A 229353-nucleotide genomic window follows, 5' to 3' on the forward strand; every position below is an offset into this window, starting at 1 on the left:
GGGCCTGGCGCTGGAGCTGTGTCTGTGTGTGCTGCGCGAGTTGCGCGACAGCCAGGCGCGCGGTGAGGGTGGGCTGACGAGTTTGAGCTTGGCGCGCCGCCTGCGCGTGGACCCGCTGCAGCTGGAGCCGGTGCTCGATCAGTTGCTCGATCTGAACTGGTTGGGGCGTCTCGACGAAGCCGGCGCCCAGCGCCTGGTGCTGCTGTGCCTGCCCGAACAGACCCCCGCTCAGGCCTTGCTGCAAGCCACACTGGCCGTGCGCAGCGCCGTGCTGGCGCCGCTCTGGTCGGGCAGCGGCTGGGAGCGGGTCAGTCTGGCCGAGCTGCTCGACACCGAGCCGCGCTGACGCGCTTCAGGGGTGCAGCACGACGAGCAAGGCCACGGCCGGCTCGGCCTGGGCTTGGCCCGCGGCGCTGAGGTGGCGAATGGCATGCGGGCCGTCCACCGCATAACGTGCAGTTTCACCTGCATTCAAAGTCCGGGTGCTGCCGCCAGCCTCCACGCGCAAGCTGCCGCTGAGCACGCTCAGGTGTTCGCGCGAGCCGGGTTCGTGGGCGGCTGATTCCAGTGCGCCACCGGGCTGCACCGTCAGTTCGTACCACTCGAACTGCCCGGCCAGGTCGATGGGGCCCAGGATGCGCAGCTGGCACAGGCCGTCGGGGCTGCTCATGCTGGGTGTGGCATGGGCGGCCACGGTTTCAATGGCCGGCGCCGCGGCGCGTTCGCCGCCGAGCAGCTCGGACAACTCCACCCGCAGCGCATTGGCCAGGCGCCAGACGACCGCGACTGTGGGGTTGGCCTGGTTGCGCTCGATCTGGGACAGCATGGATTTACTCACCCCGGCGCGGCGCGACAGTTCGTCCAGCGACAAGCCCTGGCTTTGCCTCAGGGCTTGCAAGGTGGCACCGACCTTGGGTGGTTCCAGATGATCCAAACTCGGCACGGACATGATGCTTGACCCCAAAAAGGAAATCCCAGATACTGCACGACAGTTCGATATATCGAACTGTGTTCAATTTAACGGATTGTGCACCAAGCCCAAATTGGCAAGCATCCGCGCGCAACTTCAAGCCACACCCAGGAGACCCTCATGGCCAGCAGCGAAGACTTCTACGCCCACATTCGCAATGAATTGGCGGGCATCCGCGAGGCCGGCCTCTACAAGAACGAGCGTGTCATCACCGGCCCGCAGGGCTCGCTGGTGCACACCAACGATGGCCGCGAAGTCATCAACCTCTGCGCCAACAACTACCTGGGCCTGTCCTCGCACCCTGCTGTGATCGAAGCCGCGCATGAAGCCCTGCGCAGCCACGGCTACGGCCTGTCTTCGGTGCGCTTCATCTGCGGCACGCAAGACCTGCACAAGACCCTGGAACAGCGTCTGGCCAAGTTCCTGGGCACCGAAGACACCATCCTCTACGCAGCGGCCTTTGATGCCAACGGCGGCTTGTTCGAGCCTCTGCTCGGCGAGCAAGACGCCATCATCAGCGACGAGCTGAACCACGCTTCCATCATCGACGGCATCCGCCTGTGCAAGGCCAAACGCTTCCGCTACAAGCACAACGATCTGGCCGATCTGCAAGCCCAGCTGGAAGCGGCCAAGGCCGCCGGCGCCCGCCACACCCTGGTCTTCACCGACGGCGTGTTCTCCATGGACGGCACCATCGCCCAGCTGGACAAGATCCGTGCCCTGTGCGACCAGTACGGCGCGCTGCTGGGCATCGACGAATGCCATGCCAGCGGCTTCCTGGGCCAGACCGGCCGCGGCACGCATGAATACCGCGGTGTGTTCGGCAAGATCGACATCATCACCGGCACCCTGGGCAAGGCCCTGGGCGGCGCCTCGGGCGGCTTCACATCGGGCCGCAAGGAAGTCATCGAACTGCTGCGCCAGCGCTCGCGCCCTTATCTTTTCTCCAACACCGTGGCGCCCAGCATCGTCGGCGCGTCCATCGCCGTGCTGGATCTGCTGGAAGCCTCCACCGCCCTGCGCGACAAGCTGGAGGCCAACACCGCCTACTTCCGCGAGGCCATCCAGGCCGCCGGTTTCGAGATCAAGCCCGGCACCCACCCCATCGTGCCCATCATGGTCTACGACGCGGTCATGGCGCAAAAGCTCAGTGCCCGCATCCTCGAGCTGGGCGTCTATGCCGTTGGTTTCTTCTTCCCCGTGGTGCCCAAGGGCCAGGCGCGCATCCGTGTGCAGGTCTCGGCCGGCCATGAGCGTGAGCAATTGGAGCGCGCCGTCGCCGCCTTTGCCCAGGCCGGCCGCGAGCTGGGCCTGATCAAGGCCTGATTTTTCCAAGCCCCTCCGAACTGCATCCAGACCCATGAGCACCACCAAGATCCTCATCATCGGCGCCAACGGCCAGATCGGCACCGAGCTGGCCCAGGCCCTGGCCCTGCGCCACGGCAACGACAACGTCATCACCAGCGACCTGGCGCCTGAAGGCCGCGTGCCCGCCCTGACGCACGAGATGCTGGACGCCACCGACGCGGCGGCCATCGCCGCCGTCGTCAAGCGCCACAGCATCACCCAGATCTATCTGCTGGCGGCCGCGCTGTCCGCCACCGGCGAGAAGCACCCGATGTGGGCCTGGGACCTGAATATGAAGGGCCTGCTCAATGTGCTGGAGCTGGCCCGCACCCAGAAGCTGGACCGCATCTTCTGGCCCAGTTCCATCGCCGCCTTCGGCCCCAACACCCCGGCCCTGGACACGCCCCAGACCACGGTCATGGACCCGACCACGGTCTATGGCATCTCCAAGCTGGCCGGCGAGCGCTGGTGCCAGTGGTACTTTGAGAAGCATGGTGTCGACGTGCGCAGCCTGCGCTACCCCGGCCTGATCAGCTACAAGACGCCCCCGGGCGGCGGCACCACCGACTACGCCGTGGACATCTTCCACTCGGCGCTCAAGACCGGCCGCTACACCTGCTTCCTGGAAGAGGGTCAGGCCTTGCCCATGATGTACATGCCCGACGCCTTGCGCGCCACCATCGAGCTGATGGAAGCGCCGGCCGAGGCCATCAAGCAGCGCGGCAGCTACAACCTGGCCGGCGTCAGCTTCACCCCGGCCGAGATCGCCGCCGAGATCGCCCGCCAGGTGCCTGGTTTCCAGATCGATTACGCGCCGGACTTCCGCCAGGCCATCGCCGCCAGCTGGCCGCAACGCATCGACGACAGCGCCGCCGTGGCCGACTGGGGCTGGAAGCTGGAGTACGACTTGCGGGCCATGGCCACCGACATGCTGACCCAGCTGCGGCCTATCCTGGGCCTCTGAGCCCAGCGCATGGGCATGGCTTGATCTGCATCGGCTGAGCCGCAGCGCACGGACAAATGCCGCGCAGCGCTGCTAAGCTGCGCTGATGCTGCTGAACTCCATCTCTCAGGTTTCTGAACATACGACTTGTCATGGCCCGCGGCCTGCGCCGCCCGCCTTGGCCTGGGCCAAGATGCTGCTGCTGGTCGCCGCCGGCCTGCCGGGTCTCAGCCTTGCCCAAACCCCTTTGGAAGCTGCGGTATCAAGCGATGTGCGCTACTTGATTGGTGCCGCTTATCGCTACAGCCCCGAGTATTTCGGTGCGCGCCAATACGCCGGTGACATCAAGCCGCTGTGGGCGGTGCGTTGGGGCCGCTGGCGCATCGCCACTTCGGGCTCTTCCGGCCTAATGGGTTTCGGCCGCGAAACCGTCGATGGCGGCGCCGGTGCCAGCCGCGAGCTGTTTCGCAACGAGAACTTCAACCTGGGCTTCGGCTTGCGCGTGGACAGCGGTCGCAACAGCCGCGACAGCGAAAGCACCCAGGGCCTGCCCGATGTCAAGCGCACGCTGCGTGGTCGGCTGTTCGTGGGCTTCACCTTGGCCCCGAGTTGGCAGCTGGGTGGCAGCTTGAGCCAGGATCTGGCCGGCCGGGATGGCGGCCTGGTCTGGAACGCCGATCTGCGCAAGCAGCTCTTCCGTTCGGCCGGGGGAGAATTGAACGTGGGCCTGGGCGTTTCGGGAGGTAATGGCCGCTACATGCAGAGTTATTTCGGCGTGCCCGAAGGTCCGGCGGCAGAGCGCCTGGGGCGCAGCTACGCGCCGGGTTCCGGCCTTCGCGATGCGGGCTTGGGCTTGAGCTACACCCGCTCGGTCAGCAAGCACTGGGTGTGCTTCAGCAGTCTTGGCGTGGGTCGCTTGCTGGGCTCGGCCGCCGACAGCCCACTCAACCAGAAGCCGAGCTCCTACAGCTGGAGCCTGGGCCTGGCCTACCGCAACTGAGCGTGAGTTGACGCACGCCATGGACACACCGATTGCCTCAACTCCGGCTGCGCCGCAGCGCCGAACCTTGCCTCGCTGGCTCTTGTGGGGCGTCGGCGTTCTTCTGATCGCTGCAGCCTGGGGCTTGTGGCAAAGCCAGCGCGGCAAGGCCGTGCCGGCCGAGCAGGTGCAGCGGCGCGATTTTGTGCAGACCGTGGTGGCCAGTGCCCGGGTGGAGGCGCCGCACCGGGTGGACCTGGCGGCGCAGATCACCGGCACGGTCAGCGAGGTGCCGGTGGCGCAGGGGCAGACGGTGGCGCAGGGCCAGCTGCTGGTGGCGCTGGAGGCCAGCGAACTCAGCGCCGCGCAGCGCCAAGCAGAGGCGGCCTTGCAGCAGGCGCAGCTGAACCTGCGCCGCCTGGGCGAGGTGCAGCTGCCGGTCAGCGAGCAGCAGCTGCGCCAGGCGCAAGCCACGCTCGATCTGGCGCGTGCCCAGCTGCAGCGCAGTGAGCAGCTCCATCAACAAGGTTTCATCGGCGCGGCGGCCCTGGATGAGGCGCGCAAGAGCCTGAGCCTGGCCGAAGCCCAGGCCCGCGCCAACCAGGCGCAGACCCGCAGCCTGCAGCCGGCCGGCAGCGAGCTGGCCCTGGCCCGCGCAGCCCTCAGCCAGGCTGAGGCCGCCGCCGATCTGGCTCGGGCGCGGGCCCGCTACACCCGCATCCAGGCGCCGGTGGCCGGCACCCTGATTGCGCGCAATGTCGAGGTCGGTGATGTGGTGCAGGCCGGCCGTTTGCTGATGACGCTCTCGCCCCAGGGGCGGACCGAGCTGGTGCTGTCCATCGACGAGAAGAACCTGCGCCTGCTGCAGCTGGGCCAGCCGGCCCTGGCCTCGGCCGACGCTTACCCCGAGCAGCGTTTCGCCGCGCGCGTGGCCTACATCAACCCGGGGGTCAATGCCCAGACCGGCGCGGTCGAGGTGCGCCTGGCGGTCGATGCGCCGCCGGCCTATCTGCGCCAGGACATGACGGTCTCGGCCGACGTTGAGGTGGGCCGGCGTCAGCGGGCCTTGCTGCTGGGTCTGGCGCAGCTGCATGAAGCGCCGGGGCAGAAGCCCTGGGTCTGGCGCGTCGATGCCCGCGAGGGCTTGCAGCGCCGGGAGCTCCGGCTGGGCCTGCGAAGCGGTGGCTGGGTCGAGGTGCTCGAAGGCTTGGCCGAGGGCGATGTGGTGCTGCAAGCCGCGGCCGCCGATTCAGCCGGCCTGAATGCCGGTGAACGGGTGCGGCCGGTGTTGGCTAGCCCGACAGCAGCTGCGTCCTCGCCCGCCAGCCGCTGAAGCCGGGCGAGCCCTCTGACCATGCTCAAGTCCTGGCAGCCCTTTGAGTGGATCGTCGCCCTGCGCTTTCTGCGCGAAGGGCGGCTGCAGACCCTGTTCATCATGACCGGCGTGGCCATCGGTGTGGGCGTGATCGTCTTCATGTCGGCCTTGCTGGCCGGTTTGCAGGGCAATTTCATCCGCCGCGTGCTCTCGGCCCAGGCTCACATCCAGCTGCTGCCGCCGCAGCAATTCACGCGCGAGCTGCGCGGTGAGCGCGAGCTTGGCCCCGACGGCCAGCCCGGCGCCGTGGTCGGCGCCATCGTCCAGCCGCCGCTGCAGCGCCTCAAGTCCATCGACCAGTGGCAGGCTGTGGCTCGGCAGGTGCAGGCCATGCCGGGCGTGCGGGTGGTCAGTCCTCAGGTCAGCGGCTCGGCCCTGGTGCTGCGCGGCAGTGCCAGCCGTGCGGTGTCCATCACCGGTATCGAGCCGGCGCTCTACTACCGCATCGTCGATCTCAGCGACAAGATACTGCGTGGTACGGCCCAGCTGGGCAGCGGCGACATCTTGATTGGCAGTGAGCTGGCCGCCGACCTGGGCCTCGATGTCGGCGACAAGCTGCGCCTGAGCACCAGCAATGCTGCCAATCCGGGCGCCGCACCCAGCCTCAGCACTTTCAAGATCGCCGGCATCTTCGACCTCGGCAACAAGGGCGCCAACCAGCGCAGCACTTTTGTGCCGCTGCGCACGGCGCAAAGCCTGCTGGGCCTGCCCGGCGGCGTCAGCAGCCTCGATGTGACGGTCGAAGATGTCTATGCCGCCGAGCGCCTGGCTCAGCGCATCGCCGCGGAAACCGGCGTGCAGGCGGACAGCTGGATCAAGGCCAGCGCCCAGTTCTTTTCGGCCGTCAGCGCCCAGTCGACAGCCAACACAGCCATCCGCTTTTTCGTCGGCCTTTCGGTCGCCTTCGGCATTGCCAGCGTGCTGGTGGTCGTGGTGGTGCAGAAGTCGCGCGAGATTGGCATCTTGCGGGCCATGGGCATTTCGCGTGGGCAGATCCTGCGTGTCTTCTTGCTGCAAGGGGGCCTGCTGGGTCTAGGTGGCGCGCTGATCGGTTGCGCCATCGGCGCAGCGGCCTTGCTGGCCTGGCAGCGCTTTGCGCGCAATGCCGACGGCACGCCGCTGTTCGCGCTCAGCCTGGACCCGCAGCTGTTTGCCCTGGCCTTGCTTTTGGCCAGCATCACCGGTTTGCTGTCAGCGTTTGCGCCGGCCCTGCGTGCGGCAAGACTTGACCCCGTGGTGGCCATCCGTGGCTGAGGGCGCCGATCGCAGCGCTGTGGTGACCATGCGCGGGGTGCGCAAGGTCTTCAACCCCGGCACGCCATTCGCCAGCGAGGTTTTGCACGGCATTGACCTGGACTTGAACCGCGGTGAGTTTTGCGCCGTCATGGGCCCCAGCGGCTCGGGCAAGAGCACGCTGCTCAATATCGTTGGCCTGTTGGACCGGCCCAGCAGTGGCGAGCTGAGCATCTGCGGCGAGAACACCGTGGGCCTGGACGACCATGCGCTGACCCGGCTGCGCGGCCACAACATCGGCTTTGTGTTCCAGTACCACCACCTGATCAGCGCCTTCACCGCGCTGGAGAACGTGATGCTGCCTCTGCTCGGCGCCAAGGGCCGGCCCGATGCGGCCATGGCGGCGAGGGCGGCCGAGCTGATCGATCAGGTGGGGCTCACGCCCTGGCGCGACAACCTGGCCAACAAGCTCAGCGGCGGCCAGCAGCAGCGCGTGGCCGTGGCCCGAGCCCTGGCCATGAAGCCGGCCTTGCTGCTGGCCGACGAACCGACCGGCAACCTTGACACCAAGAGCGCCGATGCGGTGTTCGAGCTGCTGCGCCGGGTCAACCGCGAGCAGGGCACGGCCGTGCTCTTCGTGACCCACAACCCCGAGCTGGCCCAGCGCTGCGACCGCACCATCCTGGTGGTGGACGGCATGATCCAGCGCGGCTGAGCAGCGGCTTTAGCGCAGCGCCTGGCGCAGGGCCGCCAGCATCGCGTCGGGCGCCTCTGCCATCATCGAATGGCCGGCCGGCAGTGTGTGCACGGCGGTGGGCACCTGGGCTTTCAGGGCCTCGATCAGGGCTTGTGCCTGCTTGGGCGCCGTCATCTGGTCCTGTTCGCCGAGGATGAAATGCGCCGGGCAGCGCACCCGGGCCGCAGCCTCCAAGCCGCCGGCATAGCTGTCGCAGACCCGGAAGTCGTGCTCGAACAAATTGATTGCTGTCTGCCCGTTCTGGATTCGGCTTTTGAGCGCCAGCTCGGCCCCTTGCAGCCAGCTGCCGGGGCCCGGGTAGCCGGGCTTGCTGGCCCAGCTGGCGAAAGAGAAAGTGTTGACCATGGCAATGGCTTGCTCGGGCGCGGTGCGGGCGGTTTCCAGCAGGGCGGGCGAGACCTTCATCGGGTAGGCCGTGCCCACCAGCACCAGACGGCTGACCTGCTCGGGCGAGCGCGCGGCGGCCTCGAGCGCGATCAACGAGCCCATGCTGTGCCCGACCAGTGCGGCGGGGTGGCTCAAGCCCGCGGACTGCATCAAGGCCAGCAACCAATCGGCCATGGCCGGCACATCGGCCAGCGGCGCTTGCGCGCGGTTGCGGCCATGGCCGGGCAGGTCGACGGCCAGCACTGCATGGCCATGGTGGGCGCACCAGCGCGCCAGCAGGGTCCAGACGCTGTGGTCGTTGAGGGCACCGTGGATGAAGACCACGCAGGGCAGGGCGGGGTCAAAGGGCTTGCCGCCGGTGTAGGCGTAGGTCGGTTGTTCGTGGACGTTGAAGAGCATGGTGTGGGTCTCGGTGGCTTCGCTTCAGCGGGCGGCGATCTTGAGCGCGCGCTTCAAGTCGGCGATCAAATCCTCGGCGTCTTCCAGGCCGATGGACAGGCGGATGGTGCCGGGCGTGATGCCGGCCTGGGCCAGGGCCGCATCGTCCATGCGGAAATGGGTGGTGCTGGCCGGGTGGATCACCAGCGAGCGGCAGTCGCCGACATTGGCCAGGTGGGAGAAGATCTTGAGCGCCTCGATGAAGCGCCGGCCTTGCTCGCGGCTGCCTTGCAGATCGAAGCTGAAGACCGAGCCGCAGCCGCGCGGCAGCAGCTGCTGGGCCAGGCCATGGTCGGCGTGGCTGGCCAGGCCGGGGTAGCCGACGCGGCTGACCTGGGGTTGGGTGGCCAGTAACTCTGCAATGCGACTGGCGTTCTGCACATGGCGTTCCATGCGCAGGGACAGGGTCTCGATGCCTTGCAGGATCAGCCAGGCGGTGTGCGGGCTCATGCAGGCGCCGAAGTCGCGCAGACCCTCGCGGCGTGCGCGCAGCAGGAAGGCGCCGGTGCTGCTCTCCTCGCTGAACACCATGCCGTGGAAGCCGGCATAGGGCTCGCAGAGCTCCGCAAAGCGGCGGCCACCGCTGCGATCAAACGCGGCCAGCCAGTCGAAGCGGCCGCTGTCGATCAGCACGCCACCGACCACAGTGCCGTGGCCGGACAGGAATTTGGTGGCCGAGTGCATGACCAGGTCGGCGCCCTGGGCGATGGGCCGCTGCAGATAGGGCGTGCTCAGGGTCGCGTCCACCAGCAGCGGCAGGCCGGCCTCGTGGGCGATGGCCGCGACGGCCGGGATGTCCAGCACGTCCATGCCCGGGTTGCCCAGGGTCTCGCCGAACAGCAGCTTGGTCTCGGGCCGGATGGCGGCGCGCCATCCGTCCAGATCGCCCGGCTTCACAAAGGTGGTGCTGATGCCGAAGCGGGCCAGGGTGTAGTGCAGCAGATTGTGCGAGCCGCCGTAGAGCGCGCTGGAGGCGACGATGTGCGAGCCGGCCGCGGCGATGGTGGCGATGGCCAGATGCAGGGCCGCTTGCCCGCTGGCCGTGGCGATGGCACCGACCCCGCCTTCCAGCGCGGCCATGCGCTCTTCGAACACGGCCGTGGTCGGGTTGGAGATGCGGCTGTAGACATGGCCGGCGCGCTCCATATTGAAGAGCGAGGCGGCGTGCTCGCTGGTCTCGAACACAAAGGAGGTGCTCAGATGCAGGGGGGTGACGCGCGCGCCGGTGGCGGGATCGGGGGCGGCGCCGGCATGCAAGGCCAGGGTGTCAAAGCCAGGGTCGCTGTAACCGGACATATGGACTTTCGTGATGTTGAATGCGCGGATTGTGTGCTATGTTCCCAAGCATCCTGCGGCGCATGGTGCCGGGTCTTGCCGGCAGCGTGGTAGGTCGTGGTAGGCAGTGGCAGGTAGTGACAACGAGGAGAAAGCTGATCATGAAAGTCGTCGACATTTTGCGCGTCAAGGGCGGCACGCTGTTCACCGTCACGCCCGACGAATTGCTGGCCGTGGCCGTGACCGCCATGGCCGAACGCGACATCGGCTCCCTGGTGGTGATGGAGCATGGTGATCTGGTCGGCATGCTGACCTTCCGCGAGGTGATCGCGGCCATCGTGCGCAATGGCGGCACGGTCGGAACCTCCCTGGTTCGCAGCGTCATGGACGACCATCCGCTGACCTGCACGCCCGAGACCGAAATTGACGAAGTCCGCCGCATGATGCTGGGCCGACACGCCCGCTACATGCCCGTGCTCAACGGCCGCACCTTGATGGGCGTGATCTCGTTCTATGACGTGGCCAAGGCCGTGGTCGACGGGCAGGATTTTGAGAACCGCATGCTCAAGGCCTACATCCGCGACTGGCCGCTGGAAGACAACCCGGCCGAGGCGGGGCAGTCGAAATTCTGATCCGGCCACGAGTGCAGTTGGCCGGGCCCGCAGGTCGGGTTTGAATCGGCGACACAGGCTTTCGGCGAGTACGTCGGACGAAACGGAGAAGCTGGCGATTCGGCCAGCTTCTCTTTTTTTTGGGGTGGCTTGCCAGCCTGATTCGCCGCTTCGCAAGCCGGCGCGACGGTTCGTGGCTGGGCCGTGCTGCGCAGCCCTCGGCCCCTATGCGCCGAAGTGAGCGCCTGGTTTGAGCGTTATGTTGTGGATCTTTGTCCCGGGGGGGGCTGGCCGAGCGGGTGGCGTTTCCTTGCACCAACGGTGATGCGGGAATGATGAGCCGCGAGGAAATCCGGCTCCATATCATCTCCCTCGGCGCCTACCACCACGTCATGGTCGGACCGCTGCTCAAGTCGATTTCTGTGAACCCGCCGTGCGACATGCTGGCCTGGTTTTTCAACCTCAGCCAGCCCGAGCGCCGCGGTGGCTGAGCATGCGCTCGGCGGATGATGCGCGCGCCTCGTTGACGGGGCCGGCAATCACGAAGACTTGCTGCGTGGATCGAAAGCTGAGTTCATGCAAACCTTTCTTTTCAGCGGTGCGCATGGGGCCTGGCCCGCTCAGGCTCAGGGTCTATCTGTCAGATGTTCATATGGTCAGGCGAGGCGGGGCTGCGGACACTGCGCTGCCCGGTCGCGTCGACCTCACCCATCTGGAGATTTCCCATGCACGCCAAGTCGTTCCTGCCCCTGGCCACCTTGCTGGCCTTGAGCGCCCTCAGCAGCTCCGCCCTCGCACAAGACCGCAGCGCAACCGTGCTGAACCTCGGCAGTGGCGAGCAATTGATCGAGGCCCTGCGCCAGCAGCACCGCGGCGCGAGCGGCCCCTTCTTCCGCACCCTGGGCAGCGAGTCGCTGGCCGTGCAGATCCAGGATTTCTTCGACAAGAACGGCCTGGTGTCCATCTCCGGCCATGCGCTGGGCAACAGCAACTCGGTGTTCTTCCTCAAAGGCAGCGCCAAGAGCCTGACGGGCTACCTGGCCTTGCATGACAAACGCCTGGCCTTCGAGTTCAGCACCGGCGCTGTGGACGGGGCCAAGGGGCAGGTGACGGTCCGCGAGGTGCCGTACACCCAGGTCTTTCCCGATTTCGAGGAGAGCTTCCAACGCGACTACGACCGCGCCCAGAATCGCACCGCATTGGCCGTGGCCGCGCCGGTCTACAGCCCCATGGCCTTGCGTCAGGCGCCGCACATCGGCCCCTACGCCAACCAGGATCTGACCAAGCTGGAGAGCAAGCCGGGCAGCCCCTGGGTCTTCTATCTCAACACCACGGCGGTGATGAGTGGCAGCACGCCGCTCAATGGCGTCAGCAAGGAGCAGATGTACCGGGCCTGGCAGTCAGTGGCCGACCAGTACAGCATGCTGAACATGAACGTGACGACCAACCGTGCGGTCTATGATGCGGCGCGCACGGCCAACACCTTGCGCACCGGCATCATCAACTTCGTCAACCAGGACGGCCGCTCGTTTGCGCCGCTGCGCTCCTTCGGCACCACTTCGGCTGGCACTCTGTACCGCAACCCCTCGGCCGGTTTTGACTATGGCTATGGCATCGGCATGACCGGCGCCCACGAGGTGGGGCACCAGATGGGCATGGCGCATGACGGCGGCGGCAGCGGCGGCGAGTACTTCGAGGGCATCGCCGCCTACCAGTGGGGGCCCATCATGGGCAATTACTGGATGGGCGGCTCCTGGGCCAACCAGCTCTTCACCTGGAGCCGTGGCGAGTACAGCACGGCCAACAATCAGGAAGACGATTTCCGCATCATGACGGTCAATGAGTCGGTGCCCTATGCGGCCGACGACAACGCCAGTGGCAAGCCTTTGCAATTGCGCGCTGGCGGCGAGATCAACCCGCTGGACAACTGGGGGCAGATCGAGCGCAACAGCGACAGCGATGTCTTCAGCTTCAATGTCGCCAGCGCCGGCACGCTGAATCTGCGTGTCGATCCCATCGAGTACCTGCGCATGCTCGATGTCGATGCGGTCATCCTCAACGGCAGCGGCCAGCAGGTGGCACGCAGCAATCTGTCGGTGAACCGCTCGGCCGAGTTTAAGAACCTGGCTCTGGCGGCGGGTAGCTACCAGATCAAGATTCAAGGTGGTGCTGAGGGCACGCCGCAGAACGGCTTTTCGAACTATTCCTCGGTGGGCTATTACGCGCTCAAGGGCAGCCTGACCGGCGGCGTGCCGGACACCCCGCCCACCCCTCTGAGCAGCGGCGTGCCTGTGGCCAACCAGAGCGCGGCCACCGGCAGCTGGACCTATTACGCCATCACCCTGCCCAGCGCTGCGTCCAAGCTGACCGTCACGCTGCAAGGCGGCAACGGCGATGCCGACCTCTTTGTGCAAAAGACGGCCAAGCCCAGCACCAGCAGCTATGCCTGCAAGAGCGATGGCTCGACCAGCAACGAGAGCTGCGCCATCACAGCGCCGACGGCGGCCACCTACATCGTCGGCGTGCAGGCCTATGCCGCCTACAGCGGCCTGACGGTGAAGGCCACCGTCACACCGTGAAGGTGATGTGAGCGGACGGGCAGGCCGGGCTTCACTCGGCCTGCCCGTAGAATCCTGCGCTTCAGGCAGCACAGGATTCCCATGTCAGGCAGCACTTTCGGCGAATTGTTCCGGGTCACGAATTTTGGCGAGAGCCATGGCCCGGCCATTGGTTGCGTGATCGACGGCTGCCCCCCGGGCCTGGCCCTCAGCGAGGCCGACATTCAGCCTGAACTGGACCGCCGCCGCCCCGGCACCAGCCGCCATGTGACCCAGCGCAACGAGCCCGATGCCGTCGAGATCCTCTCCGGCGTCTATGAGGGCTTCACCACCGGCACCCCCATCTGCCTGCTGATCAAGAACACCGACCAGCGCAGCAAGGACTACGGCAATATCCTGGACAGCTTCCGTCCTGGCCATGCCGATTACAGCTACTACCGCAAGTACGGCCTGCGCGACCCGCGCGGCGGCGGCCGCTCCTCGGCTCGTTTGACCGCGCCCATGGTTGGCGCGGGCGCCGTGGCGCGCAAATGGCTGAAAGAGAAATTCGGCACGGAATTCCGTGGCTGCATGACCCAGCTGGGCGAGATCGAGATCCCTTTCGAGGGCTGGCAGCATGTGGGCGACAACCCTTTCTTCGCCGCCAATGCCAGCAAGATCGCCGAGTTGGAGTCGTACATGGATGCGCTGCGCAAATCCGGCGATTCGGTCGGCGCGCGCATCCGCGTCGAGGCCATTGGCGTGCCGGTGGGTCTGGGCGAGCCCCTGTTCGACAAGCTCGATGCCGACATTGCCTACGCTCTGATGGGCATCAACGCGGTCAAGGGTGTGGAGATTGGTGCCGGCTTCGGTGTCGTCGCCCAGCGCGGCAGCGAACATGGCGATGAGCTGACCCCGCTCGGCTTTGCCAGCAACAACGCCGGCGGCATGTTGGGCGGCATTTCGACCGGTCAGGACATCGTCGCCTCCATCGCCATCAAGCCGACCAGCTCGATTCGCAGCCCCAAGGCTTCGATCAACCGCGCCGGCGAGCCGGCCGTGGTCGAAACCTTTGGCCGCCACGACCCTTGCGTGGGCATCCGCGCCACGCCGATCGCCGAGGCCATGCTGGCCCTGGTGTTGATGGACCATGTACTGCGCCACCGTGCGCAATGCGGCGATGTGGCGCTGCCGCTGGCGCCGATTCCCGGTGCGCGCCCCGAAGCCGCTGCGGGCGCTGACGGATTGCCTGAATGACCGAGCCGCTCAGCGGCTCCGGCAGCTTCGGTCTGCCGCGCGGCGGCGCTTCGGCCCGCACCTTGGCCGCCAGCGCGGCCCTGTCTTGCGCCTACTTCGCCGCCATCGGCGGCTTCAATCCCTACGCCCCGCTCTGGTACAAGGAGCTGGGCCTGCCGGTCTTTGCCATCGGATTGCTGGTGTCCCTGTCCAGCTGGACGCGCTTGTTCGCGCCCTACGCCTGGGGCGCGTTGGCCGATCGCACCGGCCAGCGGGTGCAGATCATCCGCTGGACGGCCTTGGCCAGCTGCATCGCCGGCGCCGGCTTCCTGCTGCCGCCGAGTTTGGCGACGCTGGTGATCGCCACTTTCCTGATGTTCAGCTTCAATGCGGCCATCGTGCCCTTGACTGAGACCGTGGTGGCCAGCCACCTGAGCACGGCCGACGGCGGCATGGACACGCGCCGTTATGGGCGTGTTCGCATGTGGGGCTCGATCGGTTTTCTGGCCACCGTGGTGCTGGCCGGCTGGTGGTACGAGCATTTCGGCATGCGCTGGTTTGCCCTGACCACCTTTGCCTTGCTGGCCCTGGTGGTGCTGATGGCCTGGCGCATGCCTTTGCAGGCGCGGCCCAGCTCGGCCGCACGCAGCGCAGCCGCGGCGACCGAGGGCGGCGACTCGGTGCTGGCCGTGTTTGCCCGTGCCGAGGTGCGCTGGTTCTTTCTGGGCGTCTTCCTGACCGTGCTGGCGCATTCGGCGCTGTACGCCTTTTTCAGCCTCTATCTCGATGCCCTGGGCTATAGCAAGCCAGTGATCGGTGGCCTGTGGGCGATCTCGGTGGTGGTGGAGATCTTCTGGTTCGCCTTTTCGGGCCGCCTCTTGGAGCGGGCCACCTTGCACCACTGGCTGCTGGCGGCGGCGCTGCTGGCGGCGCTGCGCTTCGGCATGACAGCGGCCTTCGGGGCCAGCCTGGGCTTGCTGCTGCTGGCCCAATGTGCCCATGCCGTCACCTTCGCAGCCCAGCACACGGCCTGCATCGCCTTGATCACGCGCTACTTCCCGGGCCGCTTGCGCGGCCGCGGCCAGGCGCTGTATTCGGTGCTGGGCTATGGGTTGTCGGGCGTGCTGGGCAGCCTGGGCGGCGCCTGGTTGGTGGCCCACCATGGCTTCCCGGCCGTGTTCTGGGCGGCGGCACTGTCGGCGCTGGCTGGTGCCGGGTGCGCCTGGCGCAGTCTGGTCTGCGAACGGCAGTCACCGGCGCCCTGAAGGCGGCATTCTGATGGCGGCGGCGGTCCGGTGATCGCAATCCCGCGCAGATCGATCCCGGCTTTCTGCGTTTCGTCGCAAGTGGCCAGCCCCAGGCCCATCGTCTTCCTACACTGCGGCCACTTTATGGTTTTGACAGATGAATGGGGGACTCCATGCGCAAACAATGGCTGATTGGTGGCATCGCTGCAGTGCTTTTGGCCGGTGGCGCGGGCGTGACGGTGTGGGCGAGCAAAGGCGCTGACGCCGCCAAGAAGCCGGGCGAGGAGGGCCCCGCCAAGCTGACCCTGGAGTTTGTGCCCCGCGAGGTGGTCAAGCCCACCATGACCAGCATGCCGGCTCAGATCGAATTCTCCGGCCCCCTGGTCGCGCCCAACACGGCCGTGGTTCGTGCCAAGTCCAGCGGCACCTTGCTGAGCCTGGCCGTGGCCGAGGGCAGCCGGGTGCGGGCCGGTCAGGCTCTCGGGCAGGTCGACCTGGAAGAACTGCGCTACCGCATCGCCGAACGCAGCGCCAGTGTGGAGTCGGCCCGTGCGCAGCTGGATCAGGCCGAGCGCCAATTCAAAGCCAACCAAGGCCTGGCCGATCAGAAGTTCATTGCCAGCACGGCCCTGGACAGCTCGCGGGCCAGCCTGGAAGCCGCCCGTGGCCAGCTCCATGCGGCCAAGGCGCAGTTCGACACGGCCCAGGTGACCCTGCGCCAGGCCGCCTTGGTGGCCCCGATCAGCGGCGTGGTGTCCAAGCGCCATGCGGTGGCCGGTGAGAAGCTGGCGCCGGAGCAGCAGGTGCTCAGCATTGTTGACCTGAGCCGGCTGGAACTGGCTGGTCTGGTCGGCACGCATGAGGTCAGCCGGCTCAAACCGGGCATGGCGGTGCGCGTCAAAGTCGAGGGCCATGACGAGCCGGTGCAGGCCCGGATCAGCCGTATTGCTCCGGCCGCCGAGCCGGGCACGCGTTCGATCGGTGTGACCCTGGAGCTCGCCAATCCCAAGGAAGAATTCCGGGCCGGCCAGTATGCAAGCGCGAAGGTGGAGCTGGCCGATGAGGCCCAGCGTTTGACCGTGCCGGAGACGGCGGTGAGCAGCAATGCGGGTCAGGAGCAGGTCTGGCTGATCGAGAACGGCGCCCTGGTGCGCCGCATCGTCACCACCGGCCGCCGCGACGCGCGGGAAGGGCGGGTCGAGGTGTTGCAAGGCCTGACGCCGGCCGCCCAGGTGCTGTCGGCGCGCTTCGATAACTTGCGCGAGGGCGCCAAGGCGACCGTGGTGCCGGTCAAGACCAAGGTGGCCTCGGCCGCCGCGAACTGAGGAGCGGCACCATGTGGATGACGCGCGTCTCGATTCAAAACCCGGTCTTCGCCACCATGGTGATGGTGGCCTTGTGTGTGCTGGGCCTGTTCTCCTACGCCAAGCTGGGCGTGGAGAACATGCCCGATATTTCCATCCCGGTCGCCTCGGTCGATGTGCGCTATCCGGGCGCTTCGCCCGAGGCCGTGGAACGTGAAATTGCCAAGCCCCTGGAAGAGGCACTGAACACGATTGCTGGCGTCGAGAAGGTGCTCTCGCGCAGCTTCGAAGGCCGTGTTCAAGCCCAGGTCGAGTTCGGTCTGAACACCGATATGGGCCGGGCCATGCAGGAGGTGCGGGACCGCGTCTCCCTGGCTCAGGCCGCTTTCCCCAAGGATGCGAAGACGCCGACCGTGGCGCGCGCCCAGATGGAAGACAACCAGCCCGTGGTGCTGGCCGCGCTGATGAGCAAGACCCGGCCGGCGCGCGAGCTGTCGATGATGAGCGAGCTCATCATCGCCAAGCGACTGGGCCGTGTCGACGGCGTGGCCCGTGTCGACGTGGGTGGCATGGTGGCGCGCGAAGTCCGCATCGATCTGGACCCGCTTCGCCTGCGTGCCTACAACGTGACCCCGGCCGAAATCGCCACCGCTCTGCGCGAGGCCAATGTCGACCAACCGGTGGGCCTGATCTCGGACAAGAGCGCCGATGCCATCCTCCGAGTGGAAGGCCGGGTCAAGGACCCCAAGGCCTTTGCCAAGGTGGTGGTGGCGCGGCGTGGCAATCTGGTGCTGACCCTGGGCGACCTGGGCCAACTGGTCGAGCGCGAGCGCGAGCCCGACAGCCTGGCCCGCATCAACGGTGCCCAGGCCATCACCTTCAATGTCTTCAAGCAGCAAGACGCCAACATCGTCAACACCGGCGAGGGCGTCAAAGAGGCCATGGCCGAGCTTCGCAAGACCTTGCCCAAGGATGTGGAGCTGAACCTGATCTTCGCCTCCAGCGACAACGTCAAGGACTCGCTCAACGGTCTCAAGCACACCTTGGTCGAAGGCGCGCTGCTGACCGTGGCCATCGTCTTCCTGTTCCTGCACAGCTGGCGCTCCACCATCATCACCGGCCTGACTTTGCCGATCGCGGTGATCTCCAGCTTCATCGCCGTCCATGCCTTCGGCTTCACGCTGAACTTCATGACCATGATGGCGCTCTCCTTGTGCATCGGCCTGCTGATCGACGACGCCATCGTCGTGCGCGAGAACATCGTGCGCCATGTCGGCATGGGCAAGAGCCACCAGCAAGCCGCCTTTGATGGCACCAATGAGATCGGCCTGGCGGTGATGGCCACCACCTTTGCCATTTGCGCGGTGTTCGTGCCGGTGGCCTTCATGGGCGGCATCATCGGCAAGTTCTTCTACCCCTTCGGTATCACGGTGGCGGTGGCGGTGCTGGTGAGTTTGTTCGTCAGCTTCACGCTCGACCCCATGCTGAGTTCGATCTGGAAGGATCCGCCGAGCCACTACGTCAAGAAGATTCCGGTGATCGGCCATCTGATCCGCGCCACCGACCATGGCATGGATGTGCTGCACCGGGTTTACGAGCGCCTGATTCGCTGGGCCTTCTCGAGCCGCCGATATCGCCTGTTTGCCTTGCCGATCCCGGTCTGGGCTCGCCCCTTCAATGCTGAGGGGCAACGCGACCGCAGCGCACCGCGCCGTCTGCGCCTGGCCACCATCACACCGCGCGGCTTGGTCATGATGGCCGGCGGCGGCAGCTTCGTGCTGGCTTTGGTACTCAGTGGCTTTGTCGGCAGCGAGTTCGCGCCCAAGACGGACGACAGCTTCACACAAATCAATCTGCGCCTGCCCGTGGCTTCCAGCCTGGAACGCAGCAATGCCAAGGTCTTGCAGGTGGAGGAGTTGCTGAGTCGCTACCCGGAGATCAAGACGGTGTCCACCGTGGTCGGCGGTACCGGCGAGGGCATGGCCACCGGCCGCAACCAGGCATCGCTGAACATCGCGCTGGTGGACCGCAAGGATCGCAAGCGCAGCCAGAAGCAGATCGAAGACGCGATCCGCGCCGAGATTGCCAAGATCCCCGGCGTCGACGCCAGCGTCGGCGGCGACCGCTCGATCTGGATCACATTGCTGGGCAATGACCCGGAAGCGCTGACCCAGGTGGCCAACGACTTGGTGGCCAAGATCAAGGCGGTCAAGGGCGCGGTCGATGTCGAGACCACCGTCAAGCCGGGCCTGCCGGCGTTTGCCGTCAAGCTCAAGGACTCGGCCGTTCGCGAACTGGGCCTGACCGCGCCTCAGGTGGCCGCCTCGCTGCGTGCCTACGTCAATGGCGAGGTCGCGACCTACTGGACCACGCCGGATGGCAACCAGGTCGAGGTCTTGCTGCGTTTGCCGGTCGAACAGCGTCAGCGCGTTGAGCAGATGCTCAAGCTGCCCGTGGCCTTTGCCAAGGACGGCTCGCCGATCTCGCTCGACCAGGTGGCCACCATCGAATCGGTGTTCAACCCTGAGGTGATCCGCCGCCAGAACCTGCAGCGCCGCGAGGCCGTGTTTGCCGGCACCGAAGGCCGCCCTTCGGGCGATGTCAACGCCGATGTGCAGAAGATCATCAAGTCCATGGAGCTGCCACCCGGTGTGCAGTTCAATGTCGACGGCGCTGGCAAGCAGCAGAACGAGGCCTTCAAGGGCTTGCTGGCTGCGATGGGCCTGGCGGTGATCTTCATCTACATCGTGCTGGCCAGCCAGTTCGGCAGCTTTGTACAACCGATCGCCATCATGGCCTCCCTGCCTCTGTCCTTGATCGGCGTGATGCTGGCCTTGCTGATCACAGGTTCGACGCTCAATGTTTTCTCCATGATCGGCTTGGTCATGCTGATGGGCCTGGTGACCAAGAACGCCATCCTGCTGATCGATTTCGCCAACCATGCCCGCAAGGGCGGGGCCAGTATTCCCGAAGCACTGCTGGAGGCCGGCCTGGTGCGCATGCGCCCCATCATCATGACCACGGCCGCCATGGTCTTCGGCATGCTGCCCATGGCGATTGCCTTCAACCAGGGCGGCGAGGTGCAAGCGCCCATGGGCCGGGCCATCATCGGCGGCGTCATCACCTCGACCCTGCTGACCTTGGTGGTGGTGCCGGTGCTGTACTCCTACCTGGTGCGTGAGCGCAAGCCCAAGACTCAGGCTGCTGAGGACCATGCGTCCGTGGCCGACTTGGCGCTGCAGCCCGGTGGTGACTGAAGCCGGCCCGAGCGTGCTTGTAGATCAAGTGGCCTAAGGGTTTGACGGTACGGCCGGCATGGCGCGACATGCCGGCCGTTTTTCGCTGCTCCGGCTAACGGGCCATCCGACCGGAGGTGCATGGAGAGACAAGGCGCCGACCGGGCAACGCGCGCGTCGGCCAAGCCCATGTGAAAAAGCCGGAAATCAGCGCGGCCCGCCGTGCCTTGGTGTGAGCGGGTGCTATTCTTTTCGCCGATGGACCGATGCCTTTTCACACGAGCCCTGCTCGCTTCGCTGCTCGCCCTGTGTCTGGCCGGGCCCAGCATGGCTCAGAAACGCCTGCTCAGCGAAGAGTTTCCGCCCATCAATTTCAGCGAAGGCAGTGAAGCCCGCGGCCTTGCGGTCGATGTGGTGCAGGAAATTCAGCGCCGCTTGCAGCTGGACCTGCCGATTGAGTTCTTGCCCTGGGCGCGTGCTTACCGCGAGGTCCAGCTGGGCAGGGAGACCGCCTTGTTCAGCATGGCGCGCACGGCGGGGCGGGAACGACTGTTCAAATGGGTAGGGCCGGTGGTGACCTTCTACAGTTCCATCTACGCACCGGCACGCGGCGGTGTGCGCCTGCGCAGCATCGAGGACGCCAAGCGCGCCAAGGCCGTGCTGGTGGTCCGTGATTGGTACACCTCAGAGGAGCTCAAGCAGCTGGGCTTCCGGAATCTGGTCAGCGTCGCCGACCCACCTGCGGCCATTCGCATGCTCGTGGCCGGCCGGGCCGACTTCTTCGCCACCGAGCGTTTGTCCATGCCCAAGATCATGGCGCAGGCGGGCGTGGCCGACGAGGCGCTCGAAATCGTCTACAGCTATGCCAGCTCCGAGGGCTACATCGCCTTTTCGCTGGACACTCCTGATGCGCGGGTCAAGGCCTGGCAGACCCAGCTCGATGCCATGAAACGCGACGGCAGCTTTGCCGCCATCTACAAGCGTTGGTTGCCGCAAGACAGCCCACCGCCCCGCCGCTGAATCAAGCCCGGCCCTTGAATGGGTTCAGGGCGGCTTGGTGCGCGTCGCAGCGCGATTCCTTCATTTGCAAACCCCGCACCCCCGCCGCGGCGCTTGACGCGCCGTTTGCGCCGAAAAAAGGCGACCCTCGGGCCGCCTTTTGCCTGGGAAGCTTGAGCCCGGTTCAGCACTCCACGATGTTGACGGCCAGGCCGCCACGCGCGGTTTCCTTGTATTTGGTCATCATGTCGGCGCCGGTGTCGCGCATGGTCTTGATGACCTTGTCCAGGCTCACAAAATGGGTGCCGTCGCCACGCAGCGCCATGCGCGCGGCATTGATGGCCTTGACCGAGGCGATCGCGTTGCGCTCGATGCATGGGATCTGCACCAGGCCGCCGACCGGGTCGCAGGTCAGGCCCAGATGGTGCTCCATGCCGATCTCGGCCGCGTTCTCGACCTGCTCGGGCGTGCCGCCCATGACCTGGCAGAGCGCACCGGCCGCCATCGAGCAGGCCACGCCGACCTCGCCCTGGCAGCCGACCTCGGCGCCCGAGATCGAGGCGTTTTCCTTGTAGAGGATGCCGATGGCCGCAGCGGTCAGCAGGAAGTCGACCACGCCGTCTTCGTTGGCTCCGTGATAGAAGCGCGTGTAGTAATGCAGCACGGCCGGCACGATGCCGGCAGCGCCATTGGTCGGCGCCGTGACGACGCGGCCGCCGGCGGCGTTTTCTTCATTGACCGCCAGAGCGTAGAGATTGACCCAGTCCATCACCTGCAGCGGGTCGCGCAGCGCGGCTTCGGGGTTGGCGGTCAGGTCGCGGTGCAGCTGGGCCGCGCGGCGCTTGACCTTGAAGCCGCCGGGCAGGATGCCTTCGGTGCGGCAGCCGCGGCTCACGCAGTCTTGCATCACCTGCCAGATCTTGAGCAGGCCAGCGCGGGTCTCTTCGTCGCTGCGCCAGTGGCGTTCGTTGCGGCGCATGATCTCGGCGATGGAAATGCCATGCTGCTTGCTCAGCACCAGTAGATCGTCGCCCGATTTGAAGGGGTAGGGCAACACGGCCGCATCGGGGGCGATGACTTTTTGCTTGCTGCCGTCGGCCGCCACCTCGTCGCTGACGACAAAGCCGCCGCCGACCGAATAGTAGGTGCGCTGCTGGATTTCCACGCCTTCGGCATCGAAGGCTGAGAAGCGCATGCCATTGGCATGGAAGGGCAGGCTTTGGCGCTTGAACAGCACCAGGTCCTTGGCTTCGTTGAACTCGATCTCATGCTCGCCGCCCAGACGGATGCGGCCGCCGCTGCGGATGGCGTCGAGGTAGCTCGCTACCTGCTCGACATCGACCGTGTCCGGCTCATGGCCGGCCAGGCCCAGCAGCACCGCCTTGTCACTGCCGTGGCCCTTGCCGGTGGCGCCGAGCGAGCCGTACATCTGTGAGACCACGCGGGTGGTCTTGTCCAGCACACCTTCGTGGCGCAGACGCTGCGCAAACATGCGTGCGGCACGCATCGGACCCACGGTGTGCGAGCTGGATGGGCCGATGCCGATCTTGAAGAGGTCGAAGACTGAAACGGCCATGAGGCCTCCAAGCGTTGGTGTGAGATCCGAATCCGGCCCGATGCATCAGGCCAGCTTTGTGACAAAAAAGCCGGCTGGCGTCGATGGGGTGTGGTCCATCAGACTGCAAGCCGGCTCTGGCAAGGCAATGCCGAGCGTCCTGAAACGCTTACTCGTAATCGCTCATCGGCGGGCAGGAACAGCTCAGGTTGCGGTCACCGTAGACGTTGTCGACACGGCCCACCGGCACCCAGTACTTCTGGCGGCGCAGCGAGGCCACTGGGTAAGCGGCTTCTTCGCGGCTGTAGCCATGCGTCCACTCGGCGGCCAGCAGGCTTTCCGCGGTGTGCGGGGCGTTGACCAGAGGGTTGTCGGTGGCGGTCCAGCTGCCGTCGGCCACCTTGGCGATCTCGGCGCGGATGGCCAACATGGCGTCGCAGAAGCGGTCCAGCTCGAACTTGGATTCGCTCTCGGTCGGCTCGACCATCAGGGTGCCGGCCACCGGGAAGGACAGGGTGGGGGCATGGAAGCCGTAGTCGATCAGGCGCTTGGCCACGTCTTCGGCGCCGACACCGGTTGCGTCCTTCAGCGGGCGGATGTCCAGGATGCACTCGTGGGCCACACCGCCGCCCTTGATGCCATCGATATTGCCGCTGAAGTGGATGTCGTAGGCATCGGCCAGACGGGCGGCCACATAGTTTGCCGAGAGGATGGCCACTTCGGTCGCAGCCTGCAGGCCGTCGGCGGCCATCATGCGGCAGTACATCCAGCTGATCGGCAGCACGGCGGCATTGCCCAGCGGGGCTGCGGACACGGCGCCGATGGCGGTCTTGCTGTCATAGCCAGCCGAACGGTGGGTGGGCAGGAAGGGGACCAGATCGGCCACCACGCAGACCGGGCCGACGCCCGGGCCGCCACCGCCGTGCGGGATGCAGAAAGTCTTGTGCAGGTTCAGGTGCGAGACATCGCCGCCGAACTCGCCCGGTGCGGCCACGCCGACCAAGGCGTTCATGTTCGCGCCGTCCACATAGACACGGCCACCATGGCTGCGCACCAGGGCGCAGATTTCCTTGACCTGGGTGTCGAACACACCGTAAGTCGAGGGGTAGGTGATCATGATGGCGGCCAGATTGGCGCTGTGCTGCTCGCACTTGGCCTTCAGGTCGGCCAGGTCGATATTGCCCTCTTTGTCGCACTTGGTCACCACGACCTGCATACCCACCATCTGAGCCGAGGCCGGGTTGGTGCCGTGGGCCGATTCGGGGATCAGGCAGATCTTGCGATGGCCTTCATTGCGCGACTCGTGCCAGGCCTTGATGGCCAGCAGGCCTGCGTACTCACCTTGCGAGCCGGCATTGGGCTGCAGGCTGATGCCGGCGTAGCCGGTGGCTTGGCACAACCAGGCGGTCAGCTGTTCGTTCAGCTGGGCATAACCCTGCAGCTGATCGTGCGGGGCAAACGGGTGCACGCCGGCGAACTCGGGCCAGGTGATGGGGATCATCTCGGCCGTGGCGTTGAGCTTCATGGTGCAGGAACCCAGCGGGATCATGCTGCGGTCCAGCGCCAGGTCCTTGTCCGACAGGCCGCGCAGATAGCGCAACATCTCGGTTTCGGAGTGGTAGCGGTTGAAGACCGGGTGGCTCATGAAGCTGCTCGTGCGCTGCAGCTCGGCGGGGATCAGGCTGGCGATGCCCTTGTCGAAGCCACTCAGGTCCGGCACGGCCTTGCCGTCGGCAAACACAGCCAACACGGCGGCCAGATCGGCGCGGGTGGTGGTCTCGTCCAACGACAGGCTCAGGGACTCAGCGCTGGCGCGGCGGAAGTTCATGCCGGCGGCCACGGCGCGCGCCAGGATGGCCTCGGTCTGCGCGCCGGTTTGCACATGCAGGGTGTCAAAGGCGCTGGTGTTGCCGAGGGCAAAGCCCAGGCCCTTGAGGCCTTGGGCCAGCACGGCGGTGAAGGAGGCCAGGCGCTGGGCGATGCGCTTCAGACCTTGCGGGCCGTGGTACACGGCGTACATGCTGGCCACCACGGCCGGCAGCACCTGGGCGGTACAGATATTGGAGGTGGCCTTCTCGCGGCGGATGTGCTGCTCGCGGGTTTGCAGGGCCAGGCGGTAGGCGGGCTTGCCATGCGCGTCGATGGAAACACCGACCAGGCGGCCGGGCAGGCTGCGCTTGTACTCGTCCTTGCAAGCCATGTAAGCGGCGTGCGGGCCACCGTTGCCCATGGGCATGCCGAAGCGCTGGGTGGTGCCCACGGCGATGTCGGCGCCCAGTTCTGCCGGGGCTTTGATCAGGGTCAGGGCCAGCAGGTCGGCGGCCATGATGACCACGCCATTGCTACGGGCCTTGTATTTGGCGATCCAGTCGGCGTAGTCACGCACCTCGCCGTTGACGCCCGGGTATTGCAGCAGGACGGCGAAGCTGTCGTTGTTCAGGGCCTCGTCGCCGCTACAGATGCGAACCTCAAAGCCGAGCGGCTCGGCGCGGGTGCGCACCACTTCCAGGGTTTGCGGCAGCACATCGTCGGCCACGTAGAAGACCTGACTCTTGCTCTTGCCCACGCGGGCGGCCAGGGTCATGGCTTCGGCGGCGGCGGTGGCTTCGTCCAGCATGGAGGCGTTGGCAATCGCCATGCCAGTCAGGTCGGTCACCATGGTCTGGAAGTTGACCAGGGCTTCCATGCGGCCTTGCGAGATTTCAGCCTGGTAGGGCGTGTAAGCGGTGTACCAGGCGGGGTTTTCAAGGATGTTGCGCAGGATGACGCCGGGGGTCAGCGTGCCGTAGTAGCCCTGGCCGATATAGCTCTTGAGCACCTTGTTCTTGCTGGCCATGGCCTTCAGTTCGGCCAAAGCTTGGGCTTCGCTCGCGGCGGCCGGCAGGTCCATGCCCACCGAGCGTTTGATGCTGGCCGGCACCACGGCTTCGATCAGGGCGCGGCGCGAGGCCGCGCCGATCACCGACAACATGCCGGCTTCATCAGCGGCATCGGGGCCGATGTGGCGAGCGTGGAATTCGGTGGCGTTCTCAAGCACCGACAGGGGCTGCAGGGCGGACATCAACATGGCAAATCCTTGGGGCCCGGCGCCGCTTGTGGCGGCCTCAGGCCGATATCAGTGAAATGCAAGCACAGAGACATAGAGACACGGAGCAAATTGGGGCCTTGGCCAGCCCTGAGTGTTCTCTGTGTCTCTGTGCTTGCGTTTGTGCTTCGACCCGCATGACGCGGGCGAAGATGCATCAGCTGTTCTTGACCAGCTCGTCGTAGGCGGTGCTGTCCATCAGGCCGTCCAGCTCGGCGGCGTCGCTGAGCTTGACCTTGAAGAACCAGCCGGTCTTCAGCGGGTCGCTGTTGGCGAGCGAGGGGTCGTCGCGCAGGGTTTCGTTGACTTCGGTCACTTCGCCGGACACCGGCATGTAGACGTCAGCGGCCGCCTTGACCGACTCGACCACGCCGGCCACTTCCTTGGCGGCGAAGCTGCTGCCCACGGCCGGCAGGTCCACGAACACCACATCGCCCAGGGCGTCCTGTGCATGCACGGTGATGCCCACGGTGACGATGCCGTCGGCTTCGATCTGGACCCACTCGTGGTCAGGCGTGTACTTGATTGTGCTCATGCGGTGCTCCGTTGCTTTCGGAAGGTGGGGGAAAGGAAATTGAAATGTAGGGTGCCCGGTCGTGGCCGGGCAAGCGCGATATGAGCCGAAGCGACTCTCAAGCGCTCAGCCGCTCAGCCGCGGTAATAGCCGTTGGGCGTGAACGGGGTGCTGGACACCGTCATCGGGGTGCGCTTGTCGCGGACGATGGCGAAGACTTCGGTGCCCAGGGCAGCGAATTCCTTGGCCAGATAGGCCAGGGCCACCGGCTTGCCCACCGTCGGGCCCAGGGTGCCGCTGGTGACCACGCCGATTTCCACGCCCTCGGCGTTGACCAGCTTGGCGCCTTCGCGCACCGGCATGCGCTCACTGCTGACCAGGCCGACGCGCTTGCGGGCAGCGCCGTTGGCGAGCTGTTCGTCCACCACGGCGGCGCCGGGGTAACCACCGGCACGGGCGCCACCGGCGCGACGCACCTTCTGGATGGCCCAGGTCAGCGAGGCTTCGACTGGGGTGGTGCTGGTGTCGATGTCATGGCCGTAGAGGCAGAGGCCCGCTTCCAGGCGCAGCGAATCGCGCGCGCCCAGACCGATGGGCTTGACTTCCGGTTGAGCCAGCAGCTTGCGGGCCAGCTCCACGGCCTGGTCTTGATGGACCGAGATTTCGAAGCCGTCTTCGCCGGTATAGCCCGAGCGGGTCAGGAAGGTGTCGATGCCGTCCAGATTGAAGAAGCCGCCGGTCATGAAGGTCAGCTTGGCCACGTCAGCGTTCAGGCGCGACAGGGCGGTCACGGCCTGCGGGCCTTGCAGAGCCAGCAGGGCTTGTTCGGGCAGAGGCAAGACCTGGCACCGATGTTCCGGATGAGCGCCGATCTTGGCCTGCATGTGGGCGATGTCCTGCACCTTGCAGCCGGCGTTCACCACCACAAAGAGATCGTCCGGGCGGCGGGCGATCATCAGGTCGTCCAGGATGCCGCCTTGTTCATTGGTGAACAGGGCATAGCGCTGCTTGAACAGGCCGAGGTCGATCACGTCGACCGGCACGATGGTTTCCAGCGCGGCAGCGGCGCCGTCACCGATCAGGCGGACCTGGCCCATGTGCGAAACGTCGAATAGGCCAGCCGCGGCACGCGTGTGCTTGTGCTCGGCCATCACGCCGGCCGGGTACTGCACTGGCATGTCATAGCCGCCGAAGGGCACCATCTTGGCGCCGAGTTCGATGTGCAGAGCGTGCAGCGGGGTCTTGAGCAGGGGGGCGGAGGTGTCAGCAGCGGACATGGCGGGCAACTTTCGAGGGCAGACATCTGGCCCACACCCTCGAGACCGGCTCAAGGAGTGGGGTGGGTATGCCCTCGCTGTCCGCTTTACCTGAGAGATTGGCCGCCGGCGTATTGCCAACAGCTTGCCCCTTCGGTGGACGGGCTCGAAACCCGTCTCTCTCCAGTGAGGACGCCCGACGTTTTGTGAACGGGCGTTTTATCAGTCCTTTTGCCTGAGCGTTCGCAGCGTGGGATCACCAGTGCCACTGCGCCTTCGGCGGCTTCCGCGAGGAAGCTCTCTCCTGACCGGCGGGATTGTAGCGGCGCTTTTTGGGGCTTCGGCCGAAGTTTTTTGGCCGCCGCTGTGGCAAAGACGGCGGCTCTCTGCGGTGCGACTCCGGCTTTTGGGCGTGGCAGCCAGGCTTTATGCTGAATCGTTCACAAGTGCAATGGATGGGAGCGTGTCAGCCATGGAGGGTCCCCTGCGATGAAGGCCGTGATTCTTGCCGGAGGCCTGGGCACGCGCCTGGCCGAGGAAACCTCGGTGCGCCCCAAACCCATGGTCGAGATTGGCGGCCGGCCGGTGCTGTGGCATTTGATGAAGCTGTATTCGCAGCACGGCATCAATGACTTCATCATTTGCCTGGGCTACAAGGGCTATGTGATCAAGGAGTACTTCGCCAACTACTTCCTGCACATGTCCGACGTCACCTTCGACCTGGCCGAGAACCGCATGGAGATCCGCGACCGGCATTGCGAGCCCTGGCGCGTGACCCTGGTTGACACCGGCGAGCACACCCAGACCGGCGGCCGCCTGAAACGCGTGCAGCATTATTTGAGCGACGGCGCCGACCAAGGGCCGTTCTGCTTCACCTATGGCGATGGTCTGGCCGATGTTGACCTGACGGCGCTGATCGAGTTCCACAAGGCACAAGGTCGTCAGGCGACCGTGACCGCGGTGCAGCCGCCCGGGCGCTTCGGCGCGCTCGACATCGAGGGCCAGCGCATCAGCAAGTTTTCCGAGAAGCCGCTCGGTGACGGCAGCTGGGTCAGCGGCGGCTTCTTTGTGCTCGAGCGTTCGGTGCTCGAGCTGATCGACCGGGGCGATGCCACCGTTTGGGAAAGCGGTCCGATGGAGACACTGGCACGCCAGGGCCAGCTGTCCGCCTACACCCACCGGGGCTTCTGGCAACCGATGGACACCTTGCGCGACAAGACTCGGCTGGAGGAACTTTGGCAGGCCAATGCCGCGCCCTGGAAGGTCTGGCCTTGAAGTTTTCGCCGAGCCCGATTGACGGCCTGTGGGAGATCGAGACCCAGCCGCGCGGTGATGCCCGCGGCAGCCTGACGCGCTGGTTCTGCGAGCAGGAGTTCGCGGCCCTGGGCCGGCCGGGTCTGCTGTTCAAGCAAAGTAATCTCAGCCGTACGGCCCAGCGTGGCACGGTGCGCGGCCTGCATTTTCAGCATGCGCCGGCGCTGGAGGCCAAGCTGGTGCGCTGCATTGCCGGCCGCGTCTTTGATGTCGTGGTCGACCTGCGTGCGGACTCGCCAAGCTTTCTGCGCTGGCACGGTGTGGTGCTGGACGGTTCCCAGGAGCGGCAAGTCTTCATCCCCGAGGGCTGCGCCCATGGTTTCCAGACGCTCAGCGACGATGTGCAGATGCTCTACCAACACAGCGCCCCTTACAGCCCCGAGCACGAGGCCGGCCTGCGCCACGACGACCCGGCCCTTGCCATCACCTGGCCCCTGCCCATCACCGAGGTCTCGGCGCGTGACCGCCAACATGCGCTGATCGACCCGGCCCATTTCTCAGGAGTTCGCTTGTGCTGAGCTGTCGCCATTGCCAGTCCGCCCTGCATGAGGTCTTCATCGACCTGGGCAGCGCGCCGCCGTCCAATGCCTTTTTGCGTGCCGAGGACCTGAATCGGCCCGAGCTCTACTTTCCGCTCAAGGTCTTCACCTGCCAGGCCTGTGGCCTCGTGCAAGTGGATGAGTTGCAAGGGCATGAAGCCCTGTTCTCGAGCGACTACGTCTATTTCTCGTCCATTTCCAGCTCCTGGGTTGAACATGCGCGCCGCCATGTCGAGCGCAGCGTCGACCGCCTTGGCCTGGGGCCTGGATCTCTGGTGCTGGAGATCGCCTCCAACGACGGCTACCTGCTCCAGCATGTGCAGGCTCGCGGCATTCCCTGCCTGGGCATCGAACCCACCCACAGCACCGCCCAGGCCGCCAGAGCGCGCGGCATCGAAAGCATCGAGCAATTTTTCGGCCGCGAGTTCGCCCAGCGTCTGGCGCAAGAGCGCGGCCACGCCGACTGGATCGTCGGCAACAATGTGCTGGCCCATGTGCCCGACATCAACGATTTCGTCGCCGGGCTGAAGGCCGCGCTGGCCCCGGGTGGCTGCATCACGCTGGAGTTCCCGCATCTGCAGCAGCTGGTCGAGCAGGCGCAGTTCGACACCATCTACCACGAGCATTTTTCCTACCTCGGCTTTGCCACCGTGCGGCGCATCCTGGCGGCCCAGGGCCTGGCGGTCTGGGACGTCGAGCAACTGCCCAGCCATGGTGGTTCGCTGCGCGTCTGGGCCGGCCATGCCGAGAGCAGCCCTTCGGAACTGCCCAGCGTCGCGGCGCTGCTGGCCCAAGAGCTGGCGGCTGGCATGGAAGAGCCGGCTTTCTACCGCAGCTTGCAGGCGCGGGCCGATGCCATCAAACACCAGTTGCTGCGCTTTTTGCTGGAGCAGAAAGCTGCCGGCAAGACCGTGCTGGCTTACGGCGCGGCTGCCAAGGGCTGCACCTTGCTGAACTACGCCGGCCTGCGGCCCGATCTGCTGGCGGCGGTGGCCGATGCCTCGCCGCACAAGCAGGGGCGCTTCCTGCCCGGCTCGCGCATTCCTGTCGTCCGCCCCGAGGAACTGCTGGCCGCGCGGCCGGATTTCGTCTTGTTGCTGCCCTGGAATCTGCGCACTGAGCTGGAGGTCCAGCTGGCCGCCATCCGCGGCTGGGGTGGCCAGTTCGTGGTCGCAGTGCCGGAGCTGCAGGTGTTCTGAATATGAGTGACGCCACGGAAGATCGCATCCACTACACCTTGCCTTCGGTCACCGAGCGGGAGCTGCGTTATGTGGCCGATGCCGCGGCCCATGGCTGGGGCCCGCGCTGCTATGACTACATCCAGCGCCTCGAGGCCGACTTCGCCTGCCATCTGGGTGTGCGCCATGCCATCGCCACCAGCAGCTGCACGGGGGCATTGCACATGGGCCTGGCGGCCCTGGGTGTGGGCGCAGGCGACGAGGTCATCCTCGCCGACATCAACTGGATCGCCACCGCCGCGCCCATCCACCATCTGGGCGCCACGCCGGTGTTTGTCGATGTGCTCGAGCACAGCTGGTGCCTGGACCCGGCCCGCGTGGCGGCGGCCATCACGCCGCGCACCAAGGCCATCATCGCCACGCATTTGTACGGCAATCTCTGCGATATGCCGGCCTTGCTGGAGCTGGGCGAGCGCCATGGCATCGCCGTCGTCGAGGATGCGGCCGAGGCCATAGGCAGCGTGCAGCATGGGCAGCGTGCCGGCTCCATGGGCAGCTTCGGCAGTTTTTCCTTTCATGGCACCAAGACCCTGAGCACCGGCGAAGGCGGCATGTTCGTCTGCAATGACAGCGCCTTGTTTGAACGTGTGCTGGCCCTGAGCAACCACGGCCGCTTGGCCGGCCAGGCCCGGCAGTTCTGGCCCGAGGCGATCGGCTTCAAGTACAAGATGAGCAATCTGCAGGCGGCCCTGGGCTGCGCGCAGCTGGAGCGCATCGAAGAGCTGGTGGGCGCCAAGCGCCGCATCCTGGCGGCCTACCGCGAGCGCCTGGCCGATCTGCCGCTGCGCTTGAACCCGGAAGACCCGGGCTGCATCAATGGCTGCTGGATGCCCACGGCCATCGTCGACGCCGGCCTGGGCTTCGATCGCGAGGCCTTGCTGGCCGACTTCAAGGCCGACCGCATCGATGGCCGGACCTTCTTCTGGCCGCTCAGCATGCTGCCCATGTTCGAGCCCCGGCCCGACAACGTCGTCAGCTACGGCCTGCAAGGCCGTGGCATCAATCTGCCGAGTTACCACGATCTGAGCGAGGCGCAGATCGATCGGGTCTGCGCTCATGTTCGGCGTCATGTTCAGGGCCTGCGGCATGGCTGAGGACTTGCTGATCTGGGGCGCCACGGGCCAGGCCCGGGTCCTGCACGAATTGATCGCTCACGGTCAAGGCCAGGGCCAGGCCTGGCGTCTGGTGGCGCTTGGTGACCGGCAAGCCGTGCCCCATCCGCTTCCGGCCAGCGCCGTTCCTTTGCTGCACGGCGAGGCGGCTTTGCTGTCATGGCTGGCAGGCCGCGCGAGCTTGCCGGCTGCCGCCGCCGCCATTGGCAGTGACAACCGCGCTCGCTTGGCCGTGCTGGCCTGGCTGCAAGGTCTAGGCATGGCCTTGCCCAGCCTGGTCCACCCGCGCGCTTTTGTCGCCGCTGACGCGCTGCTGGCCGAAGGCTGCCAGATCCTGGCGCAGGCAGCGGTGTGCAGCCATGCGCGCCTGGGCCGCGGCGTGATCGTCAACACCGGCGCCGTGGTCGACCATGATTGCCAATTGGGCGAGGGCGTGCACATCGCTCCGGGCGCGGTGCTGGCCGGTGAATGTGAGCTCGGCGCGCGCGTCTTCGTCGGCGCTGGCGCCGTGTTGCTGCCTCGCTTGCGCATCGGCGCCGACGCGGTGATCGGCGCGGGCGCCGTGGTCTTGCGCGATGTGCCGTCCGGTGCCCGGGTGGTGGGCAATCCGGCCCGAACCTTGCCGTCCTGAGGGCTCAGGCTGCGAATTTGCGCAGCAGCTCCGACTCCTGAATCACGCAGGCTCCACCCAAGTGTTGCCTCTCCGCCTCGCTCAGCGGCAGGCGGCTGAGCACCAGGCTTTGTTCACCCAGCGGGGGCAGATCGCGGGTGTCGGCAAGAAACTGCACCGGCTGTTCCGAGCGCTGGCGGATGTAGTCGCGCAGGTCTTCGCTGAAGTCGCCCAGGCAGAGGCGCTGCTGCACGCCTCGGCCCAGCTCAGGGTCGGTCAGCCAGAACTGCAGGGCGGCAAAGCCGCGCAAGGTGTCCAGGTCCATGGGCAGCAGCGATTCTGCGCCCAGGGCCTTGAGCCGGTAGGCCAGGTAGTAGGTTTCCACCGCGTCGCGGTCGGCGCCCAGGCGCAGGCGCACTGCCACGGCGATGCGGCGGGCGATCATCTGCTCGATGCGCAGCAGGAACTCGGCGCGCTCGCTTTCGCTCAGCTGGCTGCGGGCCCGGCCCAGGATGTATTCAAGGCCAGCGCGGTAGCGGTCCCAGGCGGTCTCGGCCTCTTCATTGCCGCCTTGCTCGCGTTGGTGGTCGGCGAAGTAGTTGGTGATGGAGACGTAGTAAGGCTCTTTGAGAAAGAGCACGGCCGAGCGGTCCACATACTCGGCCGCCTGCACGTAGGCGTAGTAGGCCTGTTGGTGGATGCGCGGCAGCGCCGCTTGCACGAGCTCGCGCCGGCAGATGTTGATGTCGGGAAAGATGCCGTAGCGCAAGAGCGTGTCCAGCAAGTCGCGCTGCTGGCCGGCCTCGATGCGCACATCGCGGTCCTGGCGGTAGAACTGGCCGAGGTCCAGGTCTTGCACCAGGTCCAGCAGCTTCCAGGGCGCGTAGACGATGCCGACCTCGGGCTGCGCCTCCATCAGCGCAATCACCTCGGCCACGCGCGTGCCCATCACCGCGTCGTCATCGGCGATATAGACCAGGTAGCGGCCCCGAGCCTGGGCTTGCAGAAACTGGTAGTTGGCGCGGCCGCCGCGGTTCTCGGCCTGGCGGACATAACGGATCGGCAGATCGGCTTGGTAGCGGGCCACGACTTCGGCCGTGTCGTCCGCTGAGGCATTGTCCGAAATGAAGACCTCGCAGGGGTAGGGGAAGTCGGCCAGCTCCAGGCACAAGCTGCCGAGCAGCGAGTCCAGGTAGCGGGCGCGTTGGTAGGTCGGGATGCAGAAGCTGACCAGGGTCGTGTCGGACATGGGGGCCTTTGCTTCAGGCGTGAAAGTAGCGCTGCCAGAACGGCGCGGCGCCGGCCTTCAGCGCCTTGAAGATGGGCTTGCGCGGGCCGCCGGGCCCGGCCAGCACATAGCAGTCACCGGGCGTGTCGCAATCGACCAGGACCACGCCGGGGGCAATCACCGTGTTGGCGCGCACCCGGCAGTGGCCGATCACCATGGAGCCCGGGAACATCACCGTGTGGCCCTCGAAGTGCGGGCGGTGGCCGTCCAGCTTGTGGCCGATGGTGCAGCCCTGGTGGAAGACCAGATGGCTGCCGAAGCTGGCCTTGGCGAAGACCAGGCCTGGCGTGTGACCGATCAGGAAGACCTCGGGCAGGGCCACGTCGTAGAACAGTTCCAGGCCGTGCAAGGCCTTGTTGAGCATAAAGAGGCGGGTTGCGGTGACGCCGTCTCTCAGCGTCACGCCGACCTCGTTGGACAGGAAGTACAAGAAGCTCGCGTACTGGCCCGACATCACCGGGTCAAAGCCCTGCGGCCAGGCGATCACCTGGCCGACGCAGTGGCGCACTCGGTCCAGGGCCGCGGGCATGGCCGCCTGCACCACGGCGCGGCTGTCCAGGCCATCGGGGTAGAAGTTTTCGAGCTGGCGGCAGACGAAGGCGGCCAGGCGATCGGGATCGGGGCTCATGCGGCGGCCACCGTCTGACGCCAGCGCAGCGACTCATCGAGCGCGCCGCTGCTGATGTGCTGCTCCAGCACCTTCAAGCGCATGAAGCTGGAGCTGCGGAAGTCGGCATCGCCAAAGCGCATGGCGCGCAGGCCTTCGATCAAGCCGGCGATGGCCGCGTCCAGCGTGATCTGCGGCTGGTGTGCCGGCGCCAGGCGCTGGAAGAGCGAAAAGTCCACCCGATAGCTGCGCCGGTCGGGCGGCGCCTCGGTGTTGATGTGCAGGGCCGTGCCGGGCAAGGCGCGCTGCACGGCGGCGGCCAGATCGCGCACCTGGTAGTTCCAGTCGCTGGCGCCGGTGTTGATGGCCAGAAAGGGCTGTTCCTCGTCGACCGGCCGCAGCAGGGCCCATTCGATCGCCCGGGCCATATCGCGCACCTCGATCAGCGGCCGCCAGGGGCTGCCGTCGCTGAGCACGCTGATCTCGCCCCGGCTCACAGCGCAGGCGACGAAGTCATTGAGCACCAGGTCCAGGCGCAGGCGCTCGGACATGCCGCAGGCAGTGGCGAAACGCAGGGCGGTGAAGCTGTCGCCAGGCCGGGCCAGGGCAGCCAGGGCCTGTTCGCTGGCCAACTTGGAGCGGGCGTAAGCAGTCAGCGGGTTCAGCGCGTCACCCTCGCGCCGTGGCCCGCCTTCGGCCGCGCCGTAGAGGCTGCAGCTGGATGCGAAGACGAAGCGGCGTACGCCAAGAGCACGCGCGCGGCCGGCCAGCTCGGCCACGGCGCGGTGGTTGATGGCGTCGGTGACCGCTTCGAAGCGCGAACCCATGGGGTCGTTGGAGACCGCGGCCAGGGCGACCACGGCGTCGACGCCGCGCAGCAGGGCATCGGGCAGCTCGCGCACATCGCCGAAGTACTGGGCATCGAGCCTGCATTCAGGCAGGGCGGTCGGGGCGCTCAGCACATGAGCAAAGAAGCCGCTGTCGTAAGCGATCAGCTCAGCGGCAGGCAGTACCCGACGCAGATGACGGACCAGCACCGGTCCGATATAGCCCATATTGCCGGTGATCAGGATGCGCATGCTGGCGTCGATGCTGTGGATGCGGTCATTGTCGGCCGCGTCGGCGGCGCCTAGGCGCTGTGGACGGCCGGCTTTTCCTGCTAGTTCTGCGGCTATTGCGGCGGCTATTTCAGCGGCTGCGGCGCTGCTGCAGGGCCTGGCCCAGCAGCGCCAGACCGGCTGCGGCCGCCAGCACCAGGCCGCTGCTCAGCGGCGTGGCCGCCCGGTTGAAGCCCAGCAGGTCGAGTGCGCGGACATCGGGCATCTGGGTGGCCAGGTGCAGCCAGCTCAGGAACAGCATCATAAAGCTGCGCCCGCCCTGGGTGGCCTGGCCCAACAGGCTGGCGCAGGTGCTCAAGAGCAAGAGTCCGGCCAGCAGCGCCGCCGTGGCCATGGGGTCCAGCCAGCGCATCAAGGCCGGCGCGCAGAACAGCAGGCCCAGCAAAAGGCTGGCCAGGCCCTGGCGCCAGTAGCGCAGACTGGCGCCACCGGGCAAGGCGGCCTGCAGCTCGCTGCAGCCTGACTGCGCGTCGCGCGCGGGCAGGTCGCTGATCAGCACGCCCCAGACCGCACAGCCGGCGATCAGCAGAGCCGGCAGTTGCGCCGCTGGCAGCAGCAGGCCGGCCAGCCAGGCGGCGGGCAGCAGCAGCAAGGCCAGGGGGCTGAGGATCAGGCTCAGCAGCGCATCGGCCAGCACCTGGCCGGCCAGTCCCGGCAGGCGGGCGCTGAGCGGTAGCAGGCGGGCACAGGCCCGAGTCAGCGGCGCCAGAAGACGGGCCAGCAGGCCGGCCCAGAAACCGCGCTGTGCCACGGGCCGGGCACGCACCAGATCCGGGTCATAGCGGTGGAACAGCCACAGCGCCGGCAGCAGGGGCAGGGTGGCGACGCCGACGGCGGCCAGGCGCAGAGCCGTCAACTGGCTCGACCAGTAGTCGGCCGGGAAGCTCAGCATCGGCAGGGCCGCATCGAAGGGGCCGCCGCCGACCGAGATGTGTTCGGTGTTCAGCGTGGCGCAGAGCTGAATCAGGCTGCTGGACATGCCCGAGATGTCAAGCGCAAACAGCGGGTTCAGCGTGCGCATGCCCTGGCCCAGGGTCAGGGGCAGGACGGCGAACTGGGCCATCCAGAAGCCGAAGAACAGCAGGTCGCCGCGCTTGCCCATCAGCGGCGCCCAGGCATCGCAGAGCACGGCCAGGCTGGCACTGAAGACCAGCACCGGCAGCAACAGCAGGGTATAGGTTTGCAGATAGACGAAGGGCTGGACGGGGCCTTCGCCGCGTGTCCATTGCAGCACCCAGACGGTCAGCATCATGCCCAGAGTCAGGATCACCAGAAACAGCAGGGCGCCGAGCCAGCGCGCCAGCAGCAGCAGGCTGCTGGACATCGGTGTGGCGCCCAGCACCTGGGCGCAGCCGCTGCGAAAGTCCTCCTGGCAGCGGCCGCGTGAGAGGTAGAAGCCGGCCAGGCCCAGCAGCATGCCGGTCAGCGTCGCGCTGCCGAAGGCCAGGGTGGCGCTGTCGTAAACCATGCGGGCGCGGCCCACCACCATCATGGCCACACCGCTGCGCGGGTCTGCCACCATCAACCAGGCCAAGCCTACGGCCGCCAGCAGCACCAGCAGGGAACTGATGCGACGGCTGCGCAAGCGCAGCTCGTTCTGCACCATCGCTTGCAGTGCGGCCTTCATGCTGCCAGGCCCAAGGCTGCAGCCGGGCTGTCTTGCTGGGCGTAGCGCAAGGCCATCAGCGCTTCTTCCAGGCTCGGCTCGCTGAGCCGCGCTGTGCTGCAAGGCTGCTGATCGGCGGCCATGCGCAGACGGATCTGTTCGCCCAGGCGCTGGCTCTGCAGCACATGGACCTGGCCACGGAGCGCTTCGTAATCGCCCGGGGCCAGTTCGGCGCTCCAGACGCGCGGCCGGGCGCGCTCCAGCAGCTCGGCCGGCGACTCGAAAGCGATCAAGCGGCCCTGGCGCATGATGGCCAGATGGCCGGCCATGTTCTCCACGTCCGAGACGATGTGGGTGGAGACGATCACCAGCTTGGAAAAACCGATCTCGCTGAGCAGCTGGCGAAAGCGCAGGCGCTCCTCGGGGTCCAGGCCGGCGGTCGGCTCGTCGACGATCAGCACATCGGGGTCGTTCAGCAAGGCTTGGGCAATGCCCAGGCGCTGGCGCATGCCGCCCGAAAAGCTGGCTGCCTGGCGCTTGGCATGCGGGGCCAGATTGACCAGCTCCAGCAGGCGCTGGATGCGGGCAGGGTCGCGCACGCCCTTGAGCGCGGCGAAGTACTGCAAAAACTCGAGCGCGCTGAGCTGCGCGTAGACGCCAAAGTCCTGCGGCAGATAGCCCAGGCGGCGGCGCATCAGATCGGGCTTGGCGACGATGTCCTGGCCGTCCAGCCAGATGCGGCCGCTGCTGGGTTTGCTGAGCGTGGCGATCATCTGCATCAGGCTGCTTTTACCGGCGCCGTTGTGGCCGATCAGGCCCAGCACGCCGGGCTTGAGTTCGAGGCTGAGATCGTCCACGGCTTTCAGGGCGCCATAGCGTTTGACCACGTTTTGAATGCTCAGCATGAATCGGCCTTTTTTGTCTGGGTGTTGGCTGGTGATGGCCGCGAGTCTAGGCAGACTGCCGGGCGCATGCCTGCGGGATTCGACAGACCGTCAAAGCGCCGGCATGGGCGGCAGCGGCGGAGCGATTCAGAGCTGGTGCAGCTCGGACTTCAGGTACCACTCGCTGATGCGCTCGCCGTTCCAGCGCAGGGTCACATGCTCGCCCTGGCGGGCCGGGGGGCGGGTGGCCTGCGGGTTGAAGAGGGCGATGCATTGGCCGCCGGTCTGGCGCACGCTGTCATAGACCAGGCCGGCGCTGCCGGCGGCGCGCAGGTCGGCGGCGAAGGGGCGCGAGTGGGCATAGGACTGCGGGTCCAGCAGCGCCAGCAGTTCGGGAGTGCGGGCGCTGCGCAGCTCGTGAAGATCGGCGGCGATGCTGACCCGGTAGCAGCGCAGGTCCACGTCAATGGCCGGTTCGCTCGTGCGGGCCAGGAACAAGGCGCGGTGGTGGCTGACCTCGGCCACGGCCGTGTCCAGCTCTCGGGCGGCGTAATAGACGCCGTAGCTGCCGTCGGAGAAACGGCTGCCTTCCGGGTTCAGATGGGTGAAGGCGGCCATGATGGGGCTGCTGCCCGGGCCGCTGAGGCGCTGGGCCTGCGGCACCAGGCTCAGCTCGCCGGCCAACTCGCGCAGGCGCGGGTTGCCCAACGACTCGATGGCGAAGACGACCTCCAGGTCGGCCGGATCGGCCACCGCATCAAACAGCAGCACGGGCGGATAGCGGCTGGGCAAGAGGCGGCAGGAATCGGGCCAGTGCAGCGGCGTGGTGGTGATGTCGTCCGAGGACAAGGGTTCTTTGCTCAAGCCCAGCCGCCTCGTTGGGCGTCCAGGTATTGGCGGACCACGAACAGGTCCGAGACCTGGCCGCCCAGCATGCGGGCGAGGGCGCTGGCGCCGCCGAACAGCGGTGCGCTATTGGCTTTCTTGATCCAGGCATCGGCCCGCTCGGGAATGGGCAGGAGGATCTGCAGGCCGGCATAGATGCCGAAGACATGGGACAGGCGCTCGAGCGTGGCCGCGTCCAGGCCGCTCTTGATGCGGCCGGCCTTCCAGTCGTAGAAGGTGGTGCGGCCGCAACCGAGCAGGCGCTGCTGTTCTTCGTTGCTCAGACCCCAGGCTTGGGCGATGCGAAAGAAGGTGCGCAAGGCCGCACCGGCGGCAGCCGGGGTTTGCAAGCCCGGCTGGGCGGTCCCGCTGGCCGGGTGCAGATCGGACGCAAGTGCAGCCATGACGAACTCCTGAGGACAAACTCAAAGCGGACCTGATGGGACGGCGAGCGGGGCGCGACGGCGAGGTCTCGATTCCGCATCAAACCGCAGCGGCAGTATAAGTCCTTCTGCGAACTAAAGTTTGACTTTGGTTCGCCACTGAATTCATCCATCCTGCGCCGCGCCCCCCGATTCACCCGTTCACCTGTTCACCTGTTCACCTGTTCACGCCCCTCAATCCTCCCCATGCCCATGCCCATGGCTGTGCGCCTCCACCGGCATGCTGCGGCCGTCGGCGCCGTCGAAGAAGAAGGGCTTGCGGGCCTTTTGGCGCGGCAGCACCTCGTTCATGCTGCCGACCTCGAAGACCCGGCCGTTCTGCATCACATGGCTGATGCGGTCGCTCTGGCGGATGTCCTTGAGCACATCGCCGTCGATGATGAGCAGATCGGCCAGCTTGCCCACCTCGAGCGAGCCCAGGTCCTTGTCCAGGCCCAGGTAATGCGCCGGGTTGGCGGTGGCGGTGCGGATGGCTTCCAGCGAGCTCATGCCGCCCAGGCCGAACATCCACATCTCCCAATGAGCGCCCAGGCCTTCGCGCTGACCGTGGGCGCCGATATTGGCCTTGACGCCACCGCGCTGCAGCTCGGTGGCGGTGCGGGCAACGCGGATGACGTTGAAGTCTTCCTCGGGCGCGGTCTCGCGGCGCACGCCGCGCGATTCCAGCACCGCGCGCGGCACGTACTTGCTCAGCAGGGGGTGTTTCCAGACCTCCGTGCGTGCGTACCAGTAATGCTCGCCATCAAGGCCGCCGTAAGCCACGTTGAGCGTGGGCGTGTAGCCGACTTGCGTCTGCGTCCAGAGCTGCTTGACGTCGTCGTAGACCTCGGCCACCGGCAGGGCGTGTTCGATGCCGGTGTGGCCGTCGACGATCATGCTCATGTTCAGCTGGAACAGCGAGCCGCCCTCGGGCACCACCATCATGCCGGTCTGGCGTGCGGCCTCGATCACCTGCTGGCGTTGCTCGCGGCGCGGCTGCTGGTAGCTCTTGACGCTGATGGCGCCGGCGGCCTTCTGGCGCTTGAGGTGGCTGAGCGCGTCGTCGAGGCTGCTAACCGGTGCATTGATGCTGCCCTTGGCGCCGTAGAGGATGGAGCCGGTCGAGTAGATGCGCGGGCCGGTCACCAGGCCGGCGCGCTGCATTTCGGCCTGCGTGAAGATGTCGCCGTTGCGGTTGGACGGGTCATGGATGGTGGTCAGGCCAAAGGCCAGCGATGCGTAGTTGATCCAGCTTTGCTGCGGGATGATTTCGCTCTCGCCCATGCCGCCGTGCCAGTGCGCGTCGATCAGGCCGGGGATGATGGTCTTGCCGCGCGCGTCCAGGCGCTTGGCGTCGGCCGGGATCTGCACCTGATCGGCGCGGCCGATGGCGGCAATGCGGTTGCCCTGCACGACGATCACGCCGTCTTCGATCACCTCGTCGCCCTTCATGGTGGCGATGCGGGCGCCGCTGATGGCGATGCGGCCTGTGGGCTTGTCGCTGGCCTGGCTGAAGCCGATCTTGCGGCCGGCCTGCTGCACTGTCTCGGGCTTGAAGGCGCTGGCCACCGGCTTGCCCTCAGCGTCCACGGCCGCGGGCGGGAAGGCCTCGGCCAGGCGGGCGCTGAAGAGCTCGTCGCCATGGTTGAACCAGAGCTGCTGGCTGTCGCCGCTCCACTGCATGTCCTCGCCGGCCACCACATCGAGCTGGCGCACCGGCAGTGCGTCCATCTTGGGGCCGACGGTGATGGTCTTGCCGGCCTGCGGCAACGGCGTCACATAGGCATGGCTGCGCTCGACAAAGCCCAGCCACTGGCCATCGGGAGAGAGGCTGTATTCGCTGACGTACTCGCTGCGCGCGACTTCGGTTTCGCTGCGGTCCTTGAGCTCGATGCGCCAGAGCGAGCGGCGCGAATCGACCTCATTGCTCATGCTGGAGCGGCTGACAAACAGGGCGTCATTGCGGGCACCGAACTGCGGGCTGTCGCCGTCCTTGCTGATGCGCTGTGGCTCGCCGCGGCCATCGGCGGCGGCCAGGTAGACGCCGTTCTCCAGGCCATGCCAGGGCGTGGTCAGGTAGCCGCCTCTGGCCTTGACGTAGGCGATCTGCCGGCCATCGGGTGAGAAGCGCGGCGAGAGGTATTTGCCTGGCGCCTTGGTGATCACGGTCTCGCGGCCGCTGGCCAGGTCCAGCTTGCGCACGCTGCCGAGCTTGTCGTCGTTCCAGCTCACATAAACCAGCTCGCGGCCATCGCGCGAGAAGCTGGGGAAGAACTCAAACGCCTCGCCTTGCTGCTGGGTCAGGCGGCGCGGCGCCGCGTCCGAGCGCAGATCCTTGAGGTAGAGGTGGCCCAGGGCCGAGTAGACGACTGACTTGCCATCGGGCGCGGTGTTGACCCAGCGCAGCTGCTTGACGGCGAACTGGTCGGGCGCCACCTCCTGCGGCGTGCGCAAGGCCTCGCGCACCTCGCGCTGGTCTTTCACATGGAAGGGGATCTCGGCGGCCGTGCTCTTGAAGGGGTCGACACGCCAGAGCTTGCCCTGGGCCCAGACGACGATCTGTTTGGCGTCCGGCGTCCAGGCAAACGCCGGGTAGACGCCGTTGATGGACCAGCTTTCCTGCAGATCACGCTCGAGCTGGCCCCAGGCGGCGAATTCGCGGCCGCTGCTCAGGTCCTTGAGGAAGAGCGTGCTTTGGTTGCGCACGCGGCGCACAAAGGCCAGGTACTTGCCATCGGGCGAGGGGGTGGGGCGGATGGCGCCGCCGGCGCCTTGCACAAAGGCCTCGACCGTGCCGTCACTGAGGTCCTGGCGGAAGATCTTGAAGATCTCGCCGTTGGAATTCTTGTTGTATTCGAAGCTGCGGCCCGGCGTGGTGTCTTGCGAGTAGTAGAGGTATTTGCCGTCGGGCGAGAGCGCGGGCTCGCCCAGGTCTTTCTGCCAGTTGGGCTTCTCATTCAGCTGCACACCCTTGTTGCCGGCCGCGGCGCCGTCCACATGGAAGAGCCAGATCTCGCCCGAGCCGGCCGAGCGGGTGCCGGTGTAGTGCTTGCGCGCGGCGATGTACTTGCCGTTGGGGTGCCAGACCGGGTTGTTGAGCAGGCGGTAGTCTTCCTTGGTCACGGCGCGGGCGCCGCTGCCGTCCGCATTCATCACCCAGATGTTGTCGCCGCCGCCGGCGTCGCTCTGGAAAGCGATCTGGCGGCCATCGGGCGAAAACCGGGCTTGCTGCTCCCAGGCGATGGAATGGGTCAGGGGCTTGGCCTCGCCGCCCGCGATGGGCAGCAGGTAGAGGTCACCGAGCAGGTCGAAGACCAGCTGCTTGCCGTCCGGGCTCACGTCCACGCTCATCCAGGTGCCGCTGCGGGTGTCGATCTGCACCTGGCGGCCGGTGCCGGGTGGCTGGTTGACGTTCCAGGTTTTCTTGTCGGCCGCTTTTTCAGTCGCCTTTTCGGCAGCCGGGGCTGTTTGGGCGATGCCGCTGTGCACGGCACCCAGCAGGGCGGCGGCCAGGGCGCAGGCGCGCAGGGCGGAGGGGCAGGTCTTGCCCGCGGTGGCGGGGCTTAGAAACGAAGGAGTGGCAGTGGGTGTGCTCATGGTGGACTTGGGTGAAGTGCCGGGCGAGGATAGCGACTGCAGCCCAGCCCAGCCATGGGCAATTGCCCTTTGGAAAGGCGATTGCGGCGAGCTTTGGGCGCATGGCGCGCAATGCGGCTGGGGCCGGTTGGACGAGCCCTGCTTGATAGGGCTTCGTGCGCGCCGTGTGCTTGGCAGCAGCCCGAGCTCGCTTGCCCCTGTGCGTCCTTGCAGACAGACGAAGCCCGGGCCGCGCCTCAAGCTGTGTGTGCGGCCAATCGGGTCGCTCACTTCTGCGAGGACGCGATGGCCATGATGCTGAACTCTCGAACGGGCTGGACACTGCTGCTGGTGCTCAACCTGAGTGCCTGCGCCGGCATGTCGCAGCGGGAACGCGATATGGCAGTCGGTGCGGGGATTGGCGCCGTGGGCGGCTCGGTGCTGACGGGCGGCAGTGCGGTGGGCACAGTCGGCGGGGCCGCGGTGGGGGCGATCGTGGGTAGCGAGCTCGATCGCAACAAGAAGCGCGGCCGCAAGGACCCGCCGGTCCAGGACGCTGAGTGAGCCCGCCATGAGAACCCTTCAAGGCAGCGCACAAACCCTCGCGATCCTGCTGTTGGCGCTAGGCGCCAGCGCCGGCTCGGCGGATCAGTCAAGCCCTCAACAGCAGAAGCAGCAACGCGAGGCCTGTCTAAACGGCAGCAGCGGCCAAGAGCTCCGCAGCTGTTTGAAAGAAATGGTGGCTGCCCGAGCGGCGGCGCGCAAGGGCGAGTTGGACAACGGCGAGTCCCCCGCGGCCTTGCGGGCCAATGCCTTGCAGCGCTGCCAGCGCCTCGGTGCTGAGGACAAACCGGCCTGCGAAGCGCTGGCGCGCCATGAAGGCGAGGTCTCGGGCACGGTGCGTGGCGGCGGTCAGTTGCGCCAGATCACCGTGCGCCAGACCGCGCCACCCAGCCCGGCGGCCGCCTCGTCGGCGAAGGCGCCTTGAGTCAAAGGCCCCAAGCTCCGCTCACTTCGCCCGCGTCGCCTCGACCATACGCTTCATCGCCTCGGCCGCGCTCATCTTGTCGCTGTTCCAGTACTGGCTCACCGCATCCTTGAGCGCCCACTCGATGGCCGAGGGCGCCGCCATGCCGTTGGCGATCGAGGGCAGCAAGGAGGCCGACTTGGCAGCGGCATTGAAGTCCAGGGCCGAGGCCTTGGCGCAGTCGTCGAAGCGATCCATCTTCAGCCCCAGGCGCACCGGGATGCTGCCCTTGCTGAGGTTGAAGGCCTCCTGGAACTCGGGCGACATGACGGCGCTGGCCAGGTCTCTCTGCGCCGCGCTGTTGGCGGGGTTCTTGAGCTTGAACATGGCAAAGGAATCGACCACGTAGATGAAGCTCTTGGCCGTGCCCGGCGCCGGCGTGCAGATGAAGCCCTTGCCGGGCAGGCTGCCGGCGGCCAGGAACTCGCCCTTGGCCCAGTCGCCCATCAGCTGCATCGCCGCCTCGCCCTTGATGACCATGGCCGTGGCCAGGTTCCAGTCGCGCCCGGGGGCGTTGCGGTCGGTGTAGGGCTTGATGCGCTTGTAGGTTGTCAGCACCTTTTCCATGGTCGGGCCGCTCAGCTCAGCCGCCTCGCGCAGCACAAAGGCCTTGCGGTAGAAATCGGCGCCGCCGACGCCGATGGCCACAGTCTCCAGCAGGGTCAGGTCTTGCCAGCTCTGGCCGCCATGGGCCAGGGCGATCACACCGGCTTTCTTGAGGGTCTCGGCTGCGGCGAAGAACTCGTCCCAGCTGTTGGGCACCTTGGCGCCGGTGCGGGCAAACACGGCCGGGTTGACCCAGAGCCAGTTGACCCGGTGCACATTGACCGGCACGGCGATGTAATCGCCGCGGTACTTCATCTGATCGCTGACCACCTGGGGCAGCAACTCATCCCAGCGCTCGGCCCGAGCCACCTCGTTGATGCTGGTCAGCACGCCCTCGCGCGCCCAGGCTTGCAGCGAAGGCCCTTTGATTTGAGCCGCAGCTGGCGCGTTGCCGGACACCACGCGTGAGCGCAGCACGGTGATGGCGGAATCGCCGCCGCTGCCGGCCACGGCGAAATCCTTCCAGCTGTGGCCCTTGGCTTGCATGCTGGCCTTGAGCGCCAGGGCGGCGCGCGCTTCGCCGCCACTGGTCCACCAGTGCAGCACCTCGATATCGCCGGCCTGCGCCTGGCGCAGCAAGCCCGGCTGCAGCAGCGAGATCAGCAGCAAGGCCGCCGCCGTCAGCCTGCTGGTGTTGCTGCTGCGGCGGCGGCGACTTGGCCCCAGGGCGGGATTCGGTTTCATTGGCGGGTCCCCATCTGGGGCCAAGTGCCGCGACATGAGAAGAAGCAGCGGCCCTGGCCTCCATTAATTATTAACATGAAATTAACAGTTTGCCTGCTGAATGCACCGGCGGTGAGCGGGCTATCCCTGAATTGCCGCAGGCAGGCAGACCCGCGCGAGGCAGCCCAAGGGTGGCTGCGCCTGCACCGGCCGCAAGGACACGCGGCCGGCATGGCGTTCGACGATTTCGCGCACGATGGCCAGGCCCAGGCCGCAGCCGGTGCCGTCGTGCGTGGCGCGCACAAAGCGTTCGAACACATGCTCGCATTCGCTCTCGGGCAGGCCCGGGCCGTTGTCCTCGACCTCCAGAAGCACCTGGCCGTCGCTCAGGCTGACGCGCACCGTGACGCTGGCGCCGCGGCCGGCGTAGCGGATGGCGTTGTCGATCAGATTGACCAGGGCCTCGCGCAGCAAGGACTCGAAGCCGCGCACCGGGCAAGGGCTGCTCGGCTCGCCGGATTCGAAGCCGAGGTCGATGCCTGCTGCCAGTGCGCGCGGCACCATCTCGGTCGTCACTTCGCGCGCCAGCTGGCGCAGGTCCAGGGTGCTGCGCGCCTGCTGGCTGGCCGATTCGGGTTCGGCGCGCGCCAGGCTCAGCAGCTGATTGACCAGATGGGCGCTGCGCGTGGCGCTGCTGTGCACCAGTTGCAGCCGGGCCTTCAGGGCCGGGTCCTGGGCGTCCAGCAAGGCCAGCTCGGTCTGGCTCTTGAGCCCGGCCAGGGGCGTGCGCAGCTGATGGGCGGCGTCGCTGATGAAGCGCTTTTGCGCCACCACATTGTGGTTGACCTCGACCAGCAAGCTGTTCATGGCCAGGGCCAAGGAGCGCACCTCGGGCGGCGCGTCGTTGATCTTGATCGGCGTCAGGTCATTGGCGGCGCGGCCCTCGACCTGGCTCTGCAAGACCGCCAGGGGCCGCAGCCCGGTGCGCACGCCGGCCCAGACGATCATGGTCATCAAGGCCATCAGGGCGGACAGGGGCAAGACGGTGTCGAGCAGGATCTGCCGCGCCAAGGCTTCGCGGTTGGTGCTGGAGCGGGCCACCTGGACCAGCATGCTTTGGCCCGGCGAATCGGGCGTGCCATAACGCAGCAGCAGGGCGGCGACTCGCAGGCGCTGCGGTTCTTCGGCTACTTCGGGCTTGGCCGGTCCGCTGGCCGGGCTGTCGGCCGCGCTGCCGGGGCCGCCTTCATCGTTGGCGGCCAGCTTGCCGTTGTAGAAGAAGGGCTCGCCATAGACCGGCTTGGCACCGCGCGGCAGCGGCGGCAAATTGCGGTTGCCGAGGATGAACTGGCCCGGCGGCATGCTGACGGTGTAGAGCACGCGGTCGCTGGGGTCGGCCTCCAGAATGTCCTGCGCGGCGCGCGGGAAATCGATGAACAGGCCGTTGTCCAGGGGCTTGACCTGGCGCGCCAGGGTGCGCGAGGTCTGCGAGAGGCTGGCGTCGATGGTGGTGTTGGCGTAGTGCTCGGCCAGCTTGTAGGTGAACAGCGCGGCCGCCAGCCACAGCACCACCTGGGGCATCAAGAGCCAGACGAAGAGTTGGCGGTGCAGGGAGCGCGCGCTGGTGCTCATGGCGCGGCGGGCGCTCCGCCGGCACTGCTGTCGGCCTCCAGCAGATAGCCCAGGCCGCGCACGGTGCGGATCTGCAGGCCCGAGCCTTCCAGCTTGCGGCGCAGGCGGTGGATGTAGACCTCGACCGAATTGCCGCCGCCGTTCTCGCCGCGGTCCTGCGCCCAAGCGGCCACGATCTGCTCCTTGGTGACCACGCGGTCGCGCTCTTGCAGCAGCAGGTCCAGCAGCAGCCACTCACGCGGGCTCAGCTCCAGCGCCTCGCCTTGCACGCTGGCGCGGCGGGCGGCGCGGTCGAAATTCAGCTGTGCCAAGTCCTGGCCTGCCGCCAGCGGCCGGCCGCGGCGCAGCAGGGCGTGCAGGCGCGCTTGCAGCTCCGGGAAGTCAAAGGGTTTGGTCAGGTAATCGTCGGCGCCGGCGTTCAGGCCCGAGACCCGATCGTCCAGGCTGTCCAAGGCTGTCAGCACCAGCACCGGCAGGCCGCGCCGCGCAGCGCGCAGTCGCTTGAGCACGGTCAGGCCGTCCACCATGGGCAGGCCCAGGTCGAGGATGGCGATGTCGTAGCTGTTCTTGAGCAGGAGGTACTCGGCCACCGCGCCATTGGGCGCGTGTTCCACCTCGAAACCGCTGCGCCGCAATTGCACGGTCAGGGCATCGGCCAGGATGGCATCGTCTTCGGCAAGCAAGAGGTTCATGGCGGCGGGCAGCTGGAGGGTGGTGATTTCATCAATTCAAGGGTTAATACCGAATTAATGAAACATTAACATCGTTAAGAATCCGTTTCAGTTTCAGCGATTCATAACAGGTCAGTGTAATGTCCGATCGCTGTTGCCTCAGCCTTGCCCAAGGTCAGTCACAGGAGACAAATCGACATGAACCATTCCAAGCAATACAGCAGCGTGTGCCGGCGCACCTCGGCTTTGCAGATCAGCCCGGTCGCCGCCGCTTGCGTCACCTTGCTGATCGCGGCGCAATCCGCGCAGGCTCAGGTGGCTGCAGCGCCCGCTGCGCCTGTAGCGACGAAAGCCGAGAGCGCCCAGCAGTTGGAGACCGTGGTCGTCAGCGGCATCCGCCGCGGCATTGAGGCTTCGGTCGCATCCAAGCGCAATGCCGACTCCATCGTTGAGGTGATCTCGGCCGAGGACATCGGCAAGCTGCCCGACGTCAGCATCGCGGAGTCGCTCTCGCGCCTGCCTGGCTTGACGGCGCAGCGCGTCGACGGCCGCGCCCAAGGCATCCAGGTGCGGGGCTTGGCGGGCAACTACGCCGGCACCTTGCTCAATGGCCGCGAAATGGTCAGCACCAGCGACAACCGCGGTGTGGAGTTCGATCAATTCCCGTCCGAGCTGCTCAGCGCCGTCAAGGTCTACAAGACACCGGACGCCAGCCTGGTCGGCCAGGGCCTGGCCGGCACCATCGACATGCAGACCGTGCGCCCGCTCAATTTCGGCGGCCGCCAGCTGGTCATGAACGCCCGCGCTGAACGCAACTCCAACGGCCAGGTCACGCCCGGCCCCGGCGCCAGCGGCAACCGCCTGAGCGCGTCCTATATCGACCAGTTCGCCGACCGCACCATCGGTTTGGCCATTGGCTTCGCCCACCTCGATTCGCCGGGGCAAGAGACCCATTACAAATCCTGGTGGTGGGCCGACACCGGCCCCTGGGGTGACCAGGTGCCTGGCGTGCCCAAAGGCGTGGCAACCTTGAACGGTTTCGAAGACACCGTCACCGCGTCCAAGCAAGTGCGGGACGGCTTGATGGCGGCACTCGAATACAAGCCCAACGACAAATTCCACAGCGTGCTGGACCTGTACTACAGCAAATTCAAGCAGGAGCGCAATTACCGCGGCCTGATGTCGAATCTCGGCGCCACCTGGAATGCGGACACCGAGCCGCAGTACTCCAACGTCAAAGTGGGCGAGATCAACGGCGATCAGTTCGTGACCAGCGCCACGGTGGGCAATCTGAAGCCGGTTCATCTGAGCCAGCACAACACCCGCGACGACGACATCGCCGCCGTCGGCTGGAACAACAAATGGAAGCTGGGCGAGAACTGGGTGGCCGTGGCCGACCTCAGCTACTCGCGCGCCAAGCGCCAAGAGCAGTTCATGGAGCTGAGCGCCGGCGCACCCGGCACCACCTCGCTGGGCATCGATGTGCAGACCGGCAGCGGCATCTCGCAGGTCACGACCCAGTTCAACTACGGCGACGCCAGCAAGCTGCTGCTCAGCGACCCGGGCGGCTGGGGCCGTGACGGCCGCAGCAACTACCCGATGTCGAACGACGAAATCAAGGCCCTGCGCCTGTCGGCCAAACGCGATTTGACCGGCTTCTTCAGCAGCGTGGAGTTGGGGCTGAACCTCAACGAGCGGAGCAAAGACGTCGACATGATGGAGTACCAGCTCAATCTGAAGAACGGTCGTGCGCCGATCGCGGTGCCCGCCAGTTTCTTGCTGGGCAACAGCTCGCTGGCCTTTGGCGGCATTCCGGCCATCGTGTCCTATGACGTGATGGGCGTGAAGGACGCGCTCTACACCCAGACCGAAATCGGTGCGGACCAGACTTTTGCGCGCCACTACGGCGTGTCCGAGAAGGTCAATACGGCCTATGTGCAGGGCAATATCGACACCACCCTCTTCGGCCAACCTTTGCGCGGCAATCTGGGCCTGCAGTATGTGCGCACCAGCCAGGAATCGAACGGCTTTGTCTGGGACGGCAGCAAGGCCGTGCCCATCACCGGCGGCACCAGCTATGGCCGCATGCTGCCCAGCTTGAACCTGGTGTCGGAGCTGCCCGCGAACACCATCGTGCGCTTCGGCCTGGCGCGTTCCAACGCCCGCCCGCGCATGAATGACATGCGTGCCGGCTTCACCGGGGTCGGCGTCGACGCGACCACCAAGACCTGGAACGGAAGCGGCGGCAACCCGACGCTCAAGCCCTGGTTGGCGGACTCGGTGGACCTGTCCTTCGAGAAGTACATCGGCAAGCGCAGCTATCTGTCCTACGCGATCTTCCACAAGCACCTGCTGAACTTCATCGGCTCGGGCACGGTGCAGTACGACTTCACCGGCTTCCCCAACACCGGCAAGCCGCCCGTCGTGCCGATCAGCAATATCGGCAACCTGACCACCTTGCAAAACGGCAACGGCGGCATGGTGGCGGGCTTTGAAGTCGCCGCATCGCTGGAGGCAGCAATGCTGACGCCGATCTTGGACGGCTTTGGCGTGGTGGCCAGCTACTCGAAGACGCGCAGCAACCTCAATGACGATGGCTTCAAGAACGGCATCGACGGCCTCTCCGGCGTGGTGCGCAGCCTGACGGGCTACTACGAGAAGCACGGCTTCTCGGCCCGCATCAGCCAGCGCTACCGCTCGGACTACAGCGCCAAGACCCGCGGCATCTTCTACTCCGAGGCGATCAGCAATATCAACTCGGAGACGGTGACCGATATGCAGATCGGCTACAGCTTCGAGACCGGCAGCCTCAAGGGCCTGGGTTTGCTGCTGCAGGTCAACAACCTGACCGACGAGCCCTATCGCACCAGCGTCAGCGTCGGCAATGCCAAGAACCCGGACAACCTGATGCCCGAGCGCTACACGACCTACGGCCGCCAAGTCTTGCTGGGCGCGAGCTACAAGTTCTGACGCCAACCGGCAGGTGTACGACCCGCCAGCGCCACCCGGCGCTGGTGCTTTCTGATGGCTGCACGCTGGACAGAGAACTGGGATCCCCATGTCACTGAATTTCGCTCGCAAACATGTCGCCGCAGTCCAGGGCTTCATTCCCGCCTGGTGCTTGCTGGCCGTTCTGGCCTTGCCGGCCTGTGGTGGCTCGTCTTCGGGCGGCACACCGCCGGCCCCGGTCCCGACGCCGCCGCCGGCGGAAGAGGGGCTGACCCTGCTGCGCAGCCAAGGCGCGCAATGGGTCAAGGCCAGCGGCACGCCGGTCGCCCTCAAGGGCGCCAATTTGGGCAACTGGCTGGTCCAGGAGTTCTGGATGATGGACCAGGGCGCCCCCGGCGTGGTGGACCAGTGCACGCTGGAGGCCAAGCTCAGCGAGCGCTTCGGCCATGCCGAGAAAGAGCGCCTGATCGCCCTTTACCGCGACAACTGGATGAAGGAGCGCGACTGGGATCAGCTCAAGGCCTTCGGCTTCAACATCGTGCGCCTGCCGATTCTCTGGAGCGTGATCGAGGATGAAAAAAAGCCCAAGACCCTGCGAGCCGATGCCTGGAAATACCTGGACTGGTCGATTGCCGAGGCCAAGAAGCGCGGCATCTACGTGATCCTCGATCTGCACGGTGCCGTCGGTGGCCAGACCCCCAATGACCACACCGGCTGCTCGGGCCAGAACAAGTACTGGAGCAGCAGCGAGTACCAGGACCGCACCCGCTGGCTCTGGGAGCAGATCGCCACCCGCTACAAGGACGAGCCGGTGGTGGCCGCCTACGACCCGCTCAACGAGCCCTGGGGCTCGACGCCGGAAGACATGGCCACACGTGTCACCGAGCTCTACCAGACCATACGCAAGATCGACAGCAAGCACATCGTCATGCTGCCCAGTCACTACGGCAATATCGAGGTCTACGGCGACCCGGCGGCCAAGGGCATGAGCAATGTGGCCTTCGAGCTGCACCCCTATCCCGGCCTCTTCGGAGACCGGCCGAACGATAGCGCCTACGACATCCACCGCGATTGGCTGCGCTGCGGCCCGCAAGGGCAGGGCGGCATCTGTGAGTGGAGCAAGAAGATCACCGCCCTCAAGACGCCGCTGTTGATGGGTGAGTTCCAGCCCTGGCAGGGCGCCGGCCTGGAACTGGGTGGCAAGCTGGGTCGTGCCACCTATGACAGCTACGCCGCCAAAGGCTTTGCCTCGACCAGTTGGTCCTACAAGATCGTCAGCGCCCAGGGCGGCCATGGCCGCGGCACTTGGGGCTTGGTGACCAATGCGGTGGACAGCAGCAAGGACGGCGGCCTGGGCCTGCTGGCCAAGGCCAGCAGCTGGGACTGTGCCGGTTGGAACAGCAGCCTGGCCACGGCCTGCGCGCGCAGCCCGGGCACGATCAAGATCGGCGGCAGCGGCGCCAAGACCTACTACCTGGTCGTCAAGACCGGCGCCACCGGCAATGGTCGGCCCGATGTCAGCTATGACAAGCTCAGCCTGGTCAACGAAGCCAGCAAGGCCGAGATGCTGAACAACGGTGACTTCGGCAGCAGCAGTGGCTGGACCACGCTGAACATCAGCGGCAGCCTGGGCCTGGACTTCAACGCCCGCAACAGCAGCCAGATGCCGACGGGCGGCGAGGGCGCGGTGCTGCGTGTCACCCGGCCTGCCGGCGTGAGCGGGGACATCAATGGCGCGGTCTACCAGGCGGTGACCCTGCAAGGCGGGCAGAGCTACCGCTTCAACGGGGTGTTCAAGGACAACGGCAGCGTGGAAAGCTGGGCCGAGGTCTATCTGCTGGCCCAGCCGCCGGTCGACGGCAAGGATGTGCTCGAGCCCAGCAGCAAGCTGGACTTCAACACGGCATCCCTGGCCGAGATCGAAGCCTTGTTCAAGAGCTTTGGCACCCAGGCTTTGGAGCCTCATCCGGGCTTGCTGCAGCAGCTGAACGGCACGGGCACCACGCTCTACACCTTGCCCGCACGTCCGACCGGGCTCAAGCTCAGCACCAGCAGTGCCGGCGTCAGCTTGAGCTGGGCGGCCAATACCGAAGCGGACCTCAGCGGCTACAAGGTCTATCGAAGCACGCAGCCCGGCGACAGCGCCAAGGCGGTGCTGCTGGCCGAAGGCTTGAAGACGCCGGCCTATGTCGACAGCACGGCCCAGCCCGGTCAGCGCTACTTCTACACCGTGGCCGCGACCGACCCTGAGGACGAAAGCTACCGCAGCGATGAGCTCGGCAGCAACAGCGAGGCGGTCGCCTTGCCGGCCCGCATCGAGGCCGAGGCCTACACGGCCATGTCCGGCATCCAGCTGGAAGACTGCAGCGATGTGGGCGGCGGCAAGAATGTGGGCCACTTCGAACCCGATCGATTCATCGAGTTCAAGGTCTCGGTGGCCAGCGCGACCAACTTTGTCATCGACTACCGCCTGGCCTCGGCCAACGGCAGCACCGGCTTTGAAGTCTGGCTGGGCGATAGCAAGCTGGACAGCCTGGCGGTTCCCAACACCGGTGGCTGGCAGACCTGGAAGACCTACAGCAGTCCGGTGATCCGCATCCCGGCCGGCACGCACAGCCTGCGCATCAAGTCGATCGGCAAGGAATGGAACATCAACTACATCGAGGTGAAGGCCGCGAACTGAGGGTAAGGCGCCATAGGGAGTGGCCCGGGTCTGCCCGGATACTCCAGACGAGCACCTGAACGCGACTTTTGAGGGAACGAACCATGCATCCAGCTCCAGACCCTGTCCGTCGGCATGTGCCCAGCCTCTTGGCTTGCGCGGCCGCCTTGTTCTGCGCCACCGGCCCGGCCGAGGCTGCGCCGCGCCCGATGAAGGACTGGCCGGCCGTAAAAAGCGCCGTCGTTGCCGACCCGGCCATGGAGGCGCGCATCCGGTCCATCGTCGCCGGCATGAGCTTGGCGGAGAAGGTCGGGCAGATGACGCAGCCCGAGATCAAGTACATCACGCCCGAGGAGGCGGGCCGTTATCACATCGGCTCGGTGCTCAATGGCGGCGGTGCCTGGCCGGGCAACAAGCGCGAGGCGACGGTGGGCGAATGGGTGGCGCTGTCTCAGGCTTACCACGAGGCCTTGATGGCCAGCGGCGCGCGCACGCCCATTCCCATCATCTGGGGCACGGATGCCGTGCACGGCCATGGCAATGTGCGTGGTGCCACCTTGTTCCCGCACAACATCGGCCTGGGCGCCGCGGGTGACGCGGGCTTGGTGGAAGAGATCGGTGCGGCCACGGCGCGCGCGGTGCGCGCCACCGGCATCCAGTGGGTGTTCGCACCCACCTTGGCCGTCGCACAGGATGCGCGCTGGGGCCGCACCTACGAGAGCTTTTCCGCCGACCCCATGGTGGTGGCGCGCCTGGGTGCCGCATCGGTGCGCGGTCTGCAAGGCCGGCTCGGCGACAGCGGCCGGGTGGTGGCCACCGCCAAGCATTTCATCGGCGACGGCGCCACCGAGTTCGGCCGCGACCAGGGCCACAGCCTGGTCAGCCGTTCGCAGATGATCAATGTGCACGGCCAAGGCTATTACGCCACGCTGGCGACCGGTGTGCAGACGGTCATGGCCTCCTTCCACAGCTGGACCGATGTGGCTGCCAAGCCGGGTGCCCAGGACTACGGCAAGATGCACGGCAGCCATGAGCTGCTGACCGTGGCCTTGAAGCAGAAGATGGGTTTTGACGGCCTGGTCGTGTCCGACTGGAACGGCATCAGCCAGGTGCCCGGTTGCCGCGACAGCAGCTGCCCGCAGGCCATCAAGGCCGGCATCGATATGGTGATGGTGCCCGAGGACTGGCGCGCCTTCATCCAGAACACCATCGCCCAGGTCGAGCGCGGTGAGATCCCAATGTCGCGCATCGACGATGCGGTGACGCGCATCCTGCGCGTCAAGCTGCGCGCCGGCCTGTTTGAAACCTCGCCGCGCCAAAGCGTGGTGGCCGGCCAAGCCGAAGCCTTGCTGGCCCGCGATCTGGCTCGCCGTGCCGTGCGCCAGACCCTGGTGCTGTTGAAGAACGAGCGCGGCGCGCTGCCGTTGGCCCAGGGCAAGCGCATCCTGGTGGTGGGCAAGAGCGCCGACAACCTGGCCAACCAGGCCGGTGGATGGAGTATGACCTGGCAGGGCACGGACACGCAGAACGCCGACTTCCCGGCTTCGCAGTCCATCTTGTCGGGCATTCGTGAGCTTGCCGGCGCGGCGCATGTGAGCTTCAGCGCCGATGGCGCCGATGTGGACCCGCGCCAGTTCGATGCCGTCATCGCTGTTATCGGCGAGACGCCCTACGCCGAAGGCGTGGGCGACATCTCGCCCTCCAGCACCTTGCAGCACAGCCGGCGCTACCCGGAAGACCTGGCCGTGCTGCGTGCCGTCAGCGGCCGTGGTGTACCGGTGATCACCGTGTTTCTGAGCGGCCGCACGGTCTACGCGAATGACTTGTTGAACCTGTCCGATGCCTTCGTCGCCGCCTGGTTGCCGGGCAGCGAAGGTGCGGGTGTGGCCGATCTGCTGTTCAAGAACGAGGCTGCCCAGGCGCCCCATGACTTCCGTGCCAAGCTGCCCTTTGCCTGGCCCTCGGCGCCCTGCGTCAGCGCCAAGAGCGCACCCTTGTTCAAGCCGGGCTATGGCCTCAGCTATGCCAAGCCGGGTGCCGTGCGGCAGCTGCCGGTCAGCGTTCGCAGCGGCGGCTGCGATGTCTCCAAAGAGCTGCTGATCTTCCGCCAGACCGGTCAGGGCCCGTACCAGATGCATGTCGGCAGCCCCAGCGGCGCCTGGCCCAACCGCGGCCTCGGCTCCGACCTCAATGCCGTGCTGGAGGCCCCGACCGATCAGCCCGCCGTCCGTGTCTCGACCAGCCAGATCAACACCCAGCAAGACGCCAAGCGCCTGGTCTGGATGGGCCCGGCCACCTTCCACATTGGTTCCAACCAGCAGGCGGACTTGACCGTCTATCCCGCACCCGCCCTGGTGTTTGACCTGCTGCCGGAGCAGGCGCCGCAAGGCCCGGTGCGCCTGCGCATGGAATGCGGCCCGGGCTGCGGCGGCACGCTGGACTTGCAGCGTGTGCTCAGCGCTTTGCCTAACGGTCAGCGCCACAGCCTGAAGATCCCGCTCGCCTGCTTCGCCGCCCAAGGTGCGGATCTGAGCCGCATCGGCTCGCCCTTCAGCCTGACGGCCGATGCACCGTTCGCCGCCGCCTTCGCCAACATCCGCGTCCGGGCCGGCGCCGCCCAAGAGCCCGATGCGCTGAACTGCGCCCAATTTTCTCCCGTCCCCTGAACATGACTTCCAAGAACGACAACTCCTCCAGCGGCACTGTCTTGCGCCGCGATTTCCCGCCTGACTTCCGCTGGGGCTGCTCCACCTCGTCCTACCAGATCGAAGGCGCGGTGCATGAAGACGGCCGCGGCGAATCCATCTGGGACCGCTTCTGCAGCGAACCCGGCCGCATCCGCGACGGCAGCAGTGGCGCCGTGGCCTGCGACCATTACCACCGCTGGCCCGAAGATCTCGACATGGCAAAGCAACTGGGCGTCAATGCCTACCGCTTCTCCATCGCCTGGCCGCGCCTGCTGCCGCAAGGCCGCGGTGCCGTCAATGAAAAGGGTTTGGACTTCTATTCCCGTCTGGTCGACGGCATGCTGGAGCGCGGCCTGCAGCCCTGGGCCACGCTCTACCACTGGGACCTGCCTCAGGCCTTGCAAGAGCAGGGCGGCTGGGCCAATCGGGCCACGGTGGATGCCTTCCTCGAGTACACGGAGCTGGTCGCTCGTCGCCTGGGTGACCGGGTCAAGCACTGGATCACCCACAACGAGCCCTATTGCACCGCCTTCCTCGGCAACTTCGAGGGCAACCATGCGCCGGGGCTGAAGGACCACAAGACCGCCTTGCTGGTCTGCCACCACCTGCTGCTCTCGCACGGCCGCGCTGTGCCCCTGATCAAGCGCCTGGTGCCCGATGCGAACGTGGGCATCACCCTGAGCCTGCACCCGATCTCGCCGGCCAGCGACAGCGCCGAGGATGCCGCCGCCGCGATCCGCCACGACGGCCTGCGCAACCGCTGGTTCCTGGACCCGCTGCACGGCCGCGGCTACCCCGAGGATGTGCTGGCCTTGCTGGGTTCGGATGCGCCGCAGTTGCTCAGCAATGACCTGCGAGAGATCGCCACGCCCACCGATTTCCTGGGCGTCAATTACTACTTCCCTGAGCGGATAGCAAACGCCCCGGGCGTGGCGCCCATCGCCACCCGCGTGGTCGAGACGCCCGGCGTGGAGCGCACCGCCTTCGGCTGGGAGGTGGACCCGGAAGGCATGGTCACCCTGCTGACCCGCATCCAGCGCGACTACGCGCCCAACTGCGTCTACCTGACCGAGAACGGTTCGACCTTCGAGGACGAGATGCTGCCCGATGGCCGTGTCGAGGATGTGCAGCGTCGCAGCTATCTGCAGCGCCACCTGGCCGCCGCCCAGCGAGCCATGGCGGCCGGCGTGCCCTTGAAAGGTTATTTCGCCTGGAGCCTGCTCGACAACTTTGAATGGGCCGAGGGCTATCTGCGCCGCTTCGGTTTGAGCTATGTCGACTTTGAAACCCAGCAACGTACCCTGAAGGCCAGCGGCCAGTGGTATGCCCAGTTCCTGCAGCCTGGAGAGGCGGACCGATGAAACACGCGAACAAAGCATGGGGCAAGCTCGCCTTGCTGGTCGCAGCAAGCGCAGCCCTTGCGGCGGCCCAGGCGCAGACCAAGCCGACTGCTACTCCCGCTGCAGCACCGCTGAAGGCCGAAGTCATCCACTGGTGGACCTCGGGTGGCGAATCGGCCGCCGTCAAGGCCCTGGCCGACGCTTACAGCGCCGCCGGTGGCGCCTGGAAGGACACGGCCGTGGCCTTGGGCGAGCAGGCACGCTCGGTGGCGATCAACCGCATCATCGGCGGCAACCCGCCGACCGCCGCCCAGTTCAACACCTCCAAGCAGTTCCTCGATGTGGTGGACCAGGGCTTGCTGAACAACATCGACGAGGCCGCCGCCGCCGGCAAATGGGAGCAGGTCCTGCCCGAGACGGTGCTCAAGGTCATCAAGGTCAAGGGCCATTTCTATGCCGCGCCGGTCAACATCCACATGCCGGCCTGGATCTGGACCTCCAAGGCCGCCTTCAAAAAGGCTGGCATCGCGGCCGAGCCCAAGACCATGGACGAGCTCTTTGCCGCGCTCGACAAGCTCAAGGCCGCGGGCCTGATCGGCCTGGCCCATGGCGGCCAGCCTTGGCAAGACAACACGGTGTTTGCCGCCGTGCTCAGCAATGTCGGCGGCCGAGAGCTCTACCTCAAGGTCATGCGCGACCGCGACCCCAAGGCCATCATGTCGCCCGAGTTCAAGAACGTGCTGCTGAGCTTCAAGCGCTTGCAGTCCTATGTGGACAAGGGCTCGCCGGGCCGCAACTGGAACGACGCCACCGCCTTGCTGATCAATGGCAAGGCCGGTGTGCAGTTCATGGGCGACTGGGCCAAGGGCGAATTCGCCCTGGCCAAACAGGAAGCCGGGCGCGACTACGGCTGCATCGCCGGCTTCGGCCCCAACTCGCCCTACATCATCCAGGGTGATGTCTTGGTCTTCCCCAAGACCAACCTGCCCGAGGCCATCAAGGCGCAGAAGCTGCTGGCCACCGTGGCCACCTCACCGGCCACGCAGATTGCCTTCAGCATCAAGAAGGGCTCGATCCCGGCGCGCAGCGATGTCGATGCCAGCCAGCTCGATGTCTGCGGCCAGCAGGGCGTGGCCATCATGAAGGATAAGTCGCGCCACCTGGGCAATGGCGAGGTCTACCTGACGCCGGATCAGAACGGCGCCATGCAGGACATCGTCACCGCTTACTGGAACCGCAACATCCCGGTCGAGAAAGTGCAGAAAGACCTGATCTCTGCGCTCAACAGCAACTGATGGCCAGCCACTGATGTCGAGCAAACCACGGCTTTCAATCTTTCGCAGGCTCACACCCTGGGCGGCCTTGCTGCCCATGGCGCTGACGGTGCTGCTGGGCTACCTCGGTGCGGTGCTGTGGAGCCTGCGCGTTTCGCTCAGCAGTTCACGCACCTTCCCCAAGGACGACTTCGTCGGCCTGGCCCAGTACGAGCGCCTGTTCGGCAACGAGCGCTGGCTGCTTTCGCTCGAGAACCTGGCCGTCTACGGCCTGCTCTTTATCCTGGCCTGCATGGTGATCGGCTTCTTGCTGGCCGTGTTCATCGACCAGAAGGTGCGTGGCGAAGGGCTCTTGCGCACCATCTTTCTTTATCCCTACGCCATGTCCTTCGTGGCCACCGGTCTGGTCTGGCAATGGGTGCTGAACCCGAGCGACGGCATCCAGCAGGCCGTCCGGCAGATGGGCTTCGAGAACTTCACCTTCGACTGGATCATCGACCAGGACAAGGTCATCTACACCGTGGTGATTGCCTCGGTCTGGCAAGCCTCGGGCTTGGTGATGGCCCTGCTGCTGGCCGGCTTGCGCGGCATCGATGAGGACATCTGGAAGGCCGCCCGCATCGACGGCATCAAGCCCTGGCGCGTCTACCTGTCCATCGTCCTGCCCATGCTCGGCGCTTCGTTCGCCACCGTTTTCGTGCTGCTCTTCACTGCGGCGGTCAAGGTGTTCGATGCCGTGGCTGCCATGACCCAGGGCGGGCCCGGCACGGCCAGCGATGTGCCGGCCAAATTCATCATGGACCACCTCTTCGGCCGCGCCAATGTGGCCCTGGCGTCGGCAGGCGCCATCGTGCTGCTGCTGACGGTGCTGGCCCTGGTGGCGCCGTTTTTCTACGCACGCAGCCGCAAGGCGATGAAGGGGAAGGGCGCATGAGCCACTCTGCTGTCATGATGAAAACTCAAGCCGCCCGACGCGCCCAGGCGCGGGGGCGCTTCAATCCGGCCCGCTGGGGCATCTACGCCTTCCTGCTGACCGCGGCCCTGTTCTTCCTGGCTCCGCTCTACATCATGCTGGTCACCTCCTTCAAGACCATGGAGGAGATCCGCCTGGGCCAGCTCTTCGCCCTGCCCATGAATACCACGATCGAGCCCTGGCGTGCGGCCTGGAGCGAGGTCTGCACGGGGGTGTCCTGCGAGGGCATCAGCGCCGGTTTCTGGAACTCGGTCGCCATCGTCGTGCCCAGCACCATCCTGCCGGTCTTGATCGGCGCCTTGAACGGCTATGCGCTGAGTTTCTGGCGGCCGCGCGGTGCCAATGTGCTGTTCGGCATCCTGATGCTGGGCGCCTTCATTCCCGTGCAGGTGATGATTTACCCGCTGGTCAAGGTGATGGCGGCCGTGGGCCTCTACAGCTCGTTGCCCGGCATCGTGGCCGTGCACCTGATCTTCAGCATGCCGGTGATGACCTTGCTGTTCCGCAACTACTACAGCGCCATTCCGCAGGAGTTGTTCAAGGCGGCGCGCATCGACGGAGGCGGCTTCTGGCGCATTTTTGTCCAGCTGATGCTGCCCATGTCCACGCCCATCATCGTGGTCGCGGCCATCATGCAGGTGACCGGGGTCTGGAACGACTACATCCTCGGCCTGGTCTTCGCCGGCCGCGAGCATCTGCCGATGACGGTGCAGCTGAACAACGTCATCAACACCACCACGGGTGAGCGGCTCTACAACGTGAACATGGCAGCCACCATCCTCACCTCCATGGTGCCGCTGCTGGTCTATTTCGTCTCCGGACGCTGGTTTGTGCGCGGCATTGCGGCCGGCGCGGTCAAAGGTTGATTGAGAGAACAATGATGACAACGACGAGCCCACAGCCCAAGAGTGGCGTCAGCATCCGCGAGCTGTGCATTCGCTTCGATGGCAACGAGGTCATCAAAGGCCTGAATCTCGAAATCCATGAGGGCGAGTTCCTGGTCTTGCTCGGCCCCTCGGGTTGCGGCAAGTCCACCTTGCTGCACAGCATTGCCGGACTGACCGAGTTCGAAAGCATCGCCGAAGGAATCGTGGAAATTGGCGGTCATGACATGACCTTCGCCGACCCCAGCGAGCGCGGCATCGGCATGGTGTTCCAGTCCTATGCCCTCTACCCGACCATGACGGTGGAGAAGAACATGTCCTTCGGCCTGCGCGTCGGCGGCTGCCCCAAGGACGAGGTGCAGCGCCGCGTGCAGCGGGTGGCGGCGATGTTGCAGCTGGAGGCCTTGCTGCAGCGCAAGCCAGCGCAGCTGTCGGGCGGTCAACGCCAGCGCGTGGCCATCGGCCGTGCCCTGGTCCGCGAGGCGGCGGTGCTGCTGTTCGACGAGCCCCTGTCCAATCTGGACGCCAAGCTGCGCGGCGAACTGCGCCGCGAGTTGAAGCTGCTGCACAAGACGCTCGGCTCGACCATGATCTACGTCACCCATGACCAGGTCGAGGCCATGACACTGGCCAGCCGCATCGTGGTGATGCGCGCTGGGGTGATCCAGCAGATCGGCGCGCCGACCGAGGTCTATGAGCGCCCCGCCAATTTATTTGTCGCCGGTTTTCTGGGTGCGCCGGGCATGAACTTCGTGGCCGGCAAGCTGCTGCGCCATGCCAGCGGCGGACTGTCTCTGGCCGGCGGCTTGAACGTCGACTTGACGAACTACCCCTTTCAGCAGCCCCCGCAGCATCAGCAGGAAGTGCTGCTGGGCATACGGCCCGAGCATGTGCGCCTCGACCCGGGTGGCGCCTGGTTGGGCTCGGTGCACCTGATAGAGCCCATGGGCAACCATCAGGTGGTCTGGCTCAAGTCGGGCAGCCAGCTGCTGGCGGCCATCGTAGAAGACCATGTGCGGCTGCAGCCCGATCAGGAACTGGGTTTCGACCTGGACCTGGCACGCGCTTCCCTGTTTGACCAGCGCAGCGAACAGCGGCTCTGAGGCGCCGCGTTCTTCTGCCCATTCTTGTTTGACACTTCTCATGCCAGGTCTGGCGGAGCTGTTCCCATGAGCGTACAAACCTTGCGCCGCATCGTCATTGCGGGCGGCGGCACGGCGGGTTGGATGAGCGCTGCGGCGCTGTCCACGCTGCTGCCGGCGGACTGCCAGATTCATCTGGTCGAATCGGAGGAGATCGGCAGCATCGGCGTCGGCGAAGCCACCATCCCGAATATCAAGAATTTCAATGCCGCCCTGGGTATCGACGAGAACGAGTTCATCCGCGCCACGCAAGGCACCTTCAAGCTCGGCATCGAATTCGTCAACTGGGGGTCTTTGGGCGAGCGCTACATCCATGGCTTCGGCAGCTTCGGCCAGGACTTCGGTCGGGTCGGCTTCTACCAGCAGTGGCTGCGCCTGCGCCGCGAAGGCCTGGTGAGCGAGCTGGGCGACTACTCGATCAACACCGCGGCGCCGCGCCAGGCCAAGTTCATGCGCGCCCGGCCCGAAATGGCCGGCTCGCCCTTGGCGGACATTGCCAGCGCCTATCAGTTTGACGCCGCGCTCTATGCCCGCTTCCTGCGTCGCCTGGCCGAGCAGCGCGGCGTTGTCCGAACCGAGGGGAGGGTGGTCGAGGTGCAGCGTGCCGGCGAGCAGGGCCATCTCAGCGCCTTGCTGCTGGACAGCGGGGAACGGATCGAAGGCGACTTCTTCCTCGACTGCACCGGCATGCGGGCCCTGCTGATGGCCCAGACCTTGAAGGTCGGCTATGAGCATTGGTCGCATTGGCTGCCATGTGACCGGGCGGTCGCCGTGCCCAGTGAATCGGCCGGGCCGCTGCTGCCCATGACCCGGGCCACGGCGCACGATGCCGGCTGGCAGTGGCGCATTCCGCTGCAGCATCGCATTGGCAACGGCCATGTCTACGCCAGCGCCTTCACCACCGACGCGAAGGCGCAGGACTTGCTACTGCGCCATCTCGACGGCAAGCCTTTGGCCGAGCCTAGGCTGATCCATTTCCAGCCGGGCCGGCGTGAGCAGGCCTGGCACCTGAACTGCGTGGCGATTGGCCTGTCCGGCGGCTTTCTGGAACCCCTGGAGTCGACCAGCATCCACCTGATCCAGACGGCGCTGGCGCGCCTGATCAGCCTGTTCCCGCACCGCGGTTTCGATGCGGCCGACCGGGCCGAGTACAACCGCCAGACCCAGTTCGAATACGAGCGCATCCGCGACTTCATCATCCTGCACTACAAGGCCACGGCGCGGGACGATTCTCCGTTCTGGGACCACTGCCGCCAGATGGAAGTGCCGGCCACGCTGCAGCACAAGATGGACCTCTATCGCAGCAACGGCCGCATCGTCCGCGAGGGCGATGAGCTGTTTGCCGAACTCAGCTGGCTGCAGGTCATGAACGGCCAAGGCATACGGCCGCAGGGCTACCACCCGCTGGCCGAGCAAACGCCCAAGGCCGAGGCCCTGGAGCTGATGGCGCATGTGAAGCAGGTGATCGCCCGCTGCGTGCAGGCCATGCCCACCCAGGCCGCCTATATCGCCGAACATTGTCAGGCCGCCAGGCCAGGGAGCAGCGTATGAGATGGATGTTGGCAGTCCTGGCCATGGTGGGCTTGCTGGCCTGCAATGTGAGTGCAGCGGCCGGGGCCGGCCCTAGCCCCAGCCCCAGCTTCCACATCGCCAGCTACAACCTGCGCCTGAATCTGGCCTCTGACGGCCCTAACGCTTGGCCCAAGCGTGCCGAGGCCGTCAAGGCCTTGATCCGCTACCATGAGTTCGATGTCTTCGGCACCCAGGAAGGCCTGCCCGAGCAGATCGACGAGCTGGCCCGCATGGACGAGTTTGCACATGTCGGTGTGGGCCGCGACGACGGCAAGCGAGCCGGCGAGCACTCGGCCATCTTCTTTCGCAAAGCCCGCTTCGAGGCGCTGAGCCAGGGCGACTTCTGGCTCAGCCAGACACCTGAAGTGCCGTCCAAGGGCTGGGATGCGCGCTGCTGCAACCGTCTGGCCAGCTGGGTACAGCTGCGCGACCGCGAAAGCCAGCGCCGCTTCTATGTTTTCTCGGTGCACTTCGACCACGAGGGCGAGGTGGCGCGCAAGGAGTCGGCCCAGCTGTTGCTGCGCAAGGTCAAGGAGGTCGCGGGCACGGCCCCGGTGTTCTGCCTCGGCGACTTCAACTCCACGCCGGAGACCGAGCAGATCCAGCGCATGCAGGCCGCGCTGCGCGACGCCTACCTCGTCAGCCAGAGCCCGCCCTACGGCCCGGTGGGCACCTTCAATGCTTTCAAGATCGATGCCGAGATGAAGGCACGCATCGACTACGTCTTTGTCAGCGCCGGCATCACGGTGCTCAAGTACGGCGTGCTCAGCGACTCGCTGTCCGGCCGCTTCCCTTCCGATCACCACCCGCTGCTGCTGCGCGTGCGGCTGGATTGAACCTCCTCCTTTTCTGCCTGATTGCTTTTCATGACCTTCAACATTCTTCGCCATCGCCTCGCCCCTTGCGCGCTTTTGTGGGCGGCATGGGCCAGCATCGGGGCAGCCCAGGCGGCCGACACCGCATCGTCCTGGCAGACCCGTGCCGACCGCACGCGTTTGCTCGCCCGTGAGCCCGACAGCCATTTCAAAGCGGGGCAAAAGGCCTTGCCCCTGCACATCGAAGTCGATGCCGGCCAGCGCTTCCAGACCATGGAGGGTTTTGGCGCCGCCATCAGCGATGCCTCGGCCTGGCTGATCCAGCAGCGCATGAGCGTGCCGCAGCGCCGCGCTTTGTTGGCCGAGCTGTTTGGCCGGGGCCCGGCCGGCATCGGTTTCGACCTCAGCCGGCTGACCATAGGCGGCTCGGACTTTTCGCGCAGCCACTACAGCTACCTCGACCTGCCTCCTGGCCAGACCGATATGAGCTTGGCGGGCTTCTCCATCGAGCCCAATCGCGCCGATGTGCTGCCGGTGGTCAAGGCGGCGCTGGCCGTCAACCCGCAGTTGCAGTTGATGGCCTCGCCCTGGAGCGCTCCGGGCTGGATGAAACAGACCGACAGCCTGATCAAGGGCCGCCTGAAACCCGAGATGTACGGCGTGTTCTCCGAATACCTGGTCCGTTATGTCGACGCTTTTGCGGCCGAAGGCGTGCCCATTTTTGCGCTGACGATTCAGAATGAGCCGCACCACGAGCCGGACGACTACCCCGGCATGCGTGTGGACCCGGCCGAGCGTGCGGCCTTGGTCGGCCAGCATCTGGGGCCCTTGCTGGCTCAGCGTGGCATGAAGACCCAGCTGATCGAATGGGACCACAACTGGGATGAAGTCAAATCGCCGCTGGCCGTGCTGGCCGATCCTGTGGCGCGGCGCTATGTGTCGGGCGTGGGCTGGCATTGCTATGCCGGCGATGTGCAGGCCCAGACCGTGGTCCATGAGGCTCACCCCGACAAAGACACCTGGTTCACCGAATGCTCGGGCGGGGAGTGGGCGCCCGAGTGGCACAAGACCCTGCCCTGGATGATGAAGAATCTGGTCATCGGCAGCACCCGCGGCTGGGCCAAGGGCGTGCTGATGTGGAACCTGGCCCTCGATGAAAACTACGGGCCCCATCTGGGCGGCTGCAAGGACTGCCGTGGCGTGGTCACCATCAATTCCAAGACCGGCGCCGTCACCCGCAATATCGAGTATTACGCCTTGGGCCATGCCAGCAAGTTCGTGCGGCGCGGCGCCCAGCGCATCGCCTCGCCGGCCAAGGTTGGCGGTATGGACACGGTGGCGTTTCGCAATGCCGATGACGGCTCGATCGCCCTGATCGTCAGCAATGGCGAGGCACAAAGCCGCCGCTTCACGGTTGGCAGCGGCGCGCGCCGATTTGCCTACACCCTGCCCAAGCACAGCGTGGTCACCTTCACCTGGGCGGGCCAGCCATGAACTGGCGCGCGGCCACGCTGCTGGCTTGCTTGGCCGGACTGAGCAGTGCGGTCCAGGCCGAAGTTCGGCTGCATGGGCTGTTCGGCGAACACATGGTCTTGCAGCGCGAGGCGCCGATTCCCGTCTGGGGTTGGGCCGAGCCCGGTGAAACCGTGCGGCTGCAGTTTCGCGGCCAAAGCCAGACCGCGCAGGCCGATGCTGAGGGCAGGTGGCGCGTGCGCCTCAAGCCCGAGGCGGCCGGCGGGCCGCACACCCTGAGGGTCAGCGGCAGCCGCAGCGCCAAGGCCTTGGTGCTGGGCGATGTGCTGGTGGGCGAGGTCTGGCTGTGCTCGGGTCAGTCCAACATGGAATGGGCCTTGCGTGATTCGCTGAACGGCCCGGCCGAGGCTGCCGCCGCGCGCGACGATGGCATACGCCACATCAAGGTCGCTCACCGCGCCGCCCTGCAGCCGCAGGACGACATCGCCTCCGCGGCCTGGCAGCCCGCCACTGCGGCCCATGCGGCCGAGTTCAGCGCCGTGGCTTACCACTTTGCCAAGCGCCTGCGCCGTGAACTGGGCGTTCCGGTGGGGCTGCTCAATGTGTCCTGGGGCGGCACTCAGATCGAAGCCTGGATGAGCCCCGCGGCCTTGAAGTCCTTGGCCGATATTGCGCCGCTGCTGGAAGCGCCTCTGCCCAGCTCCGAGCGTGACTTCGTGGCCCAGCAAGAGGCCCGCATGCTGAGCCGGGTGAAGGCATGGCAGGGCAGTGGTCCGGCCGGTGCAGCGGAGGCTGAAAGCTGGGCCAATCCGGACCTGGATGACAGGACTTGGTCGAGTCTGCAAGCCCCCGGCATCTGGGAAACCCAGGGTCTGAAGAACCTGGACGGCAAGCTCTGGTATCGCAAGACCCTGCAGCTGACTCCGGCCCAGGCTGCGGCGCCCGAAGCTGTGCTGCATCTCGCCCAGGTGGACGACTGCGACGAGGCCTTTGTCAACGGCCAGCCCGTGGGCGCCCAGTGTGGCTGGGACCGGCCGCGCCGCTACCTTCTGCCCTCAGGCCTCCTGCGCGCCGGCGCCAATGTGATTGCCGTGCGTGTCAGCGACCAAGGCATGGGCGGCGGTATCCACGGCACGCCCGAGCAGCTGCGCCTGCATTTGGGAGTGCAAGAGGGTGCGCAAGTGGGCGCGCAAGACCTGACCCTGGCCGGCTCCTGGCAGGCCCGGGTCGAATCCTTGCTCGACAAAACCGAGCCCGGTCCGAACGAGCTGCCTTCGCTTTTGTTCAATGGCATGCTGCACCCGGTGCAGGGCTTTGGCCTGCGAGGCATGCTCTGGTACCAAGGTGAAAGCAATGTGGCACGCGCGGCGCAGTACGAGCGCTTGCTTCCCGCCTTCATCAGCGACCTGCGCGCCCGCTGGGGGCAGGGCGACTTCCCCTTCCATCTGGTCCAGATCGCGGCGGAGAACCCGGCGGCGCTCAACACGCTGACCGGCAGCGCCTGGGCCGAGTTGCGTGAGGCGCAAACCCGAGCCCTGCGCCTGCCGCGCACCGGCTTGGTGGTGACCAGCGATGTCGCCGATGACGGCAATCTCCACCCACGCAACAAGCAGGTGGTCGGTGAGCGCCTGGCAGGCCTGGCCTTGCAGCAGAGCGACAAGAAGAAAACCTGGCAAGCGCAAGGTCCGGTTTACCGCAGCATGAAGCGGCGCGGCCGCGAGATCGAGTTGCGCTTTGATCATGCGGGGACGGGCTTGTCGAGCACGGGCGCTGCGCTGCAGGGCTTCACCATCGCCGACGCCTCGGGCCGGTTTCTGCCTGCCCAGGCCAGAATCGTCGGGCAAACGGTGCGCGTGCATCACGATGCAATCCAACACCCGGTGGCTGTCCGCTTTGGCTGGGTGGACAACCCGCAGCACAACAACTTGTTCAACCGTGCGGGTTTGCCGGCGGTGCCCTTCCGCACCGACCGGTGGCCGCGTCTGACGGAGCAGGCTCGCTATGCCTTTTGATTCGATGTGCTCGGCATCCCGCACCATGTTTCGCGCCCTGGCGTTCAGCTCCTGGGTCCTGGCATTTCCGCTCGGGCTCGGGGCGCTGACGCCCGCCGAGGCGGCCCAGGCCGTCGCGACCCCAGCCAAGGCGGCGATGCAGCCGGTGCCGATTCCACTGAGCGCTCTGGTGCCCCAACCCCAATCGCTGACGCTTCAGGTGGAGCAAGCGCCGTTCGTCCTGAGTGCCCAGGTGTTGGTGCAAAGCTCCGAAGTCTTCAGTGGTCCTGCCCGCAGCTTGGCTCAAAGCTTGGGTTTGCCGCGGCTGCCAGCGGGGGCGGCTCTGGCGACGGGCGCAAGACGCATCCGCTTCGAACAGCTGAGCCAGGACAGCAAAGTGAGCGGTGCTTACCGCCTGAAAATTGGCAGCGATGAAATTCTCATCCAGGCCGCAGAAGCGAGCGGCGCGTTTTACGCCACGCAGACGCTGCTGCAGCTCTTGCCTCAAGAGGCCAAGCGGACGCTCAGCGAAGGCCGTTTCGAGCTGCCGGCCGCAGACATCAGCGACGCCCCGCGCTTTGAGTGGCGCGGCATCATGCTGGACGTGGCGCGCCACTTTCATGATGTGAAGCGCGTCAAAGGCGTCATTGATCAGATGGCCCTCTACAAACTCAACCGCCTGCATCTGCACCTCAGTGACGACCAGGGCTGGCGTTTGGCCATCAAGGCCTACCCGAAGCTGAGCACAGTGGGTGGGCGCGGCGATCATTCGCGCCCCGATGCGCCGGCGCAGTTCTGCAGCGCCGAAGACATCCGCAGCATCGTCAGCTACGCCGCCGAGCGCTATATCGAGGTGGTTCCCGAGATCGACATGCCCGGCCACAGCGGCGCGGCGGCGCGTGCCTACCCGGAGTATTTCGACGGTCTTGTGACCTTCAATCCCGCCAAGCCCGAGACCTACCGTTTCATCGACACCGTGCTGGGCGAGCTGGCCGCGCTCTTCCCGGGGCGCTACATCCACTTTGGCGGCGATGAAGTCTGGGTGGAGAAGACCCGTTGGGCGCAGATGCCCGAGGTCGTGGCCATGGCGCAAGACCTGACCCCTGCCGGTCAAGCGCCGCAGATGAAGTATGTCGAGGCTGAGTTCGCGCGCCGCATGGTGCAGCTGATCCAAAAGCACCAGCGGGTGCCGATCGCTTGGGATGAGGTGATCGCCGCCGGCTTGCGTGAGGGCATGGTCGTGCAGTGGTGGCGCATGGAACACCCGGAAGCGGTGCTGACCGCGCTGAACCAAGGCCAGTCGGTGATTCTGTCGCCTTCGGACCGCATGTATCTGGACTACGCCGCCGGCCTGGGTGAACCAGGCGCACCTTGGGAAGGCAATACCGGCGGGCCAGTGTCGGTCGAGAAGATCGTGGCATGGGAGCCCATGCCTCAAGGCCTGGGCGAGGCGCAGCGGCAGCGGGTCCTGGGCATCGAGGCTCCGCTGTGGACCGAGAACGTGCGCAGCGAAGCGTATCTGCAGTTCATGCTCTACCCGCGTCTGGCGGCCGTGGCCGAGGTGGCCTGGCGCCAGCAGGCCAGATCGGAGCCCAAAGCCTTTGTGAAACGTCTGGCGCCGCATATCGCGCGCTGGAAGGCCCAGGGCCTCAATGTGCGGGGCGGCCTAGCAGACGCCCACCAGTACCGCCTGCACTGAGCGGCGCCCCTGAGCACACCCCACTGCTGGATACGCTGCAGCACGTAGGCCGCCTCCACACGAGGGCCAAGCGGCTGCGCAAGGGGGCCGCTGTTGAGACTGGATTGCTTGCATGCCAGGGCGCGAGTGAAAGCTCGGAGACTCAGGCTTGGCGCATTTCAGCGTGCGCTGTCGAACAGACCCGCAACAGTGTGGCGCACAGGCTGGGTACTTGATAGCACCCAGGAAGCCCACATGACACGCAAGATGCTCGCCGCGCAGGTCGAACAGTTCGGCCAGCCGCTGGTCTTCAAGGAGCTCGAGGTGCCCACGCCCGGCCCCGGGCAGATTCTGGTCAAGACAGAGGCCTGCGGCGTATGCCACACCGACCTGCATGCGCGCAACGGCGATTGGCCGTTGAAGCCGCCATTGCCCTTCACACCGGGGCACGAGGGCATCGGCATCGTCACCGCGCTCGGCGCTGGCGTGAGGGCGGTGAAGGAGGGCGACCGCGTCGGCGTGCCCTGGCTCTACTCGGCTTGCGGGCACTGCGAGTTTTGCCTGGCCGCGCAGGAGCCGGTCTGCGCCGATGCGCAGTTTGGCGGCTACACGCGCAACGGCGGCTTTGCCGAATACATCCTCGCCGACCCCAACTATGTCGCCCACATCCCGGCCGGTCTGTCTGCGGTCGAGGCCGCGCCGCTGATCTGCGCCGGCATCACCTCGTACAAAGGCTTGAAGGAGACCCAGGCGCGGCCCGGGCAGTGGGTGGTGATCTCGGGCATCGGCGGGCTGGGCCATCTGGGGGTGCAATACGCCAAGGCCATGGGCCTGCATGTGTGCGCGGTGGACATCGACGATGCCAAGCTGGCGCATGCCACGCGCCTGGGTGCCGATGCGGCCGTGAATGCCAAACAGGCGGACGCCGTGGCCGCGGTCGTCCAGGCTACGGGTGGCGGCGCGCAGGGCGTCCTGATCACCGCACCCTCGCTGCCCGCCTTCGAGCAAGGTGTGCGCATGACGCGCAAACATGGCTGCTGCGTGCTGGTCGGCATCCCGCCCGGCGAGTTCCCGACGCCGCTGTTCGAGGTGGTGGCCAAGTGCATCACGATCCGGGGCTCCTTCGTCGGCAACCGGCGCGATATGGCTGAGGCCTTGGCCTTCGCTGCCGATGGCAAGGTCAAGGCCGACATCGAGTTGCAGCCGCTGTCAGCGATCAACCAGGTCTTCGAGCGCCTGGCCAAGGGCGAAGTGCCGTCGCGCGTGGTGATCGATTTTTCACCACGTTGAAACCCGGGTTCAGTGCTTCGCTTGCGACCGTGATCTCGCGTTTCCTGTACAAGCAAGGCCAGCCCTGGCGAATGCCAGCCAGGTTCGCAATCTCTGCGCCCGCTTCGACCCGGTAACGGAACCATTCCAAGGCAGGCACGGAAGCACGGAAAGGTCTTGCAATGAGTGGATCTCTTTGGCCTCTCAGTTTCCTCAATGTCGCCAAGGCTCTGGCGTCTCCACAGCTAGGGCTTCGCAGGCTTGAGCTGCCGCTGCGACGCCGAGTACCGTCCAGTCGCGCGCGCTCGAAGGTCGTTGCCGTCCTGTTTTCAACCCTGTGTTTGACCACCATCGCCATGCCCAGCCACGCCACCGAAGAGCCCGAGTACCAAGTCCTGCGCGAAGTGGCGGGCATCGAGCTGCGCCAGTACGCCGCCTACGCGGTGGCCGAGGTCGTGGTGCCCGGCCCGGCGGACGAGGCCGGTAGCCAGGCCTTCCCCATCCTGGCCGGCTATATCTTTGGCAAGAACAAGGGCGAGCGGAAGTTCGCCATGACGGCGCCCGTGACGCAGGCCGCCGTGCCCATGAAGTTGGAGATGACGGCGCCGGTCACTCAGAGCGCCGCACCTGGCGGTTTCCTGGTGCAGTTTGTTTTGCCCAAAGGCGTGACGGCCGCCAACGCGCCGGAACCGCTGGATGCGCGTGTCCAGCTTCGCGAGGTGCTGCCCGAGCAGGTCGCCGTGATTCGCTACTCGGGTTTCTGGTCGGCCTCGAACGACGGTGAGCATCTCGCGAAGCTGGAGGCGGCGCTGCGCGCGGCCGACCTGGCATGGCAGGGCGCGCCGGTGTACTCACGCTACAACGCGCCTTTCACGCCTTGGTTCATGCGTCGCAATGAGATCTGGTTGCGCTTGCTCGTGCCGAAATGACTGGCGGTCTGCTCGCCCAAGAGTGCTTGGGGGGCCTTGAGCGATGGCGCCTGTGCTGGCGTTGTGCATTCGGTGCGGCAACGAACGGTGCTGGAGCGCACGGGGGCCCAGACTGCATCATGAATCCCGTCCACGCATCTTCAAGACCCCGCCTCTCGACGCAGCGCGGCGCGGTGGAAACCCCATCACCCAAGTTTGGCGTCCTGAGGCGTGTGCTGGGTCAACTTGCGCCGCAGCTGGGGCGGACGTCGACGCCACCTTCCGCAGGTCCGGCGTCGGACGAGACCGCGATGCATTCGCCATGCCTTTGAGCCCCTGCCTGCCTGAACCCGTTTCATCTACAAGCTTGTCTCAACGGAGTCTGCACCATGACCTACCAGGGTGAACGTTCCCGACCGATGGCCAGTGAGAACGGCCGCTACTTTGAGGTGTCCAAGCTCCGTATGGGCGCCGATGGGCAGGTCAGCGAAGTGCTCTGGTGTGAGGTGAGCATGGGCTCAGACCATGCGCTCGGCACCCGCGTCGTGGCCGCTGCTTCCGAGGTCGTGGACGCCATGCATGACGGCGCCCAAGTCGCCGCAGTGTTCAGTTCCCAGGAACGCTGCCCGGCGCGCAGCTTCACGATCGTCGAACAGGCCGATGGCCGGGAGTGCCTCGCCTTCGACGGTGCGCCCTCAGCGGGTCGGAACCTGGCTGACATTGAAACCTTGGAGGGCTGAGTTGCCATGATTGCTTTTCAGGTCAGTGATATGACATGCGGTCGTTGTGCTGGTGCGGTGACGAAGGCGCTCAAGGAGGTCGACCACGGCGCGCTGGTCCGGGTGGATCTGGCCACCTTCACGGTCGAGATCGAACCCAGCAGCGCGACGGCCCGCCAGCTCAGCGACGCGATCAAGCGAGCAGGGTATTCGCCGGTCGCAGCATGACCGTCGCAATTGCTAGTCCCAAGATTCGACGGGCCAGCCTATGAACACGCTGAAGCGGGCGCTGTGAAGGCCAGACCTGGGCGAGGCCATGCCGAGCAGCACCGCGGTGATCGCATCGCTTGGTTGCGTGCGGCGGTGCTTGGCGCCAACGATGGCATTGTGTCGACGGCCAGCTTGGTGCTGGGCGTGGCCAGCGCAGGTGCGGAGCACAGGACCATTCTGTTGACCAGTGTCTCCGGCCTGATCGCCGGCGCCATGTCGATGGCGGCAGGCGAGTTCGTGTCCGTGCACTCGCAGGAAGACACGGAAAAGGCTGACCTTGCGCGGGAGCGTGAGGAGCTGAAGCAGGATCCGGTGGGTGAGCATCATGAACTGGCGGCCATCTATGTGGCACGGGGCCTGGACGTGGCGCTGGCCGAGCAGGTGGCGGCCCAGTTGATGGCCCACGATGCGCTGGATGCCCACACCCGTGACGAGTTGGGGCTCTCAAGCACGACCGCTGCGCGCCCGATGCAAGCGGCCTGGGCTTCGGCGGCCAGCTTCTCGGTCGGCGCGGTCTTGCCGATTGCTGTCGTCGCCGTGGCTTCACCGGCGCAGCTGATTCCCTGGGTGTCGCTGGCTTCCTTGGCCTTCTTGGCCGGGCTTGGGGCCGCCTCGGCTCGGCTCGGTGGCGCGCCCCTGTGGAGCGGTACCTGGCGTGTCGCATTCTGGGGGTCGCTTGCGATGGCGATCACCGCAGGCGCGGGCATCCTGTTTGGTGCGGTGGCCTGAGGCTCCGGCCATCGAGGTTTGCTTCACTTTGCATGCACCTGCTTGCATGTGGGCCGCCACTCTTTGATGCCTGCCGATCAGTCGGGCAGGGGCTGTGCACTAGTCACTGCGAGCGCTCGAGTTCCACATCGAGATGACGCGCCTGAGCGGGTGGGCGGACTCGAAGCTGAGGATGCTGATGGACGCCGGGGAGATGGCGAAGTGCTGGCCCTGGCTCACCGGCAGGCCGATCCAGCGGGCCGCCAGCACGCGCCCGAACTGGCCGTGCGAGAAGGCAATGATCTTGCCGCTGACTTGTTCGCACAGGCTGGCAATGAGCCGGTCTGCGCGCGCGCTGACTCCGGCAGGTGTTTCACCGCCCGGGCAGCCGTCAGTCCACACATTCCAGCTCGGGTGCCTCTGGTGGATCTCGGCCGTGCGCAGGCCTTCGTAGGCGCCGTAGTCCCATTCGGCCAGCTCGGGCTCCAGCTGGACGTCTGGGTCAGAAAAGCCTGCCAGGCTGCAGGTGCTGCGTGCGCGCAGGCTAGGGCTGCTCTGCACGCGGGAGAAGCGGATGCCCTGCAATGCCGTGGCCAGCCCAAGCGCCATGGCTTCGCCACGCGCCGTCAGCGGCAGGTCTGTGCGCCCAGTGTGTTGGCCGGACAGCGTCCAGTCGGTCTCGCCATGGCGGATGAAGTAGATCTGCAAGGGCGCAAGTGTTTTCGTCATTGCGCTTCCATGGCGGCGCTGTACTCGCCCCGCAAGGCCACGCGATTGCAGCGCGCCCGATGCATCAGCGCCTTCTGCGCCGCGGCCCGGTTCGCGTCCTGGCCGGCCCAGATGTCCAGGGCCGGATGCTGCAAGGCGCGCGCGAAAGAGAAGCTCAGCGGCCAGGGAGCGCGGGGCCTCAGATGCAGGGCGTTCAGCCTGCTGCTGGCCAGCTCGCCGGACTGACCGCCGGACAAGAAGGCGATGCCGGGCACCGCCGCTGGTACCACGCGGCGCAGACATTGCAGGGTCGCATCCGCCACCTCGTCCGCTGTGTTCTGCGTGGGTGCGGCCAGGCCGGCAATCACCATATTGGGTTTCAGGATCAGCGCTTCCAGTGCCACGCCCTGCAGCGTCAACGCTTCAAATACTTCGCGCAACAAGGCCTCGGTGACGGCCTGACAATGCGCCAGCGTGTGTGTGCCCGTCATCAGGACCTCAGGTTCGATGATGGGAACCAGGCCAGCCTCCTGGCACAAGGCCGCATAGCGAGCGAGGGCCTGCGCATTGGCGGCGATGCAAGCGGCGCTGGGCAGGTGGCCGCCGTCCACAGCATTGACGGCGATCACGGCGCGCCACTTGGCAAAGCTCGCACCGGTCTCGACGTAGGCTAGCAGACGCTCGCGAAGGCCGTCCAGGCCTTCCGTTACTTTTTCGCCCGAACGCAAAGCGAGGGCCTTGGCGCCGGTGTCCACCTTGATGCCGACGAGCAGGCCGGCATCCCTGGCCAGCTGAACGAAAGTCGTGCCCTCGGCCGTGGCCTGCCCAAAGGTTTCGTCGCAAAGGATGACGCCGCTGATGCATGAACCTAGCTCTGGTGTGCTCAGCAACAGCTCCCGGTAGGCGCGCCGCATCTCGGCGCTGGGCGCAATGCCGAGGGCTTCGAAGCGACGGTTGCAGGTGCCCGGGCTTTCGTCCATCGCCAGCAGGCCCTTGCCATCAGCGACCATGGCTTGTGCGGTTTCGATCAGCGCCTGCAGATTCATGCTCGGCACTCGGCAGTGGCGCCCCAGGCCCAGTCGCGGATCTCCGGCAGGTCCTGGCCATACTGGTCGATGTAGTGCTTGTGTTCGATCAGCTTGTCCCGGCACATCTGGGCCAGGTAGGCGCTTGGGCTGCCCAGCCCAGGCAGGCATTGCAGCGCTTTTTGCACGAGATGGAAGCGGTCCAGCCCGTTCTGCACCCGCATGTCGAAGGCCGTGGTGATCGTGCCTTCTTCCTGGTAGCCGTGCACATGGACCTTGCGGTTGCTGCGGTGGTAGATCAGCCGGTGCACCAGGGACGGGTAGCCGTGGAAGCCGAAGATCACAGGCTTGTCGCGGGTGAAGATCGAATCGAAGTCGCTGTCACTCAGGCCATGCGGATGCTCGCAGGCTGGCAGCAGCTTCATCAGGTCGACGACGTTGACGACGCGGACCTTCAAGTCCGGCAGGTGCTGGCGCAGCAGGGACGTGGCCGCCAGGATTTCCAGCGTCGGTGTGTCGCCGCAGCAGGCCATCACGAGATCGGGTTCGGAGCCCTGGTCATTGCTGGCCCAGGGCCAGATGCCAATGCCTTCGGTGCAGTGCACGACGGCTTGCTCCGCGCTCAGCCATTGCGGTAAGGCGTGCTTGCCGGCGACGACGACATTCACAAGGTTGCGGCTGCGCAGGCAATGGTCGGCCACGGACAGCAGGCAGTTGGCATCGGGCGGCAGGTAGACGCGCACGATGTCGGCCTTCTTGTTGAGCACATGGTCGATGAAGCCCGGGTCCTGGTGCGTGAAGCCGTTGTGGTCCTGCTGCCAGACATGCGAGGTGAGCAGATAGTTCAGCGAGGCGATGGGCCGGCGCCAGGGCAGTTCGCGCGTCACCTTCAGCCACTTGGCGTGCTGGCTGAACATGGAGTCGACGATGCGGATGAAGGCCTCGTAGCTGTTGAAGAGACCATGGCGCCCGGTCAGCAGATAGCCTTCGAGCCAACCCTGGCATTGGTGCTCACTGAGCATCGAATCGAGCACCTGGCCTTCAGCGCTCAGGAACTCATCGTTGGCCAGCAGCTCCGCGTCCCATTGGCGGCGCGTGACCTCGAACACGGCGCCGAGCTGGTTGGACACAGTTTCGTCGGGCCCGAAGATGCGGAAGTTGCGCGAACTTTGATTGAGCCGTGCGACATCGCGCAGAAAGCCGCCAAGCACGCGTGTGTCCTGGGCTTCGATGGCACCTGGGGCCGTGATCTGCAGCGCGTGGTCGCGGAAATCGGGCAGCTGCAGTTCACGCAGCAGCAGGCCGCCGTTGGCGTGTGGGTTGGCGCTCATGCGACGTTCGCCCTTGGGTGCCAGCACGGCCAGTTCCGGCAGCAAGCGCCCTTGGCGGTCGAACAGTTCGTCGGGCTTGTAGCTGCGCATCCAGGCTTCGAGCAGCGCGAGGTGCTCGGGAAACTCGGGGCTCACCGGGATGGGCACCTGGTGCGAGCGAAAGGTGTTCTCGATCTGCACGCCGTCCAGGGAACGAGGGCCGGTCCAGCCCTTGGGCGAACGCAGCACGATCATGGGCCAGCGTGGCCGGGTCTTCACATTCTTCTGGCGCGCATCGTGCTGAATCTGCTGGATTTGTGCGATGGCCCGGTCGACGGCGGCAGCCATCAGCTGGTGCATGACCATGGGCTCGCTGCCCTCGACAAAGATCGGCGTCCAGCCGCAGCCCAGGAAGAACTGCTCCAACTCTTCAAAACCGATGCGAGCCAGCAGCGTCGGGTTGCTGATCTTGAAGCCGTTGAGATGCAGGATGGGCAACACCGCACCGTCGCTCGCCGGATTCAGCAGCTTGTTGGAATGCCAGGCGGTGGCGAGCGGGCCGGTCTCGGCCTCGCCGTCGCCGACCACGCAGGCCACGATCAAGTCGGGGTTGTCGAAGACGGCGCCGAAGGCATGGCTGAGCGAGTAGCCCAACTCGCCGCCCTCATGGATGGAGCCCGGCGTGGTCGGCGCCACATGGCTGGAGATGCCGCCTGGAAACGAGAACTGCTTGAACAGCTTCTTCAGCCCTGATGCGTCCTGGGTGATCTCCGGATAGACCTCGCTCCACCTGCCTTCGAGGTAGACGTTGGCGACCAGGGCGGCACCGCCATGCCCCGGGCCTGACACGTAGACCATGTTCAGGTCTTGTTGCAAGATCGCGCGGTTCAGGTGCACATAGATGAAGTTCTGGCCAGGCACCGTGCCCCAAGCCCTACCAGCAGCGGCTTGATATGGGCCAAGCTCAGAGGCTCGCGCAGCAGGGGGTTGTCGTAGAGGTAGAGCTGGCCGACCGACAGATAGTTGGCGGCGCGCCAATAGGCATCCATCTGGTCCAGCATGGCCGGGGACAGGGTTTCGGTGTTCATGAGTCAGCGCGTCCCGTGTTCAAGGGCTCGCAGCGAGAACCCGCGGTCTGGCTGAGGCGGGACGGGCGCGCTCCGCCTTCGCGCCGCCATCGCGACAGCGCGAGCCATCGCACAGGGGCTTGCGCCCGGTTCCCGGTTTCCGGGCTTCGGTTTTGCTGTCATGACTGCGCTCCAGGGGGTTGACCACCACCAAGTCCCGAAGGCCCGGCAGACCCTGTCGAACTTAGGCCGCCGCGCGGCGGCAGTCTGTGCGTTGGAGAACAGGGCCATTCAACGTGGCGTGCGCCACAGCTCTGCAGATCAAGCGGCCCATGGGGGCTGGCTGGCCATCCCAGGCAAGGGAAGGGCGGTTCTTGCCCCCCGACCGCCGCGCCGATGCTGGGAATGCTGAAAGGCCGTTTTCTTGATGACGAGGTCAAGCCACGCCCCGAGCTGAACAACAACTTTTCCCGGCTGCGGGGAAGCTCAAGCCTTCAAGCCGCAGACGTCCATGGTGTGTCTCGCGATTTGTTCATCTTCTTTGGACGGCAGGACTTGTACCGCGCAGCGCGATGCGTCCTGGCTCAGCACGCCGTGGCCGCGGGCGTTGCGGGCTGGGTCCAGCTCGACGCCGAGGCTGGCCAGCTGCGCGCAGACCTGGGCCCGAATCTGAGCGTCATGCTCGCCAATGCCGCCGGTGAAGACGATCCGGTCGACGCCTCCCAAGGCAATGCTCATGGCCCCCAGTTCCTTGGCAACCCGATAGCCAAACATCTCGATGGCCAGCCGGGCTTCGGCACTCGCCGCCGATGCTTCGTGGAGCGCCCGCATATCAGCGCTGACACCTGAGAGGCCCAGCAGGCCGCTGCGGTGGTCGATCAGCGCTTCGAGCGCGTCTGCGTCAAGCTTCATCTCCCGCATCAGGTGGATCAGCACGCCGGGGTCCAGATCGCCGCTGCGTGTCCCCATGAGGAGACCGCCGCTGGGCGTGAGGCTCATGCTGGTGTCGATGGAGACACCCTGACGCACCGCGGTGATGCTGGCGTCATTGCCAAGGTGGGCAATGATCAGCCGTTTGGGCAACTGGCTGCCGAGCTGGCGCAGAACCGATTCGCAAGACAGCCCATGGAAGCCGTAACGCTGAATGCCGCGCGTGCGCAGCTCGAGCGGCAGCGGCAGGGTGCTGGCAACGGGCGGCAGGGTGGCGTGGAAGCAGGTGTCCAGGCAAGCCACCTGAGGCCGGCCAGGAAAGTGCTGTTCGGCATATCGAATCAGGGCCAGCGCTGCAGGCGTGTGCAGCGGCGCGAAAGTGGCGGCCGCTTCAAGTTCGTTCATCACCGTGGCGTCGATCAGGCAATGCTGTCGCAGACGCGGGCCGCCATGCACGATCCGGTGACCAATCGCTTGCGGACTTGGGGTCGCTCGGTCTGAGAGCAGCTTGCCGATGCGCAGCACTGCATCGGCAGCAGTCGTCATCGGGGTGCTTTCGTGCAGCAGCACGGCACCATGCGCATCGACGGCGTGGAATGAGGCCGTCCTTTCGCCCAAGCCATCGGCTTCTCCGGACAGCAGGCAGATGGCGTCGGCGCCGCGCAGCCGGTAGAGCCCGAATTTCAGCGACGAAGAACCACTGTTCAAAGCGAGTACATGGGGTTCGGCGTCGGTGCTCGGGGCTGGTGTGGGCATGCAGGGTCGACTGTCGTTCACCGCTGAGACTTTGTCCGTTCGGCGCAGCACATGGGCAGGGCCCAATCAGCGCGTCGAATCGGGGTTCAACATGAAGGCCGAGGATTCAGCTGCAAAAACTCAACAATGTAATTTTACATAATACACATTGTCGATAATATGGAGGCTTGCTGACCCGCAGCCTTTCAACCTCGACGCTTGTTCTCTCTCTGTCGCGTGCAGCTGCTGGCACACACGGGCTGACATGCAAGGCCTCCATAATCCGCGCGCCCCACAACCCGAACTTCTGCCTGCGATGCAGCCCTCAGACCCTGACTTCCTGATCGAACCCGCCGATTCGCCAGCGCCGCTGGTCATCACCTTTGGGTTTGCGCAGTGGGACGTGCCGGTGGCTTTTGATTTTCAGGGCCGGCTGCGCAAGCTCGAGTTCCTGCTCGGCCAGAAGTTCCATCGCATCCATCTGCGTGACTTGAGTGTCTCCTGGTATCTGCACGGCGTGGCCGGCCTGGGTTCCAACTTGCTGCGCACGCTGGACGCGCTGGCCACGCAGGTGCGCGCGCTGGCGCCGACCCGGGTCATGACCTTGGGGCAATCGATGGGTGGCTACGGCGCCATCCTCTACGGCCTGGCCTTGGGGGTCGATCGCATCGTGGCGTTCGGAGCGCTCTCCACCATGGACCCGGCGGTCGCACGGGCGCAGCGTGACAGCCGCTGGCTCTCGGTCATGGAGCGGCTTCAGGCCGAGGGCGTACGGCCGGAGCGGACCGATCTGGTGGCGCTGGCTGCCGCCTCGGCCCGCACGCTGGACCTGCGCCTGCACTACGGCGAGCTGCCGGATGCCCCCGAGCATGGCGCGCTCAACCTCGACCTCTTCCACGCCGCCCGCTTCGCCGCGCTGCCGGGCTGTGTGGTTCATCGCCACCCGCAGGCGACCCATGCGCCCTCACTCCTTCTGCAAGCGCAGCGCCAGCTCGATGCGGTGCTGCTGCGTGATCTGTTCGATGTGGACCCTGCCCTCGTCCACCAGCGCTTCCGCCCCGTGCTGGACGATGCGCGCTTGCGCACGCTGGCCGCGCAGTTGCTGGACGGTGCTGCGCCCGAGGATGCGGTCGCGGCCTTGACCGAGCAAGGCTTGCATCCGGTCACTGCACGCTCCGCCGTCGCCGAGCTGCTGCGCGACCCTGTGTTTCTGGCCGCCATGCAGCGCCAGAACGCAGCGAAGCACTGATGGGCTGATGCGCTGAACTACCGCGTTACCAGTTGCCGATGCTCGGATTGGCGTAGCTGAACTGGTTGGGCAGGTCCAGATTGGTGAACGAGAAAGACATGCTCAGCTCCAGCGCGCTGACCTGGTGCCACCAGCCCAGCGGCAGAAACAGCGTGTCGCCCGGCTCCAGCACGGTTTCCAGCACCGTGGCTTGCCGGAACAGGGGGAAGCGTTCGAAATCCGGCCTGTCCAGGTCAATCGGGCTGAACACGCCCATGCGGTTGTAGAGCAGCGGCGTCTGCCAGGGCGAGATGAAGCGCCAGCGCTTGCGGCCGACCACCTGGGTGTGGAACAGCATCAAAGTGTCGTGATGCAAGGGCGTGTGCGTGCCGCCCGGGCCGAACCAGAAGGACGCCGCGGCAGGCAGCAGGCTCGCGTCGCAAATCGGCGGCATGGAGCCGATGTCCGCCAGCAAAGGCAGGAACTCGGGCCGGCGCAGCATCTCGTCATTGGCCGTCAGGTAGTGGTCGTTGGTGTCACCAGCGCCCTGCACCAGGGCCACGAAATCGCTCACCCGCATGCGTTGCCGCAGCTGTCCCTTGTTCTGCTCAAACAAGGGGTCACGTGAGCGGCCTACCTGCACATCGACGTCCAGATGACCGAAACGGGTGGCGAAGTCGGCCGGCGACCAGCGCTGCAGCGCCGGCCAGTCCGAGGCCACATCCTGCAGCACGACCGGGCGGCAGCCCAGCACATAGCGCTCCAGGAACTCCTCCCGACCGACACCCCGCCGCCGTTCGATGTCGCGGTAGTCCGCCGCGCTCTCCAGCAGTTTCTGCTGGTTCGCCATGATGGACTCCAGCTTGCGCAGCATCTGCTTGTGCTGCTGCGCAGCAATGAAGGCCGGGCTGACCCTGACGCTGGCAATGGCTGCCTCGCAGGCGGCGCTGGGCAGGCCCGCCGCCTGCATCACCGGCAGCATGGCGGCCGGCGAGCCCTCCCACATCAGACTGTCCGCCACCCACTGCAGCCATTCGGCCGGCAAGGCGTGCGGCGCCAGCACCAGCGGCCGGGGCGGCGCCAATCGGTCAAACGTCGAGTTCATCGCAGCGAGGTTCATGTTTCAAGCCAGGATGGAGCAGCGCGCCATCAGCGCTCCGTCTGGCCATCACGCCGGCGCGGGGCGCGCACAGCGGCCGCCGCCAGGGCCAGGCCCGCCAGCCACCAGGGCGAGGCGGCGCCGCCACCGCCGCCGCCCGAACTGGGCGCCGGGGCCGGCGTTGGGCTCGGGGCCGGCGTGGGCGCAGGGGCCGGAGCGGGAGCCGGTGCAGGGGCCGGGACGGGGATGGGCGTGCTGCCCTGGGCCTGGCCGCAGCGGCTCAGGGCCGCGCTTTGCAAGGTCTGCGCGCTGCGCACCGGCGCCGTGTAGCTGCCCGGCGCCTGGGCGTATTTCACCGCCTCGGCCGCGTCCAGCAGGCCGCTGCCGCAGGTCTCGGTGGTGCAGGTGCAGCGGCTCGAATTGCTGCTGCTGCAATAACCCAGGGCGTAAGCGGTGACATGGGGGCGCGCGCTCAGCTTGAGGCCGCCCTCCACCTGGCTCAGGCTCAGCGCCGGGTTGAGCGACCACATCAGCGCCGCCGCGCCGGCCACCTGGGGTGCGGCAAAGCTGGTGCCACTGACGGCGCTGTAGCCGGCCGTGGTCGGTGCGTTCGTGCCCTTGTTGCTGGCCGAGACCAGGCCGCTGTCGGCCAGGTCGGCGTCGCAGCTGCGGCCGCTGTCGGCGTCGCCGCCCGGGGCCAGCAGCTGCACTTCCTTGCCGAAGTTGGAATAAATCGCCTTGAAGCCCTGGCGGTTGGCCGCGGCCACGCCGAACACGCCGGCGCAGTTGGCCGGGCGGCCCACCGTGCTGCGGTAGTTGCCGGCGGCGGCCACCACCATGACGCCGAGCTTGCGCAGCTCCTCGATGGCGTCGCGGTACAGACGCGCGGCGGCGGCCACATCGGCATTGGCGTCGTTGACATCGCAGGAGGTCACGCCGGCAAAGCCGATCACCACGATCTTGGCCGGGTTGGCATTGGCCGGTGCACCGGCCACGGGCAAGCCGGCGGCCCAGCGCATGCCGTCCACCATATCGCCGACCGAGGCGCCGCATTTGCCCGACACGCGCACCGGCAGCACGCGGCCGTTCCAGTTCATGCCGGCCACGCCGCCGGCGTTGTTGGTCACGGCCGCCAGCTGGGCCGCCACCAGGGTGCCGTGCCAGCTGCTGCTCTCGTTCACCAGGCAGCCGTCCCACAGCGCCAGATTGCCGTCATGCTCGGCCTTGCTCAGGGCGTCGCCGGGGTCGGCCGCGCCGGCGCTGCGGCCCACGCTGTTGTTGGCGTACTCGGGCTTGCTGACGAAGTTGTAGCCGGTCAGCACATTGGCGTTGAGGTCGCCGTGCGAGGTGATGCCCGAATCAAGCACCGCCACCACCACCGAGGCCGAGCCCTTGCTCAGGTCCCAGGCCTTGGTGAAGCCGGCAGCCGCGGGGTTGCCGTCGGCCGACTGCTCGTCCAGCCACCACTGGCTGGATTTCGGATCGCTGCCGTTTCGGAACAAGGGGTCGTTGGGCACCGCGGCGCGTTGTTCGCGCAGCTCGGGCATGGCATGGCCGATGCGGGCATCGGCCCGCAGGGTTTGCAGCCATTGCTCACGTGTGGCCTTGGCGGTTTCTGCGGTTTCTGCGGTCTTGCCGCCCTGCCCTGGCACCGCTTGCAAACGCCACCAGCCCGAGCCCAGCGGCTGGCCGGCGCGCAGCGGCAGGCCGTGCTCGGCCAGCACATGGCGCAGCTGGGCCTGCTGCTGGGCGCTGTCGCGGCCGCCATCGGCCAGCTTGACGATCAGATCCCCACCTGCGGCGGCAGTGGCTGGCCTTGCCGATGTGGTGGCTGTGGCTGCATCGCCCAGCCGGCCCGGCTTGGGCTGGATCTGCGCGGCCAGGGCCCAGGCACTCAGGCCCACAGCGGTGACCAGGCCGAGGCTGGCGGGAGTCTTGCGCAGCAAGCGCGTGAACAGTTGGGGATGTGGCGTTCTCATGGCGCGCACCATAGGCCGTTCTGATGAACCCCTCGTGACAAGGCCCGCGGCCGAACCGCGGCCCGCCGCTTGCAAAGCGCCAGCGCGGCCGCCCGCCGCGTCGCACCCGCGCCACACACCCTAGTCCGTTCGGCGCGCAAACCCGCAATTCGCACGCATACGAGCGTCACTTGTCGCTGCCACAGTGCGGCCTGTCGCAGGACGACACACCTGTTCTTTTGTCTGCCTCGGGAAGCCCCGGGTACCCAGTGCTGCCGCCGAGTCCAAGCCGCCCAGGCTTGCACTCCATCGGTGGTGTCCAGGTGCCGCGCCCGCTGCCGTGGCCCGGTGCAGTCATGCCGGGCCTCGGGGAGGGCTGATGTCATCCCTCCGTCTCTTCACCCAGGCCGCAGGCCTACACATCTCAATCTACTGGAGTACTCACCCATGAAACTGAAACACATCGCTGCCGTCGCAGCCCTGGCCGCCGTCGCGAGCGCCCCCGCTTTCGCCACCATCAAGGCCGTTTCCGTCGGCTCCGAGTTGTTCCTGGTCGTTGGCGACAACAACGGCTCCTACGTGCTGGACACCGGCGTCACCTTCCAGCAAATGATGACCCTGGCCGGTTCCGGCACGCCCGGCACCCTGCTGAGCCAAAGCGTGGTCGGCACCTCTGGCTGGTCCACCTTCGTCTCCACCCGCCCTGACCTGTTCAACGGCGCTTCCAACAGCGTCAACGGCATCCGCTGGTCGCTGTTCGTCTACGAAGGCAACGGCGGTTTCGATCTGACCACCAAGCATGTGCTGACCACGGTCGGCACCGGTGTCAGCGCCGCCTCCATCAGCAGCAGCCTGAACGCCAACAGCTTTGACGGCAGTTTCGGCGCCTCGACCGGTCTCATCCTGAACGCCAACGGCACGGGCACCCACCGCACCCAGCTCAACGGCTCCAGCTACAACGCTGTGGGCACCGCGGGTTATGCCGGTGACCGCTTCTTCAACTGGGGCAGCGCGTTCACCAAGATCGGCAACAAGGTCGGCGTCGATTCCGCCCTGGTCCATGTCAACCCGACCGATCCGGAAGACTATGACGTCTATGTGGGCGCCCAAGCCTTCGAGAACGTCAAGGTCAGCTTCGACGGCCAGACCATCGCCGTGACCAATGTCTCCGCCGTGCCGGAACCCGAGACCTACGCCCTGATGCTGGCCGGTCTGGTGGCCGTGGCCTTCATGGCCCGCCGCCGTCGCGACATCTGATTGACGGCTGGCGCCTGAAGTTCAGGCGCTGACGCCCAAGCAGGGTGTCCCACCGAGCCGGCCGCGTGCCAAGACGTGGCCGGCCCGGTGCTCAGCGCCGCGCCTCAGCGCTTTGATGCATGCCTGATGCGTCCCTGGTGCGTCGTTGCCGGGCTGTTTGTTCAGCCCGTCCAGGTTTTCCTTCTTTCTTTCTTATCCGCCCTTCGAAAGCTCCCTCCATCATGAAGCTCCGCCTCCTTGCCGTTGCCGCTGCTCTGGCCGCCGTGTCCAGCGCCCACGCCCTGACCCCCACCCAAATCGTTGACGCCCGCAGCGCCGGCACCCTGAAGGAAGTCACCTTCTCGGGCGCCTCGGCCCTGCGCCTGTCCCTGGCTGCCTACGTCCAGGAAATCTGCAACACGAGCACCATGCACGTGTTCTTCAACAACGCCGCCGGCGCCAACCACCGCGCCTACAGCTGCAACCTCGGCGTGGCCGTGGGCAACTATGCCGCCGGCACCCCGGTGCTGGTGGTCAAGCGCGACCAAGGCGGCTCCGGCCAAGGCGTGGCCCCCATCGCCCTGAACACGCCCATCGCCCACATGAATGTGGATGCCTCCTGCGTGGTCACCGCCACCCCCAACTTCACCGACATTCAGGTGCCCAACTACACCTGCGGAACGACCAGCAACCGCGTGTCTGACGCCGGCATCTCCGACGTCGAACCCGGCCTGCTGAACGCCTCGGTCAATCTGGCCGACAACACCCCCGGTGATCCGACCAGCGGCCCCTCCTCGCCGGTGGACCTGAGCAATCTGGACGTCAAGCCTTTTGTGCAAGGCATCTTCGGCGTGGCCGTGAACCTGCGCGCCTATCGCGCCCTGCAAGCCACCCAAGGCCTGACCCAGGACGACAGCGACGCCAACCGCCCCAGCCTGCCCACCACCTGGGTGCGCGGCGCTCTGACCGGCGGCCTGACCGCTTCCAACACCAGCCAGCGCGGCTGGGGCATGGTGATCAGCCCGGCCGTGGACGCCTCGGTGCACACCAAGACCCTGAACATCTGCCGCCGCCAGCCCAGCTCGGGCACGCAAGCTGCGTCCAACGCCTACTTCGCCCAGAACCCCTGCGGCCTGTCCACCTCCGGCGCCCTGCGCCAGGCCAGCGCTGCCGCCCCGGTGCACACCGCCACCGGCGGCACCTATGTGGTCAATGAAGGCGCCGGTACCGGCAATGTGGAAACCTGCATCGGCAGCACCGTGGAAAACATCGCCGGCGCCTACGCCATCGGCGTGCTGGGCCGCGAGAACAACCCCCTGGCCAATGGTGGCGACAAGAAGTACCGCTACGTCAAGCTCGATGGTGCTCAGCCCCTGCGCTATGACGCCAGCACCGGCCGCGGCGCCATCTTCGGTGACTATGACTTCGTCTACGAGTCCACCCTGCAGTACAACACCACCAATCCCAACCTGAACGCCGACAAGATCGCCTTCATCGCCGCCATCCGCAGCGGCGCACCAAAGCCCGCTTCGCTGGCCAAGGCCGATGTGGACACGCAACAAGGTGTGATGGCCCCGTCCTCGACCTGGGCGCCCGCCCAGTACGCGGCCCTGCCGGCTGCCGACAAGCCCTTCGCCTCGCGCGTGGCTCGCTTGGCCGGTGACAGCTGCTCGGTGCTGAAGCTGGCGCGCTGATCGCCGCAATTGCAGCACCCGGCCGCAAGCCGGGTGCATCGCGATATCTGTGAAACGTGGGTCGGTGTTCCGACCCCGTTTTTCATGGCCTCCTGCAGCAGCTGTTGCGTGCAGCAAGCCTTCAGATCGCGCACCGCAAGCCGTCTGAGGGGCTTGGCAGACGGGCACGTCAGTTCGGCTGAGCCGAACGGTCTACTTCCAACCTTCTCCGCTGGCATCAGGGTTTCACATCATTTGCGCACACTGCCGCGCATCGGGCGCCTGCCCCGCATCTCGCCATTGAGGATTGCTTCCATGTTGACCGCTTCTACATCTCGTGCTCCCTTGCTGCGCCCTCTTCTGGGGTTTGTCTTGTGCGCCGCGGCACTCGCACCTGCGCAGGCCAAACTTGAAACCGCGGCCCAAAAGTCAGAGCTGGTGCTGCTGCTGCTGGATCAGAAAAAAGCGGAGATGACCTATATCAAGGATCTCGGCATCACGGCCACCGAGTTCTGGATCACGGCGCAGCAGGACATGGGCGCCTCTTTGTTCAAGTATCTGGACCCCGACACGGATGAAGCCCTGAAAACCTTTCTCGGCAGTGCAGACCTGGCCAGCGTCCGCTGGATCGTTGCTGCAAGCAACAAAGGTGCTGGTGAAGGTAAGGAAAGAAACGACTATGTCACCCTGAACAACAGCGGGGACCTGGCCACACAACAAAAGAACTTCAAAGCCATGAGTGAAATGATGTCGCCTTCGTTGGCAGGAAAGGATGACATCAACAAGTACCTCATAAATGTGGCGGCTGCCACCGCGCAGACTATTCTCATCAGCAACATCCGCACTGAAGAGAATGGCAGTGCCCTGGCCAGCAATGCTGCGGGCAACAAGGGCACTTATGCGGGGACTCTCACCAATTTCTTTGCGAGGGGCAGTACCCTGGCCCCTGGAGATTGCGTCGTGACCGCCACACTGTGCATGGGCAACCCTCTGGGCACTTCGTCCTGGTTCTACAAACTCACGCCCGCTCTTGACGAGGATGGCAATGTCGAATCAGACCTCCCCCTCGTTTACGACGAATTCGACAACCTCAGCGGTGACGGCTACTGGGGCTTGATCAAGGACCCCAATTCCAGCAAGTACGTGCTCAGCTACACCCTGGCGGGCTCCAACCCGCGCAGCCTGGTGAGCACCGATTTCGGCCGCAGCCGGCTTTCCTTCACCGACTACAGCGCGCAGAGCGGTTTTGCTCGCCAGATCCTGGCCCTGGCCGGCGACGATGTTGCCAATGCGCCCGATGCAGCGGCGCTCTTCCTCAACGGCAGCCTGGCTGCACAGCAGGCCGTGACGGCCGTGCCCGAGCCGCAGAGCTGGGGCCTGATGGCTCTGGGCCTGCTGGGCCTGGCGGCCCATGCGCGCCGCCGCAGCAACAGCAGCACACGCAGCACACACAGCAGCAGCGCCTCGCAAGCCTGATCTTTTCGGCGAGCACGCAGCTGCGCCGCAGGCGTCCCCGCGAGCCCCAGCGGCTCGCGGGCTGAGCCTGCGCCTTCGCCTGCCACCTCGCTGCGAGCCTTTGCCCCCTGCCGTTCGGACCACGGCGCTTCATCGCGGATTCACCACGGCTCGGGACACTGCCACCACGCGAGCCAGGTGACTGGCGCTGAGCTCGTGCGTTTGCACGCTCACCAGCAGCGCAGGCGTGCTTGTTTGTTTGTTTGCTTGCCGCTCGCGCTGACGTCCAGGTTTTGCTCCTCGCTGCTTCTTCTGCTTTTCGTTCATTCATTCGTCTATCCATCCATCCAGGGAGTCAGCCTCTAGCCGGGCTGGGATTCATGTCGTTCTTGCCCTTGCCGACCTGCCGGACTTTTTGCGCCCTGCCGCGCCCCGTGCTGCCGCCCGCGCGTGGCCGTCTCGTGCCGGCGCTGAGCACGGCCGTGCTGGCCTTGCTGAGTGCTGCGCCGGGCTGGGCCCAGGACGCGCCGCGCGCCACGCCCGAGCCTGCGCCGGCGGCCAGCGCGGAGCAGGCGCCGCGCTTTGACATCCTGGAGTTCGAGGTCGAGGGCAACACGGTGCTGGGGGCGCTGGTGATCGAGCGGGCCTTGCTGCCCTTCATGGGCCCGCAGCGGGCCCTGGCCGATGCCGAGGCGGCGCGTGCGGCGCTGGAGAAGGCCTACCAGAGCGCGGGATTTTTGACCGTCTTCGTGGACCTGCCCGAGCAGCGGGTGGATGGCGGGGTGATCCGCCTGCAGGTGATCGAGGGCCGGGTCGAGCGCCTGGCGGTGACCGGCGCGCGCTACTTTGACCAGGGCGTGATCCGCAGCCGCGTGGCCGCGCTGGCGCCGGGCCAGGTGCCCAATTTCAATGAGATGCAGGCCCAGCTGGCCACGGTCAATAACAGCGAAGACCGACGGGTGCAGCCGGTGCTGCGGCCAGGCCGCCTGCCCGGCACGGTGGAGGCGGAGCTGCAGGTCAAGGACCGCCTTCCGGTGTACGGCTCGCTGGAGGCCAGCAATGCCGGCACGGCCAACACCGACCCGGTGCGCGTGACCGGGCAGCTGCGCTACGAGAACCTCTGGCAGCGCGGCCACAGCCTGGGCCTGACCGTGACCACCGCGCCCAACCACAGCGCGCAGACCAGCGTGTTCGTGCTGAACTACGGCATCCCGCTCGACGGCGGCGACAACCTGGGCTTCTACGCGGTCCATTCGAACAGCAATATCGACGCCCTCGGCGGCACCAAGGTGCTGGGCAAGGGTGACACCTTCGGCCTGCGCTATGCCGTCAACCTCCCTGGTGCGGAAGGCAGCCTGCACAACCTGGCCCTGGGCGCCGACTACCGCGATGTGCAGGAACAGATCAGCCTGGGCGAGCAGCGCATTGCCAAGCCCTTGCGCTACCTGCCGTTGCAGGTGGCCTACACCGGTAACTGGTTTTCGGCCGAGCGCCAGACCCAGCTCAACACCAGCCTCGGTTTTGGCCTGCGGCCGCTGATGGCGCGGCGCATCTCGGGCTGCGAGCTGGAAGATTTCAGCATCGGCATCGACGACCAGTTCCGCTGCAAGCGCAAGGGCGCCGACGGTGGCTTTGCTGCCCTGCGTGTGGACCTGCGCCACACCGAGCAGGGCCGCTGGGGCAGCGTGCTGGCGCGGCTCTCGGGCCAGCTGGCTTCGCAGCAGCTGAGCAGCGCCGAGCAGTTCGCGCTGGGCGGCGCCGAGTCGGTGCGCGGCTACCAGGAGGGCGCGGCGGTGGGCGACCACGGCTTGCTGGCCTCGCTGGAGCTGCGCAGCGCCAACCTGGCCGATTCGCTGCGCCGCCAGCACCCGGGCGCGCCGCTGGACGATGTGGCCGAGCTGAGCCTGCTGGGCTTTGTTGACGCCGGCCGCTTGCAGACCCTGAACCCCGACCCCGGCCAGAACCGCCGCCAGCCCCTGCTGGGCAGCGGTTGGGGCCTGCGTTTCGGCAGCCGGGCGGGCTTCAGCTTCGAGCTGATCGCCGCACGCGCCCACAAGGCCATTGCCGCCACCGACACCCCTCGCCACCGCGTGCATGCACGCATGGCTGTGAAATTCTGAGCCTGCTGCCATGTCGCGTCGTCCTGCCTCCTTGTCCCCCGCCCGCCTGACTCCCCCCCCGCTGCCGCAGACCGGCTCGCTGGCCCATGCCGCACCGCCCGTGCCGCACTGGGGCCATGCCCTGCTGCACCCGCTGGTGGCCGCCATGGCAGCCGTGATGCCGTGGCAGGCCCAGGCCCAGACAGCGCCCAAGGTCAACGCCCTGCCCCAGCCGGCCCCGGGCTGGCGCGTGTTCGGCAGCGGCCAGAGCGCGCTGCCGCAAGGCCTGCCCAATGCGCGCGGCGGCGCGGACATGGTCATCAAGCAGGACAGCCAGCGCGCCATTTATGAGTGGCTGAGCTTTGACATCGGCGCGCAGAGCTCGGTCACCTTCGACATGGCGCAGCGCAATGCCAGCGCCCTGAACCGCATCGGCGGCGCCAACCCCAGCCTGATCTACGGCAGCCTCAAGGCCACCAATGGCGGCGAGATCCTGCTCTACAACCGCAACGGCATCCTGTTTGGCGCCAATGCCCGGGTGGACGTGGGCAGCCTGATTGCCACCTCGCTCAAGCCGCGTGACGAGGATTACAAAAACGGTTTTGCCAGCAACATCCTCGGCGGCGACCCGGCCTTCCGCTACGACCCCGCCGCGGACGGCGGGCGCAGCGGCGCGGCCCTGTTTGCCGACAGCTATGTGAGCGTGGCGCCGGGCGCCGAGCTGCGCAGCGCCGAGGGCGGCCGCATCTTTCTTTTCGCCAAGAAGGTGGAGAACGCCGGCACGATCAGCGCGCCTGGTGGCCAGGTGGTGCTGGGCGCTGGCGCCGAGGTCTACCTGGGCCTGCCGTCCACCGCGAAAGAGCGCTTGAGCCAGACGCTCTACGCCTCGGAGTCCAACCCCGATGTGCCGGCTCTGCGCGGCCTGCTGGTCGAGGTGGGCCAGGCCGATCTGGGCAAGGATGCGGGCGACGGCAAGGTCACCAATGCCGGCCGCGCAGCCACCGGCTCGGGCGCGGCCAATGCCCAGCCCGGCGTGATCGAAACACCGCGCGGCAACACCACCCTGGTGGGCATGGCGGTGAACCAGCTGGGCCGGGTCACGGCCACCACCAGCGTGGCGCAGAACGGCTCGATCTTTTTGCTCGCCCAAGGCAATGCCGCCGGCGCGCCCACCAACACCACGCCCTCGGACGCCCAGTACAAGCGCGCCCGCACGGGCGGCGAGCTGATCCTCGGCGGCGACAGCCGCACCGAAATCAAGCCCGACAACCGCGGTGCTGACGGCAAGCCGCTGAGCTCGGACGACAACGCCGGCTTCACCGCCTCGCGCCTGAACCTGTCCGGCGCCAGCATCAGCCTGCAGCCCGGCGCCCAGGTGGTGGCCCCGGGTGCGCAGGCTTTTGTGCGCGCCAGCGTGACGCCCAATTACGACGGCAGCCCCGGCGGCGATCACCTCTTCAAGCCCGAGGGTGGCAGCCTGAGCATCGCCGCGGGTGCGGTGATCGATCTGTCCGGCACCAGCGACACGCAGGTCGGCGTGGACCGCTATTTCGTCACCACCGAGCTGCTGGGCAGCAATGATTTGCGCGATGCGCCGCTGCAAAAAGACGGTCTGCTGTTCCGCAACAAGGTGACGCTGGACATCCGCAGCGGCTCGGACATTCTGGGCGATCTGTCCAGCTACCGCCTGGGCCTGCAGCGCACGGCCAACGAGCGCCTGGCCAAGGGCGGCAACCTGTCCATCCTGGCCGGCGGCACGGTGGACGTGGCCGCAGGCGCGCGCCTCGATGTCAGCGGCGGCCAGGTGCAGGTAGGCGACGCCAAGGTGCGGCCCAGCCTGCTGACCGCCGCCGATGGCCAGGTCTACAACCTCAACAACGCGCCCAAGGACGTGGTGTTTGACGGCATCAGCAGCGCCTTCGTCAACCGCAGCGCCTGGAAGCGCAACGGCGCCCGTGTGGGCTTCGGCCTGCAGGGCAGCGAACGTCTGGAGCCGGGCTATGTGGAAGGCCGCGCCGGCGGCAGCTTGCAGATCATCGCGCCGCAGCTGAGCTTGCAGGGCGATCTGCGCGGCCAGGTGGCGCAAGGGCGCCGCCAGCTCAACGGCCAGGACGCGCGCGCGGACCTGGCCCGCCTGAGCCTGGGCGCCGCCCGCCATGGCCGCGATTTCGCGGCCGACGCCTATGCCGGCGCCGTACTGGAGCGTTTGGTGCTGGGCCGCAAGGCCGGTGAAACCGGGGCGGACTTTTCGCTGGCTCAAATCGAGGCCGGCGGCTTCGGCCGCGTGCAGCTGAGCAGCGTGCAAAGCCTGGAGCTGCCGCGCGACGCCAGCCTGAGCCTGCCTACCCTGGGCCAGCTGGAGCTGAATTCAGAAAAAGGCTCGGTCATTTTGGGCAGCCATCTGCGCCTGCCGGGCGGCAGCCTGCTGGCGCGCAGCCTGGACGGCGGCGAGGTGCAGCTGGCGGCCGGCGTGCGCCTGGACGCCTCGGGCGCCTGGACCAATGCCTTGCTCGACGGTGTGGGCTCCGGCGCCGGCACGGCCGGCGGCTCGGTCATGCTGGCCAGCCAGCGCGCGGTCAAGACCGACGTGGGCGCGCTGATCGACGTCTCGGGCGGCGCCTGGGTCGACGGCGGCGGAGCGGTGCGCGGCGGCGCGGCCGGCAGCATCACCCTGGGCCAGGACAGCAATGCCGACGACGCCAAGAAGGCGCTCAACACCGTGCGCCTTGAGCTGGACGCCAGCAGCCAGCTGCGCGGCTACTCGGCCCAGCGCGGCGGCGCGCTGAACCTGACGACGCAAGCGATCCAGATTGGCACCGCCGCGGCGGGCGCCCAGCCGGCCGACCTGCGCCTGGGCACTGAATTCTTCAGCCAGGGCGGCTTTGCCAGCTTCTGGCTGGATGGCCATACCGGGCTCGACGTCGCGGCCGGCAGCCGCATCGCCCCGCAGGCCCAGAGCTGGGCGCCCACGGCCTCGGCGCGCCTGGCGCCCAGCGGCTCAGCCGCCGCCCTGCACATGCAGGCGGCCATCGCCAGCACCGCCCTGCCCCAGGTGGTGAACCTCAGCCTGAACGCCAATGCGCCCATCGTCGGCAGCCTCAAGGTTGGCGAAGGCGCGGCCATCGAGCTGCGGCCCACGGCCAGCCTGACGCTGAACGCCGCGGCCCATCTGCAGTTCGACGGCCGCGTGCAGGCCCCGGGCGGCACGGTGGCCCTGCGCGTGGCGGCCAGCGACGACAGCGCGGCGCAATACCTGTGGTTGGGCGCGAACAGCGTGATCGATGTGGCCGGCACCCGGCTGCTGACGCCCAGCAACGACGGACTGCAGCGCGGCCAGGTGCTGGCCGGCGGCACGGTCAATCTGGCGGCCAGCGGCAGCTTTGCCAGCAGCCTGGTCTGGAGCCAGGGCAGCCGCATCAACATCGGCGGCGCCCAGGGCGAGCTCGATGTCAGCCTGCGAGAAAGCGGCGGCAACCGCAGCCAGCGCCAGACCGTGGCCAGCAGCGGCGGCAGCCTCAATGTCAGCGGCAGCGGCGCGCTGATTCTGGAAGGTGATTTGCGCGCCCAGGGCGGCGATGCCAGCCAGGCCGGGGGCCGCGCCAGCATCACGCTGAGCGCCGGCCGCAGCAGCAGCGGCAGCTTGCCGCCGCTGCGCGAGCTGAGCCTGAGCGTGGACCGCGGCCAGGCCAGCCTTGCCCTGCAGCCCGAGCTGCTGGCCAAGCCCGCCGATCTGGCCGGCAACAGCGCTGAGCCCATCGCCGCCAGCAATGCCCGCATCTCGGCCGCCCAGCTGCAGGCGGCCGGCCTGGCCGACCTCACGCTCGGCGCCCAAGATGGCCTGCGCATCGAAAACGGTGTGTCGCTGAACCTGGCTCGCCAGCTGCAGCTGGAAAGCCCGAGCCTGCGCCTGGACCCGGGCGCCAGCGCCCAGCTCACCGCCACCGAGCTGATCTGGGCCAACTTCGCCAACAAGGACCGCCCGACGCTGTCCAACGGCACGCCCGCACCGCTGCTGCAATCGAGTGCCGGCAGCGGCACGCTGGCCCTGACTGCGCGCCAGAACCTGGTGCTGTCCGACCGCCTGGTCACCCAAGGCCTGGGCAGCCTGGCGCTGTCCGCCGGCCAGGACTTGCGCCTGCAAAGCCGCAGCACCGAGGCCAGCGCGACCGGCGACCTCCTGGCCGGCGCCCTGCTGAGCCAGGCCGACTTGAGCCTGCGCGCGGCGCAGATCTACCCGGCCACGGACACCCCCTTCACCCTCGACGCCGGCAGCCACCGCGTCAGCATCAGCCAGAGCGGCCAGACGGCCACCGACCGGCCGGCCAGCGCGGCCGGCCAGCTTTTCATCAAGGCACGCGAGATCGCACAAGGCGGCGTGCTGCGCGCGCCTTTTGGCCGCATCGAGCTGCAGGCCAGCGAACGCCTGAGCCTGCTGGCCGGCAGCGAAACCTCGGTCAGCGGCGCCGGCCAGGACTTACTGCTCGGCAAGGCCGACGCCAGCGCCTGGAACCAGAGCGCCAACAACAGCCTGCTGCTGGAAACTCCGCTGGCCAAGCAGCTGCTGCTCAAGGCCCCGGCCCTGAGCCTGGAAGACAAAGCCCAGCTCGACCTGAGCGGCGGCGGACAGCTGAGCGGCTGGCAGTTTGTGCCCGGCCCGGGCGGCTCCAGCGATGTGTTCAGCGGCAGCGACGGTGCATTTGCCCTGCTGCCCTCGCGCCAGTTGCAAGCGCTTTGGGACCCGAGTCTGGCCGCAGTGACGCCGGCGCTGGGCCGCGAGCTGGAGATCGGCGCCGGCGCGGCGCTGCCGGCCGGTCGCTACACCCTCTTGCCGGCGCGGTATGCCATGTTGGCCGGTGCCTACCTGGTGCGGCCGCTCAGCGGCACGCCGCTGAACCTCGGCGCCATGATTCCGCAGGCCGACGGCAGCCAGTGGATCGGTGCGCGCCTGCGCGACGCCGGCACGCCCTTCCAAAGCGCCCTGCCCTCGGGCTGGCTGCTGCAAAGCGCCGAGCAGGCGCGCAAGCGCAGCGAGATCCGCCTGCGCGATTTCGACAGCTTCTTTGCCGACAGGGCCAGCAAGGCCGGCGAGAGCGCGCCGGCCGGTGCACGCGATGCCGGCGCCCTGGTGCTGAACGCCCAGCAGCTGCAGATGCAGGCCCGCATCGTCAGCGCGGTGGGCAGCATGAAAGCGGCGGGCGGCAACGAGCAGCCCGGCCGCGGCGCCCAGGTCTTCATCGCCAGCGAGCAGATCCAGATCGGCGGCGCGGCGGATGAGAAGCTCGCGCCCACAGTGCTGCGCCTCGACCCGGCGCAGCTGCAGGCCTTGAATGCCCAGCAGCTGGTCATCGGCGCCACGCCGCAGGGCAACAGCACGGACAGCTTGCAGACCGTGGCTCGCGACGTGGTGCTCAAGGCGGGCACGGTGCTGAGCAGCCAGGACCTGCTGCTGAGCGCCAGCAGCCGCCTGAGCCTGGAAGACGGCAGCCAGCTGAGCAGCGTGGCCTCGGCCAGCCCAGCCGCCGGCAGTGATTGGAAGCTCAAGGGCAGCGGCGCCGCCGTGCGCGTGAGCCAGCAGGCCGACGCCGGGCTGCAGCGCCTGGATGTGCCTGTCGCTGTCGACGGTGCGCAAGCCAGCCTGGTCCTGGGTTCTGCGGTCAGCCTGCAGACTGCCGGCGGCCAGGGCGCCATAAGTCTGGACAGCAGCGGCGACAGCCGCATCGCCTCTGGCCTGCAACTGGCCGGCCAGGCCCTGGACCTGGGCGCACGCCATGTGGTGATCGGCGCAGCCGACAGCCAGAGCGGCAGCCTCGGGCTGGACCGGCAGTGGCTGGCACAGATCGGCAAGGGCAAGGCCAACAGCAGCAGCAACAGCAACGGCAGCAAGGGTTCGGGCGCCAGCCTGACCCTGCGCAGCTACAGCAGCATCGACTGGACCGGTGGCGCCACCCTGGGCGAAACCGCCTGGCAGCTCCTGACCCTGGACACGCCCGTGCTGCGCGCGCCGCAAAGCGGCATCGGCCAGGCCGTGGCGCAGAACATCGTGCTGACGCAGAGCAGCGGCCAGAACGTGAAGGCGGCCACGGACGCCACGGCCATCCCGGCCGGTACCCTGCAATTCCTGGCCGGCCAGACCTTGACCCAAGGCGCCGGCAGCCAGCGCACGGACGCGGCGAAAACCCTGTGGCAAGCGGGCCAGGCCCTGCTGGTGCAGGGCAGCGGCACGGCCTTCTTCAGCGGCGCGCTGGACGCCAACGCCCCGCTGCTGGGCCAAAGCGGCAATGCCCGCAGCAGCCTGCAGGTGCGAGACAGCTTCAGCTTCAAGAGCCCCGAGACCTTGATCACGGCCAGCGCCCCGGCGCTGGCGAAGCTCCAGCCGGGCGGTCAGCTCGACATCGAGGCTGCGAGCCTGACGCAGGCCGGCCGCATCGAGATGCGCGGCGGCCAGCTGAGCCTGCAAGCCCGCGATGCCCTGGTGTTCGCTTCTGCTTCGCAAACCAGCGTGGGCGGCCAGAGCGCCAGCCTGCTGGGCAGCACGGTAGACCTGCCCGGCGGCACCTTGCGCGCCGGCAGCAGCCAGCAGAACCTGGTGCTGGAAGCGGGCGCTGGCCTGGACGTGTCGGCTTCGGGCGCCGGCGACGCCGGTTCGCTGCTGCTCAGCGCGCCGCGCGGCGAAGTGCAGCTGGCCGGGCTGATGGCTGGCCTGTCCAAGCCCGGCGCCCAAGCGGCCCGGTTGGAGATCGACAGCGGCAGCCCGGTGCAACTGGCGGCCCTGGCCGGCAGCTTGAGCGCACCGGCGGGCCTGAGCAATTTCAGCGGCAGCCTGAGCCTGCGCAACCGCAACGGCGACCAGCGCCTGGCGGCAGGCGTGCTGCTGGCGGCCGAAGAGATCCGCATCGTCAGCGATGCGGGCCGACTGGACATTGCCGGCAGCCTGCGCGCCAGCAACAGCGCAGCGCTGGGCAAGGGCGGCCAGATCGTCCTGGCTGCGGGCCAGGACTTGAACATTCAGGCGGGTGCCCAGCTGCAGGTGCAAGCGCCGCAGGGCCAGGGTGGCCGCATCGAGCTGCACAGCAGCCAGGGTCAGATTGATGTGCAGGCCGGCTCGCTGCTGGACCTGCGCGGCAGTGACCGTGTCCACGGCGGCCAGCTGCTGCTGCGCGCCAGCCGTGAAGACACAGCCAATGCCAAGGCACCTGAGGGCAAAGAGGTTCGCATCAGCGCCCTGGCCGGCCGCATCGAAGGCGTGTACAGCATCGATGTCGAGGCGGTCAAGGTCTACGGCCAGGCCGACAGCATTGGCCTGGGCAGCGCCATGCAGCCCGCACCCACGCCGGGCAGCGCCCCGCGCCCCGCCCCCACTCCAGCGCCAGAAGAACCCACCGAAGAAGCCGAAAGCCTGAAAGGCCCGGGCCTGATCAGCCGCGCTGCGGCACTGCCGCCTGCGCCCGAGCGCCGTACCGTGGCGGAGGCCAGCGAGGACAGCCCCACAACGTCTGCCGGCAACGGCAACGAAAGCACCAAGGGGCAACTGCCGCCAGTGCCGCCGCTCAAGGCCGGTGACCCGGTGATCCCGGCTCCGCCGCCACCTGCGCCGGCACCGATCCCCACGCCCAGCCCGCAACCGGGCCCCAGCCCAGCGCCTGGTCCTGTGCCTGCCCCAGTCCCGGCTGCGCCGATCCCCGGCAAATTCGGCACCGCCCTGGTCGATGCCGAGAGCCGCGACTACCTGGCCGCCAACGCTGAGGCCGTGTCGCTGCGCCTCACGGCCCAGCAACCCGAGCTGCAGCAGCGCCTGCGCGTGCGCGCCGGTGCCGAGCTGCAATCGGCCGGCGATATGCGCCTGACGGTGGACTGGAACCTGCCCCTGCTGGTGGCGGCCGACCGCGCCGCCATGCCGCATGCGGCCGAAACCTCGATCACCTTGCGCGCCGCCGGCAATCTGTTCCTGGAGCGCGGCCTGAGCGCCGGCTTCCAGTCGCCCAACAACCAGGCCAGCACACCGCTGGACCAATGGCTGGCCCTCAGCGGCATGGCCGGCGACCTGCGCGTGGTGGCGGGCGCCGACCTGAGCTCGGCCGATGTGATGGCCACGCGCAGCGCCACCCACCCCGCTCCCAACACCAGCCCGGACAGCGCCAACGGAGCAGCCGCCCTCACCCCGGCGGCCGAGGTCAAGCTGCAAATCGGCCGCCCGAGCAACGGTGGCACCCCGCCCAGCGTGCCGGTCCGCAGCACCACGGGTTCGCTGCAGCTGGCTTCCTCCGGCGATGTGGTCTTGCTCAACACCGGCGCCAAGGTCTACACCACCGGCCAGCCGGTGCTCAGCCTGCAGCAAGACGACCTGAATCTGCCGCCCAGCCCGCCGATGCCGAGCCCGGCACCTTCTCCAACTCCGTCTCCTGCGCCGGCGCCGGCGCCTGCACCTACGCCGGAGCCTGCCCCGACACCTGCCCCAGCGCCGAGCCCGGCACCATCCCCTGCTCCCTCGCCGGCACCAGCACCAGCTCCAGCTCCCTCACCGGCACCGGCACCAGCACCAGCACCAGCACCGAGCCCAGTGCCCGGCCAACCGAGCGTGGGCAATGGCAACTCCAGCACCGAGGTGACCTTGCCACCGGCGCCACCGATCAAGCCGGGCCCCACACCTTCGCCTGCTCCTTCGCCGAGCCCTTCCCCGGCTCCAACACCTGCGCCCTCCCCTTCGCCATCACCGAGTCCATCTCCCTCGCCTGCACCGGCGCCTGCACCGGCGCCTATCCCGGACGCGCCTTCGGCCGGCAATGGCAATCAGACCACAGGCAACACGCTGCCGCCCGCCCCGCCCCTGGTGCCCGCACCTGCGCCGACCCCGGCGCCTGCGCCTGTCCCGTCTCCGAGTCCGAGTCCGAGTCCGAGTCCTGCGCCAGCTCCGTCGCCGAGCCCGGCACCGGCACCAACGCCTGCACCATCACCGAGCCCTGCACCTGCACCCGCACCTGCTCCTGCTCCTGCTCCTGCTCCTGCTCCTGCTCCTGCTCCTGCACCTGCTCCTGCTCCTGCACCTGCTCCTGCACCAGCACCAGCACCAGCACCAGCACCAGCACCAGCACCGGACGTCCCTTCGGCCGGCAACGGCAATCAGACCACGGGCAACACACTGCCGCCGGTGCCGCCTGTGATGCCTGCACCGACTCCGTCGCCAAGCCCGTCGCCGGCGCCCTCTCCAGCCCCAACGCCCGCACCCACTCCGTCACCGAGCCCCGCGCCGGATCCGGCGCCCACACCTTCTCCTGCACCTGCACCTGCACCTGCACCTGCACCTGCACCTGCACCTGCACCTGCACCTGCACCTGCGCCCGCGCCCGCGCCGACCCCGGCTCCATCGCCAGCACCGGCCCCAGCCCCAGCCCCAGCCCCAGCCCCAGCTCCGGCTCCGGCTCCGGCGCCAACGCCAGCACCAGCACCTGCACCTGCACCTGCACCTGCACCTGCACCTGCACCTGCACCTGCACCTGCACCTGCACCTGCACCTGCGCCTGCACCTGCGCCTGCGCCTGCGCCTGCGCCGGATGTGCCTTCGGCCGGCAACGGCAACGAGACCACCGGCAACACACTGCCCCCGGTGCCGCCCTTGATACCTGCGCCGACACCCGCACCGGGACCAGCACCTACACCAACTCCAGCCCCGGCGCCTTCACCCGCACCAGAGCCGGCTCCATCGCCAGCTCCTGCGCCAACGCCTGCACCGTCCCCCGCGCCTTCTCCGGCGCCGGCTCCAACACCCGCGCCCGCACCAGCGCCCACGCCGGACCTCCCCTCGGCCGGCAACGGCAACCAAACCACCGGCAACACGCTGCCGCCGGCGCCGCCTGTGATGCCTTCGCCGACGCCCGCACCAGAGCCCACGCCCACGCCAGCTCCAGCTCCAGCTCCAGCTCCAGCTCCAGCTCCAGCTCCAGCTCCAGCTCCGGAACCTGTACCCGTACCGACCGAGCCTTCGCTGGGCAACGGCAACGAAACCACCCGCGACGGCCTTCCGCCGGCGCCGCCTGTCGGGCCGCTCGCCGTGCCTGCAGGCAAGGCCACCCTGGCAGCGCGATTGACGCTGTCTGCGGAAGAGCACAGCAGCCAGGACGAACACGAGGACGCCGAGGCCCGCCGCAAGAAGGCGGAAGAGACCCCGAGCCCGGCCACCGAGCCGTCGAACGGCAATGGCAATGACAGCACCCTGGGCCAGCTGCCACCGAAACCGCCGCTGAAGCCGGGCGAAGTGCCAACGCCGGCACCTGTGCCCGCCCCTGCACCAACGCCTGCACCAGTGCCCGCGCCTGCCCCGGCACCCGCCCCTGTCCCCAAGCCAGCCCCCGTGCCGGACCCCATCCCCGATGGCGCCGACCTAGGGCTCGATCTGGACAGCCTCAGCAGCAATTTGCAGCGCAATGGGCTGAGCCCCTTCCTGCGCCAAGGTGGCACGGTGCAAGTGCGTGCCGGCCGCGACCTCCGAGGCGCGCTGCTGGCCCGCGAGCAGGACGACGTCAGCCAGTGGTGGTGGCGTTCGGGCGTGGACGGCGCGTCGGCCACCGCCTGGTGGTCGCGTTATGACCGCTTCGGCCAGGGCATTGCCAGCTTTGGCGGTGGCGATGTGCGCCTGACGGCCGGCCGCGATGCGCAGCAGGTCCATGCCTCGGCCGCCAGCAGCGGCTGGCGTGCCCGCGACACAGCGGCAGACAGCGCCGCCAGCAGCCAGGCACTGCAAGTGCTGGGCGGTAGCGTGTTCCTGCAAGCCGGCCGCGATGTGGTGGCCGGTCGCTTGTTTGCCGCCGGGCCACAGCTGCGGGTGCAGGCCGGCGGCGAAGTGCGCCGCGACACGGCCGCGCCGGCCAATGCCACCCGTGCCGATCAAGGCTTGCAGCTGCTTTACGGCGCCACCGCGGTGCGTGCCGAGGCCGCAGGCAACCTCGATCTGGGCGCATTGCGCAGCGCCGGCTATGCCTTGAGCACCAAGGACAATGAACTGGCCCTGGGCGCTGTGCTGGGCGGCTTGAATGCTGGGGCCTCGGCCCTGCTGCAAAGCCAGTCCGGCCAAGTCACCCTGCGCAACGACGGCGTGCTCGATGGCGGCATGTCCAATGCAGCCGATGCGGTGAATAGTGTGCTGCCGGCCCAGTTGCAAATCCGTGCGCCGCGCGGGGATGTCAACATCACCCACGACATCGTGCAGATGCCTGAGCAAGGCGGGGTGCCGGCGCGCACCGAGATCCTGGCGGCGGGTGAACTGTCCATGGCTGCGCTCAAGGTGGGCGCGCAAGGCGCGGCTCTCGAGCCGGGCCTTTACAGCCGCCGTCAACTGGGCGAGGCGATTGCCAATGCCCAGGTGGCCGTGCCTCTGGCGCGTTATGCCGATTTCGGTGTGGAAGCCCAGCCTGCCAGCGAGGTGCCACGCCTGGACAGCAGCGAGCGCAGCCCGGTGCGTCTGGCGGCCGGCGGTGACATCAAGGTCGCCGGGGAAATCCTGTCGGCCCGGCCGCTGGACATCCAGGCCGGCCGCGATCTGATCGGCGGATCCGGCAATGTCTTCAAGGTCCAGCATCAGGACTTCCAGCTGAACCCGGGCCAGGGCCCGACACAGCCGCTGCGCATCCACGAGTTCACCGTGCTGCAAGCGGGCCGCGACATGCGCAATGTGGCGGTGGAGATTGCCGGCCCCGGCGATCTGCTGCTGCTGGCCGGGCGCGATGTCGACCTGGGCAACAAGGCCGGCCTGCTCTCGCTGGGCGCACTGCGCAACGGCAATCTGCTGCCCAGCCTGGGTGCCGACATCACGGTCGTGACAGGCGTGCGTGCCGATGGGCAGGACTACCAGCAGGCCGTGGCCCAAGGCTTCGCCCTGTTCGGCAGCCGTGCCTGGCAAGGTCAGCTGGGCCGCCTCTTCAGCGCCCTGGGCGGCAGCTTGGCCGGCTTCGAGCAGCTGGGTAGCCGTGCGCAGCTGGACGGTGTGCGCAGCCTGATGGGCCAGGCGCGCTTCGAGGCCGCCTTGGCCGACTATGTGCGCGGCCTGCCGGCCCGGGCCGAAGGCGGCGAACAGGCCTTGCGTGCCGCGGCCTTGTTGGGCAAGCCGGCGCAGGACCCCGCGGTGCAAGCCTATCTGCAGCAAATGCCGCAGAAAACCGAGCCGGCCTGGAGTGAGTTGAGCCGCGAACAAGCGCTGGCCGTCTTCGGAACGCTGAGCGACGTCCAGCAAGCGGCCGCGGTGCAAGCCTTGCTGACGGCCCAGCTGGGCCGCCAGACACCGGCGCAGCGCCAGCAGCTGCTGCTGCAACTGGCCGGCAGCGATGCCAGGGGCCAGGCGGCGCTCAAGGCCCTGGCCGGCTATGTGCGTGAGGTCGGCGGTGACGCGGCGCGGACCTTGAGCGACAGCCAGGCCGTGGCGGCCTTCGAAGCGCTGCCGCTGGCGCGCCAGATCCCCTGGCTGAACCGCCAGCTGGTGCAGGAACTGCGTGTCTCGGGCCGCGAGGCGGCACTGACCGAGGGTGATGCCCGTTGGGCCGCCTACGCACCGGCCTATCTGGCGGTGAGCACCTTGTTCCCGGTCGACGGCCTGGAAGCCCGCCCCAACGGCGAGCTGCGCATGCCGACCAGCCAGATCAAGACCAACCAGCAAGCCGACATCACCTTGCTGGCACCGGGCGGCGGCGTCAACGCCGGTGAGATTGCCAGTTCGGGCGCGGGCAAAAAGCCCAACGAGCTGGGCATCGTCACCGTCAGCGGCGGCAGCATTGCGGCGGCGGTGCGGGACGACTTTGCGGTCAACCAGTCGCGGGTCTTCACCTTGGCTCAGGGCGATCTGCTGCTCTGGTCCTCGCGCGGCAATATCGACGCTGGTCGAGGCGCCAAGACGGTGACGGGTGCGCCTTCGCCGGTGCTGCGCCTGGACAACGAGGGGCAGCTGATCTTTGACACCTCGGGCTCCTTCAGCGGCTCGGGCATTGCGGTGCTGAGCGCCGGCAGCGATCTGGATTTGTTCGCGCCGGCCGGCGAGATCAACGCCGGCGAGGCCGGCATCCGCTCCAAGGGCAATGCCTTCATTGCTGCCGAACGGGTGGTCAACGCCGTGGACATCCAGGTCGGCGGCAAAAGCTCGGGTGGCGGCAAGGTCGAGGCCCCGGCGGCCACGATCAGCGCGCCCGCCAACAACGCACTCAACCCGACCAGTGCCGGCGCCGCCACGAACGAAGGCGAGGACGAGGGCAAGAAAAAGCGCCGTCGTCGCCGCAACCTGTTGCTTGAATTCCTGGGCTTTGGCGGCCAGTGATGCCTTTGCCCTTTCGAGATTGATGAAACACCGGACCGACCCCATGAGAACCAACCTGATCCCTGCCCTGCTGCTGGCCTTGAGCGCCGCCCTGCCCGCCACCTCCCAGGCCTGGTGGGACGCTGAATGGACCCAGCGCACCCGTATCACCCTCAACACCACGGCCCAGGGCCTGGCCACGCAGGAGGCGGCTTCGGCCGTGCCGGTGGCGGTGCGCTTGCACTCGGGCAACTTCGACTTCGCCACGGCCAAGGAAGACGGCTCGGACCTGCGCGTGCTGGCGGCGGACGACAAGACCCCGCTCAAGTTCAGCCTCGAGCGATTCGACAGCGTCAACGAGCTGGCCGTACTCTGGGTGCAGATGCCCAGCGTGCTGCCGGGCAGCGACAAGAACCAGTTCTATGTCTACGCCGGCAACAGCAAGGTCGCGGCTGCAGAGGCCAGCGCGGCGGGTGGCTTCGACCCGGCCCTGGTCTCGGCCTTCCACTTCAGCGACAGCGCCAAGCCGGGCGCCGACCACCTGGGCAGCCCGGGCCGTGAGGCCGGCACGGTCATCGTCGAGACCAACGGCCTCTTGGCCGCCAGCCTCAAGCTCGATGGCCGTGCGGTGCAGCTGCCGGTGGCCGACAAGCCGCTGCTGGACGCGGCTCAACTGAGCCTGAGCCTGTGGGTCAAGCTCGACGATGTGGCCTCGGCCAAGCTGCTGCAATGGGGCGGCCTGCAGGTCTCGGTGCAAGCCGGCCAGCTGCGCGCGGCTGTGGGCAGTGGTGAGCTGCGCGGTGGCGAGCTGACCGTGGGCCGCTGGACCCAACTGGGCCTGCGCCTGGGCGCTGGCAAGGCCGCCCTGCTGCTGGACGGCGCGGTGGTGGCGGAAGCCGCTGCCGCGGCCCTGCCCAGCCTGGGCAACACGCTGAGCCTGGGCGACGGTGCGCGCGGCCTGGCCGATGAGTTGCAGATCTCGGCCAGCGCACGCAGCAATGCCTGGCTGGCCATCAGCGCCGGTGCCCAGGGCGCCCAGGGCAAGCTGCTCAGCGCACAGCGCGAGGACGCTGCCGCGGCCGAGGGCGAGAGCCACGGCTATATGGGCATCTTGATCAAGAACCTGACGGTGGACGCCTGGGTGGTGATCGTCATCTGCGGCCTGATGCTGGTGGTCGCGGTCTGGATCTCGATTGCCAAGGGCCTGCTGGTCGGCCGCATCGACCAGTCCAACCGCGTCTTCCTCAAGCGCTTCCGCGATGCCACCGACAACCTGCTGCAGCTGGAGCAAGGCGGCCAGCATGCCGACTCGCCCCTGTTCCGGCTCTACCAGGCCGGTGTGCGCGAGCTGGCCAAGCGCAAGGCCGGCCAGGAAGGCGCGACGCCGCTGAGCGGCGCGTCCATGGACGCGGTCAAGGCCTCGGTGGACGCCGACTATGTGCGTGAGAACGCCCGTTTGAACGGCGGCATGGTGCTGCTGACCATCGCCATCTCCGGCGGCCCCTTCCTCGGCCTGCTGGGCACGGTGGCCGGCGTGATGATCACTTTCGCCGCCATCGCCCAGGCCGGTGACGTCAACGTCAACGCCATCGCCCCCGGCATCGCCTCGGCCCTGCTGGCCACCGTGGCGGGCCTGGGCGTGGCCATCCCCTCGCTGTTCTCCTACAACTACCTGGCCTCGCGCATCAAGAACACCAGTTCGGACATGCAGATCTTCATCGACGAGTTCATCACCCGCGCGGCCGAGCTCTACGGTGCCCGCTGAAGCCTGACGTCAGGACCCTAAGCCATGGCCGCCGACATCAAGAACGACAACCAGCCCTACGACGACATCAACATCACGCCGATGCTGGATCTGGCCTATGTGCTGCTGGTGACCTTCATCATCCTGACCACCGCTTCGGTGCAGGGCGTGCGGGTCAACTCGCCGCAAACGCAGGCGGCCAACAACCTGGCCAAGCCGCAGACCCGCGCCATCACCATCACCGCGGACGGCGCCGTCTACCTCGATGCCTTCCCGGTCAGCATGGAGCAGCTCAGCAGCAGCCTGGCCCAGTACAAGAGCGCCAACCCGGCCCTGCCGGTGGTGCTCAAGGCCGACGCTGCGGCGCAGTACGAGCGGGTGATGGAGGTGCTGGAGATTGCCAAGAAGCTGGACATCACCGAGATCGGCCTCGTCACCAAACGCAGTGCCGGCTGAACTTTGACCGACCTGGCCAGGAGCACCTGAGATGCAAGTTCAAAACGACGTCAAACCCTACGACACCATCAATGTCACGCCCATGCTGGACCTGGCCTATGTGCTACTGGTGGTGTTCATCCTGATGACCACCGCATCGGTCCAGGGCCTGAACATCAGCATGCCCAAGCCCAGCAACAAGCCCAGCCCGGAAAAGCATGAGCTGGTGATCGTGCAGATCACCCCCGAGGGCCGGCTCTTGATGAACGGCGCCAGCGTCAGCGAGGACGAGCTGGAGCAAGGCCTGCAACAAGCCAAGGCGCGCGACGCGCAGATGTCGGTGGCCATCAAGGGCGACGCGCGCTCGCAGTATGCGCATGTGATCGCCGTGGTCGACCTGTGCAACAAGCTGCAGGTCAATATGGGCCTGGTCACGGCCCGGATCGGAAACTGAGGAACACGGCCATGAGCGGACTCGCCGAAGACCATCTGGATGACAAACCCGGCCGCGCCTGGCTGATTCGCGGCTTGATCGCCCTGGCTTTGCTGGCGGTGGTGGGCGGGACGATCGTGGTGGTCAAGTCACTGAAGAGCGCGGACCACAAGCCGCAGCGCCAGATGGCCAAGATCTCCATCTTGCCCAACACGCCGCCGCCCCCTCCGCCGCCGCCCAAGGACGAGAAAAAGCCCGAGCCACCCAAGGACGAGACCAAGCAGGCGCCGCGCGAAGAACCGCTCAAACAAGCCGAAGCGCCCAAGGCGGCGAACGAGCCGCTCAAGATGGAAGGCGCCGCGGGCGACGGCCCCAGCGCCTTCGGCGCCGGCGCGGTCAGCAAGGACTACGCCGGCGGCACGCCCAATACCGGCAGCCCGGCTGCGGGTGGCGGCACCCAGTCCGACCGAGCGCAAGAGCGCTTTTACGCCAACACGGCGCGCCAGTTGCTGCGCGACGAGATCGAGCGCCGCCTCAAGTCCGAGGCCGAGCAACTGACGGCCACCTTCTCCATCTGGCTGGCCCAGGACGGTGCCATACAGCGCTTCGAACTGCAGCCCAGCGGCGACAGCGCTGGCGACCTGGCCCTGCGCAGCGCCCTCGACGAAACCTCGCGCCAGTTCAAGCTGCCGCCGCCGCCGGCCACCGCGCTGGCCCAACCTATGCGATTCAAGCTCAGCGTGCGTCCCCTCGCCTGAGCCTCAACCCCAATACTTCTTTCAGCAGCCCCCACATGTCTTCCACCTCACACCGTTTCCCCGGCCCCGCGGGCTTGAGCGCCAGCCTGCTGGCCGCCTTGCTGGCCTTGCCCACGGCGCAAGCCCAGACCACGGCGCCTGTGCTGGCTTCGTCTGAAGCCCAGCAGCTGGCCCAGCTGCGCGCCACCACCCTGGCCTTGATCGACGCCCTGGTCAGCCAGGGCCTCTTGACCCGCGAGCGAGCCGATGCGATTCGGCGTCAGGCCGAGCAGGCCGGGGCGCAGGCAGCAGGGTCGGCACCTGCCGCCGTGGCGAGCAGCGCGCCGGAGGCCAGCAAGGTCCTGCGCATTCCCTATGTGCCCGAGAGCACCCGGCTGCAGATGCGCGAAGAGATCAAGACCGAGGTGCTGGCCCAGGCCCGCAGCGAGCGCTGGGGCCAACCTGATGCCCTGCCTGAATGGCTGGGGCGGGTGCGGGTGGGCGGCGATGTGCGCGTCCGGGCACAGAACGAGTACATGTCGGATAGCAATGTGCCGGCCGAAATCTTCCGTGCCCAGACCAGCTCGCCCGCTTGGGCACCGGACCTCAGCAACACCACGGTGGACCGCCAGCGCATGACCCTGCGCGCCCGCCTGGAAGTGGACGCGAAGCTCAGCGACCAGGTGCAGACCGGCCTGCGCCTGAGCAGTGGCGGCAGCAGCAGCGGCCCGACCTCGACCTCGCAGACCCTGGGCAATCAATTCAACCGTTATGCCCTGGGCCTGGACCGCGCCTGGCTGCGCTGGCAGCCCGAGTGGTTGCAACACAAGTTGGCTGCTGACTTCGGCCGCATGCCCAATCCGTTTTACAGCAGCGACCTGAGCTGGCCCGAGGACATGGCTTTCGACGGCGTGGCCGCCCAGCTCAAGCACAGCCTCGCGCCGCAGCGCTCGGTCTTCGCCAGCCTGGGCGCCTTCCCGCTGGAAGAGTTCAGCAGCAGCACGCGCGACAAGTGGCTGTTCGGCGGGCAGATCGGTGGCGACATCGCGCTCGGCGGTGGCGCCCAGCTCAAGCTGGGTCTGGCGGCTTATGAGTTCCGCCACATCGAGGGCCAGCGCGAAAGCAGCCCGCCGCCCAGCGGCCCGCGTGCCGGCACCGGCGCCTACTTCAGTTCGCAGTACCCAAGCTCGGTGCGCCTCAAGGGCAACACCTTGATCAACCTGAACGACCCGACCAGCGTGGCCGCGCCCACCTGGGGCTTGGCCTCCAAGTTCCGCCCCATCAATGTGACGGCGGGCCTGACGCTGGAGAACTTTGCCTCCACCCGGCTGGCGCTGAGCATGGATTGGATCAAGAACACCGGCTTCAAGCTGGCCGACATCCAGGCCCGAGCGGGCGTGAGCCTCAGTGATTCGGGCGACAAGGCCAACAGCCTGCTGGCCAAAACCCAGGCCTTGCAAGCCAAGGCGCAGATTGGCCGCGCAGCGTTGGCCCGGCGTGGCGACTGGCAGGCCTACGCCGCCTTCCGCTTTGTCGAGCGTGACGCCTGGGTCGACGGCTTCACCGACACCAGCTGGCACCTCGGTGGCACAAACTACAAGGGCTGGTCCCTGGGCGGCAGCTATGCCCTGGACCTGCGCTTCTGGATGAGCGCACGCTGGACCAGCACCCGCAACTTGGACGACGGTGTGCGCTACCTGGCGGTGCCCGGCGATGCGGCATCACTGAGCGGCAATTTGAGCAGTGCGCCGCTGCGCATCGATGTCTTCCAGCTCGATCTCAACGCCCGGTTCTGAACGCCATGAGCATGCACACCCACCTCTTCAAGCCGCGCCCAGCCGGTCGGCTGGCCGCGGCGGCCCTGGCCGGCCTGCTGATGCTGAGTTTCGGCGCGCAGGCCCAGGACAGCAAAGCCAGCAAGGAACGCGAGGCCTTGCGGCGGGCCCAGACCGCCCTGCGCGCCGCGCAGGAGCAGCAAAGTGGTCTGCAGGCCGAGAAGGCCAAGGCTGAAGCGTCTGCCGATGCGGCAAGCAAGGAAGCAGCCGCGCTGCGCGGACAGGTCGGCGGCCAGGCCGCCAAGCTGCGTGCCCGCGAGCAGGCGCTGAGCGCCGCCCAAAGCCAGCTGCAGGAGCTGCAACGGAACCTGGCCCAGGCGCGCAGCGAACACAGCGCCGAGCAGGAGCGCGGTCAGGGCCTGCAAGCCCAGCTGATGGAGGCGCGCCGCTTGGCCGCCGAGCGCGAGCAAGCCAATCAAGGCCTGGTGGCCTTGCTGGAGGCGCGCAGCCAGAGCCTGGCTGATGCCACGCTCAAAAACCGCCAGCTGCAGGAGCTGGGCCATGACTTGGTGCGGCGCTATCTGAGCCGCAGCCGCGTCGACACGGCCTTGCTGGGCGACCCGGTCTTGGGCTTGCAGGCGGTCCGCACGGAAGACGAGGCCGAGAGATTCCGCGCCGAGTTGGCGCGGCTGGAGCTCTTGAGTGGACGCGCGGCCGGAACGGCCCCCGCATCACAGCCCTGAAGCAAGCCGGGAGCGGCGCCCGCAAGCGCCAAGCCCGATCGATCCGTGACTAGCGATCAGCAGCTGCCTACCACATCGACGCCGTCATCGCCTTCATCGGCGGCATCTTCAATCAGCCGGTCGAAGTCGGCCGAGGCCACGGCGCTCTTGGCGATCAAGGGCTTGTCCAGCGGGCGGTAAACGCGGCTGTGGAGGCGGTTCAGGCGTTCTGAGTGTTCCATCGCGCGCACCACCTGCTCGGGGTCGATCAGCATGGCGAAGGGGCTGCTGAGGCTGTGGGTTTGTGCGTTGAACATGATGTCGGTCTCCTGTGGGTCGGTCGCTGCGAGTCGCTGTAGGCGTCTCAAGATGTAAGCGACTTTAGGAGCCCGGCCTTGTGTCCGACAGTCGGCTGCCCGCCAAAGGCCTTGTCAGTGAACTTCCTAGGTGCTTGCTGCGCGCGCTGGCGAAAAAACAAGCCATTGCCCCGGCTTTACGGCAGTTTGCCGGCGCGACTTTGCTGCCCTTGACGGAGCGTCTGGACCAACTTGTTGCGCCCGGCCGCCTGGGCAAACTCAAGCGGGCTGAGTCCTTGATCGTTGCGCAGCGTCGGGTCGGCGCCGGCCGCCAGCAAAGCCTCGGCCAGGTCCATGGCGCCGTAACGAGAGGCCAGCATCAGCGGCGTGCTGCCATTGGGCGAGCGGGCCTCCAGCTCGGCACCCTGGCTGAGCAGCCACAGAGCGACGCCGTTGTCCGGGCCGCTGCAGGCGTAGTGCAAAGGCGTCCAGCCCTCTTTGTGGATCTGGGCGCCGCGACGCACCAGCTTTTGCACCCAATCCAGGCGACCACGAATCGCGGCCAGCATCAGCGGCGTTTCGCCCGCGGCATTGGCGGCGTTGACATCGCTGCTCGGGTGGCTGAGCAGGCTGTCCAGCGCCCGGCCCGAGCCCTCGCGCAAGGCCACTTCGAGGGCTTTGCGGCCCCGGCCATCGGCGCCATTGGGGTCGACGCCGCGCACCAGCAAGCGCATGACTTCCCGGCCGTTGTCCAGCTCGGCGGCCAGCACGAGATCATCGGCGGGGCCGGCCTGCGCGAGGCCCGCCGTCAGGGCCACACCCAAACAGAGCCAGGCGGCGTACCGGCTCATGCAGCTCAGGCCGGCAGCGCGAACAGCCGCCGTGTGTTGGCCGTCGTCTGCGCGGCCAACTCGGGGATGGACATGTTCTTGGCGGCCGCCAAAGCCGCCGCCACATGGGGTACATAGGCGGGGCTGTTGGTCCGGCCCCGGTACGGCACCGGCGCCAGATAGGGGCTGTCGGTCTCGATCAACAAGCGCTCAACCGGCAGAGCTTTGGCCATATCGCGCAGATCCTGCGCATTCTTGAAACTCAGGATGCCGGAAAAGGAGATGTAGTAGCCGCGCTCAACCGCGGCCTGCGCCACCGCCAGGCTTTCGGTGAAGCAATGGAACACGCCGCCGGCTTGTTCACCGCCCTCTTCGTCCAGCACCCGCAAGGTGTCGGCGGCGCTGCTGCGGGTGTGAATCACCAGGGGCTTGGCCACCGCACGTGCAGCCCGGATGTGGGTGCGAAAGCGCTCGCGTTGCCACTCCATATCGTGCTCGATGCTGCGGCCATTGAGGCGGAAATAGTCCAAGCCGGTTTCACCGATGGCCACCACCTTGGGCGCTTGGGCAGCCGCGACCAGCTCCTCGACGCTGGGCTCATGCACGTCTTCATTGTCCGGGTGCACGCCCACGGTGGCAAAGAGCTGCTCATGTTCGGCCGCCAGCGCAGCCACCCGTGGGAACTCCTCCATGGTGGTGCAGATGCAGATGGCCTGCTCCACCTGCGCCACCATCATTTCGCCGAGGATTTCAGGCAAGCGGGCGTGCAGCTCGGGGAAGCTCAGGTGGCAGTGCGAATCGATGAACATGGGGCTGGAAGCAAGGTGGGCGTGAAGGCTCCAACAAAACGCCCCAGTGCGGGACGCCTGCCGGCTTCACATGGTTTGGGTCGGCTTGGCAGACGAGATCTGGGTGCCGAGGATTTCTTCGATGCGCAGCTTGATCAAACGGCTTTTCTCATCGGCGGGGAAGCGAACACCAACGCCCTGGGTGCGCCCGCCCGAGGCATTGACCGGGGTCAGCCAGGCGATCTTGCCGGCCACGGGATAACGCTGGTTGTCATCGGGCAGGGCCAGCAGCAGGTAGACATCTTCACCCAGGCGGTACTCGCGCGTGGTCGGCACGAACAGGCCGCCGTCGAGGAACTGCGGCATGTAGGCAGCGTAGAGCGCGCCTTTTTCTCGAAACACCAGCTGAATCACGCTGGGGCGCGGGCCCGCGGCGGCGGCCCCATTGGCAGGCGCAGCGGCGCCGAGCGAGGTGGTCAGGCCGGGCGAGGCGGGTTTGGCGGCGGAGTTGTCCATGGCCGCCAGTGTAGCGAAGCCCGTGCCGGCCGGAAGCGTCGATCAGGCCCGGCGTGCTGCCGTTGATCGGCTGGCCGCCTGCAAGGCCTGTTGCCCTTGAGCAAACAGAGATTCCATCAGCAAGCCCGCATTGAGCGGATGTTCGGCATGGCGGGCCGCGCGGCGCAGCACGGCCTCCCACTCGTGCAGCGGACCGGCCAGCTTGGGGCTGGGCAAGGACTCGGCGGGGAAGTAACTGGGCGCTGCGCCATGCACGCGGCGCAGCAAGTCATGGCAGAGCCGCTGCAAGGCATCGATGGCACGCGGCTGCGACCAGTCGCTCAGCGCCGCCGCCTCGCCCCGGGCCAGGCGCTGCGGCAGCTGGGTCCAGGCCTGGGCGCGCAGTCCAGCCTCGAACCAGTCGCGCGCTTCCTGGGGCCGGCCGCCGGCTGCAGCCAGCAGCACCTCGGGGGATTCCACGCCCTGCTCTTTCAGCCACTGCAGACAGGGAGCGGCAGGCGGCAATGCCAGGGGCACGGGCTGGCAACGGCTGCGTATGGTGGGCAGCAGGCCTTCCGGCGCGCTGCTGGCCAGCACGAAGCGCAGGCTGCCGCCGGGCTCTTCCAGGGTCTTGAGCAAGGCATTGGCGGCCACGGTGTTGAGCGCCTCGGCCGGGTAGACCACGACGACCTTGGCGCGGCCGCGCGAGCTGGTGCCTTGGGCAAAGGACAGCATCTGGCGCACCGCTTCGATCTTGATCTCGCGGCTGGGCTTGGTCTTGCTGGCCTTGGGCTCGCCGTCGCGGCCGGTCTCGGCCTCGGCGCCCCAGCCGAGCTGCTCGCGCAAGGCCTCGGGCAGCAGCAACATGAAGTCCGGGTGGGTGTGGGAATGCAGCAGCTTGCAGCTGGCGCAGTGCCCGCAGGCGAAGCCGCCTTCCAGCGGTGCCTCGCACAGCCACGCCTGGGCCAGCAGCAAGGCCAGATCGAGCTGACCGACTCCTGCCGGGCCCTGCACCAGCAAAGCATGCGAGCGCGCCGTGGCCAGGGCCTGGCGCAAGGGCTCGGCCAGCCAAGGCAGCGGGCGCTGGGCGCCGCCTTCCTTCAGCGTTTCCTTCAGCGCTTCGCTCACCATCCCCGAGCCTCCAGCACCGCGTGGATCTGGGCGGCCACCTCGGCCACCGAGAGGCTGGCGTCGATGCGGGCAAAGCGCTGCGGCGCGCTCGCGGCGCGCGCGGCATAACCTGAGCGCACGCGCGTGAAGAATTCCAGGTCTTGCTGCTCGAAACGGTCGGCCTCGCGCGCGGCAGCGCGGCGCTGGGCGGCGATCGCCGGGTCCAGATCGAACCAGAGTGTCAAGTCAGGCTGGCGACCGCCCTGCACCCACTGCTCCAGCGTCTCCAGCACAGCCAGGTCCATGCCACGCCCGCCGCCCTGGTAGGCAAAGCTGGCGTCGGTGAAACGGTCGCAGAGGACAGTCTTGCCGGCGGCCAGGGCTGGCTCGATGACACGCTGCAGATGGTCGCGCCGGCCGGCGAAGACCAGCAAGGCCTCGGTCAGGCTGTCCATGCCGCGGTGCAGGATCAGCTCGCGCAGGCTCTCGGCCAGCTCGGTGCCGCCGGGCTCGCGGGTGTGGACCAGCTCGGCGCCGCGCTGGCGCAGGCGCTCGCCCAGGGCCTCGATATGGGTGGACTTGCCCGCCCCATCGATGCCTTCAAAACTGATGAAACGGGCGCTGGAGGAAAGGGCTGGGTTCACGGAACGGGGCAATTCTTGGCTTCGATTTCGATGACTGCGGCGCGCGCGCTTCAGCGGCCACGTTGGTATTTGTTGACCGCGCGATTATGCGCGGCAAGGTCCTCACTGAACTCGCTGCTGCCATCACCGCGGGCCACGAAGTAGAGCACCCGGCTTGGCGCCGGATGCAAGGTCGCCTGCAAGGAGGCGACGCCGGGCATGGAGATCGCACTCGGCGGCAGGCCGCCGCGGGTGTAGGTGTTGAACGGCGTGTCAGTCTGCAGGTCGCGCTTGCGCAGATTGCCGTCGAACTTCTCGCCCAGGCCGTAGATGACGGTCGGGTCGGTCTGCAGCGGCATGCCGATCCGCAGGCGGTTGATGAAGACGGCGGCCACCAATTGGCGGTCGGCCGGCGCACCGGTCTCCTTCTCGACGATGGAGGCCAGGATCAAGGCCTCATCGGCGGACTTGAGCGGCAAGCCTTCGCTGCGGCCGGCCCAGGCGCTGTCCAGGCGTTTTTGCATGGCGGCATACGCGCGCTTGAGCACGGTCAGGTCACTGACCCCGCGGCTGTAGGCGTAGGTGTCGGGGAAAAACCGGCCCTCGGCCGCCTGGCCTGGCGCGCCCAGGGCGGCCATCAGCTCGGCCTCGCTCCAGCCCGCGGTCTGCTGCTTGAGCGCGGGTGCGCGGGCCAGGGCCGCGCGCAGCTGGCGCAGATTCCAGCCCTCGATCAATCGCAGCTGCTCCAGCACTTCATCGCCACGCACCATCTTGGCCAGCAAGTCGCGCGGCGTCGCTCCCTGGTGGATTTCATAGCTGCCGGCGCGGATCTGGCGCGCCTGGCCGGACCAGCGGAACCATTGGTAGAGCAGGCGCGGATCTTCGGCCACACCGGCTTGGGCCCAGGCTTGCGCGACCTCGCGCGGCGAGCTGCCGGCCTCGATGGATAGCTCCACGGTCGGGTTGCGCAGCTGCATGGGGGCTTGCAGCCACCACCAGGCGGCGCCGGCTGCAGCGCCTGCGGCAAGCAGTGCCAGCAGGAACAGGCCGAGCATCCAGGCCAGCAGGCCTGAGCCTCGCCCTGCCCGCTTGCTCGCTGTGGCTCTTGTTCTTGTTTTGCTTCTCGTCCTTGCCATCAAAACCCTTGCGCGGCCGATTTGTTTCGGGCGCTGATGATAATCGGGGCCATGACGACGAACCTCGAACTCCCTTCTTCCGCTGCTCTGCGCTTGCCCCACTGGGGCGTCATCCGTGCCCAGGGCGAAGACGCCGCCAAGTTTTTGCACAGCCAGCTGACCCAGGACTTCGCCCTGCTGGGTCCGAATGAAGCGCGTCTGGCGGGTTTTTGCTCCGCCAAGGGGCGCTTGTTGGCCACCCTGGTGGGCTGGAAGGACGGCGAGCAGGACGTGTTGCTGGCCCTGCCCGCCGATGTCCTGCCCGCCGTGCTCAAGCGCCTGTCCATGTTCGTGATGCGGGCCAAGTGCAAGCTCAGTGATGCCAGTGCCGACTGGGCCTTGTGGGGGCAGATCGCCCCGCCGCAGGAAGGCGCGCGCTGGGCGCTGCAGCGCGAGGAGGCAGGCGTGCGCATCCGCCTGCCCGATGCGGCCGGTCACAGCCGCTGGCTGTGGGCTCAGGCGGCTGGCGCGGCTGCGCCCAGCCTGCCCGCTTTGGGCCTGCAAGACTGGGCTTGGCTGGAGGCTGCAGCCGGTCTGGCTTGGGTACAGACGGCCACGCAAGAACAGTTCGTGCCGCAGATGCTGAACTTGGAATTGCTCGGCGGGGTGAATTTTCAGAAGGGCTGCTACCCCGGCCAGGAGGTGGTGGCGCGCAGCCAGTACCGTGGCACGCTCAAGCGCCGCACCTATTTGTACGAGCTGCAGGGTCAGGCCTTGCCCGGCCAGGAGATCTTCCACAGCGAAGATCCGGGCCAACCGGCGGGTCTGGTGGCCCTTGCGGCCACGCGCGACGACGGCCGCAGCCTGATCCTGGCCGAGACCAAAATTGCGGCACTGGACGCCGGCAGCCTGCATCTCGGGGCGCCGGACGGTGCGCTGCTGCAGCCGCGCGCCCTGCCCTATGAGCTGAAGGCCCTGGAATGATGAGCTCGATGCAGCCTGAAATCTTCGTCTACTACCGCATTCGGGCGGCAGACAGTGCAGCGGCGCTGACCGCCTTTCGCAAGCTGCAGGAGCAACTGGCCGCTGAAGCTGTGCCCATCAGCGCCCTGCGCGTGCTCCAGCGCCAGGACAGCGACAGCAGCCTGCCGACCTGGATGGAGGTCTATGGCCCAGGTCTGAACGACCCGGTAGGCTTGGAGGCACGTGTGGCGGCTGCGATGGCGCCCTTTGTCCAGGGCCTGCGCCACCGCGAGTGCTTCACAGCGCTCTGACCATCTCCACATGGCCGATGCCGGCCTCTTCAAACACAGCGCCGCGCTGGACGAAGCCGGCGCGGGTGTAGAAGCCGGCGGCAGACAGCTGCGCATGGAGCACCGCCTCGCGCTCGCCGCGCTGTCGGCCGGCCTGCATCAAGGCTTCCAGCACCTCGCGGCCGATGCGGCTGCCGCGCATGCTGCGCAAGACCGCCATGCGGCCGATCTTGGCCACACCCGGCACATGTTCGAGCAAGCGCCCGGTGGCCAGGGCCAGGCCGAAGCGGTTGAAGGCGACGGCGTGAACGCAGCTCTCATCGGCGCTGTCCCATTCCATCTCGGCCGGGATCTTTTGTTCGTCCACGAATACCGCCTGGCGGATGGCACCGGCCTGCGCGCCGAGCTCGGCCCAGCTGCCCACCCGAACCTCGACCACCGATTCACCCGCCTCGAAGCTCTCGATCAGGCTGCGCAGCGCGGCGGGCACCTCGCGCGGCGACTGGTCCTGGCGGTCGGCGAAGACATAGATCAGCTCGCCATGGACCAGCAATTCGGCGCCGCGAAACACCGCGCAAATCACTTGCAGCGAGCTGTGGCCGATGCGCTCACAACGCACGCCGACCTGCAAGAGCTCGTCATAACGCGCTGAACCCAGGTACTCGAGCGTGGCCTTGCGCACGAACAGATCGCCGCCCATCTGTGCCATGGTTTCGACGTAAGGCAAGGCCAGGGCGCGCCAGTAGCCACCCACAGCAACGTCGAAATAGCTCTGGTAATGGGCGTTGAAGACCACCTGCTGGGCATCAATCTCGCTCCAACGCACGCGCAGGGGCTCAAAAAAACGGAAGTCTTGCAGTTTCATAGCGAGGGTGCGGAGCGCAGAGGTGCTGTGGTGCTGTGATTCAGGGCTGCAGTGCTTGGCGCAGGGCCAAGGCGCAGGCATCGAGGGCGGTCAAGGCCTCGGGGATGGTACGCCCCATCTTGATGAAATCGTGGGTCACGCCGCGATACACCTCCAGCTGCACCTGTCCGCCGTTGGCGCGCAACAGATCGGCATAGGCGATGCCTTCGTCCACCAGCGGGTCGCATTCGGCCAGCAAGACGCAGGCCGGCGCGAGATCGCTGTGATCGGGCGCCTCCAGCGGCGCGAAGCGCCAGTCGCGCCGGTGCCCGTGTTCGATGTAGTGGTCGAAGAACCAGGCGATCGAAGCGGCGTCGAGCAAAAAGCCATTGGCGAAGAGCTTGTGCGAGGCGGTGTCGGCATGGGCCGTGGTGCCCGGTGTGATCAGCAGCTGCAGGGCCAGCGGCAGGCCGATGTCGCGCGCATGCAGGGCACAGACCGCCGCCAGCGTGCCGCCGGCGCTGTCGCCGCCCACGGCCAAGCGGCTGCCGTCCAGGCCCAGGCTGGCGGCGTTCTCGGCCAGCCAGCGCATCACGGCCCAGCAGTCGTCCACGGCCGCCGGAAAACGGTGCTCGGGTGCCAGCCGGTAGTTTAGGGATAGCACGGCCACGCCACTGCGCAAGGCCAGCTGGCGGCACAGGCTGTCGTGGGTGTCGATGCTGCCGATGGTGAAGCCGCCGCCGTGCAGGTAGAGAAGGACGGGCAGTGTGGCCTCATCGGCCGTCTGCGGTGCATACAGGCGCGCGGCCAGCGGGCCCTGGGCACCGGGCACCTGCAGGTTTTCTACCCGAGCCACCGGCGCGCGCGGCAGGTCTAGAATCTCGGCGCCCATGAGGTAGGCGATACGGGCCTGTTTGGGGCTCAGGCTGTGGAAGGCCGGGCGCTTGACGCGGTGGATTCTCTCCAGCACACCGGCCATGCGCGGTGTCAACAAGGTGGTGCGACTCAACAAGGGCTCCCGGGGTTAACCCGGTATTTTCGCAGCCCTGGCGATGTGGGCCTCAAAACTCCAGACCGTACCAGCCAAAACCTGCCGTCCACAAGGTCTGCGAACTGCCGTTCTGGCGACTGGCCGTGATGCTCAGGCCCAGCTTGTCGGGGTTCAGCCACCAGAGGCCGCCGATGGTGCGCATGGCCGCACCGAAGACGTCGCGGCGGTCGTTGCTCTGCAATTCGGCGAACAGCAGGTATTGTGCGCTGGGCATCCAAACGGCGGCGAGATTGAACGCCGTGGCGTTGGACCGGCTTGTGCGGTCAAACTGCGGGCCGAGGTTGGCGTGCAGGGCGAAGTCTTCGTTGACAGTCAGCGTCGCCAGGACCAGCAGACCCTGGCCGGTGCGCCGCCAGCCGGCCCCGGCCGGTCGCTCGAAACTCAGTCCCGCCTTCAAACCCCAGGTCAGCTGCCCGGCCGCAGTTGGCACGGCCCAACTCTTGGGCACCCACTTGACCGCCAGACCGGCCTCCCCGCGGACTTCGTCGCGCGGATGCGGGTAGGTGTAATCGGCGCCAAACTCCAGCCCTTCCAGCACACCGCAGGCAGGCGCCAGCACCAGAGCCCGGTTGGCGCCGGCCCGCTCGCCCCAGCCCTCGAGCTGGCAACTACCTGCGTCGGCCGTGCCCGCGTCATCGCTGGACAGCGGTCGGCCGGCCAGCGCCGCTTCCGTGCAAGCCAGAGCACCGACGAGCAGCGCATGCCTGAGCATGCCGGCCACATGGCAGGGATGGCAGGGTCGGATCGAGCTGGTGGCAGGACGCATCAGTGCAACTCCGCAAGTGGCGAACGGCTTCGACTTTAGGCCCTTTCTCCGGCTCCGGTGCCGCCCAGTTGTGCCATGACAGCGGCGCATCATTCGCTTGACTGCACCCTTGAAATGCAGCAAAACCAAGGCCCCTGCGGGAGTGCTGCGCCATGGCATTGATCCAGTATCTGACCCAAATCCACTTTGACTTCGGCGCCGCGGCCCTTTTGCCGCAGGAATGCCAGCGAGCGGGCATCCTGCACCCCCTTGGTTGTCAGTGATGCCAGCGTGCGCGCTGCTGGCGTACTGGATCTGGCGCTAGCGGCCTGGGGCGCGAATGCGCCGCCGATCTGCACGAACGAGCTACCCAGTCCGAATGAGCGTGTCGTGCAAGGGGTGGCCGTGGTCTATCGCTCGAACTATTGCGACGGTCTGATCGCTGTCGGTGGTGGGTCCTGCATGGACCCGGCCACAGGCGTGACGATCGCCGCCACTCATTCCGGTCCGCTCAAGGCCTTCCCCACCATTGAGGGCGACAGCCTATCGATCAGCAAGGCCACAGCCCCGGTGATCGCCGTGCCCACGACCGCCGGCACGGGCAGCGAGGTGGCGCGCGGCGCCATCCTGGTCGTCGCGGACGGACGCAAACTGGGCTTTCACAGCGCCGAGTTGATGCCGCGCGCCGCTCTGTGTGACCCCGAGCTCACCTTGAGCCTGCCGCCGGACCTGGCTGCAGCCACCGGCATGGACGCGATCGCCCGCTGCATGGAAACCTTCATGTCAGCCGCCGTCAACCCGCCCGCCGATGGCATCGCCCTCGATGGCCTGCGGCGCGGCTGGAGCCACCTGGAGCGCGCCTGCCGCAACGGTCTGGATCGCGAGGCGCGCTGGCAGATGAGGAGCTGCAGCCTGCAGGCTCGCCGTGCTGCGCTTCAATGCCAGCGCGCCCAGCATGCAGGCGGAATGGCGTCTGCTTCGCATGGCCGAGGCCATGGGTCTGGGCCATTGCGACCCAGCGGGCCACACCCTGGCCGAGGCCGTACAGACCCGCAATCAAAGACTGGGCTTGCCGGCCGGTCTGGCCGAGCTCGGCGTGGACCCGTCGATGTTCGAACGCGCGGTGACGGGCGCGCTGGCCGACCACTGCCATCGCAGCAACCCGCGCCTGGCCACCCGTGAAGACGATCTGGCGGTGCTGGCTTCTTCTCTCTGAATAGGCTGGCATGCTCGGTTGTCAGGGCTTGGGTGGTCAGCTGTCGGCATGGAAGGGAAATTCGAGGGCCGGGTTTGCCGCGCTGCGGTGACTCGGCCCGTCGCCGTGCTCATGGTGCCCGGGTCGGCTCTGCGAGCCGACTGCCCTCGCTGCTCACTGCGCGGCTCAGCGGCGCCAAACTCCCTCCGTTCGCTGCGCTCACTGTGGTCAAACAGTGGCGCCGAGTCAGTGCTTGAAGCGCGCTTGAAGCAAGCTTCGGCGCGCGCCTGAGCCGCTCCGCTGCGCTCTCGGCCGCGCACAAATCGCCCGTCGTCGGGCCGAGCCCCCTCCGAATGTGGCGTGTTCCACCGTCGAAGGGCAGATTGATCGCGATGCAAGCGCCCTGCAGTTCGGGCCGCCGCTGGGCGATTTGTGAAGGGCTGAGCAGCGCAGCGCCTTGGGGCGCGCGTGTAGCCGCGCGCTTCAAGCTCTGACTTGGCGCGTGTGTCTGAACGAAACGAACACAGTGAGTGAAGTGAGTTATGCGCCAGCCCCGAGGGGCGAGCAGCGCAAGGCAGTCGGCCCGGTAGGGCCGACCCCGGAACCATGAGCCCGGCGGCGGTCCGAACTGCAGGGCCACACGAGGGCCTGCTTTGTGCGCCTGCAGTCAGCCATATTCCCGGCCGATTGAGCACAAAAAGGCCCGGCCTCCTCGTGGGAGACCGGGCCTGCAAGACAGGGCGAAATCCGGGGAATCAGCCGTGCTTTGCTTCGAAGAACTGTTCGTCTTCGGTGGAACCCTTGAGCGCAGCGGTCGAGGCCTCGCGCTCGATGGTGGTGGTGACGGCATCGAAGTAACCGGTGCCGACTTCGCGCTGATGCTTGACGGCGGTGAAGCCGCGCTCAGCCGCCGCGAACTCGGCTTCCTGCAACTCCACGAAGGCGCTCATATTGTTGCGAGCGTAGCCGTAGGCCAGGTTGAACATGCTGTAGTTCAGGCTGTGGAAACCGGCCAGGGTGATGAACTGGAACTTGTAACCCATGGCACCGAGTTCACGCTGGAACTTGGCAATCGTGGCGTCGTCCAGGTTCTTCTTCCAGTTGAAAGAAGGCGAGCAGTTGTAGGCCAGCAGCTTGCCCGGGAACTTGGCATGGATGGCGTCGGCGAACTGCTTGGCGAAAGCCAGGTCGGGCTTGCCGGTTTCGCACCAGATCATGTCGGCGTAGGGCGCGTAGGCCAGGCCGCGGCTGATGGCTTGCTCGATGCCGTTGTTGGTGCGGAAGAAGCCTTCGACGGTGCGCTCGCCGGTGCAGAAAGGCTTGTCGTTGTCGTCGATGTCGCTGGTCACCAGGTCGCCGGCTTCGGCGTCGGTGCGGGCCAGCAGCACGGTGGGCGTGCCCATCACGTCGGCGGCCAGGCGGGCCGCCACCAGCTTGGACACGGCCTCGCGGGTCGGCACCAGCACCTTGCCACCCATATGGCCGCACTTCTTGGCCGCGGCCAGTTGGTCTTCGAAGTGGACTCCGGCAGCGCCGGCTTCGATCATGGCCTTCATCAACTCGAAGGCGTTCAGCACGCCGCCGAAGCCGGCTTCGGCATCGGCCACGATGGGGGCGAAGTAGTCGATGTCGTTCTTGCCTTCGCTCCACTGGATCTGGTCGGCACGGGCAAAGGTGGCATTGATCTTCTTGACCACCTTGGGCACCGAGTCCACCGAGTACAGCGACTGGTCGGGGTACATCTCGCCATTGCTGTTGGCGTCACCGGCGACTTGCCAGCCGGACAGGTAGATGGCCTTGAGGCCGGCCTTGACCTGCTGCATGGCTTGGTTGCCGGTCAGGGCGCCCAGGGAGTTGACGAAGGGCTCGGTGTTGACCAGGCCCCAGAGCTTCTCGGCACCGCGCTTGGCCAGCGTGTGCTCGATGGCCAGGGAGCCGCGCAGGCGCACCACATCGGCAGCGCTGTAGCCGCGGGTGATGCCCTTCCAACGCGGGTTCTCGGCCCAGTCCTTCTCAAGGGCGGCGATCTGCTGTTCACGGGTGGCGTTGCTCATGGTGTGCTCCTGCAAGTGAGTGAATGCGAAAACAGAGGAAATGAATCAGTTCAGGTCCGGCGGCCGGGTGGCCAAACAAAGAAGCTTTGTTGGACTCAAGATTAGCCCCATGCCTCACTCAGTGGAACACTTATGTCTTATATAAGACTTAATTTTTAGTTCAATAAAATCAATAACTTAACTTGCAAATTTCTGATTGTGAAAAGCACTTCGCCATGATGAGAAATTTTGCGGCGGCGCAACATGAAGAAAGTTCACGATGTGAAAACGACTTTTCGCATCGTGCAAAGCCGAGCCAAGGGTTCAACTTGAATTCAAAATGCTCTATGGCTGCGCTTGGCGGGTCCGGCTCTCGCTGACGCACTGCTTGCCGACCGGGTTGCGGGTGAGGGACGTGGGCGCGGTTCAAGCTCCGGCTCAGTCGGCATGGCTCACGCGGACCGAGCCCTGGTGCGAAGTGGCAGGGCCCGGGCTTGTTCCCGAGTGCTTGAACGAAGAGAAACTTCGGCGCCGAAACGAAACCAGCGCGAGGCGCCCGGCCACTCTCCCCGTCCTTCAGTTCCGCTTACAAGCCGCCAATGAAGTAACGCTTCAAGCCGGCCAGACACATCTCCACAGCGATGGCTGTGAGCACCAGGCCCATCAGCTTCTCGATCGCTGAAATCACCGAATCGCCGAGCAGACGGCGGATGCGGTCGGCCATCAGCAGGGTCAGGCCCGAGACCCACATGGCCGCGCACAGCGCGCCGATCCAGTCCCAGATGCGCTCGGGCTGGCGCGAAGCCAGCAGCAGCACCGTGGCCATGGCAGAAGGGCCGGCCAGCAAGGGCACGGCCAGCGGGAAGATGAAGGGCTCTTTGCCCGGCTCCAGGCCGTAGGCCGATTCACCGGCGCTGCCGAAGATCATCTTGATCGCGATGATCAGCAAGATCACGCCACCGGCCACTTCGAGCGAGCGCTCGGAAAGGTGCATCACCCGCAAAAAGCTGTCGCCGAAGAACATGAAGGCCAGCAGCACAATTGCGGCCAAGCCCACCTCGCGGGTGGCGACACGCGCGCGCCGCTCCTTGGGCACCTCGCGCATGATGCCGATGAAGATGGGCAGGCTGCCGAGCGGGTCCAGCACCAGCAAGAGCAGGATGAAGGCGGAGAGAAAACTATGATCCATGGCCGCAATTGTCGCGCCCCCGCCGTGACGCGGGAGCGAACTTGAGCCGCGAAAGCCTGCCAATCCTTGTCTTGAGCCCGCCATGACCGACGCTTCTCCCAAGCTGGACACCATCGACCGCCGCCTGATCGAGGCCTTGCAACGCGACGGCCGAGCCTCCAATGTGGAGCTGGCGGCCCAGGTTCATCTGTCGCCGCCGCAGTGTTTCCGGCGCGTCAAAGCCCTGGAGGAACGCGGCGTGCTGCGCGGCTACCGCGCCCTGGTGGCGCCGCAGAGTCTGGGCCTGGGCGTCACCGCCTTCGTCAGCCTCAATATCGACGGCGAGGCTTTTGACCGCGTTCGCGAGATTGAAGGCCTGATCCGCGACTTCCCCGAGATCCTGGAATGCCACACCGTCTCGGGCGACTGCGACTACCTGCTCAAGGTCGTGGCCAGTGACCTCAAGTCGCTCTCGCAATTTCTGACCGACCGCCTGATGCAGATCCGCGGCGTGGCCGACATCCGCTCCATGATCTGCCTGGAAGAGATCAAGCCGCCCTCGCCTTTGCCGGTGGCACGTTGAGGCGTTTGGTTCCCCTGCTCAGGCTCGCGGGTGGTGCTGGGCATGGATCAGCTTCAGGCGCTCGCGCGCCACATGGGTGTAGATCTGGGTGGTCGACAGGTCGGCGTGGCCGAGCAGCAGCTGCACCACGCGCAGATCGGCACCGTGGTTGAGCAAATGGGTGGCGAAGGCATGGCGCAGGGTGTGCGGTGACATGGGGCTCAGGATGCCGGCTTGCTGCGCGTACTTCTTGACCAGGGTCCAGAACATCTGCCGCGTCATGCCCTCGCCGCGCACAGTCACGAACAAGGCATCACAGGCCTGGCCCTTGAGCAACTGCGGCCGGGCCTCCTGCAAATAGCGCAGCAGCCAGCTGTGCGCCTCTTCGCCAAAGGGCACGAGGCGCTCCTTGCTGCCCTTGCCGGTGATGCGCAGGACCGCTTCCTTGAAACCCACATGCACGCTTTTGAGCGTCACCAGTTCGGTCACCCGCAGGCCGCTGGCATACATCAGCTCCAGCATGGCGCGGTCGCGCAGGCCCAGTTCGCTGCCGACGTCGGGCGCTTGCAGCAAGGCCTCGACCTGGGCTTGGCTGAGCAGCTTGGGCACGCGCAAGGGCGCCTTGGCATTGGCCAGCTTGAGGGTCGGGTCTTGCCTCAGGCGCTGCTCGCGCAAGGCCCAGCGGAAATAGCGTTTGAAGACGCTCAGGCGACGGTTGGCGCTGCTGGTCTTGCTGCCGGCATGGCGGGCCATGGCGTAGCTGTGCAGATCGGCCTCACTGCAGGCATCGAGCGGGCGCTGCACCTGGCGGGCCAGCCATTGGGCCAGCAGGTTCAGGTCGCGGCGGTAGGCCTGGAGTGAATTGCCGGCCAGGCCATCTTCCAGCCAGAGCGTTTCGACGAAGGCGTCGATCGCCTGGTGGCTGGCCAGCTCGGCCGCGCGCTGCTCCGGCGAGCGCGTCGCGGCCTCACCGCCTTCTGCTTCAGTCGAGCTTGAGCTTTTGCTGCTCGACGACCTTTTTGTAGACATCAAATTCGGCACTGATCTGGGCGGCAAACTGTTCCGGGGTGTTGGCGACGATCAGGGAGCCGGTGTCTTCGATGCGCTTCTTGACGTCCGGCAGCTCCAGCGTCTTCTTGACCGCATCATGCACCTTGGCCACGATGTCCTTGGGCAGATTCTTGGGTCCGTGCACACCGTAGTAGGCCATGCGATTGACCGGCTCCAGCCCGACTTCCTTGAAGGTCGGCACATTGGGCAGCACGGCCAGACGGTTTGGCGCGGCCACGACGATGGGGATCAAGCGGCCGTCCTTGATGAAGGGCAGCGCCGAGGGCAGATTGTCGAAAATCATCGGCACCTGGCCGGCCACGGTGTCGTTCAAAGCCGGGCCGGCACCGCGGTAGGGAATGTGCAGCACGAAGACGCCGGTCAGGTTCTTGTACAGCTCCATCTGCAAGTGGCCGATGCCGCCCGTGCCCGAGCTGGCAAAGCTGTGCTTGCCGGGGTTCTTCTTGAGCTCGGCCACAAAGCCCTTGTAGTCACGCGCCGGAAAGCTCGGGTGCACGGCGATCACATTGGGCGTGGCCGCCATATTGATGATGGGCGTGAAGTCGCTGATCGGGTTGTAGGGGATCTTGGGGTTGATGGCCGGGTTGGCCGCCGTGGTCGATACCGTCGCCACACCCAGGGTGTAGCCATCGGGCGCCGCCTTGGAGATCTCGTTGGCCCCCACCGAGCCGCCGCCACCGGCCTTGTTCTCGACCAGCATGTTCTGACCCAGGGCCTGGTTGACCTTCTCGGCCACAACACGGGCAATGATGTCCGTGGTACCGCCCGGAGCGAAAGGGACGATCAGGCGCACCGGCTTGGCACTCGGATAGGGCGTCTGCGCTGCCAGCGGCCCGATGGCCAGACAGGCGGCCGCAGCGGCACTCAGACGGAGGGTTGTGCGGCGGGTGATCTGCTTCATTCCGGTCTCCAGAAGGTGATTTCTCACCATCCTAGCCCGAGCTCGCTGGCCTCAGGCACGCATTTCTACGTAGCTCAGCTGGTGGCCTCGCCCAGCAAGCCGGCCTTGAGCCGTTTATCCACCGGCTTGTCGCCAAGGAACACCTTCAGGAAGGCGGTGTAAAGGTCGGCACCTGGCACGACCTGACCCCATTGCTTGCCGTTGACGTAAAGCACTGTGCCTTGCTCGGGCAGGTAGTCGATATTGATCAGGTCTCCCTTGCGCACCTTGCCGACCGACTGCAGGTTCTGCGTGAACAAGGGCAGGCGCGTGCTCAGCGCTTCTTTCTCGGCCTCGCTGCAATTGCGGCCCACGCCCTTGTTGACGGCCTTGACGAACTCCTCGGCGCCGACCTCGAGCAGCATGCGGATCTGCACCCGCTTCGGGCCACTGGCGGCGTAGACAGCGTCCGGCGAGGCGGACTTGCGGCTCAAATACAGCCCGGCCACATAGCCGCGCAAGATGGACACCGCCCGCTTGCCCACGCCGTTCAGCAGCAAGGCGCTGCCGGCCAGCTGGATCTTGTCCTCGAATTCCTGGTCTTCGTATTTGAAAGCCAGCACCGGGGCGGACATGCAAACGGTGACGGCCACTGCGCTCGCTTGGAGCAGCCACTGGCGACGTGAGGGCGCGGTGGCGGAAAGGGTCGAGCGTGTGGCGTTGGCTGCAGGCATGGGGCATCGCTGAAGTCTGAACATAGGTGCAACGATACCCGCATCAACAGCCTGAAGCGCCTTGGGCGCGTCTTCGCTGAGGGGTAGCACCGAATGCGCCCGGCCGTTCGGCCGCGCGCAGCAAGGCTTCCTGCCCCCTGGCACACTGCGGGCCATGCCCGATGTCTTGCTGCTGCTGCCCGATTTTCTGCTCATCCTTTGCGGCTTCCTGCTGTGCCGCTACAGCGGCCTGGACCGCCCGGTCTGGGAGGCCGCCGAGCGCCTGGTCTACTACCTGCTGTTCCCGGTGCTGCTGTTCAATTCCATCCTGCGCACACCTTTGCAGCCGGGCGCCACTGCCGACCTGGCCCTCGGCGGCGTGCTCAGTTGTGTGATCGGCGTGCTGCTGGCCTACAGCCTGCGCGCCCTGCCCGGCGTCGATGCCCGTTTCCATGCGTCGGGGGCGCAGACCGCCTTTCGCTTCAATTCCTTCATCGCCCTGGCCCTGGCCGAGCGCCTGCACGGCGCACAAGGCGTGGCCTGGGTGGCGCTGCTGATCGCGCTGTGTGTGCCGATCTGCAATATCGCCGCCGTCTGGCCCTTGGCCCGACATGGCGGACACGGCTACCTGCGCGAACTCGCACGCAATCCCTTGATCCTGGCCACCTTGGCCGGCCTGACGGGCAATTTGCTGGGCTTGAAGCTGCCCGAGCCCGCCGCTCTGACCCTGCACCGGATTGGCCTGGCCGCCCTGCCCCTGGGTCTGATGGCGGTCGGCGCGGGTCTGCGTTTCGGCGCCCTGCGCGAGGCGCCGGGCCTGGCCGCTGCCCTGCTGGGCATTCGCCATCTGGCTCTCCCTTTGGTCGGGCTCGGCCTGGCCCTGGCCTTGCAGCTGCCGGCGCCTCAGCGCGCCACGCTGCTGTTGTTCACCGCCCTGCCCACCGCCTCCAGCGCCTATGTGCTGGCCGTGCGCATGGGCGGCAACGGGCCCTTTGTGGCCGGCCTGGTGACCCTGTCCACCCTGCTGGGCATGCTCAGTCTGCCGCTGTGGCTGGTGGTGTTGCGCTGGTTGTAGGCCGGGCAGGCGCTTGCGCCAGCGCCCAGCTGAGGTGCTCCGCCAGCAGCTCGCTGGCCGCCGGCCGCAGGGTCTGCAGCACGGCGCGCAGCTCCGGCCAATCCCGTTGGCGCAAGGCATTGCCCGAGACCACGGCCAGATTGCGTTGCCAGCGTGCATGGCCGATGCGGCGCATGGCCGATCCTTCGGTCTGGCGCAGGAACTGGGTTTCGTCCCAGCTCCAGAACGCGAGCAGATCGCCGCTCGCCATGGCCGGCCGGGCGTCGAAATCGGCCAGGCGGGACTTCTGGGCGAACTTGTTCCAGGGGCAGATCAGTTGGCAATCGTCACAGCCATAGAGGCGGTTGCCGATCAGGGACCGCAGTTCGAGTGGGATGGCGCCCTCATGCTCGATGGTCAGGTAGGAAATGCAGCGCCGCGCATCGACGCGGTAGGGCGCGACGATGGCGCCGGTCGGGCAAGCGTCCAGGCAAGCCGTGCACTGGCCGCAATGGGCCGTGACCGGTTCGCTGAGCGGCAAAGGCAGGTCGATGTAGATCTCGCCGAGAAAGAACATCGAGCCCACGTCCCGGTGCAGGGTCAGGGTGTGTTTGCCACGCCAGCCGATGCCGGAGCGCGCCGCCAGCTCCACCTCGAGCACCGGCGCGGAGTCGGTGAAGACGCGGTAACCAAAAGGCCCGACGGCGTCGCTCAGTCGCGTGGCCAGTTGTTGCAGGCGAGCGCGCAGCACCTTGTGATAGTCGCGTCCACGGGCATACAGCGAGACCTGGGCGCGCTGCGGATCGTTCAAACGCTGCCATTCCACGGTTTGCCAATCGGGCGCACTGTCCTGCGGCAGGTAATCCATACGCAGGCTCAGCACGCGCAGCGTGCCCGGCACCAGCTCGGCAGGCCGGGCCCGTTTGAGGCCATGGCTTTGCATATAGTGCATGGAGCCGTGAAAGCCGGCTTGCAACCAGGCCAACAAGCCCGCTTCTGCACTGTGCAGGTCGATATCAGCCACGCCGATCTGTGAGAATCCCAGCTCATGAGCCCAGCGCTGCAGATCGGCCATCACGGCCGCTGCGTCAAAGTCCGCTGACTTGTCGTCCTTGTTCGATTGTTGTGGAGCCTGCGTCATTTGCGCATTCTAGAAACTCGCTCTTTGCGCTGGCCCGATGAGGCCGCCACCCAGGCCTTCGCGGAGCGCCTGGCGCTCTGCCCGGCCCTGCTTGACGCCAGCCTGGAGCTGCATGGCAGCCTTGGTGCCGGCAAGACCAGCTTGGTGCGCCATCTGCTGCGCGCCCTGGGCGTCGCCGGGCGCATCAAGAGCCCCAGCTACGCGGTTCTGGAGTCCTATGACCTGGCCGACTGGGGTTCGGCCGGCCTCGTCAGCCATTTCGATTTCTACCGCTTCAGCGACCCGCGCGAGTGGGAGGACGCCGGCTTTCGCGACATCTTCAGCGCGCCCGGGCTCAAGCTCAGCGAATGGCCGGAGAAGGCCGAGGGCATGCTGCCGCCGGCCGATCTGCAAGTCTGGATTGAGGCTCAGGACGACGACAGCCGCCAGGTCGAGCTGCGTGCCGGCACGGCCCGGGGTCAGGTCTTGCTGCAGCAGCTGGAGCAGGCTTCGTGAAGCGCGGCTTCGCTGAACGGCGCCAGGCGCTGCGCGCCATGGGCAGCCTGGCCCTGATCTTGCGCGCCCTGCCCGCGGGTGCGGCTGCGGCCGCCCACGCCGGCAGCAATATCGTCGCCGTGCGGGTCTGGCCGGCCGAGGCCTACACCCGGGTGACGCTGGAGTCCGACCGGTCCCTGGCCGCGACCCATTTTCTGGTGGAGGCCCCCGATCGCTTGGTCATCGATGTCGACGGCCTGGAGCTGAGCCCCAATCTGCGCGGCCTGCTGGGCAAAGTCAAGGCCGATGACCCCTTCATCGCCGGTGTGCGCGTCGGTCAGAACACGCCGCGCGTGGTACGCATCGTGCTGGACCTCAAGCAGCCGGTGGCGCCGCAGATCTTCACCTTGGCGCCGGTGGCGGCCTACCAGCACCGCCTCGTCTTCGACCTCTACCCCAAGGTGGCGGTCGACCCCTTGCTGGCCCTGATCAAGGACAAGGTCCAGGCCGAGCGAGAGGCGGCGCAGTCGGTGCAAGATGCGCTCGGCGACCTGATCGCCAAGCTCGACAAGCCCGATCTGAATGCCCAGACCTCGGCCAAACCTGGCGCCAGCGCAGCGTCGTCGCCGCAGCAGCAGAACACACCCGCACCGACGCCGACGCTGCCAGCGGCAGCGCCGTCCGAGCCCTCTCAGGCCAAACTCGATCGCTTGATCGTGATCGCCCTGGACCCGGGCCATGGTGGCGAAGACCCCGGAGCCATCGGCCCCAGCGGATTGCGCGAGAAAGATGTGGTGCTGGCGATTGCCCAGCAGCTGCGCGATCGGCTGAACCGCAACCCCAATATGCGGGTGCTGCTGACCCGCGAGGGCGACTACTTCGTGCCCTTGCAGCAGCGGGTGCAGAAGGCGCGCCGAGTGCAAGCCGACCTGTTCGTATCCATCCATGCCGATGCCTTCTTCACGCCCAAGGCGCGCGGCGCCTCGGTGTTTGCACTCAGCGACGGGGCGGCCAGCAGCCAGGCCGCCAAATGGATGGCCAGCCGCGAAAACGCCGCCGATCTGGTCGGTGGGGTCAATGCTGCGGTCAAAGATGCCAGCGTGCTCAAGGCCATGCTGGACATGAGCACCACGGCCCAGATCAAGGACAGCCTCAAGCTCGGCAGCGAGGTGCTGGGCCAGATCGGCCGCGTCGGTACCTTGCACAAGCGTCGGGTCGAACAGGCCGGCTTTGCGGTGCTCAAGGCGCCCGATGTGCCGTCTATCCTGGTGGAGACGGCCTTCATCTCCAACCCCGAGGAAGAGGCCAAGCTGCGCGATGCCGACTACCAGGCCAAACTGGTCGAGGCCCTGGCCACTGGCATCGCCCGTTACTTCGCCAAGAACCCGCCGCTGGCGCGGCACCGCGCGTTGAGCTGAAAACCTGCAGGCCGCTGGCTTCGCTCGCAAGGGTAAACATCAATGTCGGAAAACTTGGCGTTCACGGGCTAGCCGATTGAAAGGGGCCCGTGCCTGCTGAACTTGCTGCGCATGGCGTGGTTCTTGCATGTTTGGATTTGTGCACTAAGTCACAGTCTTAAAACAACGGAGATCTCCCGATGAAACACAGCAGCTTCCAACTCAAGCATGTCAGCGCCGGCGTGCTGGCCTTGTTGTCCGGCCTCGCCATGGCGGCTCCGGTGGTGGTCGGCAATATGACGGACGGCCAGATCCGCCTGACCGCCGATTACGCCCTTCCCAGCAGCGGCAGCAGCGTGGACGGCATGGCCATCGAACCGCCCAGCATCACCGCCACCGGCGCCGATTTCTATCACAGCCCGAGCACGGCTGAGGGCTCCTTGTTCTTCCATACCTACGGCGATGCCGGCGCGACCAGCTATTTCGGTGCCCGTGTGACCGGCAGCGGCAGCTTCTCGGCCTCGACCAGCACCCGCTACAGCCGCACCTTCACCAACACCACCGGCGTGGCCCAGCTCTTCAACTTCGCCTTCCATGTGGACAGCGGCGAGCTGGGCATTGGTGGTACCGGCCTGGGCTTTGCGGATCTGCTGCTGCAGGTGAGCAAGGACGGCGTGGCCGTGGCCCGTGATCGCACCACGCGCACCCAGGCTGCCGACGGCTCCAGCACCTGCACCAGCGATGACCTGGGCAGCCTGGCCAGCTACATGAGCTGTGGCAGCGAGTACGCCAGCGACGCCGTGTTCAATGTCAGCATGGGCATGATCGGCGTGGGCGAAAGCTTCACCCTGGACTACGACATCGTTGCCACGGTTTCCGGTGATCTGCAGAGTGACGGTGGCGGCTATGGCGATTGCCCGACGCTTGCGGCCAAGGGTGGCCTCGCGCCGGCATTCGAAGGGTGCAACAACGGCGGAGCTGGTTCGGCCACGGCGCGCTCCGGTGACCCGTTTGGTTGGGGCAATCCAAGCAACTTCAACATCAGCCCGACCGCATCCGTCCCGGAGCCGGATACCCTGGCACTGCTGGGCTTGAGCCTGGCCGGACTGGCCGCCACGACGCGCCGTCGCAAGGGCGCGAGCCAAGCCTGATCGGTCAGCGCGACCTGATGCGAGTGCAGCCTGCGCGGCACTCACGGATCGGGTGATTCTTTGGCGGCGCCTGCGGGCGCCGCTTCTCTTGCTGAACTTTGAACCTGTGCCCGCGGCTCCGCTGCCGGGTGCCACCGCCTGATGGCCACGATTGTTTTTGCCTGGGAGCTCGGAGGTGATTACGGTCATCTGTCACGCCTGTTGCCCGTGGCCCTGGCCCTGCGCGAACGGGGTCACCGGCCGGTCTTTGTGCTCCGTGATCTGCTCGGCGCTGAGGCCCTGCTGAGCCCGCATGATGTGCCGGCCCTGCAAGCGCCACTGTGGTTGGGCCGCCTGACCCAGCTGCCCAGTCCGATCAGCTACCCCGAGTTGCTGATGCCCTTCGGCTTTCTCAATCCGCGCGCCCTGACCGGCATCTGTCGGGCCTGGTGCCATCTTCTGGCCCTGATCCAACCCGATCTGCTGGTGCTCGATCACGCGCCAACCGCCCTGCTCGCCACCCGGGGGCTGGGCCTGCCGCGCCTGCATTTCGGCGACGGTTTTTGCATGCCGCCACCAAGCGAGCCCCTGCCGCCCTTTGCCTGGTGGCAGCAGCCGGCGCCGACCGCTCGGCTGCGTGACTCCGAAGCCCATGCCTTGGCCACGGCCAACCAGGTGCTGGCCGCCTTGCAAGCACCGGCGCTCACGGTCTTTGCCGACCTGTTGCACTGCGATGCGCAGGCCTTGTGCAGCTTTGCAGAACTGGACCACTACCCACAGCGTTCCGCGGCGCCGGCGCCCGCGCCGCATTACTTGGGGCCGATCTTCCAGCTCGGACAGGGGCAAGAGCCGCGCTGGCCCGATGGCCCCGGCCCGCGCATCTTTGCCTATCTGAAACCGGGCTACGCGCCTTTGGAACAGGTGCTTCGGGCTTTGCAAGAATTGCCGGCCTCGGTGCTGGCGCATGTGCCTGGCGCTTCGCGCAAGACCTTGGCGCAATTCAGCGGCGGGCGCATGCAGCTCAGCGCTGAGCCCTTGGCCATGGATGCGCTCAGTCGCAGCTGCGATCTGGCACTCAGCCATGGCGGCGCAGGCACCACGGCCGCCATGCTGCTGGCTGGCAAGCCCCTGCTGCTTCTGCCCATGCAGACCGAGCAATGGATGGCGGCGCGGCGGCTTCAGTCGCTGGGGGCTTCAGAAACGCTGTTGGTGGATCAGACCGAGCATCTGCCGCGCCTCCTGCGCCAGATGCTCGACACGGCCCGCTACCGTACGGCGGCCCAGGCCTTTGCCCATGAGCATCGCGACTACCGGCAGCAGGACAGCGTGGCTGCGGTGGTGCAGCAATGCGAGGCCCTGCTTGCTTGCAAACGGCCATTGCAGCCGGAGCCCTGCCGATGAAGCCGCGTGTTCTGCTGCTCACCCGCATCCCGTTCTGGCGCATGGGGGCCGGTGAGCGCACCCGCGTGCTGGCCCTGGTCTGGGTGCTGGGCGCCCATTGCCAGCTGAGCCTGCTCTACCTGGGTGCGCTCCATGCCGACGAATTGAATCTGCTGCGTCGCCTGCGCGTGCAGGCGGCGGTCTATGGCATCCAGGGGCCGGTCAACGAGGCCAGTGAGCGTGAGGCCTTGGTCCGCCTGTGTGCCGCTCAAGACTTTGACGCCTGCATCTTCCAGCGCCTGGCCCTGCATGGCTTGCGCGAGTTCCTGCCGGCCGGTGTGGCCGCCGTGCTGGATACCCATGATCTGGAAAGCCGCGCGGCCGAGTCACGCCGCAGTCAGTCGGTGGCCGTGCACACCACCCTCAGCTTCGAGCAGGAAATGGCCCTGCTGTCGCGATATGAGCGGGTGCTCCTGATCCAGGCCGAGGACCACGGTCTGGTGCAGGCGCGCTTGGGCGAAGCCGCCCTGCTGGCCCCGCATCCAGTGCAGTTCGCTGCCCTGCCGCTGCAGGCCGAGCGCCGGCACCTCGGCTTGGTGGGCAGTGACTGGGCCGCCAATCTCCATGGTCTGGACTGGTTTGCCGACCGGGTCTGGCCCTTGCTCGAAGGCCAGGTCGAAGGCTTGCAAATGCATCTCTACGGCTGGCTCAGCGAGCGCTGGCGCCCCGAATTCAAAGCCTTCCAGCGCCATGGCTTTGTTGCCGATTTCAAGCAGGCCTGGGCCGGCATGGATGTGGCCATCAACCCGGTCCGCTGGGGGGCCGGGCTCAAGATCAAGAGCGTGGAAGCCATGGGCCACGGCCTGCCCCTGGTCAGCACGGCCGAGGGCGCTCGCGGCATGCTTGACGGGGCCGGCACCGCCTTTCTCCTGGCCGATGAGCCGCAGGCCTTTGCAGAGGCCTGCCAAACGTTGCTGCTGCAGCCGCAGCAGCGCGCCGCGCTGGGCGAAGCGGCCCGGCGCTACACCAGCACCTATTTCTCAGCGCAGGCCTGCTTCGGTCCGCTGCTGCGCTGGCTCTACGAGCGGGCACAGCAGCAGAAGGCCAAGCCCTAAGCCTTCAGAGCAATTAGCGCCCCAGCTGGGTCGGCATGGCCGGCGCTTTCTGGCGGTCCGGCGCCTGGTAGGTCTTCAGCCGGCCCAGCACATCGGCGATCGCGGCGTCGAGCTGGCTGTCGCGGCCTTCGTTGACTTGCAGCGGGTTCAGGTCCACGTCCTGGTCCGGCGCCACGCCTTCGTTCTCGATGCGCCACTCGCCGTCCGGCGTGAAGAAGCGGAAGTAAGGCACGACCAGATTGGCGCCGTCGATCAGGCGCGGGTTGTTGGAGATGCCGATCAGGCCGCCCCAGGTGCGCTTGCCGATCAGCGGGCCCAGGCCCAGGCGCTTGAAGGCATAGGGCATGAAGTCGCCGCCGGAGCCGGCGTCTTGGTCGATCAGCATGGCCTTGGGGCCGTAGATGGCGCCACCGGGTGTGTCATGCGTGAGGCCGTCGCGGTCCTTCCAGCTGCCCAACCAAGGCCGGCTCAGCACATCGGTCACATAGTTGGCGGCCTGGCCGCCGCCGTTGCGGCGGTCGTCGAGGATCAGGCCCTGCTTGTCGATCTGGGCGAAGAACATGCGGTTGAAGTGCTGGAAACCATCACCACCGGTGTCGGGCATGTAGACGTAGGCGATCTTGCCGCCGGACTGCCGGTCGACATAGGCGCGGTTGCGTTCGATCCAGTCCCAGCGGCGCAGGCCGGCTTCGTCGGCGATCGGCACGACGGTGATCACGCGACTGGCACCGGCCTTGTCTGCGGCCGAGGCGCTGCTGCTACTGCTGACAGTCAGCTGTACCTGCTTGCCGACGCTGTTCTCCAGCAGGGCATGCACATTGCTTTTCGCATCGAGGGCCCGGCCGTCAACGGCCAGCAGCCAGTCGCCGTCCTTGACGCCCAGGCCCGGCGCGGCCAAGGGTGCTTTCAGGAAGGGGTTCCAACGGTCGCCGCGGTAGATCTTGGCCAGTCGCACGCGGCCGTCCGGCTCCGCGCGCAAGTCGGCGCCGAGCAGGCCCACGGGCACGGCTTTCTCCTGGTGCACATCGCCGCCGCCGACGCGGTTGTGGCCGACCTGCATCTCGCCGATCATTTCGACCAGCAAATCATTGAGGTCCTCGCGGCGCTGCACATGGTCCAGCAAAGGCAGGTAGCGGCGGTAGACCTCGTCCCAGTCCAGGCCATGCAGCTTGGGATCGTAGAAGTAGGCGCGTTCCATCCACCAGACCTCATCGAAGATCTGTCGCCATTCGGCCCGCGCATCGACGCGCGCGCTCAGCCCGCTCATATCGATGGACTTGGCCTCCAGCTTCTCGCCGGCATCGGCGATCTCGAGCTTGCCCTTGGCTCCGACCAACAGCAGTTTCTTGCCATCGCCGCTGAGGCTGATGGCCTGCACGCCGGCGCGCAGCTGCTTGCTCTCGCGCTCCTTGAAATCAAAGCGGAACAGCTCCGCCTCATTGCCGGCCTCTGCGTTCTCGGGCGGCTCGCCGCTGGCACCGCGCTGGCGGCGCTGCAAGTAAAACAAGGCGCCATCGGCGGCCACGGCCAGGGAGTCGTAATTGCGCTCCGCCACCGGCAGGCCGACGATGCGCTGGTCCAGGCCCTCGAGGTCGATGCGGACCGGCTTGCTGTCCGCCTTGGCCTCTTCCTTCTTCGGAACATCTTTTTTGGGCGCGTCTGTCTTGGCGGCGTCCTTGCTCGCCTCGTCCTTCTTGGGCAGCTCTTCATCGCCGCTGCGCGGCAAGAGCGGCGACTTGCCATCGGCCGCCAGCACGGCGACAAACAGGCCGGCGCGCAGGGGGCGGTCCTGGGTGCTCATATCGAGGCCGACCTGGCTGGGGCCGGAATTGACCGAGGCGGTGAAGTAGAGGTAGTCCTGAGCGGCGAACTGCGGGTTGTCGGCATGGCTGAGGCCATCGCTCAAGGCGACATCCCGGCCGCCTTGCAGCTCATGCAGACGGATCTGGGAGAAATGATTGGCCGCCCGCACGGTGTAAGCCAGCCAGCGGCTGTCGCTGGAATAGCTGACCTTGAAGTTGGCCCGGCGCGGGCTGCTGCCGATGCGTTGGCTGCTGCCGGTCTGGCCGCTGGCGTCCAGTTTCAGCGCATAGAGATTGAGGTGGTTGTCCTGGTAGGCCAGGCTCCGGCCGTCCGGTGCCCAGGCCAGCAAGGTGTAGTAGGTCGACGCCGCTTGGGGCTTCTCGCCGGGCAGGCCGAGCGCGATGGCACGCGGCTGGTCCAAACCCGTGGCCGCGCGCAGCATCAGCTGGTGGGTGAAGCCCGGCGCTTCCGAAAGATAGGCCACGCGCTGGCCGTCCGGGCTCCAGAGTGCGTCCTTCTCGCGCACGCCGGCGCTCTGGGTCAGCTTGCGGATCGAGCCGTCCTTAACCGGCACCGTGTACACATCACCGCGAGCGCTGACCAGCACACGCTTGCCGGTGCTGGACAGCTGGGCCGAGCTGATCTGGCGGCTGGCGTCGCGCCACTGCTCACGCGTCTGCGGCGCCTGCGCCTGCAGCTGAATGGCGAGCGTCTGGCCCTTGCCGCTGGGCAGGTCCAGGCTCTTGAGCTGGCCGCCCACCTCGTAGACCAGCTGGCCGTCGCGGGCCGCCACGCTGCGCACATCCCAGACCCGCTCTTGGGTCAGCTGGCGCAAGGCCTTTGTCTTGGGGTGAAAGGCGAAGAGATTGGCGGCATGGCCGTCGCGGTCGGAAATGAACACGACTTCCTCGCCCAGCCAGACCGGGTTGCTGTCGCTGGCGTTCTCGTGCGGAACCTGCTGCCAGGTCTTCTTGACGGGATCGATGATCCAGATCGGCGGCGTCGTGCCGCCGCGGTGCAGGCGCCAGCCGGCCGTGTTGCCATGGGCGCCGCGGTAGGGGCGGTAGGCCAGGCGCTGGCCGTCGGGCGACCAGCTGCCTTCAAAGGCCACGGCCTCCATGATCTTGCGCTCGGCTCCGCCCTGCAGCGGCACTTCGTAGAGCTGATTGCTGCGGTTGTTGGCCACCTCGCGGGCCGAGGCAAACAGCACGCGCTGGCCGTCGGTGCTCCAGCCATTGACCACATCGGCGCCCGGGTGCCAGCTCAGGCGACGGGGCTGGCCGCCGCTGGACGGCATGACATAGACATCGGTGTTGCCGTCGTAGCTGGCCGAATAGGCAAGCCAGCGGCCGTCGGGCGAAAAACTGGGCGCGAACTCGGCGGCCGCATGCTGGGTGAGCTGGCGCGCGTTGCGGCCCTGGCGGTCACTGACCCAAATATCGCCGGCCCAGACAAAGGCCAGCTGATCGGCCGACATGCTGGGTTGATGCAGCAGGCGGCTGGGTTCGGCCGCCCGGGCCGGGCTGGCCAGGCTGGCCATGAGCAGCGAAGTCGCCAGGGCGATGGCGGGTGACACGCGAGAGTTCATGGCAACAGGCTTTCGAAGAAGAAGAACAAGAGATGGCGTGGGGGCGCTCAGCCCTGCGCCTTGGCTGAGCGCGCTTTCAGGCCGCCGGCAATGGCGATCAGGCCGGGGATCAGAATCATGGCCCAGATGATCTTGGAAAAATTCGCCTGCACCCAGGCCAGGTTGCCAAAGGCGTAGCCGAGCAAGGTGATGCCCAGCACCCAGAGCAGGGCGCCGCCGACGTTGTAGGCCGTGAACTTGGCCCGGCTCATGGCCGCCACGCCAGCCACAAAGGGCGCGAAGGTGCGCACGAATGGCATGAAACGGGCCACCACGATGGTGATGCCGCCGTGGCGCTCGTAGAACTCATGGGCCGCGTCAAATGCGCGCCGGTTGAAAAAGCGCGACTGTTCCCACTGGAAGACCTTGGGGCCGAAATAGCGCCCGATCATGTAGTTGCACTGGTCGCCCAGAATGGCCGCGACCAGCATCACCACCAGCACCGTGGGCAGATTGATCAGGCCCGCTCCGCAGAGCGCACCGACGACGAAGAGCAAGGAGTCGCCGGGCAGGAAAGGCATCACTACCACCCCGGTCTCGACAAAGAGAATCAGGAACAGCAGGGCATAGACCCAGGCGCCGTAAGTCGCCACAAAAGCGGCGATGTGCTTGTCCACATGGACGATGAAGTCGATCAAGAAGCTGAGGAATTCCATGGCGGCGGATTATGCGGGCGCTTGATGACCGCTGCGAAGCTCGAAGCGCCGTGCGCCGGGTCAGAATCAGCGCACTACAGTCCCGCTGCCAACTTGCACCCCATGAATTCTCTGACCTGGATCCCCGTGAACGGCGCCCAGCTGCCCTGCCTGCTCTTGCGCCATGCCAGCTCCAGCCTGCCGCCGCTGGTGTTTTTGCATGCCGGCGTCTGCGACCACCGGCTCTGGCTGCAGCAGCTGCAGGCCTTTGCGGTCGAGCGCACCGTGCTGGCCTATGACCGCCGCGGCTATGGCCAGGCTCGGATCGAAGCGGCTGGCGAGTATTCCCATCTGTCCGATTTGTGGGCCGTGCTCGACGCAGTTGGCTTGAGCCGGGCGGTGCTGGTGGGCTGCTCCCTGGGCGGGCGCCTGGCTCTGGAAGCGGCGCTGGACCGGCCCGAACGCGTGGCCGGACTCTTTCTGGTGGCGCCGGCGGTCACCGGAGGGCCGACTCCTGAGCTCAGCGAACGCGAGCTGGCCATGGACGCCGCTGCCGACGCCGCCATGGACGCCGGTGATCTGGCAGGCGCCAACCGGGCCCTGGCCGCCTTGTGGCTCGATGGCCCCAGCAGCGCCGAGGGCCGCGTCGGCGGCGCCGCCCGCGCCCTGTTTCTGGACATGGACGAACGCATGCTGCGCGCCACGCCGCCCGGCACAGCGCTCGAGGCCCCGGCCATCTGGCCGCACCTGGAGCACATCAGCGCGCCCAGCGAGCTGCTCTGGGGTGACTTGGACCTCGGCTACTTTTTTCCGCGCTGCGAGGCCATGGTGACTCGCATGGCCGGCGCCCGCCGCACCGTGCTGCCGGGCGTGGCCCACCTGCCCTCGCTGGAAGCCCCCGAGGCTTTCAACACGGCTTTGGCCGCCTTCCTTGCCACCCTGCCGTCTTGAGGGCCCGCCCCTTCTTACAATAGGCGCATGGATGTATCCGCCCCCGAGCCTTTCTTGTCTGCTGCACCGGCCCTGCCCTCGGCTCCGCGCCGCGCCATCCGCGAACTCCCCGATGAACTGATCAGCCAGATCGCCGCCGGCGAGGTGGTGGAGCGCCCGGCCTCGGTCGTGCGCGAGTTGGTGGACAACGCGCTCGACGCCGGCGCCGCGCAGATCCAGGTCAAGCTGATGGCCGGCGGCGTGCGCGCCATCGTGGTGGAAGACGACGGCCTGGGCATCCCGGTCGAAGAGCTGCCGCTGGCGCTCAAGCGCCATGCCACCAGCAAGATCCGCTCCTTGGACGAGTTGGAGTCCGTGGCCACCATGGGTTTTCGCGGCGAGGCCCTGGCCGCCATTTCCTCGGTGGCCGAGATGGCGGTGGCCAGCCGCTTCGAAGGCGCGGCCCATGCCCACCGCCTGGATGCCCGCTCGGGCGAGTTGGTGCCGGCCGCCCGCTCGCGTGGCACCAGCGTGGAGGTGCGCGAGCTCTTCTTCAGCACGCCGGCGCGGCGCAAATTCTTGAAGACCGACGCCACCGAGCTCGCGCACTGCGTGGAGTCGGTGCGCCGCCATGCCCTGGCCCGGCCCGATGTCGGCTTCACCGTCTGGCATGAGGGCAAGCTGGTCGAACAATGGCGTGCCGGCAGCTCTGAAGCGCGCTTGGCCGATGTACTGGGCACCGAGTTCATGGCCGAAAGCCGCGCGGTCTATGCCGAGAGCGGCCCGCTGCGCATCTACGGACGCGCCGGCCTGCCCGAGGCCGCGCGCAGCCGCGCCGACATGCAGTACGTCTATGTCAACGGCCGCTATGTGCGGGACAAGCTGATTGCGCACGGCATCCGCTCGGCGTACGAAGACGTGCTGCACGGCCACCGCCAGCCCTGCTATGTGCTGTTCATCGAGATCGCGCCCGACCGGGTTGATGTCAATGTGCACCCGACCAAGATCGAAGTTCGTTTCCGTGACGGCCGCGAGATGCACCAGAAGGTGCGCTATGCGGTGCAGGACGCGCTGGCGGCTTCGCGTTCGGCCGAGCCCGCCGTGAGCGAGGCGCTGGTGGCTCAGTCGGCCGCCGCCGAGGTGCCCGGCCATCGCCCGGCACCCGGTTCGCCGCCGGTTTGGTTCAATGCCCCGGCCGCCGCTGCCGCGCGGGCCGAGGAAGCCCAGGCGCCGCTCTACAGCGGCACGCCCAGCTGGCGCAGCAACAGCCAGGCCTCGCTGGGCCTGGCCGAAGTGGCGGCGCTGTACGGCCAAAGTGTGCCGGCCCAGGCAAGACCTGGCCCTCAGCCTATCCAGCAGGCGCCCGCTCCGCTTTCTCCTTTGCCTGACCACGACTGGCCGCTCGGCCGGGCCATCGCTCAGATCCAGGGCGTCTATGTGCTGGCCGAGAACGCCCAGGGCCTGGTCATCGTCGACATGCATGCCGCCCACGAGCGCGTGGTCTACGAGCGCCTGAAAGCCAGCCTCGGTGCTGCGGCGATTGAATCGCAACCGCTCTTGATCCCGGTCACCTTTGCCGCCACGGCCCAGGAAATCGCCACGGCCGAAGCGCATGGCGAGGCCTTGAACCGCCTGGGCCTCGATGTGGCGCCGCTGTCGGCCAAGATGCTGGCGGTGCGGGCACGCCCGGCGGCCCTGGCCGGCGGCGATGTCGTGGAACTGGCGCGCGGCGTGCTGGCCGAGCTGGCCCAGTTCGACGCCAGCCATGCAATCGAGCGCGCCCAGCACGAGATCCTGGCCACCATGGCCTGCCACGGCGCCGTGCGCGCCAACCGCCAGCTCAGCCTGGACGAAATGAATGCCTTGTTGCGTGATATGGAGCGCACCGAGCGCGCCGATCAGTGCAATCATGGCCGCCCGACCTGGCGCCAGCTCAGCATGCGCGAGCTCGACGCCCTTTTCCTGCGTGGGCGCTGAGGCCTTTTGGCAGCGCAGCCCACGATCGCTCTTTTCTCTTTGACGGAAACCCGGAGGCACCATGGCCACTTTGAAACTCAACAAGAAGACTGCAGGCCCGCCCGGTTCCAGCAACAAACGCAATGCCGATGGCGAACGGCGCGCGCCGATCCGCGGCAAGGGCGTGTCGCGCCCGCGCCAGAGCCTGGAGGCTGCCAAGACCGAGCGCGAGCAACGCCAGGCCCAGTTCGAGCAGCGCCGCGGCGAGCAAGACCGGCCCGGTCGCCCGCCCGAGCGAGCCAGTTTTGATCGCCCGCGTGGCGACCGCCCGGCGCCCCAGGGCGGCGGCTATCAAGGCGGCCCCGGCCGCGGCGGCCCGGGCCAACAGCGCCCGCCCGCACGCGACGGCTGGCGCAATGAGGGCCCACGGTTCGAGAGCCGGCACGAGGGTCGCAATGAAGGCCGCGGTGATGGCCGCGGTGATGGTCGTGGTGAGGGTCGCAATGAGGGCCAGCGCTTCGATCCGCGCGGCGGCCCGCAAGGCCGGCCGGACTATCGCGATCAACGCGACCCGCGCGATTCACGTGATTCACGCCCGCAAGGTGGCGGCGGTGGCGGTTATGGCCGCGACGAGCAGCGCCCGCGCTTCGACGACCGCCGCCCCGCCTATGGGCAAGGTCAGGGGCAAGGTCAGGGCCAGGGCCAACAGCGCCCCCAATCGGGCTACAACCAATCTCAGCAACAACGTCATCCGAGCGAGCGCGGCGGCCCCGGCCCGCGTGAAGACCGTTGGCAAGGCCAGCGGCCCAGCTATGCGCAGGAGCCGCGCCGCGATGGTGACTTTGGCGGTGGCCGCGAAGCCAACCGTGAGGGCTACCGTGAACCTCGTCAGGACCAGCGCCGCGCCAGTGGCCCGCGCTCTGGTTTCGGCCAGGGGCCCCGGCCTGATGGCCAACAGAACAACCAGCAGTACGGCCAGCAGAACAGCCGGCCAAACGCCGCCCAGCACCGTGCAGGCGAGCAACTGCCCGCCCATCTGCGCGAAGCGGCTGCCAAGCTGCGTCGCCAGCTCGACGAAGGCGATGACGGCGACGACCGCGACGATGTGTTCGTTGACGCCAACAGCGAAGGCCTGCGCCTGTCCAAGCACATGGGCGTGCTGGGCCTGGCCTCGCGCCGCGAAGCCGATGAATGGATTGCCGCCGGCTGGGTGCGCGTCGACGGCAAGCTGGCCGTGCTCGGCCAACGTGTCGCGCCCGACGTCAAGATCGAGATCGACCCGCTGGCCCACAAAGAGCAGGCCAAGCGCGTCACCATCCTTTTGCACAAGCCCATCGGTTATGTCTCCGGCCAGGCCGAAGACGGCTATGAGCCGGCCTCCGTGCTGGTCAAGACAGACACCCATTGGACCGAGGACAGCTCCGGCATCAAGTACCACATCGGCCACACCCGCGGCCTGGCCCCAGCCGGCCGCCTGGACATCGACTCCACCGGCTTGCTGGTGCTGACGCAAGACGGTCGCATCGCCAAGCTGCTGATCGGTGAGGATTCGTCCATCGAGAAGGAATACCTGGTGCGGGTCGAGTACCAGGGCCGCGACGGCATCAAGAGCGAAGACGGCCGCCTGCCGGCCGAGGACCTGGCCCTGCTCAACCATGGCCTGGAGCTCGACGGGGTCAAGCTGAAGCCGGCCAAGGTCAGCTGGCAGAACGAAGATCAGCTGCGCTTTGTGCTGCGCGAGGGCCGCAAGCGCCAGATTCGCCGCATGTGCGAGCAGGTCGGCCTCAAGGTGGTGGGACTGAAGCGTGTGCGCATTGGCCGCATCAATCTGGGCAATCTGCCGGTCGGCCAGTGGCGCTTCCTGACGCCTTGGGAGCGTTTCGACTGATGACGGCCCAGGCTTTTTCTCGCTTTCACCGGCCCATCTGCATCGCCGGGCCGACCGGTTCGGGCAAGACGGCGGCGGCCCTGGCCGCGGCCGAGTTCCTGCCGGTCGAGATCATCAGCGTCGATTCGGCCCTGGTGTACTGCGGCATGGACATCGGCACGGCCAAGCCGACGCGGGCCGAGCTCGCGTCCGTGCCCCACCATCTGATCGATGTCATCGAGCCGACCGAGGCCTATTCGGCCGCGCAGTTCGTGGCTTCGGCGCGGCGCTTGAGCGATGAGATCCTGGCGCGCGGCCATCTGCCCTTGCTGGTCGGCGGCACCATGCTGTATTTCAAGGCCTTGTTCGACGGCCTCAGTGAGATGCCGCAAGCCGATGAAGGCCTGCGCCGCGAGATTGATGAGCGCGCCGCCCGGCTCGGTTGGCCGGCCTTGCACGAGGAGCTGGCAAGACTTGACCCCGCCACGGCTGCGCGCCTGGCGCCGCTCGATTCCCAGCGCATCCAGCGCGCGCTCGAGGTCTGCCAGCTGGCTGGCCGGCCGATGAGCGAGCTGCACCAGCAGCGCAGCGAGGGGGTCGATTGGCCCTTGATCTCGCTGGAGCCGAGCGACCGTGCCTGGCTGCATCGCCGCCTTGACCAGCGCTTCGAGCAAATGCTGAAGGACGGCCTGGTCGAGGAAGTGAAAGCCCTGCGCGCGCGCGGCGACCTGAGCCTGGACCTGCCGTCCATGCGCTGCGTCGGCTACCGCCAAAGCTGGGAGGCACTGGACAGCGGCGATTTCAGCAGCCTGGCCGAGCGCGGCAGCGCCGCCACGCGCCAGCTGGCCAAACGCCAGATCACCTGGCTGCGCAGCATGCCGCAGCGCCAGATCGTGGCCTGCGATCACCCGCAAGCGCAGATCCAGGTGCTGGCTCTGCTGCAAAAAATCTTGCAGGCCGAGGCCGCGGAGCCCGTGGCCGCGGAGCCTGTGACATGACCGAGCTGCCGCTGCTGCTGGCCCGGGGCATTGCCAAGAGCTATGGCGCCACGCCGGTGTTCGCCGGCATCGACCTGCTCTTGCGGCGCGGCGAGCTGGTCGCCTTGCTGGGCGAATCGGGCTCGGGCAAAAGCACTTTGCTGAACTGCCTGGCCGGCCTGGACGAGGTGGACGCCGGCAGCATCCAGCTGCTGGGCCAGAACCTGGGCAGCATGAACGAAGGCGAGCGCGCCCGTCTGCGCCGAACTCAGCTCGGCTTTGTGTTCCAGGCCTTCCATGTCTTGCCCTATCTGAACGTGCGCGACAACGTTGCCCTGCCGCTTTTGCTGCTGCAGCGGCCCGACGCGGCCCGGGTGCAGGAGATGCTGGAGGCGGTGAGCCTCGGCCATCTGGCCGAGCGCCTGCCGCGCCAGCTCTCGGGCGGCCAACTGCAGCGGGTGGCGATTGCCCGGGCGCTGGTGCACAAGCCGGCCCTGGTGCTGGCCGATGAGCCGACCGGCAATCTGGACAGCCGCAGTGCCAGCGCCGTGCTTGATCTGCTGCTCGACCAGGTCCATGCCCAGGGCGCAGCCTGCTTGCTGGTCACGCACTCCGAGCGGGCCGCCGAGCGGGCCGACCGTTGCCTGCGCCTGGAAGACCTGATGATGAGCGCCGCGTCGCCTTGACCCCCCACGCCTTGAGCCCGCGCGCCCTGATCGCCTGGCTGCGCTTCCTGTCCTGGCCGGCCCTGCGCCACCAGGCCGGGCGCCAGGCCTTGGCCCTGCTGGCCATCGCGCTGGGCGTGGCCCTGTCTTACGGCGTGCATCTGTTGAACGGCGCGGCCCTGGCCGAGTTCGGCAGCGCTGCGGCCAGCCTCAATGGCCAGCCAGACTTGGTCCTGCGCGCGCCCGGCGGCACCGTTCAGGAAGACGCTTATGCCCAGATCGCCGGCCTGCCCGAGGTGGCGCAGGCCTCGCCGGTGCTGGGCGGCCAGGCGCAAGCCCTTGATGCCAAGGGCCAGCCCTTCAACGTCACCGTGATCGGCCTGGACATGCTGCAGGCGGGGCCCATCAACCCCGATTTGCTGCCGCGCCTGGCCTCGCCCCTGGATGGGCTGGACCCGGGCCGCGTCTTCCCCAATGCCGCGCTGCTGCGCCGCCTCGGGCCGGCCGGTGCTGAGGGTCAGGTCTTGCGCCTGCGCGCCGCCAGCCCCGACAGCGGCCAGGTGCAGAACCTGGACCTTCGCATCGGCCCGAGCAGCCCGGACGGCGGGCCCCCGCGCGCCGTGCTGGACATCGCCGCCGCCCAGGTCTTGTTCGGCCGTCTGGGCCAGCTCGAGCGGGTGGACCTGCGCCTGGCCCCCGGTGTCTCGCCGAGCGAGTGGCTGGCCCGCCAGCGCCTGCCAGCGGGCTTGAGCGCCACGCCGCCGGCCGATGAAAGCGCCCGCCTGGGCCGGCTGACGCAGGCCTACCGGGTCAACCTTGGCGTGCTCTCACTGATGGCCTTGTTCACCGGCAGCTTTCTGGTGTTTGCCGTGATTTCTCTGTCCGTGGCCCAGCGCCTGCCGCAATGGGCTCTGCTCGGCGTGCTGGGCATGAGTGCGCGTGAGCGCTCGGCCCTGGTCTTGCTGGAGGGGCTGCTGCTGGGCTTGCTCGGCAGTGCCCTGGGGCTGCTGCTCGGCTGGCAACTGGCAGGCCTGGGCCTGCGGGTGCTGGGCAGCGATCTGGGCCTGGCCGCCATCAGCGGCGTGCGACCGGCCCTGCAGTTCAGTGCCGCACAGCTGCCGGCCGCCCTGCTCTTCGGCGGCCTGGGCCTGGTGGTCAGCCTGCTCAGTGCCTGGCTGCCGGCCCGCAGTGTGCAGCGCATGCCAGTGGCCCAGGTGCTCAAGGGCTTGGGCCAGCGTTTGAGCGAGGGGCCGCCCGTCTGGCTGGGCCCGGCTCTGCTCTTGCTGGGCCTGGGTCTGGCCTTGCTGCCGCCGATCTCTTGGCCCGCGGCCCTGGCCGGGGTTCCGGTCGCCGCCTATGCCGCCATGCTGGCGGTGCTGGCCGGTGGCATGGCTTGCGTGCCCGCCTTGCTGCGCCTGAGCCTGGGGCTGCTGGCCTGGAGCCGGCCCGGGGCGAGCTTGTTGCTGCTGCGCGAGCGCGCCCGCGACCAGGCCGGCGAAGCCAGCCGGGCCCTGGCCGGTGTGCTGGTGGCACTGAGCTTGTCGGTGGCCATGTTGGTGATGGTGGGCAGCTTCCGCGATTCGTTGAACCAGTGGCTGAGCCAGATGCTGCCGGCCGATCTCTACCTGCGCTCGGCCCTGCGCGGCAGTGCCGGCCAGCAGGCTCCGCTGCCGCCGGCCCTGGTGGAGGCGATACGGGGCAGCGCTCAGCTCCGCGATATCAGGCTTCAACGCAGCCAGCAGGTCTGGCTCGACGGCATGCCGGCTGGGGCCGATCCGTTGGACCTGCAAGCCCGTGAGCTCGATGAGCAGAGCTTGCCCCTGGCCGGCGCCCTCGCGCCCGCGCCGGCGGGCCAAACACGTTTAACCCCCATCTACATCAACGAAGCCCTGCGCGATGCCCAAGGCTTGCGGCCGGGTCGGACCGTGCAGCTGCGCCTGCAGCCGGGCGGGCCGCCGCTGCCCGTGTTTGTGCGCGGCGTCTGGCGTGACTATGCGCGCCAGAGCGGCGCGGTGCTGATGCCGCTGGCCGCCTACCGGGCCTGGAGTGGCGACCTGCGCGTCACCGAGCTTTACCTCTGGCTGCCCCCCGGTGCCGATCCCAAAGCCACGGGCGAGGCCTTGCGTGCCTTGGCCGCCGAGCCTCAGGACCTGGAGGTTGCAGCCGTCGCGGAGCTGCGCAAGCTCTCCCTGCAGATCTTCGACCGCAGCTTTGCCGTCACCGTCTGGCTGCAGGCTGTGGCCTTGGCGATCGGTCTGTTCGGCATCGCCGCGGCCGCCTCGGCCCAGGCTCTGGCGCGGCGGCGCGAGTTCGGCCTGTTGCTGCATCTGGGCTTCACACGCGCCGATGTGCTGCGCCTGCTGGGCTTGGAAGCCGTGCTGCTGTGCGGCGTCGGCGCCATTGCCGGCCTGGCCTTGGGCCTGGGCCTGAGTGCGGTGCTGATCTGGGTGGTCAACCCGCAGAGTTTTCACTGGAGCATGGACATGAGCCTGCCCGGCTGGCGCCTCGCTGCCCTGCTGGCCGCCGTGTTCGTGGCCGGCGTGCTGGCCTCGCTCTTGGCGGGTTACCGGGCCGTGGCCCAGCAGGCGGTGCAAGCGGTCAAGGAGGATTGGTGATGCAGGGCGAGCCAGGCGACTGGGTGCCGGGCCGGCGCGCCTGGTTGATGCAAGCGGCAGCTTTGGGCCTGCTGCCGGGGGCGAGCCTGGCGCTCGATTCGACCGGCGCCGCGCGCCCTGCCCGGCTGAGCTTTCCGCGTGACTTTGGCGCTCACCCCGAACAAGCCATCGAATGGTGGTACCTGACCGGCATCCTGTCGCGGCCGGGCCGCTCGGAGCCGGAGTTTGGCTACCAGCTGACCTTCTTTCGCCGGCGCGGCCCGGCGGCGCCTGAGCACCCGAGCCGGCTGGCCGCGCGCCAACTCTTGCTGGCCCATGGGGCGCTCAGCGATCTGCGCCCGGGCGGACACCTGCGTCACGATCAGCGCCTGGGCCGTTCTGTGGCCGGCCTGAATGAGGCCAGCGAACTGGACTGTGCTGTCCGCATGGCCGACTGGCGCCTGGACCGTGTGCCGGGCTCCGGCCCGGACCGCTACCGCGCCGCCCTGAGCAGCCGCAGCAGCGGTTTCGCGCTGCAGCTGGAGCTGCAGGCCAGCCAAGCCCTGCTTTTGCAAGGCGACGGTGGCTTTTCGCGCAAAGGGCCGCAGCCCGAGCAATTCAGCCATTACTACAGCCAGGTGCAGCTGCTCAGCCAGGCGCAGCTGCAGCTGGACGGGCAGGTCTTGAGCCTGCAGGGGCGATCCTGGCTGGACCATGAGTGGAGCGAGCATCTGCTGGGCAAGCCTTCCGACGCAGGGTCAGCTGGCGCGGCAGCGACTGAGAGTGCCATCGGCTGGGACTGGGCCGGCATCAACCTCGGCGACGGCGGCGCGCTGACCGTGTTCCGCCTGCGCCGCGCCGACGGCAGCACGCTCTGGAGTGGCGGCAGCTGGCGCCGGGCCGATGGCAGCACGCTGATCTTCGCGCCTGAGGATGTTCAGATGCAGGCGCTGCGCCACTGGGACAGCCCGCGTGGTGGCGCTCGTTACCCGCTGGAATGGCGGCTGCGCACACCGCAGGGCGAGCAGCGCCTGCGCGCCCTGCTGGATGACCAGGAGATCACCGGTGGCCTGCGCTACTGGGAAGGCGCGGCCGAGCTGATCGACGCCCAAGGTCGGCGCAGCGGCCTCGGCTATCTGGAATTGACCGGCTATGCGGGGGCGCTGCGGATTTGAGCTCGGCCGGTACGGCCGGTACGGCCGGTACTCGGCGCTTCAGGCCTGCAAGGCACTGAACGTTCCCGGCAGCAGGCCCGGGCCGGCGCGCACGCAGTTGCGTCCCTCGGCCTTGGCCAGGTGCAAGGCCTCATCGGCCTCATTGAGCAAGTCGTCGAGGCCGACGTGGCCACTCTTGAGCACGGCCACGCCGATGCTGACGCTGACGGGCACAGGGTGGCCATTCCATGCGAAATCCATGGCCAGCACGCGCTCGCGAATGCGTTCCGCGACATCGAGCGCGCCGAGTGGGTCGGTGTGCGGCAGGAAGAGCATGAACTCCTCGCCGCCGTAACGGCACAAAACATCGGCCTGGCGCAGGGTTTCGCCGCTGACTTCGGCCACCTGGCGCAGCAGCATGTCACCACAGGCGTGGCCAAAGGCTTCGTTGATGCGCTTGAAATGGTCGATGTCGATCAGCACCAGTGCGCAGGGCGTCTGGTAGCGCCGGGCCAGCGACCATTCCCGCTCGACCAGGCTGAGGAATTGGCGGCGGTTGCACAAGCCGGTCAGGCTGTCCCGGGTGGCATAGCGGGCGGTGAAGCGCAGGGCCCGGTCGAGATGGGCCAGCAGAGCCAGCACGCAGGTACTGAGCACGGCCGCCAGGGACAGGCCGCAGAGCGCCGCGATCAGGGCCGCCGTGGGCCGGTCACCGCGCCCCAGCAGGGACACGACCAATTGCGACAGCGCCACGCAGACCAGGGTGATGAAGGCGCAGAAAAGCCAGTGCGCCGGGCGCGGTCCGAGGCGCCGCAGGGCGCTGCGCAGGGGCGGCAACCAGGCCGGCAAGTCCAGGGGCTCGTGCATAAAAGGCGAATGAGGAACGGGTACGTCGACAGCAGGTCTCGGTGCAGCCGGGCATTTCAGCACAGGCCAAGGTGTGGGCGCACAGCGCCCCCCGCAGGCTCGGGGGAGGACTATCCCGCTTTTTGAGGGGCAAACGACGCTTTTGTGGCGGGCTTGCTGAATGTCAAGATCACCCTTGGCAGCGGGGGCGAAACTGTGGCACGGGCGACGGTGTGCTTTCACGGCCACCCAAGACCTGCCCCAAAAGACGAGCCATCAAGAGGCCGGACAGGAGACACGATTGAACAAGAAGAGCCAAGGTCCGGGAACGGACGAGGCCGCAGCGGCGGCAATTGCAGTGGCGCAGCCTGTGCTGCTGACGGATGTGGAAGCGACCGTGGACGAGATCCTGCGCCGCCTGCCCGGTGAGATCCGGCTGGCCCTGCCCCTGGGCGTGGGCAAGCCCAACCCGCTGGTGAACGCGCTCTACCGGCGTGTGGCGGCGCAGCCCGAGCGCCGCTTGCACATTTACACCGCGCTGTCCCTGGAGCGACCCCTGGGTCGCACGGAGCTGGAGCAGCATTTCCTGGCGCCCCTGGTCGAGCGCGTGTTCGCCGACTACCCTGACCTGGCCTATGTGGCGCCACTGCGCGCCGGCCAGTTGCCGCCCAATATCTCGGTGCAGGAGTTCTTCTTCAAGACCGCCGACTACCTCGGCAACGAGGCGGCACAGCAAGGCTTCATCTGCACCAACTACAGCTTTGCCGTGCGGGACATGTGCAGCCAGGGCATCAATCTGCTGATGCAGGCGGTGGCCACGCGCCTGAACCCGGAGACCGGTGAGCGCGAGTATTCCCTGTCCTGCAACCCCGACCTCAGCTTTGATCTGCTCGAGCACCAGGCAGCCGCCGGGCAACCAGTGCTCAGCGTGGCCATGGTCAACGAGGCCCTGCCCTTCATGCCCGGGCCGGCGGTGGCCGACGCCGGGCTGTTCAGCCTGCTGCTGAGCGGGCCGGGCTGCAGCCACAGCGTGTTCGCGCCGCCCAATGCCGCCATTTCCTGGGCCGACTACGCCATCGGCCTGCATGCCTCCAGCCTGGTCAAGGACGGCGGCACGCTGCAGATCGGCATTGGCTCGCTCGGTGACGCCATCGCCCAGGCTCTGATCGTGCGCGAGACCCGCAATGCCGACTACCGGGCCATCTTGGCAGGACTGAGCGGCTGCAGTCCGTCCGACCCGCAGGCTGGGCGCGAGCTGGGCCGCTTCGAGCAGGGCCTGTACGGCTGCTCGGAGATGTTCGTCAACGGCTTCATGCGCTTGATCGATGCCGGGCTGATCCGCCGCCTGGTGTTCGACGATCTGGATTTGCAAGCGCTGGCCCTGGCGGGCCAGCTGGGCCCGCAGCCCGAAGCGAGCGTGATCCGTGCACTGCAGGAGCGCGGCCGCATCGCTTCGCCGCTTCGCCCTTGCGACCTGGAGTTTCTTCAGGCCCAGGGTCTGCTGAAGCCCGAGGTCGAGCTGCAGGCCGATGGACGGCTGGCCTATGCAGGCCAGCATTGGCCCAACTGCAGCGAGGCCATGGCGCCCGAATTGATCGGCCCGGCCTGGCGACGGGCCACGCTGATGCACGGCGGCTTCTTCCTCGGCCCGCGCGACTTCTACCAGCGCTTGCGCGAGTTGCCCGAAGCCCTGCGCCAGCGCATCGCCATGACGCGCATCCACTTCATCAACGAGCTCTACGGCGACACCCTGGGCTCGGAAGCGCTCAAGCGCGCGCAGCGCCGCGATGCCCGCTTCATCAACACGACGATGAAGATGACGCTGCTGGGCGCCGCCTCGTCCGATGGCTATGACTCGGGCCAGATGGTTTCGGGCGTGGGCGGTCAGTACAACTTCGTCGCCATGGCCCATGCGCTGCAGGGGGCACGCTCCATCCTGCTGCTGCGTGCCACGCATGACAACGCCCAGGGCCTGAGCAGCTCCATCGTCTGGCACTACGCCAACTGCACCATCCCGCGCCATCTGCGCGACATCGTCGTCACCGAGTACGGCGTGGCCGACTTGCGCGGCTGCAGCGATGCCGAGGTGATTGCCCGCCTGCTGCAAGTCTGCGACTCGCGCTTCCAGCAGGGCTTGATGGACGAGGCCAAGGCCCATGGCAAGCTGCCGGCCGACTACCAGCTGCCGGCCTCGGCCCGGCGCAATCTGCCCGAGGCCTTGCGCGAGCAGCTGCGCCCCTGGCGCAACAGTGGTGTGCTGCCCGATTTTCCCTTCGGCACCGACCTCAGCGACGAGGAAATGCAGATCGTGCGCGCGCTCAAAAAGCTCAAGCACGCCAGCCACCACCCGGTCGAGCTGGTCAAGCTCATCGTCAAGAGCCTGGGGCCGCAAACCCCGGTGCCCGAGGCCTGGCTGGAGCGCCTGGGCCTCAATGAGGCGCACAGCTTCAAGCAGCTGTTTTTGCGGAGGCTGTTTGCGAGCAATCTTTGAGACTGAAGTCTCGCTCAGGGCCAATTGCCCTCGGCCTCCCGTAGGAGCACATACTGCACGCCATCCTCGGCCTGCAGCTCTACAACCAGCGCATCGGCACTGTAGGGCCAGTGTTTGCGAACCTGCGGCACAACAAGCGCTTGAGCCGCTTCAATTACCGCGGGCAGGCCAAGGTCCGCACGCGGTGGAGCCCGTACTGCATGGTGGACAACATCGCGAAGCTGTCGAGAGCGGGACTCGGGCAAATCGGGGTTCAACAACGCAATCCACAGGCGGCACAATCACAATTCGAGGCCGCCCGAGTGGTTCACAGACCCCAATTTACCGATGAACCCCGAAACACACTTTCGCCGACATTCACGCGCACTGAGCGTTGAAGGTGGTCGTAGATTTCGGGTTGTTGGACAGCCTCGTTAGGCGTCACAATCGCACCCTTCTATCCTCCGAGGCACCGATGAACTGTTTTGTAATCATGCCTTTTGCCCCCGAATTTGATGACGTCTACGCGACCATCAAGAGCACGGTGGAGTCTGTCGCGCCCGTTGAGGGCGGTCGCTGCTTTCGCTTAGACGATTCGAGGCCGGCAGGCCGAATTACTGATCGTCTACTGGCGGAACTCAAGTCTGCTACCGTGTGTATCGCTGACATTACCAATCAAAAGCCAAATGTGATGTGGGAGATTGGGTTCGCCATGGCACTCTCCAAGCCAACCCTAATAATCACCCAAGACTTGGGCCATCTTCCCTTTGACATCAAGGACATGCAGAGTCTGGAATACGACCGGAGTCGACTCAACGCGACGCTTGCCTCGCCACTGAAACGATCTCTCCTGGATACATTGAGCAGCCTTCAGAACACGAACAGCACACCGGCGGCAAGTGCCGACGACAGAAACTCTGAAGCAGTCGGTTCACTGATGGCGGAAGTGGCCGAACTAAAGACGATGGTTTCAGAGGTAGTCACCGCCTGGAAGGAACGGGAGAACTTCTTGCCCGCACCTATCGCTGACACCCGGCAGTTGGAAGGAGATTGGTTGAGCAAGGAATCTGGGAGTCACGTCTATGCGAGATCAATCCACGGGCAGCTGATTGCACCCTACTGCTTCGGAGGTGACGACGGCCTAACTGGCGTCTACTACGAATGGCGGCGCATAGGCGAGTACTGGTTTGCAAAATACAAATGGCTGGATGCCGACCTGTCCGGATTCTCCTTCCTTCGAATGCAGTCCGTCGATCTCATGAATGGCGCGTGGTGGTCATCCGAACAGGAAGTTGGTGTTCAGAAGGCTCCTCCCAAGAGCGCTGGCGTCACGTCTACATGGATTCGTAGAAAAGGCGCCAAAACCCCGAAGTGGGCGACTGCCTTCTTCAAGCGGTTGGAGATTGAGGGTGTGGAGACGGTACTCTCACGATACTAAACCTCAGAACCCAAGATATCGTTGAGTGACGCCTAACCCATCGCTCAAGCGGAGCACCAACGGCAGTGCGCCAGGGCCCGGGCTGTGAAAATGCACCGAGTGCCACAGGCCAAGCCCTAGTGGCCTGCCGTTTTAAATCCGCCTAGATCGAGCGTTACGCCTTGAATCCCTCCCATCCTTGCGTCTATGCCCATATTCAGAATCATTGCACTGGCATTCCTGTGCATCGCCTCAAACGCAGTCAATGCTCAAATTCCAGGTGTGCCTAACATAGACTTTCAACGCTACTTTCCGCACATCACAGCAGTTTCGGAAGAAAAGGTGATGAGAGATTTTCCAGATGGCGTTCAGTACAAGTTCCTGACAGTCCGAGACGCTATCGACAACTCAATAGTCGTTGCACTAACTCGAAAAGAGGGCAAAGAGCGTCTGGTTCGCGTATTTCTCGCCAGGGGACCGATTGAGGGGTCAGAAGAAACACTGAAGAAGACGGTTGCGAAATTCTCAGGCACTCTGGGAGTGAGTTTCGAGTTCATCGATCTAAGGGAAATCAGAACTTTTGAGGAGTTCGAGGCCCATGCGAGAGACCTGGGTTGGGGCCTGCAAGTGCAATCCAAATAGCGCGACATAAACATTCGCTCAGCTAAACCCATTGCAGTAGGCGGCCAAAAGCTCGTCATTTAGTTCTAGACTTTCAGCTGCCTGCCACAACGGTCAGTTTTGCCCCAGCGTTATGAATCCAGCTGCCGCAACAATCGCACTCATCGCCGCAATCACGTCATCCGCCATGGCTCAGCCCCCAGAACTCCCACCACTTCCGCCAGAAGTCATGCGCATGATGGAAGAGTTCAACAACCGGAAGAAGTACGCCGAATTTGATCTGGTGACGCTTCAGGCGATCAAGGACGTGCACCTGGAGCAAGCAATTCTCGATTACATCTTTGCGAAACTAGACGCAAGGCCTGGTCAGCGCGTTCAGGTCATTTCGAACCTACCGCCGGCATTTCAGGCCTTCTACATGTCGTGGCTGGTTGAGGCCGAGGTGATGAATGGTGGGTTCAATCAGTACTTCTGGAATTCGTCGTCAGAGTTCGCTGAACAAACGCCCGCTGCACTGGCAGTGATCGGCGACGAGGTCGCCGCAGAAATGATGCGAAGAGCGATTGCTGTAGCAATCGCGGAAATCCCAAGTATGAAGAAGTACAAGAGCGCAGCGACACTCGAGGCCTTCTCTGATTCGTACAAACACACGAAGCTCAACGATCTCGACAAGCCGTTCTGCAAGCGCGCCGAAGGCTTTCCCGCACTGCGTCTGCACTATGTCCGCAACCACCAGCAGTCGTTTGTCACCCAGTGAGAAATGACGGCCAGCCCTTCACCCGAGCCGGCCCGTGTCGGCAAGCGGTCTGTCGCGGCGCCCAGTGACAAAGGCTTGCTTCGTCCTCTCGTCTCGTCGGCTCGACAATGGTTTGCAGTCGTCTTGTAGGTTTTGGACTGATGCATACCAAGGAGGCCCCACGGAATACGACGAGACAAGGCTGCAGGAGGCTGTCCTTGCCCTGCTGGGTGCGTTTGAATTTGAAAACGGGCGAGTCTGGAAGCGATGCGACTTCGCCGTGATGGACGCGCTTCACGAGCAAGGCTGCATCACGGATCCGCACGGGCGGACGGAATCGATCTACCTGACGTCCGAGGGCCTGCGCAAGGCGAAGGCCTTGGCCGCCGAGAAGTTTGGAACCCGAGCTTGAATGAATGAATGAATAAAGTCAGTGGCGGACCCGATGCGCTGCTGATTGATCAGCAGCAGCCCCGACGCCCTCGCCACTGACCTCAGTGCGCCCCACCCGCATCCACCGCCGCCGCGCCCGCCGCTAACTTGACCGGCCGACGGGTCAACCAGATGCCCGCGATCAGCAGCAAAAAGATGGCCGCCGAGGCAAGAAAGATATCGTCGGCCGCGCGAGTGAAAGCCTGCTGATCGATCAGGCGGTTGATCTGGAAGGCCGCTTGCTGTGGCGACAGGCCCGCGGTCTGCAGCCCGGCCAAAGCTTCGGTGGCGACCGGGTCGCCCTGCGCCAGGCGCTCCACCATGTGCTGGTGGTGCAGCGTGGCGCGGCTTTCCCAGAGCGTGGTCGAGATGGAGGTGCCCATGGCCCCGGCCGTGATGCGCACGAAGTTGGACAGGCCGGCGGCGGCCGGCAAGCGGTCCGGGGTCAGGCCGCTCAGGGTCAGCGTGGTCAGCGGGATGAAGAAGCAGGCCAGGGCCGCACCTTGCAGAATCGTCGGCACCATGATGGTGGCGAAATCGGTCTGCGTGGTGAAGTTGGAGCGCATCCACAGCACCAGGGCGAACATCAGAAAGGCAAAAGTGCCGATCTTGCGCGGGTCCACCCGGGCCACGTTCTTGCCCACCACGGGCGAGAGCAAGATGGCCAGCAAGCCCACCGGCGCCAACGCCATGCCGGCGTCCGTCGCGGTGTAGCCCATCCACTGCTGCAGCCACAGCGGCAGCAGCACCACATTGCCGAAGAAGAGCCCATAGCCGATCGACAGCGTGGCCGTGCCGAAGATGAAGTTGCGGCGCGCGAACAGGCGCAGATCCACCACCGGGTGCTTGTCGGTCAGCTCCCAGGCGACGAAGAAGGCAAAGCCCACGGCCGCGGCGACCGCCAGGATCTGGATTTCGCCGCTGGCGAACCAGTCCAGCTCCTTGCCCTTGTCCAACATGATTTGTAGCGCCCCGACCCAGATGACCAGCAGGGCCAGGCCCACGCCGTCAATGGGCAGCTTTTTGATCGGCGTCTCACGTTTGCGATAGAGCTGCCAGGTCAAGAGGGCCGAGAACAAGCCCACGGGCACATTGATGTAAAAAATCCAGGGCCAGGAGACGTTGTCGGTGATCCAGCCGCCCAAGAGTGGCCCGACCACGGGTGCCACCAGCGTGGTCATGCCCCAGAGCGCCAGCGCCGTGCCCGCCTTGGCGGCCGGGAAGCTGCTCAGCAGCAAGGTTTGCGAGAGCGGGATCATGGGCCCGGCCACCAGGCCTTGCAGCACCCGGCAGGCGATCAACATCTCCAGCGAGTGCGCGAAGCCGCACAGCCAGGAGGCCAGCACGAAGAGCAAGACGCTGGTGGTGAACAGGCGCACCGCGCCGAAGCGCTGGGTCAGCCAGCCGGTCAAGGGCACCGAGATCGCATTGGCCACGCCAAAGCTGGTGATGACCCAGGTGCCCTGCACCGGGCTCACGCCCAGATCGCCCGAGATCGCCGGCAGCGAGACGTTGGCGATGGACGAGTCCAGCACATTCATGAAAGTAGCCAGGGACAAGGCCAGGGTGCCCAGCACCAGGGCCGAGCCCTGCAAGGGCGGCGGCGGCGCTGGCGGCACCAGCGAAGCCTGAGGTGTGGAGGCGGAAGACGAGCTGCTCATTCGCTGGGCTCGCCGATCAGGCCTTGGCGGCCGCGGTGGCAGCATGGGCCGGCTTCACCACTCGTGCGGCCGCCTTGCTGCCCAGATTGGCCTTGATGATGCGGGCCACTTCGGCCTCGGCCGCCTGGTCCTGGCGCTCGAACACCGAGGTCTGGGCCAGCGGTGTCTGGCGGGTTTGCGCTTCGGCCAGGCTCTTGCCGCTCTGGTCTTGCACATCGACGCTGACATTCATGGACAGGCCCACGCGCAGCGGATGCTCGGCCACCTGCTTGGCGTCGAGCGCGATGCGAACGGGCACACGCTGCACCACCTTGATCCAATTGCCGGTGGCGTTTTGCGCCGGCAGCAGGGCAAACGCGGCGCCGGTGCCTGCGCCGAGGCCAGCAATCTGGCCCTTGAACTCGACCTTCTTGCCGTAGACATCGGCCACCAGGGTGGCGGGCTGGCCGATGTGCAGGCGGGCGAGCTGGCCTTCCTTGAAGTTGGCGTCGACCCAGACTTGCTGCAGGCCCACCACGGCCATCAGCGGCGCACCGGCGGCCACACGTTGGCCCAACTGCACGCTGCGGCGGGCGATCCACCCGTCCACCGGCGCCGGCACTTCGACGCGCTGCAGGGCCAGGAAAGCCTCGCGCACACGGGCTGCGGCGCGCTGCACATTGGGGTGCTGCTCGACGCTGACGCCTTCGGTCAGCACCTGGTTGGCGTTCAGCTGCTCCTGGGCCGTCAGCTGGGCCGACTGCGCCGTCTGCAGCGAGCTCTTGGCGCTGGCGACCTGGGCGGTGGCGTGCTCGTATTCTTCGCGGCCGATGGCGCCGGTGCTGAGCAGCGGCGCACGGCGCGCCACATCGGCTTGCAGCGTGGCCAGCTGCACTTCGGCGCGGCGCACCTCGCTGTCGCGGGCGCGGATCTGCGCTTGCAGGGTGCTGTTGTTGGCATAGAGGCCGCGCACCTCCCGCACGGTCTGCGCCAGCTGGCTTTGGGCTTGCTCCAGGGCCACGCGGGCGTCGGCTGCGTCCAGGCTGACCAGGGCCTGGCCGGCGCGCACGAAGTCGGTGTCGTCGGCATGGATGGCGCGCACGGTGCCGGCCACCAAGGGCGTGATCTGCACGACGTTGGCGTTGACGTAGGCGTTGTCGGTTTGCTCGAAGCGGCGGCCGACCATGGCGTCGTAAACACCGTAGCCAATGCCGGCGATCAGCACCACCAGGGTCAGGGCCGTCAGCGCCTTTTTGCGCTTGGGGTTGGATTCGGGCTTGGATGCTTGGATGTCAGACATGATCTTGGCTCTCTTCGATGTGCGTCGTGGCGGGCGCCAGCCCGCTCGGGCGACGCCGCGTGAATAGGGTGTTAGGGCTTGGCTTCGGTCCAGCCGCCTCCCAGGCTGCGCAGCAAATTGAGCTGGGCATCGAGGGTCTGGGCTTGCAGGTCCAGGGCCTGGCGCTGCTGTTGCAGCAGGGTCTGGCTGGCGTTCAAGACGGCCAGGCGGTTGCCCAGGCCGGCGTTGTGGCGCTGGCGGGCCAACTCCAAAGCGGCCTGCACATGGGCTTGCGCGGCGGCCTGCTCGGCTTTTTGCTCTTGCAGCGAGCGCAGGCTGCGCAGCTGGTCGCTGGCGTCGCGCACGGCTTCCAGCAGCGAGCCGTTGTAGGCCGCAACGGCCGCGTCGGCTTCGGCCGCCGAGCCGCGCAGCTGGGCGCGCAGGCGGCCGCTGTCGAACAGAGGCAGGCGCAGCGAAGGTGCCACGCCGTACTGCAAGCTGCCGGCCTTGAGCAGGTTGTCAAAGCCGATGGCGTTGAAGCCGACAAAAGCGCCCAGCGAGATATTGGGATAGAACTGGGCACGGGCGCTGCTGACTTGGGCCGTGGCGGCCTCGACGCGCCAGCGCGCAGCCACCACATCGGGGCGGCGGCCCAGCAGGTCCAGGCCCAAAGCGCCCTCGCCTGCCAGTGCCAGCGTGGTCGGCAGGGCAGGCTTCAAGTCCTTGAGTGCGGCCATGGGCTGGGCGCTCAAAGCGGCCAGCTGGTGGCGCAGCAGATCGGCCTGTTCATCGAGCTGCAAGGCCTGGCGGCGCAGCTCAGGCAGCGGCAGCTCGGCGGCGCGCAGGTCCTGGGCCGTGTCCAGGCCGGCCTGGCTGCGCTGGCGCACCAGGGCCAGGGCTTGCTCGCGCTCGTCGCTCTGGCGCGCCAACAGCTCGCGCTGGGCCAGCACGCGGGCCAGCTGCACATAGCTGCGCGCCAGCTGGCTGCTCAGCATCAGCTGCGCGGCGGCAGCATCGGCACGCGCGGCTTGGGCGCTGCCCAGGGCGGCGTTCAGCTCGGCCTGGTGGCGGCCAAAGAAGTCCCACTCGTAGCTGACCGAGGCTTGCAGGGTGGCGGTGTTGCGAATGGTGCCGGCCAGCGGCGGCGGGTAGACGCTGTGCTCGGGGAAACGCTGGCGGGCGGCATCCAGCCCCAGGCCGACTGCGGCGCGCTCGCTGCTTTGGGCGTTCTCGATGCTGGCCTGGGCGCGTTGAATGCGGGCGCACGCCTGGGCCAAGCTGGGCGCCTCGTTCAGCGCGCGTTGCATCAGGGCATTGAGCTCGGGCGAGTGCAGCTCGGTCCACCAGTCACTGCGCGGCAGGACGGCGCGGCTGGCGGCGTCTGCTGGGGTGTCATCCGACAGACCCAGCTGGCTGGGTGCGAGGCGGCTGGCGGCCGGCGGCAGCGCCGGCTGCAAGGCACAGGCGGCCAGCAAGGCCGGCAGGCTCAGCAGCAGGGTCAGTCGTTTCAAGAGGTGTGCGTTCGGGAGGGACATGGGGGATCCGGAGAAAAGTGGGGGCATGGCAGCGGCACGGGGCGGGCTGGGCAGCGACTCAATCAGCGCCCGGTGCCGACTGCGCCTGGCGCAGGGCCTCGCCGTTGTCGATCATTCGGCGCAGCAGGCTGAGCAGCAGCTGCCATTCCTCATGACTGAAGCCCTTCAGATGGGCGTTGAAGACATCGGACAGCAGGGCCGGCAGCTGGTCGGAGGCGGCAAAGCCGGCGTCCGTCAATCGCACCTGCACGACGCGGCGGTCCTCGACGGAGCGCTCTCGCTGCACCAGGCCCTTGGCTTCCAGGCGGTCCAGCAAACGGCTCAGGGCGCCGGCATCGGCATCGAGCTCGCGGCACAGGGCCGTGGTCGTGCATTGATTGGAGCCAAAGCGCAGCACCATCAGCACGCCCCACTGGGCGTGAGTCAGGTCGCAATCGCTGAGCTGGCGCCCGGCCTGGTGGACGATGGACTGCTGCAGTTTGCGCAGCAGCCAACCCACGCTTTGTTCACGGGTGTAGCTGGCGGGCTGGTAGAAATTGGCCTGGCCCTCTTCGGCCGGCAGCGGGCCGGACGGCAGCGCTGGCGGTCTTGTTTCTTGAGCTTTGGTTTTCGGCATGGTCGGCAATTTATTTGCCTAGGCAAATATTGTCAAGGCAATTAATATCGAAGCGACTGTGCCATGGGCTTGTCGAACACCGGGATTGCCCCATATGCCGACGACCTCGTGCCTGTTCACGCTGCGGCAGCGCGCCGCGCACTCCGCCCCTCCTCCTACACTGCGCCGCATGTCATCACCTTCAGCTGCCACCACGTCTGCCCCTGCACCCGAGCCGACCAACTCGCCAGCCCCGGCCGGCAAAGCCGCCGCTCGTCCGGGCGCTCACCCGCGCTCGCTGAGCGGGCTCTGGCCTTTCTTGCGGCCCTATCGCTTGCGCATCGGCGCGGCCCTGGTGTTTCTGGTGCTGGCCGCGCTGGCCACCTTGGCCTTTCCGCTGGCCCTGCGCCAGTTGGTGGACCAAGGCTTGGGCGGCGCGAGCAACCATGGCGAGCGCTTGATGGCCATGCGCGAGCATTTCCTGGCCTTGTTCGGCGTTGGCGCGGCGCTGGGCCTGTTCTCGGCCGGGCGCTTTTATATGGTGACCTGGCTGGGCGAGCGGGTGACGGCCGACTTGCGCAATGCCGTGTACCGCCATGTGCTGCGGCAAAGCCCGGAGTTTTTTGAAACCACGCAAAGCGGCGAGGTGCTCAGCCGCATCACCACCGACACGACCGTGGTGCAGACGGTGGTGGGCTCCAGCTTGAGCATGGGCCTGCGCAACACGGTCATGGGCATCGGCGCGATGGTCATGCTGGTGGCAACCAACCCGCTGGTCATGGGCCAGGTGCTGGGCATTCTGGTTCTGGTGGTCTTGCCGGCGCTGTATTTCGGCCGGCGCGTGCGCAAGCTCAGCCGCGCCTCGCAAGACCGGGTGGCCGACACCAGCGCCATTGCCGCCGAGGTGCTCAATGCCGTGCCCGTGGTGCAGAGCTACACCCAAGAACATGCGGAAGCCGCACGCTTCGACGCCGCCAGCGAAAGCGCCTTCGACACCGCGCGCAAGCGCACCAAGGTGCGCTCAGGACTGGTGGCTTTCATCATCACCGCCACCTTTGCCGCCCTGCTCTGGGGCCTGTACCAGGGCACGCAAGCGGTGCTGGCGGGCAAGATCACGGCCGGCCATCTGGGCCAGACGGTGGTGTACGTGATTCTGCTGGTCAGCAGCGTGGCGGTGCTGGCCGAAGTGTTTGGTGATGTGCAGCGCGCGGCAGGCGCGACCGAGCGGCTGATGGAGTTGCTGGCCAGTGAATCGCCGGTGGCGGAGACGCGCGATCCCCTGCCTTTGCCAACTGTCCAAGGCGGCACGGCCTTGAGCCTGCAGCAGCTGCAGTTCCACTACCCTTCGCGCCCGGCCCAAGCGGCCTTGGCCGATTTCAATCTGGACATTGCGCCCGGTGAGACCGTGGCCCTGGTCGGCCCCAGCGGCGCCGGCAAGAGCACGGTGTTCCAGCTGCTGCTGCGTTTTTACGAGGCGCAGAGCGGCAGCATCTTGCTGAACGGCGTGCCTACCGATCGCTTGCGTCTGCAAGACCTGCGCTCAGCCATCGGCCTGGTGCCGCAAGACAGCGTGATCTTCTCGACCAGTGCGATGGAAAACATCCGCTACGGCCGGCCCCAGGCCAGCGATGCGGAGGTCATGGCCGCGGCCAAGGCCGCCTTCGCAGACGACTTCATCCGCGCCCTGCCCGCGGGCTATGCCACCTTCTTGGGCGAGCGCGGCGTGCGCTTGTCGGGTGGCCAGCGGCAGCGCATCAGCATCGCCCGCGCCATGCTCAAAAACCCGCCTTTGCTGCTGCTGGATGAGGCCACCAGCGCGCTCGACGCGGAGAGCGAGCGCATGGTGCAGGCTGCACTGGAAGTCGCCATGCAGGACCGCACCACCCTGGTCATCGCCCACCGCCTGGCGACGGTGCAACGCGCCGACCGCATCATCGTCATGGAGCATGGCCGCATCGTCGAGCAAGGCACGCACGCCGAGCTGAGCGCGCGTGGCGGGCTCTATGCGCGCCTGGCGGCGCTGCAGTTCGACCAGTGAAGCCTGCTGGCGGCGCTCAGCCGCGCGCCAGCTGCGCACCGGCCTGAAGCCAGGGCATCAGCGCCTGCTCTGGCATCGGCCTGGCGCCGAACCAGCCCTGGGCCATGCTGCAACCGAGCTGGCGCAGCAGCGCCCACTCCTCCTCGGTCTCAGCACCCTCGCCGACCGTGGACAGGCCCAGATTTCGGCCCAGATCGATGGCGGCCTTGAGCAAGGTCAGCGTGGTGCTGGAGCTGGCGGCGCCACGGACAAAGCTGCGGTCGATCTTGAGCTCAGACACCGGCAGCATGTGCAAATAGGCCAAGGACGACTGGCCCGTGCCGAAATCATCGACCGACCACTCGAAGCCTTGCGCGTTGATCTCCCGCATGCGGTCGATCACGGTGGCCGGGTCTTTCATCACGGCACCCTCGGTCAGCTCCAGGCGGATGTCCTCGGCCTGTGCGCCGGTCGCTGTCAAGAGCCCGGCCAAGAAGCCTGGGAACGCGGCCGAACCGACATCGTGCACGGAGACATTGACGGCAATTTGGGACACCAAACCCGCTCGGCGCAGCTGCGCTGACAACTGCATCGCCCGGCGCAAGACCCACTCGGTGATGCCGCGGATATTGCCGGTACTTTCGGCAAAAGGGATGAAGTCCACCGGAGCCACCTGCCCACGGCTGGGGTGGTTCCAGCGGATCAAGGACTCAAAGCTGGTGACGGCGTTGTCGGCGAGGCGGAATTTGGGCTGTACCAGCAGGGTGAACTCATCATCCTGTGCCGCGCGTTTGAGCTCGGAGATCAAGGAGAGCTGCAAAGGGTCAGCCCGCACCAGGCTGGGTTCGTAGACCGTCCAGAGGGCATCACTGCGCCGGCCCTCGTGCAAGGCGATCTCAGCATTGCTCATCAGGCGATGCATCGAGTTGCCGTGAACCGGGCCGTAAGAAAGCCCCCAGGCGGCGCTGATGTCCACCCATTGCCCGGCCACCTGCAGCGGCGTGGCAAACAAGTCCGAGGCCAGCGCCTGCAATCCAGCCACGTCGGCAGCTTCGCCGGCCAGCACCAGGACAAACTGATCTGCGTAGACGCGGCCGGCTAAGGCCAGGTCAAAGCGGATGCAGGCCTGGCTCAAGCGTTCGCCAACGGCCTGCAATACGGCGTCACCGATGTCTTGGCCAAGTGCCTGGTTGATCGCATTGAAGCGCTGCACATTCAGCATGGCGACTTTGGGCGCAAGCCCGCGCGCAATCCAGCTGTCACCAACCGCGATCAGACGTTCACGATTGCCCAGCCCCGTCAGGCGGTCGCGCTGCGCGGCCTCGATGGCGCGCGTGCTGGCGTCGGTCTGGAACTGTGCCGCGACCTTGCGCACGGCAGCCATGTCCCGTTTCTTGGCCTGATCGAGCAGGCGATGGCGTTGCATCAAGCGGTAGGCCTGCTCCCAGTTGCCCTGGGCGCTGCTCAGCTCGGCCGTCCGGGACCAAAAACGTGACCCCAAGGTCAGCTCACTCCGTGGCATGGTTTGAACCAGGTTCAGCGCTTCGTCGGTGGCTGCCACGGCCTCCGCGCCGCGCCCGGCGGCCTGGTGAACCATGGCCTGCGCCATCCCCAGAAAGCAGAGCACATCGTGGCTGCGCTGGGCCTCTGGCCGTGCCGCTAGGAAGTCGAGATAGGCGCGTGCTTCGTCAACCTGGCCCAGACAGGCAAAGACCTCGGCGCCCAGCACATGGAAGTAGTCGAGATTCGGCCCGTCCAGTTCGGCGGATTTTTCAGGAAAGGACCACTTGCGCAGCAAGGGCATGACTTTCTCGTAGTCGCCGGCGGAGACATAGATGTCCGCGAGGGTGGTCACGGCATTGAATCGGACCCAGCCGCCCAGATCGTTGCTGGCCAAGGCTTGCTCCAGATGGAGGGCGGCTTGCAGCTCATCGCCGGCCAAAAAAAAGGCAATGCCCAAATTGTTCAGCGCCGCCGCCCGCATGCCGCTGTGGTCGATCTCTTGACTCAGTTGCAACATGCGGCAGGCCTGCTGCATATAGCCCACCAGATTGCCAGCGGCCTGGTAAAGCAGCAGCGAGGGACCCATGGCCGCATGCTGTTCCAGCGGGTCTTGCAGGGCGAGGATCTCGTCGCTGAGTTGCTCATAGGCTGCGAGCGCAGCAGCCATATCGTCACCGAAGGTCTCAGCGGCCAGCGCGATGCTTCTCGCGATCAGGCTGCCGGGTCGGTCACCCAGAGCCAGCATGCGTGCGGCCAACTCTCGGTAAGGCTGGCTGGCGCCGGGATTGAGCGAACCCAAACGCAGCAGCACCAACCGCATTCGCAGGATCAAGCGTTCATCGCCGGCGGCCTGGGCCAGGTGCTGCTCGGCCAAAGAAGCGGCCTCGCTGATCGACCCAAAACGCGCCAGCCAGACCTCTCTGAATGCGAGCCTGTGGGCGTCTGCCGAGACCGATGCGGAAGATAGGGACAAGAAACGCCTATGAAGCCAGAGTGACGCTCCGTATTCTAGGGTTGGGCACGGGCGCAGCGATACAGCAAAACGCGGTCAATTTGGCGGGCAATCCTGCAGGCTGCAGCTCAGCCTTGCACTGCGCGGCCAGGGGATTTCCGCTCAGGGCTGAGTGGCAGCCGAAGCTGCGGGCGCTGCAGGGCTGCCGGGGTTGGTGTGGACCACCACGCCCGGAGACAGCGAGATGTCCGAAGCGATCGTCACCTTGGTCACATAGTGGCGGGTTTCGCCAAAACAGCTGGTGGGCAGGCCGACTTTTTCTTCGTAGTGGAGGTTGACGCGCTTGCCCATGACCTCGGTCAGGGCCGCAGCGGTTTCATCGTTGGCGATGGTGAATTGGAATTTTTCAACCGAGCTGCTGCCTGGGATGGACACCAGGGCCAACTCGCCTTCCCAGGTCTTGCAGACCCAGCCCTTCTTGGACAGCTTCTGAATCCAGCCGGCCCGCTCGCCGCTGGAGTAGCTCCAATTCAATGCGGCATAGAAGTAAGCCACGGTCAGGAGCACCAGAACCAGCAGAGCGATGAGCAGGCGTTTGATCAGCATAGGGCCACAAAATGAAAGAAGAACAAGCAGGTGGGAAGTTCGGACGAACGGCAGCACGGGCCGACCGTAAGTTGCCATCATCGCAGCTTGCAAGGAGCTCCCTTGTGACAGCCCCTCCGAACAGACATCCGGCAGCCCTAGAATCCCGGCCCATGAACACCAGCAGCTCCGCCTCCAGCGCACCGGCCGATAACGGCCCGGCGCCCCGCCAGTACGAAGACTTCATGCGCCATGTGTTCGAGCATGGCGTGCACAAAGGCGACCGCACGGGCACCGGCACACGCTCGGTGTTCGGCCACCAGATGCGTTTCGATCTGAGCCAGGGCTTCCCGCTGGTCACCACCAAGAAGGTGCATCTGAAATCCATCATCCTGGAACTGCTCTGGTTCCTGCGCGGCGACTCCAATGTGCAATGGCTGCAAGAGCGTGGCTGCACGATCTGGAATGAATGGGCGCGCGAAGACGGCAGCCTGGGCCCCGTCTACGGTGTGCAGTGGCGCAGCTGGCCCAAGGCCGGAGGCGGTCACATCGACCAGATCGCCGAGGTGGTGCAGCAGCTGAAAGCCAACCCAGACTCGCGCCGTATCATTGTCAGCGCCTGGAATGTGGCCGAGCTGGACCAGATGGCCTTGATGCCTTGCCATGCGTTTTTCCAGTTCTATGTCGCTCCGCCGCAAGCGCCGGGCGAGCGCGGCCGCCTGTCTTGCCAGCTCTACCAGCGCAGCGCCGACATCTTTTTGGGCGTGCCTTTCAATATTGCTAGCTATGCCCTGCTGACCCAGATGCTGGCCCAGCAATGCGATCTGGATCTGGGTGACTTCGTCTGGACCGGCGGTGATTGCCACATTTACGCCAACCACTTCGAGCAGGTGCAGACCCAGCTGGCCCGCGAACCGCGCGCCTACCCACAGATGAAGATCCGGCGCCGGCCGGACTCGATCTTCGGCTACGAGCTGGAGGACTTCGAGCTCGAAAGCTACGACCCGCACCCAGCCATCAAGGCACCGGTGGCGGTATGAGCGGCGAACAGGCAAGCCCCGCTGCCCTGCCCCGCGTGGTCTTGGTCGCCGCCCTTGGCCGCGGTCGGGAGATCGGTCGCGACAACGGCCTGCTCTGGCACTTGCCCGAGGACATGGCCCACTTCAAGGCCCTGACTCAGGGTCAGCCTGTGCTGATGGGCCGCAAGACCTGGGATTCCCTGCCCGAGCGCTTTCGCCCTTTGCCCGGCCGGCGCAATATCGTCCTGTCACGCCAGCCGGGTCTGATGTTGAATGGCGCCGAGGTGTTCACCGATTTGCAAAGTGCCTTGCTGGCTTGCGCCGGTCTGCCCCAGGTCTGCGTGATCGGTGGCGCCCAAATTTACACCGAGGCCATGGCCCACGCCGATGTCTTGGAGCTGACCGAGGTCGATGCAGACTTTGCCGACGCCGACAGTTGGTTCCCGGCCGTGCCTGCGGCCGACTTTGCCGAGACCCGGCGGGAAAGCCAGCACAGCGACAAGAACGGCTGGCGCTTCGACTTTGCGCGCTACGAGCGTCGCGCTGCGGTCTGAACGTTCCAAAACTGAAATCTAGAGAGGATTGAAGCCACCATGTCTGGACACGGGTTCCATGTGCACGGCCCGCACGACCATGAGATTGAACACGCTGCCCACGCCGACCCCAAAGGCTTGGCCGGGCAGTTGGCCGTGATCACGGCCATTCTGGCCACGGTGGGCGCGATGTTCTCTTATATGGGCGGCGCGACTCAGGCCAATGCCGGTCTGTACAAGAACGACGCGGCCATCAAAAAGACCGAAGCCGCCAATCAGTGGTCGCTCTACCAATCCAAGAGCAACAAGCAGAACATGGCTGAACTGGCTCTGGCCCTGGTGCCCGAGGACAAGCGGGCGGGCTACCAGAAGGAAGTGGAGCGCTACAAGGAGGAGAAAGGCGGCATCCGCGACAAGGCCGAGGCCTTGGACAAGGAGTCACAAGCCTTCGATGAAAAGAGTGCCGAGCAGATGCATCTGCACCACCGCTGGGCGCAAGCGACCACGGCGCTGCAGGTGTCAATCGCCCTGGCTGCCATCGCTTTGTTGACCAAGAAGCGCTGGATGGAATGGGCCACCGTCGCCTTGGGCCTGTTGGGCTTCGGCCTTGGCGGTATGGCGGCCTTGCATTTTTGACAAGCGACACGCCGGCCATTACTTGACCCGCCGGCCGGTGCGCTTGGGGTTCGTGGTGCGGTGTCATCTCTAGGGAGGCAGCACCCTCAGAACGTTTTGGCGAGGTGGACCGCCGCTGTCTCGCGCGCGCCTCAAGAGTGCTTCAGCGCTCAATTGCCCGCATTTTCTGCCCCGCCTCGGCCTGATTGGCCTATATTTCACAGTCATATGACAGTCTCGGACTTGTCATATGACGGATGAAATTTTTCTACAGCATCGACTTCTGTCAAATTCCGTCATATCTCTGTCACGACTGCTGTTTAGCATCCGGGCTGCTGAAAGAGCACATCCCATCTAATCACTGGAGTTGACGAATGACCCCTTCTCGCCTTGCCGCTGCCCTGCACATTGCAGGCTTGATGATTGTTGCGACCGCCGCTTCGGCCCAGACTGTCAAGGTTGACCCGGCGCTGCCGGCGTATCAGAAGGCTTCGGGCGTGTCTGGCAACTTCACCAGCGTTGGCTCCGACACCCTGAACAATCTGATGACGCTGTGGGCCGAAGAGTTCAAGCGCGCCTACCCCAACGTCAACATCCAGATCCAAGGTGCGGGCTCCTCCACGGCGCCGCCGGCACTGACCGAAGGTGCGGCCAACTTCGGCCCCATGAGCCGTCTGATGACTGCCCGTGAAGTCGAAGGCTTCGAGAAGAAGCATGGCTACAAGCCCACCGCTGTCGGCGTGGCCATCGACGCCCTGGCTGTTTACGTCAACAAGGACAACCCGATCAAGGGCATGACCATCACCGACTTGGACGCCATCCTGTCGGTCAGCCGCAAGTGCGGCGGCGCATCCGACTTCACCAAGTGGGGCCAAGTCGGCCTGACCGGTGAGTGGGCCAGCCGTGACATCGCCATGTACGGCCGCAACTCGGTCTCGGGCACCTACGGCTTCTTCAAGGACGTGGGCCTGTGCAAGGGCGACTTCAAGCGCAATGTGGCCGAGCAGCCAGGTTCGGCTTCGGTGGTGCAGAGCGTGTCGACCCAGATCAATGCGCTGGGCTACTCGGGCATTGGCTACAAGACCTCGGGCGTGCGTGCCCTGCCGCTGTCGAAGAAGGCCGGTGAGCCTTTCGTTGAACCCGATGCCAAGCACGCCATCGACGGCACCTACCCGCTGGCTCGCGTGCTGTACGTCTACGTGAACAAGAAGCCCAACCAGCCGCTGAACCCGCTGGAGCGCGAGTTCTTCAAGATGGTGCTGTCCAAGCAAGGCCAGGAAGTGACCATCAAGGACGGTTTCGTGCCTGTGCCGGCCGCCATGGCTGCCCGTTTCCTGGGCGAAATCAGCAAGTAAGCAGCGTGGCCGCCGCCACCTTCGGGTGGCAGCGGCCGTGACCGAGCGACTGAGGAACACAAGCCATGAAGACATCTGCACTGAACGCGGCCCTGGCCGTTGCCGTCCTGGGCCTGACGGCCTGCGCCAGCACCCAACCGGTGGCCACGCCCGCCGCTCCGGTGGCCGCACCTGCCCCTGTGGTGACCGCTGCCGCACCGGCTCCGGCTCCCGTGGCCGCACCGGCACCGGTGGTCGAACTGATCAAGGAGTTCTATGTCGTCCTGCCGGAGTCGGGCCGCGTGCACGCCTTCGGCGACCTGAAGAACTACCGCGACTTTTTGAGCCACGGCGAAGTCACCCTGACCCGAACCAAGATCGGCGAAGGCCCAGGCGGCGCGACCGTCGTCTTCGGCATCACCGGTGACGACGTCAAGAGCAACAAGCCCAGCCTCGGTGAAAAGGCCCTGAGCGGCCAGTTCGCCGGCGCACCCGAGTTCTACGGTGAAGTGCTGAAGAACGGCCGCTACTACGTGTTTGGCGATCTGAAGGACATGAAGGACTTCGTGGCCTTCGGCGAAGTGGCTTACGGCTTCTCCGACATCGGCGTGGGCCCCAAGGGCGAGACCCTGGTCTACGTGATGAACAAGGACAGCATCAAGGGTGGCAAGCCCCTGAACCGGATCGAACGTTTCAAGGCTTTGCGGGCTGCCTCCCAGTCCTGATTCAGACCCAAGGGCTCATGCCAGAGCCCATGAGCGAAGAGGGTGAGCAGGCCGGTCCTGCCCACCCTTTCATAACGTCAGCGCGGAACATTTCCCACCCATGAATACAGCCAGTCCAACCCAAACGTCGATCAGCGTCGACCGCGCCATGAGTCGGCGACTGTTGACCGACAAGCTGTTCGAGAAACTGATGACCTTTGGTGGTCTGAGCGTCATCGTGGCGGTTTCCGCCATTTTTGTGTACCTGGTCAGTGTCGTGGTGCCTTTGTTCATGCCGCCTGGCGTTGAACATCGCCAGCAGTTCGCCACCCCCGGCGGCGACGCCCAGACCACCCTGTCCTTGACGGGCGAAGAGCAGCGCGAAATCGGTTCGCGCGTCGGGGCTGGCGGTGCCATCACCTTCTTTAAATTCGCCACCGGCGAGCAAATTGCCCAGACCCAGGTGCCGGTGCCCGCAGGCGCCACCATCACCAGCGCCGACATCGGCGAGCGCCGCAGCTTCGCTCAGGGCTTTGGCCTGTCGGACGGCCGCGTCATCCTGGTCAAGCAGAGCTTTGCGGTCAGCTTCCCCAACAACAAGCGCGTCATCACGCCCGCCCTGGAGTACCCGGTCGGCGAGGCTCCGGTGAGCGTTGACCCGCAGGGCAAGCCCATCAAGCTGCTGGGCATTCAGCAGAGCGAAGAGGGCTCGACCCTGGCAGCAGTCACCGAAGACGGCCGCCTGCTGCTGTCGGCCGTCAATGTCAGCACCAACGCCATGACGGGCGAAACCAAGAGTGAAGTCCAGCAATCGGAAATCCCTTCGGCACCGGTCGGCATCCGCCAACTGCTGATCGAATCCAAGCAGCGCGAACTCTATGTGCTGCACGGCGAACGCAAGCTGGCGCGCTTCAACATCAGCAACAAGTCCAGCCCCGTGCTGCTGGAGACCATCGACCTGGCGCCGGCCGACCAGAAGGTCACAGCCCTGACCATGTTGAGCGGCGGCTTCTCGCTGATCGTCGGTACCGACAAGGGCGCCCTGAGTCAGTGGTTCCCGGTGCGCACCGAGGGCACAAACTTCGCGCTCAAACAAATCCGCGACTTCAAGTCCATGCCGGCTGGCATCACGGCCATGAGCGCCGAGTTCTTCCGCAAGGGCTTCATCGTTGGTGACTCGAGCGGCAATTTGGGCAGCTACTTCGCCACCTCGCAGCGCCAGCTGTTCGTTGAAAAGCTCAGCGACAAGCCGCTCACCGTGCTGGGCGTGCCGCCGCGCGGCAACGGCTATATGGCTCAAGACCAGGCCGGTCGCGTCTACACCGCAGCGGTGGACAACCACTACCCGGAAGTTTCCTTCAGCAGCCTGTGGAGCAAGGTCTGGTACGAAAGCTACGAAGAGCCTGACTATGTCTGGCAAAGCTCGGCCTCGAATGCCGACTTCGAGCCCAAGTTCAGCCTTGCGCCGCTGACCTACGGCACCATCAAGGCTGCCACCTACGCCATGATGGTGGCCATGCCTCTGGCCATCCTGGGCGCGATCTTCACCGCCTATTTCATGACCCAGCGCATGCGCGAGATCGTCAAGCCGACCATCGAGGTGATGGCCGCCCTGCCGACCGTGGTGCTGGGTTTCTTGGCCGGCCTGTGGCTGGCGCCCCTGGTCGAGAACAATCTGGCCGGCGTCTTGATGAGCTTGCTGATGTTGCCGCTGGCCATGGTCGTCGCCTCTTACATCTGGCATCTGATGCCGCGCGGCTTGGTCGAACGCGTGGGCCTGGGTTGGGAAGCCGCCCTGCTGATGCCGATCGTGGTGGTGGTGATCTGGGGCTTCTTCCAGCTCGGTCATCCGCTTGAAGCCGCCTTCTTTGGCGGTGACCTGCCGCACTGGCTGTCGAACACCGCCGGCATCAGCTTCGAGCAGCGCAACTCGCTGGTGGTCGGCATCGCCATGGGCTTTGCCGTCACGCCGACCATCTTCTCGATTGCCGAAGACGCCATCTTCAGCGTGCCCAAATCCCTGACCTCGGGTTCGCTGGCCCTGGGTGCCACGCCTTGGCAGACCATGATGGGTGTCGTGCTGCTGACCGCCAGCCCCGGCATTTTCTCGGCCGTGATGATCGGCCTGGGCCGCGCGGTCGGCGAAACCATGATCGTGCTGATGGCCACTGGCAACACCGCCGTGATGGACTTCAGCATGTTCTCGGGCTTCCGTACCTTGTCCGCCAATATCGGTGTCGAAATGCCCGAAGCAGGCGTCGGTGAAACCCATTACCGCCTGCTCTTCTTGTCCGCCCTGGTGTTGTTCGCCTTCACCTTCCTCGTCAACACCCTCGCCGAGCTGATTCGCCAGCGTCTGCGCGAGAAGTACAGCACCATCTGACGGAGCACGATCAATCATGAAAGACTGGTTCAAAAGCGGCTCGCCCTGGATCTGGCTCACCGCCGGCGCCGTGGCAGTGTCCGTGCTGGCTGTGGCCGGCGTGATGGCCCTGACGGCCCTGCGTGGCCTCGGCCATTTCTGGCCCAAGGCGGTCATCGAGACCACCTACAAGGAACGTGATGGCACAACCATCGGCCTGATCGGCGAAATCCGTGAGCGCGAGGAAGTGGCCGTGCGCCGCCTGCGCGAAGCGGGCTTCGTGATCCCGGGCAACGACACCTTCACTGACCGTGTGCTCATCAAGTTGGGCAACCGCGATGTCTCGGGCGTGGACTTCCGTTGGTTCCCCCTGCCCTTGCTGGGTGAGCAGACGCTGCCCGAAGATGTGGTGACCGTGGAGCGCCGCGAATGGGGCAATTTCTACGGCCACCTGGTGTCGGTCAAGCAGGACGGCCAGATCGTGGCCAGCGGCGAGGCCGCTTGGCCCGAGCTGCAGCAGCGCGCCGTGCGCGCTCAGCAGCTGTTCAATGAAATCCATGCGGTCGAGAAGAAGGAAATCGGCCGCGTCAATTTCGAACTGGAACGCCTGCGCCTGCAAGAACGCAGCCTGCAGCTGGAAGGCAAGCTCAGCGACAGCAGCAAGGCCGCCATGGAGGTGCAGCGCGAGGCGCTGAACAAGACCTTCGCCAGCCTGCAGGAAAAGACGGATGCGCTGCGCAAGCAGATCGGCCGCGACAGCTTTGTCGGCCGCGTGGCCGATGGCCGCGAGGTCGAGGTGAGCTTGGCCCAGGTGGCCGACGTCTACCGCGCCAACACCATGGGCCTGTTCGACAAGATTGGCCACTATGCCAAGAAGCTGGGCGAGTTCATCTGGGACGACCCGCGCGAAGCCAACACCGAAGGCGGCATCTTCCCGGCCATCTTCGGCACGGTGATGATGGTGCTGTTGATGGCCGTGATCGTGACGCCGCTGGGCATCATGGCCGGCATCTATATGCGCGAGTACGCCAAACAGGGTCCGCTGATCCGCATCATCCGCATCTCGGTGAACAACCTGGCCGGCGTGCCTTCAATCGTCTACGGCGTGTTCGGTCTGGGCTTCTTCGTTTACTTCCTGGGCGGAAATATCGACCGCCTGTTCTTCCCCGAAGCCCTGCCCTCGCCCACATTCGGCAGCCCCGGCATCTTGTGGTCGGCTCTGACCCTGGCCCTGCTGACCTTGCCGGTGGTGATTGTGGCGACCGAAGAAGGCTTGGCCCGCGTGCCGCGCTCGGTGCGCGAAGGCAGCCTGGCTCTGGGTGCAACCAAGGCCGAAACCCTGTGGCGCACGGTCTTGCCGATTGCCAGCCCGGCCATGATGACCGGCTTGATTCTGGCCGTGGCGCGCGCCGCCGGCGAGGTGGCACCGCTGATGCTGGTGGGTGTGGTCAAGCTGGCGCCGGCCCTGCCGCTGGATAGCTTCTTCCCCTTCCTGCACCTGGAACGCAAGTTCATGCACCTGGGCTTCCACATCTACGACGTGGGCTTCCAGAGCCCCAACGTGGAAGCGGCTCGTCCCTTGGTCTACGCCACCGCCATGCTGCTGGTGATCGTGATCATCGGCTTGAACCTGACGGCCATTCGTATGCGCAACCGTCTGCGTGAAAAATTCAAAGAGCTGGACTCGGTCTGATTTCAGACCTCCGTGCCCGCCCCTACCCACTTTTGATCTGGAGAGACATTCATGAGCTCCCTCGCAACTAGCGCCGAATTGCCCAAGCTTAAGATTTCCACCGCCGTGCCCGAGTCGGCAGTGCCGCTCAAGCCCCTGGACGAGCTGGACGTGGCCCTGTCGGTCAAGGAACTGAACCTGTTCTACGGTGCCAAGCAGGCCCTGCACAAGGTGTCGCTGAATATCCCGCGCGGCCATGTGGTGGCCTTCATCGGCCCCAGCGGCTGCGGCAAGTCGACCCTGCTGCGCTGCTTCAACCGCATGAACGACCTGGTCGACGGCTGCCGCATCGAAGGCGAGATCCATCTGGACAACAAGAACATCTTCGACCGCAGCGTCAATGTGGCGCAGCTGCGTCGCCGCGTCGGCATGGTGTTCCAGAAGCCCAATCCTTTCCCCAAGTCCATCTACGAGAACGTGGCTTACGGCCTGCGCTTGCTGGGCGTCAAGGACCGCGCCCAGCTGGACGAGGCGGTCGAGCGCTCGCTGCGCCAGGCTGCACTGTGGAATGAAGTCAAGGACCGCCTGGACAGCAGCGGCCTGAGCCTGTCGGGCGGCCAGCAGCAACGTCTGGTGATCGCTCGTGCGATTGCCCTGGAACCGGAAGTCCTGCTGCTGGACGAGCCCTGCTCGGCCCTGGACCCGATCGCCACAGCCAAGATCGAAGAGCTGCTGCAGGAGCTCAAGAGCAAGTACACCATCGTCATCGTCACCCACAGCATGCAGCAAGCCGCACGTGTGTCGGATTTCGTGGCCTATATGTACCTGGGCGAGCTGGTCGAATACGGCGCCACGCGCGATGTGTTCATGAAGCCCAAGCGCAAGGAGACCGAGGACTACATCACCGGCCGCTTCGGCTGATGCTCAGGGTGGCCCCGCGCCACCCCGCATGAGCGCCTCGTTAGACTGCAACGATTGATTCAATTTCGCAAAGGTAGAAGTCATGGGTGACAAACATCTGTCGAGCCAGTTCGATCTGGAACTGAGCGGTATCTCGACCCGCGTGCTGGAAATGGGCGGCCTGGTGGAATCGCAGGTCGAGCTGGCCGTGTCGGCGCTGACCTCCTTCGACGGCGAAGCGGCATCGCGCGTGCTGGTGGCCGAAGAACGGGTCAACCAGATGGAAGTCGAGATCGACCAAGACCTCTCGGCCATCATCGCCCTGCGTCAACCGACGGCCCGCGATCTGCGCCTGCTGATCGCCATCTCCAAGACCATCGGCAACCTCGAGCGCGTCGGCGACGAGGCGGCCCGCATCGCCCGCACCGTGCACCGCCTGATCAATACGGGTGTGTTCAGCCGCCTGCGCCTGCCGGTCGGTGACATCTCCTTCGAAGCCGAGCTGGCCACGGCCTCGCTGCGCAAGGCGCTCGACGCTTTTGCGCGCCTGGACACCGTGCAAGCCCTCGAAGTGATCAAGCAGGACAATCAGATCGACCAAGAGTTCGACGGCCTGATGCGCAAGCTCATCACCTACATGATGGAAGACCCGCGCACCATCTCGGCCTCCATCGACCTGGTGTTCGTGGCCAAGGCCATCGAGCGCGTCGGTGACCACGCCAAGAACCTGGCCGAGCAAATCATCTACATCGTCAAGGGCACGGACATCCGGCACAACCCGCTGGATCAGATTGAATCCGTGGCCTTGAAAGACTGAACTCCATAGAGAAGAAGCACAGCATGTCGAGGATTCTTGTCGTCGAGGACGAGTCGGCCATCGCCGAACTTATCTCCATCAATTTGCGCCACTCCGGGTTTGAAGTGACCCTGGCCAGCAGCGCAGACCAGGCTCAATACGAAGTGGACCGGGTGCTGCCCGATCTGGTCGTTCTGGACTGGATGCTGCCGGGCCAGAGCGGCCTGGCCCTGGCCCGCCAATGGCGCGGCCAACAGCGCACCAAGGACCTGCCCATCATCATGCTGACCGCCCGCGCCGAGGAGACCGACAAGGTCTCGGGTCTGGACGCTGGTGCCGATGACTACCTGACCAAGCCCTTCTCCACCAACGAACTGCTGGCGCGCATCCGTGCAGTGCTGCGCCGCAAGGCGCCTGAGGCGCTCGATTCGGTGGTGGTGATCGCAGGCCTGAGCCTGGATCCAGGCACGCGCCGCGTCAGCCGTGAAGGCGCCGAAGTCAAGCTGGGCCCGACCGAGTTCCGCCTGCTGCACTTCTTCATGAGCCACCCCGAACGAGTCCACAGCCGTTCGCAGCTGCTCGACCGGGTCTGGGGCGACCATGTCTTCATCGAAGAGCGCACCGTCGACGTGCATGTCAAGCGCTTGCGTGAGGCCCTGGAGCGCGTGCAATGCGCCCGCATGATCGAAACCGTGCGCGGTGCCGGCTACCGGCTCTCGCAACAAGCCCAGCCCGTTTCCGTCTGAGCCAGGGAGCTTCATGACCGTCATCGGTTTTCTGCCCCGCCTGGCCCTGGTGGGCCTGATCGTGATCGCCGGTGACTTGGTCGGCCGTGCCCTCGGTACCTTGGTCGGCTACAGCCAGATCGGCGAATGGTTCGGTGTGTTGGCCGCGGTGGTGGCCCTGCTGCTGATCGACACCTTGCGCATCCGCCGCCTGATGCAGTGGCTGCGCGAGAAGCATCCAGGCGAGGCGCCGCGCGGCAGTGGCTACTGGGGGGACTTGGCCTATTTGATCGAACGGGCGCTGCGCAAGCGCGACCGGGCGATCGCCCAGGAAAAGCTGCAACTGCAGCAGTTTCTCTCGGCCATCGAAGCTTCGCCCAATGGCGTGCTGATGCTGGACGCGCACGACCACATGACCTGGTGCAACCGCATGGCGGCTGACCATTTCTCGCTCGACCCCCAGCGCGATCTGCAGCAACGCATCACCAACCTGGTTCGCTATCCGAGCTTCGTCAGCTACTTACAGGCAGGCCGTTTCAACGAGCCCTTGCTGCTGGCCAGCAGTCGCGGCCCCGGCACCTTGTCGGTGATCGTGCGGCCCTACGGCGAAGGCTTGCGCCTGGTGCTGACTCAGGACGTGACCGAGCGCGAACGCGCCGAGTCCATGCGGCGCGATTTTGTGGCCAATGTCTCGCACGAAATTCGCACGCCACTGACCGTACTCAGCGGCTTCATCGAGACCATGAGCTCGCTGCCCCTGAGTGAGGCCGAACGGCGGCGCGTGCTGGTTTTGATGGGCCATCAAACCGAGCGCATGCTGGGTTTGGTCAGCGACTTGCTGACCCTGGCCCAGTTGGAAGGCAGCCCGCGCCCCGGAGCCGACCGCTGGCTGGAGCTGGCGCCGCTGCTCAAGCGAGTGGAGGCCGATGCCAATGCCTTGTCAGGGGGGCGCCATCGCATCAAAGTTGAAGCTGACATGTCAATTCAACTGGCCGGCATTGAGGCCGAGCTGCTCAGTGCCATCAGCAATCTCCTCAGCAATGCGGTCCGCTACACGCCGGAGGGCGGTGACATCGAACTGAGCTGGCGCCGCCTGCCCGAAGGCGGCGGCCAGATCTGTGTGCAGGACAGCGGCCCCGGCATTGCCAAGGAACATTGGCCGCGCTTGACCGAACGCTTCTATCGCGTCGACGGCAGTCGCTCGCGCGACACCGGTGGCACCGGGCTGGGCTTGTCCATCGTCAAGCATGTGATGCAGCGCCATGGCGGCGAGTTGCAGGTCTTCAGCGAAGTTGGCAAGGGCAGCCGATTCAGCCTGCTATTGCCTCCAGCGCGGGTGCGCGACAACGCTGCACAAGACGCGCTCTAACGGGCCGGCACGGCCTGCCTTGCCCTGCTGGCTTCGCAGTGGGGCCCTTCGCTGACGGACCCTTGTAGGATGGCGCCTTGCTCTGGTGCGGCCGCAGTGGCGGCTGTCCACCAGACGCCCTCTTCTGAGTTCTTGCCCACGGGTGTTTGTCCGTGTTGCGCGGCCCCGGGTCAGAACTCACATCGAAACCGTCACTGAGGATTGCCTTGAAACTCGTCACCTGGAATGTCAACTCCCTGGCCGTGCGCCTGCCTCAGGTGCTGGACTGGCTGGCCGCCAACCCGGTCGAAGCCTTGGTGCTGCAAGAGACCAAGCTGACCGATGACAAGTTCCCGTTCGCGGAGATCGAAGCGGCTGGCTATCAAGTGCAATGGTTCGGCCAGAAAACGTACAACGGCGTGGCCTTGATCAGCCGCAGCCCGGCGCTGGACGTGGTGAAGAACCTGCCCGGCTTTGAGGACCCTCAGGCTCGAGTCATCACCGGGACGGTCGACGGTGTGCGCTGCATCGGCGCCTATTTCCCCAACGGGCAGGCACCCGACAGCGAGAAGTTTGTCTACAAGATGGCCTGGCTGGAAGCTCTGCGCCGCTTCGTCGCTGATGAACTACAGCGCCACCCGAAGCTGGTGCTCATGGGTGACTACAACATCGCCCCCGAGGACCGCGACGTCTACGATCCGGTGGCATGGGCCGGCCAGATCCACTGCACGCCCGAAGAGCGCGCGCACTTCCAGGGCCTGCTGGACCTGCAGATGGTGGACGCCTTCCGCCTGTTCGAGCAGGCGCCCAAAAGCTGGAGCTGGTGGGATTACCGCAACCTGGCTTTCCGCAAGAACCAAGGCTTGCGCATCGACCACATTCTGGTCAGCGCCGCGCTGCGCAGCCAGGTTACCGCCTGCAGCATCGACCGTGCGCCCCGCAAGAATGAACGGCCGAGCGACCATGCACCGGTCTGGGTTGAGCTGAGCTGAGCTGAGCTGAGCTGAGCTGAAAAGCGCGCAGCCAGCGACGGGGTGTTGCTGGCCCGGGCGACGTTTCGGACGCGCTGGCTCGTCCTGTCAGCTTTGCCACACGGACTTGGCCTTGCCGCCGGAGCCTCGGGTACCCAAGTCTGAGCGGATCCGTTATAAGAAACGGGTGGCGTGCGACATGCGGCCGAGCCCTGTTCATGTGCGCCTTGAGCGTGATAAACATCGCAGATCCAAATGAATACCAGTCTGTAGAATTGGTATTTAGTTGGTTTTAGTGTTTTCAGCTCATCACTGCTTTCGGCCCCGGGCCGGCAAGGACTCCACTTGAACAGTTCAGCGCTCGTTTCCGCACGTCCGGCCCTGCTCCCATCGCAGAAAAAGCCGCATCGCCACGGCCCGAAGCGCGCGCCAGGCTTCACCCTGATCGAGTTGATGATCACTGTGGTAGTACTCGGGGTCCTTGCCGCCATCGCCCTGCCCTCCTACACCAGCTTTGTGAACAAGAGCCGAGCCAAGAGCGCCAGCGCCGACCTCGCTGCCCTGGCTCTCAATATGGAGAATCGATACCAACTGCAGTTGGTCTACCCGGTCAACGCAGCCGGCACCGTGGCCAGCACGACGACCTTCCCGGCCTGGGCGCCCACGCAGTCGAGCTATTTCAACTACACCCTGGTCAGCACCACCAGCAGCTACACCTTGACGGCCACCGGCAAGAGCAGCTTGGCCGGCTGCGTGCTGACGCTCAACAACAGCAACACGCGGACGGCCAGCAGCAGCTGCGGATTCACGAGCTGGTGATGAAGCTGCACCCGTTCTTCCCTGGTGCTCAGAGCGGCGTCTCGCTGATCGAGATGATGGTCACGGTGGCCATCATGATGATGCTGGCCCTGGCCGCAGCGCCCTTCACCTCGTCCTGGGGCAGCCAGGCCTCGGTGCGACAGACCCAGACCCTGCTCATGCAGGGCATGAGCCAGCTTAAGGCCCTTGCCTTGCGCAATCCATCGGCCAGCAGTGCGACGGCAGCAGCCGTGCTGGTGGCCGTGCCGGGCCAGCTTTGCGTGCGTCAAGGCATCCCGGCCGCGCTCGATTGCAGCGCGGTCAGTTGGACCTCGACCCCGCCCGCCAGCATCAAGCTGAACAACGCCACGCGCCAGTGCGTGGCCCTGGACAGCAGCGGCTCGCCGGTGGCCGCCACGGTGGGCGCCACGGTTTGCGGAACTGCGCTCAGTTTCGAAGTCAGCAAAGGCACGGAGACCAGCAGTGGCACGCTCAACTGAGGCGCAACGCCGGCGCCCACTCGCGGGCCAACGCGGAGATGCCTTGGTCGAGGCGCTGATCGCCATGGTCCTGCTCGGCGTGATCGGCCTGGGGCTCGTCTACGCCCTGGGCCGCGCCATGGTGGCTCAGAAGTATCAGAAGGGCCAGAGCCTGGCCATACAGGGCATTCGCGCCGACCTGCAGAACGCTGGCGTGGCCAATGGCTGCCCTGCTGCGGGTGCCAGCACGGTCAGCAGCAATCTGACTCTGGGCACCAATTTACAAGTGACGGGCGTCCAGAAGACTTGCACGATCGCTGCCGTGACCGTGACCCTCAACGGTGTGGCCAAATCCGCCAGCCTGCCGGTGGTGAAGTACGCCGCCGACGCCGAAACCCTGTTCGGCCCCGGCGTCCTGACCGTCAGCAACTGAGGCCGACCGTGTCTGCTTCTGCACCGTTTTTTGGCCATGCCTCGATCTCCAAGCCCGGCTCTTTTCACCAGACCGGAGTGAGCCTGATCAGCCTGATGGTCGGCATGGTGATCTCGCTGATCGCCGTACTCGGCGCGCTGGCCCTGTACCGCAGCACCACGCAAAGCCTTTACGGCGACGGCGGACTGGTGCGCAATTCCATCCAGGACGGCCAGCTCGCCACCGGGCTGCTGAGCGCGCAGATCGCGCTGCAAGGTGCAGGCTACGGCATTGCCGGCCCCAGCAGCGGCAGCCATCTGCTGCTGATCAGCAGCGCGGTGCTCAACACCAGCACCGGTCGGCTGAACGGCAGCGTCGTCAACCTGAGCAGCGCGGCCCAAAGCGGCAATGCCATTGTCTGGGTGCAGAACCCCAATCTGAGCGCCAACAGCAGCGCCTACACCTGCACAGCCCTGCTGTCCGACAGCGGCAGCAAGGCCTTCTATCTGCTGCAGTCCAGCACCAACTGCCACCCCTTGGCCAGCAACTGGAAGACCATCAGCTGGACCAGCCGGGCCCTGGTCGAAGGCCAGGTGATGAGCAAAGCCATCGCCCTCAGTGCCCGCAATGCCAGCAATTGCTGGCCCTATGGCGCCGTGCCCGAGACCATCAGCAAGCTGACAGCGCCGGCCGCCTCGGTCAGCGTGACCCTGAACTACAGCTCCAGCGTCAGCGGCAGCAGCAACACCTACACCAGCTGCCTGGCCAATCTGATTTCTTGAAGCTCAAACACCATGGCCTCCCGCCCCTTTTCCAAGCAATCAGGTTCCACTTGCCTGCGCTCCGGGCGCTCGCAACGCGGCGTGTCCTCGGTGCTCTTCATGCTGCTGAGCGGCTTGTCGCTGGGTGCGATGGTGTTCGGTGGCATCTACTATGTGCGCAGCCTGCAGGTGCAGTCGGTCACCGTCCACGCGCTGACCCAGGCACAGCTGAAGGCCTGGAGCGGCACCGAGGCGGTGCGCCAGTATCTATTCCAACTCGGTGCAACGGATGCAGCCAAGCTGAGCGCCAACCAGACGGTCAGCTTCGCCGGCGTGAGCGGCATCTCGGCCACGGTCACCGATGTGCTGGCCGCCGACAGCGTCAACTGCGGCGGCGGCACCCGCGTCGGCTTCAACATCACCGGCAGCAGTGGCGGCGCCAACGCCTTGCTGGCGGCCACCTTCTGCGCCAAGGGCAGCCCTGGCGGCGGCGGCACGGGGGGGCGCGGTGCCGCAGTCAGTATCAAAGGCAATCTCGATATCAGCGGTGACCTGAATGTGCTTGGAGACGCCAAAACCAAGATCGTCGTCGATGGCAAGGTGACTGGCGCCGGCAGCCTGAACGGCATTTCCAACCTTTACGCCTCGGGCGACATCAGCCTGGGCGGCGCCACCAGCATTGCCACCTTGTTCTCTGAAGGCAATATTGCGCTGAGCGGCAGCGGCAGCTACAGCAGTGTCCAGGCCATGGGGAATGTCGCGCTGACGGGTGGCGTCAGCGTGGGCAGTCTCAAGAGCAACGGGACGGTCAGCCTGCTCGACAACAGCGTCACCGATTTGTCAGCCATCGGCAATGTCAGTCTGGGCAATGGGGCCTTGATTGCCACCCTCAAGACCCGCGGGAATGTCACGGCGGTCAATTCCGAGATCAGTGGCTCGGCACAGGTTCAAGGCAACTACAGCGAATCAAGTGCCGGCAAGGTCAATGCGGGAAACTATGGCGGAAGCTTGAACGTACCGGCCTGGAACAGCGACGTGAAGCTCAGCCGGGTGGCTGGCCTCAATGTGGCCATCACGGCACTTACGGCGGGCACGATCAGCTTGCCGTCATTCGATGCCTATGCTTACCAAAGCAGTGCTAACTACGCGTTTGAACGTGTTGGAAGTGACACCAAGGTCACGATCAAGAACGTCAGCAGCATCCCCGACGGCGTGTATTTTTTGGTGGGAAGCGGCAGCAATCAGGACTATGTCTGCAGCGGCAAAAGCTACAGCGTGGCCTCTTGCCCGGCCAAAATCTGCAATGGCAACAGCCCAGAGAACAGTTGCTTCAGCTACAGCGCCGGCAAATGGACATTGGCGGGCACCACCATGGCGCCTGGCATCGTTTGGTTCAAGGGCGATTTCATGGCCGGCTCGGGCACGTACTACAACAGCTGGGTCGCGACAGGCAACGTTGAAACTGGGGGCGACAACGTCAGCTACGCAGCCAACTACGCCGGCTACAGCCAGCTCTGCACCAACAGCAGTTTCCCCAATCTCGCACCCAAGAACTTCTGCAAAGCCGGCAGCAGCACGCTGCTGACCGTGGGCGCCGGCAATATTGCCTTCGGTGCCGGAGGGCTGGTCGGCAGCAGCTACAGCGGTGGCAAGATCAAGCTCAGCGCCTCCATCCATGTTTACGGCGATGTGCTGGCCGGTGACATCCTGGAAACCGGCGGCAGCACCACGGTGCACGGCTATATCTCGGCCGCCCGCACCGGAAGCAACGCCGGCAACAGCATCATCGGCGCCAGCACCAAGATCGATCTGAGCAACCTCCCCTCCACCTTCAAACCGGGCGAGAGCGCGGTCACGCCGGCCGCGGCCAACAGCGCCAATCTGCTGTGGTCGCGCTACCGCTGAGCGCCTGACTCGGCCTGCTCTGCGGCCAGTGCCGCCGCTTCACGCAGCTTGTCCTTCTTGCTCTTGCGCCGGCCCTTGATGCCGCCGTTCTGGCTCAGAGCCAGCTCTTGAGTCTCGCTCAAGGGGCTGGCGGCAAAACCTGCCACCTCTTCGCGGACCACGCGCTGGCCCTGCCGTTTCTCGATCAGGCGGAAATGGGCCTCAGCACTCGCAGGCACGAAACTCACCGCCAGGCCGGTCTCGCCGGCACGGCCGGTGCGACCGATGCGGTGGGTGTAGTCAGCGGGTGAACGTGGCAGGTCGTAGTTGACCACCACCGGCAGCTCGGCGATGTCCAGGCCGCGCGCGGCCACATCGGTGGCCACCAACACCTGGATCTCGCCGCTGCGCAGCGCCGCCAGCACCTGGCTGCGCGCGCCCTGACTCAGCTCGCCGTGCAGGGCGGCCGCCTTGAGGCCGTGGGCCCAGAGCTTGTCCGAGACATGCTCGGTGGCATAGCGGGTGGCCACGAACACCAGCGCCCGGCTCCAGCCCGCCTCGGTCTGCAGCAGATGGCGCAGCAAGGGCGTGCGGCGACTTTCGTCAACGCGGATGGCCCGCTGCACGATGGCAGCGCTGCGTTGCGGTTCGGGCGCGATCTCGATGCGCTGCGGTTCGTGCAGCAAGCCTTCGGCCAGGCCTTGCACGGCCTTGGGGAAGGTGGCGGAGAAAAACAAACTCTGACGACGTGCCGGCAGCAGGGCCAGGATGCGCTGCAGCTCCTCGGCGAAGCCGAGGTCCAAGAGGCGGTCTGCCTCGTCGAGCACCAGCATTTCCACGCTGCGCAGGTCCAGCGCGTTATGGTCGATCAGGTCGAGCAAGCGACCCGGAGTGGCAACCATGATGTCGCAGCCGCCGCGCAAGGCCATCATCTGCGGGTTGATCGACACGCCGCCAAAGGCCTGGGCAATCTTCAAGCGAACGGGCAATGCCTGCGCGAACTCGCTGAGTACGCCGCCCACCTGCGCCACCAGCTCGCGCGTGGGCAGTAAGAGCAAAGCCTGTACCGAACGAGTCCCGCCCTGGGGCGCGCGCACCCGCTGCAGCAAGGGCAGGCCATAGGCTGCCGTCTTGCCGGAGCCGGTCTGAGCCAGGCCCAGCACATCCTGTCCGGCCAGGATCACCGGAATGGCCGCAGCCTGGATCGGCGTGGGAGCGTGGTAGCCCTGGTCGCGAACGGCACGAACGAGAGCGGGCGACAGGCCCAGCGTGGCAAACGACATCAGCAAGGCCTGACCATGAGAGAGTGGGCTGCGATTTTACGGCCGCCGACGCGGCTTTATGGTTCGAACAGCAAAGACTGTTCGGCCGCCCATTGACCCCGCGCGCGGGCCTCAATCAAGAGCAAGCGCTGCTTGCTCGCCAGACCGCCGTGGGCCGAGAACCCACCCTGCCCGGCGCCGGCAGCCAGCACCCGATGGCAGGGCACGATGGGTGCGAACGGGTTCTGCCCTTCGGCCTGCCCGACCGCACGCGCCGCACCGGTTTGCCCCAAGCGGGCGGCAATCTCGCCATAGGTGAGCGTCTGGCCGACCGGAATCTGCCGCGTCAAGGCCAGCACCTGTCGATGAAAGTCTGGCACAGCGCTGTCATCGAGCTGTACCAGCAGCAGCTCCTCATGGTCGGTCGTCTCGCCGGCCAGCAAACGCTGCACGGCCTGCACGGCAGCGTCGATGGCCGGCGGCAGTACCTGTGTCTCATGGCCGTTCGGAAAGCGCTGCCTCAGGCGATCACGCGTCAGCGCTGCGCTGGCCTCAGGCAACTGGCTGCCGCAGACCCCCTTCTCACTCCAGGCAATTCCACAGGGGCCGAAGGCGGTGTCATAGCAATGCAGCCAAAGCATGAGTCCAGACCCTCGGTCGGTCAGTTCGCAGAAGCTGTGGACGCGCAAGCCGTTGCTGCGGCCATTTCTGCAGCCTTCTCAGCGGCCTGTTCCGCCATGTGCGCGGCAATGGCCTGTCGCGCCTGCGTGGCCAGCTCGGCCACGGCACGTGGCGCCATGCTCTTGTATTGGTGATCGGACCAGATCTGGCGCCAGCGCCGCGAGCCCGCTTGGCCGTTCCACAGGCCGACCGCGTGGCGCATGGCCTGATGCCAGTGATGGTAGGGGCCGCTGGCCACATGGCGGTCGAGATAGCCCAGCCAGGCCTGCTCGACCTGCTCGCGCGATTCGACCGGATTGGCGGCGCCGAAGAAACGGCGGTCCCAATCGACCATCTGCCAGGGCTCGTGGTAGGCCTGACGACCCACCATCACACCGTCCACATGTTGCAGCTGCTCGGCGATCTCTTCGTCCGTTTTGATGCCACCGTTGAGCACGATGGTCAGCTGCGGGAAGTCGCGCTTGAGCTGATGCACCAGCTCGTAGCGCAGTGGCGGGATCTCACGGTTCTCTTTCGGCGACAGGCCTTGCAGCCAGGCATTGCGCGCATGAACGATGAAGACCTCGCAGCCGGCCTCGGCGATCTGGCCGACGAAATCGCGCACGAAGTCGTAGCTTTCGATCTTGTCGATGCCGATGCGGTGCTTGACCGTGACCGGGATGCTGACCGCATCACGCATGGCCTTGACGCCATCAGCTACCAGGCCTGGCTCGGCCATCAGGCAGGCGCCAAAGGCACCGCGCTGCACCCGCTCGCTCGGGCAGCCGCAGTTGAGGTTGACCTCGTCATAGCCCCACTGCTCAGCCAGCTTGGCGCAGGCGGCCAGATCGGCCGGCTCCGAACCGCCAAGCTGCAAGGCGACCGGGTGCTCCTCAGGGTTGAAGTCGAGATGCCGCGCCTGATCGCCATGCAGCAGGGCGCCGGTCGTCACCATCTCGGTGTAGAGCCGGGTCTGGCGGGTCAGCAGGCGGTGGAAGGTCCGGCAATGGCGGTCGGTCCAATCGAGCATGGGGGCGACCGAGAGCCGCCAGGGGCTGATCGAGGGCGAATCGGACGGTGCCGAAGAAGCGGATGCAAAGGGGAGCGCGGTATTCACCACACGATTATCCCAAAGCCCGCTTCCCCGGCGCCAAGCGCCCTCACCTTCAGGGTGTGAAACTCACGTTCAGGTTCAGCCCCGAGTAGGCGGCGTAGGCGTACAGGCCGATATAGACCCAGCCGGCCACCGGGCTGGCGATGCTGCAGGTTTCGGTGTTGGTCGAACCATTTTTGCGGCAGCTGTAGCTGCTCAGGCTCGGCTGGCTGCCGTTCTGGGTGTAGAGATCCATATCGCCGCTGCCACCACTGCCCTTGACGATCAGATTGCGCGCGCCGCTGGGGATGGCGACCTTGTAATAGCGCCAACTGCCTTTGGCGCCGCTGAGGCCGCTGACTGTCTGGCCATTGCTGAGCACCGGCACGTTGTCGGCGCTGAGCACCAGGGGCTTGCTGAGGCTGTTGCTCTTGCCCTCGTTGTCAGTGACCGTCAGGCTGACCGTGTAGCTTCCGGCCGCGGCATAAGCGTGACTGGGGTTGGCCAACGAGCTGGTGGTGCCATCGCCAAAGTTCCAGCTGCGTGAGGCGATGCTGCCGTCGGCATCGCTGCTGCGGTCGGTGAAGCCGACGTTGAGGCCGTTGATGCTGGCGTCAAAGGCGGCCACCGGCGCCGTGCCTCCGCTGCCGTTGTTGATGTTCAGGAATACGGCACTGAAGGCACCCCAGTTGCCTGCCGCATCACGGCCGCGAACGTAGACGATGTGCTTGCCCGGGGCGAGGCCGGCGGTGTCGAGGCTGGCGCGCACGGCTTCGCTGCTGCTGTTGAAACTGCCGTCGCTGGCCTGCAGCGCACGCGCCGTGGCGCCGGCCACCCAAGGTGGGGTGTCGACGTAGGCTTCGGCCGCGGCCACGGCATGGGTCGGCTCGGCACCATTGCTGTTGTTGTAGCGGCTGTCGTCCACCGTTGCCGTCAACGCCACCTGGGTTCCAGCAGGCACGCCGCTGCTGCTGGCGTTGCCGGCCAGAGCCAGACTCAGCACATCGGGCCCTGCCGGGGTTTGATAGGGCGTGCGGACCACCTTGGCGGCATAGATCAGGGCCGGCAGATTGCCGGGCAGAACGGTGCTGTTGTAGTAGCTGCACTGCTCAAAAAATGCCGTGCCCAGCTCGAAGGTGAAGGCGGCCACGCCCAGCTCGCCATAGCTTGGCCCATCGCTGGTGCCGTCGGTTTCATAGAGGCTCAGCGAACGTTGCGGCGTGTGATTGTTCCAAAAGGCAAACTTGCGGCCGAGGGTGGCCAGTTGCTTGTCATTGCCGGCCACCACGCCATTGGTACCCCAGGGCCAGAGCAGGAGGCGGCCGTGGCTGTGGATGTCCAGATGGATGCCCGAGGTGTCCAGCGGTGCGGCATCGGCGCGGTTGGGGCCGCGACGATCGGGCCAAAGGCTGCGGATGTAAGCCTCCACCGCTTGGGTTTCCGGCTCGGATGCGGCGCTGGGCCCGCGGTAGGTCTCATTGCAGGCGCTGCCGCTGGAGCCGGCGCCATTGGTGCTGTTCCACTGGAAGCCGAAATTCCGATTCAAATCGGCGCCGCGGCTGTTGCTGGTGGCGCCGCAATAAGCGGTGTTGGTGTTCTTGCGCCAGAGCAGGCCGGCCTCGGCCTTCTTACGCCCATCGGGATTGGTAGCCAGCAGCAGGTGGATCTCGTGGTGGTCGAGGATCCAGGTCGCGTCGGCATCGACGCCGTAGCCATTGACCAGGCGCTTGGCGAACTCCAACACCAAGGGGGTCGTCGTGTATTCGCGGGCATGGATGCCGGCATTGACGAAGAGGCGCGGCTTGGTGGTTGGGCCGGCGCTGTTGCCCAGTTTGAGCACACGAAGGTCGTAGCCGCCGCTGGCGCGGGTCTTTTGCCAGCTGTCGCCGATGTCCACCCAGCGCGCCAGCTGGGGCTTGGCGGCGATCAGCGCATCGCCTTCGGTGAACACCTCATCCACCGTAGGATAGCAGCTGTAGCTCGGGATGCCGGCGAAGCTGGGCGTCAGGTCCTTGCCCAAGCTGCGGCGGCGCTCGGCCAGCTCGGCGCTTTCGCGGCTGGCTTGCGCCTGCTGCTCGCCCAGCCACTGCTCATCGACCTGCAGGCGGAAACCCAGAGCGCGCAGTTCGCGGGCCTCGCTGGCATCGGCCAGCACGACCAGGTAGCCCAGCTCGTACTTGGATTCCAGCGTGTCGAAGCGGCTGTGGGCAATGCCCTGGGCCAGACGCAGATCCTTGAAGTAGGCGCGGAATACCGTGCGCGCAGCCTCGGCTGGGAGTGCTTTGACTGCCGTAGCGGCAAAGGGCGTCTCGTGGGCCCAGGAACTGCCTGCCGGTGAGAGCAGGACACCGCTGAACATCGAGGTCAGCAGCCAGACAGAGGGGCGAAGTGCAGGCATCGGGCTTCTCCTTGGCGAACTGCCCATCCATGGGCCGTGGATGGCCAGTGTGCGCAGCCGGCTGGGCCATCGCGCACGGAGAAACCCTCAAATTGGGCCGAGTCTGTAAGGCCTTACAGGTTCAAACGTCTGAGGCCTGAAGGGCTCAGAACAAGCCGCTGATGCGCCCCTGCGCATCCACATCGATGCGCTCGGCCGAGGGGACTTTGGGCAGGCCCGGCATGGTCATGATGTCGCCGCAGATGGCCACCACGAACTCAGCGCCTGCAGCCAAGCGCACTTCGCGCACGCGCAGCACATGGCCCTCAGGCGCGCCGCGCAAGCTGGCATCGCTGCTGAAGGAGTACTGGGTCTTGGCGATGCAGACCGGCAGTTCCCCCCAACCGGCGTTCTGCCATTCCTGCAGCTGGGCGGCGGCCTTGGGTTCGAACACCACCTCTCCAGCACGGTAGACCTTGCTGGCGATGGCGCGGATCTTGTCGGCCAGCGGCAAGGCATCTTCGTAGATGCTGGCGACACGCGCCCCACCCTGCTCGCACTGGGCCACGACGGCGCGGGCCAACTCGGCCGCACCGGCGCCGCCCTCCGCCCAATGCGTGGCCAGCACGCAGCGCACGCCGCGTTGCTGGCAATAGGCCTGGATCAGGGCGATCTCTTCGGCCGTGTCGGCATCGAAGCGGTTGATGGAGACGATGGCCGGCAAGCCGTAATGCTGCTGCACGTTCTCGATGTGACGGCCGAGATTGGCCAGGCCAATCTCCAGCGCCTGCAGGGTGTCACTGCCCGGCTTTTTCGCATCGGCGCCGCCGTGGTACTTGAGGGCTCGAACCGTGGCCACGATGACGGCGCAGCTGGGCTGCAGGCCGGCCTTGCGGCACTTGATGTCCATGAACTTCTCGGCGCCTAGGTCGGCACCGAAGCCGGCCTCGGTCACCACATAGTCGGCCAGCTTCAGTGCCGTTTGCGTCGCGATCACCGAGTTGCAGCCATGGGCGATATTGGCAAAGGGGCCGCCGTGCACAAAGGCCAGATTGCCTTCGAGGGTCTGCACCAGATTGGGCGCCAGCGCGTCCTTGAGCAGCGCGGCCATCGCGCCATCAGCCTTGAGTTCACGGGCGGTGACCGGGCGCTTGTCGGCCGTGCTGCCGATGACGATATTGCCCAGGCGGCGTTTCAGATCCTCCAGCGATGTGGCCAGGCACAAGATGGCCATGACCTCGGAGGCGACCACGATGTCAAAGCCATCCTGGCGTGGATAGCCATTGCCCGGCCCGCCCAAGGCCACGGTGATGTCGCGCAAGGCACGGTCGTTCATGTCGACCACGCGGCGCCAGCTGATGCGGCGCACATCGATGCCAAGCGCATTGCCATGGTGGATGTGGTTGTCGATCAAGGCGGCCAGCAGATTGTTGGCCAGGGCGATGGCGTGGAAGTCGCCGGTGAAGTGGAGGTTGATGTCCTCCATCGGCACGATCTGCGCCTGGCCGCCGCCGGCTGCACCACCCTTCATGCCGAAGCAAGGGCCCAGCGAGGGCTCGCGCAGGCAGATCATGGCCTTTTTGCCGATGTGATTGAGGCCATCGCCCAAGCCCACCGTGGTGGTGGTCTTGCCTTCGCCCGGCGGTGTGGGTGAAATCGCCGTCACCAGGATCAAGTGGCCGTTCTCGCGGCCGGCCAGGGCAGGCAGATGCTCGAGGCTCAGCTTGGCCTTGTAATGACCGTAGGGGCTGAGCGCCTCTTCGGGCAGATCCAGCGTGCGCTGGGCCAGGGGCAAGATTTTCTGCAGGGTGGCGGCTTGGGCGATCTCGATGTCGGTGGGCATCAGCGGGCTCTTCGGTTGTGGCTGGCTCGGGTGACGCGCCAGCGCAGGGCCAATGAAAAACGGCAAGGTCCGGTAGGACCTTGCCGCGCAGATTATGTCCTTGCCGCAGGCAGGGATCGGCTGTACCTCGCCTTCAGCTCAGCCCGGCCAGCGGGTGCTGATCGGCCGCCCAGACCGGGGCAAAAAAGGCCTGCACCTCGGCCCCCGTGACGTCTTCGCTGCGCACATGACGCCAGCGCGGCGCATGGTCCTTGTCCACGGCCAGGGCACGGATGCCTTCCACGGTTTCACTTTCGGCCGCCGGGCTCAGGTGGAAGCAGTGGTGCACCATATCGCGCTCCATGCGCAGCTCCGCCCCCAGACCCATGCCGCGCGCGCGGCGCAGCTGTTCGAGCGTGACGGCCAGCATCAGCGGCGAGCGCTTGCGCAAGCCGGCCGCGGTGTGCGCAGCCCATTCGTCATCGCGCTCCGCTTCCAGCGAGGCCAGGATGGCAGGCACATCGGGGAGCGAGAAATGCCGGTCGATACGGGCGCGCAGCTTCAAATGATCGGCCGCCGGGGCCAGGTCCACCTTGTCCATGACGGTCGCCACCACATGCTCGGCGCTGCTCTGCTCGCCGTGGCGGAAGGCTTCGATCAGCGAGGGGAAGGCCGCGCTTTGAACGAACACATCACCGAGGCCCAATTCGATGGCGTCGCCAGCCCCAAGCGCCTGGCCGGTCAAGGCCAGCCACTCGCCGACCGCACCCGGGCATTGGCCCAGGAAGTAACCGCCACCGACATCGGGGAAGAGACCGATATTGGTTTCCGGCATGGCCAGACGCGAATGCTCGTTGAGCACGCGCAGCTTGGCGCCCTGGCTCAAGCCCATGCCGCCGCCCATGACCACGCCATCCATCAGAGCGATATAGGGCTTGGCGTAGTGATGGATCAGGTGGTTGAGCGCGTATTCCTCGGTGAAGAAATCAGCCAATGTCGAATCAGCGGCCAGCGCGGCCTGATGGAAGAAGCGGATGTCTCCGCCGGCGCAGAATGCGGCTGGCTTGCCTTCGCGTCCGGCGCCGAGGATCACCACCGCTTCGATCTCAGGCGCAGCGGCCCAGGTCTGGAGCAAGAGGGTCAGATCGCGAATCATGGCCAGCGACAGGGCATTGAGCGCCTGCGCACGATTGAGCGTGATCAGACCCAGACAACCATTGACTTCGGCCAGCACCTGGCCAGCGGATTGCAACTCGGGTAGCAAGGGCGGCTTCATGCCTGTCTCCTGGAGGATGATGTCAATCGATTCGAGGGGTTTACTGGGCCTCGCGCGGCTTGCTCGCGCCAAGCCAGAAGTTCATTGCCTATCAGTGCGGCCAGCACCAGCCCACCCCCGATCATGGCAGCAGACGAGGGCTGCTCACCGGCCCACAGCCAGGCCCAGAGCACGCCAAAGATCACCTCCAGCTGGGCCAAGAGGGCAAGCTCGGGACCGGACAGAACGCGGCTCAGATGCACAACGAGCAGGCAAGGCAGGGCCAGTTGAAACGCGCCCAGACTGGCCAGCAATCCGACATCGTGCCACGAAGCCTGCAGTGGCCAAGCCAAGGGGAGCATGGCCAGGGCTGAAAGGGCTGCTCCGATCAGTACGGCCAGTGGCATGTCGGCTCCGTCGGGCTCGGAGTCCGTGCCGGCCTCGGCCCGCTGTCGGCCCACATGCTGCATCAAGGACCAGTTGATGGCCGAAGCCATGGGCACGCCGAGGGCGATCGCAATGCCTAGCCAGGCACGACCGCCGCCGGGCGCCCCGCCCTGCCCCATCTCATGGCCGAACATCCAGGCGATTCCGCAGCTGGCCACGACGATGGCGGACCAGGTGCGCAGGGGCAGACGATGGTGCAGGAAGACGCGAGCCAACAAGGCCGTCAGCAAGGGGCTGAGCGCCATGGTCACCAGCACATTGGCCACCGTAGTCAGGCTCAGGGCCAGCATGAAGGCGGTGAACATGACCGCCCAGCACAAGCCGGAAGCCCAGACCACACGCGGCGCCCGGCGCAGCTGCGAGGCCAAGGCTGTGCCGCGCAGCCAGCTCAAGCCCAGCAGCAAGGCCAGGGCATTGAAGGCACTGCGCCAGAAGGTCAACTCAAAGCCGCGAGCCGCTTCCAGATGCCGCGTGACCACCCCCGCCGTGCTCCACAGCAGGGTGACCAACACCATCAGAAACACGGCCTTGCGATGTGTCATGTTCGAGAATTGAGAGCGGCCCCAAGGGGGCCGCGGGTGTCCATCTGACCAGAGCCTCCCTCATGGAGGGAGGCTGGAGGGAGCTCACTGCGACTCGCGCAGCGAGCTTCACGCTCCTTAAGAGCGCGAAGCTCGCTTGCGCTCGTTCTCAGTCAAGAAGCGCTTGCGCAGACGCACGCTCTTGGGCGTGATCTCGACCAGTTCGTCGTCGTCGATGAAGTCGACACCGTATTCCAGGGTCAGGTCGATCGGCGGGGTGATCTTGATCGCGTCTTCCTTGCCGCTGACGCGGAAGTTGGTCAGCTGCTTGGTTCGGGTGGCGTTGACCACCAGATCGTTGTCGCGGCTGTGGATGCCGACGATCATGCCTTCATACACCGGGTCGTTCGGCTTCACAAACATGCGGCCGCGGTCGTCCAGCTTGCCCAGTGCGTACGTGAAGATTTCGCCTTCGTCCATGGAGATCAGCACGCCGTTCTTGCGGCCACCGATTTCGCCCTTGTGGGCTTCGTAGCCGTCGAAGATCGAAGAGATCAGGCCCGAACCGCGAGTCAAATTCATGAACTCGTTGGAGAAACCGATCAGGCCACGGGCCGGAATGCGGTACTCGAGGCGCACGCGGCCATTGCCGTCCGGTTCCATGTTCAGCATTTCGCCCTTGCGCAGACCCAGAGCCTGCATCACACCGCCTTGGTGGACTTCTTCCACGTCGGCCGTCACCTGCTCCATAGGCTCACACTTGACGCCGTCGATGTCCTGGAACATCACGCGCGGCTTGGACACGGCCAGCTCGTAGCCTTCACGGCGCATGTTTTCCAGCAAGATGGTCAGGTGCAGTTCGCCGCGGCCGCAGACTTCAAAGATACCGTCTTCGTCGGTTTCCTTCACGCGCAGGGCCACGTTGTGCTGCAGTTCCTTCTGCAGGCGATCCCAGATCTGACGGCTGGTCACGAACTTGCCTTCACGACCGGCCAGCGGCGAGGTGTTGACGCAGAAATTCATGGTCAGCGTCGGCTCGTCCACCTTCAGCATGGGCAGCGGGCTGGGGTTGGCTTGGTCGGTGACGGTCACGCCGATACCGATGTCCTCAATGCCGTTGATCAGCACGATATTGCCCGGGCCGGCTTCCGTCACTTGCACGCGGTCCAGGCCTTGGAAGGTCAACACTTGGTTGATGCGGCCGTTGACGGACTTGCCGTCCGGGCCTTCCATCACAGCGACTTGCATGCCGGGCTTGATGGTGCCTTGGCTGATGCGGCCGACGCCGATACGACCCACAAAGGTCGAGAAGTCCAGGGCCGAAATCTGCAGCTGCAGCGGGGCGCTGGCGTCGCCCGACTGGGGCGGCACATGCTTGAGCACGGTGTTGAACAGGGCGGACATGTCCGGGCCCCACTGCTCACCGGGTTTGCCTTCTTCCAGCGAGGTCCAGCCATTGATGCCCGAGGCGTAGACGACCGGGAAGTCCAGTTGCTCGTCGGTGGCGCCCAGCTTGTCGAACAGGTCGAAAGCGGCATTGATGACGGCATCCGGCTTGGCACCGGGCTTGTCCACCTTGTTGACCACGACGATGGGCTTCAGACCCAGGGCCAGGGCCTTCTTGGTCACGAAACGGGTCTGGGGCATCGGGCCTTCTTGGGCGTCGATCAGCAGCACCACACCGTCCACCATGCTCAGTGCGCGCTCGACTTCACCGCCGAAGTCCGCGTGTCCGGGGGTGTCCACGATGTTGATGTGGGTACCTTCCCAGGACACGGCGCAGTTCTTGGCCAAGATGGTGATGCCACGCTCGCGTTCGATGGCGTTGTTGTCCATCACCGTGTCGACGACTTTTTCGTGGTCGGCGAAGGTGCCGCTTTGGCGCAGCAATTGGTCGACCATGGTGGTTTTGCCATGGTCAACGTGGGCGATGATGGCGATGTTACGAATCTGCTTGCTCATACGACACTTTCAAAAAATTCTGGACTTCAGGCAGCTTGGGAACCAACAAGGCTTTGCACCTCGGCGGGACTCAGCAGCCGGTCGGCGATCAGTTCACCGGCCTCGATATGGGCGCTGCCTAGAAAGGCTTGCGCTTCGGGCCCGTAGACCCGCACATGGCGGGCGTCGGGGGCGGCAACACGGCGCCGCAGACCGGTGAGAAAGCGGGCGGCTTCTTCGCTGCTCAAACGCAGCTCGGGCCAATCCGCCAACAAGGAGTCGGGTGGGCGCAGCAAGGCTTCACGTTCACTTTCCGTCAGCGCGGCCAAGGCGTCCAGGCTGATCGCCTGTTCGACCGCCACCGGGCCCGAAGCCGTGCGTCGCAGCGCACTCAGACGCGCGCCACAACCCAGCAGACGGCCCAGGTCTTCGGCGAGGGTGCGCACATACGTACCCTTGCTGCAACGCACTGAGATCACCAGCTCGTCATCCTGCCATTGCTCAATGTCGAGCGCGTGAATGGTGACCTGACGCGAGGGCCGCTCGATGGTGATGCCGGCACGGGCGTATTCGTACAGCGGCCGGCCTTCATGCTTGAGCGCCGAATACATCGGCGGCACCTGGGTGATTTCGCCGCGCAGCTGAGCGCAGGCCGCCTCGATCTGCTCGCGATTCACCTCGACCGGGTGGCGCTCGAGTACCTCGCCCTCACCGTCGCCGGTGGTGGTGATCTCGCCGAGCTTGAGTGTGGCGGTGTAGGCCTTGTCGGCATCCAGGCTGACCTGGCTGAACTTGGTGCCGGCGCCGAAGCACAGCGGCAGCAGGCCGGTCGCCAGCGGATCCAGCGTGCCGGTGTGGCCGGCCTTCTCCGCCCGCAGCAGCCATTTGGCTTTCTGCAGCGCGTCGTTGCTGGACAGGCCCAGCGGCTTGTCAAGCAGCAGCACGCCGTGCAGTGCACGGCGCGGTGTCTTGACGCGCTGGGGTCGGGTGTTCATGGTGGACGACAAAAGGCGTGGCTCTTCTTGGCTTCACTCGCCGGCAGCAGCCGGCTTGTTTTCTTCTTCGGCCGCGGCCGGCTCGTCATCGAGCGCGCGCGTGGCATTGGCCTTGTGAATCAGCGCACTCAGTTCGGCCGCGCGCTCGATGCTGCGGTCGTAGTGAAAATGCAGGCTGGGCACGGTGTGGATCTGCAAACGCTTGAACAAGCCGTTACGCAGAAAGCCCGCGGCCTCGTTCAGCGCCTCGGCGGTCTCGGCAGGGTCACCGACCAGAACCGAGAAGAAGACCTTGGCATGGGCGTAGTCGGGCGTGACCTCAACGGCATTGACCGTGGCCATGCCAATTCGCGGATCTTTGAGCTCGCGGATCAACTCAGCCAAATCGCGCTGGATCTGGTCGGCCACGCGGAAGCTGCGGTTGGGAATGACTCGTTTGTGTCGCATCTCGGAATACTCCTGTGCTGAAACTGCAGGCGGCGCCCCTCACAAACACAAACCCCGCCACTCTCGGGAGGGCGGGGTTTGCGCCGGTTGGGGCAACTCCGCTTTACAGCGTTCGCGCCACTTCCTTGACCTCGAAGAATTCCAGCTGATCGCCCTCGGCGATGTCGCTGTAGTTCTTCAGCTTGATACCGCACTCGAAGCCTTCGCGGACTTCGCGCACATCGTCCTTCATGCGCTTCAGCGTGTCGATCTCGCCGGTGTAGATCACCACGTTCTCGCGCAGCAGGCGGAAGCGAGCCGAGCGGTTGACCACACCCGAAGTGACCATACAGCCGGCAATGGTGCCGATCTTGGTCGCCACGAACACGGTGCGGATCTCGGCCATGCCGATGACCTCTTCGCGCTGCTCGGGAGCCAGCATGCCGGTCATCGCTGCCTTCACTTCATCCACGGCGTCGTAAATGATGTTGTAGTAGCGCAGGTCAACGGCATTGCCTTCGGCCAGCTTGCGTGCGCCGGCGTCAGCACGGACGTTGAAGCCGATGATGACGGCCTTGGAGGCGATCGCCAAATTGACGTCCGACTCGCTGATGCCACCGACGGCGGCATGCACGATCTGAACCTTCACTTCGGCGGTCGACAGCTTGAGCAGCGAAGAAGCCAGGGCTTCCTGCGAGCCTTGCACATCGCTCTTGATGATGATGCCCAGGGTCTGCACATCGCCAGCGCCCATGTTCTCGAACATGTTCTCCAGCTTGGCGGCCTGCTGACGCGACAGCTTCACATCACGGTACTTGCCCGAACGGAAGGTGGCGATTTCACGGGCTCGGCGTTCATCCGACAGCACCATGAACTCATCACCAGCTTGCGGCACTTCGGTCAGGCCCTGAATTTCCACCGGGATGGAAGGACCGGCTTCGGTACAGGCCTTGCCGTCTTCGTCCAGCATGGCGCGCACGCGGCCATAGGTAGAGCCAGCCAGCACCACATCGCCGCGCTTGAGCGTACCGCTCTGCACCAGGATGGTGGCCACCGGGCCGCGGCCCTTGTCCAGCTTGGCTTCGATGACCAGGCCCTTGGCCATGGAGGCCACCGGCGCCTTGAGCTCCAGCACTTCAGCTTGCAGCAGCACTTGCTCCAGCAGGCTGTCCATGCCCTCGCCCGTCTTGGCCGAGACCGGCACAAACGGGGTGTCGCCGCCGAAATCTTCCGGCACGACGCCTTCGGCCACCAGCTCGCCCTTCAGGCGTTCGATGTTGGCACCTTGCTTGTCGATCTTGTTCATGGCCACGACGATGGGCACGCCCGCCGCCTTCGCATGGTGGATCGCTTCCTTGGTCTGGGGCATCACGCCGTCGTCCGCCGCCACCACCAGGATGACGATGTCAGTGGCTGTGGCGCCACGGGCACGCATGGCCGTGAAGGCCGCGTGACCCGGGGTGTCCAGGAAGGTGATCATGCCGCGCGGCGTTTCGACGTGGTAAGCGCCGATGTGCTGCGTGATGCCGCCGGCTTCGCCCGCGGCCACTCGGGCACGGCGGACATAGTCCAGCAGCGAGGTCTTGCCGTGGTCGACGTGACCCATGACGGTGACCACCGGAGCACGCGAGAGCGCTTCATGCTGCTGCTCGGCGCCAACGCCCTCTTCTTCCAGGAAGGCATCGGGATCGTCCAGCTTGGCGGCAAACGCCTTGTGGCCCATTTCTTCCACCAAGATCATGGCGGTTTCTTGGTCCAGTTGCTGGTTGATGGTGCACATCTGGCCCAGCTTCATCAATTGCTTGATGACTTCCGAGGCCTTGATGGACATCTTGTGAGCCAAATCGGCCACCGAGATGGTCTCCGGCACATGAACCTCTTGCACCACCTGCTCGGCAGGTGCGACGAAGTTCGAGTTGCCACCACCGCGGCGGTCGGCATTGCGATCATTGCCTCGACGGCCGGCCGGGCCGCCACGACCCGGCGCACGCCAGGCTGTGGACGGACGCGCACCACCCGGAGCGGCCGGGCCGCTGGGCTTGACGCCACGCTTCTTGGCATCGTCGGCCCAGCTGGAAGACAGCTTTTCCGACTTGACCGACTTCTTGTCGCCCGGCTTGGCGGCACCCGCAGCGGCCGAACCCGGCGCGGCAGGCGCGCCCGGTGTGCCCGGCTTCTTGTGGATGGTGCCCTTGATGCCTTCCTTGCTGGCTTCGACCGGCTTGGGCTCTTCCTTCTTCGCGATCATCACCTTCTTGGGTGCATTCATCATCGCGCGGATGGCCGCAGCTTCGGCCTCAGCAGCCTTGCGGCGGCGCTCCAGGTCGACTTGTTTTTGCTTCTCTTCGGCGCCGACATCGACGGCCTTGACCACGCGCAGGGCGGGCTTGGGCGCTTCGACGGGAGCAGCCACCACAGGGGCAGAAGCTTCGACAGGCGCAGGCGCTGCAACCACAGGAGCCACAACAGGTGCGGGAGCCGGTGCTGCCACTGGGGCAGGTGCCGGCGCACGGGCAGCGGCTGAAGCGCGGTTGATCGCAGCCGCTTCCTTGGCCGCTGCCTCAGCGGTCTGGCGAGGCGGCTTGGCTTTGCCGGCCGCCTTGGCAGCGAGTGCCTCCGCGGCAGCACGGGCAGCAGCTTCCTCGGCGGCACGCGCCTCGGCTGCAGCCTGTTCGGCCTTTTCCTTGCGACGCTGTTCTTCGGCTTCGCGAGCGCGGGCTTCGGCTTCTTCGCGTTCCTTGACGCGGGCGGCCAGCTCCTCCTCTTGCTGGCGCAATGCGGCAGCTTGAGCCTGAGCTTCTTCCTCGCGGCGATGCAGCTCTGCATCCTCGGCGGCGGCCGTGGCAGCGTCATCGACTCCGCTGGCATCGTCGCGCTTGACGAAGGTGCGCTTCTTGCGCACTTCGACCTGGATGGTGCGGGCTTTGCCGCTGGCATCGGCCTGCTTGATTTCGCTGGTCGACTTGCGGGTCAGCGTGATCTTCTTGCGATCGGCGCCGCCGGTACCGTGCGCGGTGCGCAGGTAATCGAGCAGACGTTCCTTGTCGGCTTCATTGAGCGCGTCATCGGTAGAAGACGTCTTGACGCCCGCAGCTTGCAGCTGCTCAAGCAGCGTGCTCGCAGGCCTTTGAAGCTCTGCGGCGAACTGGGCGACGGTAGTCACAGCCATTGTTGGATCCTTAACTTATGCGTTCGGTGCTGGGCGAATGATTGGGGCAGACTCGATGGGCACGCGGCCCTCAAGTGTTGAACCAATGTTCGCGAGCCTTCATGATCAGAGCGCGGGCCGCGCCCTCTTCCATGCCGGCCAATTCAACGAGCTCGTCGACGGCCAGATCGGCCAGGTCGTCGCGAGTGTGGATGTCGCCGTCCGCGAGTTTGGCGACCAGATCCGGCGTCATGCCTTCCAGGTCGCGCAGGTCTTGGGAAACTTCCTCGACCTTTTCTTCGCGGGCGATTTCCATGGTCAACAAGGCATCCTTGGCCCGGGTGCGCAATTCATTGACCGTGTCCTCGTCGAAGGCCTCAACTTCCAGCATTTCCTGCATAGGCACGTAGGCCACTTCTTCCAGGCTGGTAAAACCCTCGGCGATCAAAATATCAGCCACTTCAGCATCGACATCGAGCTTTTCGATGAAGAGCTTGCGGACCGATTCCGATTCCTGCTCATGCTTCACGGCCGATTCTTCGGCCGACATGATATTGATGCGCCAGCCGGTCAGCTCGGAAGCGAGCCGCACGTTCTGGCCGCCGCGGCCGATGGCGATGGCGAGGTTTTCCTCATCCACGACCACGTCCATGGCATGTCGTTCTTCGTCCACCACGATGGACTGCACATTGGCCGGTGCCAAGGCGCCGATCACGAACTGCGCTGGATCTTCCGACCACAGCACGATGTCCACGCGCTCGCCGGCCAACTCATTGGTCACGCCGTTGACGCGGGAGCCGCGCACGCCGACGCAGGTGCCGATCGGATCGACCCGCTTGTCGTGCGAGAGCACGGCCAGCTTGGCACGCGACCCGGCGTCACGAGCGCAGCTCTTGACTTCCAGCAGGCCTTGTTCGATCTCCGGCACTTCCTGGGCGAACAGCTCCTTCATGAATTCCGGGCTGGAGCGCGAAAGCATGATCTGCGGGCCACGCTGGGTCGGGTCGATGCCCAGGATCACGGCACGGACGCGGTCGCCGGTGCGCAGATTTTCCTTGGGGATCATTTCCGAGCGCTTCAGACGGCCCTCGATGCGACCGGACTCGGCAATGATGTCGCCCTTGTCCAGGCGCTTGACGGTGCCGACGAAGATTTGTTCGCCGCGGGCCAGGAAGTCGTTGAGCAGTTGCTCACGCTCCGCATCGCGAATCTTTTGCAGGATGACCTGCTTGGCAGCCTGCGCACCGATACGGCCGATGGGCACGGACTCGATGGGCTCTTCGATGTGGTCTTCCACCTCGATGTCAGCGATTTGCTCCTGCGCTTCAAACAACAGGATTTCCGCATCGGGGTTTTGCAAACCTGCCTCGTTCGGCACCACGTGCCAACGACGGAAGGTTTCATACGCACCGGAATCCCGGTCAACCGAAACGCGAATATCGGCCTCGCCGCCACACAGCTTCTTGGTGGCAGAAGCCAGAGCGGCTTCGACCGCACCAAACACCACATCGAGCTCAACGCTCTTCTCACGCGAAATCGCGTCCACCAGCATCAACAGTTCGCGGTTCATTGATCAGGACCTCCGTCAACCTTGTCATCCTTGCGTGCGGGCTTGGCGCGCGGCGGCTTCTTGGCCGGCGCGGGCTTCACACCACGACCCTTGAAGCTCACCACGGGCACCAAACGGGACTCGCGCAGTTCTTCAAGAGAAAAATCCAATGCCTGATCGGCTTCGCCATCGCTGAACACCAGGCGCCAGGCCTGGGTGTCCGCAAAAGCCGACAGCGCTGCCAGAACAGCACTCGGCTCAACGACCGCACCGGCCTCAGCCGCTACCGGCACCAGCGGCAGTGCCACCGGCTCCACGCCGGCCACGGGCTGCTGTGTCAGCACGCCCTTGTACTTCTTGCGCCCCTGGAAAGGCATGCGCAAGGTGATCTCGATTTCTTCGCCGAGAAAGCGCGCATAGTCCAAAGGCTTCTTCAGCGGGCGATCGAGACCCGGCGACGACACTTCCAAGCGCTCGTAGGCACAGCCTTCGACTTCCAGCAAATACTGCAACTGCCGCGTCACGCGCTCGCAGTCTTCAACGCTGATCAGTGCTCCGGCCAAAGCCTCGGCCGGCAGCTTGTCGATGTACACGCGCAGCAAGCCCGCCGGACTGCGCTCGCAGTCCACCAGGTCGTAACCCAAACCGGTCACGGTTTTTTCAACAGCGTCTTGCCAATTCATGCGTGGTCTATCTACTTTTCTTTCAAGGCGCGCCCTCAGGCGGCGCAAATTCAAATGGACGAAGAACGATCGAGCAAAAAAAATGGGCTGGATGAATCCGCCCACGTTCTTACAGCGCTGTTTGCTGACTCGCACTTCTTGAAGTGTCCGCCTGCTGCACTGCCCGACCAGCTTATGGGGCCCGAGCGCCATCGGCACCTTGACCTCCAGCCTGCCAACATCCTGCGCCGATTCATACCGGGCTCTTTGCTACCAAACCGTCCGCCGTGTCCCACAGCGAAGCCGGGATTGTACTATGCAAGCACCATGCCCACAAGCTCACGGCTTGCGAACATCGCTCGGCATGCGAAAATCCTGCGTTGATTTCAAATCTAGGAGCCACACATGGGATTTCTCGCAGGCAAGCGATTGCTGATCACGGGCGTGCTGTCCAACCGATCCATCGCTTATGGCATTGCAAAAGCCTGCCACCGGGAGGGTGCGGAACTGGCCTTCAGCTATCAGGGCGAACGTTTCAAGGATCGCATCACCGAGTTTGCTGCCGAGTTTGATTCCAAACTGGTGTTTGATTGCGATGTTTCCGACGACGCACAAATCGAGGCCTTGTTCAATAACTTGGGAGAAGCCTGGCCCGAGTTTGACGGTTTCGTCCATTCCATCGGTTTTGCGCCGCGTGAAGCGATTGCCGGTGATTTTCTCGACGGTTTGACCCGCGAGAATTTCCGCATCGCCCACGACATTTCGGCCTACAGCTTCCCGGCCATGGCCAAGCTGGCAGCGCCGCGGCTGCGCCCAGGCGCTGCCCTGCTGACCTTGTCCTATCTGGGTGCCGCACGCTTTGTGCCGAACTACAACACCATGGGTCTGGCCAAGGCATCACTGGAAGCCAGCGTGCGCTACCTGGCGCACTCTCTGGGCGCCAAGGGCGTGCGCGTCAACGGCATTTCCGCCGGCCCGATCAAGACTTTGGCCGCCTCTGGCATCAAGGACTTTGGCAAGCTGCTGACCCAATTCGCCGCCAGCACGCCGATCCGCCGCAATGTGACGATTGAAGACGTCGGCAACGTCGCCGCCTTTTTGCTGTCCGATCTGGCCGGTGGCGTCAGCGCCGAGATCACCTATGTGGACGGAGGCTTCAGCCACGTGGCCTTGAGCGAAGGCTGAGCCCACACCGGCCGGCACAAGCCACAACAAAAACGGGACCCTCAGGCCCCGTTTTTTTATGTCCGAGCGGATTGATCAGCCGGCCGCTACGCAATCGACGTAGTAGCGCGAACGACCATCCTCACCCTTCTCTTCCACGAGTCCATGCACATCGGTGGCGAAGCCCGGGAACTTGGAATTGAAGTCGCGCGTGAAGGTCAGGTAGTCGACGATCTTCTTGTTGAAGCGCTCACCCGGGATCAGCAGCGGAATGCCCGGGGGATAGGGTGTCAAAAGCGAAGTGGTGACCCGACCTTCCAACTGGTCGATCTCCACCCGCTCGGTGCGGCGGTGGGCAATGTGTGCAAACGCATCGCTGGGCTTCATGGCCGGCTCGAGATCGGACAGATAGACCTCGGTGGTCAGGCGGGCGATATCACCCTTGGCATAGGCCTCGTGGATGTTCTGACACAGGTCGCGCAGCCCCATGCGCTCATAGCGCGGCTGGGCAGCACAGAACTCCGGCAGGATGCGCCACAGCGGCGCATTGCGGTCGTAGTCGTCCTTGAACTGCTGCAGCGCGGTCAGCAGCGTGTTCCAGCGGCCCTTGGTGATGCCGATGGTGAAGAGGATGAAGAAGGAGTAGAGCCCTGTCTTCTCGACCACCACGCCATGCTCGGCCAAGAACTTGGTGACGATGGAGGCGGGAATGCCGGTCTCGGCAAACTTGCCGCTCATGTCCATCCCGGGCGTGATGATGGTGGACTTGATCGGGTCCAGCATATTGAAGCCGGCAGCGATCTCGCCAAAACCGTGCCAAGCCTCATTGGCACCCAGCATCCAATCAGCCGGCTTGCCATAGCTCTCTTCGACCAGCTTGTCCGGGCCCCAAACCTTGAACCACCAGTCCTGGTCGTACTCTTCGTCGACCTTGCGCATGGCCCGGCGGAAGTCCAGTGCCTCGGAGATGCTCTCGGCCACCAAAGCCGTGCCGCCCGGGGGCTCCATCATGGCTGCCGCCACATCGCAACTGGCGATGATGGAGTACTGCGGGCTGGTCGAGGTGTGCATCAAGTACGCCTCGTTGAACAAATGCTTGTCCAGCTTGACGTTCTGCGAGTCCTGCACCAGCACCTGCGAAGCCTGGCTCAGGCCAGCCAGCAGCTTGTGGGTGGACTGGGTCGCGTAGACCATGGCGGTCTTGGGACGCACCCGGTTCTTGCCCATGGCGTGGTAAGAGCCATAGAAGTTGTGGAAGGCCGCATGCGGCAACCAGGCTTCGTCGAAATGCAGGGTGTCGATCCAGCCATCGAGCTTTTGCTTGATGGTCTCGGTGTTGTAAAGCACACCGTCGTAGGTGCTCTGGGTCAGCGTCATGATGCGCGGCTTGACCGTCTCGGGGTCCACACCCTTGAGCAAGGGGTTCTTGGCGATCTTCTTCTTGATGGTCTCAGGCGAGAACTCGCTCTCGGGGATGGGGCCGATGATGCCGTAGTGGTTGCGCGTGGGCGTCATGAACACCGGCACCGCGCCGGTCATGATGATGCTGTGCAGGATGCTCTTGTGGCAGTTGCGATCGACCACCACCACATCGCCGGGCGCCACCGTGTGGTGCCAGACCATCTTGTTGGACGTCGAGGTGCCGTTGGTAACGAAGAAGCAATGGTCGGCATTGAAGATGCGCGCGGCATTCTTCTCGGATGCGGCCACCGGGCCGGTGTGATCCAGCAGCTGACCGAGTTCCTCGACCGCATTGCAGACGTCGGCGCGCAGCATGTTCTCGCCGAAGAACTGGTGGAACATCTGGCCGACCGGGCTCTTCAGGAAGGCTACACCACCCGAGTGACCCGGGCAGTGCCAGCTGTAGGAGCCGTCTTGCGCGTAGTCCATCAGCGCCTTGAAGAACGGCGGTGCCAGGCCGTCGAGGTAGCTCTTGGCTTCACGAATGATGTGGCGGGCCACGAACTCCGGCGTGTCCTCGAACATATGAATGAAGCCATGCAGCTCACGCAGGATGTCGTTGGGCAGATGCTGCGAAGTGCGCGTCTCGCCGTAGATGTAGATGGGGATGTCGGCGTTCTTGAAGCGGATTTCTTCGATGAACTTGCGCAGGCTCAGCACGGCCGGGTCCAGCTCGGGGCCGGGCGTGAATTCCTCGTCGTCGATAGACAGGATGAAAGCGCTGGCGCGGCTTTGCTGCTGAGCGAACTGGCTCAGGTCGCCGTAACTCGTGGCGCCCAGGACTTCAAAGCCCTCTTTCTGGATCGCGTCAGCCAGGGCGCGAATGCCCAAACCCGAGGTGTTCTCGGAGCGATAGTCCTCGTCGATGATGACGATGGGAAAGCGAAAGCGCAGCATGTGAAAGCCTCCAGGGCCTGGGACAGAAAAACGAAAGGCGCGAAGTGTAGGGCCAAGCCAAGCCACTGTGCGAAGCACCCTGGCCTTTGTCGCACAAACAGGACGCAAGGGGTGGCTTTTGGCATCTGATGCCGGCTCTTTGACACTGGGCGCGACGAGATGGCGGGCCACTCTGGGCACCGTACACTGATTCCAAGGGATCCGACCCGCGCCGCGCTGTTGAGCTGATGATGAACAGGGAGCCATGACATGGAGATGAATTGGACCACCACCTGGTGGATTGCTTGCGGCGTTCTGGTCGCCATGGAGCTCGCCTCCGGCACCTTTTATCTTTTGATGTTGGCCTTGGGCTGCGCAGCGGGCGCACTGGCCGCGCATTTGGGTCTGGGCGCCAGCACCCAGATGGTCAGCGCCGCTGTGGTCGGTGGCGCCGCGGTCCTGATTTGGCACCAACTGCGCCGGCGCAGCCCCAGCCCACCACCCGTCAACGCCAATCCCGATGCGCATCTGGACATCGGCCAGTCGGTGGATGTCAGCCTCTGGAACGAGCAAGGCCGGGCCCAGGTCAAATACCGCGGCGCCGAGTGGCAGGCACGCTTCAGCGGCCAAGGCCAACCGACGGCGGGTAAACACATCATCCGAGGCATCGAGGGCAGCTGCCTTCAGCTCGATCGCTGAGCAGTCAGACGCCCGCACTCGCCAACAAACTTCACCACACACCCCAAGGAACCCATGGAAATCGCCCTGCTTTTGCTGGTCATCGCAGCCATCTTCGTCGTCCAGTCGATCAAGGTCGTGCCGCAACAGAATGCCTGGGTCATCGAACGTCTGGGTAAGTACCACGGCACCCTGACCCCGGGCCTGAACTTCCTCGTGCCCTTTGTGGACCGCCTGGCCTACAAGCACTCGCTCAAGGAAATTCCGCTCGATGTGCCGAGCCAGGTCTGCATCACCAAGGACAACACCCAACTGACGGTGGATGGCATCCTGTATTTCCAGGTGACCGACGCCATGCGCGCCAGCTATGGTTCCAGCAACTACATCGTCGCCATCACCCAACTCGCGCAGACGACCTTGCGCAGTGTGATCGGTCGCATGGAACTGGACCGCACCTTCGAGGAGCGGGCCGTCATCAACACCTCGGTGGTCGAAGCCCTGGACGAGGCCGCGCTGAACTGGGGCGTCAAGGTGCTGCGCTACGAAATCAAAGACCTGACCCCGCCCCCGGCCATCCTGCACTCGATGCAAGCCCAGATCACCGCCGAGCGCGAAAAGCGCGCCCTGATCGCCGCCTCGGAAGGCCGACGTCAAGAGCAGATCAATATCGCCACCGGTGAACGCGAAGCTGCCATTGCGCGCTCCGAGGGCGAGAAGCAGGCCGAGATCAACAAGGCCGCGGGCACTGCCGCCGCCATCACTGCCGTCGCTGACGCCACCGCCGATGCCATTGGCAAGATCGCCGCCGCCATTCAGTTGCCTGGCGGCGATCAGGCCGTGCAGCTCAAGGTGGCCGAGAAAGCAGTCGATGCTTATGCCCAGCTGGCCCAGAAGAACAACACCATGATCGTGCCCGGCAATATGAGCGAGGTATCCGGCCTGATCGGCACCGCCATGGCCCTGCTCAAGGGTTCCGCCAGCAAAAATTGAATCCCGCCGCCAGATTTCGGCTCAACTTCCTTGGGGGAGCAAAAATCTGCGCTATGATGGCGGGCTTCGGAGAGGTGGATGAGCGGTTTAAGTCGCACGCCTGGAAAGCGTGTGTGGGTTTATCCCCACCGCGGGTTCGAATCCCGCCCTCTCCGCCAGTTTGCTTATGTGTCCCCTCCCCTCATAGGGGACGCGTACTTGCTAGCGTTTCTGCCCTGTTGACTGTGTACTTTTGATGTGTTCCGACGCGGCACGCCTTGACCAACAGGAGGGCAGCGTGGGGAAAGCAAAAGGTGTGAGCACCCGCAATGGGACTCGCATGCATCAGTGGGCAATCAAGACATCCAAAGATCTACTCGTTGATGGCAAAGCCATGGGCTTGCCGCGTTTCACTGGGTACTGAAGACCTCGCGACCGCCAATCGAAAAGCTGCGAAGCTTGAGCACGAATGGCTTGAACGGTTCGAGCGTCAGCGCAAGCAGCGCATCCCTACCACGATTCACAAAGTGACCCCTGCGATCCTTCAACTGATCAAGGGCAGTTGTTCCCATGGGCTTCTGGACTTCGACCAACAGATTAGCTGGGGCGATGACCACCTTCGCCACGTCTGCATCGCATTGAATGTGCTGGACGAAAAGAGAGAGTCTGCAGCGCAGCGGAAGTTCGCATCCAGTTCAAATTGATGCCAGCGTTCCAACGCTGAACCAGGCTGTTGCGCTCCATCTCGACGGTCGCTGGAACATCTGCAACCTGTTTCAAGGAGCCAAGCCGCCAGACCCCCACGCCAGCTATCACCGCTGCGATCAAGAGCACCGCTCCGAACGCCAAACCCAGACGGATCCCAAGTTTGATAGTGCAGCCCTTCATCTAAGTCTCCAAGGACAGGACCTTGGCGATAGCTGCATGCCGCCTGTACTTCTGCCCTCAGCTCGAGGCCAATCGCTGCTCAGCATGCCTCAGGTCGACCCAATCTTTCACGCTCGGCATCAAGGGCCAAGCGGGTGAGCCAGCCACGAGCTAAAACCACGCGGAGACTTCCCAGGCAAAGGTGCATCGGCATTGCGCCGATACGGAGAATCGAGCCGCCATGACCAAGAGCGAGAGAGCCCAGCAGCGAAGCGGCCGGGCGCAAAAGATGGCTGTCGCTATGGCGCGGATGTGCGCCCAGCAGATCCCTGGTCGAACACGAGGCTCAAGCCCTCAGGAGTTTCTGGCGAATTTCGTCGACGGACTAAAAGAACGCGTGTAGCTCGGCAAAGGCTTGGCGACGATTGTCCACGGCGTTCTGAGGGATGCCGCCGAACTTGCGGTAGCCCAGGCGCAGCTGAGCAAAGGCGATCGGCGTGTACTCGTAAACCAGGCTGTAGCGCACCCTGTGGTCATTGCCGATGCGTCGATCCGGATCCAGGAACTCACTGCCCAGCTTGAGGTTGTGGCCTTGAACCATCAACCAGTTGGCTTCCAGCAGACCGGCAAGCTGGCGCCGCTTGCCCTCTGGAAAGCCGCTGTCCGCGACCATATCAACCTCCGAGAGCCAGGCCACGGGCCCGGTGGTCGTGCCCGCGAACAGGCCCCAGGCATCCCGATTGCCGCCCGGTGCCCGAACCTGGGACATCGACAGGCCGGCGCGCCCCCAAGACTGCAGCCAGCTCAGCTGACCGGTCAGTTGGTGACCGGCGTCGCTGCGTCGCTTGCCCGGGCCATTGGTGTAGGCCATCTGTGCGGTCCAGGCGCCCTGCGTCATACCCAACTCAAGACCTTTGTCTGGAACGGTCATGCTGACGCCGCTGAGCTGGCGGACGAAGGTCAGACTGTCCTGCAAGCGCCAACCAAAAGGGAGGTAGAACTGGCCCGCCTTGGCATACCAAGCCATGTCGGAGGTGGACAGCCTCACATAGGCTTCCTGGCGAACGGACTTGCCGGGAGAGAGCTGTTGATCCAGGTAGACGCCGAGCCTGTCCTTGATCAACTGCACATCCGCATAAAGCCGAGCCTGCTCGGTGCCGCGGGTGCTTTGCGAGGACTGGCCTGACACCTCGGTGCGCGTAGCTGCGGAGCGCAAGTCCCCTCCCAGCCTCAGGCGCTGATCCAGCACGCTGCCCGACCAATCCGACCAGCCGGGCGGCAGCGCATTGGCCGCCACACTTCCTTTTGCAAAAGCGTTGCCCACCGCATTGCGCAGACCACCACCGCTTGGATTGACATGGCACGCAGAACACTGCATGCCATACCTCACCGCCAGATACGGCTCCGCCGAAACCAAGGCCGGCGTGGTGAGAAGAAACAGGGTGAGGCAGCGCAGCCATCGATACGCCCTCATTGCGGCGCTCCTTTGTCGATCCACTGACGAATCAGGGTGATCGTGGCGGCATCGAGGTAGGGGCCGCCCAAGGGCATTCGCGCACCGACTGCAGCATGACCTTCGAGCTTGTGGATGAGGTAGCTGTTAGTGGCATTGCCCGGTTTCACCCGCTTGAGGCTGGGCACTTCAGCGCTGTCGACGTCAACCAGCAGCATGTAGCTGTTGCTCACATCCAGGCGCAAACCTGCGGGAGCCGATCCGCCAGCATGGCAGCCGGTGCAGACTGGCGTGAATACTTTGGCCTGTATCGACTTGAAGCTGGCCGTCATCGGGCCACCTGGGTCTTCACCCTCCCCCTGGGGCCGCCCGTTCGCATCCAGCCCGTCGCCACTGCCTCCGCCACAGCCCGCCACCAACGCGGCCACAACGCAGCCGGCGATGCAGCCCAATTTCAAGAATCGCATGTGCTTCCTTTCGCATTCAGCTAATGACGAAAGGTGAGTGCCTCTCTCCGGCAGAAAAGTTGCACATCACGAGACATATGCAAGGCCATAGCTGCGCGCGCATTGATGCAAGAATGCCGAGCCGAACACCCCAAGCTGCGTACTTGAGATCCAACTCCCTCCCTATCGCCACGAAGGCCCAAGGGCCGAGCCGCTTGAGCGCTGCGCTTTGGACAGGTCTCTGCGCAGCGATCGGTGCGGCCGCATGCACGCACGAGGTCCATGCGCAATCGCGTGAATGGTCTGCCGAGTTGGCGGTGAGCAGCGAGCTCACGGAGCGCGGCGCTGTCCTCGGGCAGCGCAAGCCAGTCGTCCAGGGCAGTGCCAGCTTGTACGACGCGGCCGGCTGGTCGGTGGGCGGCGTCCTCACCGTGCAACAAGGCCGCCAAGTGAACACACGGGCCATCGTTCAGGTCGCCCAGGATTGGGTGCTGGGCAAGGACTGGCAGTCCAGAGCGAGCATGCAGTACTACGCCTACCCGGGAGACCGCGCTTCGAGGGTCTTCGATCGCGCCGAGGCCGGTCTGAGCCTCAGCTTTCGGGATCTCTGGGTGTTCGGTGTCTCCGTGTATCGGTACCCCCACAGCAGCATCGACAGCGCACCGATGCGCTGGACGATCGATGTGGGGACGCGCTGGCCTCTGAGTGAGCAGTTCTCGCTGACCGCAGCCCTGGGCCAAGCCCGGGTGCAGCCACGTGGTGACTACCTGTACGGCAGCGCCGGCCTGGCATGGCAACACAAGGCGTGGCGCGCCGAACTAAATTACCTGGACACCGATCGAAACGCGCTGACCGTGCTGAGCTCACCCGCGCGCGGGCATTGGTCAGCCACACTGACGCATTCTTTTTAGGGCGCGTGCAACTTTTTGGGCTTTTTCAGGCACTCACCTGGCAAACCGTTTTTCTCTCTACGCCCTAGCTCATGACCATCCCGTCCCGTGACGACGCGACAGACCTCGCACTGCTGCGTCAAGTGGCCGCACGCGATCGCGCCGCTTTGGCGGTGCTCTACCGTGCCTACCACCCCAGGCTCGGCCGTTTCCTCTCGCGCTTGACCCGTCGCAGCGAGCTGATCGAAGAGATCGTCAACGACAGCTTCTGGATCGTCTGGCAGAAGGCTGAGGGCTTTCGCGGCGAATCTCGTGTTTCCACCTGGCTGATGGGCATTGCCTACCGTTGCGGCCTGAAGTCCGTTCGACAGGACGGCGGCATTGACCTCAGCTTGACCGAGCTGGACAGCGAGCTCCCTGAGCACCAGCAAGCCATGAGCGACAACCCCAGCGACAGCCGGGAACTGCGGGACTGGATCGTCAAGGGCATGGATCGGCTCACGCTCGAACAGCGACTGGTGCTCGAACTGGCCTACGTCGGCGGACACTCGCTCGAAGAGATCGCCGTGATCCTGGAAACCCCGGTCAGCACGGTGAAGGCCCGCATGTTCCATGCGCGGGTCAAGCTGCGCAATCTGTTGCCCGTGCTGGCTGAGCGGCAAACCCCTGCCGAAAGACTGCAGAAATGAAGCCCACTCCAAGTGACCCTCAAGACCAGGACCTGTCGCATCTGCTGGCTCAGCAGACGCTGCCATGGATCGTCAACGGCACGGCCAGCGAGGCCCAGCACGCCAGCGTCGCCGCGCATTTGCTGACCTGCGCGGCCTGCCGCGCCGAGTTTGAGCACCAGACCCAGTTGAAGGAGATGCTTGCGCAGCCACTCGCGCCGCTGCCCGATCTTGAGTCTGGCTTGGAGCGCATGCTCAAGCGTCTGGATCAGGCCGAGGAGATTGCTCGATCGGCACCAGCGCCGGCCGACACGCGCTCACCGGCGGGCCGGCGCGGCACGCGCATCAGCTACGCACTGGCCGCTTGCGTCGCCTTGCAAGCCATCGCCCTCGGGGTCTTGCTGCCGCAACGGTTCGGGCAAGACAAGCCGGACTTCCAGACCCTGAGCCAAGCCAAAGACGGCAGTTCCGCGCCGCGCGCGCAGATCCGCGTCGTTCCCGACGAGCGACTCGCCATCGCCGAGTGGAACCGGCTGCTGCACGAGTTCGGATTGCAAGTGGGCAGCGGCCCCAACACCGCCGGCGCCTACGTCCTCGAGCTGACGGATGGACGGCGCAGCAGCACCGACACCGTCGAGCAGCTTCGTCGCACCGGAAAGCTGCGTCTGGTCGAAGCCCTGGGCGAAGCGCCTTGAAAGCCTGGCTTCTCGCGCTGGCATTGAGCGGCCTCTTGGCCGGCTGCGGCAGCATGCCGCAGGTCGAATCCACAGCGGGCGTGAATCCATCGGAGCTGCCCCGCAGCGACGAGGCCCGGATGCAAGCCAACAGCGAGCGCTTTGTCGTGGTGACCGTCGCCAATCCGCTGAAGCCTGTGCCCAACCGCGCCGGAACAAGCCTGCCCGGCTATGGCGGACGAGCCCGCTACACCCAAGGCGATCAAGCAGCCCAGACGCTCCAAGCCATTGCGCAGGACTACAGCCTGAAGGAAGCCGCGGCCTGGCCCATCCCGGCCCTGGGTGTGCACTGTGTCGTCTTCGAGATCCCCCTCGAGGCCGAGCGCGATCAGCTCGTGGCCCAACTCAGCCGTGATGCACGCGTGCAGCTGGCACAAGCGCTGCAAGATTTTTCGATGCACGCTACGCCAACAGCTGGCGCAGAGGTTTCGTACAACGACCCCTACCTGACATTGCAGTCTGGCTTTGCGGCCATGAAAACCGCCCAAGCCCACCGATGGAGTACCGGCAAGGGTGCCCACATTGCGGTCATCGACACCGGTGCACAGACGGAGCACCCCGAGCTGCGCGGACGCATCCACAGCACCGAGAACCTGGTCGACGCCGATCGCCTCCGTTTTGAACAGGACCGCCATGGCACCGAAGTGCTGGGCATCATCGCCGCTGCAGGCAACAACCGGCAGGGCATTGTCGGCATCGCACCGGATGCGCGCATCAGCCTGTACAAGGCCTGCTGGTACTTGCCCGCGCCTGCTGCGGCACTCGCACGCTGCAACACCTTCACCTTGGCCAAGGCGCTGGCGGCCGTCATGGCCAGCGATGCCCGCATCCTCAATCTGAGCTTGGGCGGCCCCAACGATCCACTCTTGGCAGAACTGCTGGCCAAGCTGCTGAAGCAGGAGCGCATCGTCGTCGCTGCGCAACCGGCTGCCGGCATGCGCAATGGCTTCCCGGCGAATGTGCCGGGCGTCATCACGGTGGGCGTCGCCGACTCGCCGACCGTCAAAGCCGAGGCCACACTGCAGGCCCCGGGGCGTGATGTGCTGACACTGGCGCCCGGGGGGCGCTACGACTTTGCCAGTGGCTCATCAATGGCCGCCGCGCACATCAGCGGATTGATCGCCCTGCTCCAGGCCATCGCACCGGGCATGGATCGCCAGGCCATCGAAAAGATCCTGGGCCATGGGGCCGCCATGCCCGACGCAGCGCTCGCACTGGAGGCAACGCTGCCCGGAACCCGGCGTGTGGCAGAACGCTGAAGCGGGCCCGGCTTTACAACTTGAAACCGCAACCCGGCTGATCGATCCCAGCACTCACTGAGCAACAAGCACCTCAACGGCCCTTGGCCCAGGACTCTATGTTGCTCAAGAACGCACTCACTTTTTGCCACTTGCTGGCGATGGCCTTGGCGGTCGGAAAAATGCTGGACTACGACGTTCGCTTCCTCTGGACCGTGCACACACGGCCATCGGCCCAGCTGCTGCTGGACTTGGAAAGAACCAAGTCCACGATGACACTTGCGCTGATCGCGCTCTGGTTGAGTGGTGCGGCCCTGGTCTATGTCGGCTACACCCAGAACCCGGCTTACCTGATGAACGAAAAGCTGTGGATGAAAGTGTTCACGGTGCTGGTGCTGACCCTCAATGGTTGGCTGATGCACCGCTTCGCTTTTCCGGTCCTCCAGCGCGGCCATGCCTTCCTCGATCTGCCGTACGTCCAAATGCTCGGCCTGACTCTGTTCGCGACGCTTTCGTCGGTGTCCTGGCTCTACGCGTCCTTTCTCGGCATTGCGCGCTCGTGGACCCACACCGCCCCGTTTGGCTTCATCCTGGGGGTCTATGCGACGCTGATTCTTGTCGCAGGTGGAACCGCCCTGCTCGGCATCACGCTGCTGCGCCAGATTCACATAAAACGTCCGCAGTTCAGCCATCCAGCCGATACCGAAATCAAGCACGCGGGCTGCCCCCACTGATTGAGATCGACAAGCTGATTCGGCAGGCAGCACGGTCGAATGAGCCACTCGACATTGCAGCATTTCAGGAGCGAGAGACGGGGCAGATGCTGCGCTCAACAGACGCACGCTTTGGAATACAGAGGCAGAGTTCTGCGAAAAAAGCGTCGCTTGTCGCCAGATCAGCTGAACACGAAGTACCCAAAAAGCCCGGCCTCAGCGAAGAGACCGGGCTTTTTTTGCTTGCACGGGCCGCACGGTGACGCAGCCCGAACGAACGGCCGTGGCACGCTTGCGTGCACTTCTACCGCCTGGGCCAAGGCGCTCCCAAGGAAAGTGCTCGCCATCTGCGGCCGCGCCCTCAACTGCCGATAACATGCGGGGGCTGCATACCTTTGTCGACATCGTCACTCGTCGGCATGGGTTTGTTTCCAAGCCATAACATCGGCGCGCAAAGCCACCGCGCATGCACAGCCCAAACAGGACGTCGACATGAAGAACACCCGCCAGCAGCTCCTCGCCACTCTGTTCGGACTTTGCATGAGCGCCAGCGCCTTTGCCCAGCAATGCGGCGGCAGCTCCAGCACCAGTTCTGGCTCGTCGGGCGGCGGCGTGAATTGCGTGCCGGAGCCCAGCTCGCTGCCTCTGGTCTTGTTGGGCTTGGTCGGTGCAGTGGTGGTTGGCCGATTCCTGAAGAAGAAGTAAGCGCAGCGCAGGCCGAATAGCGCGACGCCGCCGCCCTCTGTCTTCTTGAGCACCTCAGCACGACCCAGGCTCGGTCTGGCGGTTTTCGTCGCACTCTGGTTTCTGCCCGGCCTGGCGGCGAGCGCTTGGCTGCTTGACGCCTTCCGCATGCCCTGGACGGGCGTGCTTCTTCATGCAGCCCTCTTGTTGGCCCTGTTGCTGAGCCTGCTGCTGCCTTTCATGCCAGAGCTGCTCCGGAACAGCATTAGCCGCTTCGCGCGAGGCCTCTTGGCCGTGGCCCTGTCCAGCACCCAGGTCCTGCTGCTTTTGTTCTATGGCCTCAGCGCCCTTGGCCAGCGCAATTGGGGCAATTGGATGAATTGGGAGCTCTTGCTGGCCTATGGCCGGCAACTGCCCGATTTGATGGCCGCGCTCGACGTACCCATGGCCTGGCTGCTACCCCTGCTGCTCGGCCTGGCCCTGCTATGGGTTCTGCTGTTTCTGGCCTACCGCCGATTGCTCGACCGCGCGCTGTGCCCCTGCTTGGGCCGTGCACGTGACCAGTCGCCGCGGCTGGGTCTAGGCGTGCTACTGCTGCAACTGCTTCTCATCGCTGCCTGCCAGCAAAGCTACAGCCTGCAGCCTCAGCTCTGGTGGCGGGAGCCCATTCGCCAGGCACGCATGAACGATGGGTTCGGCGAGGCCGGCATGGGCCAGATGCTGGACCCCGCGCAGCTTCAGTTGGAACGCGAGGCCGTGCGCGACTACCGGCCCGGCCCAGCCCCGCAGCCACGCCCCTTGGTGCTGATCCTGGTGGACGCCCTGCGCAGCGATCAGATGCAGGTTTACGGTGGCCCCACGCCGAATACGCCCTTCCTGAGTCGCCTACACAGCGAAGGTCGCTTGCAGCGCATCGATCACGCCTATTCGGTCTGCACCGTGTCGTATTGCGGCATCCTCGGCACCCTGTCCTCGCGCTACTGGCACCAGATCACGCCGCAGCCCTGGAACCTGGCCGATGCCCTGCAGCGGGCCGGTTACGAAAGCCGCTTTCTGCTCAGCGGCGACCACACCAGCTACTACGGCATGCGCAAGATGTACGGCCCCGCCGTGGCCTTGATGCGCGATGGCAGTGACACGCCGGATCAATACAGCAACGACGACCAGGTGCTGCTCAACACCCTGGACCAGACTGGCTGGCCCAGCGACAAGCCCGGCTTCATGTACTTGCACCTGATGTCAGCCCATCGCTTGGGCCGGGTGGCGCCCGAGCACAAGCTCTGGCAGGCGAGCAATGCGCCAGCCTGGAGCGCTTTCGAACCCATACGCGTGGTGGAGGAATCGCCCCGTGAGCAGGAAGCCAATGCACGCGCCCGGGCCCGATATCACAACGGCATCCGTCAGGCCGACGCCATGATCGAACAGATCTTCGCGCGCCTGGAGCGCTTCAAAGTGCTAGAAAAGGCCCTGGTCATCATCAGCTCCGACCACGGCGAGTACCTGGGTGAGCATGGCCATTGGTCGCACGGCGGCCTGCCGCTGGAACCTGCCGTGCGCATTCCGCTGCTGGTCTACGACAGACAGGCACGTCAGCCTCTTCCCGAGCATGAGCTCGTCAGCCAGGTCGACATCGCCCCGACCTTGTTGCGAGCCGCCGGGCTTGCCGCGCCGCGCCACTGGGCCGGCTTGCCCTTGCAGGACGCCGGGAGCTCCCATCAAGCCCTGGTGCTCGAATCGGCGGAATCGAGCGGCCTCGTCGCCCTGGTCGACGGACGGCGCTACAAATACCTGCGCCTGCTGGGTTCGGGCAAGGAGCGCCTCCATGCGCTGGACGGCAGCGCCCGCAACCCGAGGCAGGGTATGGGTGAGGCCCACAATCTAGCCGCCGAGCCGGCGAATGCCGCACTGCTGCTGCAGCTGCGCCAGATCCACCAGCGCATGACCGGCACATCCACCCAGGCCCCTACTTTGAATCCATGAGCAGCACGCCCTCCACCTCCACGCCTTGGCTGGCCTATGCCTGCCTGGCTCTGAGCACCAGCTTGGTGGGCAGTTATGTAGGGCTGTCCAAACTACTGCTGGCCGTCTTTCCGGTCTTCTTGCTGGCCTGGCTGCGCTTTGGCATCGCCGCCCTGCTGATGTGGCCCTGGACTCGCCGCGGGCCTGAGGAGCCGCGACTCGACGCTCGCCAGCGGCGCCTGCTGTTTCTCGAGTCTTTTCTCGGCAACTTTTTGTTTTCGATCTGTCTGCTGTTTGGCCTGCGGCAATGTTCGGCCGTGGTGGCCGGCGTGATCTTGGCCGGCATTCCCGCGGCCGTGGCGCTGCTCAGCTGGCTGCTGCTCGGCGAACGCCAGAGCAGACGGGTCTGGCTGGGCATCGGCCTGGGTGTGGGTGGCATTGCCCTGGTGGCGCTCGGGCGCGCCGACAGCGGGCCCGCCACCAGCACGCCGCTGGGCCTGTTGCTGCTCCTGGGCGCAGTCTTGTGCGAGGCCTGTTATGTGGTGATCGGCAAGCAGCTCAGTGCAGGCTTGTCGCCCAAGCGCATCAGCGCCCTGATCAACCTCTGGGGCCTGGCACTGGTGACGCCGCTGGGGCTCTGGCAAGCCCTGAGTTTTGATTTCAAGACACCCTCCCCTGGCATCTGGGGCCTGCTGATGTTCTATGCCGCAGCTGCCAGCATGGTGACCGTCTGGCTTTGGATGAACGGACTGCGCAAGGTCGCGGCCGGGCAGGCCGGCGTCTTCATGGTCTTCCTGCCTGTGGCGACGGCCATGGTCGGACTGCTACTGGGCGAAAGCTTGAGCGAACGGCAACTCTGGGCCTATGGCCTGGCCTTGAGCGGCGTGTTGCTGGCCACCCTGCCCGCGCGCCAGGCGGCTTGACCCCAGGCGGCGCCCAGGGAGGCAGCCTGGGCTACAGTGCCCGAATGAAGAATCTACGCATCGATTTCGTATCCGACGTCTCCTGCCCCTGGTGTGCCATCGGCCTCAAGTCCCTGGAACAAGCGCTGGAGCAACTGCCCGAGCTGAGCGTCGAGCTGCATCTTCAACCCTTCGAGCTGAACCCGCAGATGGCGGCCGAGGGCGAAGAGATCAACGCCCATTTGGCGCGCAAATACGGTGCTGCGCCGGCCCAGCTGGAACAGACCCGCGAGGCGATCCGCCAACGCGGCGCCGAGCTGGGCTTCAGCTTCACCAAGGGCGCCCGCGACCGCATCTACAACACCTTTGACGCCCATCGCCTGCTGCATTGGGCGGGCCTGCAAGGCGGCAGCGCCCAGCGAGACCTCAAGCTGGCCTTGCTGACGGCCTACTTCACCGAAGGCCAGGACCCCAGCGACCACGAGGTGCTGCGCCGGGCAATCGAAAGCGTGGGGCTGGACGGCGCGGCCGCGGCACAGATTTTGGCCAGCGATCAGTTCAATGTCGACGTGCGTCAGGCCGAGGCCGAATGGCAGGCCGCCGGCATCAACTCCGTACCTGCCATCGTCATCAACCAGCGCCACCTGATCCAGGGCGGCCAGCCGCCCGAGGTTTTCGTTCAGGCGCTGCGCCAGATCGCCGCCACTGCCGAAGGAGACTCCCGCCCATGAGCCGAAATCCAGATCACGACGCCGTCTTGCAGCAATGGCGTGCCGACGAAGCGGCGGTGCGCGCCCGAATTCGTCCGGAGAATGCCGGCATTGCCCGCCCGGAGCAGGTGCAGGGCCTAAGCGGCCTGCAAATCCTACACGCCATGCTGGACGGAGAACTGCCCCCCCCACCCATCTGCGACACGCTGGACTTCATGCTGGTCTCCGGCGCCTTTGGCGAGGCGGTGTTCCAGGGCCAGCCGATGCGGCGCCACTACAACCCGCTCGGCACCGTGCATGGTGGCTGGTTTGCAACCTTGCTGGACTCGGCCCTGGGTTGCGCGGTGCACACCACCATGCCGGTCGGCCGGGCCTACACGACCTTGGAATTCAAGGTGAATATGGTGCGCGCCCTGACCGAGCAGGTGCCCCTGGTGCGTGCGGTCGGCCGGGTTCTGCACAGCGGTCGCCAAGTCGCGACAGCCGAGGCCTCATTGATCGGCCATGACGGGCGCTTGTACGCCCATGCCAGCACCACCTGCTTGGTGTTTGAACGGCCGGCCTAAGTTTCAGGCTCAGACTCAGGCTCAGGCGCGCAACGCAGCAGCCTCGGCCGCCAGGCGCGTGATGCGCGCCCAATCGCCGGCGTCGACCGCGTCCTGCGGCGTCAACCACGATCCGCCGCAGACTTTCACATTGGGCAGGCTCAAAAACTGCGGTGCAGTCTCCAGGCTGATGCCACCGGTGGGGCAGAAAGCCACATCCGGGAACGGTCCGCCCAAGGCCTTGAGCAGGTTCACGCCGCCCACGGCCACAGCCGGGAACAGCTTCAGAAAGCTGTAGCCCGCCGCATTGGCCTGCATCACCTCGCTGGCAGTGGACACACCCGGCAGCAGGGGCAAGCCATGCTGCTGGCAAGCGGCGCCGATGGCCCCGGTGAAACCGGGGCTGACGCCGAACTGGCAGCCGGCGTTTTTGGCCGCCTGCACATCGGCCGCCGTGCGCAGCGTGCCAGCGCCGACGATGGCCTCAGGCACAGCGCGCGCCATGGCTTCCATGGCTTGCAGGGCCACCGGTGTGCGCAGCGTCACCTCGAGCACGCGCACACCACCGGCCACCAAGGCCTGGGCCAGAGGCACGGCGTCTTCCAGGCGCTGGATCACGATGACGGGGATGACGGGGCCGTGCGCGGCCAGGGCCAGTGTGTTGGAGATGCTCATGGGCTAGAACCTTGTTTGGAATCGAAACGGGGGGATGACGTTCAGCCGTTGATCAAAGCCAGCTGACCGCACCTTCTTCCGCCGTACGCACATTGCGGCGCAGGCCGGCGAACAGCTCGCGACCCAGGCCTTGGCCGTTCTGCGCGGCTTGCTCGGGCGTGATCTGGGCCAGCTCGCGGGCAGCCCATTCGGCCTCGGGCACCAGGGCCAGGAGTTCGCCTGTGACGGCATCCAGGCGCACCAGATCGCCATCACGCAGCTTGCCCAGCGGGCCGCCGGCCAGCGCTTCCGGCGAGACGTGAATTGCAGCCGGCACCTTGCCGGAGGCCCCACTCATTCGGCCATCGGTGACCAGGGCCACCTTGAAGCCACGGCCTTGCAGCACAGCCAGGGGCGGCGTCAGCTTGTGCAACTCGGGCATGCCATTGGCTTGTGGGCCCTGGAAGCGCACGACGACGATGACATCGCGCTCCAGCTCGCCCGCCTTGAAGGCCGCCAGCATGGAGTCCTGGTCGGCAAAAATGCGCGCCGGGGCTTCGACGATATGGCGGTCTTCCGGCACGGCCGAGACCTTGATCACGGCCCGACCCAGATTGCCTTGCAGCAGCTTCAGACCACCGCTGGCACTGAAGGGCGCGCTTGCTCGGCGCACCACGCTCTCGTCACCGCTTTCAGGGGCTAGGTCGTGCCATTGCACCGAGCCCGTCTCAGCCAGGTGCGGCTGACGAGCGAAGGGGCGCAACGAGTTGCCCGCCACGCTCAGCACGTCCTCATGCATCAGGCCGGCATCGAGCAGCTCGCGGATCACGAAGCTCGGGCCGCCGGCGGCCTGAAACTGGTTCACATCGGCTGCGCCGTTAGGGTAGACGCGGCTGAGCAGCGGCACCACCGCGGACAGCTCGGAAAAATCACTCCAGTCGATCAGGATGCCAGCCGAACGGGCGACGGCCACCCAATGGATCAGGTGGTTGGTCGAACCACCCGTGGCCAGCAGGGCCACCATGGCGTTGACGATACAGCGCTCATCGACCAAGCGGCCGATCGGCGTGTAGCGCGCTTTGGCCGTGATGGACAAGGCCGTGCGCACGGCCTCGCGGGTCAGGGCTTCGCGCAACGGCTCATGCGGGTGAACAAAGGCTGCACCAGGCACATGCAGACCCATGGCCTCGAGCAGCATCTGGTTGCTGTTGGCCGTGCCGTAAAAGGTGCAGGTGCCGGCGCCGTGGTAGGCAGCGGACTCGGCCTTGAGCAACTCTTCGCGCCCGACCAGCCCTTGCGCGAACTGCTCGCGCACCTTGGCTTTTTCGTTGTTGGGCAGGCCGCTGCTCATCGGCCCGGCCGGCACGAACACACAGGGCAGATGCCCGAAATGCAGGGCGCCGATCAAGAGGCCGGGCACGATCTTGTCGCAGATGCCCAGCAACAAGGCTGCATCGAAGACATCGTGGCTCAGCGACACAGCCGTGGCCATGGCGATGGTGTCGCGCGAAAACAAGCTCAGCTCCATGCCGGGCAGGCCTTGGGTCACGCCGTCGCACATGGCGGGCACACCGCCTGCCACCTGCACCGTGGCGCCCTGGGCGTGGGCTTCGGCACGGATCAGATTCGGGTAGGCCTCGTAAGGCTGGTGGGCCGACAACATGTCGTTGTAGGCCGTGACGATGGCCAGATGCGGCGCCTTCTCGGCCACGATGCGCAGCTTGTCATTGGCCGGCATGGCGGCCACGGCATGGGCCACGTTGGCACAACCCATGCGCTCGATGCCGCGCTTGCGGCCAGCCAGTCGGTCGACACCGTCGAGGTAAGCGGCGCGGCTGGCAGCGCTGCGCTCGCGGATGCGTTCGGTGACGGCGATCAGGGTCTTGTTCATACAGTCGGCCGGTGTAACTCGGCGGCTTGAAAGTTGGTAACCATATTACAAGATTGCGGCCGGGCGTGGGTTACAGACGAGGTACGGATTCCGTAACGCACAAGCCTGCCCTTCGAGCAAGGAAAAACGGCGCGGAGCCCGAAAGCTCCGCGCCGTGTAGCGCGCATCAAGGACTGGAAATTACCAGCCGATTTCCTGCAGCAGCTTGAAGGTCAAGTCTTGCGGCAGCACTGGAGACTGCGTCAGATCGGCGCTGATCGACGGCTCCATCAGCAGATTGCGAGTAGCCGAGGTGTCAAAGTGAGACACAGAAGAGCCCGACTGGAAGGGATTGGGCGCGAACATCATCATGCGGCCGAGGGCGTCGGTACCGGCGTAACGGTTCATGTCCAGACCCAGCGATGCATACACGGCCGAAGTCGTGCGGGTACGCTTGCCCAGAGCAGCCAACAAGGCCACACCATCGGCCTGTGTGATGCGCACGGACGGGATGGTGACGGTCGGGTCACTGCCACCCAGCCCGGTCACGGTACCGGGCGCATTGTCAGCCACCAGAACGGCACGAGCACCCGCGTTCTGCAGGTTCTTCACCTTGATGGTGAAGCCGCAAACACCGCGACTGACCAGAGCCACATTGCCGCGCACGGCCATGGCATTCAGACCCGTCAAGGGATCGCAGGCCACGTCCAGCGCGCCAGCAGCGGTCACCACGGGCATGATGGCGCCGGTCAATGCCGAAGCCGTCAACGCCGGACCAAAGGAGGCCTCGCCCACTGCATGAGCGCCGGCCGTAGCGCCTGCTTGCGAACCGCTGATGTTCAGCGCCGGGACGCCCTGGCGCAGCACCTGAGGCACGGCGGCATTGACGATCGGACCGTTCCAGACCAGCTTGTCGCCGCTCACAGCCGATGCCTGGCGCTCGGCATTGGTCATGTCCTTCCAGAGCTTGCCGGTGGCAGAGCCCATCAGGAAGTGATCCCAGATCGCAGGAAAGCCGCCGTTCTGTGCACCGGTAGAGCCGCTGGTGAAGGTCTGGAAACCGACGCCATGGCCCATTTCATGCAACAGAGTCACGACAAAGTCGATATTGCTGCCGTGGTTGCTGTCCAGGCCCAGGTAGAAGAACGTGCCGTCCAGGCAACCTGTCTTACCCAGCTTGGCGTTGAAGTTGGCGTTGATCTGGGCCGCACCGGCTGTGCCCAAGTAGGCGCCGGCGATCTTGTTGGCCAGCGCATACGAGTACCAGGTGTTGGCCTTCGGTGCGTTGGCGAAATTGCGGAAGATCGAGGTCGCACCGGCGCTGCCCAGCGTCGCCGACGTGGCCGTGCAAGTCAGGTCAGAGAACTGGGCATTGATCACGATGGGCTGGTCGCTGGTCAGCGTCGCGCCCCAGATATTGGCCGCGTGCGTGAAGGCGATCAAACGCTGTTGGCCCAGGGTGGTACCCGTGTTGCCGCCGACCGGATCCACCGGCGTGGTGTCATTGAAGCCCACGCCCGGAGCGTTCAGGTTGTTGATGGTGATGACGGCTGCGGCTTGTGCTTGCAGGCTGGCACCCAACAGGCCAGCAGCGATCAGCAGAGCGCCGGAGGCGAGCTTGCCGCCAAAGAATTTACTTGTGCTCATGTGCATGCACCTTTGCTGTCTTGCTGATGGATTTCTTGCCCTTGACGATGGCCTGGGCGGCTTCAGCGCCGGTCACGCAGGCGGTGTCGATGCCACCGTCGGCATTGCGCACGGCGACCGAGAAGGACTGGCTGCTTTCGTCCAGCTCTTGCTCGACGGTGCCATCGCGGTGGTACACGGGAGCCGGGTTGACCTTGCCGGTCAGCAGGCCGCGCGGCTGGCTGGCGGCCGCGCTCTGGCGGCCGCTGGCAGCCTTGCCTTGCAGGGCTTGAGCTTCGGCAGCCGTCGGCGCACGCAGGGCGCCGGTTTCAGGATCTTTGGCAACGGTCTGGCCGGCCGCTTGGGCCAGGCCGGCCACTGCGAACAACGCAGCGGCGCTCGCAAGCCGCAAGGCTTGCTGGGTCTTCTTTTCAATCATGGCAATGTCCTTGTATGGAAAGCCGAAATGTGAGTCCGATCGGTCGCAGCAGTTTCCCAAGCAGGGCGCCGCGGCCATCTTTGGCATCAGTCTTGGCGGCGGCGCAGAAAGGCCAGACCCAGCACGCCCAGGCCCATCAGGGCAAAGCTGGTCGGCTCTGGCACAGCGCTCACGCTGACGCTGTCGATGGCGGCCAAATTGGCCGTGGCGGCGTCGCTGACGGCGTATTGAAACGCGATACGACCGGTGGCGGCGTTCGGCAGTGCAATGGTGTACTGCGTCCAACCCGAAGTGCTCAGGGTCACCGTGCCCAGCAGGTTGGTGAAGCTAGTCGTGGCGGCGTCAGCACCGGCGTTGAAATAGACCTTGACCGTGTCCGAGAAGCCTTCAGTGGCTTCGGTGCGAGCGAAGAAGCTCAGCGAGCTTGCACCACCCAGGATCAGCTCAGGGCTGATCAACCAATTGGAGATGCTGCCGTTGAGTGCCGTCGTGCTGGCGTAGGTCGCGAGCGCGTACGAGCCCGTGGCGCCCGATTGAGCGGCGAAATACTCCGGCACACCCTGGAACCATGCCAGACCGGCAGGGCTGCTGTTGTTGCTCAAGGTCCAGCCAGAGGCGGCCAGATCGTCAAAGCCCTCGGTGTATGTGTCTGCCTGGGCAGCGATGGCCAGCGTCACGCCGGCCAATCCCAACAAGCATTTTTTAGCTAGTTTCATAGGTTCCTCGTCATCCCCTCAAATGAGGTATCAATCAGCCTCCGGTCACAGCCCTCGCGAGCGCGATGGTTACAACCGAAGAACGTGCACGGAGGGTAGGACTCTGGTGATATTTCACATATGCGTACAAAGCCCTAATTCCCCTCAGACAAGGGGGATGGGAAAACCCGCAGCCCCAAACAATAAAGGGCAGCCGCAAGCGACTGCCCTTGAAGGCAAGACCTGACCCCAACTTGAAGATCAGGTCGTTCCGCGGTGAACTGGATTCACTCGCCCAAATAGGCCGCCCGCACCTTGGGGTCGTTGAGCAAGGCCAGCCCCTCGCCCGTCATGGTCACCAGACCCGACTCCATCACATAGCCCCGGTTGGCCAGCTGCAGCGCACGGCTGGCGTTCTGTTCCACCAGCAGCACCGTCACGCCTTGCTTGTGGATGTCGTTCACCACTTCGAAGATCTTGTCCACCATGATGGGGGAGAGACCCATGCTGGGCTCGTCCAGCAGCAGCACCTTGGGCTTGGCCATCAGCGCCCGGCCCATGGCCAGCATCTGCTGCTCGCCGCCGCTCATGGTGCCGGCCAGCTGGGCGCGGCGCTCCTTCAGGCGCGGGAAGATGCCGAAGATGCGCTCGATGTCGGCCTCGATGCCGGCCTTGTCGCTGCGCAGGTAGGCGCCCATCTGCAGGTTCTCGGTGATGGTCATGCGGGTGAAGGTGCCCCGCCCTTCCGGCACCATCACCAGGCCTTGTTTGACCAGGTCCCAGGGGCCTTGGCCCTTGATGCTCTGGCCCAGGTACTTCACGTCGCCGTCGGCCACCGGCTGCAGGCCGGTCACGGCCTTGAGCGTCGTGGTCTTGCCCGCTCCGTTAGCGCCGATCAGGCTGACCAGTTCGCCCTCGCGCACTTCAAAGTTCACGCCCTTGACGGCCTGGATGCCACCGTAGGCCACCTTGAGTCCGCTCACTTCGAGCAATATGTTTGTCGCCATGTCTTCAATTCCTTGATTGCACGCACCGAGTCACTGGAAGATTCACTGGCCTTTCGGCCTTGCGTCCTTTGTGTGACTCCGCGCTGGCCTCTGCCATTAGTGGTTGGTGTGGCCCGCGCCCAGATAGGCTTCGATCACCTTCTCGTTGCGCTGCACGTCATACGGCGTGCCCTCGGCGATTTGCTTGCCGTAGTCCAGCACCGTGACGCGGTCGCACAAGCCCATCACCAGCTTCACATCGTGTTCGATCAAGAGGATGGTGCGGCCGTCCTTGCGGATGCGGTCGATCAGCTCGCGGAGCACCACCTTCTCGGTGGCGTTCATGCCCGCGGCCGGCTCGTCCAGCGCGATCAGCTTGGGGTCGGTGGCCAGCGCGCGCGCGATCTCCAAGCGGCGCTGGTCGCCGTAGCTCAGCGTGCGGGCCTTGTACTCGGCGTACTTGCCGATGCCCACGTAATCGAGCAGTTCCTGGGCGCGCTTGGCAATCGCCGCTTCTTCGGCCTTGAAGCCGGGTGTGCGGAAGATGGCGCCAAGCAAGCCCGAGCCGGAGCGCACATGGCGCCCCACCATCACGTTCTCCAGCGCCGTCATTTCAGCGAAGAGGCGGATGTTCTGGAAGGTGCGCGCGATGCCGGTCTTGGCCACCTCGTGCACCGCGGTCGGTGCGTACAGCGCGCCGCCCAGCTCGAACGTGCCGCCGTCCGGGGTGTAGAGCCCGGTGATGACGTTGAAGAAGGTGGTCTTGCCGGCGCCGTTGGGGCCGATCAGGCCATAGACCTGGCCCTTGTTGATCTGGATGCCCACGTCGGACAGGGCTTGCAAGCCGCCGAAGCGCTTGGACACGCCAGCGACCTTGAGCACCACGTCTGCGTTGTTGTTGCTGCTGCTGTTATTGTTGCTTGTCATGGCTTGTTTTCCTTTGCAGACCCGGTGTTCACTTCTGCGGCACCGGCGCGGCGCGGCCGTGCTCGGGCGCCGGCCACAGGCCACGCGGACGCACCAGCATGATGCTGATCATGGCCAAGGCCACCAGCAGCTGGCGCAGGATGGAGGCATCCAGGCGCCCGCCGGTCATCTCCTGCAGCGGGCCGGCGGCGTAGCGCAGCACCTCGGGCAGGGCCGACAGCAGCAGCGCGCCCAGGATGACACCGGGGATGTGGCCGATGCCGCCCAGCACCACCATGGCCACGATCATCACGCTCTCTTGCAAGCTGAAGGACTCGGGGCTCACAAAGCCCTGGAAGGCGCCGAACATGGAGCCGGCCACGCCGCCGAAGGTGGCACCCATGCCGAAGGCCAGCAGCTTCAGGTTACGGGTGTTGATGCCCATGGCCTTGGCAGCGATTTCGTCTTCACGGATGGCCATCCAGGCGCGGCCGATGCGGCTGTTCTCCAGGCGATAGCAGATCAGCACGCTGAACACCACCAGCACCAGGAACAGGTAGTAGTACAGCGTCACCGAGGGGATGGCGAAGCCGAACAGCTCGGTGCCCTTGCCCAGGTCCAGGCCGAAGAAGTGCATGGAGTCGATCTGACCGATGCCGCGCGGGCCGTTGGTGATGTTGGCCGGGTGCTCCAGATTGTTCAGGAACACGCGGATGATTTCACCGAAGCCCAGGGTCACGATGGCCAGGTAATCGCCCCGCAGCTTCAGCGTGGGCGCGCCCAGCATGACGCCGAAGAAGGCCGCCAGCCCCGCCGCCAGCGGGATCACGATCCACAGCGGCGAGTGCAGACCGTTGGGGAAGGCCATGCGGAAGGCCTCGAAGTTCTCGCTCAGGTGCGGGCTCGAGAGCAGCGCGAACATATAGGCGCCGACCGCGTAGAACGCGACATAGCCCAGGTCCAGCAGACCGGCGTAGCCCACCACGATGTTCAAGCCCAGGGCCAGCATCACGTAGAGCAGGGCCAGGTCGATGATGCGCACCGGCCCGTTGCCGAATTGCTGCGCGATCAGCGGCACCACCAGCAGGCCCAGGGCCGCCAGCAGGAAGACGAAGAGTTTGTTCTTTTGCATGATGTGGAGTCTCCTTGACGCTCAGGCCCGCTCAGGCTCGGTCCGCGACACGCTCACCCAGCAAGCCCGAGGGCCGCAAGGTCAGCACCAGGATCAGCGCCACGAAGGCGAAGATGTCGGCGTAGTGGCTGCCCAGCACGCCACCGGTCAGGTCACCCAGATAACCCGCGCCGATGGCCTCGATCAGGCCCAGCAGCACGCCGCCCACCATGGCCCCGGCCAGGTTGCCAATGCCACCCAGCACCGCCGCCGTGAAGGCCTTCAAGCCCGGCATGAAGCCCATGGTGTGCTGCACCGTGCCGTAGTTGGCCGCCCACATCAGGCCGGCCACCGCGGCCAGCGCGGCGCCGATCACGAAGGTGGTGGAGATGATGAAGTCGGGCTTCACGCCCATCAGGCCCGCCACCTTGGGGTTCTCGGCCGTGGCCCGCATCGCGCGGCCCAGTTTCGTGTGATTCACCAGCCACATCAGCGTGGCCAGAATCATCACCGTCGCACCCAGGATCACGCATTGCGTGACCGTGATCACCGGCCCGCCCAGATCAATGGGCGTGGTCGGCAGCAGCAGCGGGAAGGGCTTGGGATTGGGCTTCCAGATGATCATGGCCAGCGTCTGCAGCAGCAGCGACATGCCCATGGCCGTGATCAGCGGCGCCAGGCGCGGCGCATTGCGCAGCGGCCGGTAGGCCACCTTCTCGACCACGAAATTCAGCGTCGTGCACACCAGCACCGCGCAGGCCAGGCCGATCAACATCAGCCCCCAGCCCGGCAGACCGGAATCACCCAGCGCGCTGATCACCGTCCAGCTCACCAGCGCCCCCACCATCAAAATCTCACCGTGCGCAAAATTGATCAGGTTGATGATGCCGTACACCATCGTGTACCCCAGCGCCACCAGCGCATACATGCTCCCGAGCACCAGCCCGTTGATGATTTGCTGGAAAAAAGTTTCCATAGTTGTCGTCCTTTTTTTGCGTCGACTGTGGCGTCGAACTGTCATGAAGGTGTGCAAGCGACATGCCAAAAATCAAGGTTCGCGGGTATTCACCGAGGGCCTCCCATGAACACCAGCGCGCTGCGAGCAGGTGGGCCACGCGCCCTTGAGCGGAATCCCGCACCGCAGCTCAACAGACAGGGCGGGTTTCCGCCCCAACCCAATGCCAAGCGGGCCAGGCCACTGTGGCGCAGTGGCCGCTGGCCGCGCGACAGCAGGGCACACATTGGGCACACTACGCAGCCCTGCCCCTCCGCCCCATGAGTTCGAGCCCCCTTCCCCACCCTTGGCACCTGCTGCAATGGCGCCTGCCGCAATGGCGCCCGCACACCCTGTTGCTGGCCTTGGCCGCCTTGAGCCTGGTCCTGCTGTGCGCCACGCTCGGCCAGCGCCTGAGCGAGCGCGCCGGCATGGCCCAGTTGGCCGCGGTGGCCAATGAACGCCTGGAGCTCTACGCTGCCAGCCTCGAGGCCGAACTGGCACGCCACGCCTATCTGCCCGGCTTGCTCGGCGTCGACGCCGACGTCCAGCGCCTGCTGGCGGAGCCCGCCAGCGAGGCCCTGCGTGCCCAGACCCGGCTCAAGCTGGCCAACGTACGCGTGCGCTCAGGCTTGAGCCTGGCTTTCATCAGTGACGCACAAGGCCGGGTGCTGGCCTCCAGCAACAACTACGGACCGCTGAACCGGGCCGATACGGAGCCCGACGCCGAAGCGCGCCGCCTGGCCGAGCGCCTGGGCGAGCGTCTGCTCAGTGGGCCGGGGCAGTTTTTCGCGGCCCACGAGGACAAGGGCAGCAGCGACTATTTTTTGGTTCAACCTTTGAAGCGCGCCGGGCAACGCTGGGGGCAGATCGTGCTCAAGCTCAATTTGGCGCCCCTGGAAGCGATCTGGGTGGACCAGGGCCTGCGCTCGCTGGGCGAGAAGCTGCTGGTGGTCGACGGCCAAGGGGTGGTCATCATGTCCTCGGTGCCAGCCTGGAAGTACCACCTGCTCGGCCCCAGCACGGTCGAGCAGCGCGCGGCACTGCGCCGCAGCGGCCACTACGCCGGCACGCTCGAGGCCTCGCTGGGCCTGGACATGGGCACCTTGAGCCAGCAGCAAAATGCCCTGGTATCCCTGCCATCGTGGGACCCAGCCACGCCCGAGCGGCGCCACCGCCTGCTGGCCCAGGAGCTTGCCGTGGTGCCCCTGGGCCTGCGACTGGTGACCCTGTCCGACCCCGCCGAAGTGTGGCGTCAGGCTCGCTTTGTTGGCTGGGGCGGCGCAGCGCTCGGTGCGGCCCTGAGTCTGCTGGTGCTTTACCTGCTGGCGCGCCGGCGCGCCCATGCTGAGCTGGAACACCAGGTCAGCGAACGCACGGCCGAGTTGCAGCTCAGTAATGCGGAACTCAAGCGCCAGATCGCCCAGCGCCTGCAGGCCGAGGATGAGCTGATGCAGGCGGCCAAGCTGGCCGTGCTGGGGCAGATGTCGGCCGGCATTTCACACGAAATCAATCAACCCCTGACCGCCCTGCGCGCACTGTCGCGCAACAGCCTGCTGCTGCTCGACAAGGGCCGCTACAGCACCGTGGGCGAGAACCTGGGTGCCATCGACGCCATGGTCGAGCGCATGAGCCAGATCACCCGCCAGCTCAAGACCTTTGCCCGCAAGGCGCAGAGCGCCAGCGCCCCGGTTTCGCTGGCGGCTGCCGTGGAAGGCGCGCGTGTGCTGCTGGACCACCGCATCGAGGCCGAGCAGGTGCAGCTGGACCTGGCCATCGCCCCGGACCTGCGCGTCAACTGTGATGCCAACCGACTGGAGCAGGTGCTGATCAATCTGATGGCCAATGCCTTGGATGCGATGGCCGAGCAGCCGACCGGGGGCAGCGCGCCCCGGGTGCGCAAGCTGCGCTTGAGCACGGCACCCTTCGAGGACGAGAGCCGGAACCCGAACGGCCGCATCTGGGTGCGCGTCTGCGACAGCGGCGCCGGCGTGGCGCCCGAGCAGATGGCGCGCCTGTTCGAACCCTTTTTCACCACCAAGCCACCCGGCCAAGGCCTGGGTCTGGGCCTGGTGATCTCAGCCAAGATCGTGCACGAGTTTGGCGGCACGCTGCGCGCGCGGCCGGCCGGGCGCAGCGATGATGTGGGCAGCCTGCCTGGCATGTGTTTCGAGTTCGACCTCGAGCTGGCGCCGACCGACTACCGCTGAGACCGCCCGCCCTGCCCCACCCGATTCAATCAAGAAAGCAGCTCATCCATGTTTGAGGGATTCAAAGTCCTCTTTGTCGAAGACGATCCGCCGGTGCGGGCCAGCCTGAGCCAGACCCTTGAGCTGGAAGGCCTGGACGTCCTGGCCTGCGCCAGCGCCGAGGAAGCCCTGCCACACATCCAGGCCGGGGCGCAGCTGATCGTGGTCACCGATGTGCGCCTGCCCGGCATGGACGGTCTGGGCCTGCTCGACCATGTCATGGCCACCGATCCCGAGATCCCGGTGGTGCTGGTCACCGCCCACGGCGATGTGGCCATGGCCGTACGAGCCATGCGAACCGGCGCCTACGACTTCATCGAGAAGCCGTTTGCACCCGAGCGCTTCCTCGACGCCGTGCGCCGCGCCCTGGACAAGCGTGTGTTGCGTGTGGCGGTGGAGGAGCTACGCGGACAGCTGCAACGGCGCAGCGGCATGGAGGCGGTGCTGCTGGGCAACTCGGCGGCCATGCAGCAGGTGCGGCGCCAGGTGCTGAACCTGGCCGACACCTCGGCCGATGTGATGATTCTGGGTGAGACCGGCACCGGCAAGGAGCTGGTGGCGCGCTGCCTGCATGACGAGAGCCGGCGCCGTGACCGCAACTTCGTCGCCATCAACTGCGGCGGCCTGCCCGAGGCCTTGTTCGAGAGCGAGCTGTTCGGCCATGAGCCGGGCGCCTTCACCTCCTCGTCCAAGCGCCGCATCGGCAAGATCGAGCATGCCAACGGCGGCACCTTGCTGCTGGACGAGATCGAGACCATGCCCATGCTGCTGCAGATCAAGCTGCTGCGCGTGCTGCAAGAGCGCCGAGTCGAGCGCCTGGGCTCGAACGAAGAGCTGCCCATCAATGTGCGCGTGATCGCTGCCACCAAGGCCGATCTGCGCGCTTTGAGCGAGCAGCAGCAGTTCCGCGGCGACCTCTACTACCGGCTCAACGTCGCCACGCTCTCACTGCCGCCACTGCGCGAGCGGCGCGAGGACATCCCGCTGCTGTTCCAGCACTTTGTCGGCCTGGCCTGTGCGCGCTACGAGCGCAGCGCGCCCGAGCTGAGCCCGCAGCGCCTGCGCGAGCTGATGGCGCATGACTGGCCCGGCAATGTGCGCGAGGTGCGCAATGCGGCGGACCGGTTTGTGCTGGACATCGGCGGCATCGAGGGCACGAGCGCGCCTGAGCCCGAAGCACAGGCCACCCTGGCCCAGCAGATGGATCAGGTCGAAAAAGCGCTGATCGAGCAGGCTCTGCAGCGCTGCCAGGGCAAGGTGCCCGCGGCCATGGAGCTGTTGGGCACGGCCAAGAAGACGCTCTACGACAAGCTGCACCGCCACGGCATCGACCTGGAGCGCTTCCGCTCCAGCTGAAACCCTGACCGTCAAGTTCAGCGGTACTGCCCCGGATCGGGCGAATCGCTGGGCTGCTCGATCAAGCGCAAGAAAGCCGGGCTCATGGGCAAGCGCAGATTCAGGCCCGAGCCCGGCAGCGGGCTCTCGAACCAGCGCTGGTAGACGGCGCGGATCTCGCCGCTTCGGAACAAGGCCCGCAAGGCCTCGTCGACCAGCTGCTTGAAACCCGGGTCGCCTTGCGCCAGGCCCAGGGCATAGGGCTCGATCGAAAACGAGGCCTCGGAGATCAGATAGTCCTGCGGCCGGCCGCTGCCCGCCAGCCAGGTGCGCAGCAGCACATCGTCCATGGCGTAGGCGACGGCGCGGCCGGTTTGCAGCAGGCGAAATGCGTCCTTGTCGTCCTGGCCGACCAGGATCTTCATGTCCAGCTCGCGCGTCTGATTGACCTGGTGAAGGAACTGGATGCTGGTGGTGGCGATGGTGGACGCCACCGGCAGGCCGCGCAGCTCATCCAGGCTGCGGATCGGTCGCTGGCGTTTGGACAGCAGGCGCGTCTCGGCCACAAAGGTGGTCAACGAAAAGGCTTGGATGCGCTGGCGCTCGGCCGTGTGGGTGGTGATGCCGCATTCCAAATCGACCGAGCCATTGGCCACCATGGGCATGCGCGTGGCCGAGCTGACGCTGACCATCTTGGCCTCCAGCTCAGGCAACTGGAGACGAGCA

General features: G+C 66.0%; 183 protein-coding genes, 1 tRNA gene, 2 pseudogenes and 2 riboswitches (2 of these 188 cut by a window edge). Of the genes and pseudogenes, 110 read left to right on the forward strand and 76 right to left on the reverse strand.

What is annotated here, in order from left to right; all coding sequences use genetic code 11:
* On the forward strand, window positions 1-346 hold the 3' portion of the coding sequence (locus ACQY39_RS15280; protein WP_428507615.1) for a YihY family inner membrane protein. It extends 899 nt beyond the left edge of the window; the window shows 346 of its 1245 coding nt (coding positions 900-1245); its start codon lies beyond the left edge, outside the window; the stop codon is at window positions 344-346.
* A gap of 6 nt (window positions 347-352) precedes the next feature.
* Here the strand turns inward: ACQY39_RS15280 and ACQY39_RS15285 are convergent, their stop codons facing one another.
* Entirely contained in the window at window positions 353-949 is a 597-nt protein-coding gene (locus tag ACQY39_RS15285; protein ID WP_428507617.1) for a helix-turn-helix domain-containing protein, read from the reverse strand.
* 141 nt (window positions 950-1090) lie between these two features.
* On the opposite strand from ACQY39_RS15285, the gene kbl reads away from it, so the two are divergent.
* The 6 genes from kbl (at window position 1091) to ACQY39_RS15315 (ending at window position 7562) form a co-directional block, all read left to right on the forward strand.
* Window positions 1091-2296 (forward strand): glycine C-acetyltransferase, encoded by a 1206-nt coding sequence (gene kbl, locus ACQY39_RS15290; RefSeq protein WP_428507619.1) that lies wholly within the window; start codon window positions 1091-1093, stop codon window positions 2294-2296.
* 34 nt (window positions 2297-2330) lie between these two features.
* Window positions 2331-3281, forward strand: a complete 951-nt coding sequence (locus tag ACQY39_RS15295) for an NAD-dependent epimerase/dehydratase family protein (protein WP_428507621.1) — start codon at window positions 2331-2333, stop codon at window positions 3279-3281.
* 157 nt (window positions 3282-3438) lie between these two features.
* The gene (locus ACQY39_RS15300) at window positions 3439-4260 is read left to right on the forward strand and encodes a MipA/OmpV family protein (protein ID WP_428507623.1); all 822 of its coding nucleotides are present in this window, start codon (window positions 3439-3441) and stop codon (window positions 4258-4260) included.
* A gap of 19 nt (window positions 4261-4279) precedes the next feature.
* Window positions 4280-5572: an efflux RND transporter periplasmic adaptor subunit gene (locus ACQY39_RS15305; protein ID WP_428507625.1), complete on the forward strand. Its 1293-nt coding sequence runs from the start codon at window positions 4280-4282 to the stop codon at window positions 5570-5572.
* 21 nt (window positions 5573-5593) lie between these two features.
* Window positions 5594-6868, forward strand: coding sequence for an ABC transporter permease (locus tag ACQY39_RS15310; protein WP_428507627.1), 1275 nt, complete (start codon window positions 5594-5596; stop codon window positions 6866-6868).
* A gap of 28 nt (window positions 6869-6896) precedes the next feature.
* A complete protein-coding gene (locus tag ACQY39_RS15315) occupies window positions 6897-7562 on the forward strand; it encodes an ABC transporter ATP-binding protein (protein ID WP_428510838.1) in 666 nt (221 codons plus the stop codon).
* Between the two features lie 9 nt (window positions 7563-7571).
* Here ACQY39_RS15315 and ACQY39_RS15320 read toward each other — a convergent pair whose 3' ends face one another.
* A complete protein-coding gene (locus tag ACQY39_RS15320; RefSeq protein WP_428507629.1) occupies window positions 7572-8390 on the reverse strand; it encodes an alpha/beta fold hydrolase in 819 nt (272 codons plus the stop codon).
* 24 nt (window positions 8391-8414) lie between these two features.
* Entirely contained in the window at window positions 8415-9725 is a 1311-nt protein-coding gene (locus ACQY39_RS15325) for an O-acetylhomoserine aminocarboxypropyltransferase (RefSeq protein WP_428507631.1), read from the reverse strand.
* A 140-nt stretch (window positions 9726-9865) separates the two neighbouring features.
* Here ACQY39_RS15325 and ACQY39_RS15330 point away from each other — a divergent pair, with 140 nt between their 5' ends.
* The 8 genes from ACQY39_RS15330 to ACQY39_RS15365 all read left to right on the forward strand — a co-directional run bounded on the left by ACQY39_RS15330 (window position 9866) and on the right by ACQY39_RS15365 (window position 20895).
* On the forward strand, window positions 9866-10336 hold the full coding sequence (locus tag ACQY39_RS15330) for a CBS domain-containing protein (protein WP_263563452.1): 471 nt from the start codon (window positions 9866-9868) through the stop codon (window positions 10334-10336).
* 311 nt (window positions 10337-10647) lie between these two features.
* Complete coding sequence (locus ACQY39_RS15335) at window positions 10648-10806, forward strand: hypothetical protein (RefSeq protein WP_428507634.1); 159 nt, start codon at window positions 10648-10650, stop codon at window positions 10804-10806.
* A gap of 234 nt (window positions 10807-11040) precedes the next feature.
* Complete coding sequence (locus tag ACQY39_RS15340; protein ID WP_428507636.1) at window positions 11041-12894, forward strand: pre-peptidase C-terminal domain-containing protein; 1854 nt, start codon at window positions 11041-11043, stop codon at window positions 12892-12894.
* Between the two features lie 81 nt (window positions 12895-12975).
* Entirely contained in the window at window positions 12976-14109 is a 1134-nt protein-coding gene (gene aroC / locus ACQY39_RS15345; protein WP_428507638.1) for a chorismate synthase, read from the forward strand.
* On the forward strand, window positions 14106-15353 hold the full coding sequence (locus ACQY39_RS15350) for an MFS transporter (protein ID WP_428507640.1): 1248 nt from the start codon (window positions 14106-14108) through the stop codon (window positions 15351-15353). The genes aroC and ACQY39_RS15350 overlap by 4 nt, the downstream gene beginning before the upstream one ends.
* 155 nt (window positions 15354-15508) lie before the next feature.
* Window positions 15509-16660: an efflux RND transporter periplasmic adaptor subunit gene (locus ACQY39_RS15355; RefSeq protein WP_428507642.1), complete on the forward strand. Its 1152-nt coding sequence runs from the start codon at window positions 15509-15511 to the stop codon at window positions 16658-16660.
* 11 nt (window positions 16661-16671) lie between these two features.
* Window positions 16672-19896, forward strand: a complete 3225-nt coding sequence (locus ACQY39_RS15360) for an efflux RND transporter permease subunit (protein ID WP_428507644.1) — start codon at window positions 16672-16674, stop codon at window positions 19894-19896.
* A gap of 306 nt (window positions 19897-20202) precedes the next feature.
* Window positions 20203-20895: a substrate-binding periplasmic protein gene (locus ACQY39_RS15365; protein WP_428507646.1), complete on the forward strand. Its 693-nt coding sequence runs from the start codon at window positions 20203-20205 to the stop codon at window positions 20893-20895.
* A 163-nt stretch (window positions 20896-21058) separates the two neighbouring features.
* On the opposite strand, the gene ACQY39_RS15370 is transcribed toward ACQY39_RS15365, so the two are convergent.
* From ACQY39_RS15370 to gcvT, 4 genes are all read right to left on the reverse strand, one after another.
* Window positions 21059-22450, reverse strand: a complete 1392-nt coding sequence (locus ACQY39_RS15370) for an L-serine ammonia-lyase (protein WP_428507648.1) — start codon at window positions 22448-22450, stop codon at window positions 21059-21061.
* Window positions 22451-22598: 148 nt separating this feature from the next.
* A complete protein-coding gene (gene gcvP, locus ACQY39_RS15375) occupies window positions 22599-25496 on the reverse strand; it encodes an aminomethyl-transferring glycine dehydrogenase (protein ID WP_428507650.1) in 2898 nt (965 codons plus the stop codon).
* A gap of 175 nt (window positions 25497-25671) precedes the next feature.
* Window positions 25672-26049 carry a glycine cleavage system protein GcvH gene (gene gcvH, locus ACQY39_RS15380; protein WP_263563441.1) on the reverse strand — a complete coding sequence of 126 codons (378 nt, stop codon included), beginning with the start codon at window positions 26047-26049 and terminating at the stop codon, window positions 25672-25674.
* 113 nt (window positions 26050-26162) lie between these two features.
* Window positions 26163-27305, reverse strand: a complete 1143-nt coding sequence (gcvT, locus tag ACQY39_RS15385; RefSeq protein WP_428507652.1) for a glycine cleavage system aminomethyltransferase GcvT — start codon at window positions 27303-27305, stop codon at window positions 26163-26165.
* Window positions 27306-27372: 67 nt separating this feature from the next.
* Window positions 27373-27481, reverse strand: a riboswitch (glycine riboswitch).
* A gap of 16 nt (window positions 27482-27497) precedes the next feature.
* Window positions 27498-27601, reverse strand: a riboswitch (glycine riboswitch).
* Window positions 27602-27773: 172 nt separating this feature from the next.
* Here gcvT and rfbF point away from each other — a divergent pair.
* From rfbF to ACQY39_RS15410, 5 genes are read left to right on the forward strand one after another with little or no spacing between them, the layout of a single operon-like run.
* Window positions 27774-28559 (forward strand): glucose-1-phosphate cytidylyltransferase, encoded by a 786-nt coding sequence (gene rfbF / locus ACQY39_RS15390; protein ID WP_263517273.1) that lies wholly within the window; start codon window positions 27774-27776, stop codon window positions 28557-28559.
* On the forward strand, window positions 28556-29116 hold the full coding sequence (locus ACQY39_RS15395; protein WP_428507655.1) for a dTDP-4-dehydrorhamnose 3,5-epimerase family protein: 561 nt from the start codon (window positions 28556-28558) through the stop codon (window positions 29114-29116). The genes rfbF and ACQY39_RS15395 overlap by 4 nt, the downstream gene beginning before the upstream one ends.
* Window positions 29110-30336, forward strand: coding sequence for a methyltransferase domain-containing protein (locus ACQY39_RS15400; protein WP_428507657.1), 1227 nt, complete (start codon window positions 29110-29112; stop codon window positions 30334-30336). The genes ACQY39_RS15395 and ACQY39_RS15400 overlap by 7 nt, the downstream gene beginning before the upstream one ends.
* A gap of 2 nt (window positions 30337-30338) precedes the next feature.
* On the forward strand, window positions 30339-31469 hold the full coding sequence (locus ACQY39_RS15405; protein WP_428507659.1) for a DegT/DnrJ/EryC1/StrS family aminotransferase: 1131 nt from the start codon (window positions 30339-30341) through the stop codon (window positions 31467-31469).
* Window positions 31462-32118: an acetyltransferase gene (locus tag ACQY39_RS15410; RefSeq protein ID WP_428507661.1), complete on the forward strand. Its 657-nt coding sequence runs from the start codon at window positions 31462-31464 to the stop codon at window positions 32116-32118. The genes ACQY39_RS15405 and ACQY39_RS15410 overlap by 8 nt, the downstream gene beginning before the upstream one ends.
* 4 nt (window positions 32119-32122) lie before the next feature.
* Here ACQY39_RS15410 and ACQY39_RS15415 read toward each other — a convergent pair whose 3' ends face one another.
* The 8 genes from ACQY39_RS15415 to ACQY39_RS15450 all read right to left on the reverse strand — a co-directional run bounded on the left by ACQY39_RS15415 (window position 32123) and on the right by ACQY39_RS15450 (window position 42504).
* Window positions 32123-33346 (reverse strand): glycosyltransferase family 2 protein, encoded by a 1224-nt coding sequence (locus ACQY39_RS15415; protein WP_428507663.1) that lies wholly within the window; start codon window positions 33344-33346, stop codon window positions 32123-32125.
* Window positions 33347-33359: 13 nt separating this feature from the next.
* The gene (locus ACQY39_RS15420; protein WP_428507665.1) at window positions 33360-34013 is read right to left on the reverse strand and encodes a hypothetical protein; all 654 of its coding nucleotides are present in this window, start codon (window positions 34011-34013) and stop codon (window positions 33360-33362) included.
* Window positions 34010-35071 carry an NAD-dependent epimerase/dehydratase family protein gene (locus ACQY39_RS15425; RefSeq protein ID WP_428507667.1) on the reverse strand — a complete coding sequence of 354 codons (1062 nt, stop codon included), beginning with the start codon at window positions 35069-35071 and terminating at the stop codon, window positions 34010-34012. Before ACQY39_RS15425 ends, ACQY39_RS15420 begins: the two co-directional genes overlap by 4 nt.
* 109 nt (window positions 35072-35180) lie before the next feature.
* A complete protein-coding gene (locus tag ACQY39_RS15430; RefSeq protein ID WP_428507669.1) occupies window positions 35181-36737 on the reverse strand; it encodes a hypothetical protein in 1557 nt (518 codons plus the stop codon).
* Complete coding sequence (locus tag ACQY39_RS15435) at window positions 36734-37621, reverse strand: ABC transporter ATP-binding protein (protein WP_428507671.1); 888 nt, start codon at window positions 37619-37621, stop codon at window positions 36734-36736. Before ACQY39_RS15435 ends, ACQY39_RS15430 begins: the two co-directional genes overlap by 4 nt.
* A 126-nt stretch (window positions 37622-37747) precedes the next feature.
* Window positions 37748-38464 carry an RES family NAD+ phosphorylase gene (locus tag ACQY39_RS15440; protein ID WP_428507673.1) on the reverse strand — a complete coding sequence of 239 codons (717 nt, stop codon included), beginning with the start codon at window positions 38462-38464 and terminating at the stop codon, window positions 37748-37750.
* Window positions 38461-38889 carry an antitoxin Xre-like helix-turn-helix domain-containing protein gene (locus tag ACQY39_RS15445; RefSeq protein ID WP_428507675.1) on the reverse strand — a complete coding sequence of 143 codons (429 nt, stop codon included), beginning with the start codon at window positions 38887-38889 and terminating at the stop codon, window positions 38461-38463. Before ACQY39_RS15445 ends, ACQY39_RS15440 begins: the two co-directional genes overlap by 4 nt.
* Before the next feature lie 213 nt (window positions 38890-39102).
* The gene (locus tag ACQY39_RS15450; RefSeq protein WP_428507677.1) at window positions 39103-42504 is read right to left on the reverse strand and encodes an amidohydrolase family protein; all 3402 of its coding nucleotides are present in this window, start codon (window positions 42502-42504) and stop codon (window positions 39103-39105) included.
* Window positions 42505-42795: 291 nt separating this feature from the next.
* On the opposite strand from ACQY39_RS15450, the gene ACQY39_RS15455 reads away from it, so the two are divergent.
* Window positions 42796-43047 (forward strand): glycine zipper 2TM domain-containing protein, encoded by a 252-nt coding sequence (locus tag ACQY39_RS15455; RefSeq protein ID WP_263517261.1) that lies wholly within the window; start codon window positions 42796-42798, stop codon window positions 43045-43047.
* A 7-nt stretch (window positions 43048-43054) separates the two neighbouring features.
* Window positions 43055-43471 (forward strand): hypothetical protein, encoded by a 417-nt coding sequence (locus tag ACQY39_RS15460; RefSeq protein ID WP_428507679.1) that lies wholly within the window; start codon window positions 43055-43057, stop codon window positions 43469-43471.
* A 21-nt stretch (window positions 43472-43492) separates the two neighbouring features.
* Here ACQY39_RS15460 and ACQY39_RS15465 read toward each other — a convergent pair whose 3' ends face one another.
* The 3 genes from ACQY39_RS15465 to ACQY39_RS15475 all read right to left on the reverse strand — a co-directional run bounded on the left by ACQY39_RS15465 (window position 43493) and on the right by ACQY39_RS15475 (window position 47103).
* Window positions 43493-44800 (reverse strand): ABC transporter substrate-binding protein, encoded by a 1308-nt coding sequence (locus ACQY39_RS15465; RefSeq protein WP_428507681.1) that lies wholly within the window; start codon window positions 44798-44800, stop codon window positions 43493-43495.
* A 120-nt stretch (window positions 44801-44920) separates the two neighbouring features.
* Window positions 44921-46411: a sensor histidine kinase gene (locus tag ACQY39_RS15470; RefSeq protein ID WP_428507683.1), complete on the reverse strand. Its 1491-nt coding sequence runs from the start codon at window positions 46409-46411 to the stop codon at window positions 44921-44923.
* Window positions 46408-47103: a response regulator transcription factor gene (locus ACQY39_RS15475; protein WP_263517257.1), complete on the reverse strand. Its 696-nt coding sequence runs from the start codon at window positions 47101-47103 to the stop codon at window positions 46408-46410. Before ACQY39_RS15475 ends, ACQY39_RS15470 begins: the two co-directional genes overlap by 4 nt.
* A gap of 177 nt (window positions 47104-47280) precedes the next feature.
* Here ACQY39_RS15475 and ACQY39_RS15480 point away from each other — a divergent pair, with 177 nt between their 5' ends.
* The 18 genes from ACQY39_RS15480 (at window position 47281) to ACQY39_RS15565 (ending at window position 72417) form a co-directional block, all read left to right on the forward strand.
* On the forward strand, window positions 47281-50052 hold the full coding sequence (locus ACQY39_RS15480) for a TonB-dependent receptor (protein WP_428507685.1): 2772 nt from the start codon (window positions 47281-47283) through the stop codon (window positions 50050-50052).
* 88 nt (window positions 50053-50140) lie between these two features.
* Window positions 50141-52714, forward strand: a complete 2574-nt coding sequence (locus ACQY39_RS15485; protein ID WP_428507687.1) for a cellulase family glycosylhydrolase — start codon at window positions 50141-50143, stop codon at window positions 52712-52714.
* A gap of 83 nt (window positions 52715-52797) precedes the next feature.
* Window positions 52798-55359, forward strand: coding sequence for a glycoside hydrolase family 3 N-terminal domain-containing protein (locus ACQY39_RS15490; protein ID WP_428507689.1), 2562 nt, complete (start codon window positions 52798-52800; stop codon window positions 55357-55359).
* A gap of 2 nt (window positions 55360-55361) precedes the next feature.
* On the forward strand, window positions 55362-56741 hold the full coding sequence (locus ACQY39_RS15495) for a GH1 family beta-glucosidase (protein ID WP_428507691.1): 1380 nt from the start codon (window positions 55362-55364) through the stop codon (window positions 56739-56741).
* Window positions 56738-58015, forward strand: a complete 1278-nt coding sequence (locus ACQY39_RS15500) for an ABC transporter substrate-binding protein (RefSeq protein WP_428507693.1) — start codon at window positions 56738-56740, stop codon at window positions 58013-58015. The genes ACQY39_RS15495 and ACQY39_RS15500 overlap by 4 nt, the downstream gene beginning before the upstream one ends.
* Before the next feature lie 13 nt (window positions 58016-58028).
* A complete protein-coding gene (locus ACQY39_RS15505; protein ID WP_428507695.1) occupies window positions 58029-58928 on the forward strand; it encodes a carbohydrate ABC transporter permease in 900 nt (299 codons plus the stop codon).
* 17 nt (window positions 58929-58945) lie between these two features.
* Window positions 58946-59833 (forward strand): carbohydrate ABC transporter permease, encoded by an 888-nt coding sequence (locus tag ACQY39_RS15510; protein WP_428510840.1) that lies wholly within the window; start codon window positions 58946-58948, stop codon window positions 59831-59833.
* Between the two features lie 14 nt (window positions 59834-59847).
* Entirely contained in the window at window positions 59848-60954 is a 1107-nt protein-coding gene (locus tag ACQY39_RS15515) for an ABC transporter ATP-binding protein (RefSeq protein WP_428507697.1), read from the forward strand.
* Window positions 60955-61020: 66 nt separating this feature from the next.
* A complete protein-coding gene (locus ACQY39_RS15520; RefSeq protein ID WP_428507699.1) occupies window positions 61021-62544 on the forward strand; it encodes a tryptophan halogenase family protein in 1524 nt (507 codons plus the stop codon).
* Complete coding sequence (locus ACQY39_RS15525) at window positions 62541-63401, forward strand: endonuclease/exonuclease/phosphatase family protein (RefSeq protein ID WP_428507701.1); 861 nt, start codon at window positions 62541-62543, stop codon at window positions 63399-63401. The genes ACQY39_RS15520 and ACQY39_RS15525 overlap by 4 nt, the downstream gene beginning before the upstream one ends.
* Before the next feature lie 30 nt (window positions 63402-63431).
* Window positions 63432-64874 (forward strand): glycoside hydrolase family 30 protein, encoded by a 1443-nt coding sequence (locus ACQY39_RS15530; protein WP_428507703.1) that lies wholly within the window; start codon window positions 63432-63434, stop codon window positions 64872-64874.
* On the forward strand, window positions 64871-66865 hold the full coding sequence (locus tag ACQY39_RS15535; protein ID WP_428507706.1) for a sialate O-acetylesterase: 1995 nt from the start codon (window positions 64871-64873) through the stop codon (window positions 66863-66865). The genes ACQY39_RS15530 and ACQY39_RS15535 overlap by 4 nt, the downstream gene beginning before the upstream one ends.
* A 25-nt stretch (window positions 66866-66890) precedes the next feature.
* Complete coding sequence (locus ACQY39_RS15540) at window positions 66891-68543, forward strand: beta-N-acetylhexosaminidase (protein ID WP_428507708.1); 1653 nt, start codon at window positions 66891-66893, stop codon at window positions 68541-68543.
* 234 nt (window positions 68544-68777) lie between these two features.
* Window positions 68778-69812, forward strand: coding sequence for a zinc-dependent alcohol dehydrogenase (locus ACQY39_RS15545; RefSeq protein ID WP_428507710.1), 1035 nt, complete (start codon window positions 68778-68780; stop codon window positions 69810-69812).
* Window positions 69813-70147: 335 nt separating this feature from the next.
* On the forward strand, window positions 70148-70720 hold the full coding sequence (locus ACQY39_RS15550; RefSeq protein WP_428507712.1) for an SOUL family heme-binding protein: 573 nt from the start codon (window positions 70148-70150) through the stop codon (window positions 70718-70720).
* A 368-nt stretch (window positions 70721-71088) separates the two neighbouring features.
* Window positions 71089-71439 (forward strand): hypothetical protein, encoded by a 351-nt coding sequence (locus tag ACQY39_RS15555; RefSeq protein ID WP_428507714.1) that lies wholly within the window; start codon window positions 71089-71091, stop codon window positions 71437-71439.
* A gap of 6 nt (window positions 71440-71445) precedes the next feature.
* Entirely contained in the window at window positions 71446-71646 is a 201-nt protein-coding gene (locus ACQY39_RS15560; protein WP_263517220.1) for a heavy-metal-associated domain-containing protein, read from the forward strand.
* Window positions 71647-71709: 63 nt separating this feature from the next.
* Complete coding sequence (locus tag ACQY39_RS15565) at window positions 71710-72417, forward strand: VIT1/CCC1 transporter family protein (protein ID WP_428507716.1); 708 nt, start codon at window positions 71710-71712, stop codon at window positions 72415-72417.
* Between the two features lie 99 nt (window positions 72418-72516).
* On the opposite strand, the gene ACQY39_RS15570 is transcribed toward ACQY39_RS15565, so the two are convergent.
* The 4 genes and pseudogenes from ACQY39_RS15570 to ACQY39_RS15585 all read right to left on the reverse strand — a co-directional run bounded on the left by ACQY39_RS15570 (window position 72517) and on the right by ACQY39_RS15585 (window position 78192).
* Window positions 72517-73125: a histidine phosphatase family protein gene (locus ACQY39_RS15570; RefSeq protein ID WP_428507718.1), complete on the reverse strand. Its 609-nt coding sequence runs from the start codon at window positions 73123-73125 to the stop codon at window positions 72517-72519.
* A complete protein-coding gene (locus ACQY39_RS15575; protein ID WP_428507720.1) occupies window positions 73122-74150 on the reverse strand; it encodes a class I fructose-bisphosphate aldolase in 1029 nt (342 codons plus the stop codon). The genes ACQY39_RS15570 and ACQY39_RS15575 overlap by 4 nt, the downstream gene beginning before the upstream one ends.
* Window positions 74147-76527: pseudogene (locus ACQY39_RS15580) on the reverse strand (phosphoketolase family protein). Before ACQY39_RS15580 ends, ACQY39_RS15575 begins: the two are co-directional and overlap by 4 nt.
* 465 nt (window positions 76528-76992) lie before the next feature.
* The gene (locus ACQY39_RS15585; protein WP_428507722.1) at window positions 76993-78192 is read right to left on the reverse strand and encodes an acetate/propionate family kinase; all 1200 of its coding nucleotides are present in this window, start codon (window positions 78190-78192) and stop codon (window positions 76993-76995) included.
* A 295-nt stretch (window positions 78193-78487) separates the two neighbouring features.
* Between ACQY39_RS15585 and ACQY39_RS15590 the strand changes: the two genes are divergently transcribed.
* A complete protein-coding gene (locus tag ACQY39_RS15590; protein ID WP_428507724.1) occupies window positions 78488-79420 on the forward strand; it encodes a hypothetical protein in 933 nt (310 codons plus the stop codon).
* A gap of 25 nt (window positions 79421-79445) precedes the next feature.
* Here ACQY39_RS15590 and ACQY39_RS15595 read toward each other — a convergent pair whose 3' ends face one another.
* Window positions 79446-80519, reverse strand: a complete 1074-nt coding sequence (locus tag ACQY39_RS15595) for a cupin-like domain-containing protein (RefSeq protein ID WP_428507725.1) — start codon at window positions 80517-80519, stop codon at window positions 79446-79448.
* A gap of 29 nt (window positions 80520-80548) precedes the next feature.
* On the reverse strand, window positions 80549-82477 hold the full coding sequence (locus tag ACQY39_RS15600) for a S8 family serine peptidase (RefSeq protein WP_428507727.1): 1929 nt from the start codon (window positions 82475-82477) through the stop codon (window positions 80549-80551).
* Window positions 82478-82903: 426 nt separating this feature from the next.
* Here ACQY39_RS15600 and ACQY39_RS15605 point away from each other — a divergent pair, with 426 nt between their 5' ends.
* From ACQY39_RS15605 to ACQY39_RS15615, 3 genes are all read left to right on the forward strand, one after another.
* Window positions 82904-83713, forward strand: coding sequence for a PEP-CTERM sorting domain-containing protein (locus ACQY39_RS15605; protein ID WP_428507729.1), 810 nt, complete (start codon window positions 82904-82906; stop codon window positions 83711-83713).
* Between the two features lie 221 nt (window positions 83714-83934).
* Window positions 83935-85386, forward strand: coding sequence for a hypothetical protein (locus ACQY39_RS15610; RefSeq protein WP_428507731.1), 1452 nt, complete (start codon window positions 83935-83937; stop codon window positions 85384-85386).
* 108 nt (window positions 85387-85494) lie between these two features.
* Complete coding sequence (locus ACQY39_RS15615) at window positions 85495-86841, forward strand: PEP-CTERM sorting domain-containing protein (RefSeq protein WP_428507733.1); 1347 nt, start codon at window positions 85495-85497, stop codon at window positions 86839-86841.
* 129 nt (window positions 86842-86970) lie between these two features.
* Here ACQY39_RS15615 and ACQY39_RS15620 read toward each other — a convergent pair whose 3' ends face one another.
* Complete coding sequence (locus ACQY39_RS15620; protein WP_428507735.1) at window positions 86971-87147, reverse strand: hypothetical protein; 177 nt, start codon at window positions 87145-87147, stop codon at window positions 86971-86973.
* A gap of 53 nt (window positions 87148-87200) precedes the next feature.
* On the opposite strand from ACQY39_RS15620, the gene ACQY39_RS15625 reads away from it, so the two are divergent.
* From ACQY39_RS15625 to ACQY39_RS15660, 8 genes are read left to right on the forward strand one after another with little or no spacing between them, the layout of a single operon-like run.
* Entirely contained in the window at window positions 87201-88940 is a 1740-nt protein-coding gene (locus ACQY39_RS15625) for a ShlB/FhaC/HecB family hemolysin secretion/activation protein (RefSeq protein ID WP_428507737.1), read from the forward strand.
* 10 nt (window positions 88941-88950) lie between these two features.
* Window positions 88951-102210, forward strand: coding sequence for a filamentous haemagglutinin family protein (locus ACQY39_RS15630; RefSeq protein ID WP_428507739.1), 13260 nt, complete (start codon window positions 88951-88953; stop codon window positions 102208-102210).
* Window positions 102211-102253: 43 nt separating this feature from the next.
* Window positions 102254-103954, forward strand: a complete 1701-nt coding sequence (locus ACQY39_RS15635) for a DUF2341 domain-containing protein (RefSeq protein ID WP_428507741.1) — start codon at window positions 102254-102256, stop codon at window positions 103952-103954.
* A gap of 24 nt (window positions 103955-103978) precedes the next feature.
* Window positions 103979-104389 carry an ExbD/TolR family protein gene (locus ACQY39_RS15640; RefSeq protein ID WP_428507743.1) on the forward strand — a complete coding sequence of 137 codons (411 nt, stop codon included), beginning with the start codon at window positions 103979-103981 and terminating at the stop codon, window positions 104387-104389.
* Between the two features lie 31 nt (window positions 104390-104420).
* A complete protein-coding gene (locus ACQY39_RS15645) occupies window positions 104421-104822 on the forward strand; it encodes an ExbD/TolR family protein (protein WP_428507745.1) in 402 nt (133 codons plus the stop codon).
* An 11-nt stretch (window positions 104823-104833) separates the two neighbouring features.
* The gene (locus ACQY39_RS15650) at window positions 104834-105559 is read left to right on the forward strand and encodes a TonB C-terminal domain-containing protein (RefSeq protein WP_428507747.1); all 726 of its coding nucleotides are present in this window, start codon (window positions 104834-104836) and stop codon (window positions 105557-105559) included.
* 35 nt (window positions 105560-105594) lie between these two features.
* Window positions 105595-107334, forward strand: coding sequence for a putative porin (locus tag ACQY39_RS15655; protein ID WP_428507749.1), 1740 nt, complete (start codon window positions 105595-105597; stop codon window positions 107332-107334).
* Between the two features lie 5 nt (window positions 107335-107339).
* Window positions 107340-108056 carry a hypothetical protein gene (locus ACQY39_RS15660; protein ID WP_428507751.1) on the forward strand — a complete coding sequence of 239 codons (717 nt, stop codon included), beginning with the start codon at window positions 107340-107342 and terminating at the stop codon, window positions 108054-108056.
* A 56-nt stretch (window positions 108057-108112) separates the two neighbouring features.
* On the opposite strand, the gene ACQY39_RS15665 is transcribed toward ACQY39_RS15660, so the two are convergent.
* The 7 genes from ACQY39_RS15665 to mltG all read right to left on the reverse strand — a co-directional run bounded on the left by ACQY39_RS15665 (window position 108113) and on the right by mltG (window position 113232).
* A complete protein-coding gene (locus ACQY39_RS15665) occupies window positions 108113-108352 on the reverse strand; it encodes a hypothetical protein (RefSeq protein WP_428507753.1) in 240 nt (79 codons plus the stop codon).
* Between the two features lie 176 nt (window positions 108353-108528).
* Window positions 108529-109182: an ankyrin repeat domain-containing protein gene (locus ACQY39_RS15670; RefSeq protein WP_428507755.1), complete on the reverse strand. Its 654-nt coding sequence runs from the start codon at window positions 109180-109182 to the stop codon at window positions 108529-108531.
* Window positions 109183-109187: 5 nt separating this feature from the next.
* Window positions 109188-109970 carry a TatD family hydrolase gene (locus ACQY39_RS15675; RefSeq protein WP_428507757.1) on the reverse strand — a complete coding sequence of 261 codons (783 nt, stop codon included), beginning with the start codon at window positions 109968-109970 and terminating at the stop codon, window positions 109188-109190.
* Between the two features lie 66 nt (window positions 109971-110036).
* Complete coding sequence (locus ACQY39_RS15680; protein ID WP_428507759.1) at window positions 110037-110465, reverse strand: PilZ domain-containing protein; 429 nt, start codon at window positions 110463-110465, stop codon at window positions 110037-110039.
* Window positions 110466-110507: 42 nt separating this feature from the next.
* Complete coding sequence (gene holB / locus ACQY39_RS15685; RefSeq protein ID WP_428507761.1) at window positions 110508-111575, reverse strand: DNA polymerase III subunit delta'; 1068 nt, start codon at window positions 111573-111575, stop codon at window positions 110508-110510.
* A complete protein-coding gene (tmk, locus tag ACQY39_RS15690; protein ID WP_428510842.1) occupies window positions 111569-112252 on the reverse strand; it encodes a dTMP kinase in 684 nt (227 codons plus the stop codon). Before tmk ends, holB begins: the two co-directional genes overlap by 7 nt.
* A complete protein-coding gene (gene mltG, locus ACQY39_RS15695) occupies window positions 112249-113232 on the reverse strand; it encodes an endolytic transglycosylase MltG (protein ID WP_428507763.1) in 984 nt (327 codons plus the stop codon). The genes tmk and mltG overlap by 4 nt, the downstream gene beginning before the upstream one ends.
* Before the next feature lie 132 nt (window positions 113233-113364).
* On the opposite strand from mltG, the gene ACQY39_RS15700 reads away from it, so the two are divergent.
* A complete protein-coding gene (locus tag ACQY39_RS15700; protein ID WP_428507765.1) occupies window positions 113365-114276 on the forward strand; it encodes a YgfZ/GcvT domain-containing protein in 912 nt (303 codons plus the stop codon).
* 8 nt (window positions 114277-114284) lie between these two features.
* Window positions 114285-114566 (forward strand): DUF4936 family protein, encoded by a 282-nt coding sequence (locus tag ACQY39_RS15705; protein WP_428507767.1) that lies wholly within the window; start codon window positions 114285-114287, stop codon window positions 114564-114566.
* Here ACQY39_RS15705 and ACQY39_RS15710 read toward each other — a convergent pair.
* The 3 genes from ACQY39_RS15710 to ACQY39_RS15720 all read right to left on the reverse strand — a co-directional run bounded on the left by ACQY39_RS15710 (window position 114553) and on the right by ACQY39_RS15720 (window position 117206).
* Window positions 114553-115410, reverse strand: a complete 858-nt coding sequence (locus ACQY39_RS15710) for a YbgC/FadM family acyl-CoA thioesterase (RefSeq protein WP_263563382.1) — start codon at window positions 115408-115410, stop codon at window positions 114553-114555. The two genes, ACQY39_RS15705 and ACQY39_RS15710, sit on opposite strands and share 14 nt — an antisense overlap.
* A gap of 40 nt (window positions 115411-115450) precedes the next feature.
* Window positions 115451-116368, reverse strand: a complete 918-nt coding sequence (locus tag ACQY39_RS15715; protein ID WP_428510844.1) for an alpha/beta hydrolase — start codon at window positions 116366-116368, stop codon at window positions 115451-115453.
* Window positions 116369-116450: 82 nt separating this feature from the next.
* Window positions 116451-117206 carry a hypothetical protein gene (locus ACQY39_RS15720; RefSeq protein ID WP_428507769.1) on the reverse strand — a complete coding sequence of 252 codons (756 nt, stop codon included), beginning with the start codon at window positions 117204-117206 and terminating at the stop codon, window positions 116451-116453.
* A gap of 152 nt (window positions 117207-117358) precedes the next feature.
* Between ACQY39_RS15720 and ACQY39_RS15725 the strand changes: the two are divergent.
* A pseudogene (locus ACQY39_RS15725) lies at window positions 117359-118401 on the forward strand (iron-containing alcohol dehydrogenase).
* Window positions 118402-119135: 734 nt separating this feature from the next.
* Here the strand turns inward: ACQY39_RS15725 and aceA are convergent.
* On the reverse strand, window positions 119136-120434 hold the full coding sequence (gene aceA, locus ACQY39_RS15730; RefSeq protein WP_263517204.1) for an isocitrate lyase: 1299 nt from the start codon (window positions 120432-120434) through the stop codon (window positions 119136-119138).
* Between the two features lie 565 nt (window positions 120435-120999).
* Complete coding sequence (locus ACQY39_RS15735; RefSeq protein ID WP_263517201.1) at window positions 121000-121602, reverse strand: MarC family protein; 603 nt, start codon at window positions 121600-121602, stop codon at window positions 121000-121002.
* A gap of 82 nt (window positions 121603-121684) precedes the next feature.
* On the opposite strand from ACQY39_RS15735, the gene ACQY39_RS15740 reads away from it, so the two are divergent.
* Entirely contained in the window at window positions 121685-122164 is a 480-nt protein-coding gene (locus tag ACQY39_RS15740) for an Lrp/AsnC family transcriptional regulator (RefSeq protein WP_263517200.1), read from the forward strand.
* A gap of 18 nt (window positions 122165-122182) precedes the next feature.
* Here the strand turns inward: ACQY39_RS15740 and xerD are convergent, their stop codons facing one another.
* From xerD to ACQY39_RS15755, 3 genes are all read right to left on the reverse strand, one after another.
* On the reverse strand, window positions 122183-123172 hold the full coding sequence (gene xerD / locus ACQY39_RS15745; protein ID WP_428507772.1) for a site-specific tyrosine recombinase XerD: 990 nt from the start codon (window positions 123170-123172) through the stop codon (window positions 122183-122185).
* Window positions 123126-124115, reverse strand: coding sequence for a tripartite tricarboxylate transporter substrate binding protein BugE (locus ACQY39_RS15750; RefSeq protein ID WP_428507774.1), 990 nt, complete (start codon window positions 124113-124115; stop codon window positions 123126-123128). The genes xerD and ACQY39_RS15750 overlap by 47 nt, the downstream gene beginning before the upstream one ends.
* Window positions 124116-124189: 74 nt before the next feature.
* A complete protein-coding gene (locus tag ACQY39_RS15755) occupies window positions 124190-124828 on the reverse strand; it encodes a chalcone isomerase family protein (protein ID WP_428507776.1) in 639 nt (212 codons plus the stop codon).
* Window positions 124829-124982: 154 nt separating this feature from the next.
* Here ACQY39_RS15755 and ACQY39_RS15760 point away from each other — a divergent pair, with 154 nt between their 5' ends.
* A complete protein-coding gene (locus tag ACQY39_RS15760) occupies window positions 124983-125882 on the forward strand; it encodes an AEC family transporter (RefSeq protein ID WP_428507778.1) in 900 nt (299 codons plus the stop codon).
* Here the strand turns inward: ACQY39_RS15760 and queG are convergent.
* The gene (queG, locus tag ACQY39_RS15765; protein ID WP_428510846.1) at window positions 125842-126936 is read right to left on the reverse strand and encodes a tRNA epoxyqueuosine(34) reductase QueG; all 1095 of its coding nucleotides are present in this window, start codon (window positions 126934-126936) and stop codon (window positions 125842-125844) included. The two genes, ACQY39_RS15760 and queG, sit on opposite strands and share 41 nt — an antisense overlap.
* Window positions 126937-127026: 90 nt before the next feature.
* Between queG and tsaE the strand changes: the two genes are divergently transcribed.
* The 5 genes from tsaE (at window position 127027) to ACQY39_RS15790 (ending at window position 132498) form a co-directional block, all read left to right on the forward strand.
* Window positions 127027-127497: a tRNA (adenosine(37)-N6)-threonylcarbamoyltransferase complex ATPase subunit type 1 TsaE gene (tsaE, locus tag ACQY39_RS15770; protein WP_263517196.1), complete on the forward strand. Its 471-nt coding sequence runs from the start codon at window positions 127027-127029 to the stop codon at window positions 127495-127497.
* A gap of 38 nt (window positions 127498-127535) precedes the next feature.
* Complete coding sequence (locus ACQY39_RS15775; protein ID WP_428510848.1) at window positions 127536-128894, forward strand: N-acetylmuramoyl-L-alanine amidase; 1359 nt, start codon at window positions 127536-127538, stop codon at window positions 128892-128894.
* A 179-nt stretch (window positions 128895-129073) separates the two neighbouring features.
* Entirely contained in the window at window positions 129074-130024 is a 951-nt protein-coding gene (locus tag ACQY39_RS15780) for a PEP-CTERM sorting domain-containing protein (protein WP_428507780.1), read from the forward strand.
* A 141-nt stretch (window positions 130025-130165) separates the two neighbouring features.
* Window positions 130166-131404, forward strand: a complete 1239-nt coding sequence (locus ACQY39_RS15785; protein WP_428507782.1) for a glycosyltransferase — start codon at window positions 130166-130168, stop codon at window positions 131402-131404.
* Window positions 131401-132498, forward strand: a complete 1098-nt coding sequence (locus ACQY39_RS15790; RefSeq protein WP_428507784.1) for a glycosyltransferase family 4 protein — start codon at window positions 131401-131403, stop codon at window positions 132496-132498. Before ACQY39_RS15785 ends, ACQY39_RS15790 begins: the two co-directional genes overlap by 4 nt.
* Before the next feature lie 13 nt (window positions 132499-132511).
* Here the strand turns inward: ACQY39_RS15790 and ACQY39_RS15795 are convergent, their stop codons facing one another.
* Window positions 132512-135889, reverse strand: coding sequence for a S41 family peptidase (locus ACQY39_RS15795; protein WP_428507786.1), 3378 nt, complete (start codon window positions 135887-135889; stop codon window positions 132512-132514).
* Window positions 135890-135936: 47 nt separating this feature from the next.
* Window positions 135937-136584 (reverse strand): DedA family protein, encoded by a 648-nt coding sequence (locus tag ACQY39_RS15800; protein WP_428507788.1) that lies wholly within the window; start codon window positions 136582-136584, stop codon window positions 135937-135939.
* A 102-nt stretch (window positions 136585-136686) separates the two neighbouring features.
* On the opposite strand from ACQY39_RS15800, the gene ACQY39_RS15805 reads away from it, so the two are divergent.
* The 7 genes from ACQY39_RS15805 to ACQY39_RS15835 all read left to right on the forward strand — a co-directional run bounded on the left by ACQY39_RS15805 (window position 136687) and on the right by ACQY39_RS15835 (window position 146727).
* On the forward strand, window positions 136687-137514 hold the full coding sequence (locus tag ACQY39_RS15805) for an alpha/beta fold hydrolase (RefSeq protein ID WP_428507790.1): 828 nt from the start codon (window positions 136687-136689) through the stop codon (window positions 137512-137514).
* Between the two features lie 27 nt (window positions 137515-137541).
* Window positions 137542-139470 carry a DNA mismatch repair endonuclease MutL gene (gene mutL, locus ACQY39_RS15810; protein ID WP_428507792.1) on the forward strand — a complete coding sequence of 643 codons (1929 nt, stop codon included), beginning with the start codon at window positions 137542-137544 and terminating at the stop codon, window positions 139468-139470.
* 61 nt (window positions 139471-139531) lie between these two features.
* The gene (locus tag ACQY39_RS15815; protein ID WP_428507794.1) at window positions 139532-141337 is read left to right on the forward strand and encodes a pseudouridine synthase; all 1806 of its coding nucleotides are present in this window, start codon (window positions 139532-139534) and stop codon (window positions 141335-141337) included.
* Entirely contained in the window at window positions 141337-142314 is a 978-nt protein-coding gene (miaA, locus tag ACQY39_RS15820) for a tRNA (adenosine(37)-N6)-dimethylallyltransferase MiaA (protein WP_428507796.1), read from the forward strand. Before ACQY39_RS15815 ends, miaA begins: the two co-directional genes overlap by 1 nt.
* Window positions 142311-142979, forward strand: coding sequence for an ABC transporter ATP-binding protein (locus tag ACQY39_RS15825; RefSeq protein ID WP_428507798.1), 669 nt, complete (start codon window positions 142311-142313; stop codon window positions 142977-142979). The genes miaA and ACQY39_RS15825 overlap by 4 nt, the downstream gene beginning before the upstream one ends.
* Window positions 142980-142990: 11 nt before the next feature.
* Window positions 142991-145573, forward strand: coding sequence for an FtsX-like permease family protein (locus ACQY39_RS15830; protein ID WP_428507800.1), 2583 nt, complete (start codon window positions 142991-142993; stop codon window positions 145571-145573).
* Window positions 145573-146727, forward strand: a complete 1155-nt coding sequence (locus ACQY39_RS15835) for a lipocalin-like domain-containing protein (RefSeq protein ID WP_428507802.1) — start codon at window positions 145573-145575, stop codon at window positions 146725-146727. Before ACQY39_RS15830 ends, ACQY39_RS15835 begins: the two co-directional genes overlap by 1 nt.
* 39 nt (window positions 146728-146766) lie before the next feature.
* Here ACQY39_RS15835 and ACQY39_RS15840 read toward each other — a convergent pair whose 3' ends face one another.
* Entirely contained in the window at window positions 146767-147573 is an 807-nt protein-coding gene (locus ACQY39_RS15840) for a GGDEF domain-containing protein (protein WP_428507804.1), read from the reverse strand.
* A gap of 280 nt (window positions 147574-147853) precedes the next feature.
* Here ACQY39_RS15840 and ACQY39_RS15845 point away from each other — a divergent pair, with 280 nt between their 5' ends.
* The 6 genes from ACQY39_RS15845 to ACQY39_RS15870 all read left to right on the forward strand — a co-directional run bounded on the left by ACQY39_RS15845 (window position 147854) and on the right by ACQY39_RS15870 (window position 153208).
* The gene (locus tag ACQY39_RS15845) at window positions 147854-150043 is read left to right on the forward strand and encodes an acetyl-CoA hydrolase/transferase C-terminal domain-containing protein (protein WP_428507806.1); all 2190 of its coding nucleotides are present in this window, start codon (window positions 147854-147856) and stop codon (window positions 150041-150043) included.
* Window positions 150044-150114: 71 nt separating this feature from the next.
* The gene (locus tag ACQY39_RS15850; protein WP_428510850.1) at window positions 150115-150420 is read left to right on the forward strand and encodes a transposase; all 306 of its coding nucleotides are present in this window, start codon (window positions 150115-150117) and stop codon (window positions 150418-150420) included.
* A gap of 95 nt (window positions 150421-150515) precedes the next feature.
* The gene (locus ACQY39_RS15855; RefSeq protein ID WP_428507808.1) at window positions 150516-151460 is read left to right on the forward strand and encodes a hypothetical protein; all 945 of its coding nucleotides are present in this window, start codon (window positions 150516-150518) and stop codon (window positions 151458-151460) included.
* A 186-nt stretch (window positions 151461-151646) separates the two neighbouring features.
* A complete protein-coding gene (locus tag ACQY39_RS15860) occupies window positions 151647-152081 on the forward strand; it encodes a hypothetical protein (RefSeq protein ID WP_428507810.1) in 435 nt (144 codons plus the stop codon).
* A gap of 208 nt (window positions 152082-152289) precedes the next feature.
* On the forward strand, window positions 152290-152817 hold the full coding sequence (locus ACQY39_RS15865; protein ID WP_428507812.1) for a DMP19 family protein: 528 nt from the start codon (window positions 152290-152292) through the stop codon (window positions 152815-152817).
* Window positions 152818-152881: 64 nt separating this feature from the next.
* Entirely contained in the window at window positions 152882-153208 is a 327-nt protein-coding gene (locus tag ACQY39_RS15870; protein ID WP_428510852.1) for a DUF6429 family protein, read from the forward strand.
* Window positions 153209-153290: 82 nt separating this feature from the next.
* Here the strand turns inward: ACQY39_RS15870 and ACQY39_RS15875 are convergent, their stop codons facing one another.
* The 4 genes from ACQY39_RS15875 to ACQY39_RS15890 all read right to left on the reverse strand — a co-directional run bounded on the left by ACQY39_RS15875 (window position 153291) and on the right by ACQY39_RS15890 (window position 158298).
* Window positions 153291-154889: a DHA2 family efflux MFS transporter permease subunit gene (locus ACQY39_RS15875; protein ID WP_428507814.1), complete on the reverse strand. Its 1599-nt coding sequence runs from the start codon at window positions 154887-154889 to the stop codon at window positions 153291-153293.
* A 16-nt stretch (window positions 154890-154905) separates the two neighbouring features.
* Window positions 154906-156168, reverse strand: coding sequence for an efflux RND transporter periplasmic adaptor subunit (locus ACQY39_RS15880; protein WP_428507816.1), 1263 nt, complete (start codon window positions 156166-156168; stop codon window positions 154906-154908).
* A gap of 71 nt (window positions 156169-156239) precedes the next feature.
* Window positions 156240-157682, reverse strand: a complete 1443-nt coding sequence (locus ACQY39_RS15885; protein ID WP_428507818.1) for an efflux transporter outer membrane subunit — start codon at window positions 157680-157682, stop codon at window positions 156240-156242.
* Window positions 157683-157740: 58 nt separating this feature from the next.
* Window positions 157741-158298 (reverse strand): MarR family winged helix-turn-helix transcriptional regulator, encoded by a 558-nt coding sequence (locus tag ACQY39_RS15890; RefSeq protein WP_428507820.1) that lies wholly within the window; start codon window positions 158296-158298, stop codon window positions 157741-157743.
* 169 nt (window positions 158299-158467) lie between these two features.
* On the opposite strand from ACQY39_RS15890, the gene ACQY39_RS15895 reads away from it, so the two are divergent.
* Window positions 158468-160315: an ABC transporter transmembrane domain-containing protein gene (locus tag ACQY39_RS15895; protein WP_428507822.1), complete on the forward strand. Its 1848-nt coding sequence runs from the start codon at window positions 158468-158470 to the stop codon at window positions 160313-160315.
* A gap of 16 nt (window positions 160316-160331) precedes the next feature.
* On the opposite strand, the gene ACQY39_RS15900 is transcribed toward ACQY39_RS15895, so the two are convergent.
* A complete protein-coding gene (locus ACQY39_RS15900; protein WP_428507824.1) occupies window positions 160332-162671 on the reverse strand; it encodes a putative bifunctional diguanylate cyclase/phosphodiesterase in 2340 nt (779 codons plus the stop codon).
* Between the two features lie 240 nt (window positions 162672-162911).
* Window positions 162912-163355, reverse strand: a complete 444-nt coding sequence (locus ACQY39_RS15905) for a hypothetical protein (protein ID WP_428507826.1) — start codon at window positions 163353-163355, stop codon at window positions 162912-162914.
* Window positions 163356-163507: 152 nt separating this feature from the next.
* Here ACQY39_RS15905 and ACQY39_RS15910 point away from each other — a divergent pair, with 152 nt between their 5' ends.
* The 17 genes from ACQY39_RS15910 (at window position 163508) to ACQY39_RS15990 (ending at window position 180668) form a co-directional block, all read left to right on the forward strand.
* A complete protein-coding gene (locus ACQY39_RS15910) occupies window positions 163508-164374 on the forward strand; it encodes a thymidylate synthase (protein WP_428507828.1) in 867 nt (288 codons plus the stop codon).
* Window positions 164371-164907 (forward strand): dihydrofolate reductase, encoded by a 537-nt coding sequence (locus tag ACQY39_RS15915; protein ID WP_428507830.1) that lies wholly within the window; start codon window positions 164371-164373, stop codon window positions 164905-164907. The genes ACQY39_RS15910 and ACQY39_RS15915 overlap by 4 nt, the downstream gene beginning before the upstream one ends.
* A 39-nt stretch (window positions 164908-164946) precedes the next feature.
* Window positions 164947-165522 (forward strand): DUF4337 domain-containing protein, encoded by a 576-nt coding sequence (locus ACQY39_RS15920; RefSeq protein WP_428507832.1) that lies wholly within the window; start codon window positions 164947-164949, stop codon window positions 165520-165522.
* Between the two features lie 353 nt (window positions 165523-165875).
* A complete protein-coding gene (locus ACQY39_RS15925; protein WP_428507834.1) occupies window positions 165876-166856 on the forward strand; it encodes a PstS family phosphate ABC transporter substrate-binding protein in 981 nt (326 codons plus the stop codon).
* Window positions 166857-166921: 65 nt separating this feature from the next.
* A complete protein-coding gene (locus ACQY39_RS15930) occupies window positions 166922-167560 on the forward strand; it encodes a hypothetical protein (protein ID WP_428507836.1) in 639 nt (212 codons plus the stop codon).
* Between the two features lie 100 nt (window positions 167561-167660).
* Complete coding sequence (locus ACQY39_RS15935) at window positions 167661-169922, forward strand: ABC transporter permease subunit (protein WP_428507838.1); 2262 nt, start codon at window positions 167661-167663, stop codon at window positions 169920-169922.
* A 16-nt stretch (window positions 169923-169938) separates the two neighbouring features.
* Window positions 169939-171594, forward strand: a complete 1656-nt coding sequence (gene pstA / locus ACQY39_RS15940) for a phosphate ABC transporter permease PstA (protein WP_428507840.1) — start codon at window positions 169939-169941, stop codon at window positions 171592-171594.
* A gap of 51 nt (window positions 171595-171645) precedes the next feature.
* Window positions 171646-172494 carry a phosphate ABC transporter ATP-binding protein PstB gene (pstB, locus tag ACQY39_RS15945; protein WP_428507842.1) on the forward strand — a complete coding sequence of 283 codons (849 nt, stop codon included), beginning with the start codon at window positions 171646-171648 and terminating at the stop codon, window positions 172492-172494.
* A gap of 82 nt (window positions 172495-172576) precedes the next feature.
* A complete protein-coding gene (gene phoU / locus ACQY39_RS15950) occupies window positions 172577-173290 on the forward strand; it encodes a phosphate signaling complex protein PhoU (protein ID WP_428507844.1) in 714 nt (237 codons plus the stop codon).
* 23 nt (window positions 173291-173313) lie between these two features.
* Window positions 173314-174015 carry a phosphate regulon transcriptional regulator PhoB gene (gene phoB, locus ACQY39_RS15955; RefSeq protein ID WP_428507846.1) on the forward strand — a complete coding sequence of 234 codons (702 nt, stop codon included), beginning with the start codon at window positions 173314-173316 and terminating at the stop codon, window positions 174013-174015.
* Window positions 174016-174028: 13 nt separating this feature from the next.
* Window positions 174029-175363 (forward strand): phosphate regulon sensor histidine kinase PhoR, encoded by a 1335-nt coding sequence (gene phoR / locus ACQY39_RS15960; protein ID WP_428507848.1) that lies wholly within the window; start codon window positions 174029-174031, stop codon window positions 175361-175363.
* Window positions 175364-175569: 206 nt separating this feature from the next.
* Entirely contained in the window at window positions 175570-176334 is a 765-nt protein-coding gene (xth, locus tag ACQY39_RS15965; protein ID WP_428507850.1) for an exodeoxyribonuclease III, read from the forward strand.
* Window positions 176335-176658: 324 nt separating this feature from the next.
* Window positions 176659-177132 carry a type IV pilin protein gene (locus ACQY39_RS15970; RefSeq protein ID WP_428507852.1) on the forward strand — a complete coding sequence of 158 codons (474 nt, stop codon included), beginning with the start codon at window positions 176659-176661 and terminating at the stop codon, window positions 177130-177132.
* The gene (locus ACQY39_RS15975; protein WP_428507854.1) at window positions 177132-177611 is read left to right on the forward strand and encodes a pilus assembly FimT family protein; all 480 of its coding nucleotides are present in this window, start codon (window positions 177132-177134) and stop codon (window positions 177609-177611) included. Before ACQY39_RS15970 ends, ACQY39_RS15975 begins: the two co-directional genes overlap by 1 nt.
* On the forward strand, window positions 177595-178023 hold the full coding sequence (locus ACQY39_RS15980) for a type IV pilus modification PilV family protein (protein ID WP_428507856.1): 429 nt from the start codon (window positions 177595-177597) through the stop codon (window positions 178021-178023). Before ACQY39_RS15975 ends, ACQY39_RS15980 begins: the two co-directional genes overlap by 17 nt.
* A gap of 8 nt (window positions 178024-178031) precedes the next feature.
* On the forward strand, window positions 178032-178784 hold the full coding sequence (locus tag ACQY39_RS15985; RefSeq protein ID WP_428507858.1) for a PilW family protein: 753 nt from the start codon (window positions 178032-178034) through the stop codon (window positions 178782-178784).
* A gap of 12 nt (window positions 178785-178796) precedes the next feature.
* Complete coding sequence (locus tag ACQY39_RS15990) at window positions 178797-180668, forward strand: hypothetical protein (RefSeq protein WP_428507860.1); 1872 nt, start codon at window positions 178797-178799, stop codon at window positions 180666-180668.
* On the opposite strand, the gene ACQY39_RS15995 is transcribed toward ACQY39_RS15990, so the two are convergent.
* The 13 genes from ACQY39_RS15995 to rimP form a co-directional block, all read right to left on the reverse strand.
* The gene (locus ACQY39_RS15995; protein ID WP_428510854.1) at window positions 180659-181930 is read right to left on the reverse strand and encodes a DEAD/DEAH box helicase; all 1272 of its coding nucleotides are present in this window, start codon (window positions 181928-181930) and stop codon (window positions 180659-180661) included. The two genes, ACQY39_RS15990 and ACQY39_RS15995, sit on opposite strands and share 10 nt — an antisense overlap.
* Before the next feature lie 56 nt (window positions 181931-181986).
* The gene (locus ACQY39_RS16000; RefSeq protein WP_428507861.1) at window positions 181987-182550 is read right to left on the reverse strand and encodes a methylated-DNA--[protein]-cysteine S-methyltransferase; all 564 of its coding nucleotides are present in this window, start codon (window positions 182548-182550) and stop codon (window positions 181987-181989) included.
* A gap of 20 nt (window positions 182551-182570) precedes the next feature.
* Entirely contained in the window at window positions 182571-183599 is a 1029-nt protein-coding gene (dusA, locus tag ACQY39_RS16005; protein ID WP_428510856.1) for a tRNA dihydrouridine(20/20a) synthase DusA, read from the reverse strand.
* Between the two features lie 136 nt (window positions 183600-183735).
* Window positions 183736-186060: a M14 family zinc carboxypeptidase gene (locus tag ACQY39_RS16010; protein ID WP_428507863.1), complete on the reverse strand. Its 2325-nt coding sequence runs from the start codon at window positions 186058-186060 to the stop codon at window positions 183736-183738.
* A 145-nt stretch (window positions 186061-186205) separates the two neighbouring features.
* Window positions 186206-187882 (reverse strand): formate--tetrahydrofolate ligase, encoded by a 1677-nt coding sequence (locus ACQY39_RS16015; RefSeq protein ID WP_428507865.1) that lies wholly within the window; start codon window positions 187880-187882, stop codon window positions 186206-186208.
* Between the two features lie 133 nt (window positions 187883-188015).
* Window positions 188016-189137, reverse strand: coding sequence for an enoyl-CoA hydratase/isomerase family protein (locus ACQY39_RS16020; protein WP_428507867.1), 1122 nt, complete (start codon window positions 189135-189137; stop codon window positions 188016-188018).
* Window positions 189134-190105 (reverse strand): DMT family transporter, encoded by a 972-nt coding sequence (locus tag ACQY39_RS16025; protein ID WP_428507869.1) that lies wholly within the window; start codon window positions 190103-190105, stop codon window positions 189134-189136. Before ACQY39_RS16025 ends, ACQY39_RS16020 begins: the two co-directional genes overlap by 4 nt.
* Window positions 190106-190222: 117 nt before the next feature.
* The gene (typA, locus tag ACQY39_RS16030; RefSeq protein WP_263520654.1) at window positions 190223-192046 is read right to left on the reverse strand and encodes a translational GTPase TypA; all 1824 of its coding nucleotides are present in this window, start codon (window positions 192044-192046) and stop codon (window positions 190223-190225) included.
* Between the two features lie 26 nt (window positions 192047-192072).
* A complete protein-coding gene (gene truB / locus ACQY39_RS16035) occupies window positions 192073-193020 on the reverse strand; it encodes a tRNA pseudouridine(55) synthase TruB (RefSeq protein WP_428507871.1) in 948 nt (315 codons plus the stop codon).
* Between the two features lie 33 nt (window positions 193021-193053).
* A complete protein-coding gene (gene rbfA, locus ACQY39_RS16040) occupies window positions 193054-193467 on the reverse strand; it encodes a 30S ribosome-binding factor RbfA (protein WP_263520651.1) in 414 nt (137 codons plus the stop codon).
* A gap of 103 nt (window positions 193468-193570) precedes the next feature.
* A complete protein-coding gene (gene infB / locus ACQY39_RS16045; RefSeq protein ID WP_428507873.1) occupies window positions 193571-196615 on the reverse strand; it encodes a translation initiation factor IF-2 in 3045 nt (1014 codons plus the stop codon).
* 70 nt (window positions 196616-196685) lie between these two features.
* Entirely contained in the window at window positions 196686-198164 is a 1479-nt protein-coding gene (nusA, locus tag ACQY39_RS16050) for a transcription termination factor NusA (protein ID WP_263520649.1), read from the reverse strand.
* Window positions 198161-198826 carry a ribosome maturation factor RimP gene (rimP, locus tag ACQY39_RS16055; RefSeq protein ID WP_428510858.1) on the reverse strand — a complete coding sequence of 222 codons (666 nt, stop codon included), beginning with the start codon at window positions 198824-198826 and terminating at the stop codon, window positions 198161-198163. The genes nusA and rimP overlap by 4 nt, the downstream gene beginning before the upstream one ends.
* Window positions 198827-199210: 384 nt before the next feature.
* Here rimP and fabI point away from each other — a divergent pair, with 384 nt between their 5' ends.
* Window positions 199211-199990 (forward strand): enoyl-ACP reductase FabI, encoded by a 780-nt coding sequence (gene fabI / locus ACQY39_RS16060; RefSeq protein WP_428507876.1) that lies wholly within the window; start codon window positions 199211-199213, stop codon window positions 199988-199990.
* Between the two features lie 75 nt (window positions 199991-200065).
* Here the strand turns inward: fabI and ACQY39_RS16065 are convergent, their stop codons facing one another.
* Window positions 200066-202327 carry an arginine/lysine/ornithine decarboxylase gene (locus tag ACQY39_RS16065; protein ID WP_263520647.1) on the reverse strand — a complete coding sequence of 754 codons (2262 nt, stop codon included), beginning with the start codon at window positions 202325-202327 and terminating at the stop codon, window positions 200066-200068.
* Between the two features lie 249 nt (window positions 202328-202576).
* Here ACQY39_RS16065 and ACQY39_RS16070 point away from each other — a divergent pair, with 249 nt between their 5' ends.
* The 4 genes from ACQY39_RS16070 to ACQY39_RS16085 all read left to right on the forward strand — a co-directional run bounded on the left by ACQY39_RS16070 (window position 202577) and on the right by ACQY39_RS16085 (window position 204657).
* On the forward strand, window positions 202577-203005 hold the full coding sequence (locus ACQY39_RS16070; RefSeq protein WP_428507878.1) for an NfeD family protein: 429 nt from the start codon (window positions 202577-202579) through the stop codon (window positions 203003-203005).
* Window positions 203006-203059: 54 nt separating this feature from the next.
* Window positions 203060-203974 carry an SPFH domain-containing protein gene (locus ACQY39_RS16075; protein ID WP_428507880.1) on the forward strand — a complete coding sequence of 305 codons (915 nt, stop codon included), beginning with the start codon at window positions 203060-203062 and terminating at the stop codon, window positions 203972-203974.
* Window positions 203975-204042: 68 nt separating this feature from the next.
* Window positions 204043-204132, forward strand: a tRNA-Ser gene (locus tag ACQY39_RS16080).
* 204 nt (window positions 204133-204336) lie between these two features.
* Entirely contained in the window at window positions 204337-204657 is a 321-nt protein-coding gene (locus ACQY39_RS16085) for a hypothetical protein (protein ID WP_428507882.1), read from the forward strand.
* A gap of 548 nt (window positions 204658-205205) precedes the next feature.
* On the opposite strand, the gene ACQY39_RS16090 is transcribed toward ACQY39_RS16085, so the two are convergent.
* Together ACQY39_RS16090 and ACQY39_RS16095 are read right to left on the reverse strand one after the other, a co-directional pair.
* Window positions 205206-206198 carry a hypothetical protein gene (locus ACQY39_RS16090; RefSeq protein WP_428507884.1) on the reverse strand — a complete coding sequence of 331 codons (993 nt, stop codon included), beginning with the start codon at window positions 206196-206198 and terminating at the stop codon, window positions 205206-205208.
* Window positions 206199-206290: 92 nt separating this feature from the next.
* The gene (locus ACQY39_RS16095) at window positions 206291-206605 is read right to left on the reverse strand and encodes a hypothetical protein (protein WP_428507886.1); all 315 of its coding nucleotides are present in this window, start codon (window positions 206603-206605) and stop codon (window positions 206291-206293) included.
* Between the two features lie 329 nt (window positions 206606-206934).
* On the opposite strand from ACQY39_RS16095, the gene ACQY39_RS16100 reads away from it, so the two are divergent.
* From ACQY39_RS16100 to ACQY39_RS16145, 10 genes are all read left to right on the forward strand, one after another.
* Window positions 206935-207630: a hypothetical protein gene (locus ACQY39_RS16100; protein ID WP_428507888.1), complete on the forward strand. Its 696-nt coding sequence runs from the start codon at window positions 206935-206937 to the stop codon at window positions 207628-207630.
* 71 nt (window positions 207631-207701) lie between these two features.
* Window positions 207702-208298 carry an RNA polymerase sigma factor gene (locus ACQY39_RS16105; RefSeq protein WP_428507890.1) on the forward strand — a complete coding sequence of 199 codons (597 nt, stop codon included), beginning with the start codon at window positions 207702-207704 and terminating at the stop codon, window positions 208296-208298.
* Window positions 208295-208972 carry an anti-sigma factor family protein gene (locus tag ACQY39_RS16110; RefSeq protein ID WP_428507892.1) on the forward strand — a complete coding sequence of 226 codons (678 nt, stop codon included), beginning with the start codon at window positions 208295-208297 and terminating at the stop codon, window positions 208970-208972. Before ACQY39_RS16105 ends, ACQY39_RS16110 begins: the two co-directional genes overlap by 4 nt.
* Window positions 208969-210270 carry a S8 family serine peptidase gene (locus ACQY39_RS16115; protein ID WP_428507894.1) on the forward strand — a complete coding sequence of 434 codons (1302 nt, stop codon included), beginning with the start codon at window positions 208969-208971 and terminating at the stop codon, window positions 210268-210270. The genes ACQY39_RS16110 and ACQY39_RS16115 overlap by 4 nt, the downstream gene beginning before the upstream one ends.
* A 98-nt stretch (window positions 210271-210368) precedes the next feature.
* Window positions 210369-210983: a hypothetical protein gene (locus ACQY39_RS16120; protein ID WP_428507896.1), complete on the forward strand. Its 615-nt coding sequence runs from the start codon at window positions 210369-210371 to the stop codon at window positions 210981-210983.
* Window positions 210984-211502: 519 nt separating this feature from the next.
* On the forward strand, window positions 211503-211667 hold the full coding sequence (locus tag ACQY39_RS16125; protein WP_428510860.1) for a PEP-CTERM sorting domain-containing protein: 165 nt from the start codon (window positions 211503-211505) through the stop codon (window positions 211665-211667).
* A 45-nt stretch (window positions 211668-211712) separates the two neighbouring features.
* Window positions 211713-213626, forward strand: a complete 1914-nt coding sequence (locus tag ACQY39_RS16130) for a sulfatase family protein (protein ID WP_428507898.1) — start codon at window positions 211713-211715, stop codon at window positions 213624-213626.
* Window positions 213623-214528, forward strand: coding sequence for a DMT family transporter (locus tag ACQY39_RS16135; RefSeq protein ID WP_428507900.1), 906 nt, complete (start codon window positions 213623-213625; stop codon window positions 214526-214528). Before ACQY39_RS16130 ends, ACQY39_RS16135 begins: the two co-directional genes overlap by 4 nt.
* Window positions 214529-214572: 44 nt before the next feature.
* Window positions 214573-215238: a DsbA family oxidoreductase gene (locus ACQY39_RS16140; protein ID WP_428507902.1), complete on the forward strand. Its 666-nt coding sequence runs from the start codon at window positions 214573-214575 to the stop codon at window positions 215236-215238.
* A complete protein-coding gene (locus tag ACQY39_RS16145; protein WP_428507904.1) occupies window positions 215235-215783 on the forward strand; it encodes a PaaI family thioesterase in 549 nt (182 codons plus the stop codon). The genes ACQY39_RS16140 and ACQY39_RS16145 overlap by 4 nt, the downstream gene beginning before the upstream one ends.
* Before the next feature lie 21 nt (window positions 215784-215804).
* Here ACQY39_RS16145 and eda read toward each other — a convergent pair whose 3' ends face one another.
* From eda to ACQY39_RS16190, 9 genes are all read right to left on the reverse strand, one after another.
* The gene (gene eda / locus ACQY39_RS16150; protein WP_428507906.1) at window positions 215805-216437 is read right to left on the reverse strand and encodes a bifunctional 4-hydroxy-2-oxoglutarate aldolase/2-dehydro-3-deoxy-phosphogluconate aldolase; all 633 of its coding nucleotides are present in this window, start codon (window positions 216435-216437) and stop codon (window positions 215805-215807) included.
* A gap of 52 nt (window positions 216438-216489) precedes the next feature.
* Window positions 216490-218307 (reverse strand): phosphogluconate dehydratase, encoded by a 1818-nt coding sequence (gene edd / locus ACQY39_RS16155; protein WP_428507908.1) that lies wholly within the window; start codon window positions 218305-218307, stop codon window positions 216490-216492.
* A gap of 180 nt (window positions 218308-218487) precedes the next feature.
* Window positions 218488-219933: a PA domain-containing protein gene (locus ACQY39_RS16160; RefSeq protein ID WP_428507910.1), complete on the reverse strand. Its 1446-nt coding sequence runs from the start codon at window positions 219931-219933 to the stop codon at window positions 218488-218490.
* On the reverse strand, window positions 219920-220351 hold the full coding sequence (locus ACQY39_RS16165; protein WP_428507911.1) for a post-PEP-CTERM-1 domain-containing protein: 432 nt from the start codon (window positions 220349-220351) through the stop codon (window positions 219920-219922). Before ACQY39_RS16165 ends, ACQY39_RS16160 begins: the two co-directional genes overlap by 14 nt.
* 86 nt (window positions 220352-220437) lie before the next feature.
* Window positions 220438-221067 carry a choice-of-anchor J domain-containing protein gene (locus tag ACQY39_RS16170; RefSeq protein WP_428507913.1) on the reverse strand — a complete coding sequence of 210 codons (630 nt, stop codon included), beginning with the start codon at window positions 221065-221067 and terminating at the stop codon, window positions 220438-220440.
* 266 nt (window positions 221068-221333) lie between these two features.
* Complete coding sequence (locus ACQY39_RS16175) at window positions 221334-222053, reverse strand: ABC transporter ATP-binding protein (protein WP_428507915.1); 720 nt, start codon at window positions 222051-222053, stop codon at window positions 221334-221336.
* A 96-nt stretch (window positions 222054-222149) separates the two neighbouring features.
* Entirely contained in the window at window positions 222150-222959 is an 810-nt protein-coding gene (locus tag ACQY39_RS16180) for an ABC transporter ATP-binding protein (RefSeq protein WP_428507917.1), read from the reverse strand.
* 28 nt (window positions 222960-222987) lie between these two features.
* Entirely contained in the window at window positions 222988-224070 is a 1083-nt protein-coding gene (locus ACQY39_RS16185; protein WP_263521065.1) for an ABC transporter permease subunit, read from the reverse strand.
* A gap of 31 nt (window positions 224071-224101) precedes the next feature.
* A complete protein-coding gene (locus ACQY39_RS16190; protein WP_428507919.1) occupies window positions 224102-225025 on the reverse strand; it encodes a branched-chain amino acid ABC transporter permease in 924 nt (307 codons plus the stop codon).
* 299 nt (window positions 225026-225324) lie between these two features.
* Between ACQY39_RS16190 and ACQY39_RS16195 the strand changes: the two genes are divergently transcribed.
* Together ACQY39_RS16195 and ACQY39_RS16200 are read left to right on the forward strand one after the other, a co-directional pair.
* The gene (locus ACQY39_RS16195) at window positions 225325-227253 is read left to right on the forward strand and encodes a sensor histidine kinase (RefSeq protein ID WP_428507921.1); all 1929 of its coding nucleotides are present in this window, start codon (window positions 225325-225327) and stop codon (window positions 227251-227253) included.
* 48 nt (window positions 227254-227301) lie between these two features.
* Complete coding sequence (locus tag ACQY39_RS16200) at window positions 227302-228648, forward strand: sigma-54-dependent transcriptional regulator (RefSeq protein ID WP_428507923.1); 1347 nt, start codon at window positions 227302-227304, stop codon at window positions 228646-228648.
* 17 nt (window positions 228649-228665) lie between these two features.
* Here the strand turns inward: ACQY39_RS16200 and ACQY39_RS16205 are convergent, their stop codons facing one another.
* On the reverse strand, window positions 228666-229353 hold the 3' portion of the coding sequence (locus ACQY39_RS16205) for an amino acid ABC transporter substrate-binding protein (protein WP_428507925.1). 233 nt of this gene lie beyond the right edge of the window; the window shows 688 of its 921 coding nt (coding positions 234-921); the start codon falls outside the window, past its right edge; the stop codon is at window positions 228666-228668.

Source organism: Roseateles sp. (assembly GCF_965262435.1).
Classification (GTDB): Bacteria; Pseudomonadota; Gammaproteobacteria; order Burkholderiales; family Burkholderiaceae_C; genus Paucibacter_A.

What these genes read in the sequence shown, in the direction of transcription:
- aroC (WP_428507638.1), top strand. Translation starts at nt 12,976, where the DNA reads ATGTCAGGCAGCACTTTCGGCGAATTGTTCCGGGTCACGAATTTTGGC.
- ACQY39_RS15855 (WP_428507808.1), top strand. Translation starts at nt 150,516, where the DNA reads ATGCCTTTTGCCCCCGAATTTGATGACGTCTACGCGACCATCAAGAGC.
- xerD (WP_428507772.1), bottom strand. Translation starts at nt 123,172, where the DNA reads ATGTCTACAAAAAGGTCGTCGAGCAGCAAAAGCTCAAGCTCGACTGAA.
- ACQY39_RS15895 (WP_428507822.1), top strand. Translation starts at nt 158,468, where the DNA reads ATGTCATCACCTTCAGCTGCCACCACGTCTGCCCCTGCACCCGAGCCG.
- ACQY39_RS15340 (WP_428507636.1), top strand. Translation starts at nt 11,041, where the DNA reads ATGCACGCCAAGTCGTTCCTGCCCCTGGCCACCTTGCTGGCCTTGAGC.
- ACQY39_RS16175 (WP_428507915.1), bottom strand. Translation starts at nt 222,053, where the DNA reads ATGGCGACAAACATATTGCTCGAAGTGAGCGGACTCAAGGTGGCCTAC.
- ACQY39_RS15865 (WP_428507812.1), top strand. Translation starts at nt 152,290, where the DNA reads ATGCGCATGATGGAAGAGTTCAACAACCGGAAGAAGTACGCCGAATTT.
- ACQY39_RS15430 (WP_428507669.1), bottom strand. Translation starts at nt 36,737, where the DNA reads ATGAAGGCCGCACTGCAAGCGATGGTGCAGAACGAGCTGCGCTTGCGC.
- pstB (WP_428507842.1), top strand. Translation starts at nt 171,646, where the DNA reads ATGAGCTCCCTCGCAACTAGCGCCGAATTGCCCAAGCTTAAGATTTCC.
- ACQY39_RS16025 (WP_428507869.1), bottom strand. Translation starts at nt 190,105, where the DNA reads ATGACACATCGCAAGGCCGTGTTTCTGATGGTGTTGGTCACCCTGCTG.
- ACQY39_RS15875 (WP_428507814.1), bottom strand. Translation starts at nt 154,889, where the DNA reads ATGAGCAGCTCGTCTTCCGCCTCCACACCTCAGGCTTCGCTGGTGCCG.
- gcvP (WP_428507650.1), bottom strand. Translation starts at nt 25,496, where the DNA reads ATGTTGATGTCCGCCCTGCAGCCCCTGTCGGTGCTTGAGAACGCCACC.
- ACQY39_RS15995 (WP_428510854.1), bottom strand. Translation starts at nt 181,930, where the DNA reads ATGTCGTTTGCCACGCTGGGCCTGTCGCCCGCTCTCGTTCGTGCCGTT.
- aceA (WP_263517204.1), bottom strand. Translation starts at nt 120,434, where the DNA reads ATGAGCAACGCCACCCGTGAACAGCAGATCGCCGCCCTTGAGAAGGAC.
- ACQY39_RS15540 (WP_428507708.1), top strand. Translation starts at nt 66,891, where the DNA reads ATGTTTCGCGCCCTGGCGTTCAGCTCCTGGGTCCTGGCATTTCCGCTC.
- ACQY39_RS15295 (WP_428507621.1), top strand. Translation starts at nt 2,331, where the DNA reads ATGAGCACCACCAAGATCCTCATCATCGGCGCCAACGGCCAGATCGGC.
- typA (WP_263520654.1), bottom strand. Translation starts at nt 192,046, where the DNA reads ATGAGCAAGCAGATTCGTAACATCGCCATCATCGCCCACGTTGACCAT.
- ACQY39_RS15760 (WP_428507778.1), top strand. Translation starts at nt 124,983, where the DNA reads ATGCCCGATGTCTTGCTGCTGCTGCCCGATTTTCTGCTCATCCTTTGC.
- gcvH (WP_263563441.1), bottom strand. Translation starts at nt 26,049, where the DNA reads ATGAGCACAATCAAGTACACGCCTGACCACGAGTGGGTCCAGATCGAA.
- ACQY39_RS15515 (WP_428507697.1), top strand. Translation starts at nt 59,848, where the DNA reads ATGACAACGACGAGCCCACAGCCCAAGAGTGGCGTCAGCATCCGCGAG.
- miaA (WP_428507796.1), top strand. Translation starts at nt 141,337, where the DNA reads ATGACGGCCCAGGCTTTTTCTCGCTTTCACCGGCCCATCTGCATCGCC.
- ACQY39_RS15670 (WP_428507755.1), bottom strand. Translation starts at nt 109,182, where the DNA reads ATGAGCCGGTACGCCGCCTGGCTCTGTTTGGGTGTGGCCCTGACGGCG.
- ACQY39_RS15355 (WP_428507642.1), top strand. Translation starts at nt 15,509, where the DNA reads ATGCGCAAACAATGGCTGATTGGTGGCATCGCTGCAGTGCTTTTGGCC.
- ACQY39_RS15570 (WP_428507718.1), bottom strand. Translation starts at nt 73,125, where the DNA reads ATGACGAAAACACTTGCGCCCTTGCAGATCTACTTCATCCGCCATGGC.
- ACQY39_RS15640 (WP_428507743.1), top strand. Translation starts at nt 103,979, where the DNA reads ATGGCCGCCGACATCAAGAACGACAACCAGCCCTACGACGACATCAAC.
- ACQY39_RS15705 (WP_428507767.1), top strand. Translation starts at nt 114,285, where the DNA reads ATGCAGCCTGAAATCTTCGTCTACTACCGCATTCGGGCGGCAGACAGT.
- rimP (WP_428510858.1), bottom strand. Translation starts at nt 198,826, where the DNA reads ATGAATTGGCAAGACGCTGTTGAAAAAACCGTGACCGGTTTGGGTTAC.
- ACQY39_RS15630 (WP_428507739.1), top strand. Translation starts at nt 88,951, where the DNA reads ATGTCGCGTCGTCCTGCCTCCTTGTCCCCCGCCCGCCTGACTCCCCCC.
- ACQY39_RS15455 (WP_263517261.1), top strand. Translation starts at nt 42,796, where the DNA reads ATGATGCTGAACTCTCGAACGGGCTGGACACTGCTGCTGGTGCTCAAC.
- ACQY39_RS15835 (WP_428507802.1), top strand. Translation starts at nt 145,573, where the DNA reads ATGCAGGGCGAGCCAGGCGACTGGGTGCCGGGCCGGCGCGCCTGGTTG.
- ACQY39_RS15735 (WP_263517201.1), bottom strand. Translation starts at nt 121,602, where the DNA reads ATGGATCATAGTTTTCTCTCCGCCTTCATCCTGCTCTTGCTGGTGCTG.
- ACQY39_RS15310 (WP_428507627.1), top strand. Translation starts at nt 5,594, where the DNA reads ATGCTCAAGTCCTGGCAGCCCTTTGAGTGGATCGTCGCCCTGCGCTTT.
- ACQY39_RS15480 (WP_428507685.1), top strand. Translation starts at nt 47,281, where the DNA reads ATGAACCATTCCAAGCAATACAGCAGCGTGTGCCGGCGCACCTCGGCT.
- ACQY39_RS16135 (WP_428507900.1), top strand. Translation starts at nt 213,623, where the DNA reads ATGAGCAGCACGCCCTCCACCTCCACGCCTTGGCTGGCCTATGCCTGC.
- ACQY39_RS15915 (WP_428507830.1), top strand. Translation starts at nt 164,371, where the DNA reads ATGAGCGGCGAACAGGCAAGCCCCGCTGCCCTGCCCCGCGTGGTCTTG.
- ACQY39_RS15925 (WP_428507834.1), top strand. Translation starts at nt 165,876, where the DNA reads ATGACCCCTTCTCGCCTTGCCGCTGCCCTGCACATTGCAGGCTTGATG.
- ACQY39_RS15330 (WP_263563452.1), top strand. Translation starts at nt 9,866, where the DNA reads ATGAAAGTCGTCGACATTTTGCGCGTCAAGGGCGGCACGCTGTTCACC.
- ACQY39_RS15475 (WP_263517257.1), bottom strand. Translation starts at nt 47,103, where the DNA reads ATGAACCTCTTGCTTGCCGAAGACGATGCCATCCTGGCCGATGCCCTG.
- ACQY39_RS16160 (WP_428507910.1), bottom strand. Translation starts at nt 219,933, where the DNA reads ATGAGCACAAGTAAATTCTTTGGCGGCAAGCTCGCCTCCGGCGCTCTG.
- ACQY39_RS15555 (WP_428507714.1), top strand. Translation starts at nt 71,089, where the DNA reads ATGACCTACCAGGGTGAACGTTCCCGACCGATGGCCAGTGAGAACGGC.
- ACQY39_RS15360 (WP_428507644.1), top strand. Translation starts at nt 16,672, where the DNA reads ATGTGGATGACGCGCGTCTCGATTCAAAACCCGGTCTTCGCCACCATG.
- ACQY39_RS16185 (WP_263521065.1), bottom strand. Translation starts at nt 224,070, where the DNA reads ATGCAAAAGAACAAACTCTTCGTCTTCCTGCTGGCGGCCCTGGGCCTG.
- ACQY39_RS16010 (WP_428507863.1), bottom strand. Translation starts at nt 186,060, where the DNA reads ATGCCTGCACTTCGCCCCTCTGTCTGGCTGCTGACCTCGATGTTCAGC.
- ACQY39_RS16075 (WP_428507880.1), top strand. Translation starts at nt 203,060, where the DNA reads ATGGAAATCGCCCTGCTTTTGCTGGTCATCGCAGCCATCTTCGTCGTC.
- ACQY39_RS15510 (WP_428510840.1), top strand. Translation starts at nt 58,946, where the DNA reads ATGAAAACTCAAGCCGCCCGACGCGCCCAGGCGCGGGGGCGCTTCAAT.
- mltG (WP_428507763.1), bottom strand. Translation starts at nt 113,232, where the DNA reads ATGCTCGGCCTGTTCCTGCTGGCACTGCTTGCCGCAGGCGCTGCAGCC.
- rbfA (WP_263520651.1), bottom strand. Translation starts at nt 193,467, where the DNA reads ATGCGACACAAACGAGTCATTCCCAACCGCAGCTTCCGCGTGGCCGAC.
- ACQY39_RS15445 (WP_428507675.1), bottom strand. Translation starts at nt 38,889, where the DNA reads ATGGCTGCACTTGCGTCCGATCTGCACCCGGCCAGCGGGACCGCCCAG.
- ACQY39_RS15815 (WP_428507794.1), top strand. Translation starts at nt 139,532, where the DNA reads ATGGCCACTTTGAAACTCAACAAGAAGACTGCAGGCCCGCCCGGTTCC.
- ACQY39_RS15780 (WP_428507780.1), top strand. Translation starts at nt 129,074, where the DNA reads ATGAAACACAGCAGCTTCCAACTCAAGCATGTCAGCGCCGGCGTGCTG.
- nusA (WP_263520649.1), bottom strand. Translation starts at nt 198,164, where the DNA reads ATGAACCGCGAACTGTTGATGCTGGTGGACGCGATTTCGCGTGAGAAG.
- ACQY39_RS15460 (WP_428507679.1), top strand. Translation starts at nt 43,055, where the DNA reads ATGAGAACCCTTCAAGGCAGCGCACAAACCCTCGCGATCCTGCTGTTG.
- ACQY39_RS15315 (WP_428510838.1), top strand. Translation starts at nt 6,897, where the DNA reads ATGCGCGGGGTGCGCAAGGTCTTCAACCCCGGCACGCCATTCGCCAGC.
- ACQY39_RS15910 (WP_428507828.1), top strand. Translation starts at nt 163,508, where the DNA reads ATGAACACCAGCAGCTCCGCCTCCAGCGCACCGGCCGATAACGGCCCG.
- ACQY39_RS15575 (WP_428507720.1), bottom strand. Translation starts at nt 74,150, where the DNA reads ATGAATCTGCAGGCGCTGATCGAAACCGCACAAGCCATGGTCGCTGAT.
- ACQY39_RS16065 (WP_263520647.1), bottom strand. Translation starts at nt 202,327, where the DNA reads ATGCTGCGCTTTCGCTTTCCCATCGTCATCATCGACGAGGACTATCGC.
- holB (WP_428507761.1), bottom strand. Translation starts at nt 111,575, where the DNA reads ATGGTGAGCGAAGCGCTGAAGGAAACGCTGAAGGAAGGCGGCGCCCAG.
- ACQY39_RS15550 (WP_428507712.1), top strand. Translation starts at nt 70,148, where the DNA reads ATGCCCAGCCACGCCACCGAAGAGCCCGAGTACCAAGTCCTGCGCGAA.
- ACQY39_RS16020 (WP_428507867.1), bottom strand. Translation starts at nt 189,137, where the DNA reads ATGAAGCCGCCCTTGCTACCCGAGTTGCAATCCGCTGGCCAGGTGCTG.
- ACQY39_RS15610 (WP_428507731.1), top strand. Translation starts at nt 83,935, where the DNA reads ATGAAGCTCCGCCTCCTTGCCGTTGCCGCTGCTCTGGCCGCCGTGTCC.
- ACQY39_RS15930 (WP_428507836.1), top strand. Translation starts at nt 166,922, where the DNA reads ATGAAGACATCTGCACTGAACGCGGCCCTGGCCGTTGCCGTCCTGGGC.
- ACQY39_RS15465 (WP_428507681.1), bottom strand. Translation starts at nt 44,800, where the DNA reads ATGAAACCGAATCCCGCCCTGGGGCCAAGTCGCCGCCGCCGCAGCAGC.
- ACQY39_RS15625 (WP_428507737.1), top strand. Translation starts at nt 87,201, where the DNA reads ATGTCGTTCTTGCCCTTGCCGACCTGCCGGACTTTTTGCGCCCTGCCG.
- ACQY39_RS15710 (WP_263563382.1), bottom strand. Translation starts at nt 115,410, where the DNA reads ATGAAACTGCAAGACTTCCGTTTTTTTGAGCCCCTGCGCGTGCGTTGG.
- ACQY39_RS16085 (WP_428507882.1), top strand. Translation starts at nt 204,337, where the DNA reads ATGGCAAAGCCATGGGCTTGCCGCGTTTCACTGGGTACTGAAGACCTC.
- ACQY39_RS15775 (WP_428510848.1), top strand. Translation starts at nt 127,536, where the DNA reads ATGGGCAGCCTGGCCCTGATCTTGCGCGCCCTGCCCGCGGGTGCGGCT.
- ACQY39_RS15365 (WP_428507646.1), top strand. Translation starts at nt 20,203, where the DNA reads ATGGCTCAGAAACGCCTGCTCAGCGAAGAGTTTCCGCCCATCAATTTC.
- ACQY39_RS15805 (WP_428507790.1), top strand. Translation starts at nt 136,687, where the DNA reads ATGAATTCTCTGACCTGGATCCCCGTGAACGGCGCCCAGCTGCCCTGC.
- ACQY39_RS16165 (WP_428507911.1), bottom strand. Translation starts at nt 220,351, where the DNA reads ATGATTGAAAAGAAGACCCAGCAAGCCTTGCGGCTTGCGAGCGCCGCT.
- ACQY39_RS15795 (WP_428507786.1), bottom strand. Translation starts at nt 135,889, where the DNA reads ATGAACTCTCGCGTGTCACCCGCCATCGCCCTGGCGACTTCGCTGCTC.
- phoB (WP_428507846.1), top strand. Translation starts at nt 173,314, where the DNA reads ATGTCGAGGATTCTTGTCGTCGAGGACGAGTCGGCCATCGCCGAACTT.
- mutL (WP_428507792.1), top strand. Translation starts at nt 137,542, where the DNA reads ATGGATGTATCCGCCCCCGAGCCTTTCTTGTCTGCTGCACCGGCCCTG.
- ACQY39_RS15860 (WP_428507810.1), top strand. Translation starts at nt 151,647, where the DNA reads ATGCCCATATTCAGAATCATTGCACTGGCATTCCTGTGCATCGCCTCA.
- ACQY39_RS15595 (WP_428507725.1), bottom strand. Translation starts at nt 80,519, where the DNA reads ATGAACCTCGCTGCGATGAACTCGACGTTTGACCGATTGGCGCCGCCC.
- ACQY39_RS16090 (WP_428507884.1), bottom strand. Translation starts at nt 206,198, where the DNA reads ATGCAGTGTTCTGCGTGCCATGTCAATCCAAGCGGTGGTGGTCTGCGC.
- ACQY39_RS16015 (WP_428507865.1), bottom strand. Translation starts at nt 187,882, where the DNA reads ATGCCCACCGACATCGAGATCGCCCAAGCCGCCACCCTGCAGAAAATC.
- ACQY39_RS15665 (WP_428507753.1), bottom strand. Translation starts at nt 108,352, where the DNA reads ATGTTCAACGCACAAACCCACAGCCTCAGCAGCCCCTTCGCCATGCTG.
- ACQY39_RS15590 (WP_428507724.1), top strand. Translation starts at nt 78,488, where the DNA reads ATGCAGCCCTCAGACCCTGACTTCCTGATCGAACCCGCCGATTCGCCA.
- ACQY39_RS15755 (WP_428507776.1), bottom strand. Translation starts at nt 124,828, where the DNA reads ATGCCTGCAGCCAACGCCACACGCTCGACCCTTTCCGCCACCGCGCCC.
- ACQY39_RS15825 (WP_428507798.1), top strand. Translation starts at nt 142,311, where the DNA reads ATGACCGAGCTGCCGCTGCTGCTGGCCCGGGGCATTGCCAAGAGCTAT.
- ACQY39_RS15285 (WP_428507617.1), bottom strand. Translation starts at nt 949, where the DNA reads ATGTCCGTGCCGAGTTTGGATCATCTGGAACCACCCAAGGTCGGTGCC.
- ACQY39_RS15700 (WP_428507765.1), top strand. Translation starts at nt 113,365, where the DNA reads ATGACGACGAACCTCGAACTCCCTTCTTCCGCTGCTCTGCGCTTGCCC.
- ACQY39_RS15920 (WP_428507832.1), top strand. Translation starts at nt 164,947, where the DNA reads ATGTCTGGACACGGGTTCCATGTGCACGGCCCGCACGACCATGAGATT.
- phoU (WP_428507844.1), top strand. Translation starts at nt 172,577, where the DNA reads ATGGGTGACAAACATCTGTCGAGCCAGTTCGATCTGGAACTGAGCGGT.
- ACQY39_RS15530 (WP_428507703.1), top strand. Translation starts at nt 63,432, where the DNA reads ATGACCTTCAACATTCTTCGCCATCGCCTCGCCCCTTGCGCGCTTTTG.
- ACQY39_RS15975 (WP_428507854.1), top strand. Translation starts at nt 177,132, where the DNA reads ATGAAGCTGCACCCGTTCTTCCCTGGTGCTCAGAGCGGCGTCTCGCTG.
- ACQY39_RS15655 (WP_428507749.1), top strand. Translation starts at nt 105,595, where the DNA reads ATGTCTTCCACCTCACACCGTTTCCCCGGCCCCGCGGGCTTGAGCGCC.
- ACQY39_RS15520 (WP_428507699.1), top strand. Translation starts at nt 61,021, where the DNA reads ATGAGCGTACAAACCTTGCGCCGCATCGTCATTGCGGGCGGCGGCACG.
- ACQY39_RS15435 (WP_428507671.1), bottom strand. Translation starts at nt 37,621, where the DNA reads ATGCTGAGCATTCAAAACGTGGTCAAACGCTATGGCGCCCTGAAAGCC.
- ACQY39_RS15350 (WP_428507640.1), top strand. Translation starts at nt 14,106, where the DNA reads ATGACCGAGCCGCTCAGCGGCTCCGGCAGCTTCGGTCTGCCGCGCGGC.
- eda (WP_428507906.1), bottom strand. Translation starts at nt 216,437, where the DNA reads ATGAGCATCTCCAACACACTGGCCCTGGCCGCGCACGGCCCCGTCATC.
- ACQY39_RS15785 (WP_428507782.1), top strand. Translation starts at nt 130,166, where the DNA reads ATGGCCACGATTGTTTTTGCCTGGGAGCTCGGAGGTGATTACGGTCAT.
- ACQY39_RS15740 (WP_263517200.1), top strand. Translation starts at nt 121,685, where the DNA reads ATGACCGACGCTTCTCCCAAGCTGGACACCATCGACCGCCGCCTGATC.
- ACQY39_RS15905 (WP_428507826.1), bottom strand. Translation starts at nt 163,355, where the DNA reads ATGCTGATCAAACGCCTGCTCATCGCTCTGCTGGTTCTGGTGCTCCTG.
- ACQY39_RS16120 (WP_428507896.1), top strand. Translation starts at nt 210,369, where the DNA reads ATGTTGCTCAAGAACGCACTCACTTTTTGCCACTTGCTGGCGATGGCC.
- ACQY39_RS15415 (WP_428507663.1), bottom strand. Translation starts at nt 33,346, where the DNA reads ATGTCCGACACGACCCTGGTCAGCTTCTGCATCCCGACCTACCAACGC.
- kbl (WP_428507619.1), top strand. Translation starts at nt 1,091, where the DNA reads ATGGCCAGCAGCGAAGACTTCTACGCCCACATTCGCAATGAATTGGCG.
- ACQY39_RS16145 (WP_428507904.1), top strand. Translation starts at nt 215,235, where the DNA reads ATGAGCCGAAATCCAGATCACGACGCCGTCTTGCAGCAATGGCGTGCC.
- ACQY39_RS15885 (WP_428507818.1), bottom strand. Translation starts at nt 157,682, where the DNA reads ATGTCCCTCCCGAACGCACACCTCTTGAAACGACTGACCCTGCTGCTG.
- ACQY39_RS15720 (WP_428507769.1), bottom strand. Translation starts at nt 117,206, where the DNA reads ATGCGTCCTGCCACCAGCTCGATCCGACCCTGCCATCCCTGCCATGTG.
- rfbF (WP_263517273.1), top strand. Translation starts at nt 27,774, where the DNA reads ATGAAGGCCGTGATTCTTGCCGGAGGCCTGGGCACGCGCCTGGCCGAG.
- ACQY39_RS15500 (WP_428507693.1), top strand. Translation starts at nt 56,738, where the DNA reads ATGAAACACGCGAACAAAGCATGGGGCAAGCTCGCCTTGCTGGTCGCA.
- ACQY39_RS15305 (WP_428507625.1), top strand. Translation starts at nt 4,280, where the DNA reads ATGGACACACCGATTGCCTCAACTCCGGCTGCGCCGCAGCGCCGAACC.
- pstA (WP_428507840.1), top strand. Translation starts at nt 169,939, where the DNA reads ATGAAAGACTGGTTCAAAAGCGGCTCGCCCTGGATCTGGCTCACCGCC.
- phoR (WP_428507848.1), top strand. Translation starts at nt 174,029, where the DNA reads ATGACCGTCATCGGTTTTCTGCCCCGCCTGGCCCTGGTGGGCCTGATC.
- queG (WP_428510846.1), bottom strand. Translation starts at nt 126,936, where the DNA reads ATGGCCGATCTGCAGCGCTGGGCTCATGAGCTGGGATTCTCACAGATC.
- ACQY39_RS15410 (WP_428507661.1), top strand. Translation starts at nt 31,462, where the DNA reads ATGGCTGAGGACTTGCTGATCTGGGGCGCCACGGGCCAGGCCCGGGTC.
- ACQY39_RS15880 (WP_428507816.1), bottom strand. Translation starts at nt 156,168, where the DNA reads ATGTCTGACATCCAAGCATCCAAGCCCGAATCCAACCCCAAGCGCAAA.
- ACQY39_RS16105 (WP_428507890.1), top strand. Translation starts at nt 207,702, where the DNA reads ATGACCATCCCGTCCCGTGACGACGCGACAGACCTCGCACTGCTGCGT.
- ACQY39_RS15790 (WP_428507784.1), top strand. Translation starts at nt 131,401, where the DNA reads ATGAAGCCGCGTGTTCTGCTGCTCACCCGCATCCCGTTCTGGCGCATG.
- ACQY39_RS16180 (WP_428507917.1), bottom strand. Translation starts at nt 222,959, where the DNA reads ATGACAAGCAACAATAACAGCAGCAGCAACAACAACGCAGACGTGGTG.
- ACQY39_RS15505 (WP_428507695.1), top strand. Translation starts at nt 58,029, where the DNA reads ATGTCGAGCAAACCACGGCTTTCAATCTTTCGCAGGCTCACACCCTGG.
- ACQY39_RS15560 (WP_263517220.1), top strand. Translation starts at nt 71,446, where the DNA reads ATGATTGCTTTTCAGGTCAGTGATATGACATGCGGTCGTTGTGCTGGT.
- ACQY39_RS15660 (WP_428507751.1), top strand. Translation starts at nt 107,340, where the DNA reads ATGAGCATGCACACCCACCTCTTCAAGCCGCGCCCAGCCGGTCGGCTG.
- ACQY39_RS15605 (WP_428507729.1), top strand. Translation starts at nt 82,904, where the DNA reads ATGAAACTGAAACACATCGCTGCCGTCGCAGCCCTGGCCGCCGTCGCG.
- ACQY39_RS16110 (WP_428507892.1), top strand. Translation starts at nt 208,295, where the DNA reads ATGAAGCCCACTCCAAGTGACCCTCAAGACCAGGACCTGTCGCATCTG.
- ACQY39_RS15715 (WP_428510844.1), bottom strand. Translation starts at nt 116,368, where the DNA reads ATGGCCGGTGTGCTGGAGAGAATCCACCGCGTCAAGCGCCCGGCCTTC.
- ACQY39_RS15325 (WP_428507631.1), bottom strand. Translation starts at nt 9,725, where the DNA reads ATGTCCGGTTACAGCGACCCTGGCTTTGACACCCTGGCCTTGCATGCC.
- dusA (WP_428510856.1), bottom strand. Translation starts at nt 183,599, where the DNA reads ATGCTCGATTGGACCGACCGCCATTGCCGGACCTTCCACCGCCTGCTG.
- ACQY39_RS15680 (WP_428507759.1), bottom strand. Translation starts at nt 110,465, where the DNA reads ATGGACAACTCCGCCGCCAAACCCGCCTCGCCCGGCCTGACCACCTCG.
- ACQY39_RS15645 (WP_428507745.1), top strand. Translation starts at nt 104,421, where the DNA reads ATGCAAGTTCAAAACGACGTCAAACCCTACGACACCATCAATGTCACG.
- ACQY39_RS15675 (WP_428507757.1), bottom strand. Translation starts at nt 109,970, where the DNA reads ATGTTCATCGATTCGCACTGCCACCTGAGCTTCCCCGAGCTGCACGCC.
- ACQY39_RS15485 (WP_428507687.1), top strand. Translation starts at nt 50,141, where the DNA reads ATGTCACTGAATTTCGCTCGCAAACATGTCGCCGCAGTCCAGGGCTTC.
- infB (WP_428507873.1), bottom strand. Translation starts at nt 196,615, where the DNA reads ATGGCTGTGACTACCGTCGCCCAGTTCGCCGCAGAGCTTCAAAGGCCT.
- ACQY39_RS16125 (WP_428510860.1), top strand. Translation starts at nt 211,503, where the DNA reads ATGAGCGCCAGCGCCTTTGCCCAGCAATGCGGCGGCAGCTCCAGCACC.
- ACQY39_RS15635 (WP_428507741.1), top strand. Translation starts at nt 102,254, where the DNA reads ATGAGAACCAACCTGATCCCTGCCCTGCTGCTGGCCTTGAGCGCCGCC.
- ACQY39_RS16200 (WP_428507923.1), top strand. Translation starts at nt 227,302, where the DNA reads ATGTTTGAGGGATTCAAAGTCCTCTTTGTCGAAGACGATCCGCCGGTG.
- ACQY39_RS15650 (WP_428507747.1), top strand. Translation starts at nt 104,834, where the DNA reads ATGAGCGGACTCGCCGAAGACCATCTGGATGACAAACCCGGCCGCGCC.
- ACQY39_RS15750 (WP_428507774.1), bottom strand. Translation starts at nt 124,115, where the DNA reads ATGAAGCAGATCACCCGCCGCACAACCCTCCGTCTGAGTGCCGCTGCG.
- ACQY39_RS16000 (WP_428507861.1), bottom strand. Translation starts at nt 182,550, where the DNA reads ATGCTTTGGCTGCATTGCTATGACACCGCCTTCGGCCCCTGTGGAATT.
- ACQY39_RS16190 (WP_428507919.1), bottom strand. Translation starts at nt 225,025, where the DNA reads ATGGAAACTTTTTTCCAGCAAATCATCAACGGGCTGGTGCTCGGGAGC.
- ACQY39_RS15600 (WP_428507727.1), bottom strand. Translation starts at nt 82,477, where the DNA reads ATGAGAACGCCACATCCCCAACTGTTCACGCGCTTGCTGCGCAAGACT.
- edd (WP_428507908.1), bottom strand. Translation starts at nt 218,307, where the DNA reads ATGAACAAGACCCTGATCGCCGTCACCGAACGCATCCGCGAGCGCAGC.
- ACQY39_RS15620 (WP_428507735.1), bottom strand. Translation starts at nt 87,147, where the DNA reads ATGAACGAAAAGCAGAAGAAGCAGCGAGGAGCAAAACCTGGACGTCAG.
- ACQY39_RS16195 (WP_428507921.1), top strand. Translation starts at nt 225,325, where the DNA reads ATGAGTTCGAGCCCCCTTCCCCACCCTTGGCACCTGCTGCAATGGCGC.
- truB (WP_428507871.1), bottom strand. Translation starts at nt 193,020, where the DNA reads ATGAACACCCGACCCCAGCGCGTCAAGACACCGCGCCGTGCACTGCAC.
- ACQY39_RS15425 (WP_428507667.1), bottom strand. Translation starts at nt 35,071, where the DNA reads ATGCGCATCCTGATCACCGGCAATATGGGCTATATCGGACCGGTGCTG.
- ACQY39_RS15490 (WP_428507689.1), top strand. Translation starts at nt 52,798, where the DNA reads ATGCATCCAGCTCCAGACCCTGTCCGTCGGCATGTGCCCAGCCTCTTG.
- ACQY39_RS15405 (WP_428507659.1), top strand. Translation starts at nt 30,339, where the DNA reads ATGAGTGACGCCACGGAAGATCGCATCCACTACACCTTGCCTTCGGTC.
- ACQY39_RS15990 (WP_428507860.1), top strand. Translation starts at nt 178,797, where the DNA reads ATGGCCTCCCGCCCCTTTTCCAAGCAATCAGGTTCCACTTGCCTGCGC.
- gcvT (WP_428507652.1), bottom strand. Translation starts at nt 27,305, where the DNA reads ATGTCCGCTGCTGACACCTCCGCCCCCCTGCTCAAGACCCCGCTGCAC.
- ACQY39_RS15335 (WP_428507634.1), top strand. Translation starts at nt 10,648, where the DNA reads ATGATGAGCCGCGAGGAAATCCGGCTCCATATCATCTCCCTCGGCGCC.
- ACQY39_RS15585 (WP_428507722.1), bottom strand. Translation starts at nt 78,192, where the DNA reads ATGCCCACACCAGCCCCGAGCACCGACGCCGAACCCCATGTACTCGCT.
- fabI (WP_428507876.1), top strand. Translation starts at nt 199,211, where the DNA reads ATGGGATTTCTCGCAGGCAAGCGATTGCTGATCACGGGCGTGCTGTCC.
- ACQY39_RS15320 (WP_428507629.1), bottom strand. Translation starts at nt 8,390, where the DNA reads ATGCTCTTCAACGTCCACGAACAACCGACCTACGCCTACACCGGCGGC.
- ACQY39_RS15935 (WP_428507838.1), top strand. Translation starts at nt 167,661, where the DNA reads ATGAATACAGCCAGTCCAACCCAAACGTCGATCAGCGTCGACCGCGCC.
- ACQY39_RS15420 (WP_428507665.1), bottom strand. Translation starts at nt 34,013, where the DNA reads ATGAGCCCCGATCCCGATCGCCTGGCCGCCTTCGTCTGCCGCCAGCTC.
- ACQY39_RS15535 (WP_428507706.1), top strand. Translation starts at nt 64,871, where the DNA reads ATGAACTGGCGCGCGGCCACGCTGCTGGCTTGCTTGGCCGGACTGAGC.
- ACQY39_RS16140 (WP_428507902.1), top strand. Translation starts at nt 214,573, where the DNA reads ATGAAGAATCTACGCATCGATTTCGTATCCGACGTCTCCTGCCCCTGG.
- ACQY39_RS15525 (WP_428507701.1), top strand. Translation starts at nt 62,541, where the DNA reads ATGAGATGGATGTTGGCAGTCCTGGCCATGGTGGGCTTGCTGGCCTGC.
- ACQY39_RS16170 (WP_428507913.1), bottom strand. Translation starts at nt 221,067, where the DNA reads ATGAAACTAGCTAAAAAATGCTTGTTGGGATTGGCCGGCGTGACGCTG.
- ACQY39_RS15890 (WP_428507820.1), bottom strand. Translation starts at nt 158,298, where the DNA reads ATGCCGAAAACCAAAGCTCAAGAAACAAGACCGCCAGCGCTGCCGTCC.
- ACQY39_RS15450 (WP_428507677.1), bottom strand. Translation starts at nt 42,504, where the DNA reads ATGAGCACACCCACTGCCACTCCTTCGTTTCTAAGCCCCGCCACCGCG.
- ACQY39_RS15545 (WP_428507710.1), top strand. Translation starts at nt 68,778, where the DNA reads ATGACACGCAAGATGCTCGCCGCGCAGGTCGAACAGTTCGGCCAGCCG.
- ACQY39_RS15370 (WP_428507648.1), bottom strand. Translation starts at nt 22,450, where the DNA reads ATGGCCGTTTCAGTCTTCGACCTCTTCAAGATCGGCATCGGCCCATCC.
- ACQY39_RS16095 (WP_428507886.1), bottom strand. Translation starts at nt 206,605, where the DNA reads ATGACGGCCAGCTTCAAGTCGATACAGGCCAAAGTATTCACGCCAGTC.
- ACQY39_RS15840 (WP_428507804.1), bottom strand. Translation starts at nt 147,573, where the DNA reads ATGCACGAGCCCCTGGACTTGCCGGCCTGGTTGCCGCCCCTGCGCAGC.
- ACQY39_RS15470 (WP_428507683.1), bottom strand. Translation starts at nt 46,411, where the DNA reads ATGAGCACCAGCGCGCGCTCCCTGCACCGCCAACTCTTCGTCTGGCTC.
- ACQY39_RS15800 (WP_428507788.1), bottom strand. Translation starts at nt 136,584, where the DNA reads ATGGAATTCCTCAGCTTCTTGATCGACTTCATCGTCCATGTGGACAAG.
- ACQY39_RS16070 (WP_428507878.1), top strand. Translation starts at nt 202,577, where the DNA reads ATGGAGATGAATTGGACCACCACCTGGTGGATTGCTTGCGGCGTTCTG.
- ACQY39_RS15495 (WP_428507691.1), top strand. Translation starts at nt 55,362, where the DNA reads ATGACTTCCAAGAACGACAACTCCTCCAGCGGCACTGTCTTGCGCCGC.